The organism is Streptomyces sp. NPDC058683 (assembly GCF_042716195.1).
Lineage (GTDB): Bacteria > Actinomycetota > Actinomycetes > Streptomycetales > Streptomycetaceae > Streptomyces.
In genome coordinates, this window is record NZ_JBHXSK010000004.1 from 110,760 (window position 1) to 313,364 (window position 202,605).

Annotated in this window: 170 protein-coding genes, 3 tRNA genes and 2 pseudogenes (1 of these 175 cut by a window edge); 72 read left to right on the forward strand and 103 right to left on the reverse strand. The window is 70.4% G+C overall.

The features are described from left to right. Window positions 1-7 carry the start of an ABC transporter ATP-binding protein gene (locus tag ACFWXC_RS05950; protein WP_384473708.1) on the reverse strand. The gene continues 770 nt to the left of window position 1, outside the view, so only the first 7 of its 777 coding nucleotides appear in the window; its start codon is at window positions 5-7; its stop codon lies off the left edge, out of view. A gap of 140 nt (window positions 8-147) precedes the next feature. Between ACFWXC_RS05950 and ACFWXC_RS05955 the strand changes: the two genes are divergently transcribed. Further along, window positions 148-1,380 (forward strand): sensor histidine kinase, encoded by a 1,233-nt coding sequence (locus ACFWXC_RS05955; protein ID WP_384473711.1) that lies wholly within the window; start codon window positions 148-150, stop codon window positions 1,378-1,380. Continuing rightward, the gene (locus ACFWXC_RS05960) at window positions 1,377-2,084 is read left to right on the forward strand and encodes a response regulator (protein ID WP_384473714.1); all 708 of its coding nucleotides are present in this window, start codon (window positions 1,377-1,379) and stop codon (window positions 2,082-2,084) included. Before ACFWXC_RS05955 ends, ACFWXC_RS05960 begins: the two co-directional genes overlap by 4 nt. Window positions 2,085-2,087: 3 nt before the next feature. Here ACFWXC_RS05960 and ACFWXC_RS05965 read toward each other — a convergent pair whose 3' ends face one another. The 4 genes from ACFWXC_RS05965 to ACFWXC_RS05980 all read right to left on the reverse strand — a co-directional run bounded on the left by ACFWXC_RS05965 (window position 2,088) and on the right by ACFWXC_RS05980 (window position 6,284). Further along, window positions 2,088-2,429 (reverse strand): DUF4333 domain-containing protein, encoded by a 342-nt coding sequence (locus ACFWXC_RS05965; RefSeq protein ID WP_384473717.1) that lies wholly within the window; start codon window positions 2,427-2,429, stop codon window positions 2,088-2,090. A gap of 344 nt (window positions 2,430-2,773) precedes the next feature. After that, window positions 2,774-3,910 carry a hypothetical protein gene (locus ACFWXC_RS05970; protein WP_384473720.1) on the reverse strand — a complete coding sequence of 379 codons (1,137 nt, stop codon included), beginning with the start codon at window positions 3,908-3,910 and terminating at the stop codon, window positions 2,774-2,776. 419 nt (window positions 3,911-4,329) lie between these two features. Continuing rightward, window positions 4,330-5,994 (reverse strand): caspase domain-containing protein, encoded by a 1,665-nt coding sequence (locus tag ACFWXC_RS05975; protein WP_384473723.1) that lies wholly within the window; start codon window positions 5,992-5,994, stop codon window positions 4,330-4,332. Next, a complete protein-coding gene (locus ACFWXC_RS05980) occupies window positions 5,991-6,284 on the reverse strand; it encodes a hypothetical protein (RefSeq protein WP_384473726.1) in 294 nt (97 codons plus the stop codon). The genes ACFWXC_RS05975 and ACFWXC_RS05980 overlap by 4 nt, the downstream gene beginning before the upstream one ends. Window positions 6,285-6,800: 516 nt before the next feature. Here ACFWXC_RS05980 and ACFWXC_RS05985 point away from each other — a divergent pair. Next, on the forward strand, window positions 6,801-7,307 hold the full coding sequence (locus ACFWXC_RS05985; RefSeq protein WP_384473729.1) for a DinB family protein: 507 nt from the start codon (window positions 6,801-6,803) through the stop codon (window positions 7,305-7,307). 150 nt (window positions 7,308-7,457) lie between these two features. Here ACFWXC_RS05985 and ACFWXC_RS05990 read toward each other — a convergent pair. Then, a pseudogene (locus ACFWXC_RS05990) lies at window positions 7,458-7,676 on the reverse strand (pyridoxamine 5'-phosphate oxidase family protein); the annotation flags it as partial. A 321-nt stretch (window positions 7,677-7,997) separates the two neighbouring features. Then, window positions 7,998-8,672, reverse strand: coding sequence for a hypothetical protein (locus tag ACFWXC_RS05995; protein ID WP_384473732.1), 675 nt, complete (start codon window positions 8,670-8,672; stop codon window positions 7,998-8,000). Between the two features lie 234 nt (window positions 8,673-8,906). Between ACFWXC_RS05995 and ACFWXC_RS06000 the strand changes: the two genes are divergently transcribed. Beyond that, window positions 8,907-9,935: a formylglycine-generating enzyme family protein gene (locus ACFWXC_RS06000; RefSeq protein WP_384473735.1), complete on the forward strand. Its 1,029-nt coding sequence runs from the start codon at window positions 8,907-8,909 to the stop codon at window positions 9,933-9,935. Window positions 9,936-9,944: 9 nt separating this feature from the next. Here the strand turns inward: ACFWXC_RS06000 and ACFWXC_RS06005 are convergent, their stop codons facing one another. The 3 genes from ACFWXC_RS06005 to ACFWXC_RS06015 all read right to left on the reverse strand — a co-directional run bounded on the left by ACFWXC_RS06005 (window position 9,945) and on the right by ACFWXC_RS06015 (window position 12,088). Beyond that, complete coding sequence (locus ACFWXC_RS06005; protein WP_384473738.1) at window positions 9,945-10,358, reverse strand: hypothetical protein; 414 nt, start codon at window positions 10,356-10,358, stop codon at window positions 9,945-9,947. Between the two features lie 102 nt (window positions 10,359-10,460). Continuing rightward, on the reverse strand, window positions 10,461-11,189 hold the full coding sequence (locus tag ACFWXC_RS06010; protein ID WP_384473741.1) for a DUF4232 domain-containing protein: 729 nt from the start codon (window positions 11,187-11,189) through the stop codon (window positions 10,461-10,463). Between the two features lie 170 nt (window positions 11,190-11,359). Continuing rightward, window positions 11,360-12,088 (reverse strand): DUF6445 family protein, encoded by a 729-nt coding sequence (locus ACFWXC_RS06015; RefSeq protein ID WP_384473744.1) that lies wholly within the window; start codon window positions 12,086-12,088, stop codon window positions 11,360-11,362. Window positions 12,089-12,338: 250 nt separating this feature from the next. Between ACFWXC_RS06015 and ACFWXC_RS06020 the strand changes: the two genes are divergently transcribed. Continuing rightward, entirely contained in the window at window positions 12,339-13,124 is a 786-nt protein-coding gene (locus ACFWXC_RS06020; protein WP_384473746.1) for a DUF4142 domain-containing protein, read from the forward strand. On the opposite strand, the gene ACFWXC_RS06025 is transcribed toward ACFWXC_RS06020, so the two are convergent. Then, window positions 13,121-14,767 (reverse strand): alpha-amylase family glycosyl hydrolase, encoded by a 1,647-nt coding sequence (locus tag ACFWXC_RS06025; protein ID WP_384473749.1) that lies wholly within the window; start codon window positions 14,765-14,767, stop codon window positions 13,121-13,123. The two genes, ACFWXC_RS06020 and ACFWXC_RS06025, sit on opposite strands and share 4 nt — an antisense overlap. Before the next feature lie 287 nt (window positions 14,768-15,054). Here ACFWXC_RS06025 and ACFWXC_RS06030 point away from each other — a divergent pair, with 287 nt between their 5' ends. After that, window positions 15,055-15,993, forward strand: coding sequence for an LAETG motif-containing sortase-dependent surface protein (locus ACFWXC_RS06030; protein ID WP_384473752.1), 939 nt, complete (start codon window positions 15,055-15,057; stop codon window positions 15,991-15,993). Window positions 15,994-16,061: 68 nt separating this feature from the next. Here ACFWXC_RS06030 and ACFWXC_RS06035 read toward each other — a convergent pair whose 3' ends face one another. The 4 genes from ACFWXC_RS06035 to ACFWXC_RS06050 all read right to left on the reverse strand — a co-directional run bounded on the left by ACFWXC_RS06035 (window position 16,062) and on the right by ACFWXC_RS06050 (window position 19,844). After that, the gene (locus tag ACFWXC_RS06035; RefSeq protein WP_384473755.1) at window positions 16,062-16,541 is read right to left on the reverse strand and encodes a hypothetical protein; all 480 of its coding nucleotides are present in this window, start codon (window positions 16,539-16,541) and stop codon (window positions 16,062-16,064) included. Between the two features lie 190 nt (window positions 16,542-16,731). Then, a complete protein-coding gene (locus ACFWXC_RS06040) occupies window positions 16,732-17,733 on the reverse strand; it encodes an ArsR/SmtB family transcription factor (protein ID WP_384473758.1) in 1,002 nt (333 codons plus the stop codon). A 129-nt stretch (window positions 17,734-17,862) separates the two neighbouring features. Next, window positions 17,863-18,828 carry a nucleoside hydrolase gene (locus ACFWXC_RS06045; protein ID WP_384473761.1) on the reverse strand — a complete coding sequence of 322 codons (966 nt, stop codon included), beginning with the start codon at window positions 18,826-18,828 and terminating at the stop codon, window positions 17,863-17,865. 125 nt (window positions 18,829-18,953) lie between these two features. Next, window positions 18,954-19,844 (reverse strand): SDR family oxidoreductase, encoded by an 891-nt coding sequence (locus tag ACFWXC_RS06050; protein WP_384473764.1) that lies wholly within the window; start codon window positions 19,842-19,844, stop codon window positions 18,954-18,956. Between the two features lie 94 nt (window positions 19,845-19,938). Here ACFWXC_RS06050 and ACFWXC_RS06055 point away from each other — a divergent pair, with 94 nt between their 5' ends. Continuing rightward, entirely contained in the window at window positions 19,939-20,511 is a 573-nt protein-coding gene (locus ACFWXC_RS06055) for a TetR/AcrR family transcriptional regulator (RefSeq protein ID WP_384473768.1), read from the forward strand. A gap of 36 nt (window positions 20,512-20,547) precedes the next feature. Here ACFWXC_RS06055 and thrS read toward each other — a convergent pair whose 3' ends face one another. The 4 genes from thrS to ACFWXC_RS06075 form a co-directional block, all read right to left on the reverse strand. Beyond that, a complete protein-coding gene (gene thrS, locus ACFWXC_RS06060; RefSeq protein WP_384473771.1) occupies window positions 20,548-21,765 on the reverse strand; it encodes a threonine--tRNA ligase in 1,218 nt (405 codons plus the stop codon). 541 nt (window positions 21,766-22,306) lie between these two features. Next, on the reverse strand, window positions 22,307-24,574 hold the full coding sequence (locus ACFWXC_RS06065) for an NACHT domain-containing protein (RefSeq protein ID WP_384473774.1): 2,268 nt from the start codon (window positions 24,572-24,574) through the stop codon (window positions 22,307-22,309). 247 nt (window positions 24,575-24,821) lie between these two features. After that, the gene (locus ACFWXC_RS06070) at window positions 24,822-25,292 is read right to left on the reverse strand and encodes an NUDIX domain-containing protein (RefSeq protein ID WP_384473777.1); all 471 of its coding nucleotides are present in this window, start codon (window positions 25,290-25,292) and stop codon (window positions 24,822-24,824) included. 2 nt (window positions 25,293-25,294) lie between these two features. Then, on the reverse strand, window positions 25,295-26,038 hold the full coding sequence (locus ACFWXC_RS06075) for an XRE family transcriptional regulator (protein ID WP_384473780.1): 744 nt from the start codon (window positions 26,036-26,038) through the stop codon (window positions 25,295-25,297). A gap of 119 nt (window positions 26,039-26,157) precedes the next feature. Here ACFWXC_RS06075 and ACFWXC_RS06080 point away from each other — a divergent pair, with 119 nt between their 5' ends. From ACFWXC_RS06080 to ACFWXC_RS06095, 4 genes are all read left to right on the forward strand, one after another. Next, entirely contained in the window at window positions 26,158-26,388 is a 231-nt protein-coding gene (locus ACFWXC_RS06080) for a hypothetical protein (RefSeq protein ID WP_384473783.1), read from the forward strand. Between the two features lie 357 nt (window positions 26,389-26,745). Next, on the forward strand, window positions 26,746-27,666 hold the full coding sequence (locus tag ACFWXC_RS06085) for a radical SAM/SPASM domain-containing protein (RefSeq protein ID WP_384473786.1): 921 nt from the start codon (window positions 26,746-26,748) through the stop codon (window positions 27,664-27,666). A 67-nt stretch (window positions 27,667-27,733) separates the two neighbouring features. Continuing rightward, on the forward strand, window positions 27,734-28,477 hold the full coding sequence (locus tag ACFWXC_RS06090) for a phosphotransferase (protein ID WP_384473789.1): 744 nt from the start codon (window positions 27,734-27,736) through the stop codon (window positions 28,475-28,477). A 129-nt stretch (window positions 28,478-28,606) separates the two neighbouring features. Then, a complete protein-coding gene (locus ACFWXC_RS06095; protein WP_384473792.1) occupies window positions 28,607-29,392 on the forward strand; it encodes a hypothetical protein in 786 nt (261 codons plus the stop codon). A 16-nt stretch (window positions 29,393-29,408) separates the two neighbouring features. Here ACFWXC_RS06095 and ACFWXC_RS06100 read toward each other — a convergent pair whose 3' ends face one another. The 5 genes from ACFWXC_RS06100 to ACFWXC_RS06120 all read right to left on the reverse strand — a co-directional run bounded on the left by ACFWXC_RS06100 (window position 29,409) and on the right by ACFWXC_RS06120 (window position 35,256). After that, window positions 29,409-30,203 (reverse strand): SDR family NAD(P)-dependent oxidoreductase, encoded by a 795-nt coding sequence (locus ACFWXC_RS06100; RefSeq protein WP_384473796.1) that lies wholly within the window; start codon window positions 30,201-30,203, stop codon window positions 29,409-29,411. 115 nt (window positions 30,204-30,318) lie between these two features. Then, complete coding sequence (locus ACFWXC_RS06105) at window positions 30,319-31,023, reverse strand: TIGR03943 family putative permease subunit (protein WP_384473800.1); 705 nt, start codon at window positions 31,021-31,023, stop codon at window positions 30,319-30,321. Continuing rightward, complete coding sequence (locus tag ACFWXC_RS06110; protein WP_384473802.1) at window positions 31,020-32,024, reverse strand: permease; 1,005 nt, start codon at window positions 32,022-32,024, stop codon at window positions 31,020-31,022. Before ACFWXC_RS06110 ends, ACFWXC_RS06105 begins: the two co-directional genes overlap by 4 nt. Before the next feature lie 123 nt (window positions 32,025-32,147). Then, window positions 32,148-33,755 carry an amidohydrolase gene (locus tag ACFWXC_RS06115; RefSeq protein ID WP_384473805.1) on the reverse strand — a complete coding sequence of 536 codons (1,608 nt, stop codon included), beginning with the start codon at window positions 33,753-33,755 and terminating at the stop codon, window positions 32,148-32,150. A gap of 157 nt (window positions 33,756-33,912) precedes the next feature. Continuing rightward, complete coding sequence (locus ACFWXC_RS06120; protein ID WP_384473808.1) at window positions 33,913-35,256, reverse strand: helix-turn-helix domain-containing protein; 1,344 nt, start codon at window positions 35,254-35,256, stop codon at window positions 33,913-33,915. A gap of 196 nt (window positions 35,257-35,452) precedes the next feature. Here ACFWXC_RS06120 and ACFWXC_RS06125 point away from each other — a divergent pair, with 196 nt between their 5' ends. The 3 genes from ACFWXC_RS06125 to ACFWXC_RS06135 all read left to right on the forward strand — a co-directional run bounded on the left by ACFWXC_RS06125 (window position 35,453) and on the right by ACFWXC_RS06135 (window position 38,719). Beyond that, a complete protein-coding gene (locus tag ACFWXC_RS06125) occupies window positions 35,453-35,575 on the forward strand; it encodes a hypothetical protein (protein WP_351738298.1) in 123 nt (40 codons plus the stop codon). Between the two features lie 244 nt (window positions 35,576-35,819). Continuing rightward, a complete protein-coding gene (locus ACFWXC_RS06130; protein ID WP_384473812.1) occupies window positions 35,820-36,584 on the forward strand; it encodes an NPP1 family protein in 765 nt (254 codons plus the stop codon). Between the two features lie 161 nt (window positions 36,585-36,745). Continuing rightward, the gene (locus tag ACFWXC_RS06135; RefSeq protein WP_384473815.1) at window positions 36,746-38,719 is read left to right on the forward strand and encodes an Ig-like domain repeat protein; all 1,974 of its coding nucleotides are present in this window, start codon (window positions 36,746-36,748) and stop codon (window positions 38,717-38,719) included. A gap of 10 nt (window positions 38,720-38,729) precedes the next feature. On the opposite strand, the gene ACFWXC_RS06140 is transcribed toward ACFWXC_RS06135, so the two are convergent. Both ACFWXC_RS06140 and ACFWXC_RS06145 read right to left on the reverse strand, forming a co-directional pair. Next, the gene (locus tag ACFWXC_RS06140) at window positions 38,730-39,785 is read right to left on the reverse strand and encodes a hypothetical protein (protein WP_384473818.1); all 1,056 of its coding nucleotides are present in this window, start codon (window positions 39,783-39,785) and stop codon (window positions 38,730-38,732) included. 192 nt (window positions 39,786-39,977) lie between these two features. Beyond that, window positions 39,978-41,153: a PP2C family protein-serine/threonine phosphatase gene (locus ACFWXC_RS06145; RefSeq protein WP_384473820.1), complete on the reverse strand. Its 1,176-nt coding sequence runs from the start codon at window positions 41,151-41,153 to the stop codon at window positions 39,978-39,980. Between the two features lie 96 nt (window positions 41,154-41,249). Between ACFWXC_RS06145 and ACFWXC_RS06150 the strand changes: the two genes are divergently transcribed. The 3 genes from ACFWXC_RS06150 to ACFWXC_RS06160 all read left to right on the forward strand — a co-directional run bounded on the left by ACFWXC_RS06150 (window position 41,250) and on the right by ACFWXC_RS06160 (window position 43,705). Further along, window positions 41,250-41,690 carry a hypothetical protein gene (locus tag ACFWXC_RS06150; RefSeq protein ID WP_384473823.1) on the forward strand — a complete coding sequence of 147 codons (441 nt, stop codon included), beginning with the start codon at window positions 41,250-41,252 and terminating at the stop codon, window positions 41,688-41,690. Window positions 41,691-42,094: 404 nt separating this feature from the next. Further along, on the forward strand, window positions 42,095-43,003 hold the full coding sequence (locus ACFWXC_RS06155; RefSeq protein WP_384474178.1) for a hypothetical protein: 909 nt from the start codon (window positions 42,095-42,097) through the stop codon (window positions 43,001-43,003). Between the two features lie 114 nt (window positions 43,004-43,117). Beyond that, window positions 43,118-43,705 (forward strand): HAD family acid phosphatase, encoded by a 588-nt coding sequence (locus ACFWXC_RS06160; RefSeq protein ID WP_384473826.1) that lies wholly within the window; start codon window positions 43,118-43,120, stop codon window positions 43,703-43,705. On the opposite strand, the gene ACFWXC_RS06165 is transcribed toward ACFWXC_RS06160, so the two are convergent. Then, a complete protein-coding gene (locus tag ACFWXC_RS06165) occupies window positions 43,684-45,036 on the reverse strand; it encodes a PLP-dependent aminotransferase family protein (RefSeq protein ID WP_384473829.1) in 1,353 nt (450 codons plus the stop codon). The two genes, ACFWXC_RS06160 and ACFWXC_RS06165, sit on opposite strands and share 22 nt — an antisense overlap. An 80-nt stretch (window positions 45,037-45,116) precedes the next feature. Here ACFWXC_RS06165 and ACFWXC_RS06170 point away from each other — a divergent pair, with 80 nt between their 5' ends. The 3 genes from ACFWXC_RS06170 to ACFWXC_RS06180 all read left to right on the forward strand — a co-directional run bounded on the left by ACFWXC_RS06170 (window position 45,117) and on the right by ACFWXC_RS06180 (window position 49,030). Further along, window positions 45,117-45,905, forward strand: a complete 789-nt coding sequence (locus ACFWXC_RS06170) for an alpha/beta fold hydrolase (protein ID WP_384473832.1) — start codon at window positions 45,117-45,119, stop codon at window positions 45,903-45,905. Between the two features lie 139 nt (window positions 45,906-46,044). Next, on the forward strand, window positions 46,045-47,040 hold the full coding sequence (locus ACFWXC_RS06175) for an endonuclease/exonuclease/phosphatase family protein (protein ID WP_384473835.1): 996 nt from the start codon (window positions 46,045-46,047) through the stop codon (window positions 47,038-47,040). Between the two features lie 7 nt (window positions 47,041-47,047). Next, window positions 47,048-49,030: an FUSC family protein gene (locus tag ACFWXC_RS06180; protein ID WP_384473838.1), complete on the forward strand. Its 1,983-nt coding sequence runs from the start codon at window positions 47,048-47,050 to the stop codon at window positions 49,028-49,030. 21 nt (window positions 49,031-49,051) lie between these two features. On the opposite strand, the gene ACFWXC_RS06185 is transcribed toward ACFWXC_RS06180, so the two are convergent. Further along, on the reverse strand, window positions 49,052-51,130 hold the full coding sequence (locus ACFWXC_RS06185) for a PhoX family protein (protein WP_384473841.1): 2,079 nt from the start codon (window positions 51,128-51,130) through the stop codon (window positions 49,052-49,054). 254 nt (window positions 51,131-51,384) lie between these two features. On the opposite strand from ACFWXC_RS06185, the gene ACFWXC_RS06190 reads away from it, so the two are divergent. The 3 genes from ACFWXC_RS06190 to ACFWXC_RS06200 all read left to right on the forward strand — a co-directional run bounded on the left by ACFWXC_RS06190 (window position 51,385) and on the right by ACFWXC_RS06200 (window position 56,833). After that, complete coding sequence (locus ACFWXC_RS06190; RefSeq protein WP_384473844.1) at window positions 51,385-53,325, forward strand: VWA domain-containing protein; 1,941 nt, start codon at window positions 51,385-51,387, stop codon at window positions 53,323-53,325. Window positions 53,326-53,450: 125 nt separating this feature from the next. Further along, entirely contained in the window at window positions 53,451-55,184 is a 1,734-nt protein-coding gene (gene metG / locus ACFWXC_RS06195; protein ID WP_384473847.1) for a methionine--tRNA ligase, read from the forward strand. Window positions 55,185-55,342: 158 nt separating this feature from the next. Then, on the forward strand, window positions 55,343-56,833 hold the full coding sequence (locus ACFWXC_RS06200) for a polysaccharide pyruvyl transferase family protein (RefSeq protein WP_384473850.1): 1,491 nt from the start codon (window positions 55,343-55,345) through the stop codon (window positions 56,831-56,833). Window positions 56,834-56,900: 67 nt separating this feature from the next. On the opposite strand, the gene ACFWXC_RS06205 is transcribed toward ACFWXC_RS06200, so the two are convergent. The 3 genes from ACFWXC_RS06205 to ACFWXC_RS06215 form a co-directional block, all read right to left on the reverse strand. Beyond that, window positions 56,901-58,250: a polysaccharide lyase family 1 protein gene (locus tag ACFWXC_RS06205; RefSeq protein WP_384473853.1), complete on the reverse strand. Its 1,350-nt coding sequence runs from the start codon at window positions 58,248-58,250 to the stop codon at window positions 56,901-56,903. Between the two features lie 214 nt (window positions 58,251-58,464). Then, complete coding sequence (locus ACFWXC_RS06210) at window positions 58,465-58,902, reverse strand: zinc ribbon domain-containing protein (protein ID WP_384473856.1); 438 nt, start codon at window positions 58,900-58,902, stop codon at window positions 58,465-58,467. Beyond that, a complete protein-coding gene (locus tag ACFWXC_RS06215) occupies window positions 58,829-59,650 on the reverse strand; it encodes a transposase (protein WP_384473859.1) in 822 nt (273 codons plus the stop codon). The genes ACFWXC_RS06210 and ACFWXC_RS06215 overlap by 74 nt, the downstream gene beginning before the upstream one ends. Before the next feature lie 260 nt (window positions 59,651-59,910). On the opposite strand from ACFWXC_RS06215, the gene ACFWXC_RS06220 reads away from it, so the two are divergent. Beyond that, window positions 59,911-60,384 (forward strand): hypothetical protein, encoded by a 474-nt coding sequence (locus ACFWXC_RS06220; protein ID WP_384473862.1) that lies wholly within the window; start codon window positions 59,911-59,913, stop codon window positions 60,382-60,384. 80 nt (window positions 60,385-60,464) lie between these two features. Here the strand turns inward: ACFWXC_RS06220 and ACFWXC_RS06225 are convergent, their stop codons facing one another. Both ACFWXC_RS06225 and aspS read right to left on the reverse strand, forming a co-directional pair. Continuing rightward, window positions 60,465-61,433 (reverse strand): intradiol ring-cleavage dioxygenase, encoded by a 969-nt coding sequence (locus tag ACFWXC_RS06225; protein ID WP_384473865.1) that lies wholly within the window; start codon window positions 61,431-61,433, stop codon window positions 60,465-60,467. A 112-nt stretch (window positions 61,434-61,545) separates the two neighbouring features. After that, on the reverse strand, window positions 61,546-63,309 hold the full coding sequence (aspS, locus tag ACFWXC_RS06230) for an aspartate--tRNA ligase (protein WP_384473868.1): 1,764 nt from the start codon (window positions 63,307-63,309) through the stop codon (window positions 61,546-61,548). A gap of 239 nt (window positions 63,310-63,548) precedes the next feature. Here aspS and ACFWXC_RS06235 point away from each other — a divergent pair, with 239 nt between their 5' ends. Next, entirely contained in the window at window positions 63,549-65,675 is a 2,127-nt protein-coding gene (locus ACFWXC_RS06235; protein WP_384473871.1) for a SpoIIE family protein phosphatase, read from the forward strand. On the opposite strand, the gene ACFWXC_RS06240 is transcribed toward ACFWXC_RS06235, so the two are convergent. The 4 genes from ACFWXC_RS06240 to ACFWXC_RS06255 form a co-directional block, all read right to left on the reverse strand. Then, a complete protein-coding gene (locus ACFWXC_RS06240; protein WP_384473874.1) occupies window positions 65,672-66,706 on the reverse strand; it encodes an AI-2E family transporter in 1,035 nt (344 codons plus the stop codon). The two genes, ACFWXC_RS06235 and ACFWXC_RS06240, sit on opposite strands and share 4 nt — an antisense overlap. Window positions 66,707-67,014: 308 nt before the next feature. Then, the gene (locus ACFWXC_RS06245; protein WP_384473877.1) at window positions 67,015-67,992 is read right to left on the reverse strand and encodes a pirin family protein; all 978 of its coding nucleotides are present in this window, start codon (window positions 67,990-67,992) and stop codon (window positions 67,015-67,017) included. A 121-nt stretch (window positions 67,993-68,113) separates the two neighbouring features. Next, complete coding sequence (locus ACFWXC_RS06250) at window positions 68,114-70,054, reverse strand: YncE family protein (RefSeq protein WP_384473880.1); 1,941 nt, start codon at window positions 70,052-70,054, stop codon at window positions 68,114-68,116. Window positions 70,055-70,405: 351 nt separating this feature from the next. Continuing rightward, a complete protein-coding gene (locus tag ACFWXC_RS06255) occupies window positions 70,406-70,873 on the reverse strand; it encodes an SseB family protein (RefSeq protein WP_384473883.1) in 468 nt (155 codons plus the stop codon). Window positions 70,874-71,049: 176 nt separating this feature from the next. Here ACFWXC_RS06255 and ACFWXC_RS06260 point away from each other — a divergent pair, with 176 nt between their 5' ends. The 3 genes from ACFWXC_RS06260 (at window position 71,050) to ACFWXC_RS06270 (ending at window position 74,574) form a co-directional block, all read left to right on the forward strand. Then, window positions 71,050-72,876 (forward strand): acyl-CoA dehydrogenase, encoded by a 1,827-nt coding sequence (locus tag ACFWXC_RS06260; protein WP_384473886.1) that lies wholly within the window; start codon window positions 71,050-71,052, stop codon window positions 72,874-72,876. Window positions 72,877-72,955: 79 nt separating this feature from the next. Continuing rightward, window positions 72,956-74,254: a M18 family aminopeptidase gene (locus tag ACFWXC_RS06265; protein ID WP_384473889.1), complete on the forward strand. Its 1,299-nt coding sequence runs from the start codon at window positions 72,956-72,958 to the stop codon at window positions 74,252-74,254. A gap of 74 nt (window positions 74,255-74,328) precedes the next feature. Beyond that, the gene (locus ACFWXC_RS06270) at window positions 74,329-74,574 is read left to right on the forward strand and encodes a DUF6458 family protein (RefSeq protein WP_384473892.1); all 246 of its coding nucleotides are present in this window, start codon (window positions 74,329-74,331) and stop codon (window positions 74,572-74,574) included. A 69-nt stretch (window positions 74,575-74,643) separates the two neighbouring features. On the opposite strand, the gene ACFWXC_RS06275 is transcribed toward ACFWXC_RS06270, so the two are convergent. Together ACFWXC_RS06275 and ACFWXC_RS06280 are read right to left on the reverse strand one after the other, a co-directional pair. After that, entirely contained in the window at window positions 74,644-76,515 is a 1,872-nt protein-coding gene (locus ACFWXC_RS06275; protein WP_384473895.1) for a thioredoxin-like domain-containing protein, read from the reverse strand. A gap of 66 nt (window positions 76,516-76,581) precedes the next feature. Beyond that, window positions 76,582-76,974, reverse strand: a complete 393-nt coding sequence (locus ACFWXC_RS06280) for a cupin domain-containing protein (RefSeq protein ID WP_384474181.1) — start codon at window positions 76,972-76,974, stop codon at window positions 76,582-76,584. 83 nt (window positions 76,975-77,057) lie between these two features. Here ACFWXC_RS06280 and ACFWXC_RS06285 point away from each other — a divergent pair, with 83 nt between their 5' ends. Beyond that, window positions 77,058-78,056: a GlxA family transcriptional regulator gene (locus tag ACFWXC_RS06285; RefSeq protein ID WP_384473898.1), complete on the forward strand. Its 999-nt coding sequence runs from the start codon at window positions 77,058-77,060 to the stop codon at window positions 78,054-78,056. Further along, window positions 78,053-78,547 carry an LURP-one-related/scramblase family protein gene (locus tag ACFWXC_RS06290; RefSeq protein ID WP_384473901.1) on the forward strand — a complete coding sequence of 165 codons (495 nt, stop codon included), beginning with the start codon at window positions 78,053-78,055 and terminating at the stop codon, window positions 78,545-78,547. Before ACFWXC_RS06285 ends, ACFWXC_RS06290 begins: the two co-directional genes overlap by 4 nt. 25 nt (window positions 78,548-78,572) lie before the next feature. On the opposite strand, the gene ACFWXC_RS06295 is transcribed toward ACFWXC_RS06290, so the two are convergent. After that, window positions 78,573-79,367 carry a carbon-nitrogen family hydrolase gene (locus tag ACFWXC_RS06295; RefSeq protein ID WP_384473904.1) on the reverse strand — a complete coding sequence of 265 codons (795 nt, stop codon included), beginning with the start codon at window positions 79,365-79,367 and terminating at the stop codon, window positions 78,573-78,575. Window positions 79,368-79,549: 182 nt separating this feature from the next. Between ACFWXC_RS06295 and ACFWXC_RS06300 the strand changes: the two genes are divergently transcribed. Together ACFWXC_RS06300 and ACFWXC_RS06305 are read left to right on the forward strand one after the other, a co-directional pair. Continuing rightward, complete coding sequence (locus ACFWXC_RS06300; protein WP_384473907.1) at window positions 79,550-80,374, forward strand: maleylpyruvate isomerase family mycothiol-dependent enzyme; 825 nt, start codon at window positions 79,550-79,552, stop codon at window positions 80,372-80,374. 86 nt (window positions 80,375-80,460) lie between these two features. Next, window positions 80,461-81,225, forward strand: coding sequence for an SAM-dependent methyltransferase (locus ACFWXC_RS06305; protein ID WP_384473910.1), 765 nt, complete (start codon window positions 80,461-80,463; stop codon window positions 81,223-81,225). Between the two features lie 38 nt (window positions 81,226-81,263). Here the strand turns inward: ACFWXC_RS06305 and ACFWXC_RS06310 are convergent, their stop codons facing one another. After that, window positions 81,264-82,565 (reverse strand): nitrate/nitrite transporter, encoded by a 1,302-nt coding sequence (locus tag ACFWXC_RS06310; protein WP_384473914.1) that lies wholly within the window; start codon window positions 82,563-82,565, stop codon window positions 81,264-81,266. Then, window positions 82,562-83,212, reverse strand: a complete 651-nt coding sequence (locus ACFWXC_RS06315) for a GntR family transcriptional regulator (protein ID WP_384473917.1) — start codon at window positions 83,210-83,212, stop codon at window positions 82,562-82,564. Before ACFWXC_RS06315 ends, ACFWXC_RS06310 begins: the two co-directional genes overlap by 4 nt. Before the next feature lie 190 nt (window positions 83,213-83,402). Here ACFWXC_RS06315 and ACFWXC_RS06320 point away from each other — a divergent pair, with 190 nt between their 5' ends. Further along, window positions 83,403-84,305: a D-alanyl-D-alanine carboxypeptidase family protein gene (locus ACFWXC_RS06320; RefSeq protein WP_384473920.1), complete on the forward strand. Its 903-nt coding sequence runs from the start codon at window positions 83,403-83,405 to the stop codon at window positions 84,303-84,305. A gap of 177 nt (window positions 84,306-84,482) precedes the next feature. Then, the gene (locus tag ACFWXC_RS06325) at window positions 84,483-85,418 is read left to right on the forward strand and encodes a BRO family protein (protein WP_384473923.1); all 936 of its coding nucleotides are present in this window, start codon (window positions 84,483-84,485) and stop codon (window positions 85,416-85,418) included. A gap of 60 nt (window positions 85,419-85,478) precedes the next feature. Here ACFWXC_RS06325 and ACFWXC_RS06330 read toward each other — a convergent pair whose 3' ends face one another. The 3 genes from ACFWXC_RS06330 to pdhA (ACFWXC_RS06340) are packed head-to-tail and all read right to left on the reverse strand — an operon-like array spanning window position 85,479 to window position 89,105. Beyond that, a complete protein-coding gene (locus ACFWXC_RS06330; protein ID WP_384473926.1) occupies window positions 85,479-86,897 on the reverse strand; it encodes a dihydrolipoamide acetyltransferase family protein in 1,419 nt (472 codons plus the stop codon). Between the two features lie 10 nt (window positions 86,898-86,907). Next, a complete protein-coding gene (locus tag ACFWXC_RS06335; protein ID WP_384473929.1) occupies window positions 86,908-87,888 on the reverse strand; it encodes an alpha-ketoacid dehydrogenase subunit beta in 981 nt (326 codons plus the stop codon). 2 nt (window positions 87,889-87,890) lie between these two features. Continuing rightward, a complete protein-coding gene (gene pdhA / locus ACFWXC_RS06340) occupies window positions 87,891-89,105 on the reverse strand; it encodes a pyruvate dehydrogenase (acetyl-transferring) E1 component subunit alpha (RefSeq protein ID WP_351738159.1) in 1,215 nt (404 codons plus the stop codon). A gap of 536 nt (window positions 89,106-89,641) precedes the next feature. On the opposite strand from pdhA (ACFWXC_RS06340), the gene ACFWXC_RS06345 reads away from it, so the two are divergent. After that, window positions 89,642-90,658, forward strand: a complete 1,017-nt coding sequence (locus ACFWXC_RS06345; protein ID WP_384473932.1) for a phosphotransferase — start codon at window positions 89,642-89,644, stop codon at window positions 90,656-90,658. A 37-nt stretch (window positions 90,659-90,695) separates the two neighbouring features. Here ACFWXC_RS06345 and ACFWXC_RS06350 read toward each other — a convergent pair whose 3' ends face one another. Then, window positions 90,696-92,285, reverse strand: coding sequence for a protein kinase (locus tag ACFWXC_RS06350; RefSeq protein ID WP_384473935.1), 1,590 nt, complete (start codon window positions 92,283-92,285; stop codon window positions 90,696-90,698). A 318-nt stretch (window positions 92,286-92,603) separates the two neighbouring features. On the opposite strand from ACFWXC_RS06350, the gene ACFWXC_RS06355 reads away from it, so the two are divergent. Next, on the forward strand, window positions 92,604-94,265 hold the full coding sequence (locus tag ACFWXC_RS06355) for a protein kinase (protein ID WP_384473938.1): 1,662 nt from the start codon (window positions 92,604-92,606) through the stop codon (window positions 94,263-94,265). Window positions 94,266-94,384: 119 nt separating this feature from the next. Here ACFWXC_RS06355 and ACFWXC_RS06360 read toward each other — a convergent pair whose 3' ends face one another. Beyond that, a complete protein-coding gene (locus tag ACFWXC_RS06360) occupies window positions 94,385-94,927 on the reverse strand; it encodes a bacterial proteasome activator family protein (RefSeq protein ID WP_384473942.1) in 543 nt (180 codons plus the stop codon). Between the two features lie 185 nt (window positions 94,928-95,112). Here ACFWXC_RS06360 and ACFWXC_RS06365 point away from each other — a divergent pair, with 185 nt between their 5' ends. Continuing rightward, window positions 95,113-95,643, forward strand: a complete 531-nt coding sequence (locus ACFWXC_RS06365; protein WP_384473945.1) for a hypothetical protein — start codon at window positions 95,113-95,115, stop codon at window positions 95,641-95,643. A gap of 23 nt (window positions 95,644-95,666) precedes the next feature. Here the strand turns inward: ACFWXC_RS06365 and ACFWXC_RS06370 are convergent, their stop codons facing one another. The 7 genes from ACFWXC_RS06370 to pdhA (ACFWXC_RS06400) form a co-directional block, all read right to left on the reverse strand. Next, window positions 95,667-96,647, reverse strand: a complete 981-nt coding sequence (locus tag ACFWXC_RS06370) for an NAD(P)H-quinone oxidoreductase (protein WP_384473947.1) — start codon at window positions 96,645-96,647, stop codon at window positions 95,667-95,669. A gap of 68 nt (window positions 96,648-96,715) precedes the next feature. Further along, entirely contained in the window at window positions 96,716-97,813 is a 1,098-nt protein-coding gene (locus tag ACFWXC_RS06375; RefSeq protein ID WP_384473950.1) for a potassium channel family protein, read from the reverse strand. Beyond that, the gene (locus tag ACFWXC_RS06380) at window positions 97,810-99,213 is read right to left on the reverse strand and encodes a molybdopterin molybdotransferase MoeA (protein ID WP_384473953.1); all 1,404 of its coding nucleotides are present in this window, start codon (window positions 99,211-99,213) and stop codon (window positions 97,810-97,812) included. The genes ACFWXC_RS06375 and ACFWXC_RS06380 overlap by 4 nt, the downstream gene beginning before the upstream one ends. Next, a complete protein-coding gene (locus ACFWXC_RS06385; RefSeq protein ID WP_384473956.1) occupies window positions 99,210-100,115 on the reverse strand; it encodes an NTP transferase domain-containing protein in 906 nt (301 codons plus the stop codon). Before ACFWXC_RS06385 ends, ACFWXC_RS06380 begins: the two co-directional genes overlap by 4 nt. A gap of 170 nt (window positions 100,116-100,285) precedes the next feature. Next, the gene (locus ACFWXC_RS06390; RefSeq protein ID WP_384473958.1) at window positions 100,286-101,614 is read right to left on the reverse strand and encodes a dihydrolipoamide acetyltransferase family protein; all 1,329 of its coding nucleotides are present in this window, start codon (window positions 101,612-101,614) and stop codon (window positions 100,286-100,288) included. Further along, window positions 101,614-102,618 (reverse strand): alpha-ketoacid dehydrogenase subunit beta, encoded by a 1,005-nt coding sequence (locus ACFWXC_RS06395; protein ID WP_384473962.1) that lies wholly within the window; start codon window positions 102,616-102,618, stop codon window positions 101,614-101,616. Before ACFWXC_RS06395 ends, ACFWXC_RS06390 begins: the two co-directional genes overlap by 1 nt. Then, window positions 102,615-103,760, reverse strand: a complete 1,146-nt coding sequence (pdhA, locus tag ACFWXC_RS06400) for a pyruvate dehydrogenase (acetyl-transferring) E1 component subunit alpha (protein ID WP_384473966.1) — start codon at window positions 103,758-103,760, stop codon at window positions 102,615-102,617. Before pdhA (ACFWXC_RS06400) ends, ACFWXC_RS06395 begins: the two co-directional genes overlap by 4 nt. Window positions 103,761-103,935: 175 nt before the next feature. Here pdhA (ACFWXC_RS06400) and ACFWXC_RS06405 point away from each other — a divergent pair, with 175 nt between their 5' ends. Then, complete coding sequence (locus tag ACFWXC_RS06405; protein ID WP_382529295.1) at window positions 103,936-104,436, forward strand: Lrp/AsnC family transcriptional regulator; 501 nt, start codon at window positions 103,936-103,938, stop codon at window positions 104,434-104,436. Between the two features lie 16 nt (window positions 104,437-104,452). Here ACFWXC_RS06405 and ACFWXC_RS06410 read toward each other — a convergent pair whose 3' ends face one another. Together ACFWXC_RS06410 and ACFWXC_RS06415 are read right to left on the reverse strand one after the other, a co-directional pair. Beyond that, complete coding sequence (locus ACFWXC_RS06410; RefSeq protein WP_384473969.1) at window positions 104,453-105,040, reverse strand: TetR/AcrR family transcriptional regulator; 588 nt, start codon at window positions 105,038-105,040, stop codon at window positions 104,453-104,455. Further along, window positions 105,037-106,551 (reverse strand): 3-hydroxyacyl-CoA dehydrogenase, encoded by a 1,515-nt coding sequence (locus ACFWXC_RS06415; RefSeq protein ID WP_384473972.1) that lies wholly within the window; start codon window positions 106,549-106,551, stop codon window positions 105,037-105,039. The genes ACFWXC_RS06410 and ACFWXC_RS06415 overlap by 4 nt, the downstream gene beginning before the upstream one ends. 148 nt (window positions 106,552-106,699) lie before the next feature. On the opposite strand from ACFWXC_RS06415, the gene paaN reads away from it, so the two are divergent. Continuing rightward, window positions 106,700-108,391, forward strand: a complete 1,692-nt coding sequence (gene paaN / locus ACFWXC_RS06420) for a phenylacetic acid degradation protein PaaN (protein ID WP_384473975.1) — start codon at window positions 106,700-106,702, stop codon at window positions 108,389-108,391. 158 nt (window positions 108,392-108,549) lie between these two features. Here the strand turns inward: paaN and ACFWXC_RS06425 are convergent. From ACFWXC_RS06425 to pepN, 4 genes and pseudogenes are all read right to left on the reverse strand, one after another. Then, a pseudogene (locus tag ACFWXC_RS06425) lies at window positions 108,550-109,296 on the reverse strand (TrmH family RNA methyltransferase); the annotation flags it as partial. Then, a complete protein-coding gene (locus ACFWXC_RS06430; protein ID WP_384473978.1) occupies window positions 109,293-110,492 on the reverse strand; it encodes an HTTM domain-containing protein in 1,200 nt (399 codons plus the stop codon). The pseudogene ACFWXC_RS06425 and the gene ACFWXC_RS06430, both read right to left, overlap by 4 nt. Next, the gene (locus ACFWXC_RS06435; RefSeq protein WP_384473981.1) at window positions 110,489-111,274 is read right to left on the reverse strand and encodes a DUF5819 family protein; all 786 of its coding nucleotides are present in this window, start codon (window positions 111,272-111,274) and stop codon (window positions 110,489-110,491) included. Before ACFWXC_RS06435 ends, ACFWXC_RS06430 begins: the two co-directional genes overlap by 4 nt. Window positions 111,275-111,654: 380 nt before the next feature. Then, window positions 111,655-114,090, reverse strand: coding sequence for an aminopeptidase N (gene pepN / locus ACFWXC_RS06440; RefSeq protein ID WP_384473983.1), 2,436 nt, complete (start codon window positions 114,088-114,090; stop codon window positions 111,655-111,657). A gap of 159 nt (window positions 114,091-114,249) precedes the next feature. Between pepN and ACFWXC_RS06445 the strand changes: the two genes are divergently transcribed. Next, window positions 114,250-115,383, forward strand: a complete 1,134-nt coding sequence (locus tag ACFWXC_RS06445) for an acyl-CoA dehydrogenase family protein (protein WP_384473986.1) — start codon at window positions 114,250-114,252, stop codon at window positions 115,381-115,383. A 37-nt stretch (window positions 115,384-115,420) separates the two neighbouring features. Here the strand turns inward: ACFWXC_RS06445 and ACFWXC_RS06450 are convergent, their stop codons facing one another. The 6 genes from ACFWXC_RS06450 to ACFWXC_RS06475 all read right to left on the reverse strand — a co-directional run bounded on the left by ACFWXC_RS06450 (window position 115,421) and on the right by ACFWXC_RS06475 (window position 120,863). Continuing rightward, window positions 115,421-115,750: a rhodanese-like domain-containing protein gene (locus ACFWXC_RS06450; RefSeq protein WP_351738617.1), complete on the reverse strand. Its 330-nt coding sequence runs from the start codon at window positions 115,748-115,750 to the stop codon at window positions 115,421-115,423. A gap of 39 nt (window positions 115,751-115,789) precedes the next feature. Next, window positions 115,790-116,602, reverse strand: coding sequence for a hypothetical protein (locus ACFWXC_RS06455; protein WP_384473989.1), 813 nt, complete (start codon window positions 116,600-116,602; stop codon window positions 115,790-115,792). 9 nt (window positions 116,603-116,611) lie between these two features. Next, window positions 116,612-117,172: a hypothetical protein gene (locus tag ACFWXC_RS06460; RefSeq protein ID WP_384473992.1), complete on the reverse strand. Its 561-nt coding sequence runs from the start codon at window positions 117,170-117,172 to the stop codon at window positions 116,612-116,614. A gap of 29 nt (window positions 117,173-117,201) precedes the next feature. Then, on the reverse strand, window positions 117,202-118,665 hold the full coding sequence (locus tag ACFWXC_RS06465) for a DUF2252 domain-containing protein (protein WP_384473995.1): 1,464 nt from the start codon (window positions 118,663-118,665) through the stop codon (window positions 117,202-117,204). Between the two features lie 303 nt (window positions 118,666-118,968). Beyond that, the gene (locus ACFWXC_RS06470) at window positions 118,969-119,628 is read right to left on the reverse strand and encodes a response regulator (RefSeq protein ID WP_384473998.1); all 660 of its coding nucleotides are present in this window, start codon (window positions 119,626-119,628) and stop codon (window positions 118,969-118,971) included. Further along, window positions 119,601-120,863 carry a sensor histidine kinase gene (locus ACFWXC_RS06475; RefSeq protein WP_384474185.1) on the reverse strand — a complete coding sequence of 421 codons (1,263 nt, stop codon included), beginning with the start codon at window positions 120,861-120,863 and terminating at the stop codon, window positions 119,601-119,603. The genes ACFWXC_RS06470 and ACFWXC_RS06475 overlap by 28 nt, the downstream gene beginning before the upstream one ends. Before the next feature lie 210 nt (window positions 120,864-121,073). Between ACFWXC_RS06475 and ACFWXC_RS06480 the strand changes: the two genes are divergently transcribed. The 3 genes from ACFWXC_RS06480 to ACFWXC_RS06490 all read left to right on the forward strand — a co-directional run bounded on the left by ACFWXC_RS06480 (window position 121,074) and on the right by ACFWXC_RS06490 (window position 125,473). Continuing rightward, a complete protein-coding gene (locus ACFWXC_RS06480; RefSeq protein ID WP_384474001.1) occupies window positions 121,074-122,033 on the forward strand; it encodes an ABC transporter ATP-binding protein in 960 nt (319 codons plus the stop codon). Further along, window positions 122,027-124,459: an ABC transporter permease gene (locus ACFWXC_RS06485; protein WP_384474004.1), complete on the forward strand. Its 2,433-nt coding sequence runs from the start codon at window positions 122,027-122,029 to the stop codon at window positions 124,457-124,459. Before ACFWXC_RS06480 ends, ACFWXC_RS06485 begins: the two co-directional genes overlap by 7 nt. 732 nt (window positions 124,460-125,191) lie before the next feature. Then, window positions 125,192-125,473 (forward strand): hypothetical protein, encoded by a 282-nt coding sequence (locus tag ACFWXC_RS06490; RefSeq protein WP_384474007.1) that lies wholly within the window; start codon window positions 125,192-125,194, stop codon window positions 125,471-125,473. A 337-nt stretch (window positions 125,474-125,810) separates the two neighbouring features. On the opposite strand, the gene ACFWXC_RS06495 is transcribed toward ACFWXC_RS06490, so the two are convergent. Together ACFWXC_RS06495 and ACFWXC_RS06500 are read right to left on the reverse strand one after the other, a co-directional pair. Beyond that, window positions 125,811-127,022 carry an alkaline phosphatase gene (locus ACFWXC_RS06495; RefSeq protein WP_384474188.1) on the reverse strand — a complete coding sequence of 404 codons (1,212 nt, stop codon included), beginning with the start codon at window positions 127,020-127,022 and terminating at the stop codon, window positions 125,811-125,813. 895 nt (window positions 127,023-127,917) lie between these two features. After that, window positions 127,918-128,001, reverse strand: a tRNA-Leu gene (locus tag ACFWXC_RS06500). 407 nt (window positions 128,002-128,408) lie between these two features. On the opposite strand from ACFWXC_RS06500, the gene ACFWXC_RS06505 reads away from it, so the two are divergent. From ACFWXC_RS06505 to pknB, 6 genes are all read left to right on the forward strand, one after another. Further along, window positions 128,409-129,293, forward strand: coding sequence for an FhaA domain-containing protein (locus ACFWXC_RS06505; protein ID WP_384474010.1), 885 nt, complete (start codon window positions 128,409-128,411; stop codon window positions 129,291-129,293). Window positions 129,294-129,303: 10 nt separating this feature from the next. Then, on the forward strand, window positions 129,304-129,828 hold the full coding sequence (locus ACFWXC_RS06510) for an FHA domain-containing protein (protein WP_351738084.1): 525 nt from the start codon (window positions 129,304-129,306) through the stop codon (window positions 129,826-129,828). A 98-nt stretch (window positions 129,829-129,926) separates the two neighbouring features. Further along, window positions 129,927-131,492, forward strand: coding sequence for a Stp1/IreP family PP2C-type Ser/Thr phosphatase (locus ACFWXC_RS06515; RefSeq protein WP_384474191.1), 1,566 nt, complete (start codon window positions 129,927-129,929; stop codon window positions 131,490-131,492). 27 nt (window positions 131,493-131,519) lie between these two features. Continuing rightward, window positions 131,520-132,959: an FtsW/RodA/SpoVE family cell cycle protein gene (locus ACFWXC_RS06520; RefSeq protein ID WP_384474014.1), complete on the forward strand. Its 1,440-nt coding sequence runs from the start codon at window positions 131,520-131,522 to the stop codon at window positions 132,957-132,959. Continuing rightward, window positions 132,956-134,440 (forward strand): peptidoglycan D,D-transpeptidase FtsI family protein, encoded by a 1,485-nt coding sequence (locus ACFWXC_RS06525; protein WP_384474017.1) that lies wholly within the window; start codon window positions 132,956-132,958, stop codon window positions 134,438-134,440. Before ACFWXC_RS06520 ends, ACFWXC_RS06525 begins: the two co-directional genes overlap by 4 nt. Before the next feature lie 207 nt (window positions 134,441-134,647). After that, window positions 134,648-136,630 (forward strand): Stk1 family PASTA domain-containing Ser/Thr kinase, encoded by a 1,983-nt coding sequence (pknB, locus tag ACFWXC_RS06530; RefSeq protein ID WP_384474020.1) that lies wholly within the window; start codon window positions 134,648-134,650, stop codon window positions 136,628-136,630. A 442-nt stretch (window positions 136,631-137,072) separates the two neighbouring features. On the opposite strand, the gene ACFWXC_RS06535 is transcribed toward pknB, so the two are convergent. From ACFWXC_RS06535 to ACFWXC_RS06565, 7 genes are all read right to left on the reverse strand, one after another. Next, on the reverse strand, window positions 137,073-137,492 hold the full coding sequence (locus ACFWXC_RS06535) for a hypothetical protein (RefSeq protein WP_384474023.1): 420 nt from the start codon (window positions 137,490-137,492) through the stop codon (window positions 137,073-137,075). A 151-nt stretch (window positions 137,493-137,643) separates the two neighbouring features. Then, on the reverse strand, window positions 137,644-138,393 hold the full coding sequence (locus ACFWXC_RS06540) for a class E sortase (RefSeq protein WP_384474026.1): 750 nt from the start codon (window positions 138,391-138,393) through the stop codon (window positions 137,644-137,646). A gap of 19 nt (window positions 138,394-138,412) precedes the next feature. After that, window positions 138,413-139,423, reverse strand: a complete 1,011-nt coding sequence (locus ACFWXC_RS06545; RefSeq protein WP_384474029.1) for a class E sortase — start codon at window positions 139,421-139,423, stop codon at window positions 138,413-138,415. Further along, entirely contained in the window at window positions 139,420-140,058 is a 639-nt protein-coding gene (locus tag ACFWXC_RS06550; protein ID WP_384474033.1) for an aminodeoxychorismate/anthranilate synthase component II, read from the reverse strand. Before ACFWXC_RS06550 ends, ACFWXC_RS06545 begins: the two co-directional genes overlap by 4 nt. Continuing rightward, window positions 140,055-140,216, reverse strand: a complete 162-nt coding sequence (locus ACFWXC_RS06555) for a hypothetical protein (RefSeq protein ID WP_384474036.1) — start codon at window positions 140,214-140,216, stop codon at window positions 140,055-140,057. The genes ACFWXC_RS06550 and ACFWXC_RS06555 overlap by 4 nt, the downstream gene beginning before the upstream one ends. Window positions 140,217-140,268: 52 nt before the next feature. Further along, window positions 140,269-140,952, reverse strand: coding sequence for a class E sortase (locus ACFWXC_RS06560; protein WP_384474039.1), 684 nt, complete (start codon window positions 140,950-140,952; stop codon window positions 140,269-140,271). 27 nt (window positions 140,953-140,979) lie between these two features. Continuing rightward, window positions 140,980-141,768, reverse strand: a complete 789-nt coding sequence (locus tag ACFWXC_RS06565) for a DUF881 domain-containing protein (protein ID WP_384474043.1) — start codon at window positions 141,766-141,768, stop codon at window positions 140,980-140,982. Between the two features lie 152 nt (window positions 141,769-141,920). Between ACFWXC_RS06565 and crgA the strand changes: the two genes are divergently transcribed. Beyond that, window positions 141,921-142,175, forward strand: a complete 255-nt coding sequence (crgA, locus tag ACFWXC_RS06570) for a cell division protein CrgA (protein WP_351695929.1) — start codon at window positions 141,921-141,923, stop codon at window positions 142,173-142,175. Window positions 142,176-142,474: 299 nt separating this feature from the next. On the opposite strand, the gene ACFWXC_RS06575 is transcribed toward crgA, so the two are convergent. Continuing rightward, window positions 142,475-143,374 carry a rhomboid family intramembrane serine protease gene (locus ACFWXC_RS06575; RefSeq protein ID WP_384474047.1) on the reverse strand — a complete coding sequence of 300 codons (900 nt, stop codon included), beginning with the start codon at window positions 143,372-143,374 and terminating at the stop codon, window positions 142,475-142,477. Between the two features lie 123 nt (window positions 143,375-143,497). Next, window positions 143,498-144,031 (reverse strand): peptidylprolyl isomerase, encoded by a 534-nt coding sequence (locus tag ACFWXC_RS06580; protein WP_384474049.1) that lies wholly within the window; start codon window positions 144,029-144,031, stop codon window positions 143,498-143,500. Window positions 144,032-144,365: 334 nt separating this feature from the next. Here ACFWXC_RS06580 and ACFWXC_RS06585 point away from each other — a divergent pair, with 334 nt between their 5' ends. After that, window positions 144,366-145,061 (forward strand): DUF5324 family protein, encoded by a 696-nt coding sequence (locus ACFWXC_RS06585; protein ID WP_384474052.1) that lies wholly within the window; start codon window positions 144,366-144,368, stop codon window positions 145,059-145,061. 142 nt (window positions 145,062-145,203) lie between these two features. Here the strand turns inward: ACFWXC_RS06585 and ACFWXC_RS06590 are convergent, their stop codons facing one another. Continuing rightward, the gene (locus tag ACFWXC_RS06590; protein WP_384474055.1) at window positions 145,204-146,370 is read right to left on the reverse strand and encodes an endonuclease/exonuclease/phosphatase family protein; all 1,167 of its coding nucleotides are present in this window, start codon (window positions 146,368-146,370) and stop codon (window positions 145,204-145,206) included. A gap of 135 nt (window positions 146,371-146,505) precedes the next feature. On the opposite strand from ACFWXC_RS06590, the gene ACFWXC_RS06595 reads away from it, so the two are divergent. Together ACFWXC_RS06595 and ACFWXC_RS06600 are read left to right on the forward strand one after the other, a co-directional pair. After that, on the forward strand, window positions 146,506-147,201 hold the full coding sequence (locus ACFWXC_RS06595; RefSeq protein WP_384474058.1) for a response regulator transcription factor: 696 nt from the start codon (window positions 146,506-146,508) through the stop codon (window positions 147,199-147,201). Continuing rightward, a complete protein-coding gene (locus ACFWXC_RS06600) occupies window positions 147,194-148,276 on the forward strand; it encodes a sensor histidine kinase (protein WP_384474061.1) in 1,083 nt (360 codons plus the stop codon). Before ACFWXC_RS06595 ends, ACFWXC_RS06600 begins: the two co-directional genes overlap by 8 nt. Window positions 148,277-148,590: 314 nt before the next feature. Here the strand turns inward: ACFWXC_RS06600 and ACFWXC_RS06605 are convergent. Continuing rightward, window positions 148,591-148,663, reverse strand: a tRNA-Ala gene (locus ACFWXC_RS06605). 184 nt (window positions 148,664-148,847) lie between these two features. Here ACFWXC_RS06605 and ACFWXC_RS06610 point away from each other — a divergent pair. Further along, window positions 148,848-149,396, forward strand: a complete 549-nt coding sequence (locus ACFWXC_RS06610; protein WP_046727633.1) for a transcriptional regulator — start codon at window positions 148,848-148,850, stop codon at window positions 149,394-149,396. Window positions 149,397-149,547: 151 nt separating this feature from the next. Further along, window positions 149,548-151,212, forward strand: a complete 1,665-nt coding sequence (locus ACFWXC_RS06615; RefSeq protein WP_384474065.1) for a protein kinase — start codon at window positions 149,548-149,550, stop codon at window positions 151,210-151,212. Here ACFWXC_RS06615 and ACFWXC_RS06620 read toward each other — a convergent pair. Both ACFWXC_RS06620 and ACFWXC_RS06625 read right to left on the reverse strand, forming a co-directional pair. Beyond that, window positions 151,176-152,504, reverse strand: a complete 1,329-nt coding sequence (locus tag ACFWXC_RS06620; RefSeq protein WP_384474068.1) for a hypothetical protein — start codon at window positions 152,502-152,504, stop codon at window positions 151,176-151,178. The genes ACFWXC_RS06615 and ACFWXC_RS06620 overlap by 37 nt on opposite strands. A 274-nt stretch (window positions 152,505-152,778) precedes the next feature. Then, window positions 152,779-152,907 (reverse strand): DLW-39 family protein, encoded by a 129-nt coding sequence (locus tag ACFWXC_RS06625; RefSeq protein WP_003999697.1) that lies wholly within the window; start codon window positions 152,905-152,907, stop codon window positions 152,779-152,781. A 361-nt stretch (window positions 152,908-153,268) separates the two neighbouring features. On the opposite strand from ACFWXC_RS06625, the gene ACFWXC_RS06630 reads away from it, so the two are divergent. The 3 genes from ACFWXC_RS06630 to ACFWXC_RS06640 all read left to right on the forward strand — a co-directional run bounded on the left by ACFWXC_RS06630 (window position 153,269) and on the right by ACFWXC_RS06640 (window position 155,389). After that, window positions 153,269-153,619 carry a DUF6344 domain-containing protein gene (locus tag ACFWXC_RS06630; RefSeq protein WP_384474071.1) on the forward strand — a complete coding sequence of 117 codons (351 nt, stop codon included), beginning with the start codon at window positions 153,269-153,271 and terminating at the stop codon, window positions 153,617-153,619. A 199-nt stretch (window positions 153,620-153,818) separates the two neighbouring features. Next, window positions 153,819-154,607, forward strand: a complete 789-nt coding sequence (locus ACFWXC_RS06635) for a GntR family transcriptional regulator (protein ID WP_384474073.1) — start codon at window positions 153,819-153,821, stop codon at window positions 154,605-154,607. Beyond that, window positions 154,601-155,389 carry a glycosyltransferase family 2 protein gene (locus ACFWXC_RS06640; RefSeq protein ID WP_384474076.1) on the forward strand — a complete coding sequence of 263 codons (789 nt, stop codon included), beginning with the start codon at window positions 154,601-154,603 and terminating at the stop codon, window positions 155,387-155,389. Before ACFWXC_RS06635 ends, ACFWXC_RS06640 begins: the two co-directional genes overlap by 7 nt. A 188-nt stretch (window positions 155,390-155,577) precedes the next feature. Here ACFWXC_RS06640 and ACFWXC_RS06645 read toward each other — a convergent pair whose 3' ends face one another. The 3 genes from ACFWXC_RS06645 to ACFWXC_RS06655 are packed head-to-tail and all read right to left on the reverse strand — an operon-like array spanning window position 155,578 to window position 158,016. Next, window positions 155,578-156,558, reverse strand: coding sequence for an FkbM family methyltransferase (locus tag ACFWXC_RS06645; RefSeq protein ID WP_384474079.1), 981 nt, complete (start codon window positions 156,556-156,558; stop codon window positions 155,578-155,580). Between the two features lie 3 nt (window positions 156,559-156,561). Beyond that, on the reverse strand, window positions 156,562-156,765 hold the full coding sequence (locus ACFWXC_RS06650; RefSeq protein ID WP_360480748.1) for a ferredoxin: 204 nt from the start codon (window positions 156,763-156,765) through the stop codon (window positions 156,562-156,564). Between the two features lie 39 nt (window positions 156,766-156,804). Continuing rightward, window positions 156,805-158,016, reverse strand: a complete 1,212-nt coding sequence (locus tag ACFWXC_RS06655; protein ID WP_384474082.1) for an amidohydrolase family protein — start codon at window positions 158,014-158,016, stop codon at window positions 156,805-156,807. 184 nt (window positions 158,017-158,200) lie between these two features. Between ACFWXC_RS06655 and ACFWXC_RS06660 the strand changes: the two genes are divergently transcribed. The 3 genes from ACFWXC_RS06660 (at window position 158,201) to ACFWXC_RS06670 (ending at window position 163,957) form a co-directional block, all read left to right on the forward strand. Beyond that, entirely contained in the window at window positions 158,201-158,650 is a 450-nt protein-coding gene (locus ACFWXC_RS06660; RefSeq protein ID WP_384474084.1) for a DoxX family protein, read from the forward strand. Between the two features lie 368 nt (window positions 158,651-159,018). Then, window positions 159,019-159,477, forward strand: coding sequence for a hypothetical protein (locus tag ACFWXC_RS06665; protein ID WP_384474087.1), 459 nt, complete (start codon window positions 159,019-159,021; stop codon window positions 159,475-159,477). 442 nt (window positions 159,478-159,919) lie between these two features. Continuing rightward, a complete protein-coding gene (locus ACFWXC_RS06670; protein WP_384474194.1) occupies window positions 159,920-163,957 on the forward strand; it encodes an AAA family ATPase in 4,038 nt (1,345 codons plus the stop codon). 247 nt (window positions 163,958-164,204) lie between these two features. Here the strand turns inward: ACFWXC_RS06670 and ACFWXC_RS06675 are convergent. The 9 genes from ACFWXC_RS06675 to dnaA all read right to left on the reverse strand — a co-directional run bounded on the left by ACFWXC_RS06675 (window position 164,205) and on the right by dnaA (window position 177,039). After that, window positions 164,205-164,281: transfer RNA gene (locus ACFWXC_RS06675), tRNA-Ile, on the reverse strand. A gap of 111 nt (window positions 164,282-164,392) precedes the next feature. Further along, entirely contained in the window at window positions 164,393-165,187 is a 795-nt protein-coding gene (locus tag ACFWXC_RS06680) for a DUF3566 domain-containing protein (protein WP_384474090.1), read from the reverse strand. An 18-nt stretch (window positions 165,188-165,205) separates the two neighbouring features. Then, window positions 165,206-167,809, reverse strand: a complete 2,604-nt coding sequence (gene gyrA / locus ACFWXC_RS06685; protein WP_384474093.1) for a DNA gyrase subunit A — start codon at window positions 167,807-167,809, stop codon at window positions 165,206-165,208. Window positions 167,810-167,851: 42 nt separating this feature from the next. After that, window positions 167,852-169,915, reverse strand: coding sequence for a DNA topoisomerase (ATP-hydrolyzing) subunit B (gene gyrB / locus ACFWXC_RS06690; protein WP_384474096.1), 2,064 nt, complete (start codon window positions 169,913-169,915; stop codon window positions 167,852-167,854). 374 nt (window positions 169,916-170,289) lie between these two features. Continuing rightward, window positions 170,290-170,817 carry a DUF721 domain-containing protein gene (locus ACFWXC_RS06695; RefSeq protein ID WP_384474099.1) on the reverse strand — a complete coding sequence of 176 codons (528 nt, stop codon included), beginning with the start codon at window positions 170,815-170,817 and terminating at the stop codon, window positions 170,290-170,292. Then, complete coding sequence (recF, locus tag ACFWXC_RS06700; RefSeq protein ID WP_384474102.1) at window positions 170,814-171,935, reverse strand: DNA replication/repair protein RecF; 1,122 nt, start codon at window positions 171,933-171,935, stop codon at window positions 170,814-170,816. Before recF ends, ACFWXC_RS06695 begins: the two co-directional genes overlap by 4 nt. Before the next feature lie 40 nt (window positions 171,936-171,975). Beyond that, complete coding sequence (gene gnd, locus ACFWXC_RS06705) at window positions 171,976-172,851, reverse strand: phosphogluconate dehydrogenase (NAD(+)-dependent, decarboxylating) (protein ID WP_384474105.1); 876 nt, start codon at window positions 172,849-172,851, stop codon at window positions 171,976-171,978. A 185-nt stretch (window positions 172,852-173,036) separates the two neighbouring features. Next, window positions 173,037-174,167 (reverse strand): DNA polymerase III subunit beta, encoded by a 1,131-nt coding sequence (dnaN, locus tag ACFWXC_RS06710; RefSeq protein WP_351695869.1) that lies wholly within the window; start codon window positions 174,165-174,167, stop codon window positions 173,037-173,039. A gap of 931 nt (window positions 174,168-175,098) precedes the next feature. After that, window positions 175,099-177,039, reverse strand: coding sequence for a chromosomal replication initiator protein DnaA (gene dnaA / locus ACFWXC_RS06715; protein ID WP_384474108.1), 1,941 nt, complete (start codon window positions 177,037-177,039; stop codon window positions 175,099-175,101). A 374-nt stretch (window positions 177,040-177,413) separates the two neighbouring features. On the opposite strand from dnaA, the gene rpmH reads away from it, so the two are divergent. From rpmH to ACFWXC_RS06760, 9 genes are all read left to right on the forward strand, one after another. Beyond that, complete coding sequence (gene rpmH / locus ACFWXC_RS06720) at window positions 177,414-177,551, forward strand: 50S ribosomal protein L34 (protein WP_360480780.1); 138 nt, start codon at window positions 177,414-177,416, stop codon at window positions 177,549-177,551. A 21-nt stretch (window positions 177,552-177,572) separates the two neighbouring features. Beyond that, the gene (gene rnpA / locus ACFWXC_RS06725; protein WP_362727684.1) at window positions 177,573-177,944 is read left to right on the forward strand and encodes a ribonuclease P protein component; all 372 of its coding nucleotides are present in this window, start codon (window positions 177,573-177,575) and stop codon (window positions 177,942-177,944) included. Next, the gene (gene yidD / locus ACFWXC_RS06730; RefSeq protein WP_384474111.1) at window positions 177,941-178,306 is read left to right on the forward strand and encodes a membrane protein insertion efficiency factor YidD; all 366 of its coding nucleotides are present in this window, start codon (window positions 177,941-177,943) and stop codon (window positions 178,304-178,306) included. The genes rnpA and yidD overlap by 4 nt, the downstream gene beginning before the upstream one ends. 3 nt (window positions 178,307-178,309) lie before the next feature. After that, window positions 178,310-179,632: a membrane protein insertase YidC gene (yidC, locus tag ACFWXC_RS06735; RefSeq protein ID WP_384474114.1), complete on the forward strand. Its 1,323-nt coding sequence runs from the start codon at window positions 178,310-178,312 to the stop codon at window positions 179,630-179,632. Between the two features lie 15 nt (window positions 179,633-179,647). Beyond that, window positions 179,648-180,157 (forward strand): protein jag, encoded by a 510-nt coding sequence (locus ACFWXC_RS06740; protein WP_384474117.1) that lies wholly within the window; start codon window positions 179,648-179,650, stop codon window positions 180,155-180,157. A gap of 117 nt (window positions 180,158-180,274) precedes the next feature. Next, window positions 180,275-180,991: a 16S rRNA (guanine(527)-N(7))-methyltransferase RsmG gene (rsmG, locus tag ACFWXC_RS06745; RefSeq protein WP_365797497.1), complete on the forward strand. Its 717-nt coding sequence runs from the start codon at window positions 180,275-180,277 to the stop codon at window positions 180,989-180,991. A gap of 295 nt (window positions 180,992-181,286) precedes the next feature. Continuing rightward, complete coding sequence (locus ACFWXC_RS06750) at window positions 181,287-182,360, forward strand: ParA family protein (protein WP_384474198.1); 1,074 nt, start codon at window positions 181,287-181,289, stop codon at window positions 182,358-182,360. Next, entirely contained in the window at window positions 182,357-183,469 is a 1,113-nt protein-coding gene (locus tag ACFWXC_RS06755) for a ParB/RepB/Spo0J family partition protein (protein WP_384474121.1), read from the forward strand. Before ACFWXC_RS06750 ends, ACFWXC_RS06755 begins: the two co-directional genes overlap by 4 nt. Window positions 183,470-183,858: 389 nt before the next feature. Further along, window positions 183,859-184,476, forward strand: coding sequence for a GNAT family N-acetyltransferase (locus ACFWXC_RS06760; protein ID WP_384474125.1), 618 nt, complete (start codon window positions 183,859-183,861; stop codon window positions 184,474-184,476). An 83-nt stretch (window positions 184,477-184,559) separates the two neighbouring features. On the opposite strand, the gene trxA is transcribed toward ACFWXC_RS06760, so the two are convergent. The 7 genes from trxA to ACFWXC_RS06795 all read right to left on the reverse strand — a co-directional run bounded on the left by trxA (window position 184,560) and on the right by ACFWXC_RS06795 (window position 194,459). Then, window positions 184,560-184,892, reverse strand: coding sequence for a thioredoxin (gene trxA, locus ACFWXC_RS06765; RefSeq protein ID WP_384474128.1), 333 nt, complete (start codon window positions 184,890-184,892; stop codon window positions 184,560-184,562). 47 nt (window positions 184,893-184,939) lie between these two features. After that, window positions 184,940-185,908 (reverse strand): thioredoxin-disulfide reductase, encoded by a 969-nt coding sequence (trxB, locus tag ACFWXC_RS06770; RefSeq protein WP_384474132.1) that lies wholly within the window; start codon window positions 185,906-185,908, stop codon window positions 184,940-184,942. 193 nt (window positions 185,909-186,101) lie between these two features. Continuing rightward, a complete protein-coding gene (locus ACFWXC_RS06775; RefSeq protein WP_384474135.1) occupies window positions 186,102-187,016 on the reverse strand; it encodes an anti-sigma factor family protein in 915 nt (304 codons plus the stop codon). Continuing rightward, window positions 187,013-187,738, reverse strand: a complete 726-nt coding sequence (gene sigM / locus ACFWXC_RS06780) for an RNA polymerase sigma factor SigM (protein ID WP_384474138.1) — start codon at window positions 187,736-187,738, stop codon at window positions 187,013-187,015. The genes ACFWXC_RS06775 and sigM overlap by 4 nt, the downstream gene beginning before the upstream one ends. A 49-nt stretch (window positions 187,739-187,787) precedes the next feature. Then, entirely contained in the window at window positions 187,788-189,509 is a 1,722-nt protein-coding gene (locus ACFWXC_RS06785) for a protein kinase family protein (RefSeq protein WP_384474142.1), read from the reverse strand. A gap of 119 nt (window positions 189,510-189,628) precedes the next feature. Then, the gene (gene murJ, locus ACFWXC_RS06790) at window positions 189,629-191,986 is read right to left on the reverse strand and encodes a murein biosynthesis integral membrane protein MurJ (RefSeq protein WP_384474145.1); all 2,358 of its coding nucleotides are present in this window, start codon (window positions 191,984-191,986) and stop codon (window positions 189,629-189,631) included. Between the two features lie 46 nt (window positions 191,987-192,032). Beyond that, entirely contained in the window at window positions 192,033-194,459 is a 2,427-nt protein-coding gene (locus ACFWXC_RS06795) for a DUF6049 family protein (RefSeq protein ID WP_384474148.1), read from the reverse strand. Between the two features lie 289 nt (window positions 194,460-194,748). Here ACFWXC_RS06795 and ACFWXC_RS06800 point away from each other — a divergent pair, with 289 nt between their 5' ends. Then, window positions 194,749-196,194: a CCA tRNA nucleotidyltransferase gene (locus tag ACFWXC_RS06800; protein WP_384474151.1), complete on the forward strand. Its 1,446-nt coding sequence runs from the start codon at window positions 194,749-194,751 to the stop codon at window positions 196,192-196,194. Window positions 196,195-196,314: 120 nt separating this feature from the next. Here the strand turns inward: ACFWXC_RS06800 and ACFWXC_RS06805 are convergent, their stop codons facing one another. From ACFWXC_RS06805 to ACFWXC_RS06815, 3 genes are all read right to left on the reverse strand, one after another. Continuing rightward, window positions 196,315-197,577 (reverse strand): MFS transporter, encoded by a 1,263-nt coding sequence (locus tag ACFWXC_RS06805; RefSeq protein ID WP_384474153.1) that lies wholly within the window; start codon window positions 197,575-197,577, stop codon window positions 196,315-196,317. Between the two features lie 117 nt (window positions 197,578-197,694). Further along, window positions 197,695-198,777 carry an inositol-3-phosphate synthase gene (locus tag ACFWXC_RS06810; RefSeq protein ID WP_384474156.1) on the reverse strand — a complete coding sequence of 361 codons (1,083 nt, stop codon included), beginning with the start codon at window positions 198,775-198,777 and terminating at the stop codon, window positions 197,695-197,697. Window positions 198,778-198,820: 43 nt separating this feature from the next. Next, window positions 198,821-199,501 (reverse strand): helix-turn-helix transcriptional regulator, encoded by a 681-nt coding sequence (locus ACFWXC_RS06815; RefSeq protein WP_384474159.1) that lies wholly within the window; start codon window positions 199,499-199,501, stop codon window positions 198,821-198,823. A gap of 363 nt (window positions 199,502-199,864) precedes the next feature. Between ACFWXC_RS06815 and ACFWXC_RS06820 the strand changes: the two genes are divergently transcribed. Then, window positions 199,865-202,510, forward strand: a complete 2,646-nt coding sequence (locus tag ACFWXC_RS06820; protein WP_384474163.1) for a transglycosylase domain-containing protein — start codon at window positions 199,865-199,867, stop codon at window positions 202,508-202,510. Window positions 202,511-202,605 lie beyond the last annotated feature (95 nt).

Genomic DNA, 202,605 nt, shown 5'->3' on the forward strand with positions numbered 1-202,605 from the left:
GGTTCATGCCCCACAACTTCCGCCACCGGCACGGCCCTTGGCCTCGGCCGGGCGACCGGTTCACGGCCGCCGCGTCGTCCTTTCGGCCGAGGCCGCCCGACGGGAGCCGCCCCTACGCTGCGGGATGTGCGAAACGACGTGCGAGACATGGACGATCACGCCCCGACTCCCCGGCTGCCCCGTACGGCCCTCACCGCGCTCGCGGTGGTCATGGCGCTGTTGTGGGCGGTCGACGTGGCCGACGTCGCCGCCACGTCCGGGCTCGACGGCCCCGGCGTGTGGTGGAGGCTGGCCCCGGGCCTGGTCGCGGTCGTGGCGCTGCTGCTGCCGGAGCGACATCGCGCGTCGGCCTGGGGCGCCGGAGCCGCCGTACTCGTCTCCTGGACGGTGACCCTGGCCTTCTTCACGTCCTTGACCTCGACGTTCGCCGACTGGGGTCTGCTGGAGACGCTGTGCCTGCTGCTCCTGCTGGTCCGCGCCTCAAGGGAGACCCCGCAGCCATGGCTGGCCGCCGCACTGGCCACGGCGATCGCCTCCGCCGTGATCCCGGCACCCATGCGGATGGCCGGAGGCGGCAACGTCTACTTCTCCTTCGCCACGATCTTCCTCACCGGCGGCGCCGTCGCCCTCGGCTCCTACCTGCGCAGTCTCGACGACCGCAGAAGCCGCGCCGTCGCCGCCACGCGCCACAGCGAACGCCTCGAACTCGCCCGCGAACTCCATGACTTCGTCGCCCACCACGTCACCGGCATCGTCGTCCAGGCACAGGCCGCCCGCACGATCCGCGAGATCGCGCCCGAGCAGGTGGACCCGCTGCTGCGCGGTATCGAACAGGCCGGGTCCGAGACCCTGGAGTCGATGCGCAAGCTGGTGCGCGTGCTGCGCGAGGACGACGTACGAGCGGTACGGCCGGGGGAGCTCTACGCCGAACTGGGCGAACTGGTCGCCAGGTTCTCCGAGCGCGACGACGTCCCCGCCACCCTCCAGGTCGCCGCCGAGGTCCGGCACGCGCGGCCCGCCCCCGAGGTGGAGACCTCCGTACGGAACGTGGTGCGCGAGGCGCTGACGAACGTACGCCGCCACGCGGCCGGTTCGCCGTCCGTCTCCGTGCGGGTCGCTCTGTCGGGGGAGGCGGGCGCGGGCGGCGCGGACGCGGCCGGCCGGCGGCTGCGGGTCGAGGTGCACAACGCGCCGCCGCCCCGGCAGGCGGCGCCGCACGCCGAACCCCTCGGCGGGCGCGGCGGCCTGGGCCTCGTCGGGCTGACCGAACGCACGGAGGCCGTCGGCGGCACGCTGCACGCGAGCCGGGCCGAGGACGGCGGCTGGCGGCTGACGGCGGAGTTCCCGCTGCGCGGCGCTGTGACAGGATCGCCCGCATGAGCAACGCCAGCGGCAGCGCCAACGTCAGTGCCAGCGGCAGCGGTTCGGCGATCCGCGTCCTGATCGCCGACGACCAGGACATGGTGCGCACGGGCTTCCGGCTGATCCTGGAGACCCAGCCCGGCATCGAGGTCGTGGGCGAGGCGGCCGACGGCGCGGAGTGCGTGCACCTGGCGCGGCGGGTGCGCCCCGACGTCTGCCTGGTCGACATCCGGATGCCGAAACTCGACGGGCTGGAGGTGACCCGGCTGCTCGCGGGCCCGAAGGCCGTCGACCCGCTGCGCGTGGTGGTCGTGACCACCTTCGACCAGGACGACTACGTCTACGGCGCGCTGAGCAACGGCGCCTGCGGGTTCCTGCTGAAGGACGCGGGCCCCGGACTGCTGGTGGAGGCCGTACGCGCGGCGGCCCGCGGCGATGCGCTGATCTCCCCCGCCGTGACCGTACGGCTGCTGAAGCGGATCGGTGAACAGCGGCCCGCCGGGGGCGGCCCGGCATCCTCCGGACCGCTGACGGAACGGGAGCTGGATGTGACCCGGCTGGTCGCCGACGGGCGGACCAACCAGGAGGTCTGCGCCGAGCTCGTCGTCTCGCTCTCCACCGTCAAGTCCCATCTGGCGAGCATCCAGGCCAAGTTGGGGTTGCGGAACCGCGTGGAGATCGCCGCCTGGGCCTGGCGCAGCGGCGTGGTCGGCGACCGCTGAACCCTACTTCTCCAGGCCGTAGTCGAAGCTCACCCGGTCGCCGTGCACTCCGGTCACGGAGATCAGCATCGTGCTGCTCCTGCCCTTGAAGACGGCGGTGCACCGCACGGTGTAGTCCATCTTCGCGGGCAGCCCGCTCGGGCAGCTCACGGACTGCGGGCCGTCCTGGACGAAGGGGATGGCGTAGTTCTCCTTGGCGAGCTTCTCGACCTCCGCGCGCGGCACCGTGTGACCGGCTCCGCTCGCGGTGGCGACCGAGGAGTTGTCGAACACGTTCCATGCCGTCACCACGCCCCCGGCCACTACGGCAGCCGCGGCCACTGCGAGGACGATGCGCTTCTTCATGGGGTGCTCCTTCGATTCCCGCGACGGCCGGACCCTACCGGCTGCTCCCCCAGAGCTTCCTTCGCCGCCCACCACCGCCACCTCGGCCGGGCGGCCGGTTGCACCCCCCGGACCCCGGCCGAAAGGACGACGGCAGCCATCCGACGGCAGCCATCCGACGCCCGCCCGGCCGTCCCGGCCCCGCCAACCGGTCACGCAGGCCTCGTGCCCTCGCGGGCGGCGCGCACGCAGAAGGCCGGGGCGCCGGCCGCGGACACCACGCGTGCCGCTGTGGCGAGCGTCTACTGCGCTGCGCGGACTCCGGGCCGCCTGCTCCGCTTCCCCTGCCCTGCCCCACGGCTTGCCTACCGGATCGCCGGATCCCGGCTCTCGCGGACCGTCCAGCCGATCTCGCCCGGCAGTTCCCCGGCGCGGCGGGTGACACCCAGGCCGGAGGCGGCCACGGCCACCGCCGTGCCGAGGCAGAGCAACGAGCCGGGGAAGCCCGTCACGGCGCCGAGCAGAGCCGGTGCGGCCAGTGCGAACGCGGCCAGCAGCCAGAGGAGTTGGCGTCCGTGCAGATCCCGGCGGAACTTCGCGCGGCCGGCCACGGCGAGGCTCGGGCGGTCGGGTGAGGTGGGGTGCAGGTTGACGGAAGCGCCGTTGACGGGGTCGGCGACGTACTGGCGGGCGGCGTCGCGGGGGAGCTCGCCCCACACCACGTGCCCGGTGTCGGCGACCAGGGCTACGGGAAGTCCCTTGTCGATCAGCTTCCAGCGCGTCGGCAGGCACATCCAGGCCTGGTGGCCGCCGAGTTGGAGTCCGGCCTGGAGCAGGTCCGTGGTGGTGCGCGTCAGGCCGGTGCCGCCGCCCGCCGGATACATCGGATAGACCTGCAGTGGGCGGCCACCCCCGACCGGTGACACTTCGAGCCAGTGCGTGTGCTCGGCCTTGATCGTGCCGGGCTTGTCGCCGCGCGTCTCGTACCGCTTCCAGACGGGTGCCTCGATCCGTACGCGCACGGCGTGCACCTGCCCTGCGGCGGCGTCCGCGCACAGGACGCGCTGGCGGGCGCCCAGCCGGTGCCCCAACAGGTCGGTCGCGACGTAGACGAGCAGCCAGAAGCCGAGGCCCATCCCTACGATGGGGGCGAGGACTGTCAGCACCCCCTCGTACAGGGTGACTCCGAACCGCAGTACGGCGAGCGGCGTGACGATCGTCAGCACCACGCCCGCCGCCAGGCCCCAGTCGTGGGGCGGTTGGCGTAGCGCGCCCGGGATCGAGGCCTGCGCCGGCACGGGCGACTCGACCCGCACCGCGGGCGCCGTCCGGCACGCGAGTATCCATCCGCCGACGGCCAAGGCCGCGACCCCGAGGGTCTCGATGATGTCCCACCTGGGAGTGGGCGCGTCGTGCCGTACGAGGACGAGACCGACCGCGACGGCAACCGCGACGAGCGCGGCACCTCCGCACAAACGGGTAAGAACTGTGGCACGTCGCATGGCGCACCTTTCTCCGAGGCTCCGGTGACGGGGTGGTCAGGGGAGTGGGGGGGAGGTGCGCTGTTCCGTCTGGTCCAGGTGGGGGCAGGACATTCTCGGCCTGACATCGCGGACAAGTAAAGGGGCAGCCGAGCCGAAGGCTCCGCGCCGACCTGAACACGGCAGCCACGCCAACGGCACTGGCCCACTGGGCCGGACTTCTGGGGTGTGCCCGCATCTTCTGAGCACCTGGCCGACAAACATCGAGTACCCAACCGACCGGGGGGCGCCGGAGACGGCCGACGTTGCGCTGTCCGGTGAGACCCCATCCCGAGTGGCCACGCGGTGAAGCTCACCGGCTTTCTCGTATTCCACGTAAGCACCTACTACCAGCCGGCCTGCGATGATCCAGCCGTGCTCGACCCCGACCTCGCGAGATCTCAGCCCGTCTTGGACCTATATGCTTTGACCGCCTCATCGTGCACCCGGGCGACTTCTTTACGCTCGCCTTCGGGACCCGTCGTCAGCAGTACGTGGTAGTGGCCCTCGATGAGCAAAACCGTGTTATTTGCGTATACGGATTTCCCTTCCTTCGTGTCCCACGTGAAATTCCCGACAGCCGCGTTATGCCCACCGACCTTGATCTCACGAAATCCGCTCCCGGTGGCCCAGTTAGAATCCCGATAGATCTGCAGTTCCGGTTCGATATCGCTTTGATAGCCAAGCAGGCTCTTGGAATTCGCCGCAGTGGAATCACGGCCGGGGACGACAGTGAGCGTGTAGGCGCCGTGCGTGTACCGGTACTGTCCGGAGGAGTTCCTGGCGTGTGACTGCCAACCCGTCGGCACATCGGTGCTGAACTCTGGTCCCTGAGCACGTACGTACGCGCTTGTCGGCGATGGTGTCGGTGTCGCAGACGAATGTGCCAAGTGCCCCTGCAACGGGTCGTGCCCGCTCTTCCCGGTGCCGTCCTCCAGATACCTGATTCCGAAAGGGGCAACAGCCAGCAGAGCCAGGGCGGTCAGCCAGCACCAACGCTTCCATCTCCCGAGCACCGGGTCGGCTGCCTCGCCGGCCGGCTCCCGATGCCCCGGCGTGGAGTCGCCGTCCACCGCGTGCCGCAGCGACAACCCCGTGTGCCGGCCCGTCGGCCGATCTCCCGATTCCTTGCGCAGCAGGTCGACGACAAGCGGTCCGGAATCGACCGGCCGAGGAGGTGGTCTTCTGTCGGTCACCGCCGCGCCGACGCCCTCGTCCATGACTCCACCCGGTGAGGAAGCCGCGTCGTATGCGCCTCCCAGCTGCTCCAGCAGCGGAGCCTCCGGCCGCAACGAGGTTGCGTGCCCGTCCGGTCGGCCTGACGGCGCGGCCACCGCGCGGTTGCGCACCAGGGCGATGGCGTTACCGGCATTGCGTGCCCGCTGCTGCGGAACAGGCCAGGACCTCGCCTCCAACTCCCCGCGTACGTACCAGAACAGCGCTTCCATCTCCAGCGGATCCGAGGCACCGGGGATCCCGAATTCCAGGGCCTTCAGGAGTTCGCCGGTGAAGGCGGTATATGTCTCCCCTTCGGGCGCCCAGGCAAGTTTGGTTTCAGCGGAGGCAGTCATCAGGTAAGTGCCTTCGACCATGGCGTGGTTGGCCACCTCGACCGCGGCACCCATGTGCCCGACAAGTGCCCGGCCGCTGTAGCAGCAGTCCAGGATCACCACCTTGCTCGTAGCCGTACAGGCGTCGACCAACTGCTGGCGCAGGTCCTCATACGCCACGGCACGGTAGAGGCGCTGTGCGTGCGACTTCGGCAGAGCCAGATAGAGCTCACCATTCGGAGAGACGAGGCCGTGGCCCGCGAAGTACACGACAAAGGCGTCCTCCGCCTCGGCCGCAGCATCGTGCACGGCGTCCAGTACCGTGTCCGGGGAAGGCGGATTGAGCAGGACAGTGCACTGATCGGGGCACCGCAGCCCCCACAGGTCGGGGTCGCCCAGAACCTTCGCCAGGCGGTTGACGTTGTTCACCACCGACGGCAGATCGGGCAGCGCGCCGTAGCTGTCCACCCCAATGATCACGGCACGGGATCTGGCCGGGTCGGGCAACCGGCTCACTGGCTGCTCCCCGCTCCAGCACCGGCCTGCTCCGGTCCCTCGGTCCGGTCGCTCCCGGACGCCGCCCGCAGCGTCTCCACGATGCGCCGGATCGTCTCATGGGACGCGTCGTCCACCTTGAGGGGCCGGCCGGTTGCCGTGACGGCGATAGTGATCGGCGGAGCGGCCGAACGCGCGGCGCGCCAGGCTGCATAGGACATCGGCAGGTCGGATATGGCCTCCTGCCCGCCGTCGGCAGTCGTCGCGACCCGGATGTACATGCTTTCCCCCAGCCTTTCCATCTCGCCCACGATAGGGAAGGTCGCGCCTCCTGGGAGCCGAAAACCCCGATCGGCGGGGGTGCGCTCCCTTCCCCTGGTGTTGATGCTCCCTTGGAGCGGTAGGCCGAGATCTTCCAGTCGGCGCGGAGTCGGCGAAAACTGCGGAACGAACGGGGTCTGCCACCGCCGACTTCCTGATACCGACCCCCCCAGGGAAACGACGTCGGAATGAACAAGAGCCTGTACCGCCCGGGTCGCGCGAATGCCGCACACATCACCTGGCGTCATTCTCGAAGCCAAGGCTCGTGGCGCGGTCCCCGAGGCCGCACGTGTCTACTTTGACGACGAGGCGCCGGGCCCCTCGACGAGCGGCTGCGACCAGCGCGGGCCCGCTATGACCTGGGGCCTGTCCGGCGGATCATGCCGGGCGGCCCGCCGGCGCTGATTCGCTGTGGCGACCCGCCGGACGAGGAGCTGGGTGGAGCAGGGTGAGCCCGTCGATAAATACCTCGACATCGGTCGCGGTGATCGGGGACGCTTCGCGCGATGACCAGAATCGACGACACACCGCCTGAGTGGGACGAGCGCACCCAGCTCACCACGTTTCTCGACTACACCCGGGACACCGCCCGCGCCAAGTGCGATGGCGTCTCTGCGGAGAACGCCCGCAAGTCGCTCCTGCCGGGCTCACCGCTGATGACCATGAGCGGAGTGATCAACCACCTCCGCTGGGTCGAGTACTACTGGTTCCAGGTGGTGTTCCTCGGTGAGGAAGACCAGGGTCCCTGGACCGAGGAGGACCCTGACCGCGAGATGCGTATCGCCGTCGACTTCCCGCTCACGCAGTTGCTCGACGAATACGCCGAACACAGCGCCCGCTACCGCGAACTGGTCGCCGGGAATGGCCTGGACAGCCAGGCCAGGCGAGCCGTCCGCGACGGCCTCCATGTCGACCTGCGCTGGATTCTCCTTCACCTCACCGAGGAGACAGCCCGCCACAACGGCCACCTGGACATCCTGCGCGAGATGCTCGACGGCACGACCGGCGACTAGATCCGGCGGAGATCAGGGGCGGAGCCAGAGTCGGATCGAGGCGACGGTGACGGTGCCTTGGAAGACGTAGGCCCGCTTGTCGGACCTCGTCGCCACGGCCGGGAGTTCTTCAACGCGTTGATCACCAGGGCCGGCGGGCGGCGTCCGCCCCGCCGCGCGTGGATTGCGCCGCAGGTGCTGGACTTTGATCCGGTCGGCCGTGGTCGAGAACCGCACAGTGCGGGCTTCGGGGTCCCAGCTGTAAGCCATGGTTGTCAGGTGAGGGTGGCCACTGCGCTTGATGGTCGCGAGCGTGCCGAACTGCTGCCGGCCAAGCAGTCCGGAGAGGGCTTCGTCGGACAGTGAGCGAGGCGCTGGTCGTTGAGTCATGAAGTGATCAACACCCCTGGCCGTCCAGCACTTTCATGGACTGCATGAGCCGGACGCCCACTTTCACAACACGCCCTGGCGCGGCCCACGGGCAGACGGCGATCCGCACCGTGGCACAACTCGCCGACCACGTGGAGCGGGTTCGGAAACGGCCCGACAAGCCCACCTGTCGCGACCGGCTCCGCCGTACGGCCTACCCCGAGTCCTACCGCTTCGACCGCACCGCCAGGCCGCCGAGACCATGGGGCGACCGTCCAGCCGGGTACTACGAGCGGACAGGCCGACGCATCCGAGCGGCCTCACCCGGCGCGCAGGCCCGTGCTATTCCTCCGGCGGCTGGGCCTCCATCAGCCGTTCCGCGATGTCGTCGGCCCAGGCCAGGGCCCACAGGCGGAGTTCGGTGACGCCCTGGTCGTCCAGGCCGTACGCGGTGAACTCCCTGTCGTCCATCCAGTCGGTGCCGGTGAGGCGGGACTGGAGGTCGGTGAGGTCGAAGGTGTCGCGGGCGTGGCGGCGGCCGAGGTCTTCGAGGTCGGGGAGGCTCCAGCGGTCCGCCGCCGCGTGCACGACGAGGAGGTCGCGGGGCAGGCCACGGTCGGTCAGCGCCCAGACCCGCATGCCGACCGTGTCTTCGAGGGAGAGGGTCAGGCCGAGTTCCGTCCGGACCGGCGGGTGCCACAGGGCCTCCTTGAGGAGGTCCACCTCGCCGGCCTCCTCCGACACCGCGTCGGTGACGACGAGTTGGGCGGAGAGCGGGTCCGTCTCGCGCACGCTCACCCGCCAGCCGCGGTCGCGCAGCACCGCGGCGACCGTCTCGGCGATCGTCCGCATCGGCGCCGGGTGCTGGGTGGCGGCCTCCAGGGTGCGGCCGGGGCGGTCGGACAGGCCGTGGGCCTGGGCCGCGTAGTCGCCGGTCAGGGCGAGGGGGTACGCGGCGCCGGCCGACAGCAGGTCCGGCAGCAGGCGGCGGTGCAACTCGCTGAGGTTGAGGTTCACGTGGCGGCCGGTGTCCTGCGGGGGAGTTCGGCGGCAGAGGGGGGTGCCATGAGGGGGATTATCGCTGGCCGGGAGGCAGCACGGGTGCCGCGACTCCTCGTACGGGGCCACGACCACCCCGGTACGGCGCCACGACTCGTCGTACAGTGCCGCGGCATCGCCCGGCGCCGAGCAGTCGTAACCCGGCGCCCCCCAGCGCGCCGTCGGCACAGGTGCCTGCGGCACACTCCGCACATGGAGTCCACCCGTCCGCCGTCCGCCTGTTGCGCGCCCTCCGCCCCCGCGGACCCCTCGGCAGCGCGGCCTCTTCCCGGCCCCGGCGACAGCCCCGGGAGCACCGGGACCACCGGGACCACCGGGACCACCGGGACCACCGGGACCACCGGGACCACCGGGACCACCGGCATGGTCGCGCTCGCCGGTGGTGAGTTCCTCATGGGCGGCGCGGACGCCGACGGCTTTCCGGCGGACGGGGAGGGGCCGGTACGGGCCGTGCGCGTGGCGCCGTTCCTCGTCGACGCCTGCGCGGTGAGCAACGACGAGTACGCCGCGTTCGTCGCCGACACCGGGTACGTCACCGACGCCGAACGGCTCGGCTGGTCGTACGTCTTCGCCGGGTTCCTGCCCGCCGCGCTGCGCCGGGGCGCGCCCCGGCCGCCGGAGACGCCCTGGTGGTGCGCGGTCGCGGGGGCCGCCTGGCACCGGCCGGCCGGGCCGGGCAGCGGGCTCGACGGGCTCGGCCGCCATCCCGTCGTCCATGTCTCCTGGTACGACGCCGCCGCCTACGCCTCCTGGTCCGGCAAGCGGCTGCCCACCGAGGCGGAGTGGGAGTACGCCGCCCGGGGCGGTCTGGAACAGGCCCGCTATCCCTGGGGGGACGAGCTGGACCCGGACGGGGAGTACCGGTGCAACATCTGGCGCGGGACCTTCCCCACCCGTAACACCGCCGCCGACGGATACCTGGGCACCGCCCCCGTCGACGCCTTCGCACCCAACGGCTACGGCCTCCACAACGTGTCCGGCAACGTCTGGGAGTGGTGCGCCGACCGGTGGACGACCGCCCACGGCCCGGACGCCGACCAGGGCACGGACACCGACCACGGCGCCCGCACCGAGCACGGCAGCGCCCGCGTCATCCGGGGCGGCTCGCACCTGTGCCACGCCTCCTACTGCAACCGCTACCGGGTCGCCGCCCGCACCGCCAACACCCCCGACAGCTCCACCGGCCACACCGGCTTCCGCTGCGTCCGCGGCGCGGGGTGACCCGGGGGGTCAGGCGTGCTCCGGCTTGTACACCGCCAGCGCCCAGATCACGAAGAAGTCGATGCCGATCATGATGAGGGCCCAGAGCGGGGCGTAGGGCAGGAACAGGAACTGGGCGAGCATGCTCAGCGCGGCCAGGAAGATGCCGACCCCGCGAGCCCAGCCGGGGGCGCCCTTGAGGAGGGCGGCGCCCGCGATGACGCCGAGTACGCCGAGGATCAACAGGATCCAGCCCCAGCCGGTGAGGTTGATCTTGTACACGTAGTTGTGGATGCGGGTGTACACGTCGTCGGTGGCGATGGCGGAGATGCCCTGCAGAATGGCGAAGACGCCGTTGATCAGCAGGAGGACCCCCGCGAAGACGACACCGCCGGTGGTCCAGCCGCTGGTCGGGGCGGGTGCCGGATGCGTCTGCTGTGTCATGGGTACGACGATCCGGCCGACCTCGGCCCGCCACCAGAGGTGTTACTCCGAACAGGTGAACCCGGGTCCCGGGTCCGGGTCCCGGGTCCGGGTCCCCGGTCGTCACTCGCCGACCGGGCCGACGTACGTCCCCGGGTGGGTCGCACCGTCCTGGAGCACCACGGCACCGCCGTGCCACGGCAGGTCGTACGAGGTGCGCTGGTCCGGCGCGGTGATGACGACCGTGGTCGGCGTGAAGGTGGTGGAGTCGCCCTGCGCCGGCACCAGGAAGGTGATCGTGAAGTTGGCGGAGGCCCCGTTCGCCAGGGTGACCCGCTTCGGGGTGGCGTTCGTGCGCTGGAGCGACCACTGCTGACCGCTGTTGACCAGGTCGACGCCCGGGAAGCCGTAGAGCGTGCAGGAGTGGCCGCTCTTGTTGGTGAGCGCCACGACCGCGTGCTTCTGCTGGCCGGTGCCGCTGCCGGAGTCGGCCCAGGAGTAGCCGAGCCCGGAGGCCTGGCAGGCGGCCACCGAGCCGCCGGAGGCCGAGGAACCGCCCGAGGTGGACGAGCCCGTGCTCCCACCCGTGCTGCTCCCCGACCCGGTGTTCCCGGCCGGCGTAGAACCGGAACCCGAACCGGAGCCGGTCGAGCCGCCGGAGCCGGTCGAGCCGCCGGAGCCCGTGGAGCCGCCGTTGCCGGTGGCGTCGCCCGCCGCCGGAGCCGCCGTACCGCCGTCGGAGGTGACGGAGCCGGTCGCGGTGCCGTTGCACGCGGTCAGCAGGGCCATCAGCGCGGCGGCGCCGGTCAGGGCGGCGGCGGCCTTGCGGAGGTTGCGGCGACGGTTCGACATGGGGTCCCCCAGCGGTGGTGTTCTTCCCGGCTCTCTGCCGGACACCTCTTTCGATGCGGCTCCGGGCAGGGAAGTTCGGGACCTGCCGTCACGGGACCGTCGTGGTCGTGTCACGCCCGCCGTTACAGAATCCGGCGGCTCAACTCCCTTGTGGCAACTCCCTCATGACATCAGGCCATCCAGAAGAACACCGCCGTCATCCGCTTCTCCTCCAGCGTCTTGCCGGCGTAACCGGTGGCGCTGTGCACGAGGTTGGCGCTGTAGAGGAGCAGCCGGTTGTACTTGTGCGGGACGCGGACGTCCTCCTCGAAGTGGTCGCCCGGGACGAACCGGGTCCCCAGCGCCTCGACCAGGTTGTTGTGGGGAGCCTGGACGATGTTGCCGCCGAGCCTGCCGCCGGGCAGCGACTGGCGGTAGAAGGCGGTGCCGCAGTCCTTGGCGACACCGGGGTTGAGATACAGCACCGCCGCGTACCGGCACAGCGCCCGTGAGTCGGTGTGCGGGCGCGGCTCGCTCTCGCCCTCGCCGACGACCTGGACGCAGTTGTGGTTGAGGGTGCCGCCGCCGGGCGCCTGCTGCACCCACAGTCTCCCGGCGCCGGTCGCCTGCTTCACCAGGCCTTCCAGGACGGCGAGTTCGGCGGGTTCGAGGCCGGGCATGGTGCGCAGTCCGGGCCAGGTCTCCGAGGTGTACGGGTATCCCTGGACCCAGTCGTCCTTGGCCAGGCAGCGCTCGCGCACGGCGTCCACGTCCGGCAGAACGTCGTCGAACACCCAGTAGTCACGGCCCCTGGTGGGCTTGCGGTAGGGCAGTACGGGCAGCGCGGCGGGGCCACGGCCGGGACCCTGACCGGGAGCGGCGCCGCGGGGAACGCGCGCGGATGGTGGCTGTGGGGGCATGCGGCGAAGCTAGCCCGCGGCTTTGTCATGGCCACACTGACCAGGGGAAGTCATCACCCTCCCGTGGCCAAGACATGGGAAGGCGGCACCCCCGGCAGGGCAAGGCCTCACAAGTTCTTTGCCAAACCAAAAGGTTTCCGGAGCTTCCCCCGTCCGTATTCATGGGCGACCGACCCCGCCCCTGCGCGGGACACCTGACCGGCAGGAGGCACCAGTGCGCTTTTCGCGGAACGCGACGGGAACTCTCTTTGTGGGCGGAGCCCTCAGCCTGACCCTCGCGGCACTGGCGTACCCGAGCATGCTGGGTGTGAACACCGTGTCCAGCGACACGACCCGCGTCATCGCCAACACTCAGTGGGGGCCCCTGACCGAAGGCGACCGTGACTTCGTGGTGAAGGTGCGCGCGGCCGGGCTGTGGGAGTACCCCGTGGGCCAGATCGGCCTGAAGAAGGGCCAGAGCCAGGCGGTCCTCACCGCGAGCAAGCACCTGATCGACGGCCACGCGGCGCTGGACGCCAGCTGCCGCAAGATCGCGCCCATGCTCAACATCACCCTCCCGAACCTGGCCTCTCCGCAGCAGCAGGGGTTCGTCAACACCCTGAACGCGGACAGCGGCAAGAAGTTCGACACGGACTTCGCCAACATCCTGCGGATCACGCACGGTTCGATCTTCAACACGATCGCCAAGATCCGCTCCACCACCCAGAACACCCTGGTGCGGATCCTGGCCGACCAGGCCAACGCCACGGTCCTGGACCACATCACGGTGATGGAGCAGACCGGCCTGGTCGACTTCCCGTCGGTCCTCTTCCAGGAGACGACCCCGCCGAAGCTGCCCGCCACCGACCTGACCCCGCCGCCTCCGGACGCGGGCCAGCCGCAGGTCGTCCTCACCCCGCCGGTCAACAGCACGACCAGCCCGCCGGCCCTGCCGGGCGAGAACGGCTTCACGGGCAGTGGGGCCGGCGTCGGCACCGGCAATGCCGATGGCAATGCCACCGGCGTCTCCCCGACCCCCAACCCCACCGCCGGCTAGGCGCCCAGCCACACCGTGGTGTCGGGCGGCAGCGTGCCGTCCAGCGGCAGCGGCACGCTGGCCAGCAGCACTTCGCCCGGCGGCAGGGGCACCGGCGCGTCCGACACGTTCGTGACGCACCGCCAGCCCTCCGTCCGGGCGAAGTGCAGCACCCCCTCCGGCGACTCGGCCCAGGTCAGCGCCTCGCCCTCGATCAGCTTGCGGCGCAGCCGCAGCGCGGTGCGGTACAGCTCCAGGGTGGAGCCCGCCGTACCGGCCTGCGTCTCGACGGCGTACGACGCGAACCACTGCGGCTGCGGCAGCCAGGCACCGCCGGACCCGAAGCCGTACGACGGTCCGCCCGCCGTCCACGGCAGCGGCACCCGGCAGCCGTCGCGGCCCTTGCGGGCATGGCCGGTCTGTTCCCAGATCGGGTCCTGGAGGACGGCGGCGGGCAGGTCGGCGGCCTCGGGCAGCCCGAGTTCCTCACCCTGGTAGACATACGACGATCCGGGCAGCGCCAGCATCAGCAGCGTGGCGGCGCGTGCCCGGCGGAGACCATGAGAAGCATCGACCTCCGGCGCCCGGCCGCCGGACAGCAGCCAGGCGTTCTCGTCGGTGCCGGGCGGCAGCATCAGCCGGGAGGCGTGCCGTACGACGTCGTGGTTGGAGAGCACCCAGGTGGCGGAGGCGCCGGCCGCGCGGGCGGTGGCGAGGGAGCCGGTGATGACCTCGCGGAGGGCGTCCGCGTCCCACGGGGTCTGCAGGTACTCGAAGTTGAAGGCCTGGCCGAGTTCGTCCGGGCGGGCGTACAGGGCGCGGCGGGCACCGGGCACCCAGGCCTCGGCGACGGCCGTGCGCGGCGGGGTGTAGGCGTCGAAGATCTTGCGCCAGTCCCGGAAGATCTCGTGCACCTCGTCACGGTCCCAGTAGGGATGCGTGCCGGGCGGTACCCGCTCCAGCGCCTCCTCGCCGGTCGCACCGAACTCCGCCACGTCCCGCAGCGGCTCGGCGAGGTCCTTCACCAGGGCGTGCGCCACGTCGATGCGGAAGCCGTCGACGCCCCGGTCGGACCAGAAGCGCAGGGTGGTGCGGAAGTCGGCGCGGACCTCCTCGTCGGCCCAGTTCAGGTCGGGCTGCTCGGGGGCGAAGAGATGCAGGTACCACTCGCCGTCCGGGACCCGGCGCCAGGCGCTGCCGCCGAACACCGACTGCCAGTCGGAGGGCGGGAGTTCGCCGTGCTCGCCGCGGCCGGGCCGGAAGACGTAGCGGTCGCGGGCCGCCGACCCGGGGCCCGCGAGCAGGGCCTCCTGGAACCAGGGGTGCAGATGCGAGGTGTGGTTCGGGACGATGTCGACGATCACCTTCAGGCCCAGCCGGTGCGCCTCGGCGACCATCGCGTCGAAGTCGTCCAGGGTGCCCAGGCGCGGGTCGACGTCCCGATAGTCGGCCACGTCGTAGCCGCCGTCGGCGAGTTCGGACGGGTAGAACGGGCTGAGCCACAGGGCGTCCACGCCGAGCGCGCCCAGATGGGACAGCCGTTCGGTGACGCCCCGGAGGTCACCGAGCCCGTCGCCGTCCGCGTCGGCGAAGCTGCGCGGATACACCTGGTAGATCACGGCCTGGCGCCACCAGTCGGGGTTCCGGGAGGAGAGGTCGACCACGCGCGTTCCTTTCGGGCGGGAGGGAGTTCGAGCGGGGGGAAACCGAGAACAAGTCTGTCCATAATGCCGAGAAAGCGAACCTTCACACCGGCCGGAGCGAATCATTCCCCGTGTGAGGGAGTTGTAATGAGCCCCGAACATCTCTTGATTCAGGGCAGGTTGACAGGCTTCGGCACGTCACACGACCATGGGCGGACACCGTGGCGCATGTGACCAATGAGCCTGGTGTCCTCTTCGCTTTCCGCAGCCTCCGCTGCCCTCCTCGCGAGATCCACGATGGGATATCCATGTCCATAGCCAGACATGTCACCGCGCGCCGCCTGCTGGGGACGGGCCTCGCGTCGTTCGCCCTGTGTGCCGCCTCCGTCGCCGGGGCGTCCGGCGCCTTCGCGCACGGCACCCCCGGCGGTGACGGCTGGAAGTCCGGCGGCCACTACAGCCCCGGCACCGGGGCCGGCACGGAGACCGGCACCGACAAGTGCCAGTTCTCGGTCGACGGCTCGAACTTCTTCGACTCGGTGAAGGTCGACGACCAGAACCTGAAGGTCACCGACGACGGCAAGGTCCACATCAAGGTGCGCGCCGCCGACGGCGCCGCGAGCTGCACCGCCTCGCTCGCCTCCTACCTGGCCCACGGCGCCACCTTCGCCACCTCGGGCGAGCAGATCTTCATCGACTTCGACTCGGTGACGGTCAAGCAGGGCCAGACCGACTCCCTCGACATCGCGGTCCCGGACGCCGGCTGCTTCGCGCAGATCGACCTGTACCGGGGCGCTGTCAAGTTCGACGGCGAGAAGGACGCGAACGACGGCTTCGAGCACGGCGACCTGCCGGCCGGCCCGGACCACGCGGTCATCAAGGACAAGCTGATCGCGTCCTGGAACGGCGGCACGAAGGACTGCGCGACCGGCGAGTCGTCCTCCCCGTCCCCGTCGCCCTCCGCCTCGGAGTCGACCCCGGCCGAGGAGACCACCCCGCCGGCCGCGGAGACCCCGTCGCCTTCGGAGAGCGAGTCGACGGGCACGGCCACCCCGTCGGCCTCCGCCTCCGAGTCGACGACCGCCCCCGCGTCGGCCCCGAGCACCAACTCCGGCGGTGGCGGCGACCTCGCCGAGACCGGCGCCAGCTCCACCACCCCGCTCGTCGCCGGCGGCGCGGCCGTGCTGCTGGCCGGCGGTGCGGCGATCGTCATCGCCACGCGACGCCGTAAGGCGACCCGCGCCTGACCCGCACAGCCCGTACGCAGGTACGCCCCAGCCGTCTTGAGCGGCTGGGGCGTACCTGTCCCCGGAGGTCAGCAGTTGCGGATGGACCAGACGGGAGTCCAGTCGAAGGAGTAGGTGGCCGGATCCGGAGTGACAGTCGCCAGGACGTTGCCGGACTGGCCGTAGAAGTACGAGGTGACTCCACCGGTCTGGTGGTCGGCGTAGGTGCCCCCGCCGTTCCAGTAGGAGAGGGAGTACCTGTTGCAGGTGTAGAAGTAGAACACCTTGTAGTCGCTGGTCGTCGGGTCCCAGACCACGGCGCAGAGGTTGCCCGAGGCACAGGGCGCGGTTCCGCCGGGTGCCACGTGCGTCGTACTCACCGCCGGTGAGGTCGTCGGGGCGTTCGCCGCCGCGATCTTCGCCGACGCGCCTGCCGGTGCCGCGGGCGCGGTGATGGACCTGCTGGTGCCGCTCGCGTCGGCGGCCTGGGCCGGCCCGGCGACGAACAGGGCCGCCAGCGCCACCACCAGCGCCCCGAGGAGCCCGATGATCGATCGTGTGTCGCGCATTCTGATGAACCCCCTGTGAGGAACGGCGACCTGGACGCCCACCAGGCTGTCCGCAGCCGCCGTTCCGCCACCACACGTTTAAGCCGTGGCTTCAGGGTGCCGGAGACCGGCACCGCGATCGGCCTGGCACCAGGACCGGGGACGAAGGCGGCGCACGGCGCCGGGGCCGTCAGGCCGGGCGCCGGGGCCGTCAGGCCGGGCCCCAGGGCCGGGCCTCCAGCAGGGCGAGCCCGGCCGGGGTGATGGTGTGGACGACGTACTTGCTGCGCCGGACGCTGAACAGCAGGCCGGCCCGGCGCAGTACGGCGGTGTGCTGGCTGGCGGCGGCGCCGGAGATGCCGAAGCGCGCGGCGAGTTCGCCGGTGGTACGGCCGGTGACCACGTCCTCCAGGATGCCCGCGCGGGTACGGCCGAGCAGCGCGCCCAGCTCGGTGGCCCGCGGGGCCCCGCCGCTCACCCAGCCGGGGGTGTGGGCGATCGGGTAGACCAGCACCGGCGTCCAGTCGGGCGAGGGAAAGGCCAGGGTGATGGGTCTGCGGGTGCAGAAGAACGACGGTTGCAGCACCAGCCCCCGCCCGTTCAGGCGGACTTCACGGTCGACCGGGTAGTCGGCCTCCAGCACCGGGGGCCGCCAGCGCAGCACGGGACCGAAGCTCGCCAGCAGCCCGTCGGTGCCGCCCGCCAGGACCGCGCGGGCACGGGCGGCGCGGTCGGCGTCGATCTGGGCGCGGATCTGCGGCCAGTAGGGGGCGAGGGCACGCCGGTGGTAGCCCGACAGGGCGGCGCCCAGCCGGCGCAGGGCCTCGGGGTCGCCGTCGGCGAGCGCCCGGGCCAGGTCCGGTAACGGGCGGCGGCGGAGCGGGGAGGCGGCGAGGAGGGTGAGGTCGGCGCGCAGAGCGGTGCGGGGCGCGCCGAGCACGGTGTCGAGGGCGGCCGTCAGTTCGCCGTGGCCGCCGGCGGCGGGCGTGAGGAAGTCGGGGAAGTAGCCGCGGCCCGGCAGCAGCCCGGCGAGCAGCCGGTCCGCCGGGCCGCCCAGCCGGGGGCGCACCAGCCGCCGCCACGGCCCGAAGGACAGGGCGTCGGCGCCGTGGAACAGGCCCTGGAAACTGTTGGCGATCTCCCAGAGATGGTCCGGCCCGGCGGCGACCCGCACCCGTGCGACGTCGTCGGGCGTGAAGTGCACCCGCAACATGGGGAGTTCTCCGATGGTGGTCGGTCACCGGGGGTGGTCATGACGATGACCAGGAGGTTGTGCCCCATGAGCGTCACCCGTCCCATTGGATGCGGACAAGGGTGTTTTCAGTTGGCTTTGGCCTTCGGCCTAGCCGGTGACGACCGTCTCCAGATACAGCTTCACGTACCGCGCCACGTCCACGTCCAGGGCCACGTCCACCCTGGCCTGTTCCCGGCCGCCGCCGTGGATCTCGGCCTCGCCCGGACGGGGGCGGCGGTCGACGACGGTCTGGCCCCGGGTCGGTCCCGGGGCCAGGGAGACCTCGACCGGGAGCCGGCGCGTGGTCAGGCCGGCCGGGTCGGCGACGGCGCAGACCGCGCCGGCGTCGCCGAGGCCGCCGGACGGGTCGTCGCCGTCCGGGTCCGGGGCGGCGGGCCGGTGGGCGAGCAGGTCACCGGCGAGCCGGGCGCCGGGTTCCGCGCTCGCCCGCAGCCTCCGCACCTCCGCGCCCGGCACCACGACCCGCTGGAAGACGTCCAGGCCGTACATGGTGATCGGCACTCCGGCGGTGAGCAGGATCGCGGCAGCCTCGGGGTCGTGCCAGACGTTGAACTCGGCGACCGGCGTGGCGTTCCCGGTGGCGACCGCGCCGCCCATGAAGACGATCCGCTCGATGTTGCGGGTGACCTCGGGGTGGGTGCGCAGCAGCAGGGCGATGTTGGTGAGCGGCGCGGTCGGGACGAGGGTGACCGGGCGGGGTGAGGCGAGGATCTCGCGGCGGAGCAGGGTGACGGCGTCGACGTCGGCGGGGCGGCGGGCGGGCGCGGGCAGACCCAGGTCGCCCATGCCGTCCGTGCCGTGCACATGGCGGGCCGACCGCGCCGCCTCGATGAGCGGCCGCTCGGCCCCCCGCGCGACGGGAACGTCCCCGGCCCCGGCCCGCTCCAGCACGGTCAGCGTGTTCCGGACCACCCCGTCCACGTCCGTGTTCCCGGCGACACAGGTCACCGCCCGCAGATCGATCCCCGGATGCCGGACGGCGAACAACAGGGCGAGGGCGTCATCGACACCGGTGTCACAGTCGATGATCACGGGGATGGGCTGAGCGGTCACGGGGGGCTCCTTCCGTCACCCCGACTCTATGCGCCGATCAGAACACCCGAACGAACGGCACGGCAGCCGGGCAGGCGGCGCGGGCGAACGGCACAACAGCCACCCCCACCAGCCCACTCACTCACTCACTCGCTCTTGAAGTAGTGCCCCTCCTCAAGGTCCCCGATCAGCCCCACCTCGACCGGCTCCCACCCCAGCGACTCCCGAGTCCGCGCGCCGTTCACCGGCACATCCATCGAGATGAGCGCCCCGAAGAACCCGAAGTGCCCGGCGACCCGCTCCTGAGGCACCCGCTCCACCGGCACCCCCAACCGCCCCCCGATCACCTCGGCGATCTCCCGCACCGTGACCCCCTCGTCGGCCACCGCATGCAACTCCGCTCCCGCCGGCGCCTTCTCCAGCGCCAGCCGGTACAGCCGGGCGAGATCCAGCGTGTGCACACCGGACCACCGGTTCCCGCCGTCCCCGGCGTATCCGGAGACCCCCGTGGCCCGCGCGATCCGGATCAGTATCGGAAGGAACCCGCTCCGGTCGCGCACACTGTGCACGACCGGCGGAATCCCGACGACCACCGTGCGCACCCCCTGTCCGGCCAGCTCACCGAGCAACTCCCGGGTGGCGGACCGGGGATTCGCGTTGACCGCACTCTCGATGCGCTCGTTGCCGTCGCCCCGCCCCATACCGATCCCGACGAGGGTCTTGCCGGTGCCGGCGAGCACCTCGCCGAACGCCCGGGTCACCTCCAGATCGGTGGCCGCGGCACCGGCCATGTCCCCGGCGGCCATGGCCGCGTGGTCGAAGGCGAGATGGACGACGGCGTCGGCGTCGCGCGCTGCCGCCCGCAGCCCGTCCAGGTCCGCGAGGTCGCCGCGGCGGACCCCGGCGCCCAGTGCCGTCACGGCCGCGGCGGAGTCGTCGGACCGGGCGAGGCCGACGACCTCGTGTCCGGCCCGGAGCAGTTCGGGGATGACGGCGGAGGCGATATGACCGCCGGCGCCGGTGACGAAGACACGCATGACAGCTCTCCCGACAACGAGAAGAAGGTGATGTGACTCGGTACCGTCACCGTACACCGTGACGGTACCGAGTCACATCACTTAGGCTGTCCCCATGGCTCGATGGGAACCGAACGCACGGCAGCGACTCGTGCAGGCCGCGATCGACCTGTTCGGCGAGCAGGGCTACGACAGCACCACCGTCGCCCAGATCGCCGAGCGGGCCGGACTGACCAAGACGACCTTCTTCCGGCACTTCCCGGACAAGCGCGAGGTGCTGTTCGCCGGGCAGGAGGTGCACGGCCGCCTCCTGACGGAGGGCGCCGAGGCCGCACCGGCCGCCGCGACCCCGCTGGAGGCCGTCGCCGCGGCCCTGGACGCCCTGACCGCGTCCTTCACCCCCGAGCAGCGTGAGTTCGGCCCCCGCCTCAGCGCGGTCATCGCCGGCCACACCGAACTGCGGGAACGCCTGGCCTTCAAGGAGCTCAACCTCGCGGCGACCCTGACCGACGCCCTCCGCCGCCGCGGCGTGCCCGACCCGACCGCGGGCCTCGCCGCCGACCTGGGCGTCCGCGCCTTCGCCACGGCCTTCGCCCGGTGGATCGTCCCGGCGAACGACCAGCCCTTCCCCGACCTGGCCCGCGCCGCCCTCACCGATCTCCGCAAGGCGGCGGCCGCCCTCATCTGACGGCCGCCCTCGCCGGTCACCCGGTCACCCGGCCCGTCAGTCGTCCCACAGTCCGGTCCCCCGTCCCGCCACCCGCTCCCCGATCCGCCGCACCAGTTCCGCCACCGGCAGGGCACCCACCCGGCGCCCGTCCCGCAGTCGCAGGGCCGCCAGCCCCGCCTCGGCCTCGCGTTCGCCGATCACCGCCTGGTACGGCACGAGCCTGCCGCCGCGCACCCGCGCGCCCAGACTGCCCCGCTCGGGACCGGCGACCTCGGCCCGCAGGCCTTCCGCGACCGCCGCCGCGACCAGCGCCTCGGCCTGCGCCAGCTGTGCCTCGGCGACCGGCAGGACCAGCAGCTGCACCGGTGCCAGCCAGGCCGGGAAGGCCCCGCCGTGCACGTCGAGAAGATGCGCGACGGCCCGCTCCACGCTCCCGATGACGCTCCGGTGCACCATCACCGGCCGGTGCCTGCCGCCGTCCGCCCCGACGTACCGCAGATCGAACCGCTCCGGCTGGTGGAAGTCGATCTGCACGGTGGACAGGGTCGACTCCCGGCCCGCCGCGTCCGCGATCTGTACGTCGATCTTCGGACCGTAGAACGCGGCCTCCCCCTCGGCCTCCTCGTACGCCACGCCCGCCCCGTCCAGCACCTCCCGCAGCAGCACGGTGGCCCGCTGCCACAACTCCGGGTCGGCGACGTACTTCCCGCCCTCACCGGGCAGCGAGAGCCGGTGCCGTACGGCACTGATGCCGAGGTCGGCGTAGGCGCGGGCGATCAGCTCCAGGGCGGCGCGGGCCTCTTCGACGGCCTGGTCGAGGGTGCAGAAGATATGGGCGTCGTTGAGCTGGATGGCCCGTACCCGGGTGAGTCCGCCGAGGACACCGGACAGCTCGGCGCGGTACATGGCCCCCAACTCGGCGATCCGGAGCGGCAGTTCCCGGTAGCTGCGGGCCCGGGACCGGTAGATCAGCGCGTGATGCGGACACAGGCTCGGCCGCAGCACGACCTCCTCCGCCCCCACCTGCATGGCCGGGTACATGTCCTCGCGGTAGTGCGACCAGTGCCCGGAGATCTCGTACAGCTCGCGTTTGCCGAGGACGGGCGAGTACACGTGCCGGTACCCGGCCCGCCGCTCGGCGTCCCGGACGTACTCCTCCAGGGTGTGCCGTACGACCGCCCCGTCGGGCAGCCAGTAGGGCAGGCCCGCGCCCATCAGCGGGTCGGTGTCGAACAGGTCGAGTTCACGGCCGAGTCGGCGGTGGTCCTGCATGGCGGATCTCCCTCGTCGGAGAGGGGAACGGCCCGCGACACGACAAAGCCCCGGGACGTTCCCCCGGGGCTTCGGACAGGTCGGATGTCAGCGCGCCGGGACGGTCTCCGGCGTCGTCGTACGGAACGGACACGGCAGGGCGCGCTTCATGCGGGACACACTAACGACAAGACCGGACACCTGGCGAAAGGTTTTCCAACCTGCTCCCCCAGCCCGCACGGGCCCCCTTCGACACCCGCCCCGGGGCAGAAGGGTTCGGCCTCCGGCCTCGCGAGGGGGCCGTGGTCCACGCAGGGTTCACTGTCCCTGTTTTCACTCGCAGACCTGCCGACGCGCGTGCCGTCGTGGCTGGCTGTCGTCAACTGAGGCTCAGACGGGCCACATCTAAGTGCTGACGTCAACCGGGCACGCGAAGACGGACTGTCTCTGGGCCGTCTGGGGTCGCTCAACGCCGGCAAAGACGACCACCAGGCCCAGAAGACAGGGCATTGACTCGGCCAGTAGGAGTCCGATCGGTAACCCTATTCAACCCTTGGAATCTCTACGTAAGCCGACTGGCCATACTGAACAGCGGATCCCCACTTCCGCGAGGGGCATTAACAAAGAAGTTGACCCTTTTTTGGGCAGAGCGAGATGGAAGCCAAACGACTCGCCCGTTCAGCTTGATGGAAGTCGCGAGATTTTCCTTTCGGAGAATCTCCAAGCATTGAGGAACCAGCTCTCGACTAGCCTGTTCCATTCCCCGCACCAGGGCCCCTTCAGCCCTGCCACTCCCACGCTGCAAGTATAGCTTTCGGACCAGCGTAATCATGACACGCACGCCAGCTGGAAGCGAACTCCGCAGCACGTCGGCATTCCGTTCGAAGGAGTCGAGGAAATCACCGAAGGTGCAAGCATTGAAAGCGACCGGAGGGAGGTCCTCCTGACTAAATCGCCCGATCACTCTCTCGAACCAGCAACCCTCAAACCGCGGCATGCAAGTTGCGTCGATCTCCCCATCGAGAACAAGTGTCTCGATTCCACAACGGGAGAATTTTACGCCTGACAGATCTCCAAACCCTTCATAGAAGTCCAAGTGTGGAATCAACACCTCGTCGGCATTAAATGAGCCAGAGATGGAGACCCCCAAGGAAAGTGCCACGCGCGCAGCATCGGCAGTCACAGTATCGAGGTCATTACGCTGGGCGAAGGACATCGCTGTTGCGATCGTCCCCTCGTTTGCAACCTCATGGCATTGTAGGGCTGCCACTTCGATTCCCGACTGAAGTAGAGACTGACTCCATGCCCGCGCTGCCTGGATGTCGACCGAGAAAGGATTCTTAACGAAAGACGAGACGTCCCTTGCCTGTGCTGCGCTGGCAAGATCGAGGTCGATAAATTCCCGAGTCCCCTCCTCGAAATTCGGATCTGACCCCAGGCCTGGCAAACGGTGCAGGATCGTCCGCTGGTCATCACTTGGCTCCCGCCCACGGACAAACTTGAACCCTTCGTTTATTTCCGCGTACGTAAGCGGCCCAAGGCAACTGGCGCTTTTCCTAGCCATCGAGGCAAGGCGCTCCATTGTCAGCCTGATGGTAGGACCGTCAAGACCCGTCTCGATACTTGCCTCACGCTTGCTAATCTGGTCTAGGAGCCAGTCCCAGCCCTCCGCTGGACTGAGCCCATGTAGCGACCCAAGCTCGGCCCCCAAGAGTCTTTTGCTGGCCAGGTATCCAATCAGTAGCGGCCGCTTCGGTAGCCAATCGGGCAGCGCCTGCCATTGCTTTCCGCGCAAATATTGTTCGATCTGCTTGTCATTGAACTCGGACAGCTCCAGCAGGGTGCACGATTCACCATTAAACAAGGAGCTATTCAGTTCCTCTAGGCTGTCAAAATAGCTCCGCCTACCCACCAGAACCACAGATGCCTTGAGTGGAGTCTTCTCGAAAAACTGGCGAACCAATTCCACCGCCCTACGGCGAGAATGACGCAGTTCAACGATGTCGCTACTCCACCCCGGCGCCGCGATTTCGTCGAATCCGTCAAGGAGCACGTCGACATAGCCGGCTCTCCAGGCGGAGATGATCTGATCTGGCCGGTCGTAACCCAAGTCCTCAGCGTGTTGAGTCAGAGCCACTCGAGGACTGCGCTGCCCCCAGTGATCTCGCAGATTGAGGTGGACCGGGTGCCTGAGGGTCTTTCCGGATTTATGAGCCTGAGAGAGCCTGAGATAAATTTCCCGGAGCGTCATACTTTTACCAATGCCATAATCGCCGACGATGCAGAAACGCTCGGCCGATTCGACTCTGTTGATCAAATCACCAAATGAAGGCGAGGGTGAAGAGCTGTCCTCCGGGCCGATCGATTCAAACTCTGCGGGAATATATCGTTCAAGTTCATGGCCCCTACCGGCTGGATTCATGGCGCTACCAAAGGCCATCCGCTCACGCCTTTGAGCGTACAGATAGGCGTCGAATAGGCGTGCTTTGAATCGCTTAAAGGAAATAGGGGTAATTCGACGGTCGATCGATTGGAGCGCTTTGGTTTGTTCAGTGGTAGGCTCACCAAGAGTCACAAACCAACCTCGTGCGGTTCGCCCTTCGCTGCCAGTCCATCTATTAATGGCCTTGCTAAGCTTCTTTCCGTCGTGCTCGGCCTTGTCCTTTCGGCCGGAGACCGTGACCTCAACGCAATGGACAACATCGTGGGTGAAGTAGACGCCATCGTGCTCAACGCCGTCGAGATTGATAGCGCCGTCGTCTCTGGCAGTCGTCCAGAGTGCACGTGCGACGGTTCGCACTTCCTCTTCGAACTCAAGATGGTCCATCATCGGCTCCGGTCACTCCGTCCAGGTAAAATCGCTGGTGAGCGATGCAGACATGTCGCGCATGTCCAACCCTAGCCACCCGAGTACACGACCGTCATGTAGATCGCAAAGTCCCGTCTATCGCTCTCCCCTGGCTCAACTTGCACATGTTGATACGCACTTCCTGCGCTACAGGCGATCTTCGAGCAACCCCGGCCCACTTCACCTACTGACATACCTTCAGGACAGCCCAGGAGGGCCGGACCCAAGGTCAGCCGAGATAGGGCCGCTCGCGGTGCTCCAGGAAGTGACGGATCCGGAGCCGCTGCGTATGGTGCATCGGCAGTTGATCGATCTCCGTCGGCTGGACAAACCGCAGCTCCGTGGACTCATCCGAGATCGCGAGTTGGCCGCCGATCGTGCGGGCGGTGAAGCAGACGTTGAACTGCCGGCGCACCTCACCGTCCGAGTAGGCGATGACATGGCGAGGGTCGGTGTACGTGCCCACGAGCCCGGTGATCTCCACGTCCAGTCCCGTTTCCTCCTTCACCTCGCGGACGGCCGTTCCCGGGAGTGAGTCGGTCATCTCCATGCCGCCACCAGGGAGCGCCCAGAGATCGTTGTCCCGGCGGCGCTGAAGGAGCACGCGCCCTTCGTCGTCGGTGACCACGGCGGACGCGGCGACCACCAAGCTGTTCGGCTCCGGTGCCGTCGGGTCGTCGTAGTACTCGGTCCGTGCCATGGTCACCCTTCTGTTACCGGCGTGGCGGTCTCCCACACCGCGTCGAAGCTGCCGGCGTAGGTGTCGAACATGCCGCCGTCTCCGTTGCGCCGAAGATGCCACACGGGAGCACCGTAGGCGTTCACGCCCCAGACGTGGGCGTTGACCATCGCCTGATCGTCGGCGCGGTAGATCGAGTTGTAGAGCGTGGTGGCGTGGGTCCGCACCTCGATGCCAGGTACCCCGGCGAGGGGGCGATAGTGCATGAGGGCAAGTCGGCAGCGGGACTCGATCCCGTGGCCGAACTTCTCTTCTGCGCCGCGCTGTTGGACGTTCACGCTGTCCGGATCGCCGATCGCGATACGGACCGCACACCCGTCGGCAGCTCGCTCTCGCAACAGGTCGTTGAGCCGCGGGTACGCCTCGTGCAGGAAGACGGCGGCATAGACCAACACGTCGATGTGCTCGTGGGCCTGGGCCAGCATGTCCACGAAGGTGGAGACGGGGATGTCCGCCCGCTGGTCGTAGAGAGCCACAAGTTCCGGACTGACCGCGCGGGCAGGGCGTGCCTGCCGGAGCACGGGCCACAGAGCATGCACGTCTTCTCCTAGCGTTTCCGCGGCCAACATGGCAGTGGCACGGCGCGGCGTACGCCCCAAATTGACCCACCGCTCGATGGACTTGGGATCGACTTCGACCTTGTCCGCGAGTGCGGCGTACGTCCAGCCGCCGGCCGCCATGGCAGCACGTAACCTCTCGTTCGGCATCCCAATCTCTCCCTGCACTCGGGGACGGCACCAGGGACGTTCTACCCGACGCGGGACGTCCCGAAGTGGGGTTCGTGGGAGGTTCCGACGTCCTGATAGGCGGCAGGATGCTCGTGCCTATGGCGAGCAACCAGCAGACCGGACCAGGCATCGGTGAACTGGCGAAGGACATGGCCAATGGGCGTATCGGCGTCGTCATGGGTGAGGTCGGCGCCCGGGTGCAGATAAGGCCCATCAGTGGCGGCATCGAGTGGGACGCCCAGCCGGACAACGTCGTGACGCCGACCGCGCGAGAGGAACTGAGCGTCCGCCTGGCCATCAAGAACGCCAACAGCAGAGATGGCCTGTGATGCGCGCCCTCGGCCGGTACAGAGGCTGTTCATCGTCGTGATCAGCGCGTCGTGTGGCCTGGTGATCGGCATGGCCCTCGGTATCAGCCAGTAGACCGGCCGCCCCGAACTGGGTGCCGATGCCTTGGCTCCCCCGTCCCCGTTCGGGGCCGGCCTTCCTCAACGCCTCCTGAACTCCTCGTCCATCCTTCGCTTCCCCGTGGCGGACGGACGAGGTCCAAGTCCCTCACCCACCTGGTGCCGGTGGCATGTCAGTTGAACTCCCGCTCTCAGCGGGCCAAACCGTGCATGCGCCGCCCGGAGCGGGCCGCAATACGCAACACCTCGAATCGGGAACGACGAACGAGAGAGAAGCGGATGACTGTCGTTGCAGAGGCACAGACCACCAAGGGCACAGGTACGCCCGGCCTGGTGTGGCTGGACCTCACCCGGAAGTGTCAGCTCGCCTGCGGCCACTGCCACAACGAATCCGGCCCGGACGGCACACATGGCTCGATGACCACCGAGGACTGGGCGCGCGTGCTCGACGAAGCCACCGCGGCCAGCGTCCCCCGAGTGCAGTTCACCGGCGGTGAGGTCACCATGCACCCCGATGCGCCGACCCTGATCGCGCACGCACTGAAGCTCGGCCTGGCCGTCGAGGTGTACAGCAACTTGGTCCACCTGAACGAGGACTGGTGGAGCCTGCTCCGACGGGAGACCGTCAGCCTGGCCACGTCGTACTACGGCCAGGAAGACGCACACAACGCGGTCACCGGGCGGAACAGTCACGCCCGCACCCGAGCGAACATCGTGAAGGCGGTGACGGAGAACATCCCGATCCGAGTGTCTGTGATCGTCTCCGATCCATCCGACACCGGAGAGGAGACGAAGTGGGAGCTGGCGGCCCTGGGCGTGCGAAATGTCCGCGTCGATCACATCCGGCCCTTCGGGCGCGGGGCGAACGGACAGGAGCCGTGCACGGACGGCCTCTGCGGGCGATGCGGGGACGGGCGCGCGTCCATCAGTCCAAGCGGCTCGGTCTCCCCGTGCGTGTTCTCCACATGGCTGAGCGTGGGAAACGTCCAGGATGCGCCCCTGGGCGCTATCCTCGGCGGCCCCGAGATCGCACAGGCCAACGCGGCCATTCGAGCGGGGCGCAACATCGGCGGCTCTCGCAGCTGCGGCCCCGACAGCCCCTGTGGCCCGGACAACGACGACGCCCGATCCTGTACTCCCGACACCGACGACGAGTGCTCTCCGGGGACACCCGGAAGTGAGTGCACCCCGAGGAACTGAACGGACCATGGACACCGATCTCCCAGAATCCGCGATCCTTCCCCTGATCGAGGAGCACACGGGCCCCGTGGCCGGGATCGACCGGACCGAGCGCGGCTTCAGCTCGGATATGACGGCCGTGGTCGACTGCGCCAGAGGCCCCTTCTTCGTCAAGGCCATGCGCAATCGGCCGGGCGGCCGACGGAAGTCCCTCATCAGGGAGAGGCAGATCAACAGGTACCTCGGGCACATCTCACCGCCGTTGCTGTGGGACGTGGAAGCCGAAGACTGGTTGGTCCTGGGCTTCGAAGTGGTCGACGGCCGGTCGTCCGACTTCGCTCCCGACTCGCCTGACCTGCCCCTGGTGGTCGACTCGATCGGCGAGATCGGGCGGCTGTCCCTCCCGCACATCGCCCAGGACTGGACCGAGACGCGGTGGGACCGGTTCGTCTCCGACAGCGCGGAGGCCGAGCTGTTCAGGGGTGACTCGCTTCTCTACACGGACATCAATCCAAGCAACTTCCTCATGGTGAAGCGGCGCGTGTGGGCCGTGGACTGGGCGTGGCCGACCCGGGGCGCGAGGTTCATCGATCCTGCACTCCTGGTCGTCCAGCTCATTGCAGCCGGGCACACGCCGGACAGTGCCGAGAAGTGGGCAGAGCGGTTGACCGCATGGCGTGAAGCGGCCCCGCAAGCGGTCGATGCCTTCGCCGCCGCGAACCTCCGGATGTACCGGGCCGCTGTCGGCCGGAAGCCCGAAGCGGACTGGCTCAAGGCCATGGTCGACGCATGCCGGGCGTGGACCGAATACAGGGGGGTGGCCCCGGACTAGCTGAATGTCGAGCGGCCGGCGAACAGGCGAGCCCTCACCCGGACGGACCGGAGCGGTGGTAGGCGGGCGCCAGTGGTGATGGCGTGATCTCACGCGTCCCACCGCTCCTGTTCCCGGAGAGGCCCCGCCATGAGAGTCATCGCCTCCGGTCTTGCCGTGGCCGGCCTGCTCGCCGTCTCCGCCTGTACGCCCGCCCGGCCGCCGGAGGCGTCCGCTCCGGGCGCCTCCCCGGCGGCGAACGCGACCGCCGCCGAGCGCCCCGCCCCCGCTCCCGCCAGCCCGGCCGCCTCGCCCGGCACCCCGGCGCTCACCCCCGGGCAGGCCCAGTCGGCGCTGATCGGCGAGGCCGACCTCGGGGTGCCGTGGACGGCCGGCGACTCCACCGCCACCTGGCACGACGGGCTGCTCAAGGCCGTCGCCGGGCAGCCCGACTGCCAGCGCCTCCTCGACGCCCTGTACGCCGACGAGTTGCTGGAACCGGCCGGCCCGCACGCCGTCACCGTCCTCGACGACGGCGACGACGACGCCCAGCTCCGCTACCAGGTCTACGCGAGCCGCGCCGCCGACGTGGACCGGACCCTGGCCTGGCTGCGGGCGGTGCCCGGCGTCTGCGGGCAGTTCGCCGCGCAGACCACCTCGGCCGGGACCGCGGCCGTCCAGGTCGCCGACTCCCGGCTGCCGGAGTTCGGCGAGGCCCGGCAGGGGCTGCGGGTCGCCCTCACCGCGCAGCCCACCCCGGACGACGATCCCACCACCCTCACCGTCGACATCGCCGTCGTCCGCGTCGGCGACGACGCGATCGTCCTCACCGCCGGCGCCCTCGGCACCCTCCCGGCGGACACCACCGCACAGACTCTCGACATCGGCGTCCGGCGCCTCGCCCAGGTACGGGAACAGGGCCGGGCGCAGGCGTAGCACCCGGCCCCGGCGGTCAGGGGAGGATCGCGTCGACGTAGCCGCCGTCCACCCGCAGGGCGCCCCCGGTCGTGGCCGACGCCTGCTGGGAGCTGAGGTAGACGACCATGTGGGCGATCTCCTCCGGCTCGATCAGCCGTTGCAGCAGGGACTGCGGCCGGTACTCGCGCATGAACGTCCGCTGCGCCTCCTCCCACGGCAGATCCCGGTCCACGAGTCCGTACACGAAGTCCTCGACGCCGCCGGTGTGCGTGGGGCCCGCGATGACCGAGTTCACCGTCACGCCCGTGCCGGCCGCCTTCTTGGCGAATCCGCGGCTCACCGCGAGCAGCGCGGTCTTCGACATCCCGTAATGGATCATCTCGGCCGGGATGGCCACCGCCGAGTCGCTGGCGATGTACTGCACGCGCCCCCAGCCGCGTTCGGTCATGCCCGGCAGGTACAGCCGCGTCAGCCGTACGGCGGAGAGCACGTTGACCTCGAAGTAGCGGCGCCATTCGTCGTCGCTGAGCTCCAAGGGGTCGGCGGATCCGAAGACACCCAGGTTGTTGACGAGGATGTCCACCTGGGGCAGCAGTTCCGTCGCCCGGGCCGCGCCCTCGTCGGTGGCGACGTCGGCGGCCACCGGCACCAGGTCGGCGCCGGGAGCCTGCGCGGCCAACGCCCGCACGCTGTCGGCCACCCGGCGTTCGTCACGGCCGTTGACGCCCACGCGGGCCCCGGCCCGGGCGAGCCCCACGACGATGGCCGCACCGATCCCCTGCGTGGAGCCGGTGACCAGTGCGGTGCGTCCTGTCAGATCGATACGCATGGGCGGGAGGGTTCCCTTCGTACGCCGGTGAATGCCGGGGTTCGTGTGCCGGTGCCTACGGTTGCCACCGTCCGTCATGCGGGGCGGCCCGACCCGGTCACCGGAGCCGAACGGGCTACGGCGTCTCGTACGGGTCCGACGGCTGCCGCACCGTGCGTGCCGACCTCGCGTCCAGCACCGGCGGCCAGGCCGCGTCCGAGCCCAGCCTGCCCTTGGGGTGCCAGGTGCCGGTGACGGTGACCCAGGTGTCGGTGAGCGGCGCGTCCTCGCCCCTGATCTCCACCTTGCTGGTGGTGGCGTCGGCGGCGCAGCAGGTGACCATCAGCCGGGTGAGATACCAGGTGCCGCCGTCGGAGCCGGACGTGACGAAGCCCGTCATGCGGACGGTACGGCCCGTCAGCGAGCGCCCGCTGTCGTAGATCGCCCGTGAGCTGAACTCGGCGAGCGTCAGCGGTACCGGGTTCCCGGCGGGCAGCGCCGGGAAGGCCCCGACCCCCTGCGCCGCCCGCTGCGCCGCCTCGCGCTCCGCGCTGTACGAGCCGAGCGCGGGCGGCGGGAAGAGGAGCAGGGCGAGGGCGGGGAGGGTGAGCAGCCAGGCGATCCGGGGGCCGTGGCTGTGGTGGTGGTCCTCTTCCCGAACCGTGAGGCTCTTCAGGACCGCCGTCGTGAGGCCCAGCAGGATCAGGGCGATCCCGGAGGTGATCAGGTACGGGCGCAGGGACGCCTGGACGTAGCGCAGGTACAGGTCGCCGAAGAGGGTGATCCGCAGGACCGCCGCGCCGACCAGGCCGAGCAGCACCGGTCCGCCGTAACGGCTCACAGCAGCCACCACCCCACCAGGACGGACGACGACAGCGCCACCAGCCAGGTCGCCGAGGAGAAGCGGAGCGCGAAGCCCCGGCCGAAGGTGCCCGCCTGGAGGGCGATCAGCTTCAGGTCGACCATCGGGCCCACCACCATGAACGCCAGCCTCGCCGTGGCCGGGAAGGCGCTGAGCGAGGCGGCCACGAAGGCGTCGGCCTCGCTGCACACGCACAGCACGACGGCGAGCACGGCGAGGAGGGGGACGGCCGTCCACGCGGAGCCGGTGAAGACGTCCAGGACCGATCTGGGCACGGCGATGTTGAAGGTCGCCGCGGCCGCCGCGCCCAGCACCAGGAAGCCGCCGGCGTGCAGGAAGTCGTGCTGGAGGCCGGTGACGAAGGCGCGGGGGCCGGTGGCGTGGGAGTCCTGGGCGGTGCGGGGCGGGCGCAGCCACTCGTCGCGGCCGAAACGTGCCCACAGCCAGCCCATCACCACCGCGGTGCCGAGGGAGGCGACCAGCCGGGCCAGGACCATCTCCGGCCGGCCGGGGAACGCGATCGAGGTCGCCACCAGCACCACCGGGTTGATGGCCGGCGCGGAGAGGAGGAAGGCGAGGGCCGCGGCCGGGGCGACCCCGCGGCGCATCAGACTGCCGGCCACCGGGACGGACGCGCACTCGCAGCCCGGGAGTACGACGCCGGCGGCCCCCGCCACGGGAACGGCGAGGGCCTGGTTGCGGGGGAGGAGGCGGGTGAACACCCGCGCGGGGACGAAGGCGCCGATCGCCGCGGAGACGACGGTGCCGAGGAGGAGGAAGGGGACGCCCTGGACGGCGACCGCCGTGAACACGGTCCACCAGGCGGCGACCGGTGGGGTGTAGAGGTCCAGGGCGAGGGTGGGGCCGAGAACGGAGGCGACGGTGGCGATGGCGAGGAGGGCGGTGCCGCCGAGGAGGGCGTGGACGAGGGCGCGGAGGAGGAGGCGCAGGGTGTCGGTTGCCGTCCGTTGGTTGTGCACCGTGGGGACGGTAGCGAGGGTGGCTGTCGGTCGGCAGAGAGTTGGCTGTGTGTCGGGTGCGGGTCCGGTGGGGGCTGGTCGCGCCCACGCGGCGGAGCCGCATATCGATGCAGCCCCGCGCCCCTAAAGGGGCGCTGCAGCACCGCCAACGAAAGTGTGAACGGGCGTCAGGTCCCGCAGCTCCTCGCCGGAGGCGTTCGCCGGGTCCCGGTCCCACACCGTGAGGTCCGCCCAGCGGCCCGGCGTAAGGGTGCCGCGCAGGTGGGACTCGCCCGTCAGGCGGGCCGCCTGGGTCGTGTGCAGGGTCAGTGCCTCCTCGTACGAGATCGCGTGCTCGGGGCCCTTCACGCCGATGACCGTCTGCCTCGTCGTCATGCCCCACACCGAGCGCATCGCGCCGAACCGGCCGACCGGGAAGTCGGAGCCCGCGCTGACCTGGGCGCCGAGGTCGACCCAGCCGCGGGCCGGGAAGAGGCGGGCGACGCGTTCCGGGCCCCAGTAGCCCTCCTCCACCTCGGCGGTGTCGTGCAGCAGCGGCTGCTGGATGGTGACGGGGATGCCGAGGGCGACGGCGCGGGCGCGCTGCTCGGGGCCGGCGAGGCCGCCGTGCTCCATCACCAGGGCGCCGGCGGGCAGGCCGGGGACGTTGTCCTGGACGCGTTCGTAGACGTCGAGGAGGGTGCGGACCGCCCGGTCGCCGTAGGCGTGCGTGCCGACCCGCCAGCCGCGCCGGACCACCGCCTCGACCGCCTCGGCCAGCGCGTCCGGCTCCCAGATCAGCGTGCCGGAGAAGGAGTGGTCGCAGGCGTACGGCTCCTCGGTGGCGCCGGCCTCCAGGCCGCCGTCGAGGCCGAACTTGACGCCCCACACCGACAGCCACGGGTCGGCGTCGTAGCGCCACTCCTCCATGGTGTCGAGCAGGTCCTCCACCTGGGCGGCGCCGGTCATGCCGAGCGCGGAGATCAGGGACCGCACCCGGACGCCGAGCACCCCGTCCTCGCGGGCGGCGCGCAGGAGTTCGTGGTCGGCGGGGGAGACCATGCAGTCGCGCACGGTGCCGATGCCGGTGGCCGCGTACTGGCCGGCGGCCAGGCGCAGTCCGTCGATGCGCCGCTGCCGGTCCTGGGCCGGGATCAGCCGCTCCACCAGGCCCATGGCGTTGTCGACGAGCCGGCCGTCGAGCCTGCCGTCGGCGTCGCGGCCGATGATGCCGCCGGCCGGTACGGGGGTGTCCTCGGTGATGCCGGCCAGGCGCAGCGCGTAGGAGTTGACGACGTCGTTGTGGCCGCCGCGCTTGACCAGGACGGGGTGCCGGCCGGTGGCCCGGTCGAGTTCGGCCGCGGTGGGCAGGCGGCGCTCGGCGAGGTTGAGCTCCTGCCAGTTGGTGGTGGTGCGGATCCACTCGCCCTCGGGGGTGACCGCGGCCCGCTGCCGGATCAGGTCCAGGAACCCGGGGATGTCGTGGGCCAGGTGGACGGGGACGTCGTGGGCGCCGTGCGCGGCGAGGATCAGGTGGGTGTGGGTGTCGTCGAAGGCGGGCAGCACGGTGGCGCCGGGCAGGTCGTGGACCTCCGTCGCCGCGGTCACCAGGTGGTCGAGGCCGTCCGGGTCGGCGGACACGGCGGCGATCCGGTCGCCGCGCACCGCCAGGGCCCGCTGGGGTGCCTGCCCGGGCACCAGCGTGTGCACCGCGCCGGCGCGGACGAGCAGGTCGGCTCCGTGGTCGGTCATCGTCTTCTCCGTCGTCTCGAAGGTGTCGCTGACGAGACTGTTTTAGAAGCCGTTCGGTGCTTCCCCGCCATATCGAGGCCGCTGCCGCAGGAAACACGACAGCGGAGCAGCCCCTGATATCGATCGTGCGACAACTACCGGACGGTAGCGGCAGCCCCTACAACGGCGGCTGGGCCGGTGCCGGGCCCAGGGTCGTGGTGCCGGGGGCCGTACGGTGGCCGAGGCCCGTGCGGTACGCGTCCAGGGCCGCCTCCACCCGGCCGGTGCGGCGCAGCAGGTCCCCCAGCAGCCGGCACAGGTCCGCCAGGTCGCCGGCCGCGCCCGCCCGCTCCAGCAGGCTCAGGGCGCGGACGTAGTGCTCCTCCGCGGCCTCGGTGTCCCGGGCGTCCTCGGCGATGATGCCGAGCAGGCGGTGCGCGGCGGCCGCGTGCACGGCGCCGCGCTCGGAGGAGAAGTCGCCGAGCACGTCGTTCAGCAGGGCGGCGGCCTCCTCGGACTTGTCCCGGCGGTGCAGTACGTCGGCCAGCTCGACGGCGGCCTGGCTGCGGTACAGGGCCGCCCGGGTCTCCGACAGCATCGCCAGGGCCTCCCGCAACTCGCTCTCCGCGCGCTCCAGTTCGCCGTTCTGGGCGCAGACGTAGCCGCGCATCCAGTGGCAGTTGGCGAGTTCGGTGCGGAGCTGGAGCTGGCGGTACAGCTCGGCGGCCTTGGCCAGCGAGGCGTCCGCCTCGGCGACCCGGCCCTCGGCGAGCAGGGTGCGGGCGACGGAGCGGTGCATCCGGGCGATCAGCGCGGGGTCGCCGGCCTGCGGGGCGAGGGCGAGGGCGAGTTCGGCGGCCTGGGCGGCGCGGGCGTGGGCGCCCATGTCCATGTACGGGCCGATGGCGGAGGCGTAGAGGAGCAGGAGCGCGTCGGGGTCGTGCAGGCCGCTGCGGTTCAGCTCGTCGAGCGTGGTCTCCAGGAGGTAGACGGCGTACCGGAGTTCACCGGCCAGATAGTGGCTGACGGCCCGGCCGCGGATCGCCGGGACGCGCACCGGCAGCGGCTCGCCGGCCGTCCACAGCTCGGCCCGTTCGAAGAACTCCCGGGCCCGGCCCAGCTCGCCGGTGTCCAGGGCGCACTCGCCCATCCCGAGCAGCGCGGTGGCCTGCTCGACCGCCAGCCCGTGCGTCTCCGCCTCCTCGAAGAGGGCGGCGTACAGGGCGGCGGCCTCCTCGGCCGCGCCGGTGGCCAGGGTGCGCTGTGCCTCGGTGAGCCGCAGCCTGAGGTCGGTGGCGAGATGGGCGGGGCGCCCGCTGGCCAGTTCCTCGAAGCCGACGCCGAGCCGCCCGGCGATGTGCCGCAGCGCCTCGTCGGAGGCCCGTACCCGCCCCGCCTCCAGCGTGGAGATGTAGGCCGGTGTGTAGGCCGGCTCGGCCAGCTGCCGCTGGGTCAGCCCCCGTTCGGTGCGCAGCTGCTGCACCCGCCGCCCGACGGTCACCGGATCGTCCCGTTCATGCATTCTGTCACTCCCCCCAACTCCCCCTGGACCCCTTGCCGTTGAGCTCTGTAAGCCCCTAGGTTAAACGGCGAATTAAACACGCTTAACCCGCCCCTGTCGTTGCGAGGTCGCCGTGCTCGGACGCACATCCGCACGCCCCACCGCACTCCCCCACTCCCGGTTTCGCTCGATCGGAGGGACCCCCACCGCCCGTAGTGTGGCAGCTGCCGTGATCGCGGTGGCCGCACTCATCACGGCCGCGAACGCGGGCCCGGCCAGAGCGACGGACGACGGCTCCCGCTCCACCGCGCCGGCCACCGCCGAACACGCACCCCGCTGACCCCTCTCACCTGCCGCTCGGCGGGACAGCCCCTGTCCCGCCGGGGCGCTCCGTTCCTGTGGAACGGACTGGATCAGTTCGGCGAAACGCCGTGTTCCGTTTGACAGAAAGCCCTTCCATCGAGCTCCCGTCCTGCCAGTCTCGGTCCGCCCACCCGGATGTCATGTCCGGGACGAGCACGCCGTCCCGACCACGGACCAAGAACCACGGACCCCCGACCCCGGACCGTCGACTGGAGCCCCCGATGTCCCGCACCAGGACCCACCGCCTCGGCCGAGCCGCCGCCGTCGCGGGCAGCGCCGCCGCCCTCGTCGTCGCCCTGCCGTTCACCGCCTCCGCGGGCGTGCTGCAGAACCTCCCGGAGAACGCCACCACGTTCCAGAAGTTCTTCGAGCCGCTGTACGACTACGACACGGACAGCTGCTATCCCGCCGCCGCCATCGACCCCGACGGCAACCTCAACGGCGGCCTGAAGCCGACCGGCGCGGTCACCGGCGACTGCCGGGACGGCCACCTGAACAACGCCAACACCTACTCGCGGGCCAAGTGCAACAACGGCTGGTGCGGGATCGTCTACGCCGGCTACTTCGAGAAGGACGAGGCCTCCCCGGGCATCGGCCACCGCCACGACTGGGAGTGCATCGTCGTCTGGGCCAAGCAGGGCGCGGACACCCCGTCGTACCTGTCCGCCTCCCAGCACGGCGACTTCGAGACCGAGGCGGTCGCCGACGTCCCCATGAGCGGCCAGCGCGTCGAGGTCGTCTACCACAAGGACGGCCTGAGCACCCATGACTTCCGGTTCGCCAAGTGGGGCGAGACCCCGGAGAACGACACCGGCGCCTGGCACCAGGAGAACCTGCTCACCTGGGACGACATGGCGTCCAACCTGCGCGACATCCTGAACGCGTCCAACTGGGGAGACGCCAACTTCCCCCTCCAGGACTCCCGGTTCGACGACCACCTGAACAAGGCGAAGCCGGCCGACATCACCTTCGACGCGTACGCCTGACCCGGCCCGCCCTCGGCCGGGAATCCCGGGTGCTGTTTGTCAGTGGCATGTCCTAGTCTTCATCACATCCGCCACACGCGGCCCACAGCGCACGCACACCTGTGGGCCGCGGTCCGTGGCACCCACTTCATTCGATCCGGGGGGTTCGAATCAGCGTGCGTATGCGCACCCGCACCGTCACGGCCGCCACCACCCTGGCGGTCCTCTTCAGCTCCGCGGCCCTGGCCGCCACACCGGCCGTCGCCGACACCAGCGCCCTGCTGCCGATCAAGTCCACTGGTGACATCGTCGTCGACGGCGTCCACCAGCAGGTCTTCATCAGCGACCCGAGCAACGGCAAGATCGTGGTGACCGACTACTCGGGCAACGTGCTCAAGCAGCTCACCACCGACCTCTCCGGTGTCACCGGCCTCGAGCTGTCCGCCGACTCCGGCACCCTCTACGCGGCCGTCCGGGACCTCGACGCCGTCGCCGTCATCGACACCGCGACCGACGCCGAGACCGCCCGCTACACCGTGGGCGACAAGCCGCGCAGCGTCGCCCTCGCGGACGGCAAGCTGTGGTTCGGCTACGGCGACTCCGCCGAGGGCAACATCGGCTCCGTCGACCTGACGAACGACCAGCACACCGTCACCCTCAACCAGGACAACAGCTGGTACTCGGCGCCCGTCCTGGACGCGGCACCCGGCACCGACATCCTGGTCGCGGGCGACCGCGACACCAGCCCCGCCTCGCTGACCTCCTACGACGTCTCGTCGGGCACGGCGACCCAGCTGGCCCACATCCGCACCGACGGCAGCAACGTCAACGACCTCCAGGTCACCCCCGACGGCAAGGACGTCGTGGTGGCGAGCGGAGCGCCGTACTACCACCAGGTGTACAGGACGTCCGACCTCAACGAGGACGGCAAGTACACCACCACCACCTACCCGAACTCCGTCGCCATCGCACCCGACGGCACGGTCGCGGCCGGCACCGACTCCTGGTACGACCCGGACGTCTACATCTTCCACCCGGGCAGCAGCGAGGCCGTCCGCTCGTACGACTTCCCCAACACCGGTACCTCCAGCGGCGCCGACACCCTCGCAGCCGGCGGGCTGGCCTGGGTGCCGGACGGCTCCCGCCTGTTCGCGGTGACCTCCAACAGCGCGGGCGTGTACTCCCTGCGCGAGTACGACACCCCGGGCCGGGCGGCCACCACCGTCACGGTGAACGCCCCGGCGACGGCGACCCGCGCCAAGCAGCTCACCGTCACCGGCACGGTCTCCTCGACGGCCGCACTGCCCGCCGGCACCCAGGTCACGGTCACCCGCACCGACCTGGATTCCCCGAACGGCAAGGCGCTGCCCGCCGTCACGGTCAAGGCCGACGGCACCTACTCCTTCACCGACACCCCGCCGGCCGGCGGCAAGGTGACGTACCAGGTCTCCTACGCGGGCGACGCCGACCACACGGCCTCCTCCGCCAAGGACACCGTGGACGTCTCCCGCGCCAAGCCGACGCTGACGCTGAACAACAACGGCAAGGTGTACTCGTACGGGCAGGACGTGAAGTTCACGGCCCACCTCGGTACGACGTACAAGAACCGCACGGTGGAGATCTGGGCCGACCCGTTCGGCTCGGACAAGCCCAACAAGCTGGCCAAGTCCGGCAAGGTCGACTCGCACGGCAACCTGTCCGTCACCCTGGACCTCAAGCGCGACACCAAGGTCACCGCGAAGTTCACGGGCGACGCGCGCTGGCAGCCGCGGTCGGTGTCCAGCTCGGTGGGCGCCAAGGTCAGCATCTCCATGACGGCGAGCCGCCAGTACAAGACGAAGAAGGTCTGGGGCCAGACCTACGCCTTCTTCCACAAGACCAAGAACCCGCTGTTCACGACCAAGATGCCGTACTACAGCGGCCGTTCGCAGCGGTTCGACTTCCAGGTCTACTACCAGGGCACGTGGTACTCGGACACCTCGAAGTACTTCGCGCTGGCCACCAGCGGCCTCTCCCAGGTCGAGTTCACCGGCAGCCACAAGGAAGACGTCGGCTGGCGCTTCCGGGTCCGTTCCGACTACATCAACGGCACGTCCGGCGACACCGTCAACTCCACGACCTACGGCGCGTGGAAGTACTTCACCTTCACGAGCTAGTACCGGTGACTCAGCTGGTCTGAAGCTGCCGCAGGTGCTGCTGGACATGGTCCAGGGCACCTTCCCGGCGGCCCGGCACCCTGAGTCTCAACTCCGCGAGCGCGGGTCCGAGTTCACGGGCCCGCGCCGCGTCCTTGATGGCGCCCCACTGGTGGTGGGCCCGGTCCACGGCCGTCTCGACGGCCGGTGCGTCGGCCGGCTGCCCGGCGGCCAGCCGGGCGTGCGCGACGGTCAGCCAGGTACGGCAGCTGCGCGCCGCGTCCCCGGCGAACATCGCCAGGTCGGCCCGTACTTCGGACCAGTGCAGGGCGTCCTCGGAGGCCGGCCCGTGCGCCCGCGCGGCGGCCTCCTCCCAGCGGGCGGCGAGCCCGTCGGCCTCCGCGTACCGCCCGCCCCGCGCGGCCGTGCTGATGGCGTCGTGCGGATCCCCGCTGTCCGGGGTGTGGGTGCTGAACACCATGCTGCCGGCGGCCTCGGCACCGAGCCGCGCGAGCACCTGCTGGTGCAACTGCGTCATCGGCGGCCGGTGCCCGCTGCGCAGCACGGTCGCCACGGCCTTCATGTACGACGGCGCCGCGATCTCCCGCCGGGCCGGCGGCGGAGCGATACGCCCGTGCACGGCGTTGTTGCGCCCGGAATCCAGGGGCACGGTACGCAGCCACTCCCAGGTCTCGTGGTCGGCGTGCAGGTCGAGGACGAGCGTGGTCGCCCCGGCCGGCCGCAACCGCAGCTCCTCCCGGATCCAGTGCCAGGGCAGGCCGGTGTAGCGGACGGTGGCGGGCGTGGTCCGGGCCAGCGCGAGATGCGGCAGCCGCTGCTTGCGGTCCAGATGCAGCTGGCCGATGACGAACACGGTCAGCGGGCCGGGGGCGGCCGCGGCGGCCCGCAGCCGGGTCAGGACGGCCTGCGGCTCCAGGGGGTCGGCGAGTTCGACGACGTTGGCGGTGTCGGTGCCGGAGAGTATCGCCGGGGGGACGGCCGCGAGCACGGGGAGCACGGAGGCCGCGTCCACCAGACACCCCTTGCCCCTCGGCGAGGCCGCGAGCAGCAGCACGGTTCCGGGCATCGGCCCTCCCCCTTTGTTCCCCAGGTCCACTTACGTCAGCACGGTAACCGCTGCGCCTGCAAAGCGGAGGGTGCGGGAGAGGTTTGGGGTGGGATGGGAGTGTTCCGGGGTGCGGGAGAGCACGACCGGCCGGGGACCTGTGCCCGCGGGCCTCTTGACGGCCACCGCGTTGCCCGCCTCGCCCGTGTCCCGTCAGGGCTCCGCCGTTCTGCGGATCGCGAAGATCGTGGTGTCGTCGGAGAGACGGCCCCGGCTGTGGCGCAGGACGCCGTCGCGGAGGTAGGCGACCAGCAGGGCCGGGTCGGAGGTGCCGGCTCGGGCGGCCTCCTCGCGCAGCGCGTAGAACTCGCCGTCCGCGTTCCGCGCCTCGGTGACGCCGTCCGTGGTGACCAGGAGGGTCTCGTCGGCGGCGAGGGGGACGGTGCGGGTCGGCGGGAGGCCGGAGCCGGTCGCCAACTCGGCCATGCCCAGCGGGAGTCCGTCGCCCTGCGGCAGCGCGCGTACCCCCGCCGGCCCCACCGCCAGCGGCGGCTCGTGGCCGAAGTTGACCATCTCCACCGCGTCCGGCACGCCCGGCGCAAACCCCAGCAGCACCGCCGTGGCGAACCGGTCGCCGTCGTCGCGGCCCAGCGCGACCGTGTGGCCCCGGTGGCGGAGCATCCGGGTCTCCAGCCGGCCGGCCACCGTCGCCAGGTCCTTCTCGTGGTAGCCCGCCTCACGGAACGTGCCCAGCAGCGCGGCCGCCGCCTCCACCGCGCCCAGCCCCTTGCCCTGCACGTCCCCGACCAGCACCCGGGTGCCGTGCGGGCCCGGCTGGATGTCGTAGAAGTCGCCGCCGACCCGGGCCACCGTGTCGGCGGCGAGATAGACCTCCGCGTGGTCCAGCCCCGCCCACCCCGGCGGCAGCGGACGCAGCACGGTCCGGCGGGTCGTCTCGGCGATGTCCCGCATGTGCAGCAGCCGCCGCTCGCTGCCCGCCCGGACCGCACAGGCGAGTACGGCCAGCAGCCCGGCGAAGGTCACCAGGATGAAGTCGGGCAGCCCGGCCTGGTATTTGTGCGGCCAGAGGCTGTCCACGACGGCGTAGTCCAGGACCGCCAGCACCGCGAACACGGCCGTCGCCCGGACCCCGCAGATCGCCGCCGCGATCCCGGGGACCAGCACGATCCAGGAGATGATCCGGAACCGCTCCGTGGTGTTGAGGTCGACCGCGGTGATCCCGGCCAGCAGCAGCAGCGGCGCCGCCCAGGAGAAGCTCCGGCCCCGGGCCCACTGCAGGGGCTGCCGGCGCGGCAGATCCTGCCACCGCCGCGGGGCCGGGTGGTCGGTCACGACAGTCAGGGAAACACGCCCCGGGACCCGCCGCATGTCGTGGCCGGCGTACCCGGTTCGTACGGCCGACTTGCCAGGGGGTACCCACAGGTGTGCTCTGGAACCTGGGGGCGAGGAGAGAGGAGCACTCTCATGGCTCAAGCGGCACCCACGACCGGCGGTATGCCCCGGCGCGGCCCCACGCCCGACATCTTCAGCCCGCACACCCACGTCATGGCCAGACTGGCCTTCCCGATCGTGACCGGGCTGATCTACGGCTACTGGGCGGCCGCGAACCGGCGCAGCGGCGGGCCCATCACCGGCTGGAACCTGCTGTTCGGCTTCGTGACCGCGATCGTCTTCGCCCTGGTGCTGTTCGGCGTGCTGACGATCGCCCCGCGGCTGCGGCGGGAGGTGCACGCGCTGATGTGGACGGCGTTCATAGGGATCGCCTTCGGCTTCCTGTACAGCCAGAGCGGAGAGTCGATCCTGCGCTCCACCGGCATGTCCCTGGCGATCGCGGCGGTGACCTTCGTCGTCATGTTCTACCGGTTCTACACGCACGAGGACGCGGTGGGCCACCGCGTCCGGTGACCGCTCCCGCCCACGCGTTTCCCCTTTTACCCTCACGGGTTGTTTCCCCTCACCGGCCGCCGGGCCGCCCGAGGGCACCCGGCGACATCCCTGCGGAGCCGCTCCGGCCGTTCCACCTGGCAGGAGACCTCCGCAGAACCAGGAAACACCCGTTCGGGCCAACCCTCCACCGGAGCACGGCACCCCAAGGGTTTCCGGCGCCCGGCCGCCCCCTCCTGGCCGCCGTGTCGTCCGTTCGGCTCGACCTGACGCCCCGCCGTGCCCCGGATGCAGTCACCCCGCTCGCCTGACCTGCCCTCAGGGGCTTGCCTGGAAGCGTGCCCTCAGTGCCCTCCGCGCCTTCCGAGCCCACAGGGCCCGCGCGGCCCGTACGGCGCACCCGGGCCGTACGTCTCCGGATCGCCCTGTCGGCCCTGCTGATCGCGCTGTCCTGTCTGCTGCTGCCGTTCGGCGCGCTGGCGGCCTGGGCGGCGTACGGGCTGGCGGACACCGGACAGTACGTCAGCTCGATGGCACCGCTCGCCGACGACCCGGACATCCGGGACGCCGTGGCGGACACCGTCGGCGAGGGCATCATGCGCGAGGTGGACGTCGGCCGGCCGATGCAGGGGACGGTGGCGCCCTTCGTGCGCGAGGCGGTCCGCTCGTTCACGCAGACCCGGGCGTTCCGGCTGGCCTGGGACGCGGGCAACCGGGCCACCCACGACGCGGTCCTGCGCGCGCTCCAGGACGGGCGCGAGGAGGCCGTGACCGTGGACCTCGCCCCGGTCACCGCCAAGGTCAAGGACCAGCTCACCCAGGACCATGTGCCGCTCGCGGCCCGTATCCCGGTCCAGCACACGGCCGTCGCGGTGCTTCCGGCGGCGGAACTGGACCGGCTCCGGAAGGGGTTCCACGTGCTCGAGGTCGCCGGCTTCTGGCTGCCCGTCGCGGCCGTCGTCTTCGCGGTCGGCGGTATCGCCGTCGCCGTCCACCGCCGCCGTGCGGTGCTGGCGACCGCGCTGGGTACGGCGCTGGGCGGCGCCCTGCTGGGGCTCGCCCTCACCGTCGGCCGCTCGCTCACCCTGGCCGGCCTGCCGTCCGACGTCTCGCACCCGGCCGCGGCCGCCGTCTACGACGCCCTGACGTCCACCCTGCGCACGGTCTCCTGGCTGCTGCTGGGCCTGGGCCTGACGGTGGCCGTGCTGGCCTGGCTCGGCGGACACGTCCGCCGGCGTCCGGGCAAGGAGCAGGAACCGGCCCCCGACACGCCCGATTCCGCTGCCCTCAGGGCGGATTCACAGTCTGCCGGCCAGAACATGCCCATCCCGTAACCGGCCGCTCCGGCGGCGGACACACGGGGGGCGTCCCGGCCGGGCACCGTGACGGAACGACGGCCACCGGTACGGAACACCGGCGGCCGACGTGAGCTGAGGAGCCCCCACCCGATGATCCGTCTCACCGCGCGCCGTGCCACCGTCGCCCTCGGTGCCGGCCTCGCCCTGTCGATCGCCGCCGCCCTGCCGGCGCAGGCCGCCGACGTCACCGAGGCCCAGTGGCTGTCCGACGTCGCCGCCGTCACCGGCCCCGCGCAGAGCTACATCGACTCCCGTGCCGCCGCCAACACCTCCGGCGCCAGGCTCGCGATCGTCCTCGACATCGACAACACCTCGCTGGAGACCTACTTCGAGGGCGGCATCACCGTCCCCGCCACCCCGCCGGTGCTCGCCCTCGCCCAGGACGCGCACGCCAAGGGCGTCAGCGTGTTCTTCGTCAGCGCCCGCAGCAACCTGTTCAACGTGGTGACCAAGTCCAACCTGACCTCGGTCGGTTACCCCGTGGACGGCCTCTACGCGCGGACGGTCGCACAGCTGCTGACCGAGTCCATCGCGGACTTCAAGACCTCGCAGCGCAAGGCGATCGAGGCGAACGGCTACGACATCGTCGCCAACATCGGCAACAACACCACGGACCTGTCGGGCGGTTACGCCGACACGACGTACAAGCTCCCCGACTACGACGGCCTGCTGGACTGACGCCCCGGGGGGCGGTGCGCCGCGAGTTCCGCGAGCGTGCGCAGCGCCCCCACCAGCTCGGGCTCGCCCGCCGAGGCGAGCCCGAGGCGTACCGCGTCCGGGGTCCGTTTCGGGTCGACGCGGAAGGCGGTGCCGGGTGTGATGCCGATCCCGTGCGCCGCCGCGGCCGCCGTGAAGCCGTCCGCCCGCCAGGGCGCGGGCAGCTCCCACCAGGCGAAGTACCCGCACGGATCGGCCCGTACGGTGAACCCGCCGAGCAGCTCGCGGACGAGCCCCTGCCGCCGCCCGGCCTGCGCCCGCTTGGCCGCGACCAGCCGCGCCACGGTCCCGTCCGCGATCCACCGCACGGCCGCCTCCAGCGCGAACGCCCCCGGCCCCCACCCCCCGGACCGTACGGCCGCCGCCACCGCGTCCACCCGGTCCTGCGGTACGACGACGAACCCGACGGTGAGGCCGGGCGCGACCCGCTTGGAGAGCGAGTCGACGACATGGACGAGGCCGGGCGCGAGCGCGGCGAGCGGCGGCTCGGGGCCGGTGCCCAGAAACGACCAGACCCGGTCCTCCACGACCGGCAGCGCCAAGTCACCGACACAACGGGCCAGTTGGAGCCGTCGCTCGGTCGGCACGGTCAGGGACGTCGGGTTGTGCAGGGTCGGCTGGAGGTAGAGGGCGGAGAGCGGGGCGGACCGGTGCGCGGCGCGCACGGACTCGACGACAGGCCCCTGCTCGTCCGTCTCCACCGGGACGAGCGTGACGGAGAGCCGGGCCGCGACCTCCTTGACCAGCGGATACGTCAGCGGCTCGACCCCGACCCGGCCGCCCGGCCGGACCAGCGAGGCCAGGGTGGCGGCGACGGCCTGCCGGGCGTTGCCGGTGAAGAGGACGCGGCCGGGTTCGGGCCGCCAGTCGCCACTGGCGAGCAGCGCGGCGACGGCCTCCCGGGCCCGCGGGGTGCCGTCGGCGGCGCCGGTGCGCAGCGCGTCGCCGAGCGCGTCGGGCCGCAGCAGGGGGGCGAGGGCGGGGGCCAGCAGTTCCGACTGCCCTTGCACGGAGGGGTAGTTGAGCTCCAGATTCACGCGAGCGGTGCCGTCCTCGACCAGCGCCCGCCCCTGCGGGGTGACCTCGGTGGCCCGGACGAAGGTGCCGCGCCCGACCTCGCCCACCACCAGCCCGCGCCGCACCAGTTCGGCGTACACCCGCCCGGCGGTCGAGGCGGCGATCCCGTGCCGGCGCGCGAACGCCCGTTGCGGAGGCAGGCGTTGCCCGGTCCGCAACCGCCCCCGCGCGATGTCCAGCGCGATCCGGTCGGCGATCCCCCGAAAGTCGTCCACGCCCCGTCCCCCTGCCCACATTGCACCGAGGGCAAAGATCTTATTGCACCGAGAAGTTGGCGGCACCTAGGGTCGTCCACATGCCCCCCTTCCTCGCATACGACGACATTGACCCCCAAACCTCGCGCACCCCCTTGCTCCTGATCCACGGCCACCCCTTCGACCGCACGATGTGGCACCCCCAGCGCACCGCCTTCGCCCCCTCCCGCCGGGTCATCGCCCCCGACCTGCGCGGCTACGGGGCTTCCCCGGTCACTCCCGGCGTCACCCCGCTCTCCCGCTTCGCGGCGGACCTGGAGGACCTCCTCGACGCGCTGAAGGTGGAGACCTGCGTTCTCGTGGGCCTGTCGATGGGCGGCCAGATCGCCATGGAGTGCTACGGCCGCTTCGGCACCGACCGCGTACGGGGCCTGGTCCTCGCGGACACGTTCCCCGACCCGGAGACACCACAGGGCAGGCGGACCCGCAACGCCATGGCCGACCGCCTGCTCCGCGAGGGCATGCGGGGCTACGCCGACGAGGTCCTGGAGAAGATGGTCGCGCCCTACGCCCGTCCGGAGGTGAAGGCCCACGTCCACCGCATGATGACGGCCACCGACCCCGAGGGCGCGGCGGCGGCCCTGCGCGGCCGGGCCGAACGCCCCGACTACCGCCCCCTGCTGACGAAGGTCACGGTCCCGGCGCTGGTGGTGGTCGGCACCGACGACGCGTACACCCCCGTCTCCGACGCCGAGGCCATGCACGCCCTCCTCCCCGACGCCACCCTCCGGATCATCGACGCGGCGGCCCACCTCCCGAACCTGGAACGCCCCGAGGAGTTCAACCGGGCGCTGGGGGAGTTCCTGGCGCGGGTGGACGGAGGATCGTAACGTCGGTCACGTGACGCACCCGAGTCAGCCCGCCCGGAGCCCGAGGGCAACGGCGCTCGCACTCAGCCACAGCGACAGCGACAGCCACAACCACAGATGTCAGCCCGTCCGGCGTTTGAGGACGAGGCCGTTCAGGCCGATGCGGGGGTCCGGGGGCGGCAGCCCCCGAAACGGCGCCCGGCCACTCCGCACCCGGCGACTCGGCGCCTACACAGCCGCCCTGATCCTCCTCGGCGTGACCCTCGTCGTCGCCTGCCGTGCCGCCGACACCGACGCCGTCACCCCCGTCCCCCAGCTCCTCGCCTTCCTCCCCTGGCTGCTGGTCCCCACCCTGCTCGGGCTGCTGCTCACCCTGCTCACCCGCTGGTGGCCCGGCCTGGTCTGGGGCGCCGCCCTGCTCCTCGCGCTCGGCTGGTTCATCGAGCCGCACGGCAGCGGCGCCGAACCCGCAGGCACCCCGCTCGCCACCTTCCGCGTCCTCACCTCGAACGTCGAGTTCGGCGCCGGAACCCCCTCCCTCGTCCCGCAGATCCGCCGCCAGAGGCCGGACATCGTCTTCGTGGAGGAGTGCGAGTACACCTGCCAGGCCACGCTGGAGAAGGAGCCCGGCTACCCCTACCGCACGGCTGTCGTCGCCGGCGGCTCGACCGGCTCGCTCCTGCTGTCCCGCTTCCCGCTCCGCGCCACCGACGGCGTCCCCGGCACGATGGGCATGCCCGGCGCCGTCGCCGACGTCGACGGTCACGCCGTACGCCTCCAGCTCGCCCACCCCATGCCCCCGCTCCCCGGCCAGGTCGCCCTCTGGCGCCGCGAGCTGGGCCGCCTCCGCGACTTCGCCGCCGCCGACACCACGACCCCGACCGTCCTCGCCGGCGACTTCAACGCCTCCCAGGACCACGCGGCCTTCCGCCGCATCCTCGGCGCCGGCCGGCTGCGGGACGGCGCCCGGCTCGGCGGCGCCGGCCGTACCGCCAGCTGGCCCGCCCCCACCGCCGCCGTGTTCGGCGCCCAGATCGACCATGTCCTGGTCTCCCGGGACTTCTCGGCGACCGGCGCCCGCTTCCTGCGGCTGTCCGACACCGACCACCGCGCCCTCATCGTGGACATCACACTTCACCGGCAACCGCACCGATAATGGGCGCATGTCCCGCGAGTTCCCGATCGGCCTCACCCCTCCCGACTGGCTGGTAAGGAACCTCCGGCCCCAGCAGGCCCCACCCCTCAACTGGCCCGCCCTCGCCCGCGCCGCCCTCGGCATGGCCCTCCCGCTCACCGTCGGGCTCATCGTCGGACAGCCCGCGTACGGCGCGCTCGCCTCCATGGGCGCCCTGTCCGGGGTCATCGGCGACACCGCCGACGCCTACCGGATGCGGATCCTCAACATCGCGGTCCCGCAGCTCTTCGGCGCCGTCGGTGTCACCGTCGGCGCGCTGGTCTACGGCCAGGGCTGGCTGACGGTCGTCGTCATCACCGGCATCGCGCTGATCTCCGGGATGATCTCGACGATCGGCGCGGTCTCCTCCGTCTCCGGCCTCCTCCTGCTGCTCAACTCCGTGATCGGCGCGGGCCTGCCGCTGCCCGGCGCCTGGTGGCTGACGCCCGTCCTGATGACCGGCGGCGGCCTGCTGGTCCTGCTGCTCGCCCTGCTGGCCTGGCCGCTGCGCTCGGGCGTACCGGAACGCTCGGCGGTCGCCGCCACCTACCGCACGGTCGCCGACCAGCTCACGGCCATCGGCACGTCCGACGCCGAGGAGTACGACCGTGCCCGGCACACCGTCACCCAGTCGCTGAACCAGTCGTACGACCTGGTCCTGGCCCGGCGCGCCCGGTACCGCGGCCGCAGCCGGGACCTCACCCGCATGCTGGCCCAGCTGAACGCGATCACCCCGGTGGTGGAGGCCGCCCCCGCCGCCCGGCTCGCCGGAAAGCCGCTGCCGCCCGAGATCCCCGCGGCGGTCCACCAGATCGCCGACGCCATCGACGCCGACTACACCGGCCCGACGGAACTCGACCTCCCCGAGCCGCAGAGCGAGACCGCCCGGGCCGTCGACCACGCCCTGCGGCACGTCGCCGACGTCGCCACCACCCCCGACGTCGACCCTCCCCCACGCTCGGCTTCGCTCGCGCGGGGGGACCCCCATGGCATCGACGACCGCCTCGGCCGCCCCGCCGCCCTGGGCATCCGCACCGCCCGGGCCGCCCGCAACGTCGTGCTGTCCGCCAACTCCTGGCGCTACGGCATCCGCCTCGCCCTGTGCATCGGCATCGCGCAGGCACTGGTGTCCCTGGTCCCGGTCCCGCGCTCCTACTGGGTCGCGCTCACCATCACCTTCGTCCTCAAGCCCGACTTCGGCTCGGTGTTCTCCCGGGCACTGCTGCGCGCGCTGGGCACGGTGGTGGGCCTGGTGGTGGCGGCGACGGTCCTCACCCTGGTCCCGCGCGGCTGGTCGGACATCCCGGTGATGCTGCTCCTGGCGCCGCTGATCCCCGCCCTCACCCCCCGGGGCTACGGCTTCCAGACCGCCGCGGTCACCCCGGTGATCCTGCTCCTGTCCGACGTGCTGAACCACCAGGGCACCGGCCTGCTCCTGCCCCGCCTCCTGGACTCCCTGATGGGCTGCGCCATCGCGCTCGTCGCCGGGTATCTGCTCTGGCCGGAGAGCTGGGGCACCCGGGTCGGCGACCGTCTCGCGGACGCGGTGGCGGACACCGCGGACTATGTCGACCTGGCCTTCAAGGAGGGCGCGGACCCGGCCGCCCGCGCCCGGATGCGCCGCCGCCTCTACCGCGACCTGTCCACCGTCCGTACGGAGTTCCAGCGCGCCCTGACCGAGCCGCCGCCCACCGGCCGCCGCGCCGCCGCCTGGTGGCCGCTCGTCGTCGCCGTGGAACGGATCGTCGACGCGACGACGGCGGCCCGGGTGCGGGTACGGCACGGAGCACCGCCCCCGCCCCGGGCCGAGGTGGACCAGATCGCCCTGCAGCTACGCGAGTTGGCGGAGGGTGTCCGCGAGTCGGACACCCTGATCGCGGTCCGCACGGACCTCACGGGCCCACCGGGCAGCGTCCTGGAACCCCTGCGCCAGGAGGTGGCGGCGGCACGGGCGATCGCGTCCCCGCACTGAGCGCCTCTCTCGGTCCTTCTCTCACACGCCGATGTCGCAGCCGTCCTTGCGCCACACGGCGACGACGGCCGGCCGCACGATCTTGCCGGGCCCGTCCGGCCAGGTGCTCGCGGGGCTCTCCACCGTCGCACCGGTGATCTCGCCCGGGTGCTGCACGGCCACCAGCACCCGCCGGTCCTGCACCAGCGGACCGCAGGTCTCGGCGCCGACCGGCATGGTCAGGAACTGCTTCAGCTCACCGCGCCGGTCGCCCCGCGTGGCCACGCCGAACAAGCCGTCGTGGTAACCGAGCTGGGCGCCGTCCGTCGAGATCCACAGGTTGCCGTGCGGGTCGAAGGCGACGTTGTCCGGGCAGGAGATCGGGCTGACGTCGTCCTTCGGGAAACCCGCGAAGTAGGTCGCGGGGTCCTCCGGATCACCGGCGACCAGGAACAGCGACCAGGCGAACCGGGTGCTGTCGGCCCGGTTCCAGCGCTCGGTCAGCTCCAGGACGTGCCCGTGCTTGTTGGCGTTGCGGGGGTTGGCCTCGTCGGCGGGGGCGTTGCCGGCCAGACCGCGGCTGGTGTTGTTGGTGAGGGCGACGTACACCTTGCCGGAGTGCGGGTTCGGCTCGATGTCCTCGGGCCGGTCCATCTTGGTCGCGCCGACCTTGTCCCCGGCGAGCCGGGTGAAGACGAGCACCTCCTCGACGCTCATCCCCGCCACATGCGACACCGCCCCCTTCGCGGTCGCGGTCACCAGCGGAATCCACTCCCCGCTCCCGTCGAACTCCCCGTCGCCCGGCAGCTTCCCCGTGCCGTCGATCTCGATGGCGGGCGAGTCACCGGTGAGCCTGGCGACGTACAGCGTCCCCTCGTCGAGCAGGGAGAGATTGTGCTCGCGCACGGAACGCCCCTTGCCGTGCCGCATCCGCTTGCTGCCGACGAACTTGTAGAAGTAGTCGAACCGCTCGTCGTCCCCGGTGTAGACGACCGGCCGCCCGTCGTCGGTGAGCCGCACGGTCGCGCCCTCGTGCTTCACCCGCCCGAGCGCGGTGTGCTTGCGGGGCGTGGACGAGGGATCGTACGGGTCGAACTCGACGACGTATCCGAAGCGGTGCACCTCGTTCGGCTCCTTGGCGACGTCGAACCGGGAGTCGAACCGCTCCCACTTCCGCTCGGTCGCCCCCGTCCCGATTCCGTACCGCTTGTCCGTCGCCCGGCCGCTGTTGGCGAAGTACTGGTTGAAGTTCTCCTCGCCGTGGAGGGTGGTGCCCCACGGGGTGGTGCCGCCGGAGCAGTTGTTGAGGGTGCCCAGCACCTTCCTGCCCGTCGGGTCGGCGGAGGTCTTCAGCAGGTCGCTGCCCGCGGCGGGCCCGGTCAGCCGGAACTCGGTGGTGGCGGTGACCCGCCGGTTGAGGTGGTGCCGGGGTACGGCGGTGAGCTTCCCGCTCCTGCGGTCCTCCTCGACCACGACCGCGGACAGCCCGTGGGCCGCCCAGGCGACCTCCGCCTGCTCACGGGTGGGGTTGGCGGCGTCGTAGCCGCGGAACATCAGCACCTCGTCGGTGTACTCGTGGTTGGCGACGAGCAGCTGCCTGCCCCGCTCGCCGGGCACCGGCAGCAGCGCGAGGAAGTCGTTGTTGTACCCGAACTGGCCGGCCTGGGCGGCGGCGGTCTGTTTGTCCGGGTCGAAGGCGGGCGCGCCGCGCAGGATGGGCTCGCCCCAGCGGATGACGACGTTCTGGGCGTAGCCGTCCGGGACGGTCACCGTGTCGGCATTGCCGGGAGCGACGGCTCGGAACCGCAGCCCGCGCGCGCCGGACGCGGAGGCCGATGCGAAGGTCCCTTCGGAAACTCCCTGCGGTACGGCGGCAGCGGGCCGGGCCCGCGCGACACCGGCGCCCCCGGCCGCGGCGGCGACGGAGACCACGGCGGCGGCCCGCATGGCGTTGCGGCGGCTGAGGGCACCGGCGATGACATCGCCGACGTAGGCGTTCGCGCTGGTGTTGGGCACCTCGTGGAAACAGGCGTCACCACACCGGAACCGGCAGGTGAGGGCGGAGCGCCCACCAGGATGCGCGGCATCGGGCGTGTCGACGATCGGCAGCAGCTTGCGCACTTTACTCTCCCCTTGCGATCTCTTGGCGTGAACGTGACCTTAGGGGCGGGGTTGTGCACGCGAACAGCCACCGAATGAACGAAGAATGAACTAAGGGGAACCGGAGGGGAGTTGAGAGTGGGCCGGAACTCGACCGCCGTACGCCCGACAGGAGTCATCGACCCTCCCCAAGATCGCAACCTGGGGCCGCTAACCTTACGTGTCCGTCCTGGCCAGCGATTGACGGGTATCAACTCACGCGAAGGGTTGCGCACATGGGCATTCTCACTCTCCTGCGGAACGCATTCGGCCGGTCGCGAAAGCCGCGCCCCGCCGAGGCAGAGGGTGCAGACCAGCTCCCTTCGCAGCCGACGCCGGCAGCGGCACCGGCGCCGAAGCAGGAAGCACCAGAACCGGCCACCTCGACGGTGGTCCCGGAACCCCGCCCCGGGGACACCGACGAGCACGATCTCGTAACGGCGGCTTTCGACAACGTGACCGTCCCGAAGCAGGCATCACGAACCATCGAACCGGAACTCGAGGTTCGGGGGGAGGCACCGGCGCAGGCGTCGCCAGAGGCTTCGGCGAAGGCGGAGGCCCCGGCGGAAGCCGTGACCGAGGTCAAGCCGAAGGCGCCGGCCGAGCCGGAGACTGTGACCGAGGTCGAGGTCGAGGCGGAGGCGCCAGCTGAGCCGGAGGCCGTGGCCGAGGTTGAGCCGGAGGCATCGGCCGAGCCGGAGACTGTGACCGAGGTCGAGCCGGAGGCGCCGGCTGAGCCGGAGGCCGTGGCCGAGGTCGAGCCGGAGGCCGTGGCCGAGGCTGAGGCACCGGCCCAGGCAGAGGTCGAGGCCGAAGCGGAGGCCAAGGGCGAGGCGCAGGCTGAAGCGGCGGTCGAGGCCGAAGCGGAGACGGTGGCTGAGCCTGAGGTCGAGGCCGCGCCGGTGGCTGAGGCGAAGGCCGAGACCGAGACCGCGGCTGAAGTGACTGCGGAGCCGGTGGCGGAGACCGAAGCCGAGGTTGAGGCCGAGGTTGAGCCCGTGGCCGAAGTAACGGCTGAGCCGGAGGCCGAGGCGGCTGTCGAGTCGGCGCCGCAGGCCGAGGTCAAGGCCGAGGCCGAGCCGGAGGCCGTGATCGAGCCGACGCCGGAGCCCGCCGCCGAGGCGGTGGCCGAGCCGTCGCCCGAACCCGAGCCGGAGGTCGAGCCCGAGCCGGTCGCGGAGGCGGAGCCCGCCGTCGCCACCGAGCCCGAGAGCACCCCGGCCGAGAAGGCCGAGGACGAGCCCGCACCGGCGGCCGCCGAGACCACGACACCGGAACCGGCCGCCGAGACGAACACCGCCCCCGAACCGGCTGCCGAAACGTCCGCCGAGCCGGCCGCCGAAACACTCACGGAGCCCACCCCCGAAGCCGCTCCGACCGGCACCCCGGATCCCGCCGAGGCCGCTCCGGCCGACGCCCCGGAACCCGCCGCGGCCGCCGACGGCGCATCCGCCCCGCAGGGGCCACTCGCACCCGACAACGAAACTGTCACGGGTGGTGCGGGCGGGAACGACCCCGCCGAAGGCGAAGCCGAGGCCGTCGCCGACAACGACGCCGCGGCGACCGCCCTCGCCAAGGCCGGCCTCACCGGCACCCACGCCGCCACCTACCTCGTCCTCGACCGCTCCGCGAGCATGCGCGCGTACTACAAGGACGGCTCCGCCGCGGCCCTCGCCGACCAGACCCTCGCCCTCGCCACCCACCTCACCCCGGCCGCGGACACCCCCACCGTCCACGTGGTCTTCTTCTCCACCGAGGTCGACGGCACCACCGACCTCACCCCGGCCGCCCCCGAGAACGCGATCGACGACGCACACGCCGGCCTCGGCCGCATGGGCCGTACCAGCTACCACGCCGCCGTCGAAGCCGTACTCGCGCACTACGACAAGCACCACGACAAGGACGCCACCCCGGCCGCCCCCGCCCTCGTCATCTTCCAGACCGACGGCGCCCCCGACGCCAAGACCCCCGCCACCCAGTCCCTCACCGACGCCGCGAAGTCCCACCCCTCGGTGTTCTTCTCCTTCGTCGCGTTCGGCGAGCACGAGAACAAGGCCTTCGACTACCTCCGCAAGCTGAAGACCGCCAACACGGCCTTCTTCCACGCGGGCCCGACGCCCCTGGAACTCACGGACGCGGAGCTCTACGACGGCGTCCTGATCGACTGGCGCCCGTAGCACCTGCCCCTCCCGTGCCGCCCGCCTCTCACCCCGTAAAACGGGAGGCGGGCGGCATACACATGTCGGCTACGATTTCAAGGTTCGCAAAACCAGCAACGAATCCGACCTGGGAGCAGCCCCCGATGGCTCGACACCTCATCACCAGCGCCCTTCCGTACATCAACGGGATCAAGCACCTGGGCAACATGGTGGGGTCCATGCTCCCGGCGGACGTGTACTCCCGGTACCTCCGCCAGCGCGGCCACGACGTCCTCTACATCTGCGCGACGGACGAGCACGGCACCCCCGCCGAGCTCGCGGCGAAGGAGCAGGGCCTCCCGGTCGACGAGTTCTGCGCCCAGGCGCACGACGCGCAGAAGGCGGTCTACGACGGCTTCGCACTCGCGTTCGACTACTTCGGCCGCAGCTCCAGCCCCGAGAACCGCGAGATCACCCAGCACTTCGCCCGCAAGCTCCACGAGAACGGCTTCATCGAGGAGCGGTCCATCCGCCAGGTGTACTCCCCGGTCGACGGCCGCTTCCTCCCGGACCGCTATGTCGAGGGCACCTGCCCGCACTGCGGCTACGACAAGGCCCGCGGCGACCAGTGCGAGAACTGCACCCGCGTGCTGGACCCGACCGACCTGATCAACCCGCGCTCGGCGATCTCCGGCTCCACGGACCTGGAGATCCGCGAGACCAAGCACCTCTTCCTCCTCCAGTCCAAGCTGGAGAACGAGGTCCGCGAGTGGGTCTCGAAGCACGACAAGGAGTGGCCGCAGCTGGCCTCCTCGATCGCCCACAAGTGGCTGACCGAGGGCCTGCACGACCGGGCGATCACCCGTGACCTGGACTGGGGCGTCCCGGTCCCGGCCGACACCTGGCCGGAACTGGCGGCGGAGGGCAAGGTCTTCTACGTCTGGTTCGACGCCCCGATCGAGTACATCGGCGCGACGAAGGAGTGGGCCGACCAGGACCCGGCCACCCGGGACTGGAAGTCCTGGTGGTACGACGTCGACAACGACGTCCGCTACACGGAGTTCATGGCGAAGGACAACGTCCCCTTCCACACGGTGATGTTCCCCGCCACCGAACTCGGCGTGCGCGAGCCGTGGAAGAAGGTCGACTACGTCAAGGCCTTCAACTGGCTGACGTACTACGGCGGCAAGTTCTCCACCTCGCAGAAGCGCGGCGTCTTCACCGACCAGGCCCTGGCGATCCTCCCCGCCGACTACTGGCGCTACTTCCTGATCGCCAACGCCCCCGAGTCGGACGACTCGTCCTTCACCTGGGAGCACTTCACGGCCACGGTGAACAAGGACCTCGCCGACACCCTCGGCAACTTCGTCAACCGCGTCCTGTCCTTCTCCAAGAAGCGCTTCGGCGAGGAGGTCCCGGCCGGCGGCGAGCCCGGCGAGGCGGAGGCGAAGCTGGGCGAGGAGATCTCGGCCCTCCTCGCCGAGTACGAGTCGCAGATGGAGTCCCTCCAGTTCCGCAAGGCCGCGGCGGCCCTCCGCGCCCTCTGGTCGGCCGGCAACTCCTACCTGGAGGAGAAGGCCCCCTGGCTGGAGATCAAGACGGACAAGGACGGCGCGGCCCTGACCCTGCGCACGGCGATGAACCTGATCCACCTCTACTCGGTGGTCTCGGAACCCTTCATCCCGGCCACGACGAAGATCATGCGCGAGGCGTTCGCCCTCGCCGACACTGTGTCTGATCAAAAGCGTGCCACCTGGGTCACCGCCGCCGAGGCGAAGTCCCTGACCGCCGTCCCCGCCGGCACCCCCTTCACGGTCCCCCCGGTCCTCTTCGCCAAGCTCACGGACGAGGACCTGGAGACGTACAAGGAGCGCTTCGGCGGCACGACCGCCGAGTAGGCCCCGCACCCACCACCGCACCACACACACCACCGAAGGCCCGGCGGGAGGACCCCCTCCCGCCGGGCCTTCGGCGTGAGGTAAGTCCCAGGAAAGAGACCTATCAGACTCTTACTGCTCCTTCACCTCACGTTTACCTCCGGGATAGTGTGCCGTTCGTGAAACGCATCCTGATCCGTTCCGGGAAGAGCCCGTTCCGTGTCGCCACTCCGGCGGAGTTCGTCCACCAGGACCTGATCGGGACAAATACCGGAAACCTGCTCTTCAGCGACTCGGCCCACAAGATGCTGACCACCCCGGACACCGAGGTGACGTCCAACGGCATCCGCACCGACCCCTCGGCCCGCCGGGCGGCGGAGATCAACGACCAGTACGACGCCTTCGTCATCCCGCTCGCCAACGCCTTCCGCCCGGCCTTCCACGCCTCCCTGGACCGGCTCACGGCGCTGATCGAGCAACTCACCATCCCTGTCGTGGTGTTCGGCGTCGGCGCCCAGGCCCCCGCGGACTACGACACGGGCTGGCTGAAGCCCATGGAGGACTCGGTCCGCCGCTTCGCCCGCGCCGTCCTGGACCGCTCCGCCTCCATCGGCGTACGCGGCGAGCTGACCTCGGACTACCTCAAGGGCCTCGGCTTCCACGACGTCGACATCATCGGCTGCCCGTCGATGTTCCTGTACGGCGACACCTTCCCGGAGATCCGGGCCACGGAGCTGACCGCCGCCTCGCGCATCGCCCTGAACCTCTCCCCGGACGCGATACCCGTCGGCGACATAGCGGGCATCGCCCGGCACGCGTGGGAGCGCTACCCGCACCTCACCTACTACGCGCAGAACACCGTCGACGCGGAAATGCTGATGTGGGGCGACACCTCGCCGGAGTCCGGGCACACGGACCCCTTCCCGCTCCAGCTCAGCCACGCCCTGCTCCAGGAGAACAAGGTCCGCATGCCGCTGGACCCGGCCACCTGGATCGACGAACTGCGCGGCTACGACTTCGCGTACGGCACCCGTATCCACGGCAATGTCGCCGCCCTGCTGGCCGGCACCCCGAGCGTCGTCCTCACCCACGACTCGCGCACCCTCGAACTGTGCCGCTACTTCGACATCCCGCACCGGTCGCTCACCGAACTGGACGCCGGCACCGACCCGCGGGAGCTGTACGAGGACGCCGACTTCTCCGCGATGCTCAAGGGACACGGTGAGCGCTTCGAGCGCATCATCGCCTTCCTCGACCGCAACGACCTGCCGAACACCTACACCCACGGCGACGGCGGCGCCGCCTTCGACGCCCGGCTGGCCGCCCTCGACCTGCCCGCGTCGATGCCGGTCTGGGACGGCGGCGACGACGGCCAGATGCGGTACCGGATCAGCCGGCTCCGGGAGCGGATCACCTCGGCCGACACCAGGGCCGCGCAGCACGCCAAGGAGAACAGGGAGCTGCGCTCCCGGCTGACCACCGCCGAGAAGCGCGCCTCCGAGACCACCCGCCAGCTCGACGCCCTCCGCAAGGAACTGAAGGCCGCCACCAAGCAGCTCTCCACAGTGCAACGCCAGGTCGCCGGCATCGACAAGCGCCTCCTGGTCCGCCTGGGCCCGGCCCTGCGCCGCCGGATGCACCGCCCGAAGCCCCAGCCCCACAAGGACTGACCACCGCCCCACCCACCCGTACACCGACCCCCGGATCCTCCGCACGGATCCGGGGGCCGCACGCTTCTCAGCTCCCGGTGAGCACCCCGGCCCCCGCCGTCTTCGCCAGCTCCGTCGGCAGATTCTTCGCACTCGTCTCCAGGCCCGCCGTCAGGGTCGGGGTCCAGTTGACCGTCGTCTTGATCTTCTTGGAGTTCGCCGCGTTGTAGGCGGCGACGAGGTCGGTCGTCGTGCCGTTGACGAGGTTGCCGCTGCCCGCGACCGAGCCGGTGCCGTCGCCGCTGAGGAGCTTGGAGGTCTTGATGGAGCTCGGCACGGTCCAGTAGTTGTTCTGGGCCACGACCTGGGCCTTGGCGCGGGAGTTGATGCTGTACTGCAGCGCGTACCCGTTGAGGGTCGTCACGTCGTAGTAGTTGTTGTAGAGGTGCACCTGGCCGACGCGGGTCAGCGGGGCGCGCTGGACGATGCCCTTCCAGACGTTGTGGTGCAGGGTGACGCGCAGCTTGCCGCCGGGCTCGCTGTCGCTGCTGCCGATCAGCATCGTCTTGTCGTGGCTGGTGAACCGGTTCTGCTCCACGGTCACCAGGTCCGAGCTCTTGGTGATGTCGAGTTCACCGTCGTGGACCTGGTACTCACGGCCGTAGTACTCCGGGTTGGTGCTGTCGAAGTGCCCGGCGTCGCTGAACGTGTTGTGGTCCGCCCAGACATGGGTGGCGCCGCGCAGGGTGACCGCGTCGTACGCGGAGTTCCAGTTGCCGTCGTCGCCGTCGGTCGGGTCCCACTGCGGGAAGCAGTCCTCGGTGTCGGAGAAGGTCAGGTTGCGGACGATGACGTTGTCGACGCTCTGGATCTGGAGCATGCCGCCGGTGATGCCGGCCTTGGTGCCGGGCACGCCGACGATCGACGTGTTGGCCGGCACCCGGAAGACGATGTTCTTCGCCTGCTTGGCCTGGGCGGCGGCCCGCGCCTTCTCCTGCGTCCCGGAGGGCAGCTCGGCACGGCCGTACGTCGCCGGATCGAAGGCCTTCAGGTAGGAGGCCAGCGCATACCCCGTCCCCGCCGCGTAGTCGGCGCAGGTCAGCTTCTTGCCGGAGTCGTCGGTGTTGGCGTCGATGGTGCCCTTGACCTTGATGACGCGCGGGGTGGTGCCGGACGCCGACCCCAGCGCCTTCACCAGCTGGGCGCGGGTCGAGACGGTGAAGGTGTGCGCGGAGTCGGCCTTCGCACCGCCGGTCGTACCGGAACCGGAGGACGCCCAGCCGTCCTTGGCGGCGAGCGTCTGGTGGTAGAGGTCGGCGCCGGACGCGTTCGCGCCCAGCACGAGCACACCGGCACCGACACCGGCGGCCACGACGGCGGCGGAGACGACGAGGGCACGTCGCGTACGGAGAGACCGACGGTGAGAGACAGAGGCCACGAGGGAGTCCTTACATACGTCCGAAGTGCTGGGGACGGGCCCGCCGGAGCGGGCCTCACTCCTCTGTGGTCACGGAGATCGAAAAAGTTGCCGTCACCTTCTCGGCCGTGAACAGCCGAGAAGGTGCACTCGGTCGTTCACACCTCGTCGCGCTCCCGACTGCCCCCTACGACGGGACGGTCACGGGTCGCATCCACCCAGCCCCTGGCAGCTGTCAGGGAGAGGGTGCGGGTGCGGTGACGAACACCCACGCCGAGCGGGCGCGATCGCGCACGTTTATCCCGGCGACGACATCGGCCGGGCCAGCGAGCCCGCACCGACGACAGCAAAAGTGGTCCCGGCCTGGCCGGTTGGCCCGCTCGGTATGCCCACAGCGCGGACAGCGCTGCGAGGTGTAAGCAGCATCCACCTCGAGGAAGGGCACCCCGGCCCTCCTGGCCTTGTAGGCGAAGTGCTCTCCGAGCTGGTGGAAGGGCCAGGAGGAGAGGATGCCCCGCTGGTCGCGACGAAGCCGTACCCGCTCGCGGATCCCGCCGAGCTCTTCGACGGCGATCCCACGACCGGTGCTCCCCCACTGCCTAAACGGCGTGGGAGGTACCCCCAGCGTCAAGCACAATCTCCTTGCTGATCCGATGGTTAACCTGGGTGGCATGCCGCTTCTCCTTGCCCGCACGGCGGGCGAGGCGACGAGTGGCCGATCGGGTCTGCTTCCGCTGGAGTTCGGCGCGCTTACGGGCCTGCCAACGCCGATAACGGCCCAGCCGACGCCCCTGGTAGTTGGTGCCGTCGCTGGTCGTAGCCAGATTCACGACGCCCCGGTCCACCCCGATCCAGTCGACCGGCTCGTACACCTCTGGGTCGGGCAGCTCGCAGGTCGCGATCAGGAACCACTTGCCTCCGCGCCGGACAAGATCGCTCTCGCCCCTGCGGTGCGCTACGAGCATCTTGAGCTGATCCGGCGAGCAGGAGAACCGAATGCCCTTCGTCCGCCCGTCCACGGTCCAGATGGAGACAGTGCGCGCGTCGTACTGCCAGGACAGGCAGCGGTCGTCGAACGGTTGGGCCGCCTCCGGACGGAACACGACAGGAGCGCCGACGGCCCTGCGGTACCGCTTCGAGGTGGGCGACCCCAGGCTCCCAGCCCGGGAATTGGCCTTCAGGACCGTGTAGGCGTCGACGACCTTCTTCACCGTCCGCACCGCTGGCTGCGCCGACAGCCCGAACATCGCCTTCAGATCCGTGTACACCTCCCTCTGTAGACCGTTGCGGTCCTTGAGGCCCTTCGCGACGGCGACCTTGGACGCGTAGGTGGCGGCCCGGTTGCAGGCACGCAGAGTCGCCTCTAGGGCCGACGCCTGTCCGGGCGTCGGCAGCAGCTTTACCTGCACCACCAGCCTCATGACATCGGACCGTAGTGCGACCACCGCACACACGACCGTGATTCATGCCGGCGATCACTACAACCGGCGACGAATGGAGCGGTTGTTCGCATTCGCGGCTCTGCCGGGCGGTCACGCGGAAGCTCGGCGCCGCAGTCGAAGCAGGAGGCGGGTGCTCTGCTGCGAGAACGCCGTGGCATCCTCGGCAGAATCAAGTGAATGTTTGGGCGGGGTGAGGCCCCGGCCCCTGCATGTCCCCGACACATCCGTATGGTTTCGCCATGACCCCTGAGCTCATCCCGATCGCCTATGAGCCGCACGGCCGTACCGAGGCGATCGGCCGCTATTCCGACGGACAGTTCCTGGCGTCGGTCACGTACGCGTTCCCCGAGGGGTTCCGGCTCGACGAGGGCTGGGAGGAGCAGAAACGGCTCTACTCGGTGCTCCATCTCTTCGACTCCGAGGGCCGCTACCGCGACTCGCAGATCTGGTGCGCGGGCAGCTGGGCCGAGCAGCGGCGCGACCCGAACGGAACGGACTCGGTGCTGTCCCGGGCCCGGGCCCGGCTGGCGACCATGCTGCGCAGCCTGCCCCGGCGCACCTACACGGACATAGCGATCCGCCCGTTCCGGCTCACCGTCGACGGCGTGCTGTTCGGCCTGGTGGCCAAGGAGGACGAGGACGGCCCGTGGGCCGAGCTGTACCCGGACCGCCTGGGCTTCGGCGAGCCCTGGGACGGCCGGTACGACACCTGAGGCGGCAGGTGAGGGCGTCCGGGACCGCGTCGGTCCCGGGCGCCCTCGTCCGCGTGTGCGGAGATCGGCGTGTGCGGAGGTCAGGAGGCCGACGCCGACGGGGACGCCGAGGGGGGCGGGCCGCCGCCCTCGCCGTCGTTCGTCGCGTCCCGGTCGACGGACATGGTGATCGAGCCCTGGACGCCCCGGGCGATGTCGTTCCTGCGGTAGCGGAGCTTCAGCAGGCCGCCCTGGGTGCCGGACTGGTCGTAGATCGTGTCCTCGGTCAGGGTGGTGCGCTCGGCGATGTTGGTGACGTACGGGTCGAGCGTCGTGGTGGCGATGACGGCCTCTTCCTCGAAGAAGAACTGGCCGGTGTGGCAGGTGTGCCCGCCCTCGTAGCCGGCGTCGGTCCACTCGCCGTCGACGTGCACCTTGACGTGGATGTGGACGCAGCGGCCCCGGTACCAGCCGGGGAAGACGGTCTTGAAGGTGACACGGCCGTGGCGGTCGGTGCGCCAGGTGCCGCGCAGGTAGCGCTTGTCGTCGGTGGGGTCCTGGTGGCCGCCGGGGGTTCCACCGCCGGGCGGCGGGCCGGTGGGTACGGCGGTCGGGGTGCCGGTGGGCGAACCCGTCGGGGCCGGGCCGCCGCCTCCGCCGCCGCCGTTGCCCTGCTCCTCGTAGCCCGAGTAGACGCCGATCGCGTCGCAGTGCCAGATGTCGACCGCCGCGTCGCGCACCGGGCGGCAGGTCTCGGAGTCGATCACCCGTAGGGCGAGGGTCAGCGGGATGCCCGGACGGTCCTCGGTGACGTTCCGGCGGATCTTGTCCGCGTCGATGTAGTAGGGGCCCTCCACGGCCTCCGAGGTGAGTTGGTAGCAGTCGTCGAGCGGAGCCGGCCGCGCCGGCCCCGCCGGTTTTCTCTCCCCGGCCACGGCGTTCGCCGCGAAGGCTCCGCCCAGGCCCACCGCGGCGACGGCGCCCGTGCCCGCCACGACGACCTTACGGCGCGTCAGTTCTGTTGCTCCGTCGGTCTTTTGGGACTCCGGAGACTGTTGGTTGTCTGTCATGCCGCTGGAAGCTAGGTGTGGAGCCTGTCAAAGACCTTGGAAAACAGCCCCCTTGCGCATTCTCGTGCGCAAGGGGGCTGGAAATCGACGTTGGCCCTCTCAGGCCGGCTCGCTACTTCGGCTGCGGCTTCCGGATGGTCAGGTGCAGCTCGCGCAGCCGGGTCTCCTCCAGCTCGGTCGGCGCGCCCATCATCAGGTCCTGGGCGTTGCCGTTGAGCGGGAAGGCGATGGTCTCGCGGATGTTGGGCTCGTCGGCGAGGAGCATCACGATGCGGTCCACGCCCGGGGCGATGCCACCGTGCGGCGGGGCGCCGAAGCGCAGCGCGCGCAGCATGCCGGCGAACTCGCGCTCGACGGTCTCCTCGTCGTAGCCGGCGATGCCGAACGCCTTGAGCATGATGTCCGGCTCGTGGTTCCGGATCGCGCCGGAGGACAGCTCGACGCCGTTGCAGACGATGTCGTACTGCCAGGCCAGGATGTCCAGCGGGTCCTGGGTCTCCAGGGCCTCCATGCCGCCCTGGGGCATCGAGAACGGGTTGTGCGAGAAGTCGATCCTGCCGGTCTCCTCGTCCTTCTCGAACATCGGGAAGTCGACGATCCAGCAGAACCGGAAGACGTTCTCCTCGAAGTGCCCGGCGCGCTTGGCGGCCTCGACCCGGACCGCGCCCATGATCTTGGAGACCTCGTCGAACTCGCCCGCGCCGAAGAAGACGGCGTGACCGGCGGCCAGCTGGAGCCGCTTGGTCAGCTCGGCGACGTTCTCCTCGGTGAGGAACTTGGCGATCGGGCCGGAGAGGGAGCCGTCCTCGGCGACACGCACCCAGGCCAGGCCCTTGGCGCCCTGCGAGACGGCGTAGTCGCCGAGCTGGTCGAAGAACTTGCGGGGCTGGTCCTGGACCGCCGGCACCGGCAGCGCCCGGACGTGCTTGCCGGCGAAGGCCTTGAACTCCGAGCCCTCGAAGATGTCGGTGATGTCGACCAGCTCCAGCTGGGCGCGCAGGTCCGGCTTGTCGGAGCCGTACTTCAGCATCGCCTCGCGGAACGGGATCCGCGGGAACGGCGAGGTGACCTCGTGGCCGCCGCCGAACTCCGTGAACAGCTCGGTCATCAGCTGCTCGATCGGGCGGAAGACGTCCTCCTGCTCGACGAAGCTCATCTCGACGTCGAGCTGGTAGAACTCGCCGGGCGAGCGGTCCGCGCGGGCGTCCTCGTCGCGGAAGCAGGGCGCGATCTGGAAGTAGCGGTCGAAGCCGGAGATCATCAGCAGCTGCTTGAACTGCTGCGGGGCCTGCGGCAGGGCGTAGAACTTGCCCGGGTTCAGACGGGACGGCACCACGAAGTCACGGGCGCCCTCGGGGGAGGTCGCGGTGAGGATCGGGGTGGCCATCTCGTTGAAGCCGAGGGCGACCATCTTGTGGCGGATGGCCGAGATCACGGCCGTACGCAGCATGATGTTGCGGTGCATGCGCTCGCGGCGCAGGTCCAGGAAGCGGTACTCCAGGCGCCGCTCCTCGTTGACCCCGTCCTCGGTGTTGATCGTGAACGGCAGCGGGGCGGCCGCGCCGAGCAGCTCGACCTCGCCGACCTCGACCTCGACCTCGCCGGTGGGCAGGTCGGAGTTGATGTTCTCGGTTCCACGTGAAACAACGCGGCCGTCGACCCGGACGGTGGATTCCTTGGAGAGCTTGTCCAGGGCCTCGTACGCCGGGGTGCCGGGGCGGGCGACGAGCTGCGTGATGCCGTAGTGGTCGCGCAGATCGATGAAGAGGATGCCGCCCAGGTCGCGCCGATTGTGCAGCCAGCCGCTCAGCCGGACGTCGGTGCCGACGTCAGAGGCGCGGAGCTGGCCGCAGGTGTGGGACCTGTACCGATGCATCGTCGGGTGTTCCTCTTCTTTGTGGTCTGCCGAGGTGCTCTCCTCGACCGGCACCGAGCCATGGTGCCCGGACCCATCAAGGGTACCGGCCACCCAAAGATCGCCTCCCCACCATTAATCGCAGGCAGGGGGCGGGGCAAGGCGATGGCCGGCCCCAGCCGGGGGGCGATGGTCTCGGTCCCACTAATCTCGGTGCGAAACAGTGGCACTCTTCGATCTCATCTTCTTAAAGTGGGGCAATGCGAACTGGCGAGCCCCTGCCAGCCGTGGAGGACGTCCTCGCCGCCCTCGCGACCGGGCTGTGGCACTGGGACACGGCCACCGGGCTGGTCACCGCGGATGCGGAGGCGGCGCGGCTCATCGGGCTGCCGGCCGAACCGTCCCTCCTGTCGGAGGCCCTGGTCCGGTCCCGTTTCCACCCCGTGGACTGGAACGAGAACACCAGCATCACCCGGCTGGCCGCCACCGAGGGCACGCTCGGCGAGGTACGGCTGCGGGTCATGGACGAGCGGGGCCGGCTGATCCGTACCGTCCGCAGCCGCTTCCGGCCGGTGTACGACTCCGAGGAGCGCGTCTACCGGGTGACGGGCACCATTCAGGAGGTCTCCGAGCCGTCCCCCGGCAGCGCCGTGCAGCATCCGGTCACCGGTGACTGGCGGCGCTCCCGGGAGGCGTTCCTGCTGGACGCGGGCCGTGCGCTGGCCGAGGCGCGGTCCACCGAGGAGGTGCTGCGGGTCGCCGGGGGCCTGTCGATGCCCGGTTTCTCCCCGGACGGGCTGGTCGTCTTCGGGGTCAAGGGCGACCGGCTGATGATGATCGGCCACCACGGCCAGCAGATCGACGAGGACAGCCCCTTCACCAGCATGCCGCTGGAGACGGACTATCCGGCGGCCGAGGTGGCACGGACCGGCCGGGCGGTCTACCTCTCCTCCGCCGAGCAGTACAAGTCCCGCTACCCGGTGACCTGGCCGCTGGCCGAGCGCTTCGGCCGGCAGTCCTGGGCCTTCCTGCCGCTGACGGTGGCCGGACGGACCATGGGCGCCTGGATGGCAGGCTTCACCTACCAGGTGTCGTTCACCCCCGACGAGCGGTCCGTGCTCACCACGGTGGCCCGCATGCTGGCGCAGGCCCTGTCCCGGGCCGGGATCGCCGACTCGGAGCGGGAGCTGACCGACGGCCTCCAGCGCTCCATGCTGCCGACGCTCGGCCCCGAGATACCCGGCATGGACGTGGCCGCCCGCTACATCCCGACCGGCGGCGGACTCCAGGTGGGCGGCGACTGGTACGACATGATCCCGCTGCCGTCCGGCCGGTTCGCGCTGGTCATCGGTGACGTCCAGGGGCATGACGTACGGGCCGCGGGCATCATGGGCCAGCTCCGGATCGCGCTGCGCGCCTACGCCTCCGAGGGCCACCGCCCGGACGCGGTCCTCTCCCGGGCCTCCCGTTTCCTGCACGGGGTCACCTACGACGAGGAGACCACCGACCTCCGCTTCGCGACCTGCCTGTACGTCGAGGCGGACCCGGCGACCGGGGTGCTGGAGATCGCCCGCGCGGGGCATCTCGACCCGACGATCCGGATGACCGACGGCACGGTGCTGCGGCGGCCGACGGCGGGCGGGCTGCCGCTCGGCATCGACCCCGACGCGGACTACCCGACCACACGGTTCACCCTGGAACCCGGCGAGATCATGATGATCTGCACCGACGGTCTGATCGAGACCGGCGGCCACGACATGGAAAGCGGCTGGCAGCGGGTCCGGGCGATCATGGAGGACCAGGACAGCGACCTGGAGAAACTGGCCGACGCCCTGGTCCAGGCCGTACACGGCCCCTCCTCGCACCACACCACCGGACCGCTGGCCGACCGCCGCGAGGACGACATCGCGGTCCTGCTGCTGTCCCGGCCGGGCGCCGTGCACGGCGACGGGACCCTCGCCGTACGGCCCCGGGTCCGCCGCACCCTGCTGTCGGTGGCCCAGGCCGAGCCCGAGCGGATCGCCGAGGCCCGCCAGCACCTGCGCGAGCTGCTGCACGACTGGGACTCGCCCGACCAGGTCGACTCGGCGGTGCTGCTCGTCTCCGAGATGCTCACGAACGTGCTGGTGCACACCGACGCGGACGCGCTGCTGCTCGCCGAGGTCGGCGGCCAGGCCCCGGAGCGCCGGCTGCGCGTCGAGGTCACGGACGCCGGCGACGACCTCCCGCACAAGCGCCGCCCCGGGGAGCTGGCCTCCTCCGGCCGCGGCCTGGTCCTGATCGAGCTCCTGGCGGAGGCCTGGGGCGTCGAGCCGCGCGGGGAGGGCAAGAGCATCTGGTTCGAGCTCTACGAGGGATCCGAGGGGCTCGAGGGCGACGGGGACTAGGAGGTGGTCGCGTACCGCGCTCGTAGCTCGTGTACGACCCCGAAGGCGGCCGCGGTGAGCGGTACGGCGAGCAGCATGCCCAGGATCCCGGCGACGGAGGCCCCCGCGGTGATCGTCACCATCACCACCGCCGGGTGCATCTGCACGGTCCGGCTCTGGATCATGGGCTGCAGCACATGCCCCTCCAGCACCTGCACGGCGAGTACGACACCGAGCACCCACAGCGCGATGACGAAGCCCCGGTCGGCGAGGGCGACCAGGACGGCGACGGCGCCGGAGATGAAGGCGCCGAGGTAGGGGATGTAGGCGCCGACGAGGACCAGCGCGCCGAGTCCCACGGCGCCCGGCACCCGGAGGATCAGCAGGCCGACGGTGATGCAGACGGCGTCGATGAACGCGATGACGGTGGTGCCGCGCATGAACCCCTCGATGCGCTCGAAGGCACGACGGGCCATGGCCTCCAGCAGGTCGGCGCTGCCGCCGGGCGCCACGCCCCGGATGGACTCGACGACGAGATGCGAGTCACGGAGAAAGAAGAAGACCAGCAGCAACGCCAGTACGGCCATGGCGATGCCCTCGCCGACCACACTCACGCCGCTGATGACGTTGGAGGCAGCCGTCGCGCCGAACTTGCCGAGCAGCTCCTTGGCGTTGTCGACGAGGTCGTCGAGCGAGGTCCCGGCGGCGCCGAAGTGCTGGGCGAGCGACTTCGCGGCGTTCTTGAGGGACGAGGTGATCTGTCCGCCGGTGTCGATGAGCGCGGCGACGACGATGTACACGGCCCCGCCGACGACGGCCACGACGGCGACGCAGGTGAGGCCGGCGGCGAGGGAGCGCTGCACGCCGGCCGTGACGAGCCGCCGGTACAGGGGCCCGAGCAGGGCGGTGCCGAGGAGGGCGAGCAGTACGGGGGTCACCGCGGTGCGGAACTCCGAGCAGAGCCGGATGCCGACCCAGCCGACGCCGGCGGCCAGCAGCAGAACGGCACACCAGGCAGCGAACCGGCGCACGGCCTCGGGCAACAGGGACACGCGTCCAGCGCACCACGCGAGCCCACCCGACGCCCTGCCGTACACCCCCTGCCGAGTGACCCGACCCCCACCGACCCCCACCACTGCCCACCCACCACCCGACTCGGTTGATGAGAAAGCGAGGTCGAAAGGCCGAGATCGACTCGGCTGACCAGGAAGCGAAGTCAAGACGCCGGAACCGACTCGGCTACTCAGGAAGCGAGGGAGAGGGGTCGGGCTCGGCTCGGCTCGGCTCGGCTCGGCTGGTCAGGGAATGGTGGGAGGCCCGGCGTAGGGGTTACGTCGGGCCTCTCGGAGTCGTGGGGCTGTTACGCCTCCGGGCCCGTCTCCGTCATTCCGTGGACCGCGGGGATCGTGCCCAGGCGGCCCTTCTGGAAGTCCTCGAAGGCCTGCATCAGCTCGTCCTTGGTGTTCATGACGAACGGGCCGTAGTGGGCCATCGGCTCCCGGATCGGCTGCCCGCCGAGGAGGACGACCTCCAGGTCCGGGGTGTGCGAGTCCTGCTTCTCGTCCGCGCGGACGGTCAGCGAGGAGCCCGCGCCGAAGACGGCCGTCTGGCCCAGGTGGATCGGCCGGCGCTCCGCGCCCACCGCACCCTTGCCCGCCATCACGTACGCCAGCCCGTTGAAGTCCTCGCGCCAGGGGAGGGTGAGCTCGGCGCCGGGGGCCAGCGTCGCGTGGATCATGGTGATCGGGGTGTGCGTGACGCCGGGACCGGCGTGACCGTCCAGCTCACCGGCGATGACACGCAGCAGCGCACCGCCGTCGGGGGTGGTCAGCAGCTGCACGTTGCCACCGCGGATGTCCTGGTAGCGCGGCGCCATCATCTTGTCCTTGGCCGGGAGGTTCACCCACAGCTGGAGGCCGTGGAAGAGGCCTCCGGACATGACCAGGGACTCCGGCGGCGCCTCGATGTGGAGCAGGCCGGCACCGGCCGTCATCCACTGGGTGTCACCGTTGGTGATGGTGCCGCCGCCGCCGTTGCTGTCCTGGTGGTCGAAGATGCCGTCGATGATGTAGGTGACGGTCTCGAAGCCACGGTGCGGGTGCCACGGCGTGCCCTTGGGCTCGCCCGGCGCGTACTCCACCTCACCCATCTGGTCCATCATGATGAACGGGTCGAGGTGGCGGTAGTTGATCCCCGCGAACGCCCGGCGTACCGGGAAGCCCTCGCCCTCGAAACCGCTCGGCGCGGTCGTGACGGTGAGCACGGGACGGGCCACGGCGTCGGCCGGTGCGGCCACCCGGGGAAGGGTCAGCGGGTTCTCGACGGTCACTGCAGGCATGTTGGCTCCTCCTTGTACGCCCAGTTTAGTTGAGCGTTGAACTTTCTGCTACCCCTAACGGAACGGGCCCGGAGGACATTCCCTCCGGGCCCGGTCATCCGCCGATCAGTGGATCAGTGGATCAGTTGCTGAAGTAGATGTACTTCCAGCCGCCGTACGTCGTGGAGTTCACGGTGTCGCCGGACGAGCCGTTGACGTACACCGAACGCAGCCGCGCCCGGATGCCGGACTCGCCGGGAGCGCCGAGCCGCACGGCCGACTTGCCGCTCGTGCCGAGCGCGAAGTACTCGGAGTCCCCCGCGTACCACTTCCCCTGGTAGTAGACCTCCAGGTCCATGCGGTGCTCGCGGCCCGGGTAGTAGGTCATGGTCGTGGTGAACACCGGGTCGGTGTTCTTGTGGAACCAGTAGTACGACGTCGAACCGATCTTCGCCGTCTTGTAGTGCTTGGAGACGGCGGTGGAGATCTTGACCCGCGCGTACGCCGTGGCCTTCACCGTCTTCGGCGCGTAACGGGCGTCGCCGTCGAAGACCGCGGAGACGGCCGTGTCCCGGGTCATGTCCACCCAGCCGGCGATGTTCCCGTGGGAGTCCACCTTGCCGGTCTTGATCAGCTTCTTGCCCTTGTCACCGCCGAAGGGGTCCGCGTAGATCTTGACCGAACGGTTCTTGTACGTCGTCCCCAGGTGCGCGGTGAACTTCACGTCGGCGCCGTAGTTGTACAGCTTGCCGTTGTTGTTCAGGCTCAGGCTCGCCGCCGCACGGGAGACCGCGACCTTGTCGGAGGCGGAGACCGCGGTGTGCTCGGCGTCGCCCGCGAAGCTCACCTTGTACGTGACCGTGCCGCCGGCCGGCGGGGTGTCCGAGAAGGAGTACGTGCCGTCCGCCTTGACCGTGGCGGAGGCGAGCGCCTTGCCGTTCGGGGACTCCAGGTCGGTGCGGGTGACCGCGAGCCGCGAGCCGGCCGGAAGGGCGACGGTCGCGGTGATCTTTCCGGTGACGGTGAGCTTCTTGGCCCGGGCCGCGGACGCCGGCGCGTTGACGGTGAGGGCCGGGACGCTGAGCGTCGGGCCCGAGAACGCCTTCAGGGTGTACGTGTTGTCGTAGTTGCCGGCCAGGGCGAACACCCGGGAGGAGTCGGGAGCCCAGGCGACCGCGCCCATGCTGGAGTTCCCGGCGTCGAACCGGCGCACCGGCGTGGCCGAGCCCGCCTTGTAGACGTTCACGTGGCGGTCGTAGACCTGGGCGATCAGGCCGCTCGGCGAGACGTCGCCGAACCAGCCGGTCTCGGTGAGGCTCGAGCCCTCCGTGAAGGTGCCGTCGGCGTAGGTCAGCTTCCGATCGCCGTTCCACAGCACCTGGGAGGTGCCGGGCAGGAGGTCGACGTCGCTGGAGTAGCGTCCGCCGTCCGTCTTGGCGACCAGCTGCGGGGTGGCGCCGGAGACGTCGAGGAGGTTGAGCGCGCCCGGAGAGTCCCCGCTGTCGGCGTAGGTCAGCAGGCCGGGGACGGCCGGGTTCGCGCCGAGAAGACCCGAGTTGTAGTAGGGGGCGACCGTCTCCGGCAGCTGCCCCAGGGTCACCGCGGCGGCCGGATCCGTGGCCGCCGGGTCCACCGAGCCCAGGTTGCCGTGGAACCCGTCCGCGTCGTCGGTCCGGTACGAGAACCAGAGCCGGCCGCCGGTGAAGGCGACCTCGCGCGGGGTGGCGCCGGCGCCGATGTCGTAGGTGGCCTTGACCTCCAGGGTGGCCGCGTCCAGCGCCAGGATCGCGTGACCGGAGGCCTGGGCCGCGTACAGGGTGGCGCCGTCGTCCGACACCGCCAGGTCGCTGACGTCACCGAAGCCGACGTTCAGGTCGACGAGGGTGCCGTTGTAGTCGGTGGCCAGGATCCGGCCGTTGGCCTCGTCGGCGACGAAGACACGCTTCACGGCGCTGTCGGCGACGAGACCGACCGGCGTGCCGAGGACGGCCGACTCTGCCGAGGCGGTCCCCGCCGCCACGACGCTCAGTGCCGCCGAGCTGAAGAGGACCGCGAGCGCCGTCGCGGCCGAAGTGCTGCGCATGCGCACAGTGATGAAACCCCCAGTGGAAACCCGGGTTCGCCGGGTGGATGAGAGCGCCGCGCGACACCCGACACGACCGCTGAAGAGCGGTTGCGCGTGGGGCGCGGCTGCCTGGGGCAGCCTATGGCATGGCTGTGACAAAGGGGGAGCGGGTTTCCCCAGGGGATCCCGGGGTTCCGGGGGATCCGAAAACAGCGGCCCGCCGCGGGATGCGTCTGACCGCGGAACGCGTCTGACCGAGGAGGGCGTCTGACCGAGGGAGGCGTCTGACCGAGGGAGGCGTCTGACCGAGGGAGGCGTCTGACCGAGGGAGGCGTCTGACCGAGGGAGGCGTCTGACCGAGGAGGGCGTCTAGCCGTACATCCGCCGCATCGCGAAGTCCACCATCTGTTCGACCGCCTTCGCGTCGAAGACCATCCGGTGCTCGCCCTCCATGTCGAGGACGAAGCCGTAGCCGGTCGGCAGCAGGTCGATGACCTCCGCGCCCGTGATCACGAAGTACTTGGACTCCTTGCCCGCGTACCGGCGCAGCTCCTTCAGCGAGGTGAACATCGGGATCACCGGCTGCTGGGTGTTGTGCAGGGCGAGGAACCCGGGGTTGTCACCGCGCGGGCAGTACACCTTGGACGTGGCGAAGACCTGCTGGAAGTCCTCGGCGGTCAGCTGGCCCGTGGTGAAGGCCCGCACCGCGTCCGCGAGCGAGGGCGGGGACGGCTCGGGGTAGAGCGGGGGCTGCTGGCCGTACCCGCCCGCGCCGGGCATCTGCTGCTGCGGCTGGGCGTACTGCTGAGCACCGGCGTTCTGGTCGTAGCCGTACATGAGCGCAAGCCTACCGAGACACGCGGCCTCCGCGAGAAGGTAGACCCTTCTCACACTTCACCCGATGGGGGTTGCGTCTTATTACCGACGGGTAGCATCATCGGAGCTACTCGTTGGTATGTGAAAGCTTGCGCGAGGATTCAGTGCCTCGCCGATCCGGATACGGAGCCGTCACCATGGGGCACTACAAGTCCAATCTCCGCGACATCGAATTCAACCTGTTCGAAGTGCTCGGTCGCGACAAGCTGTACGGCACCGGTCCGTTCGCCGAGATGGACACCGACACCGCGAAGAGCGTCCTGGAGGAGCTGACCCGGCTCGCCGAGAACGAGCTGGCCGAGTCCTTCGCCGACGCCGACCGCAACCCGCCGGTCTTCGACCCGGAGACCAACACCGCGCCGGTCCCGGCCTCCTTCAAGAAGAGCTACAAGGCCTTCATGGACTCCGAGTACTGGCGGCTCGGCCTGCCCGAGGAGATCGGCGGCACCACCGCTCCCCCGTCGCTGATCTGGTCGTACGCGGAGCTGATCCTCGGCGCCAACCCGGCCGTGTGGATGTACTCCTCCGGCCCGGCGTTCGCCCGCATCCTCTTCGAGGAGGGCACCGAGGAGCAGAAGAAGTGGGCGCAGATCGCCGTGGACCGGACCTGGGGTTCGACCATGGTGCTCACCGAGCCCGACGCCGGCTCGGACGTCGGCGCCGGCCGCACCAAGGCCGTGCAGCAGGAGGACGGCTCCTGGCACATCGAGGGCGTGAAGCGCTTCATCACCTCCGGTGAGCACGACATGGAGGAGAACATCCTCCACTACGTGCTGGCCCGGCCCGAGGGTGCCGGCCCGGGGACGAAGGGGCTGTCGCTCTTCCTCGTGCCGAAGTACCTCTTCGACTTCGAGACCGGCGAGCTGGGCGAGCGCAACGGCGTCTACGCCACGAACGTCGAGCACAAGATGGGCCTCAAGGCCTCCAACACCTGCGAGATGACCTTCGGCGACCGCCACCCGGCCAAGGGCTGGCTGATCGGCGACAAGCACGAGGGCATCCGCCAGATGTTCCGGATCATCGAGTTCGCCCGGATGATGGTCGGCACGAAGGCGATCTCCACGCTGTCCACGGGCTACCTCAACGCCCTTGAGTACGCCAAGGAGCGCGTCCAGGGTCCCGACCTCGCGAACTTCATGGACAAGTCCGCGCCCAAGGTCACCGTCACCCACCACCCCGACGTCCGCCGCTCCCTGATCACGCAGAAGGCGTACGCCGAGGGCATGCGCGCCCTGGTCCTCTACACCGCCTCGATCCAGGACGCGATCGCGGTCAAGGAGGCGAACGGCGAGGACCCGAAGACCGAGCACGCGCTCAACGACCTGCTCCTGCCGATCGTCAAGGGCTACGGCTCCGAGAAGGGCTACGAGCAGCTCGCCCAGTCGCTGCAGACCTTCGGCGGCTCCGGGTTCCTTCAGGAGTACCCGATCGAGCAGTACATCCGCGACGCCAAGATCGACACCCTGTACGAGGGCACCACCGCGATCCAGGGCCAGGACTTCTTCTTCCGGAAGATCGTCCGCAACCAGGGCGCGGCGCTGAACTCCCTCGCCGAGGACATCAAGAAGTTCCTGGCCCTCGGCACCGGCGGCGAGCAGCTGGCGGGCGCCCGCGAGCACCTCGCCAAGGCCGCCGTGGAGCTGGAGGCGATCGTCGGCCTGATGCTGACCGACCTCGCGGCCACCGAGCAGGACGTCAAGAACATCTACAAGGTGGGCCTGAACACCACCCGCCTGCTGCTCGCCTCCGGCGACGTGATCGTCGGCTACCTGCTGCTCAAGGGCGCCGCGATCGCCGCCGAGAAGCTGGAGACGGCGTCCAACAAGGACAAGGCGTTCTACACCGGCAAGATCGCGGCGGCGAAGTTCTTCGCGGCCAACGTGCTGCCGGGCGTCACCCTGGCCCGCAAGATCGCGGCCGACGTCGACCTCGACCTGATGGAGCTGGACGAGGCCGCTTTCTGATCCGGCCGACCTGATCCACCCACGGTGGCCCGCTCCCTCGCCGGGGAGCGGGCCACCGTACGTCGTTAAGGTGAGGAACATGAGCGAACCAGCCCGCTTCGATCGCGGCCACACCGATGACCTGATGTCCTTCCTCGCGGCGGGCCCCACGCCGTACCACGCCGTGGCGAACGCCGGCGAGCGGCTGGAGAAGGCCGGTTTCCGGCAGGTCGCCGAGACGGACGTCTGGGACGGGACGGCGGGCGGCAAGTACGTGCTGCGCGGCGGCGCGATCATCGCCTGGTACGTCCCGGAGGGCGCCGCACCCCACACCCCGTTCCGGATCGTCGGCGCGCACACCGACTCCCCGAACCTGCGGGTCAAGCCCCGCCCGGACACCGGGGCGCACCGCTTCCGCCAGGTCGCCGTGGAGATCTACGGCGGACCGCTCATGAACTCCTGGCTCGACCGGGACCTGGGCCTGGCCGGCCGGCTAAGCCTGCGCGACGGCTCCACCCGCCTCGTCGACGTGAACCGGCCGCTGCTGCGGGTGCCCCAGCTCGCCATCCACCTGGACCGTGCGGTGAGCAGCGACGGGCTCAAGCTGGACAAGCAGCGCCATCTGCAACCGATCTGGGGCCTCGGCGACGACATCCGCGACGGCGACCTGATCGCCTTCCTGGAGCAGGAGTCGGGCCTGCCGGCCGGCTCGGTGACCGGCTGGGACCTGATGACCTACGCCGTGGAACCGCCGGCCTACCTGGGCCGCGACCAGGAGCTGATGGCCGGCCCCCGGATGGACAACCTGCTGTCCGTGCACGCCGGCACGGCGGCCCTCGCGGCCGTGGCGACGGGCGGCGCGGAACTCCCCTGCATCCCGGTGCTCGCCGCCTTCGACCACGAGGAGACCGGCTCCCAGTCCGACACCGGCGCGGACGGCCCGCTGCTCGGCAGCGTGCTGGAGCGCTCGGTGCTGGCGCGCGGCGGGTCGTACGAGGACCGGGCGAGGGCCTTCGCGGCCACCGTCTGTCTCTCCTCCGACACCGGCCACGCCGTGCACCCCAACTATGCGGAGCGCCACGACCCGACGCACCACCCCCGCGTCAACGGCGGCCCGATCCTCAAGGTCAACGTCAACAACCGCTACGCGACGGACGGTTCGGGCCGCGCGATCTTCGCCGCCGCCTGCGACCGGGCCGGGGTCCCCTTCCAGACCTTCGTCTCCAACAACTCCATGCCCTGCGGCACCACGATCGGGCCGATCACCGCGGCCCGCCACGGCATCCAGACCGTCGACATCGGCGCGGCGATCCTCTCCATGCACAGCGCCCGCGAACTGTGCGGCGCCGACGACCCGTTCCTCCTCGCGAACGCGCTGACGGCTTTCCTGGAGGGCTAGTTGCACATGCCCCGCCCGCCCCTGGGTACCCGGTGTGGACCGGAACGACCGAACCTGAAGGGGAGGCAACGCTCATGGGGCTCGGCGGGTGCATCATCCTCATCGCCGTGGGGGCCATCCTCACGTTCGCGACCGACTGGCACATGCAGGGCGTCAATCTCGATGTCGTCGGCCTGATCCTGATGGCCGTCGGCATCATCGGCGTCGCCACGTTCAGCAGCATCGCCCGCCGTCGGCGGGTGGTCGTACCGCCGACGGCCGTGGTCGAGGACGACCGGCGCCACCACCGCGACGGATACGGCGACGGGTACGGCGTGTGACGGACACGGCCGCACCCACAACGGCGTCACCGGCAACCGCGAACCTCAGAGGGTTGCCCCCTGGGCCGCCTAGGCCTCCTGGGCCTCCTGGGCCTCCTGGGCTTCCTGGGCCTCCTGGTCCATTCCGGCCAGGACCAGCGGCAGCCGGTTCGCTCCTCCCTCCGCGAGGCGGACCGGGACTCCCCAGTCCTGCTGGTGGACATGGCAGGCCGGGTACTCGTTGGCCGGGTCGTCGTCGCAGGACGCGGCCATCGCCGAGATGTGCAGGACGCCTTCCGGCACGGCCGGGTTCAGGTCCAGCTCCCTGGCCAGGTCGGTGTCCGCGCCCTCGCCCTTGAGCAGCAGCTCCGGCGGGGTCGAGGACACCAGGAGCCGCGTCGACGGGCCGTAGCGCGTGTCCAGCTTCTGGCCCGCCGGGGCCTGGAAGATCACGTCCAGCCGGAGGCGGCCGGGGGCCACCTCGGTCGCCGCCCGCTGGGTGCGGTGGGCGACGGACTCCACCCGGACCGCCTCCTCGGGCAGCCGCAGCCGGGTCAGGCGGTGGCGGGCCGACTCGACCACCACGATGTCGTCGCCGGCCAGCACCGCGTCGCTCGGCTCTCTCAGATCCGTCGCCAGCGTGGTGACCTCGCCGGTCGCGGGGTCGTAGCGGCGCAACGCGTGGTTGTAGGTGTCGGACACCGCGACCGAGCCGTCGGGGAGCGCCGTCACGCCCAGCGGGTGCTGGAGCAGCGCCTGTCCGGCCGCCCCGTCCCGGTGGCCGAAGTCGAAGAGGCCGGTACCCACGGCGGTGTGGACCTGGCCGTCCAGGTCGACCCAGCGCAGGGCGCTGGTCTCGGAGTCGGCGAGCCAGAGCCGGTCGGCGGTGGCGGCGAGACCGGACGGCTGCGCGAACCAGGCCTCGGCCGCCGGCCCGTCCACGAGCCCCTCGTTGGTGGTGCCGGCGGCGACCGCGACCGTCCGGCTCTCCGGGTCGTACGCCCACAGCTGGTGCACGCCCGCCATGGCGATCCACACCTTGCCGCCGAAGACCGCCACGTCCCAGGGGGAGGACAGGTCGATCTCGCGGGCCGGGCCCGAGGTCGGGGAGCCCTGCCACCACTGGCGGCCGGTGCCGGCGAGCGTGGTCACCTCGCCGGTGGCCGGGTCGAGGCGGCGCAGGGCGTGGTTGACGGTGTCCGCGACGACCACCGAGCCGTCGTCGAGGAGCGCCAGGCCCTGCGGTTCGCTGAAGGCGGCCTCGGCCGCCGGACCGTCGGCGAAGCCGCGCGTGCCGGAGCCGATCCGCCGTACGACCGTCTCCGCGTCCTCGGCCAGCTCCACCAGCTGGTGCCGGGTGGTGTCGCTGACCAGGAAGTTCCCGGAGGGCAGCAGCAGCGCCTTGCCGGGGAAGCGCAGAGCGGTCGGCTCGGGCTCCGGCGGCACGTACGGGCCGTCGCCGCGCCGCAGGGTGCCCTTCGCCTCGTGCTCCGCCTCCAGCTCCTCGACCAGCCGCGCGATCGCGTGCGCGTGGCCCTCGCCGGCGTGCTGGGCGACGACATACCCCTCGGGGTCGATCACGACCAGCGTCGGCCAGGCCCGCACCGCGTACTGCTTCCAGGTGGCGAGCTCCGGGTCGTCGAGCACCGGGTGCTCCACGCCGTACCGCTCCACGGCGTCGACGACCGCCTGGTGCTCCGCCTCGTGCACGAACTTCGGCGAGTGCACCCCGATGATCACCACCGTGTCCCGGTGCCGCTCCTCCAGCTCCCGCAGCTCGTCCAGGACATGCAGGCAGTTGATGCAGCAGAACGTCCAGAAGTCCAGGATGACGATGCGTCCGCGCAGGTCCGTGAGGGTGTACTGCTTGTCGCCGGTGTTCAGCCAGCCGCCCTTGCCGATCAGCTCGGGGGCACGGACGCGGGCACGGCGCGGGGTGGGGGCCGGGGATGTGTCGCTCATGGACCAAGGGTGCCACTTGTCGGCGGGAGCCCGTTCACCCCTGTGGATAACTCACGTCTGCCCTGGTCAGGCCAGGGTGTGGCCCGTTGTCGCGTCCACGTGGGACGGGATCTCGTCGTGCCGGTCGCCGACCGTGGAGGTGCCGGTCGGTTCGAAGAGGAGGATCGAGGCTCCGGCCGGGGCGGCCGGCTTGTGCTCGGTGCCGCGGGGGACGGTGAAGACCGAGCCCCTGGGCAGCACGACCGTGCGCTCGCCGGCCGGCTCCCGCAGGGCGATGTGCAGCTCGCCCTCCAGAACCAGGAAGAACTCGTCGGTGTGGTCGTGGACGTGCCAGAGGTGCTCGCCCTCGACCTTGGCGACGCGGACGTCGTAGTCGTTGACGGCGGTGACGATCCGGGGGCTCCACAGGTCCTCGAAGGAGCCGAGGGCGTGGGCGAGGGAGACGGGTTCGCTGTTCATGGCGCTGCTCGTGGCGTTCATGGCGTTCATGGCGTTCATCCTGGGCGCTCGCCCGGTGGCCGGGTGAGTGCTAGAAATCGCACATGGCGCAAGGATCCTCGCAGTCGACGCACCGGGTGGCCGTGATCGTGGACGAGGGCACCAACCCGTTCGAGGTCGGTGTCGCCACCGAACTGTTCGGGCTGCCGCGGCCGGAGCTGGGGCTGTCCGTGCCGCCGTACGAGGTGACGCTGTGCGCGCCCACCCGTGAGGTGCGCATGAACCACGGCTTCTTCACCTTGAGCGGGGTGGCCGGGCTGGCGGCGGTGGACACGGCGGACACCCTCGTCGTGCCGGGGCGCCCGGACAATGTCGTACCGCGCGGTGCGGACGTCCTCGACGCGATCCGGCGCGCGCACGCGCGCGGGACGCGGGTGGTGAGTTTCTGCACCGGGACCTTCGCGCTCGCCGAGGCCGGGCTGCTGGACGGGCGGCCGGCCAGCACGCACTGGCGCTGGGCGGACGCCTTCCGGCAGCTGCATCCCCGGGTGCTGCTCCGTCCGGACGTGCTCTTCGTCGACGACGGCGACCTGCTCACCGCCTCCGGCAGCGCGGCCGCGCTCGACCTGGGGCTGCACATCTGGCGGCAGGACCACGGCGCCGAGATCGCCAACGCGGTCTCCCGGCGGCTGGTGTTCGCCTCGCACCGGGACGGCGGGCAGCGGCAGTTCGTGGAGCGGCCGGTGCCCGAGGTGCCGGACGAGTCGCTCGGCCCGCTGCTGGCCTGGGCGCAGGAGCGGCTGGGCGAACCGCTGACCGTGGCGGACCTGGCCGCGCGGGCGGCCCTCTCCCCGGCCACCCTGCACCGCCGGTTCCGCGCCCAGCTGGGCACCACCCCGCTGGCCTGGCTGACCGGCGAGCGGGTGGCGCTCGCCTGCCGGTTGATCGAGCGCGGGGAGGAGCGCCTGGAGGTGGTGGCCTCGCGCAGCGGCCTGGGCACCGCGGCCAACCTGCGCGCACGGCTGCGGCGCGAGACGGGGCTCAGCCCGTCGGACTACCGGCGGCGTTTCGGGCCGGTGGGCCGGGAAGGGGTACAGACATGAGATTCCTGGTACGCGACCGGCTCCTCGGCTTCGGCGAGGACTACTGGATCGAGGACGAGCACGGCGACAAGGTCTTCCTCGTCGACGGCAAGGCCATGCGGGTGCGCGACACGTTCGAGCTGAAGGACCGGCACGGGCGCGTGCTCGTCGACATCCGCCAGAAGATGTTCGCCCTGCGCGACACCATGGTGATCGAACGCGACGGCGAACCCCTGGCCACCATCAGGCGCAAGCGGCTCTCGCTGCTGCGCAACCACTACCGCGTGCACCTGGTCGACGGCACCGAACTGGACGTCAGCGGCAAGATCCTCGACCGCGAGTTCGCCGTGGAGTACGACGGTGAGCTGCTGGCCGTGGTCTCCCGGCGCTGGCTGCACGTCCGGGAGACCTACGGTGTCGACGTCGTACGGGACGACGCGGACCCGGCGCTGCTGATCGCGGTGGCGGTGTGTGTGATCCACCTCGCCGACAAGGAGCGCGAGGACGACTGACCGGCCGATGGAAGACCGGCGGACGCTAGCGGCGAGGGGGTTCCAGGCCCAGCAGGCGGTCCTTGAGCGCCGGGAACTGTTCGCGGGTGGCGGCGACCTTGGCCGGGTCGAGGTCGACGGTGAGGATCTCCTCGCCGGCGCCCGCCTCGGCCAGCACCTCGCCCCAGGGATCGACCACGATCGAGTGACCCGCCTGCGGAACTCCGGCATGCGTCCCGGCCGTTCCACACGCGAGCACGAACGCCTGGTTCTCGACCGCCCGCGCCTGGGCCAGCAGCGTCCAGTGCGCGCGCCGCCGCTCGGGCCAGCCCGCCGAGACGACCATCGTCTCGGCACCGGCGTCGACGAGTGCGCGGAAGAGTTCGGGGAAGCGGAGGTCGTAGCAGGTGGCCACGCCCAGCGTGGTCTCCGGGAGCCGGACGGTCACCAGTTCCTGGCCGGCGCCCATCAGCACCGCCTCGCCCTTGTCGAAGCCGAAGCGGTGGATCTTGCGATAGGCCGCGGCCAGCTCACCGGAGGGGGAGAAGATGAGAGCCGTGTTGTAGAGGGGGCCCTCGGGGTCACGCTCGGGGATGGAGCCGGCGTGCAGCCAGACGCCCGCGTCGCTCGCCGCCTTCGCCATCGCCTCGTACGTCGGGCCTTCGAGCGGCTCGGCCTCGGCGGCGAACTCCTCGTAGGCGAACGCACCGGTCGTCCACAGCTCGGGCAGTACGACGAGATCGGCGTCCGTCTGCTCGCGCACCAGTGCGGTCACGCGTTGCCGGCGAGATTCGACCGATTCGCCCTCGTTTACGTCGATCTGGATGAGCGAGGCGCGCACACTACCACCGTCCTGGCATTCGAGCCGTCCACACGGGCCTACGATCGTCACACGAAAGCACTGCCGGGGTGCCCCACAGCAGCGTAACTTAACGTCTCAAGACACCCGCCGACAGCAGCTACCGCCCACTGGCAGCGCCGCCACAACCTGCCCGAGTACCGACCGCCGAGGGGTCCCGTTCCGTGAGTCTGCATCCCACTCTCCAGCCCTACGCCGACGCCTGGACCCACTCCATCGACGCGATATCCGAGCTGGTGACGCCCCTTGCCGAGGGCGAGTGGAACCGGCGGACGCCCTGCCCGGGCTGGTCGGTGCGGGACGTGGTCTCCCATGTCATCGGCATGGACACCGAGATGCTCGGTGACCCGCGCCCGATCCACACCCTCCCGCGCGACCTCTTCCACATCACCAACGAGCACCAGCGCTACATGGAGATGCAGGTCGACGCCCGCCGCCACCACACGGCGCCCGAGATGACCTCCGAGCTGGAGTACACGGTCATCCGCCGCAACCGGCAACTGCGCAACGAGTCGCGGGAGCCGGGGCACGCCGTGCGCGGGCCGATGGGCAAGGAGATCACCCTCGAAGAGGCCATGCGCAACCGCGCGTTCGACGTGTGGGTGCACGAGCAGGACCTGCGGGCGGCCCTGGGGCGGCCGGGCAACCTCGACTCGCCGGGTGCGCAGGTCACCCGGGACGTGCTCCTCGGCGAGCTGCCCCGGGTGGTCGCCAACGAAGCGGAGGCCCCGCGCAGTTCGTCCGTCATCTTCGATGTGCACGGGCCGGTGGAGTTCCTGCGCACCATCCGCATCGACATCCAGGGCCGCGGCACCCTGGAGACCACCCCCGCGCTCGGCCCCGCCGCCATCTTCACCCTCGACTGGGAGACCTACGTCCGCCTGGCCTGCGGCCGCATCACCCCGGACGCGGCCGCGGACCGGGTGAAGGCGGAGGGCGACCCGGAACTGACGGCGGCGATCCTGCGGAACTTCGCGGTCACGCAGTAGCGGTTCACGGTCCCACGGGAGGACACGGGGGCAGGCGCCGGTAATTCGGTGGGCCGCGGCGCCCGTCGACATCTACCTTGCCCGGCATGACCACTGCCACCACAGCGCACGACGACCTCCCGCCCCGACTGACCCGGCTCACCTTCCACGGCCCGCTCTCCGAGGCCCGCGCGACCACGATGGTGCGGCGGCTGGCCGCCACGCGGCCCACCACCGTGCTGGACATCGGCTGCGGCTGGGGCGAACTGATGCTCCGCCTGCTGGACGCCGTACCCCACGCCCACGGCGTGGGACTGGACGTGCACGCCGGGGACCTGGCGCGGGGGCAGCGGGCCGCCGAGGCGCGCGGACTGGCCGACCGGGTGGAGTTCGCCGAGGAGTCGGCGGTGGGCACCGGTCGCGGGCCGGCCGACGTGGTGCTGTGCCTCGGGGCGAGCCAGGCGCTGGACGACGACCTGGTGACGGCCCTGCGGGAGCTGCGGCGGCTGGTGACCGACGGCGGGCGGGTCCTGCTCGGCGAGGGCTTCTGGCAGCGCACCCCGACCGAGGCGGAGCTCTCCGGGATGTGGCCGGGTGCCTCGACCGCCGACCACCACGACCTGGCGACCCTGGTCGACCTGGCGGTGGCGGCGGGCTTCCGCCCGGAGTGGACGGAGACGGCGAGCCCGGCGGAGTGGGAGGAGTTCGAGTCGGCGTACCAGGCGGACCAGGAGGTATGGCTGGCGGCCAACCCCGGCCACCCCCTGGCCACGGAGACCCGGGCCCGCCTGGACACCCACCGATCGTCCTGGCTGACCTACCGAGGCGTACTGGGCCTGACCTACCTCACCCTCGTACCGGCGACGGCATAAGCACCCGCGTCGTCGGCCGGAAGAGCCGGGAGGGAGGGTCAAGCAGGCACGTGCACCGTCTCCACCCGGCTCGCCACCAACCGCTCCCGCTCCCGCCGAGCCGCCCGCCCCCGCAACCGCAGGATCTGGCTCACCCCCAGCGCCTGGAGCACGAACACACACGAGAACGCCACCGAGTAGTTGTCGCCGGTCGCATCCAACAGCACACCCACCACGAACAGCGTCGTCATCGAGGCCACGAAACCACCCATATTGGTGATCCCCGACGCGGTCCCCTGCCGCTCGGGCGGATTCGCCGGCCGCGCGAAGTCGAAGCCGAGCATCGAGGCCGGCCCACACGCCCCCAGCACCGCACACAACACCACCAGCATCCACATCGGCACATGCTCGGCCGGATACGCCAGCGTCACCGCCCACACGACGGCCGTCGCCCCGACCGTACCCAGCGCCAACGGCAGCCGCGCCGCGTGATGCCGGGCGACGATCTGGCCGTAGACCAGACCGATCACCATGTTGGAGAGCACGACCAGCGTCAGCAGTTCACCGGCCGTGGCACGGGATAGCCCCTGCGCCTGGACCAGGAACGGCAGCCCCCACAGCAGCAGGAACACCATCGCCGGGAACTGGGTGGTGAAGTGCACCCACAGACCGAGCCGGGTCCCCGGCTCCCGCCAGGACGCGGCGATCTGCTTCCGTACGTACGCCGCGCCCCGGTGCGGGAAGGGCGCCGGCTCGTACCCCTCGGGGTGGTCCTTCAGGAAGAACAGCACGAGGACCAGCACGACCACACCGGCCAGCGCGCTGCCCGCGAACGCCGGGGTCCACCCGATGCCGTGCAGCAGTCGGGCCAGGACCAGCGTGGAGACGAGGTTGCCCGCCATGCCGACCAGACCGGCGAGCTGTGCGACGAGCGGCCCGCGCCGCACCGGGAACCAGCGGGTGCCGAGCCGCAGCACGCTGATGAAGGTCATGGCGTCGCCGCAGCCGAGCAGGGCGCGCGAGGCGAGCGCGGTGCCGTACGACGGGGAGAACGCGAAGCCCAGCTGGCCGGCCGTGAACAGCACCGCCCCGATGGACAGCACCTTCTTCGTGCCGAGGCTGTCGACCAGCAGGCCGACGGGTATCTGCATGCCGGCGTAGACCAGCAGCTGGAGTATGGAGAAGGTCGACAGGGCCGAGGCGTTGACGTGAAAGCGGTCGGCCGCGTCGAGACCGGCGACACCGAGGGACGTACGGAAGATGACGGCGACGAAGTAGACCGAGACGCCTATGGACCACACCGCGACGGCCCGGCGGCCGCCGGGCGGATCGCCGGGCAACGAGACGCTGCCGCGGCTCATCGGACCTCACCCCGCGCCAGGTGCGCGAACCAGTCGACGTGCCGGTGCACCAGCTCGACCGCACGGTCGGCGTCCCCGGCGCGCAGCGCGTCCAGTATCTCCTCGTGCTCGGTCAGCGACTTGGCGATCCGGTCGGGATGGGCGTTCATGATCGCGACGCCCATGCGCAGCTGGCGGTCGCGGAGCCGGTCGTAGAGGCGGGAGAGGATCTCGTTGCCGCCGTCGCGGACGATCTCGGCGTGGAAGCAGCGGTCCGTGACGGCCGCGGCGGCCAGGTCGCCGGCGGCGGCCTCGGCCTTCTGACGCTCCAGCAGCTCCTCCAGGCGGGCCACGAGCAGCGCCGACGGCGGTACGGCCTTGCGCACCGCGTGCTCCTCGACCAGCATCCGGGTCTCCACCACGTCCGCGATCTCCTGCGCGGAGACGGGCAGCACCATGGCGCCCTTCTTCGGGTAGAGCTTGATCAGACCCTCGACCTCGAGGCGCAGCAGCGCCTCGCGGACCGGGGTGCGGGACACCCCTACGGCCTCGGCCAGCTCGCCCTCGGTGAGGAGGGTGCCGCCCTCGTAGTGACGGTCCAGGACGGCTTGCTTGACGTGGGAGTACACACGGTCGGCGGCGGGGGGCTGCTTGACGGCCAGGCTCATGTCCACAGGATAGATACAACACGTACGCATGCAGGAGGTCCGTCCACCATGCGGACGTGACCTATGTCTCCCCCAGCAACCGCACAACCATCTGTGCTACTTACGTGTCCTACACGTGCGGCCCGCACTTCCCTGCCGCCTCAACTTGGCCGCACTACAGGGGCATTCGACACGACTCGGGGTAACTCACTTGATTACCGGCATTAAGGGCACCCGCTTCCGCAGAGCTGCCGCCGTCGCCGTCACGTCCGGCGCGTTGCTCGCCACCGGGGCCCTCACCGCAGCGCCCGCGCAGGCTGTCACGGCGCCCACCATTGTGGCCAAGGGCGGCTACCTCATGAACAACGCCAACGCCGCCTCGCTCTACACGAAGAAGGCCGACACCCGGCTGTCCACCGGCTCGACGACGAAGATCATGACCGCCAAGGTCGTGCTCGCGCAGTCGAACCTGAACCTGGACGCCAAGGTCACCATCCAGAAGGTGTACAGCGACTACGTCGTCGCCAACAACGCCTCCCAGGCCCACCTGATCGTCGGCGACAAGGTCACCGTCCGCCAGCTGCTGTACGGGCTGATGCTGCCCTCCGGCTGCGACGCCGCCTACGCGCTGGCCGACAAGTACGGCACCGGCACGACCCGCGCCAAGCGTGTCGCCAACTTCATCTCCAAGATGAACACCGCCGCGAAGAACCTGCACCTGACGAACACGCACTTCGATTCCTTCGACGGCATCGGCAACGGCAACAACTACTCGACGCCGCGCGACCTGACGAAGATCGCCAGCAGCGCGATGAAGAACTCCACGTTCCGCACGGTCGTCAAGACGAAGAAGTACACGGCGAAGACGATCACCAAGACCGGTTCCACCCGCACCATGGGTGCCTGGACCAACACCAACACGCTGCTCAGCAGCTACAGCGGCGCCATCGGCGTGAAGACCGGCTCCGGCCCCGAGGCCAAGTACTGCCTGGTCTTCGCCGCGACCCGCAACGGCAAGACGGTCATCGGCACCGTCCTCGCCTCGTCCTCCGTCACCCAGCGCGCCACGGACGCCACGAAGCTCCTCAACTACGGCTTCGCCCGCCTCGGCTGACAGCCCGGCACCCAGACGACGAAGGCCCGCCGCAGCATCTGCGGCGGGCCTTTTCGCATACCCGAGCGACCCGGCGCAGCAGAACTCGCATCCTTCCCTCGCAATCGTGAACATCGCAGTATTTGACTGGCATATTCGATTTTCTTCGCCCTAAGTTCCGCGGCGGAGGTGGTTCCCATGAACGAACCCAACAAGCAAGCGAAGCCCGCGAAGTCCCACGAGGCGATCGACGTCAGCGACTTCGTGTACGCGGCGACCGGAGCCCGGGTACGACGACTGACCATGCCGGACGGGGCGCACTGGTTCCCGGCGGTGGATGTGTGCAAGGAACTGGGTTACGCCAACGCCCGGAAGGCTCTCGCCGACCATGTTCCGGAGGAGCATCGAGAGACCATCGAGAGCGTAACTGGAGGTTACGGTCTCAGCATTCCCGCAGGTAGGGACTGGCGTCGAGACATGAACCTCATCGATCTCCCGGGCCTCATCGCCCTCGTGAACGGCTGCACGAAGCCCGCCTGCGCCCCCTTCAAGGAGTGGGTCGCCGAAGTCATCGCGACCGTCCAGCGAGAGGGTTCCTACACTCTCGAAGAGGCCGAGGTGCAGCCCACCGAGCCGGGCGCGCCCGTCGCGTACGCCATGCCGGAGCAGGTCGCCGAGGCCATCGTCCGGCTGGAGGCACACAACCTTCAGCTGGACGAGCAGTTGGTGAACGGGCAGCGCGAACTGATCGAGTTGCAAAAGAGCACGCTCGCCGTGCAGCAGGCCATGGTCCGGGCCATGGAACGAATCGCCGACCGGATCGACGAACTCGTCCTCGAACGCCGTAAGCCGTACGGCCCGCCCATGGCGCTGCCGACCACCGAGTCCGTGCTCGCCGACTGGCGGCAGCGGTTGTCGGTGACCGAGGACGTGTGGACGGTGGCCGTCGTCATCGCCCCGGTCCTCGTCGAGCGGGGTGAGCTGCGGGAGCCGCTCGAATCGATCGCCGCGCGTACCGGTCTGACGGTGCACCGCGTCAACGAGTGTCTCCGGCTGCTGCGCAAGCACGCCTGCATTCACTCGCGGGGTGGGACGGAGGAGGGGGCGCCGGTCTACGTGCTGAACCGGCTCTGAAAGGGAGTGGGCGGTCGCAAGACAAAGTTGCGACCGCCCACTCTCCCAACCTATCCGGGCTCAGCCCCAGGTAATCAACCGCTTCGGCTGTTCCAGGACCGCCGCGATGTCCGCGAGGACCTTGGAGCCCAGTTCGCCGTCGACCAGGCGGTGGTCGAAGGACAGGGCCAGCGTGGTGACCTGACGGGGCTTGACCTTGCCCTTGTGGACCCACGGCTGGAGCTTGATCGCTCCGACCGCCAGGATCGCCGCCTCGCCCGGGTTGAGGATCGGCGTCCCCGTGTCGATGCCGAAGACACCGACGTTGGTGATCGTCACCGTGCCGCCCTGCATGGCACCGGGCGAGGTCTTGCCGTCCCGGGCCGTGGTCACCAGCTCACCGAGGGACTCGGCCAGCTGCGGCAGCGTCTTCGCGTGGGCGTCCTTGATGTTCGGGACGATCAGGCCCCGCGGGGTGGCCGCGGCGATGCCCAGGTTGACGTAGTGCTTGAGCACGATCTCCTGGTTCGCCTCGTCCCAGGACGCGTTGATGTCCGGGTTGCGCCGGATCGCGACCAGCAGGGCCTTGGCGATGAGGAGGAGCGGGTTCACCCGGAGGCCTTGCAGGTCCTTGTCCTGCTTCAGCTCCTCCACCAGCTTCATCGTGCGGGTCACGTCCACCGTCACGAACTCCGTGACATGCGGGGCCGTGAACGCCGAACCCACCATGGCCGCCGCCGTCGCCTTGCGGACGCCCTTGACGGGGACCCGGGTCTCGCGCGCACCCTCGTACGACGCCACGGGAGCCGCCGGAACGGCGGGAGCCGTCGGCACGGCCGGCGCCTGCTGCGGGGCCGCCGTCGGTACGGCCGCCACCGCCGCGTGGACGTCCTCGCGCGTGATGACGCCGTCCGGGCCCGACGGGGTCACCGTGGCCAGGTCGACGCCCAGGTCCTTCGCCAGTTTGCGCACCGGCGGCTTGGCCAGCGGGCGGGGACGCTCCTCGGCGGGGGCCTCGGGGAGCATTGCGGCGACCTCGGCGTGGCCGTGGCCGTTGAGTTCCTTCTGGACCGCCGCCTGCACCGCCGCCTCGGCGACCGTCGCCTCCGGGCCCTTGCGCGGGCGGCGCTTCGTGGAGGAGGCGGCCACGCCGTAGCCGACGAGGACCGGCTGGCGGGCCTGCGGCTTCTCCTCCGGCTCCGCGGCCGGCGCGGGCTCCGCCGCGGGAGCGGCCGTCCCGCCCGACACGTCCACCGCGATGATCGCCGTGCCCACGTCGACCGTGGTGCCCTCGGCGAAGCGCAGCTCGCGCACCACCCCGTCGTAGGGGATGGGCAGTTCGACGGCCGCCTTCGCCGTCTCGACCTCGCACACCACCTGGCCGTCGGTGACCGTGTCGCCCGGCTGGACGTACCACTTGAGGATCTCGGCCTCGGTGAGCCCCTCGCCCACGTCCGGCATCTTGAACTCGCGTACGGACGCTTCCGTCATCGTCGTCACGACCCTCTCCTCAGTACGCCAGGGCACGGTCGACGGCGTCGAGCACCCGGTCCAGGCCCGGAAGGTACTCCTCCTCCAGGCGGGCCGGCGGGTAGGGGGCGTGGTAGCCGCCGACCCTGAGGACCGGGGCCTCCAGGTGGTAGAAGCAGCGCTCGGTGATACGGGCGGCGATCTCCGCGCCCGAGCCGAAGAACACCGGTGCCTCGTGGACGACGACCAGGCGGCGGGTCTTCTCGACCGAGGCCTGGATGGAGTCGAAGTCCAGCGGGGAGACGGACCGCAGGTCGAGGATCTCCAGGGACCTGCCCTCCTCGGCGGCCGCGTCGGCGACCTCCTGGCAGAGCTTCACCATCGGGCCGTAGGCGGCCAGGGTGAGGTCGGTGCCCTCGCGGACCACGCGCGCCTTGTGCAGCGGGCCGGGGATGGCCTCAGTGTTGACCTCGCCCTTGTCCCAGTAGCGGCGCTTGGGCTCGAAGAAGATCACCGGGTCGTCGCTCTGGATGGCCTGCTGCATCATCCAGTAGGCGTCCGAGGAGTTGGACGGGGAGACGATCTTCAGGCCCGCCACGTGCGCGAAGAGCGCCTCGGGGGACTCCGAGTGGTGCTCGACCGCGCCGATGCCGCCGCCGTAGGGGATGCGCACGACGACCGGCATCTTGACCTTGCCCAGCGAACGCGCGTGCATCTTCGCGAGCTGGGTGACGATCTGGTCGTACGCCGGGAAGACGAAGCCGTCGAACTGGATCTCCACCACCGGGCGGTAGCCGCGCAGGGCGAGGCCGATCGCGGTGCCGACGATGCCGGACTCGGCGAGGGGGGTGTCGATGACGCGGCTCTCGCCGAAGTCCTTCTGGAGGCCGTCGGTCACCCGGAAGACGCCGCCGAGCTTGCCGACGTCCTCGCCCATGACGAGGACCTTGGGGTCGGTCTCCAGGGCGCGGCGCAGCGACTCGTTGATCGCCTTGGCCAGAGCCATCTTTTCCGCTGCCATGGTCAGGCCCCCTCTACGTCCGCGAACGACGCCTGGTAGGCGGCGAACTGGGCTCGTTCCTCGTCGACGAGCGCGTGCCCGTCCGCGTACACGTGCTCGAACATGGCGAAGTTGTCCGGGTCCGGCATGGCTCGGACCGCTTCGCGCACTCGCCTGCCCAACGCCTCGGACTCGGCCTCGAGTTCCGCGAAGAATCCCTCGTCCGCGTGGTTTGAGGCCTCCAGGTACCGGCGAAGGCGCAGGATCGGGTCCTTGGCCTCCCAGGCCTCGCGCTCCTCGTCGGCCCGGTACTTGGTCGGGTCGTCGGAGGTGGTGTGGGCGCCCATCCGGTAGGTGTACGCCTCGACCAGCGTCGGGCCCTCGCCGCTGCGGGCGCGCTCCAGCGCCCACTTGGTGACCGCGAGGCAGGCCAGCACGTCGTTGCCGTCGACACGGACGCCGGGGAAGCCGTAGCCCTGGGCGCGCTGGTAGAGCGGGACGCGGGTCTGCTTCTCGGTCGGCTCGGAGATCGCCCACTGGTTGTTCTGGCAGAAGAACACCACCGGGGCGTTGTAGACCGCGGCGAAGGTGAACGATTCGGCGACGTCGCCCTGGCTGGAGGCGCCGTCGCCGAAGTAGGCGATGACCGCCGAGTCCGCGCCGTCCTTGGCGACGCCCATGGCGTAGCCGGTGGCGTGTAGCGTCTGGGAGCCGATGACGATCGTGTAGAGGTGGAAGTTGTTGCTGTTGGGGTCCCAGCCGCCGTGGTTGACGCCGCGGAACATGCCCAGCAGGTTGGTCGGATCGACCCCGCGGCACCAGGCGACGCCGTGCTCGCGGTAGGTCGGGAAGACGTAGTCGTCCTCGCGGGTGGCGCGCCCGGAGCCGATCTGGGCGGCCTCCTGGCCGAGCAGGGACGCCCACAGGCCCAGTTCGCCCTGGCGCTGCAGGGCGGTGGCCTCGGCGTCGAAGCGGCGGGTGAGCACCATGTCGCGGTACAGGCCGCGCAGGTCGTCGGGGGTGATCCCGGCGACGTAGGAGTCGTACTCGGCGTTCTTGACCCGCTTGCCCTCCGGGGTCAGCAGCTGCACGAGTTCGGGATCGGTGCTCTTCTTCGTGGTGGTGCGAGGCGTGGTGGTGCGAGTGGTGCGCTTGGTGCCGGTCTTGCTGCCGGTGGTACCGGCTTTGCCTGCGGCGCTGCGTCGCGGTTCGCTCGCGGCACTGCTGTCCACGGTCACGTGTGCTCCTCCGTCGGTCCGGCCCCCGGGGTTGCCGGGTGAACCAGTGCGGCTCACCTGCTTCCGACACCCGTGGCACGGGGTGGGTGCCACTCGGCCGGGAACAGGCGTGACAGGTGCCCCGGCGAGCGCCCTGCAAGATGCACGTTACCCAGTGCTCCACATTTCTGTGAAACCCCTCCTGACCTGCGATTTTGCTTGGAAATCCAAGTACTTTTTGCTTGGGTTTCCTAGTAAATCGACACAGGCCGGAAGGTTGCTGGTCAGAGCCTTGCAGGAGGCCGGAGCTACCGCACGTTATCCCGCCACCCCGGGCCACGGGAAGATGTACGGCTCCCGGCCCGCGACACCGGCGCTCCACGGCGGGCCCCTCTCCATTGGTGCGTCCTGGGACGATTCCTTCGCACCCGCGTTCGCCCCGGCTCGCCACGTGACCGAAAGCGACCAACCGCGACTGCCTGCGACAATCCCCAGCTCACAGGCCCAGGCGTTGCCCTAGCATCTGCCGCGTGCCGCGCCCATGTGTACCACCCCTCATGCCCCATGCGCCCCCTCTGGGCGCCCTGCTCCGGCTGTACGCCGCCGGTTCCGCGCTCACCTGCGAACCCGTCGAACAGGGCCTGCTCAACCGCGGCTACCGCGTCCGCACCACCCGCGGCCGGTACTTCCTGAAACACCACTTCGACCCCGACACCGCCGACCCGGCCGCCATCGAGCGCCGTCATCTGGCCACCCAGCGCCTGGCCGCCCTCGGCGTCCCGGTCGCCCCGCCGCTGGCCCACCGTGAGGGCCGTACGGTCGCCGTCGTCGGCGGCCACGCCTACGCGCTGCACCCTTGGATCGACGGCCGGCACCGGCACGGCGGACAGCTCACGCGTGGGGAGTGCGCGCGGCTCGGTGCGCTCCTGGGCGCCGTGCACGCCTGTCTGGAGCGTGTGATGCCACCCAAGGGGCGCACCCGCCCGGCCACGAGCCCCCATCCCGTCGAGAGCGCCGATCCCGCCGACACCTTCGCGCTCATCGACGACCTGCTCGCCCACGTCAGCCGGCACCGGCCTGCCGACGCCTTCGACGAACTCGCCCGGCACCGGCTGCTCGAACGCCGTGCGCTCCTGGAGCAGCACGCCGGCCGGCGCCCCCCGCGCGGCGCCTCCGTGGGCTGGGTGCACGGCGATTTCCACCCGTTCAACCTGCTCTACAAGGACGGCGCGCCCGCCGCGATCGTCGACTGGGACCGGCTGGGCGTGCAGCCCCGCGCGGAGGAGGCCGTCCGCGCCGCCGCGATCTTCTTCGTGCGCCCGGCGGGAGCGCTCGACCTGCCGAAGGTGCGGGCGTACGCGCGCGCGTACCGGCGCGCGGCCGGCGCCACGCCCTCGGAGCTGGCGGCGGCCGTGCACCGCGTGTGGTGGGAACGGCTCAACGACTTCTGGATGCTGCGCTGGCACTACGAGCGCGGCGACACCCGCGCGGACCCTCAGTTCCCGGCCGCCTCGGCACTGGCCGTGTGGTGGACCGGCGAGTACGACGCGGTGTGCGACGCCTTCGCCGGGTGAGGGCCGTCGCTCAGCCCCGCACGGGTGCCGGTGTCCTTCAGGGGTTGCCCAGGCCTGCGCCGGAGATCGTGCCGCCCTCGTCCGTGCTGCCGCTGCCGCCGTCCGTGCCCGTCGATTCGGTGGGGTCCGTCTCGGGGGTGCTCGCGGTGTCGGTGGGCTGCGAGGCGCTCGCCGTGTCCGACGGCTCCTCGCTCGGGTCGCTGCTCTCCGTCTGGGACTGGGTGTACGACGGGGTCTCCGACGGCGTGTAGTCGGAGTTGTCGTCGTCGCCCGAGCCGCTGGTGTCCGTCTCCGTGTCCGTGGCCGTGTCGCTGGCCTTGTCGGAGGGGCTCTCGCTGGGCGTCTCGTCCTTGGTGGTCTGCGAGATGCTCGGCGACGGTGTCGTCCCCGTGTCACCGCCGTCGCCACCGCCCTTGTTCAGCGCCAGCGCGACGCCCGCCGCGATGGCGATCACCGCGAAGACGGCGAGGATCCACAGCTTGCCGCGGCCGCTGCCCCGGTTGCCGTGGCCCTCGAAGCCGCCGTCGTCACCGCCGCCGTAGCCGGACGGCAGGATCGGCTGCGGGATCTGCGAGGTCCCGTTGGAGTCCATCGGGTTCTGCATCACCGTCGTGCCGGCGAAACCGCCCGCCGAGGCGTGCCGGCCGTCGTGCACGGTGACCGGGCCGGTGTTCCAGGTGCCGGTGTGGGCGCCCTGGTCGTACAGCATCTGCAGGCCGTACTGGACCAGGCCGCGCATCTCCTCGGCGGTCTGGAAACGGTCGTCGGGCTCCTTGGCGAGCGAGCGCATGACCAGGCCGTCCAGCTCCGGCGGGGCGACGCCCTCGGAGGTCTGGGACGGCGGCACCGGGATGTCCTGGACGTGCTGGTAGACCACCGACAGCGGGGTCTCGCCGATGAACGGCGGCCGCAGCGAGAGGAGTTCGTACAGCAGGCAGCCGGTGGCGTACAGGTCGGAGCGGTGGTCGACGGCCTTGCCGAGCGCCTGCTCCGGGGAGAGGTACTGGGGCGTGCCCATGACCATGCCGGTCTGCGTCATCGTCGTGGACGCGCCGTGCAGGGCGCGGGCGATGCCGAAGTCCATCACCTTGACGGCGCCGTTGTGGGTGATGATCACGTTGGCGGGCTTGATGTCGCGGTGCACGATGCCGTGCTGGTGCGAGTAGGCCAGCGCCTCCAGCACCCCGGACGTGATGATCAGGGCCTGCTCGGGGCCCGGCGCCTCGGCGTTGATCAGCAGGTCGCGGATGGTGCGGCCCTCGACCAGCTCCATCACGATGTACGGCACGGACTGGCCGCCGACCACGTCCTCGCCGGAGTCGTACACCGCCACGATCGCGTGGTGGTTGAGCCCGGCGACCGACTGTGCCTCGCGCGTGAAACGGGCCTTGGAGACCGGATCCTCGGCGAGGTCGGCGCGCAGCAGCTTGACCGCCACGGTCCGGCCGAGCCGAACGTCCTCGGCGGCGAACACCTCTGCCATGCCACCCCGGCCGAGCCGGTGCGTGAGCCGGTAACGGCCGTCGCCGACCAGACCTCCGTTGCCCCACAGCTCAGGCGCGTCCGACATACCGCCGCCAGTCGCCTCGGGGTCGGACGGGCCCTGGGCGCTGTGCGTCTGTGCCATCGGTCCTCGCCGTCGTTTCTGCCCGCGGTACGCGCGGTGTTGTCACGGTCTCCGTCGGCCACGCTACAGCCTCCGCGCAACCCCCAGGTCCGGGTTCCGGCCCGTGGACGGACCGGCCATCAAACCCGTACCACGCGCTGTCGTGCAAATTCTGTGTACCGGACGTACGGCAGCTGTAACGCTTCCGCGGCTCTTCTTTCGCGTACGGTCACGGATCGGGCACCGTGCTTGACGTGTCGGTGCCCTCCGGCAGACTTGGCCGGGAATGAGACATTCGATCAACAAGGGTGCCCGGGCGCCCGACGGGGGACGGGGAAAATGAGCCAGGACGGCGCACACGGCCGTTACGTGGGGCGGGCTCTGGCGGGTGGCCGCTACCAACTGCGCGACCTGCTCGGCGCGGGCGGTATGGCCTCCGTACACCTGGCGTACGACACGGTCCTGGACCGGCAGGTCGCGATCAAGACCCTGCACACCGAACTCGGCCGGGAACAGGCGTTCCGTGAGCGCTTCCGCCGCGAGGCCCAGGCAGTGGCCAAGCTCACGCACACCAACATCGTCTCCGTCTTCGACACCGGGGAAGAAGAACTCGACGGCTCGACCATGCCGTACATCGTCATGGAGTACGTCGAGGGCCGTCCGCTCGGCTCGGTGCTCGACGAGGACGTGCGGCAGTACGGCGCGATGCCCGCCGACAAGGCGCTGAAGATCACCGCCGATGTGCTGGCCGCGCTGGAGATCAGCCACGAGATGGGGCTGGTGCACCGCGACATCAAGCCCGGCAACGTGATGACGACCAAGCGCGGGGTCGTCAAGGTGATGGACTTCGGCATCGCCCGCGCCATGCAGTCCGGGGTCACCTCGATGACCCAGACCGGCATGGTCGTCGGCACCCCGCAGTACCTCTCCCCGGAGCAGGCCCTCGGCCGGGGAGTGGACGCCCGCTCCGACCTCTACTCGGTCGGCATCATGCTGTTCCAGCTGGTCACCGGTCGGCTGCCGTTCGACGCGGACTCGCCGCTGGCGATCGCCTACGCGCATGTCCAGGAGGAGCCGGTCGCTCCCTCCTCGGTCAACCGTGCGCTTCCCCCGGCCGTGGACGCGCTGGTCGCCCGCGCCCTGAAGAAGAACCCGAACGAGCGCTTCCCGACCGCCGAGTCCATGCGCGACGAGTGCCTGCGGGTGGCCGCCTCGCTGCAGCCGGCCGCGCCCAGCATCGTCCCGGGCATCCCGCCGACGCAGAGCGGTTCCGGGGTCGGCTCCGCGGTGTTCCCGCCGGTCGGCCAGGCGACGCCGGCGCCTCCCGGACCGGTGCAGACGCCGTACCAGCCGACGCCGAACCCGAATCCGTACGGCACCCCGGTCCCAGGTCCGGTTCCGGCTCCCTCCCCGGCGTACGGCTATCCGCAGCAGGCGGGTTACCAGACGCCGGCCGGGTACGCCCAGCCGGCGCCGTCGACCCCGCCGCCGTACACCATCAGCCCCCAGTCACCGGCCTCCGGTGGCGGGGGCAGGGGCAACCGGCCGGTGGTCATCGGGTCGATCGCCGTCTCGCTGGTCGCGGTGATCGGGCTGATCGTCGCACTGGCGCTGAACAACGGCGGCGACGGGACGGACGGCAACGGCGGAAGCGGCAGCAACGGCGGAAGCACCGCGAGCGCCGGGGCCTCGCACGCGTCGGGCTACCGCGGGCCGGACACCTCGAAGACCATCGAGAAGACCGAGTGCACCGAGCCGCAGGAGTCGTACGACGACGCCGACAAGATCCAGGTCCCGGACTTCAAGTTCAAGTACGTCAAGTCGGTCAAGGAGTGCTTCCAGGCCGCCGGCTGGCGGATGAAGACCACCTCCATGGACGAGAACACGTACGGCGACGGCACGGTCATGGAGCAGTTCCCGTCCGCCGGCACGGACGTCGACCCCGAGGACATGCCGACCATCGAGCTCAAGGTGTCGACGGGCAACCCGGCCACCGGCTGAGGCGCGGCACAACGGTCGCAGTGGTAGCGGCACAACGGTCGCAGTAGTAAGGGCCCGGCGGTGTACGCCGGGCCCTTCGCCGTCTCACGAGTCCTGCTCGGAAGTCCTGCTCGGGAGTCCTAGAGGTACGGTCCGCCGGAACGGCCGGCCGCCGGTCCGGTTTCCTCGCCCTCGTGGCCGACGCCCGGCGGCAGCGCGCGCCGCATCTGCTCCAGCTGGGCGCGGGCGGCCATCTGCTGGGCGAACAGGGTGGTCTGGATTCCGTGGAAGAGACCCTCCAGCCAGCCGACCAACTGGGCCTGCGCGATCCGCAGCTCCGCGTCGGTCGGGGTCACGTCGTCGGTGAAGGGCAGGGAGAGCCGCTCCAGCTCCTCCACCAGCTCCGGCGCCAGGCCGTCCTCCAGTTCCTTGACGGAGCTGGCGTGGATCTCCTTGAGCCGGACCCGGCTGGCCTCGTCGAGGGGAGCCGCCCGCACCTCCTCCAGGAGCTGCTTGATCATGCTGCCGATCCGCATGACCTTGGCGGGCTGTTCCACCATCTCCGTCACCGGGATCTCGCGGGAGTCCTCGTCCCCGTTGCCGCCACCGAGTGCCATCCCGTCCTGGCCCACGACCAGGATCTGCGGATTCTCGGGCGACCGTTCGTTCCTCGGCATCTCCATGCCGCCATTCTCTCGCACCCGTACACCTCATCACCGTGGTGCCCCCCGTTGGGGCTGATCCACCTTTCCGAGCCGCTCCGGGACGGGCGTAGACCCATCGGCCGAATCAGAAATGCCGGTCTTGTCGGTGAATGTGAGTCTGGTGTTCGTCGGCTCTGACGACTGTGCTCCAGGAGGTCACCGACGTGACTCCAAGGCCGCGATCCACCCTCGGCGGCGTACGGCTCGCGCTCGTCCGCCTGCTGCTCGTCCTCGCGACGGTCCTGCTGCCGTGCGGCACGGCCGTCGCGTACGACCCCGAGCCCGTGGTCGCCCATGACCCCGAGCCCGTGCCCTCGGACTCCGCCGGCGCCTCGGCCTCCCCCGAGCCGTCCCGGGCCGGAACCCTGGCCGGTGAGGGCCGGCTGCGGCCGGGACGGCCCCAGGGCCCGGCGGCGGCCGTCCAGGGGCAGGACGAGGACGAGGACGAGCCCGGTGAGGAGACCGGTGCGGAGACCGGCGACGCTAGCCCGGCCGCCACCTCGGCGCAGCCGCCCCGGGAGGCCGGACTGGTGCCCACCCCGTCCCCGTCGCACCCCACCCACCAGGCCGTGGCCCACAGCGAGGAGGACACCTCCGAGCCTGTGCTGCACATCCTGCCGCTGGGCAGCGGGCTGGTCCTGATCGGCCTCGGGCTCGGTCTGGCCTTCGTCGCCCTGCGAGTGCGGCGCAGCTAGGCACGGAGCCGAGGGACGCCGGTCTAAAGGGCCACGAGGAGGACCTTGCCGATGTGCGCACTGGCCTCCACCAGCCGATGGGCCTCGGCCGCCTCGGCCATCGGCAGCTCCCGGTCGACGACCGGCCGGACATGGCCGCCCGTGATCAACGGCCACACATGCTCCCGCACGGCCGCGACGATGGCCGCCTTCTCGGCGAGCGGACGGGCGCGCAGCGAGGTCGCGCTGATCGCGGCCCGCTTGCCGAGCAGCGCGCCGATGTTCAGCTCGCCCTTCACCCCGCCCTGCATACCGATGATCGCGAGCCGTCCGTTGACCGCGAGGGCCCGTACGTTCCGGTCCAGGTAACTGGCGCCCATGTTGTCGAGGATGACGTCGGCCCCGGCGCCGTCGGTGGCCTGCCGCACCTCGGCGACGAAGTCCTGGTCGCGGTAGTTGATGAGGATGTCCGCGCCCAGCTCGGCGCAGAAGTCCAGCTTCTCCTTGGTGCCCGCGGTGACCGCGACCTTGGCGCCGACCGACTTGCCCAGCTGGATCGCCATGGTGCCGATGCCGCTGGTTCCACCGTGCACGAGCAGCGTCTCGCCGGGGCGCAGGTGGGAGATCATGAAGACGTTCGACCAGACCGTGCAGGCCACCTCGGGCAGCGCGGCCGCCTGCTTGAGGTCCACGCCCTCGGGCACCGGCAGCAGCTGCCCGGCCGGGACGGCGACCTTCTGCGCATAGCCGCCGCCCGCGAGCAGTGCGCACACCTCGTCGCCGACCGACCAGCCGGAGACACCGGGGCCGAGCTCGACGATCCGGCCGGAGCACTCCAGACCGGGATAGGCGGAGGCGCCCGGCGGCGGGTTGTAGTTGCCCTGCCGTTGCAGGATGTCGGCACGGTTGACGGCGCTGGCCACCACCTCGACCAGCACCTCGCCCTCCCCGGGCACGGGGTCGGGGACCTCGTCCCACACCAGCGCCTCGGGCCCACCAGGTTCGGGAATCGTGATCGCATGCATACCGCCGACGCTACCCCCCGACCGGCCGCGCTCCCGGTCAGACCCGGGGCAGCGGCCGTATGTCGCGGTCAGGCCCGGGGCAGCGGCCGTATGTCCGGGGCGACCTGGGTGCCCGGGGAGGCCCGCACGATCGTGATCAGCCGGTCCGTCAGCTGGATGGTGCCGACGGCCGGATCGTCGTAGCCGAGCACCCGGTGTCCGCGGAGGATGCTGACCACCAGGTCGGCCGTCTCACGCGGGGTCTTGCCGACCTCGGCCTTGACCGCCGGGCGCTCCACCAGGTCCAGGCCGGTGCCCTGCTGGATCAGGTCCTCCATGACCATGCCGGCGGCGGGACTGAGCACGGACAGCCCCAGCAGCCGCCCGGCGGCGCTGGCACTGGTGATGACGGCGTCGGCGCCGGACTGCTGGAGCAGCGGGGAGTTCTCCTCCTCACGGACCGCGGCCACGATCTTCGCGCCCTTGTTGAGCTGCCGGGCGGTCAGGGTCACCAGCACGGCCGTGTCGTCCCGCTGGGTCGCGATGATGATCTGCCGGGCCCGCTGCACCTCGGCCCGCTTCAGCACCTCGCTGCGTGTCGCGTCCCCGACCACCCCGGCGTACCCCTCGGCGGTGGCCGCGTCGATCGCCTGGGCGCTGGGGTCGACCACGACCACCTGCTCCTTCTTCAGCCCGGTCGCACAGACGGTCTGGATCGCCGACCGCCCCTTCGTCCCGAAGCCGACGACGACGGTGTGATCCCGCAAGGCGGACCTCCAGCGGTTCTGGCGCCATTCCTCCCGGGTGCGTTCGGTGAGGACTTCGAGCGTGGTGCCGACCAGGATGATCAGGAACAGCACGCGCAGAGGCGTGATGACGAAGATGTTGGTGAGCCGGGCGGCGTCACTGACCGGGGTGATGTCGCCGTATCCGGTGGTGGAGAGGGTGACGGTCGCGTAGTAGAAGGCGTCGAGGAGGTCGACGCTGCCGTCCGAGGTGTCGTTGTAGCCGTCGCGGTCGGCGTAGACGATCAACGCGGTGGCGACCAGCAGGAGCAGGGCCAGTGACAGCCGTTTGCTGACCTGGCGGATCGGGCGCTCCACCACTTTCCTCGGGAGTTTCACCCGTTGGGTCACCAGATGTTCGTCCGCCTGGCGGGCGATGGCGTCATGGCCCGGAAGTTTCACGTGAAACACACCTCGATCCCCGCGGCCGCCCACGGCAGGTCAAGGAGCTCCGTCTCCTCACCCCGCTGTGCCCCGCCCGGCGGTACGACCGCGAGCGCGTCGGCGGCGGCGATGCCGCGGAGCATCGCCGGGCCGTTGTAGTGCAGCGGGACGGCCGCGTCACCCCGCAGGACGACCGGGATGAGCCGGGTGTCGTACGGGTGCCCGTGCGCCGCTTCCGCCAGGGGCAGCGCGTACGGCTCGGGCGCCGGGTGGGCGGCGAGGGTGCGCAGCAGGGGTTCGGCGAGGGTGAGCAGGCCGGAGACGGCGGCGAGGGGGTTGCCGGGGAGACCGACGAGGTGCTGGTTCTGCTGGATGCGGGCCAGCAGCATGGGGTGACCGGGTCGGACCTTGACGCCGTCGACGAGGAGGTCGGCGCCGATGCGTTCCAAAGTGGGGTGGACGTGGTCGACCGGGCCGGAGGCGGTGCCGCCGGTGGTGATGACGAGGTCGGCGCCGGACGAGGTGATCGCCTTGTGCAGGGCCTTGGCGTTGTCGCCGAGCCGGCGTACGGCGGTCACCTCGGCGCCGAGCGCGCGCAGCCAGGGCGGCAGCATCGGGCCGAGCGCGTCCCGGATGCGTCCTTCGCTCGGGAGCCCCTCGGTGAGCAACTCGTCCCCCAGGATCAGGACTTCGGCCCGGGGACGGGGGACGACCGTGACGGTGTCGTACCCGGCGGCCGCGGCGAGGCCGAGGACGGCCGGGGTGACCAGGGTGCCGACGGACAGCAACTGGTCACCGCTGCGACACTCCTGGCCGCGTGGGCGGATGTCCTGGCCGTGCACGACCTCACGGGTGGGGTGCAGCCTGCCCTGGCTGTCGATACGGCCGTGTTCGCTGCGCAGCACCGCGGTGGTGTCCGCCGGGATCCGGGCTCCGGTGGCGATCCGTACCGCTTCGCCGTCGGTGAGCGGCTCGGGCTGCGCGTGCCCGGCCAGCACGCCCTCCTCGCGCACGTCCCAGGGACCGGGGCCTGCCACCGCCCAGCCGTCCATCGCGGAGGTGTCGAAGGAGGGCAGGTCGGTCAGTGCGTCCAGCGGGCTGGCCAGGGCCAGCCCGAGGGCGTCGGCCAGCGGCACGGAGGCGGGGGCCCGGCGGGCGCCGGAGCGGGCGGCACGGGCGGCGATCTCGCGGGCCTGGGGCCAGGGGGTGGCGCGGTGCTGGTGCGCCGAAGGACCGCCGTGGGCGTGCTCGCCCGGGGCTGCGGGCGGGGGCGTCCGGCCGCCGGTGGCGCCCTCTGCGAACTCCCGGGGCTCCCGGGACTTCCTGGGCTCTCTCACGAGGGCGAGTGCCTCCTCGACGTCGAGATCGTCGTCGGTGCCCCCGGCGGACGCGCCGACCCGGGTGCCGGGGGCGGTCACCGGCCCGGCCCGGGACCGGGGGCGGGCTTCCCGGAAGCCGACTGCTCGGCGGCGTTCGCCTCTTCCTCCCAGCGCAGGGCCAGCGCGACGGCCTTGCGGGCCGCCTCGGCGACCGCCTCGGGGCCGCCCTTGCCCTGTGCGGCCGCGTAGCCGACTAGGAACGTGGTCAGCGGGGCGGCCGGGCGGGCGACGCCGTGCGCGGCGTCCCGGGCCAGGTCGAGCAGGACGCCGGTGTCGACGTCCAGGTCGATGCCCAGTTCGTCCTTGACTGCGGAGATCCATTCATCCAACACGTGCCCATGCTCCCTGATGCGTGCCCTGGCGTCGGCGATGTCGTCCCAGGTGTCGCAGTCGAAGGACGCGAGGGGGTCCGGGACGCGGGTGAGGTCGAGTGCGGCGGTCAGGCGCCGCAGGGGGAGTCCGGTGAGGCCGGGGCCGTCGCCTTCTTCGGCGAGGGCCGACAGGACGCGGCGGAGCGGTGCGGCGCGGTAGGCCGCCACCAGGGGCTGGTCCCGGCCGTCGGCGTCGGTGAGCAGGGCGGCGTCCGCGCCGGTGGTGTGCAGGGCCGCCAACAGCCGCTCCACGGTCGCCTCTTCGAGGAACGGGAGGTCCGCGGAGAGCACGACCACACGGTCGGCGGTGGTGTGGCGCAGGCCGGCGTCGAGGGCGGCGACCGGGCCGCCGCCCGGCGGGTCCTCCCGGGTCCAGCGGACCGGGCGGGAGGTCGGGCGGGGGGCCGCCACCACGACGGTGTTCCGGGCGCCGGCACAGGCCGTGAGCACACGGTCGAGCAGGGGACGGCCGCCTACCCGGACGGAGGGTTTGTCGGCCCCGCCGAGGCGTCTGGCTGCGCCGCCGGCCAACACGATCGCGTCGTGGGCCGGCGGCTCGGTGTCGGTCACCTTTCGAGTATGGGGGGCTTTCTGATCACGGGGAACAGGCGGTCGTGCAGCGTCTCATGGGGCGGGGCCGTGGGTACGTGCGCGAGTGCAGCTGGTTTGTGGCCGGTCGCGCCCACGCGGCGGAGCCGCATATTGATGCAGCCCCGCGCCCCTGAAGGGGCGCGCCGCGGTCAGAGTGTCCTGAGCAGTACCGCCGGGTTTTCGACGCAGTCGGCCACGTAACGGAGGAACCCTCCCGCCGTGCCGCCGTCGCAGACCCGGTGGTCGAAGGTGAGGGACAGCTGGACGACCTGGCGGACCGCCAGCTCGCCCTCGTGCACCCACGGCTTCGGGACGATGCGGCCCACGCCCAGCATCGCCGCCTCGGGGTGGTTGATGATCGGCGTGGAGCCGTCGACGCCGAAGACGCCGTAGTTGTTCAACGTGAAGGTGCCGCCGGTGAGTTCGCCCGGGGTGAGCCTTCCGGCGTGGGCCGCCTCGGTCAGCCGGGCGAACTCCGCCGTCAGGGCCTCGGCGTCGCGGGTGTGGGCGTCCCGGACGACGGGGACCACCAGGCCCCGGTCGGTCTGGGCGGCGAAGCCCAGGTGGACGTGGTCGAGTCGGACGATCTCGCGGGCCTCGACGTCGACGTAGGAGTTCAGCTCGGGATAGCGGGCCAGCGCGGCCGTGCTGATCCGGGCGAGGAGCGCGAGCAGGGAGATCTTCGGGCCCGCCGCCGCGTTCATCGCGGTCCGTGCGCGCATCAGCTCGGTCGCGTCCGCGTCCACCCAGCAGGTCGCGTCCGGGATCTCCCGGCGGCTGCGGGACAGCTTGTCGGCGACCGCGCCCCGGATGCCCTTGAGGGGCGTGCGGGTGCCGGTCCGGGCGTTCGCCGGGCCGGCCGAGGCGTCCAGCGGGCCGACCGGGGTCTTGGTGGCGGCGCGGGCCGCGCTGACCCGCAGGGCGTCCTCGACGTCGGCGCGCAGGATCAGGCCGTCGGGGCCCGAGCCGGACAGCGCGCGCAGGTCCAGGCCGTTGTCCCGGGCGAGCCGGCGGACCAGCGGGGAGATCACCGGGACCGGGCCCTCGGGGAGCGGGGACGGTGCCGGCACGCGCGCGGGGACCGCCGTCTCGACGGCGGCGGCCCTGCCGGCCGTGCCGTTGGCCTGCTCCGGTGCGGTGGGCCGGGCCCGGCGGCGGCGCGCCGGGGGTGCCCCGGTGCCGTAGCCCACCAGGACGTTGCCGGAGCCCTCCGCCTCGGGGACCGGGGCGGCCTCGCCGACGGCGACCGTCAGCAGCGGGGCGCCGACGGGCAGTTCGGCGCCCTCCTCGCCGAAGCGGGCGGTGACCACACCGCCGTAGGGGCAGGGGACCTCGACCATCGCCTTGGCCGTCTCGACCTCGACGACCGGCTGGTCGATCGCGACGACCTCGCCGACCTGGACCAGCCAGTTGACGATCACCGCCTCGGTCAGCCCCTCCCCGAGGTCGGGCAGTTTGAACTCCAGCACCTGTGCCATCAGCCCTCGGCCTCCCACTGCAGACGCGCCACCGCGTCCAGGATGCGGTCGACGCCGGGCAGGTGGTGGCGCTCCAGCATCGGCGGCGGGTAGGGGATGTCGAACCCGGCCACGCGCAGCACCGGCGCCTCCAGGTGGTGGAAGCAGCGCTCCGTGACCCGGGCCGCGATCTCCCCTCCCGGTCCGCCGAACCCGCCCGACTCGTGTACGACGACCGCGCGCCCGGTGCGCCGTACCGAGGCGCAGACCGTCTCGTCGTCGAACGGCACCAGGGAGCGCAGGTCGACGACTTCGAGGTCCCAGCCCTCCGCGTGGGCGGCCTCGGCGGCTTCGAGGCAGACCGGTACGGACGGGCCGTAGGTGATGAGCGTGGCACTGCGCCCTGTGCGGCGCACCACCGCGCGGCCGATGGGTTCAACGTCCGTCGGCTGCTCGGGGTTCCAGGTGTCCTTGGACCAGTACAGGCGCTTGGGTTCGAGGAAGACGACCGGGTCGTCGGAGGCGATGGCGGCGCGCAGCAGGCCGTAGGCGTCGGCGACCGTGGCCGGGGTGACGACGTGCAGGCCTGGGGTGGCCATGTAGTAGGCCTCGGAGGAGTCGCTGTGGTGCTCGACGCCGCCGATGCCGCCGCCGTAGGGGATGCGGACGGTGATCGGGAGGGGCATCCGGCCGCGGGTGCGGTTGCGCATCCGGGCGACATGGCTGATCAGCTGCTCGAACCCGGGGTAGGCGAAGGCGTCGAACTGCATCTCCACGACCGGGCGCAGCCCGTACATGGCCATGCCGACGGCGGTGCCGAGGATGCCGGCCTCGGCGAGCGGGGTGTCGGTGCAGCGGTCTTCGCCGAACTCCTTGGCGAGGCCGTCGGTGACCCGGAAGACCCCGCCGAGGGTGCCGACGTCCTCGCCCATGACGTGCACGGCGGGGTCGGCGGCCATCGCGTCGCGCAGCGCGCGCGTGAGGGCCTGCGCCATGGTGGCGGGCTTGACGGCGACGGTCGTCATCGGTCGCCGCCTTCCTGGTCGGCCTGCTCGGCCTCCAGCTCGGCCCGCAGCATGGCGCGCTGCTCGCGCAGCTGGGTGGTGGTCTCGGCGTACACCTGGTCGAAGAGGGCCATGGGGTCGAGCTCCGGGTCGCGGTTCATGCGCTCGCGCAGGTCGGCGGCCATGGTCTCGGCACCTTCGCGCGCGTGCCGGGTGAAGTCCTCGTCGAGCAGTCCGCGGTCGGTCAGCTCGCGTTCCAGCAGGAGGATCGGGTCGTGGTCACGCCAGGCGTCCACCTCGGCGTCGCCGCGGTAGCGGGTGGCGTCGTCGGCGTTGGTGTGGGCGTCGATGCGGTAGGTCACCGCCTCGACCAGGGTGGGGCCGCCGCCCTCGCGCGCGTGCCGCACGGCGTCGGAGAGGACCTGGTGCACGGCGGCCGCGTCGTTGCCGTCGACCAGGCGGCCCGGCATGCCGTATCCGACGGCCTTGTGGGCCAGGGAGGGGGCGGCGGTCTGCTTGGCGAGCGGGACGGAGATGGCGAAGCCGTTGTTCTGGACCAGGAAGACGACCGGGGCCTGCCAGACGGCGGCGAAGTTCAGCGCCTCGTGGAAGTCGCCCTCGCTGGTTCCGCCGTCGCCGACCATGGCGAGCGCGACCACGTCGTCGCCCTTGAGGCGGGCCGCGTGGGCGAGGCCGACGGCGTGCGGGAGCTGGGTGGCGAGCGGGGTGGAGAGGGGGGCCACGCGGTGGGCGTAGGGGTCGTAGCCGGTGTGCCAGTCGCCGCGCAGCAGGGTGAGCGCCTCCACGGGGTCCACGCCCCGGGCGACGACCGCGAGGGTGTCGCGGTAGCTGGGGAAGAGCCAGTCGCGCTCTTCCAGGGCCAGCGCGGCGGCGACCTCGCAGGCCTCCTGGCCGGTGCTGGACGGGTAGACGGCGAGGCGGCCCTGTTTGGTGAGGGCGGTGGCCTGTGTGTTGTACCGGCGGCCGTGCACCAGCTGGGTGTAGAGCCGGCGCAGCAGCTCCGGGTCGGCCTTGGCGGCCGCCTCGGTCCCGAGGACGCGGTAGGGCCGCTCGTCGGGCAGCAGGGGCGCGGGGTCCGTCCGGGGTTGCCAGGCGGGCGGCGGCGACGGGCGGTAAGCGCCTCGCTGCTCCAGGACCGTCATGACGGCACCTCCTCGTGGGGGTGGCTACGGGAGACGGGTCGGCTGTGACTCGTCCCACCTACCGATTGTTCGGTCGTCAGCACATTTTGGCTACAGGCGGCTCCAGGCTGTGGACAAACGGTTCTCCACAGCCTGGAATGAACGCATTACGTCCATGGTAGGAAGGCAGGGGGACATGCCACCTGAACAAATGGCCGAGGGCCCGCAGGACCGCGCCGCGCTGCCGCCCGCGCGCCCGCTGGACGCCATTGATCAGGACATCCTGCAGATCCTCCAGGCGGACGGCCGGGCCTCGATACGGTCGGTCGCCGAACGTGTCCATGTCTCGCGTGCCAACGCCTACGCGCGTATCAACCGTCTGATCGAGGACGGGGTGATACGCGGTTTCGGCGCCCGGGTGGACCATGAGCGGGCCGGGCACGGCACCTCCGCCTACATCACGCTGAAGATCGTCCAGAACAGCTGGCGCACGGTGCGCGAGGAGTTGCGGCAGCTGCCCGGCGCCGACCACATCGCCCTGGTGGGCGGCGACTTCGACGTCCTGCTCCTGGTGCACACGCCCGACAACAGGGCGCTGCGCGAGCTGGTGCTGACCCGGCTCCAGGCGATCCCGGAGGTGCTCAGCACCCGCACCCTGCTGGTGTTCGAGGAGGAGGACCTGGGACCGGGCGGCTGACGCCGGACGGCCGGCGTCAGGCCGAGCGGAGCCCCGAGAACACCAGGCGCGCCACCGCGTCGGAGACCTCGCGCTCGGTCCCGCCGCGCCCGTCCGGGCGGTACCACTCCACGATCGAGTTGACCATGCCGAAGACCAGCCGGGTCGCGAGGCGCACCTCGATGTCACCGCGGACGTCCCCGTCGGCGGCGGCCGCCTTCAGCAGGTCGGCCACCCGGTGGTCGAAGTCCCGGCGCCGCTCCAGCGCCCATCGCTCAGTGCCGGTGTTGCCCCGCACCCGCAGCAGCAGCGTCACGTACGGCAGTTCGGCGATCAGCACCTCGACCATGCGGCGCACGACGTGCTCCAGGCGGTCGGCGGCGCGCCCCACGCGCGCGTGCTCCTCGTCGAGGATCCCGAACAGGCCGTCCAGGGCGCGGCTGACGGCCCGGCGCAGCAGCTCCTCCTTGCCGGAGACGTGGTGGTAGATCGACGACTTGGAGATGCCGGCCGCCTTGGAGAGGTGCTCCATGGAGGTGCCGTCGTAGCCGCGCTCGTTGAAGACCTGGACGGCCACCGAGAGCAGGGTCTCGGGGGTGTAGGTGTCGCGCTTGGCGGTGGTCATGAGGCGCCCTCCCGCTTCTCGGTGGCGTACGCGTGGCGGTAGAGCGCGAGGGAGGGCGCGTAGCGACCGCTCGGGTCGCGCAGATGGAGGTCGTCGAGGAGGTCGTAGGCGAAGTCGCGGCCCAGGCGGCGGCTCCACTCGAAGGGGCCGAGGGGGTAGTTGACGCCCAGGCGCATCGCGGTGTCGATGTCCTCCTCGGTGGCGACGCCCTTGGCGACGGCGTCGTGCGCGAGGTCGACGATCCGGGCGACCGTACGGGCGACGATCATGCCGGGGACGTCACCGATGACGCTGACCTGCTTGCCGAGCGCCTGGAAGAGACCGATGGCCTCGCCGAGCGTCTGGGGCAGGGTGTCGTGTCCGGCGGACAGGGCGATACGGGTGGCGCGGCGGTAGTCGAGCGCCAGGTCGAAGTAGACGACGTCGCGGAACTCCACCGAGGTCTGGCCGTCGGCGAGGACCAGCTGGCCGCCGCTGGGCAGTACCAGGCGGGTGCCGTGGTCCTCGTCCTCGTCGCGGACCTGGATGCCCGCCTCGCGGATCATCGCGAGCAGCTCGGCCGCCTGGCCCAGGTTGCCCTCGGCGACGACGTAGGCGGGCCGGTCGGCCGGCTCGGCGGTGTGCGGCTCGGGGCGCTCGGCGTCGTCCGCGTAGTCGAACCAGCCGTGCCCGGTCTTGCGGCCGAGGTGGCCGGACTCGACGAGCCGGCGCTGCGCCAGGGAGGGCGTGAAGCGCACATCCTGGAAGAAGGCCTGCCACACGGAGTGCGTGACGGACTCGTTGACGTCCTGGCCGATCAGGTCGGTCAGTTCGAAGGCGCCCATCCGGAAGCCACCGCTCTCGCGCAGCACCGCGTCGATGGTGGCCGGGTCGGCGGCCTGCGCCTCGTAGACCGCGAACGCCTCGGCGTAGAAGGGCCGCGCGATGCGGTTGACGATGAAGCCGGGGGTGTCCGCGCAGGCGACCGGTGTCTTGCCCCAGGCGCGGGCCGTCTCGTACGCGCGCGTGGCCGACGTGACGTCGGTGGCGAACCCGGAGACGACCTCGACCAGCGGCAGCAGCGGGGCCGGGTTGAAGAAGTGCAGGCCCACCAGGCGGGCGGCGCTGCGCAGGGAGCCGCCGATGGCGGTCACCGACAGGGAGGAGGTGTTGGTGGCCAGCAGACAGTCGCCGTCGACGATGTCCTCCAGAGCCCGGAACAGCTCCTGCTTGGCCTCCAGAGACTCCTGGACCGCTTCCACGACCAGGGTGCAGTCCGCGAACTCGGTGAGCTCCCCGGCGGGCAGCAGCCGGGCGCGGGCCGCGTCCCGGTCGGCGGCCGTCATCCGGTCCTTCTCGACCAGCCGGTCGAGACGGGCGCCGATCGCCGCGGCAGCGTCCCCGGCCCGTCCGGGGACGGCGTCGTAGAGCCGTACGGGATGGCCCGCGACGAGGGCGACCTGGGCGATGCCCTGGCCCATGGTGCCGGCGCCGGCGACCCCCACGGGGCTGCTGAGGTCGAGTGCTGTCATGTGCGCGATCCTCCCGCACGGGGTTTTCCACAGATGCGGCAGGCCCCCTTGTCCCGACCGATCGTTCGGTTACTCTAACTCTGTCCGGCCGTTTCCGCCCAGGTCATGAGCTCGAAGCGGAGCTCATCAGACGAGGAGTTGGTCCCGCATGACCGCCGAACTCACCGTGCACGAGCTGATCGCCAAGCACCGGCCCACGCTTGACCAGGCGCTGGAGGCGATCCGCACGCGCGCGTACTGGTCCCCCCACCCCGAGCACCCCAAGGCCTACGGCGAGCACGGCAGCCTGGACGCCGCAGCCGGCAAGGCCGCCTTCGACGCCCTTCTCGGCGGCCGCATCGACCTCGGCCAGCCCGGCACCGACGACTGGCTGGGCGGCGAGGTCTCCCCGTACGGCATCGAACTGGGCGTGACCTACCCACACGCCGACGTCGACACACTGCTGCCCGCCATGAAGGCCGGCCAGCGCGCGTGGCGCGACGCGGGCGCGGAGGCGCGCGCGGTGGTGTGTGTGGAGATCCTCAAGCGGATCAGCGACCGGACGCACGAGTTCGCGCACGCGGTCATGCACACCAGCGGCCAGGCGTTCATGATGGCGTTCCAGGCGGGCGGCCCGCACGCGCAGGATCGCGGTCTGGAGGCGGTGGCGTACGCGTACGCGGAGCAGGTCCGCACCCCCGGCACGGCCGAGTGGTCCAAGCCGCAGGGCAAGCGCGACCCGCTCGCGCTGACGAAGACGTTCAAGCCGGTCCCGCGCGGGATCGCACTGGTCGTCGGCTGCAACACGTTCCCGACGTGGAACGGCTACCCGGGTCTGTTCGCCTCCCTGGCCACGGGCAACGCGGTACTGGTGAAGCCGCACCCGCGCGCGGTGCTCCCGCTCGCCCTGACCGTGCAGGTCGCCCGGCAGGTGCTCGCCGAAGCCGGCTTCGACCCGAACCTGGTGGCACTGACGGCGGAGCGCCCCGGCGAGGGCATCGCGAAGACGCTCGCCACCCGCCCCGAGATCAAGATCATCGACTACACGGGCTCGACCGCGTTCGGCGACTGGCTGGAGACCAACGCCCGGCAGGCGCAGGTCTACACGGAGAAGGCCGGCGTCAACACGGTGCTGGTGGAGTCCACCGACAACTACAAGGGGATGCTCTCCAACCTGGCGTTCTCGCTCTCCCTGTACAGCGGCCAGATGTGCACCACCCCGCAGAACCTGCTGATCCCCCGCGACGGCATCCGCACCGACGAAGGCCCTCGCACGTACGACGAGGTGGTCGCCGACATCGCCCGCGCGGTCGACGGTCTGCTCGGCGACGACGCCCGCGCGAACGCGCTGCTCGGCGCGATCGTCAACCCCGACGTCAAGGCCCGCCTGGAGGCCGCCGCCGGACTCGGCGAGGTCGCCCTGGCCTCCCGGGAGGTAGCCAACCCGGAGTTCCCGGACGCGGTCGTACGCACGCCGGTGATCGTGAAGCTGGACGGGGCCAAGCCCGACGACGAGGCCGCGTACATGAGCGAGTGCTTCGGGCCGGTCTCCTTCGCGGTCGCCGTCGACTCGGCCGCCGACGCGGTGGAGCTGCTGCGGCGGACGGTCCGGGAGAAGGGCGCGATGACGGTCGGCGCGTACACGGTCGACGCGGACGTGGAGGGCGCCGTGGAGGAGGTCTGCCTGGAGGAGGCGGCCCAGCTGTCGCTGAACCTGGTCGGCGGGGTGTACGTCAACCAGACGGCCGCGTTCTCCGACTTCCACGGCTCGGGCGGAAACCCCGCGGCGAACGCCGCGCTGTGCGACGGGGCGTTCGTGGCGAACCGGTTCCGGGTGATCGAGGTGCGGCGGGAGGCGTAGCCGTTCGGGGTGCCTGGTCACCGTGGGCAGCTGCGGGTCCGTAGTGGCCGGCCGCGCCCGCGCGGCGGTGGCCGCATGGCGAGTGCGGCGGTGGCCGCATGGCGAGTGCGGCGGTGGCCGCATGGCGAGTACAGCCCCGCGCCCCCGATGGGGCCCGCCGGCCCCGGGCCCGACCCACCCCACCACTGGGTAAACGGGCTAGCCAGGCGGTTAGAAACCACATAGCTGCTGACCTGCGGGCGCATCGGCAGGCGCAGGAGATGGTCGGCACGCGCGCGCAGGGCCGGCGAAAGACCCGTTCGTTCTGAGCCGAAGGCGAGGATCGCGTTGTCCGGGAGCTTCGTGTTCCGGATGTCCTCGCCCTCCGGGTCCAGCGCGTACACCGGGCCCGGTGGCAGCTCCGGCACCGTCAGCCGCTCGACCGCCGTCGCGAAGTGGAGGCCCGCGCCGCCTCGTACGACCGTCGGGTGCCAGGGGTCGAGCGTGCCGGTCGTGATCACTCCCGTCGCGCCGAAGCCCGCCGCCAGGCGGATCACCGCGCCCGCGTTGCCGAGGTTGCGGGGTTCGTCGAGGACCACGACGGGGGCGGAGCGCGGGTCGCGGGCCAGCTCGCGCAGGTTGGCCTCGCGGGACGGTCGTACGGCCAGGGCGGCCACGGCCGTGGGATGCGGGCGGGAGACCAGGGACGCGTACGTCTGCGGCGGCACCTCTGTCAGAAGGGCGGCCAGCGCCTCCCCTACGTCCGGTGCCAGCTCGTCCGCCAGGGCCAGCGCCGCCGCCCGGTCCGTGGTGACCGCCACCGGCACCTCCGCGCCGAAGCGCAGGGCGTGCTTGAGGGCGTGGAAGCCGTCGAGGAGGACGGCGGAGCCCGCCAGCCGCGCCCAGTGGTTCAGGGGGTCGGTCATGCCCCGAAGCCTACGCGGGGCTTGTCCTCCGTCTCCCGGGACGGAGAGGGAGGCAGTGCGGGGGCACCGCGCCGGAGGACACGGTCACGCGCGCGTGCCGCGCGGTCGCCGACCCCGAGCAGGAAGACCGTCGGCAGGAAGACCGAGTCCGCCGCGATCATGGCGAGCGAGAAGAAGGGCAGGCCGAGGACGACCGCGATCACCGCGTGCTCGGTCATCATCGCGGCCAGCAGCACGTTCTTGACCCGGCGGTTGAACAGCGTGAACGGGAAGGCGACCTGGACGATGACCGTCCCGTAGGTCACCAGCATCACCAGCGTGCCGTTGGCGGACAGCAGGTCGGCCAGGGCCGGCCAGGGCGAGAAGTAGTCCAGGTGGAGCGGGTAGTAGACGGCGGTGCCGTCCTGCCAGCGGGAGCCCTGGATCTTGTACCAGCCGGCGGTGGCGTAGATCAGGCAGGCCTCGGCCATGATCACGAACAGGGCGCCGTTGTGCAGGATGTTGGCGATGACGTCCAGCAGGATCCGTGGCTCGGAGGTGCGTGCCCGGCGGCCCGCCGCCCACCACAGGGCGGCGCCCGCCCAGGTCGCCCACATGAGGGCCGGTACCAGCCAGCCGCCGCCGGTGCGGCCGGTGAGGGCCGCCAGGACCAGCAGGAGACCGGACACCGCCCACAGCGCCGGTCCGGCCCGGTCGGTGACCGGCTGCTGCGCGGCACGCGCGCGTGCCGCCCGGCGCGCGTCCAGGGACCACACCTGACCGCAGCGTGTGAACACCAGGTAGAAGGACATCAGGTGCAGCACGTTGTCGCCGCCGTCGCCCATGAAGACGCTGCGGTTCTGCAGGGACAGCACGCCGACCATGAACAGCAGGGACATGGTGCGGGTGCGCCAGCCCACCAGCAGCAGGGCGCTGGAGAGGACGGCGAGGAAGTAGAAGACCTCGAAGAAGGCCCGGCCGTCGGAGGCCAGCAGCGCCGTGAACGCGTGGTTGTCCGAGGTCAGCTGCTGGGCGAGGCCGAAGCTCCAGGGGCCGTCGGGGCCGTAGAGCTCCTGGCGGTGCGGGTACTCGCGCAGCAGGAACAGCAGCCAGGTGGCGGCGAAGCCGATGCGTACGACGGCCGTCTGGTACGGGCCGAGCGCGGACTCGGTGACCCGGGCGATGGCACGGGACAGGCACAGGGCGAGGCGGCTCATCGCACACCTCCGTCGGCCTCGTCCGCCGTGACCGTCCACCAGGGCAGCACCCGGTAGACGGGGGTGTCGGAGACCTTCTCGCCGCTCCAGTCCGGTGGGGGCACGTTGGTGGTGCTGGAGCGCACCTGGACGCGCTCGATGGTGCCCTTCTCGCTGGTCGCGTCCCCCCGGTACATGCGCATCACGACGATCCGGCGCAGGTACTGCTCGGACAGGGAGCCGCGCAGGCCGATGGGGCGGTTGTCGGTGCCGTGCGTGGTGACGAAGAAGTCCCAGGCCCGGCGCAGTTCGTTCTGCACGGTGTGGCTCGGCAGCAGGCTGCCGTCGATGGCCCTGCCGTCCTGCGCGGACAGGTCGTTCCAGCCGGTGGTGGTCGTGGTGCCGTCCTGCATCCGCACGTCGGCGCGCACCTGCACGGCGATGTTCTGCTGGAGCGGGTTCGGCGCGAACAGCTTCCAGTTCTGCTCGAACTCCGGATACACCCACTCCTCGATCGCCTTGCCGTGCTGCTTCGTCACCGTGTTCGCCGGCGCGAGGCTCAGGAACACCATCCCGAGGTGCACACAGGCGGCGACCGCGACCAGGGCCAGCGCGAGGGCCGCGCCGACCTGGTAGCGCGGGGAGAGGGCGGCGACGCCGGTACGGGGGGCGGCGGGGGGCTTCTGGGTGCCGAGGGGCGGTTGCTCCGGAACGGCCGCCGCGAAAGGCCCCGGATCAGGACGCGTCCCGCTCGGACCCTCCGGCCCCTGCCGGGCGTCCGAGTCCCCGTCGTACGCGTCCATTACGCCCCGTTCCCCGATCCCGCCGTGTCGTCCCGTGTCGTCCGGACGGCCCATCCTGGACCGGCCGGTGTGCCGCTGCCCGGCACTCGCACGGAACGGTACTCAGCCCTGGCCGCCGAGCGCAGCCCCGGGGACCGGCCCGGAGGCGTGGCCATCGCCACTCCGGTCGGCCGCCGCCGCGGGCCCCGCAGCGCTCCGCCGGGGCCTTCGACCCAGGTCACAGCAGGTCGTACGGCGGACGAGGGCGGCCCGCGGAGTCTCGCTGGGCGAGTTGTCCACAGGCCGCGCCGAAGGTTTTCCACAGCGGTTGAACTCGCGGGCCCCGCCCTCGAAACTGTGGATCTGCCCCGGAACCGGGCGCAGCGGCTCTGGCAGGTGTATCAGGCGGTCACGGCCCGGGCGTGGAGCATACGGCGGACGGCGTCGGAGCGTTCCAGGAGCGTGTTGCGGACCACGGGGGCCGCGTCCTGGGCCACCTGCCGGGCTTTGTCGAGGTATGCGGAGTCGATGGCGTACGACGGGAAGAGCGCGGAGGTGTAGACCATCGCCGGGATCATTCCGCCCTGGTCCAGCTGGGGGATCGCGGCCAGATAGCGCTCGGCGTAGGGGGCGAGCAGGGCGTCCTGGCCGGGGCGCCAGAAGGCGTCCGCCACCGCCCTGACCGCCTGGACGGGCACCGTGCGGTCCACGACCAGCCGCTGCCAGACCTCCGCCTTGGCGGCCGGGTCGGGGGTGGCGGCCCGGACGGTGAGGAGACGGACCCGGGCGTCGGGGTCGGGGTCGCGTTCGAGCAGGGCGGCGGACGCGGCGGTGACGTCGCCGCCGAGTTCGGCCTCGCGGACGAGGGTGCGCCAGCGGAGGTCGATGTCGTCGCCGGCCTGGTCGCGGAGCCAGGCCAGGTCCTCGGCGCCGGTCGCGGTGCGGGCCAGGCCGCGCAGGGCGACCTGGCGGCGGCCCGGGTCGTCGGCGAGCCGCCGGCAGGCCTCGGCCGCGGCCTCCGTCAGGGCGGGGCGGTCGGCGTCGGGGGCCCAGAGTTCGGCGATGTTGGTGACGAGGGTCAGGAAGGGCTCGATCACGGCGTCGGACGTCTCGGCGGCGAGGACCGCGGTGAGGCACCGTCCGGCTTCGGCCGCCGTGGCCTCGCCGGCCGTGAGCATGTCCCAGACGGTGGCGGTGGCCGCGCCCCGGGAGATGGCCGTGGGCAGCTGGGCCGCCGTGCGGAAGAGGGTGTCCCGGGTGGCGGGGTCCGGGCGGGTGGTGGCGAAGGTGAGGTCGTCGTCGTTGATCAGGAGGAGGTCGGACGTGGTGGGAAGGCCGGTGACCGGGGTGCGGGGCTCGGTGACCTCGACGCGGACCAGGGCGGTGCGTTCGAGGGCGTCGCCGTCGCGGTCGTACGCGCCGACGGCCAGGACCTGCGGGCGCGGGGTGCCGTCGGCGACGAGGGTGACGGTGTCGCCGTCGTGCTCCAGGGTGAAGCGGTCGGTGCCGGCCGTCTCCAGCCAGGCCTTCCGCCAGCCGGCGAGGTCCCGGCCGCTCGCCTCGGCGAGGGCGTCGATCAGGTCCTGGAGGGTGGTGGTGCCCCAGGCATGGCGGGCGAAGTAGGCGGCCATCCCGGCGCGGAACCGGTCCTCGCCGACGTAGGTCATCAACTGCTGGAGGACGGAGGCGCCCTTGGGGTAGGTGATGTTGTCGAAGATCGACGCGGCCTCGGCGACGTCGTGGATGGGCTGGTGGATCGGGTGGGAGACCGGGCCCTGGTCGGAGAGGTAGGCCTTGAGCTTCTCGCCGGCGAGGTGGCTGGCCCAGGCGTCGGTGTAGCGGGTGGCGCCCTCCGCGGCCCAGTGGCAGGCGAACTCGGCGAAGGCCTCGTTCAGCCAGAGGTCGTCCCACCAGCGCATGGTGACGATGTTGCCGAACCACATGTGCGCCATCTCGTGCAGCAGCACGACCGCGAGCCGCTCGCGCTCGGCGGGCGTCGGCGTGGCCCGCCGCAGGAACATGTCCGACCAGGTCACGCAGCCGTAGTTCTCCATGGCGCCGCCGAACTCGGGCATGAACACCTGGTCGTACTTGCGCTGCGGGAACGGCATCGCGAAGGCCTCGGCGTAGAAGGCGAGGCCCTGGCGGGTGAGGGTGAAGATCTCGTCGGCGCCGCGTTCCAGTACCTCGGCGAGCGAGCGGCGGGCGAAGACGCCGAGGTCGTGGCCGTCGGCCTCGCGGCGGATCTCGTGGAAGGGGCCCGCGTTGACGACGGTGTTGTACACGGACAGCGGCGGGGTGTCCGGGAAGCTCCAGCGGCGGGCCGCGCCCTGCTCCTCGACACGCGGGCCGCCGGAGTTGCTGAGGACGGTCCAGGCGGCCGGGGCGGTGACGGTGAAGGCGTGCGGGGCCTTGAGGTCGGGCTGGTCGAAGCAGGCCCAGACGAAGCGGGCCTCGTCCGGTTCGAAGCTGGTCCAGAGGTAGACCTCGCCGTCGGCGGGGTCGACGGCCTTGTGGACGCCCGGGCTGACCGTGGTGTCGGCCTGGACGCTCTCCACGCGCAGCACGTTGTGCGCGGCCAGGCCGGGCAGCGGGATCCGGCCGTCGTCGGTGGGGGTGAGGGGGGTGCCGTTGAGGGTGGCGGAGCGGACCTCGGCCGCGCAGTCGACGAAGGACTCGGCGCCCGGCTCCGCGCAGGCGAAGGCCACCGTGGAGACGCACCGGATCTCCGGTCCGCCGGGCAGGGCGGTGAGGTCGATGTCCACGTCGTACCGCTCGACCGTGATCAGATCGGACCGGCGCTCGGCCTCGGTGCGGGTCAGGCTTCGGATCCCCATGTGTCCTCCCTCGTGTGCTCGTCCCCCGTCGGCGGGCAGCGGGCGTCAGCCTACGACGGAAGGAGCGGGTGATCGCAGAGGTTTTCGGTTCCCTTCTTCTAGAACCTGTTCTATCTTGACGGACCGTCAGATCAGCGGACCCGCCGGGAGGACAGCACCGTGGACTTCACCTTCACCGAGGAGCAGCTGGCGGCGGCCGAGGCGGCGCGCGGGGTGTTCGCCGGGGTGGCACCGGACGCGGTGCCGAGCCCCGCGCTGACCACCGGCGCCGTGGCCGAGCACTTCGACCGGGACCTGTGGGAGCGGCTGGCCGCCGCGGACCTGCTGAGTCTGCTGACGGCCGAGGAGTACGGCGGGGCGGGGCTGGACGCCATCGCGCTCTGCCTGGTGCTCCGGGAGTCGGCGAAGGTGCTGGCCCGGGTACCGCTGCTGGAGAACAGCGCGGCCATGGCGGCCGTCCAGACCTACGGGGACGCGGAGCTGAGGGGCCGGCTGCTGACGCGGGCGGGGCGCGGCGAGCTGGTGCTGACCGTCGCCGCGAGCGGGCGCACCGGGCACGACCCGGCCGAGCAGGCGGTGACCGCACGGCGAGAGGACGGGGCCTGGGTGCTGGACGGGGTGCAGACGGCGGTGCCGTGGGTGTACGACGCCGATCTCGTCGTCGTACCGGCGCATACCGACGGCGACCGGAGCGTGCTGGCACTGGTGGCGCCGTCCGGTGACGGGGTCACGCTCGCCGAGCAGGTGTCGACCAGCGGGGAACGGCTCGGGGAGCTGCGGCTGGAGTCGGCGCGGGTCGCGGAGCGGGATGTGGTGACCGCGGCGGGAGCCTGGGAGTGGCTGCGGGAGCTGCTGGCGACCGGGACGTGTGCGCTGGCGCTCGGGCTGGGTGAGCGGGTGTTGCGGATGACCAGCGAGTACACGGGGAAGCGGGAGCAGTTCGGGCATCCCGTCGCCACGTTCCAGGCGGTCGCCGTGCAGGCCGCCGACCGGTACATCGACCTGCGGGCCATGGAGGCGACGCTGTGGCAGGCGGCGTGGCGGATCGCCTCCGGGGCGGCCGGGGCGCTGCCGGCGGCCGGGGACGTGGCGGTGGCGAAGATCTGGGCGGCGGAGGGGGTGCGGCGGGTGGTGCAGACCGCGCAGCACCTGCACGGGGGCTTCGGCGCCGACACGGAGTATGTGCTGCACCGGTACCACGCCTGGGCGAAACAGCTCGAGCTGGCGCTCGGGTCCGCCGGGGCCCATGAGGAGGCGCTGGGGGATCTGCTGGCCGCGCACCCACTGGGATAGCGGGGGCGCCCCGGTGCGGGGCGCCGTCGGGTCCCCCTCAGATGACGAAACCCGGTTCGCCGGTGTCCGTCACTACCTCTCGTCCTGCCGCCTGCCACACCTGCATGCCGCCGTCCACGTTCACCGCGTCGATGCCCTGCTGGCCCAGGTACATCGTGACCTGGGCCGAGCGGCCGCCGGAGCGGCAGATGACGTGGACGCGGCCGTCCTGGGGAGCGGCCTCGGTGAACTCGCCGTAGCGGGCCACGAACTCGCTGATCGGGATGTGCAGGGCGCCCGCGGCGTGGCCCGCCTGCCACTCGTCGTCCTCGCGGACGTCCAGCAGGAAGTCGCCGTCCTTGAGGTCCGCGACCTCCACCGTGGGCACACGCGCTGCGAAGTTCATGGCTCCGACGCTACCCGACCGCTACTCCTGGGTGAGCAGCGCGGCCAGCTCCGTCTCCCGCTCGGCCACGTCCTTGTAGAGCCTCTCGGCGATCTCGTCGAGGAGGCTGTCCGGGTCCTCGGGGGCCAGCCGGAGCAGGCCGGCGATGGGGCCGTCCTCCAGTTCCTTGGCGACCAGGGTGAGCAGTTCCTTGCGCTCGGCCAGCCATTCGAGGCGGGCGTACAGCTCCTCGGCGCGGCTCGGCCTGCGCTCGGGCGGGACCGGGCCGGCCGCCCACTCCTCGGCCAGCTCCCGCAGCAGGGCCTCGTCGCCGCGGGCGTAGGCCGCGTTGACCCGGCTGAGGAACTCCTCGCGCCGCTCCTGCTCGGCCTCGTCCTGCACCAGGTCGGGATGGGCCTTGCGGGCCAGCTCGCGGTAGAGCCGGCGGGCCTCCTCGCTGGGCCGCACCCGCTGCGGGGGCCGTACCTCCTGCTCGGTGAGCATCGCGACGGCCTCCGGGAACAGGCCGTGGCCGTCCATCCAGCCGTGCAGCAGTTCCTCGACGCCGGGGATGGGCAGGACCCGGGCCCGGGCCTCCTCGGCGGCGCGGATGTCCTCGGGGTCGCCGGTGCGGGCCGCCTTGGCCTCGGCGATCCGCGCGTCCAGCTCCTCGAGGCGGAGATAGAGGGGGCCGAGCTTCTGCTCGTGCAGGCGCGAGAAGTTCTCGACCTCGACACGGAAGGTCTCGACCGCGATCTCGAACTCGATCAACGCCTGCTCGGCGGCCCGCACGGCCTGTTCCAGGCGTTCCTCGGGCCGCGGTGCCTCAGACTGCTCAGCTTCCGGGGTCGTCACCCGACCAGACTAGGGCCTGTCGTCCTCGGAGGTGGCCGCCACCCACTCGGCGACCAGATCTCTGCAGGCCACGACGAGGGTTCCGGGGCGGCAGACCAGCTCGTGGGTGCAGCCGTCGGGGTACGGGAGGATCTCGTCGAGGATCACCTCGCCGAGCGAGGTCAGGTCGCAGGCGCCCAGGACGTCCGTCTGGAAGCGGGAGACCCCCGAGTACCGGACGACCAGGTCCTCGTCGTGCTTGAAGCAGTTGTGACGGAAGCGGATCTCGATGTCGTCGGGGGCGGTGCGCCGCATCTCCAGCGGGCGCAGGTCCTTCACACAGCGGTGGCCGCTGAAGTCGTAGTGGTCCGGGTCGGTGGCGAAGGCGCGGGCGCCGGGCGGCAGCTCACCGGCGAACTCCGGGAGCCGCGCCAGATAGGGGCCGGGGTCGATACGCACCGACCCCACGCCCGCGCCGCCGGCGAACACCGGCCCCACACCGCCGGCATCGACGAACACCGGACCGGCGTCCTCGCCGTCGCCGAAGACCGGACCCTCGCTCTCGCCGTCCTCGATGACGACGTACTTCACCTCTGCACCTCAGGACCTGTCACCGGCGGTCACACCCCGAGTTCGGCCGCGATCCGGCCCGTGCGGACCGCGGCCACCAGTTCCTCGTGGTCCGCCTCCGTGCGGTCGGCGTAGGTCACCGCGAACGCGGCGATCGCCTCGTCCAGCTCCTCGTTCTTGCCGCAGTAGCCGGCGATCAGGCGCGGGTCGGCGCTGTGGGAGTGGGCGCGGGCCAGCAGGGCGCCGGTCATCCGGCCGTAGTCGTCGATCTGGTCGGGCGACAGGGCGGCCGGGTCGACGCTGCCCTTGCGGTTGCGGAACTGGCGGACCTGGAAGGGGCGGCCCGCCACCGTGGTCCAGCCGAGCAGGATGTCGCTGACCACCTGCATCCGCTTCTGCCCGAGGACCACCCGGCGTCCCTCGTGGTCGACGGCGGGCGCCTCGAAGCCGGCCGTCGCCAGGTGCGGGACGAGCGCGGACGGGCGGGCCTCCTTGACCTGGAGGATCAGCGACTCGCCGCGATGGTCCAGGAGCAGCACGACATACGACCGGGTGCCGACACTGCCGGTGCCCACGATCCGGAAGGCGACGTCGTGCGGGGCGTGCCGGGAGAGCAGCGGGTGGCGGTCCTCGGAGAGCGTGGTGACGTAGTGCTCCAGGGCCGCCACGACCGCTTCCGCCTCCTCGTCCGCGACCCGGCGCAGCACCGGCACGGCGTCGACGAAGCGGCGCCCGCCGTTCTCGGTGGGCTCGGTGGAGCGGGCCGCGAACCGGCCGCTGGTGTTGGCGCGGGCCTTCTCCGAGACCCGGCGCAGGGTGCCGAGCATGTCGTGGGCGTCGGAGTGGGAGACCAACTCCTCGTCCGCGATGGCGTTCCACGCGTCCAGCACCGGGAGCTTCGCCAGCAGGCGCATGGTGCGGCGGTAGGCACCGGCCGTGTCACCCGCCGCCTTGCGGCACGTGTCCTCGTCGGCACCCGCCTCCCGGCCGGCCAGCACCAGGGAGGCGGCGAGCCGCTTGAGGTCCCACTCCCAGGGGCCGAGCACCGTCTCGTCGAAGTCGTTCAGATCGATGACGAGGTCGCCGCGCGGGTCGCCGTACAGGCCGAAGTTGGCCGCGTGGGCGTCGCCGCAGATCTGGGTGGCGATCCTGGTCATCGGGGTGCGGGCCAGGTCGTGCGCCATCAGGCCGGCCGAGCCGCGCAGGAACGCGAACGGGCTCGCCGCCATTCTGCCGACCCTTATCGGGATCAGCTCCGGGATGCGGTCGCGGTTGGACTCCTCGACCGCGCTCACCGCGTCGGGCCGGGAGCCGTCCAGGTCCAGGGCGTCATGGCCGCGGCGCGGCACGGCCGAACGCAGCGCCTTGCCCTCCTCCTTGGGCGAGCCCTTCGCGGGCCACTGCGCAAAGCCCTTCGGCGAGGGCAACTTGCGCGCCCCGGCCGCCGGCAGCTCTTCCAGTCCGGTCACGTCGACCGCCTCCCCCGTACTCCGCACACGCACACGCACGAACATCAACTCGGTGAAACGGTACAGGTGGGGGCCGGAAACGCGTCAGCCCCTGTGGATAACTTCGGGGGGAGCGGACAGGAATCGGGGGGCGGCCGGCGTCGGGCGTCTGCGGGTGGTCGGGGGCCGGTCGCGCCCACGCGGCGGTAGCCGCATAGCGAACACAGCCCCGCGCCCCTCAGGTGGGATCACTGTCCCTACCTCCACGGGATCACTGGCCCTGCATCCAGGGGCGCGGGGAACTGCGCGAGCAACCACAACCCAGCCGCACCCGAAAGCACCCCCCGCACATCCCCGCGCCCACCCCCCTCAAGCCCGCAGGAAAGCCAGCACCGCCAGTACCCGCCGATGTGTCTCCTCCGCCGGTGGCAGGTCCAGCTTCGTCAGGATCCCGCCGATGTGCTTGCCCACCGCCGCCTCCGAGACCACCAGCTCCCGGGCGATCGCGCCGTTCGACTTCCCCTCCGCGACCAGCGCCAGCACCTCCCGCTCGCGCGGGGACAGCCGCTCCAGCGGATCCCGGCGCCGGCGCAGCAGTTGCCGTACCACCTCGGGGTCGACCACCGTCCCCCCGTCGGCCACCGCGCACAACGCCTCGACGAAGTCCGCCACCTGCCCCACCCGGTCCTTGAGCAGATAGCCGACGCCCGTACCGTCACCGGAGTCGAGAAGGTCGGCCGCGTAACTGCGCTGCACGTACTGGCTGAGCACCAGGACCGGCAGCGTCGGCCGGGCGGCACGCAGTCGCACCGCCGCGTGCAGGCCCTCGTCCTGGAAGCCCGGCGGCATCCGTACGTCCGTCACGACGACGTCCGGCGCATGCTCCGCCACCGCCGCGACCAGCGCCTCCGCGTCCCCCACGGCCGCGACCACCTCGTGCCCGCAGCGGCTCAGCAGCCCGACGATCCCCTCCCGCAGCAGCACGCTGTCCTCGGCCAGGACTACCCGCAGCGATCGGTCGGTTCGCACGGCAACTCCACACGCAGCAGGGTCGGTCCACCCGGCGGACTGGACATCGAGAGTGTGCCATCCAGCACCGACACCCGGTCCGCGAGTCCGGTGAGCCCGCTGCCCGCCGCGGCGTCCGCGCCGCCCCGGCCGTCGTCGCGCACCTCCAGGAACAGCCGCCCGTCCCGGTGCCCGCCGCGCACCCCGGCACGGCCCGCGCCACTGTGCCGGTCGACGTTGGCGAGCGCCTCGCGCACCACGAAGTAGGCGGCCGCCTCCACCGGTTGCGGCAGCCGCACGGGCAGCCGGAAGTCGACGTCCACGGGAACGGCCGTGCGGTCGGCCGCGTCGGCCACCGCCGCCGCCAGGCCGTGGTCGGCGAGCACCTGGGGATGGATGCCGTGGACGATCTCCCGCAGTTCGGCGAGCGCCTCGCCCGCCTCCCGCTGGGCCTTGGCCAGCTGCTCGGCGAACGGGCCCGGCGGGGCGTCCAGCAGGGCCAGGCCGAGGGTCATCGACAGGGCGACCAGGCGTTGCTGGGCGCCGTCGTGCAGATCGCGTTCGATACGCCGCCGCTCCGCCTCGAAGGCGTCTACCAACCGCGCCCGGGACCGCGCCAGTTCGACCATCCGCGACCCCAGCTCCGCCTCGCGCGGCGCGATCAGCAGCCGGGTCAGCCCGGCCCGGGCGCCGGCCGTGACGCCCAGCGCATAGCCGCCGAGAGCCAGCAGCGACAACCCCAGCACCGCCACCCCGAAGGCGGCCGGCCAGGTGCTGACCGTCCACGCCTTCAGCACCTTCGTCCCGCGCTCTTCGCCGGCCGTGGCCAGCAGCAGCGGGGCGGCGACCAGCGACAGCGGGCAGAGCAGGGCGAGGGTCACGGCGAGCGCGTCCAGGAGCCACAACAGGCCCGCGAACAGCAGCGCGTGGCCGAGTTCGCGCCAGGTCGCCCGCTCCCGCAGCCGGGTGGTCAGCCAGGCCCGCAGGCCGGTCGCGGAAGGCCGTACATGCGGGTCGTACGCCGGATGCCGGTCGACCAGCCGCAGCCGGTGCCGTTCGAGCCGGGCCACCGGAAGGCCCGCGAGCACCGTGAGGAGCAGCAGTGGCAGCCCGACGAGTACGACGGCGAGCGCGACGCCGGCCGTGACCGCGGTGACCAGTCCCACGAGGAGTACGGCACCGGTGACCGCACCGCTCAGCAGGTAGCCGACGGCACGCCAGGGCCAGCCGGAGACCAGGAAGCGGGGCCCGGCCATGGCCTGCCAGACGTTGCGGGGAGGGGGCTGCATGCCGGTCACCGTAGGCGGCGGGCCGCGGCCCCGGCCATCCGTCCAGCCACCGGGGTGGAGGTAGGCCTGGCCCTACCCCGGATCTCCGTCCTGCCGCACTGCGCAGCCCCGCCCCCGGACGGTTTCGTGGACCCACCACCCGGCCACCACCAGACGCCCTTCGAGCAGTGAGGCCCCATGACCAGCGACACCAGCAACGCCAACAACACCGGCGGCACCGACAACGCGGGCGACACCGGCGACGCGATCACCTTGCGCTCCGTCAGCAGGCGTTACGGCTCCGGCGACAACGCCGTCACCGCGCTCGACCAGGTCTCCCTCGGCTTCCCCAAGGGCACCTTCACCGCCGTCATGGGCCCGTCCGGCTCCGGCAAGTCGACGCTGCTGCAGTGCGCGGCGGGCCTGGACCGGCCCACCTCCGGGTCGGTCCTGCTGGCCGGGACCGAACTGACCGGGCTGAGCGAGACGAAACTGACCCTGCTGCGCCGGGAGCGGGTCGGGTTCGTGTTCCAGTCGTTCAATCTGCTCCCCTCGCTGACCGCCGAGCAGAACGTGGCGCTGCCGCTGCGGCTGGCCGGCCGGCGCGTGCCGAAGTCCCGGGTCCGCGACGTGCTCCGGCAGGTCGGTCTCGGCGAACGCGCCCGGCACCGGCCGACCGAGCTGTCCGGCGGCCAGCAGCAGCGGGTGGCGCTGGCCCGGGCCCTGATCACCCGCCCCGAGGTGCTGTTCGGCGACGAGCCGACCGGCGCCCTGGACTCACGGACCGGCCGGGAGGTGCTGACGCTGCTGCGGGCCATGGTCGACGACCAGGGCCAGACGACCGTCATGGTCACCCACGACCCCGTCGCCGCCTCCTACGCCGACCGCGTGGTCTTCCTGGTCGACGGCCGGGTCAACGACGAACTGGCGAGCGCGAGCCCCGACGCCATCGCGGCACGGATGACCGAACTGGAGACATCGCCCAGAACCGGCACCGATACCGCGCCCCGGACCGGAACCGCGACCGACACCACGCCCCAAACCCGACCCGCGACCTACACCACACCCCGGATCCGACCCGCGACCGGCACCGAACCCGCACCCCGGACCGGCTCCGGCCCCCGCCCCACCCCCCAGCCGGAGACCCTCCCGTGCTGAGTGTCGCCCTGTGCACCCTGCGCGCCCGCTGGGTCACCTTCGTCGGCGGGTTCGTCGCCCTCGCGCTCGGCGTCGGGCTGCTCACCGTGACGGGCCTCGCCCTCGCCGCCTCGCTGGACGCGCCGACCCGCGCCCCGGAGCGGTTCGCCGCCGCCCCGGTCGTCGTCAAGGGCGCCGACACCCTGCGCGTGCCCACCCCGATCGGCGACCGCACCCAGAAGCTGGCCGAGCCGCGTGCCGTACCCCCCGCCGCCGTCGCCGAGTTGGAGCGGCTCGGCCGGGTCACCCCGGACCGCTCCTTCGCCGTACGGGTGCGGGGCGCGCCCGGCGATCTGGTCGGCCACCCCTGGTCGGTCGCCGCGTTCGCGCCGTACGAGATCGCCTCGGGGCGTGCCCCGCGCGCTGCCGACGAGGTGGTGGTCAGCGGCACCTGGGCGAAACCCGGCCAGAGCCTGCGCACGCGACGCGGCAGCGTCAGGGTCGTCGGCACGGTCGCCGACCGCGGCTTCGAGCACGCCGTCTTCTACACCGACGCCCGGGCCGCGCAACTCCAGCCCCGCAGTGTGCAGTTGGCCACAGACGCGGACGTCACGGCGGTACGGAACGCAGTGAAAAAGATCACGGGCGTCCAGGTCCTCACGGGCGCCGACCGCCGCTACGCCGACCCGGATCCCGACCGTGACCGGGAGGCGCTCACCGCGCTGAACGCCCTGTTCGGCACGGCCGGCGGGGTCACCGCCTTCGTGTCGGTGTTCGTGGTGGCGTCGACGTTCGCCTTCGCGGTTGCCCAGCGCCGCCGCGAGTTCGGTCTGCTGCGCGCCGCCGGGGCGACGCCCGGGCAGCTGCGCCGGACGGTGGCCGCCGAGGCCCTGCTGGTCGGCGTGGTCGCCTCGGCGACGGGCTGTGTGCTCGGCCGGTACGGCGCACCCCGCCTGGTCCGCTGGACGGTCGACGCCGGACTCGCCCCGGACTGGTTCGAGACGGGGGACGCCGTCTGGCCGTACTGCGCGGCCTTCTCCACCGGGGTGCTGGTCGCGCTCTGCGGAGTGGTCGCCGCGTCCTGGCGGGCGGGCCGGACCGGGCCGGCGGAGGCGCTGCGCGAGGCGGCCGTGGACAACAGGCCGATGACCTGGGGGCGTTGGCTGTGCGGCGGGGCTCTGTTGGTGGCCGCCGCGGTGCTCCCGTTCCTCGGCGACCCGGGTGGTCTGCTGCACCGCAAGAGCTATGTGAGCCGTCCGATGCTGCTGATCACGGCGGTCGCCCTGCTGGCCCCCGTCCTGGTCCGCCCGCTGACCCGGCTGCTCACCTGGGCCCCGGCACGGCTCCCGGGCGCCACCGGCCTGCTGGTGCGCGAGAACGCGGCCGCCGCGGTGCGCCGTACGGCCTCCGTCGCGGCGCCCGTGCTGGTGACGGTCGCCCTCGCGGGCTCGCTGCTCGGCGCCACCGCCACGCTCGGCGCGGCCGGGGCCGCCGAGACCCGCGCCCGGACCATCGCGGCCTTCGTCGTCACGCCCTCGGCGGGCGGGTTCGACGCAGCGACGCTCAAGGCGCTGCGCGCGGCGCCCGGCACCGAGGTGGCCGTGACCTCGGCGAGCGCGGTGTACGTGCTGGAGGACGGGGTCGCGCTGGTCAGGTCCGAGGCCAGAGCCGCCGATCCCGCCGCCCTGGCCGCCACCACCCGCCTCCCGCTCGCCGCCGGCCGGACCACCGGCCTGGACGACGGCTCGATCATCGTCAACGAGGAGTGGGAGAGGCACACCGTCGGGCAGCGGGTGCGGGTGTGGCTGGGCGACGGCACCCGGAAGACCCTGCGCATCGCCGCCGTGATGACAAGGGGCACCGGCGACAACGGCGTGTACGTCACCCCGGCCAACGCCCCCGGCGCAGCCGTCGACCGGGTCGACGTGGCCCTGGCGGACGGCGCGGACGCGGCCGCGGTGGCCGCCGGGCTGCGCCGGGCGGTCCGGGCGGACGGCGGCCGGGTCCGTACCGCGGACCAATGGATCGCGGCGACCTCCCCGCGGACCGACCGCACCACCCGCCTCGGCTTCCTCCTGGTGCTAGGCATCGCGCTCCTCTACACCGGGATCTCCCTGGTCAACACCATGGTGATGGCCACCTCCGACCGGGTCCGCGAACTGGCCGCGCTACGACTGGCCGGCGCCACCCGCCGGCAGGTGCTGCGGCTGGCCGGCGCCGAGGCGCTGACGGTGGTCGCGGTCGGCGCCCTGCTGGGCCTGCTGGTCACGGCCCTGAACCTGGCGGCCGTCGGGGCGGCCCTGCACGTCCTGCACGCCCCGGCCACCCTCACCCTCCCCTGGCCGGCCCTGGCCGCCACCACCACCGTCTGCGCGGCCCTCGCGGTCTTGACCGCAACCGCAACGGCCGCCACAGCCACCCGAAGACCGCACCCGTCCGCCCAGTGATCCACCCACTGATCCGCCCAGTGAGAGACACCTCACACCGACAGGAAAATCACACCGCCAACCCGTGCCGACCGACCACCCGCTCGCCCGCTCCCGTGAACCACACCGGCACAGCGAAGGGCCCATCGTGATCACGATGGGCCCTTCGCCTCTGTCTGTGGGGCACCGACGAAACGTGCTGATCAGGCCCTGTGAGTGCGACACGTAGATCGTTTCCCGCGCTGTCACAGCAGGTTTCCCACGGCGCAGGCCAGGGGCATCGAGACCCCGAGCGGCCGGCACCCGCTGGACGACCGCGCTCGATGGCCTCGGAGAGCCTTGTGGCGGCCCGCGTCCCCGTATCCAAGCTCACCTATTCTCTTTGCTCCTCTTTCCCATCAAGGACCGGCAGATCCATCGAGTGAGCACTCCCACCAGGAGGGCGACGACGATCGCCCCCCAGTCGATAACGTGTGGAAGCCCGGGAAAGAAGGCGAAGAAGGCGAGTGTCAATACAAGACCCGCCGCGAAGGCGGCGACCCCAGCCGACCGCTGTCGCGCCTCCCCGGGTTGTTCCCGCCCTTGCTGCTGATGGATCATGAACGGCTCACTTCGTAATGTGGTGACACTGGCTCACACGCCGCACCCCGTTGACGTAGAGATGCGCACACGCCTTTCCATAACGAGGCAATGTCTGGGGAGAGTTGTTCCTCATCGGGTCGATCTTGCACTCGTCATGCGTTCGCCCTCGGGATGGACGCCGACGACGAGGGCTACCAGCGGATGGTGCGCCCCGCCGAAGCAGGCAAGGCCCAGTGCCCCCCCTCAAGCCGCGGCATCCCCCTGCCCCTCGTCGACCTGGAGCCCAGCCCGGTGGGCTCGGCCAAGGTCTGCCGCCGGCGTGCCGTCACCGTCAGCCCCAAGTCCGGCGACAGGCACTGGCAGTCGCTCGAGTACGGCGGCCCTGATGGGCAGAAGGTCTGCTTCCGGCTCCGCAAGACGTCGAGGACAGCGCACCTGGCATCAGCGGCGTAGATCAATCCGGTCCGGACATCGCAGGACAAAACTAAGGCAGGCCCCGCCCGTGAGATGGCTCACGAGTCGGGGCCCTCCGCATGCCCTCACCAGGCCGTGCGATGGCTCACAGTCGCCGGACGATCACCGGACAACGAGAAGCGGGCCCCCGCCATGACTTCCGTCACCGGCAGAGACCCGTTTCGTCGGTTCCTCTCTGTGTGGAACCGACGAAATGCACTGATCAGGGCTGGAAGTGCTCGGTCAGCGAGCACTTCCCGTGCACATTAAGAACGTTTCCCGCAGTGCGGACGACGCCCTTCTGATCCCAAGGCGCACTCGGTTGTCAGCGCGTCGTTCAGCGGCGCGTCAGGGCCTGGCGCAGCACGTCGTACACGTAGGTGTTGGCGTGCTTGCCGGTGAAGCGGTCGGACAGCGGACCGGCCGCGGTCACCGGAACGTCCACACCGGTGTGGCCGGACGTGGTCCAGTCGATGTAGAAGCTCTTCTCGCTGCCGCGGATGCTGAACGGACCGTCCTCGGCGGAGATGCCGGTGCCGGACTCGTCAGCGGCGTCCGACTCCTCGACGGCCAGGCCACCGGTCTCGTGGTCGCCGGTGACGACCAGCAGGGTGTCGGGGTGGGTGGCGACGTAGGCACGGGCCACGGCCACCGCCTTCTCCAGTTCCCGCATGGACTGCAGGACGCGGGTGCCGTTGTTCGAGTGGGCGAACTCGTCCACACCCTCTTCCTCGACCATGAGGAAGAAGCCCTTCTTGTTCTTGTCCAGCGTGCTCAGGGCCTTGCTGGTCATGGTGGAGAGACCGACCGCCGGGCTGTACACGTCGCCCTGGCCCTCGGCGCGCTGCTGGAACATCTCCTCGTTGGCGAAGAGACCGAGGAGCTTGCCGCCCTTGGCGCGGCTGAGCTGGTCCGCGTCGGAGACGTAGGAGTAACCGGCCTTCTTGGCCTTGTTGATGAGGTTGCCCTTGGTGCCCTTGCTCGCCTCGGACGGGTCCTCGGCGGGCTGGTCCTTGAACGCGCCGGCGCTGCCCGCGGGCAGCCACCAGTCCTCGCCACCGCCCAGGATGACGTCGGGCTTGCTGACCTCGATGTACTGGCGGGCGATCTCGTCCTGCGCCGAGCGGTTGGCGGTGTTCGAGAAGAACGCCGCCGGCGACGCGTCGGTGACCTGCGCGGTGGTGACCAGGCCGGTGGCCTTGCCGGCCGCCTTGGCCTGCTGGCCGAGGGTGGCCAGCGGGTTGCCGTCCACGTCGACGCTGATCGCGCCGTTGTAGGTCTTCTCGCCCGTGGCCCACGCGGTCGCCGCGGCGGCCGAGTCGGTGACGACGGCCTTCGGGTCGTCCGGCTCGGTGGTCAGCTGGCCCGAGGTGGGGAGCTTGTCCATCGCGAGCTGGCCGCCCAGGCCGGCCAGGTGCAGGCGGGCGGCCTGGCGCGTGGCGGCGCCCATGCCGTCGCCGTTGATGAAGATGACGTTCTTGGCGGTCGGGGTCTTGGCCGAGGCGTGCGGAGCCGAGGCCGACGCGCCCAGCGTCGGGTTGACCACCATCGTCACGACCGCGGCGGCGACTGCGGCGGTTGCGGGAGCGGCGAACCGCCGAGCCCTACGAACATCCAGGGACACAACGTCCTCCGTTACTGTTCTTGCCCATTACTTGACCGCGAACATAAGGTCCTTTTGGAGGATGTTGACCAAGAACAGATGACCAGTACGCAACGAGATCTTCAGTGGAAGGTAAAGGCGCAGGCCCCGCACTTGTTCGGACAGGTCACGCGAGGACGGACTCCGTCCCCCTGCCTGCCGCACGCCCCGCGCGGCAGCAACGGCACATCTCAAGGCGTGTGCCGCCGGCGCACGATCACCGTCAGCCCAGAAGCCGGTGCCACGCACTGGTAGGCGCTGGAGTACCGCGGCCCTGATGGGCAGAAGGTCTTCTTCCGGCTCCGCAACAGCGTCGAGGGCTACAACGGGTACGCCAAGAACCCGCTCGCCGAGGGCATCGAATCCACAGGCTCCCGCCGCTTCCGTAGGCTCCGGCCGCATCCGCGGAACCGGCGCGCAGACGATCCCGCTCGCCGTCCAGCCGGCCGGCCCACGCCAACCGCCGCAAGATCAGGAAGTGGCTGGACACCCTCGCCCTCGATGGCGAACGCCCACGGCGCCGCACCCACCATCGCCGGCAGACCGAAGAGCGGAAGACCGGAAGACCTCGACCCCGACGCGGCACCTGGCACCAGCCGCGTAGATCGATCCGGTCCCGGACATCACAGGACGAACAAGACAGGCCCCGCCCGTGAGATAGCTCACGAGTCGGGGCCCTCCGCATGCCCTCACCAGGCCGTGCGATGCCTCACAGTCGCCTGACGATCACCGGACAACGAGAAGCGGGCCCCCGCCATGACTTCCGTCACCGGCAGAGACCCGTTTCGTCGGTTTCTCTCTGTGCGCGAGGGGGGAGTTGAACCCCCACGCCCTTGCGGGCACTGGAACCTGAATCCAGCGCGTCTGCCTATTCCGCCACCCGCGCATTGGGTGTGTCCTCCGGTCCCGGCCTCTGTTTCCTTCGGCCCGGCGCCTTCCGACACGCAGAACACTAGCACGTGGGAGGGGGTGGGTTCACATCCCTTGTCTCCGGGCAGCGCTCACCTGACGCCCACGTACCGAGCAGTCGGCGTTCACGTATCAACCTCGTACCGGTCCAGGCCATCTGTCCAGGAGACGGATCAGGTGCACAGTCAGGTGCGGGACACTGGACGTGGGCCACCTCTACGATCCTTGGCAGAAGAAGCGCCGATCCTTGACAGGAAGAAGCGCGCCGAGGAGTTCGAACCGGGGCCGCTGGGGGAACCGGCTGATTGCCGGACGCGTAGATACGATCAGTGAGCAGTAGCGGTAAGGCAAGCCGTACGGGCAACGCGACAGAGGAGGTGCCCTGTGGGAGTCCTGAAGAAGTTCGAGCAGCGTCTCGAAGGTCTGGTCAACGGCACCTTCGCGAAGGTGTTCAAGTCCGAGGTCCAGCCCGTGGAGATCGCCGGTGCGCTGCAGCGCGAGTGCGACAACAACGCGACCATCTGGAACCGCGACCGGACCGTCGTACCCAATGACTTCATCGTCGAGCTGAGCGCACCCGACTTCGAGCGGCTCAGCCCCTACTCCGGGCAGCTCGGCGACGAGCTCGCCGGGATGGTCCGCGACTACGCCAAGCAGCAGCGCTACACCTTCATGGGGCCGATCAAGGTCAACCTGGAGAAGGCCGAGGACCTGGACACCGGCCTGTACCGGGTGCGCAGCCGCACCCTCGCCTCCTCCAGCAACCAGCAGGCCGCCCCGGAGCGCGCGCCCGCGGCCGGCGGCGCCCCGCAGCGACCGGGCGGCTACGGCTACCCGCAGTCCGCCGCGGCCCCGCCCATGCCGAGCGCACCGCCCCCCGGCGCCCCGCAGCGCCCCGGCGGCTACGGCTATCCGCAGCCGGCCCAGCCCGCCGCCCAGCGGCCCGCAGGGCCCTCCGGGCCGGTCGGCGCCTCGGCGCCCGGCTCCCGTACCCGCTACTGGATCGAGATCAACGGCACCCGCCATCAGATCTCCCGCGCGACGCTCGTGCTGGGCCGCAGCACCGAGGCCGACGTGCGGATCGACGACCCCGGCGTCTCCCGCCGGCACTGCGAGATCCGGACCGGAACGCCCTCGACGATCCAGGATCTCGGGTCCACCAACGGCATCGTGGTGGACGGGCAGCACACCACCCGCGCTACGCTCCGCGACGGCTCGCGGATCGTCGTGGGCAGCAGCACCATCATTTACCGGCAAGCCGAAGGGTGAAGCGGGGGCAATGTCAGAGCTGACCCTCACGGTCATGCGGCTGGGTTTCCTGGCCGTACTGTGGCTGTTCGTGATCGTGGCCGTGCAGGTCATCCGCAGCGACCTGTTCGGTACGCGCGTCACCCAGCGCGGATCGCGTAGGGAAGAAGGACGCCGGCAGCAACCCGCCGCCCGGCAGCAGGCCGCGCCACCGCAGCAGCGCGGCCAGCAGCCGGCCGCAGGCGGCGGCCGACGGCGCAACGCCCCCAGCAAGCTCGTCGTCTCCGAGGGCACGCTCACGGGTACGACGGTCGCGCTCCAGGGACAGACCATCACCCTGGGCCGCGCCCACGATTCCACGATCGTGCTGGACGACGACTACGCCTCCAGCCGCCATGCCAGGATCTACCCGGACCGCGACGGCCAGTGGATCGTCGAGGACCTCGGGTCCACGAACGGCACGTACCTGGACCGGTCCCGCCTGACGACTCCCACACCGATCCCGCTGGGCGCGCCGATCCGCATCGGCAAAACCGTCATCGAGCTGCGGAAGTAGTGCTACATCATGGATAGGCGCGAGCGGAGCGAGCACGCAGCGGCGGACCTGACGCCGGTCCGCTGCGCGCTCCCGACCGGAGGGTGGGCACCGTGCGGATGTACCCGGAGCCGACAGGCGAGGTGCGCATGAGTCTGTCACTGCGCTTCGCCGCCGGATCGCACAAAGGCATGATCCGCGAGGGCAACGAGGACTCCGGTTACGCCGGTCCCCGCCTGCTCGCCATCGCCGACGGCATGGGCGGCCAGGCCGCCGGTGAGGTCGCCTCCTCCGAGGTGATCTCCACCCTGGTCACGCTCGACGACGACGTGCCCGGCTCCGACATCCTCACCTCCCTCGGCCACGCCGTGCAGCGCGCCAACGACCAGCTGCGCGCCATGGTCGAGGAGGACCCGCAGCTGGAGGGCATGGGGACCACCCTCACCGCCCTGCTGTGGACCGGCCAGCGGCTCGGCCTGGTGCACGTCGGCGACTCCCGCGCGTATCTGCTGCGGGACGGCCTGCTCACCCAGATCACCCAGGACCACACCTGGGTGCAGCGGCTCGTCGACGAGGGCCGGATCACCGAGGAAGAGGCCACCACCCACCCGCAGCGCTCCCTGCTGATGCGCGCGCTGGGCAGCGGCGACCACGTCGAGCCCGACCTGTCCATCCGCGAGGTGCGCGCGGGTGACCGTTATCTCATCTGCTCCGACGGGCTCTCCGGGGTCGTCTCCCACCAGACCCTGGAAGAGACCCTCGCCAGCTACCAGGGGCCCCAGGAGACCGTGCAGGAGCTGATCCAGCTCGCCCTGCGCGGCGGCGGCCCCGACAACATCACGGTCATCATCGCCGACGTCCTCGACCTGGACACCGGAGACACCCTCGCCGGGCAGCTCTCCGACACCCCGGTCGTGGTCGGCGCCGTCGCCGAGAACCAGCAGCACCTGCACGACAACGGCTTCATGCAGACCCCGGCCGGCCGTGCCGCGAACCTCGGCCGCCAGGTGCCCGGCCAGGGCGGAGGCGGCGAGTTCGGCCCGCCCGGCTCCGGCGACACCACCGGATACGTCCCGGCCGGCAGCTTCGGCGACTACACCGACGACGACTTCGTCAAGCCCCGCAAGGGCCGCAGGTGGCTGAAGAGATCCTTCTACAGCATCCTCGCCCTCGCCGTGATCGGCGGAGGCCTGTACGGCGGCTACCGCTGGACGCAGACCCAGTACTACGTCGGCGCCAACGGCACCCACGTCGCGCTGTACCAGGGCATCAGCCAGGACCTGGCCTGGGTGTCGCTCTCGAAGGTGGAGAAGGACCACCCCGAGATCGAACTCAAGTACCTGCCGCCCTACCAGCAGAAGCAGGTCAAGGCCACCATCGCCGAGGGCGGTCTCACGGACGCCCAGTCGAAGGTCCAGGAACTGGCCGTGCAGGCCTCCGCCTGCAAGAAGGAGTCGGAGCGCACCGCGTCCGAGTCCAAGACCAACTCCAGCACCGGCCAGGGCGAGGCCGGAGGCACCACGGGAACCACCAAGACCTCTCTCACGTCCAAGGCCTCGCCAAGCCCTACGAACTCGGCGTCCCCCTCGGCGTCATCGTCCCCGTCCCCCTCAGCGACCCCCAGCCCCGGCCCCAGCCTCTCGGAGGATGAGCAGAAGGTCGTCTCGCTGTGCGGTAAGCAATAGGCAAGCCGTGAGAGGCCCCGTCACACGATGAGCAGTACTACCAACACGTCGACGAACCACACGTCCACGATCGGCTCCATCGGCACACCGAGCCGACGCAACACCGAGCTCGCGCTCCTGGTGTTCGCCGTCCTCATCCCGGTGTTCGCCTACGCCAACGTGGGCCTGGCCATCAACGACAAGGTCCCCGCAGGGCTGCTGAGCTACGGCCTGGGCCTCGGCCTCCTGGCCGGCGTCGCCCACCTCGCCGTCCGCAAGTTCGCCCCCTACGCGGACCCGCTGCTGCTGCCGCTGGCCACCCTGCTGAACGGGCTCGGACTCGTCGTCATCTGGCGGCTCGACCAGTCCAAGCTGCTCCAGTCGATCAAGCAGGCGGGCACCGCGGCACCGCGCCAGCTGCTGTACACCGCGATGGGCATCGCCCTGTTCATCGTCGTGCTGATCTTCCTCAAGGATCACCGCGCCCTGCAGCGCTACACCTACATCTCCATGGTCGGCGCGCTCTTCCTGCTGCTGCTGCCGCTGGTACCGGGCCTCGGCCAGAACATCTACGGCGCCAAGATCTGGATCTCCGTCGCCGGCTTCTCCATCCAGCCCGGTGAGTTCGCCAAGATCGTCCTCGCGGTGTTCTTCGCCGGCTACCTGATGGTCAAGCGCGACGCGCTCGCCCTCGCCAGCCGCCGCGTCATGGGCCTGTACCTGCCACGCGGCCGCGACCTCGGCCCGATCCTGGTCGTCTGGTTCATCTCGATCCTGATCCTGGTCTTCGAGACCGACCTCGGCACCTCGCTGCTGTTCTTCGGAATGTTCGTCATCATGCTGTACGTCGCCACCGAGCGGACCAGCTGGATCGTCTTCGGTCTGCTGATGTCGGGCGCCGGCGCGGTCGGCGTGGCCAGCTTCGAACCGCACGTCCAGCAGCGCGTCCAGGCCTGGCTCAACCCGATGAAGGAGTACGCGCTCTCCCAGAAGGGCGTCGCCGGCCACTCCGAGCAGGCGATGCAGGCCCTGTGGGCGTTCGGCTCCGGCGGCACCCTCGGCACCGGCCTCGGCCAGGGCCACTCCGAACTCATCCGGTTCGCCGCCAACTCCGACTTCATCCTCGCCACCTTCGGCGAGGAAATGGGCCTGGCCGGCATCATGGCGCTCCTGCTGATCTACGGCCTGATCGTGGAACGCGGCGTACGCACCGCCCTCGCCGCCCGCGACCCGTTCGGCAAGCTGCTCGCCATCGGCCTCTCCGGCGCCTTCGCCCTCCAGGTGTTCGTCGTCTCCGGCGGTGTCATGGGCCTCATCCCGCTGACCGGTATGACCATGCCGTTCCTCGCGTACGGCGGTTCTTCCGTGATCGCCAACTGGGCCCTGATCGGCATCCTGATCCGCATCAGCGACACCGCACGGCGCCCGGCCCCCGCCCCTGCCGCCAACCCCGACGCCGAGATGACCCAGGTGGTCCGCCCCTCATGAACAAGCCCCTGCGCCGGATCGCGATCTTCTGCGGCCTCCTGGTCCTCACCCTGCTGCTGCGCGACAACTGGCTCCAGTACGTCAAGGCCGACACCCTCCGCGAGGACACCGCCAACCGCCGGGTCACGATCGCCCGCTACTCCACCCCGCGCGGCGACATCATCGTCGACGGCAACCCGATCACCGGCTCCACGGCGTCCAACTCCTCCGGTCTCAACGACCTGAAGTACAAGCGCACGTACAAGGACGGCCCCATGTGGGCCCCGGTCACCGGCTTCGCCTCCCAGGCCTTCGGCGCCAACCTGATGGAGTCCGTTGAGGACGGCATCCTCACCGGCAACGACGACCGGCTCTTCTTCCGCAACACCCTCGACATGATCACGGGCAAGCAGAAGCAGGGCGGCAACGTCGTCACCACCCTCAACGCGGCCGCCCAGTCCGCCGCCTACAACGGGCTGAAGAAGCAGGGCGGCAAGGGCGCCGTCGTCGCCCTGGACCCCTCCACGGGCAAGATCCTGGCCCTCGCCTCCTACCCGTCGTACGACCCCTCGGCCTTCGCCGGCAGCTCGAACACCGACGCCGAGGCCTGGAAGAAGCTCCAGAAGAAGTACAACCCCAACGACCCGATGCTGAACCGGGCGCTGCGCGAGACCTACCCGCCGGGCTCCACCTTCAAGGTGGTCACCGCCGCGGCCGCGCTCCAGAACGGGCTGTACACCTCCGCCGACGAGGCCACCAAGTCCCCGCTGCCCTACGTCATGCCCGGCACCACCACCGAGCTGAAGAACGAGGGCAGCATCCCCTGCAAGAACGCGACCATGCGGATCGCGCTGCGGTACTCCTGCAACACCGTCTTCGGCAAGATCGGCGCCGACCTCGGCAACGACAAGATGCTCGCCGAGGCCAAGAAGTTCGGCTTCGACGCCGAGCAGTTCACCCCGGTCCGCTCCAGCGCCTCAACCTTCTCCGACGACATGAACCAGTCGCAGACCGCACTGTCCTCGATCGGCCAGTTCAACACCGCCGCGACCCCGCTGCAGATGGCCATGGTCGCCTCCGCGGTCGCCAACGACGGCAAGCTGATGAAGCCGTACATGATCGACAAGCTCCAGTCGTCGGGCGTCGACACCATCTCCCAGACCGACCCGCAGGAACTGAGCCAGCCGCTGTCCTCCGAGAACGCCCAGATCCTCCAGTCCATGATGGAGACGGTCGTCAAGGAGGGCACCGGCACGAACGCGCAGATCAACGGCGTCACCGTGGGCGGCAAGACCGGTACCGCCCAGCACGGTGTGGAGAACAGCGAGAACCCGTACGCCTGGTTCATCTCGTACGCCAAGCTCCCCGACGGCAGCAAGCCGGTCGCCGTCGCCGTGGTGATCGAGGACGACAACGCCAACCGTGACGACATCTCCGGCGGCGGCCTCGCGGCCCCGATCGCGAAGAGCGTGATGGAGGCGGTCATCAACTCCAAGAAGTGACCCCGCCCGCCGCGGCGCTCCGGTGCCGCGGGACGTGACACCGCTCACGTCTCCTTCACATCGACGCACGTTGCGATACCGGTCCTGTATCGGGTTACGGGCTTGGCCAGGTCACACAAACACAGCCGGGTACGGTAGGCCCGGACGGCAGCCTCCGACCGCACACCCGTGCCGGTCGGGACCGACGGAGAGGGCTGGTAGGGAACTATGGAAGAGCCGCGTCGCCTCGGCGGCCGGTACGAACTGGGCCACGTGCTCGGCCGCGGTGGCATGGCGGAGGTATACCTCGCACATGACACCCGGCTCGGCCGCACGGTGGCGGTGAAGACGCTGCGAGCTGACCTCGCGCGCGATCCGTCCTTCCAGGCCCGGTTCCGCCGGGAGGCCCAGTCGGCCGCCTCGCTCAACCATCCCGCGATCGTCGCGGTCTACGACACGGGCGAGGACTACATCGACGGGGTCTCGATCCCGTACATCGTCATGGAGTACGTAGACGGTTCGACGCTCCGTGAGCTGCTGCACTCCGGCCGCAAGCTGCTGCCCGAGCGCGCGATGGAAATGACCATCGGCATCCTCCAGGGCCTGGAGTACGCGCACCGCAGCGGCATCGTCCACCGTGACATCAAGCCGGCGAACGTCATGCTCACGCGCAACGGCCAGGTCAAGGTCATGGACTTCGGCATCGCCCGCGCCATGGGCGACTCCGGCATGACCATGACCCAGACCGCGGCCGTGATCGGCACCGCCCAGTACCTCTCCCCGGAGCAGGCGAAGGGCGAGCAGGTCGACGCCCGCTCGGACCTCTACTCGACGGGCTGCCTGCTCTACGAGCTGCTGACGGTACGGCCCCCGTTCGTGGGCGACAGCCCGGTGGCCGTCGCCTACCAGCACGTCCGCGAGGAACCGCAGCCCCCGTCGGTGTTCGACCCCGAGATCACGCCCGAGATGGACGCCATTGTCCTGAAGGCCCTGGTCAAGGACCCGAACTACCGCTACCAGTCGGCCGACGAGATGCGCGCCGACATCGAGGCGTGCCTCGACGGCCAGCCGGTCGCCGCCACCGCGGCGATGGGCTCGGTGGGCTACGGCTACCCGGACGACCAGGCGACCACCGCGCTGCGCTCCGACGCCGGCGCGACCACCATGCTGCCGCCGATGAACCCGGACGACGGCGGCTACGGCTACGACGAACGCCCGGACCGCCGCCGCCAGCAGAAGAAGAACAACACCTCCACGATCCTGCTCGTGGTCGCCGGCATCCTGGTGCTGGTCGGCTCCATCCTGATCGGGAAATGGGTGGTCAGCGGAAACGGCGCGGACAAACCCTTCGCCGCCCCGAACTTCGTCGGCCAGACCTACGCGGACGCGCAGAAGATGGCCACGAACTCGGGCCTGAAGCTGGGGACACCGACCAAGAAGGCCTGCAACAACGCGCCCAAGGGCAGCGTCTGCTCCCAGGACCCGACCGAGGGCTCGGACGTCAACAAGGGCGACACGATCAACCTGGTGGTCTCGACGGGCGCCCCGAAGGTCTCCGTACCCAGCGTGATCGGCCTGAGCCTCGACGACGCGAAGTCGAAGCTGGAGAGCGACGACTACAAGTTCGTGGTCAAGACGGAGACCCGCACCTCCACCGAGGACCCGGACACCGTCCTGGACCAGGACCCCATCGGCGGCAAGGCAGTCCAGAAGGGCACCACGATCACCCTCACGGTCGCCAAGGCCGAGGAGAAGTCGACCGTCCCCGACGTCAGCCAAAAGTCCTGCGACGAGGCCAAGGCACAGATGACGGCCAACAACCTGGTCGGCAACTGCACCGAGGTGGACACCGACGACGCCAACCTGGTCGGCAAGGTCGTCTCGACCGACCCGGTGGCCGGTACGCAGGTCAAGAAGAACTCCGCGGTGAACATCCAGATCGGCAAGGCCAAGCAGCAGACGGCCGTGCCGGAGGTGCGGGGCCAGACGGTGAGCCAGGCCAGGCAGACCCTGCAGGCGGCCGGCTTCACCAACATCCAGTTCAACGGCGACTCCAGCGACAACGCGATCGTCACCAACCAGGACCCGCAGCCCAACACCGGCGTCGACGACCCCGGCAGCACACAGATCACCCTCACCACGGTGAGCACCGGCAACAACAACGGGAACAACAACGGCGGTACCAACTTCTTCGGCGGTACCAGCGGCTGACCCCGCCCCCGTTCACCAGAGCCCCGGCGCCCCTCCTCCCGGAAGGACGCCGGGGCTCGCCTTTTGCACCGCCGCCGCACACCAGTTCCCTGCTCGATCGTGCCTTCCCCTGCGTGGACTCGTTGATCGGATGGGGTGGGGTGCCGGTGCTCTGCCCTCACCCCGACAGAAGGGCAGAACCGTGATCAACGAATCAGCACTGCTGGAATCGAAGAGCCTGCGCAGCAGCGTGCTGGAGCGAACCGACGTACTCGACAAAGTGAAAGCGCTGTCACTGCTGCCGGACGGGATGCATGTGACTACGGCGATGGTGGCGGCGTACTTCGAGGTCACCGTCGAGGCAGTCCGGCAGCTCAAGGCACGGCATCAGGACGAACTTTCACTCAATGGCATGGTCACGCTCAAGGGCCACGACCTCGCGGAATTTAAGCGTGACATCTTGTCACGCTATCCCGGAGGTTATCCACAGCCTCGCTCCAGCCTCACTCTCTACTCCCGCCGAGCCGTCCTCAACGTCGCCATGCTCCTCCGCGACAGCGAAGTCGCACGTCAGGTGCGTGTGTACCTCCTCGACATGGAGTACCTGGCCCGGACACAGCCTGTGGAAAACCCGGTCCCGGCCGACCACCAGGCTCTCGACGACCGCATCGACCAGCGCATCACCCACATCCTCGGCAAGACCGTCGTCCCGATGTTCAACGCCCTCATCTCCTCCGCAGGCGAACACCGCCGTGAGCTCATCGAGCTCCGGCAGGACATCGAGCACGTGGAACGCAGGCTGTGCCAGCACCATCGCCGCATCAGCTTCCTGGAGGAAGAACGGCGAAGCCCAGGCCGTCGCCAAACTGAGCGGGGTCGTCATGGTGGACCGCCACGACTTGGAGGCATGGAGCGCGGGAGCGCCTTTCAAGGGCCTGAGGTAAACCCGGGCGACAAGGCCCGAAGCCGCAAGAGAAAGTTGCGGCTTCGGGCCTTCGCCATGCTAGGCGACCGAGGTCCTTGCAGGACCTCAGTCAGTCCAGTTCCTTCGGTGGTGTCCGCTCGCTGTCCACCTTCTCCACCCGCACCAGCTCGCCCCACACCACATACCGGTACCGGCTCGTGTACACCGGCGTGCAGGTCGTCAGGGTGATGTAGTGGCCCGGCTTGGTCTTGCCGGACTCCTTGGGGACCTGGGAGAGGACCTTGACGTTGTACTTCGAGGTCTCGGCGAGGACCGAGTACGCCTTGTAGACGTACCACTTGTCCCGCGTCTCGAAGACGATCGGATCGCCGACCTTGACCTTGTCGATGTTGTGGAACTTCGCGCCGTGACCGTCCCGGTGGGCGGCGAGGGTGAAGTTGCCGGTCTTGCCGGTGGTGGGGAGCATGGCCTTGGCCGGGTCGGTGTAGTAGCCGGCCACCCCGTCGTTCAGGACGTCCGTCGACGTGCCCTTCTCGACCAGCACCTCACCGTTCTTCATGGACGGCACGTGCAGGAACCCGATGCCGTTCTTCGTGTTCAGCGCACCCGGACCGGTGTCCTGCTGAGCCCACGTGTCACGGACCTTGTCGCCCTCCCGGTCCGCCTTGCGGTCCGCGACGACGTTCGTCCACCACAGCGAGTAGACGACGAACAGGCCCAGCACCAGGCCCGCCGTGATGAGGAGTTCGCCGAAGACGCTGACCGCCATCGCGATCGGGCCGATCGGCCGACGGCCCGGCACGGGCGCCCCGTCCGGCACGTCGGTCTGCTCTTCGGTGTCGTCGGCCGTCGCTGCCACTGTTCCTCTGCCTCTGCCCTTACTCGACGAGCGCGTCTGGCTTGCCCTTGCTGCGCGGGCGTTCCTCGACCATCTTGCCCCACACGATCAACCGGTACTTGCTGGTGAACTCCGGTGTGCAGGTGGTCAGGGTGATGTACCGGCCCGCCTTGCTGAAACCCGAACCCTTCGGAATCGCGTCCAGCACACTCACGTTGCTCGGCGACGTCACCGGCAGCATCGACGTCACCTTGTACACGAAGTACTCGTCCTGTGTCTCGACGACGACCGAGTCACCGGCCACCAGCCTGTTGATGTACCGGAACGGCTCACCATGCGTGTTGCGGTGCGCGGCGAGACCGAAGTTACCGGTCTTGTCCTGCGGCATCGCGGTCTTCAGCGCACCCTCGCCGTAGTGACCGACCATGCCCTTGTCGAGAACCTTCTTGTTGCTGACGCCCTCGGCGATCGGCGCCTCCACATCCAGCTTGGGGATGTGCAGGATGGCGAAACCCTGACCCGGCTCGAAGACACCCGGGGCCCGCTTGCCGTTCGCCCAGTCCTGCTGGAGGCTGCTGGTCTCCTTGCCCGCCTGGGCATGGGCCCGGACGTTCGTCCACCACAACTGGTAGGTGACGAACAGCAGCATCAGCACACCGGTGGTGATGAACACCTCGCCTATCGCCCGGCTCGCCATGACGGCCGGACTCGGCTTGCGCAACCGCTCCTGCCGACGGGCCTCGACCCGGGAGAGCGGCCGCCCCGACGAGCGGTTCTCCGACGGCGCCGCCTCCGACACGCCGCCATGACGGCCACCACGCCGCTTGGCTGCCTTTCTGCGGGCCGCACGGCCGCCCCCTGGGAGTCCGGGGGCAGAAGAGGCTGCCGTGCCCGCAGAAGCCGATATAGGCGGCGGATCGGGGATCCGCAGCGCCACGGTCTCCTCGTCGGCCGGCGGCAGATACGCCGTCTCCCCGAGCGCACTCGACCCCCCGTACGACTGACCCCCGTACGAGGTATCGGTCTCGCGCTCGGGGCGCAGCGCGGTCACGCCGTGGCCCTGCCCACCACCGGGGCGAGCCCCGCCGACCTCGCCACGGCCCCCTGGTCACCGCACACCACCAGCCAGTTGGCCAGCATCCGGTGCCCGTGCTCGGTCAGCACCGACTCGGGATGGAACTGCACCCCCTCGACCGGGAGTTCACGGTGCCTGAGCCCCATGATGATCCCGTCGTGGGTACGGGCCGTGACCTCCAGCTCCGCAGGCACAGTGGCCGGCTCGGCGGCGAGCGAGTGGTAGCGGGTCGCGGTGAACGGGGTCGGCAGCCCGTCGAAAACCCCCCTGCCCTCGTGCTCGACCAGCGACGTCTTACCGTGCAGCAGCTCCGGCGCCCGGTCCACCACACCGCCGTACGCCACCTGCATCGACTGCATGCCGAGGCAGACACCGAAGACGGGCACCCCGGTCGAGGCGCAGTGGCGGACCATGTCCACACACACGCCCGCCTCCTCCGGCGTACCGGGCCCCGGCGACAGCAGGACACCGTCGAAGCCGTCCTGGGCGTGCGCCGTCGACACCTCGTCATTGCGCAGCACCTCACACTCGGCGCCCAGCTGGTACAGGTACTGGACCAGGTTGAAGACGAAGCTGTCGTAGTTGTCGACGACGAGAATCCGCGCGCTCACTGGTTGTCCACCGTCACATCGTTGAAGGGCAGCAGCGGTTCGGCCCAGGGGAAGACGTACTGGAAGAGGACATAGATCACGGCCAGGACCAGCACGAGTGAGATCAACGCCCTCAGCCACGCGCTGCCCGGCAGATGCCGCCAGATCCAGCCGTACATGCCGTCCCTTCCGTTCCACCACGGCACCAGAATCCCGCCGTACTGCACCAGACTAACGGCGCAGCGCCTTGGGTTTGCCTGCCTCCACAGGCTGCGTGGAGTCCAGATGCGCCCAGACGATCAGCCGATGGCTGTGCCCCCATTCCGGATCGCACGTGGTCAGCGTGAGATAGCGGCCTGGACGCGTATACCCCGACTTACGTGGCACAGGGTCGATCACTTCAACGTCCGTCGGAACTGTTTTGTAGGGGCCTTTGTCGATCCGATACGTGAACCAGGTCGTACCGTCCGTCAGCACGATCGCATCGCCCCCGCGCAGCTTCGGGAAGTCCAGGAACGGGTCGCCGTACGTGCGCCGATGGCCGGCGACCGCGAAGTTGCCCTCCTGGCCCAGCCGGGCGGTACGGGCGTAGTGGGCGAGGCCCTTCTTCAGCACATCGGTGCCGGTGCCCTCCAGGACCGGCTTGTTCCACGTGAAACCGAACCGAGGGATGTACATGATCGCGAAAGGCTTGCCGTAGTGGTACGCGGCCGGCTCGGCGGGAGCGTCGGACGCCTTGGCAGTGGGGTGCACCGTGGCACTGTCCGACCACTGCCGCTGTAACCGGTCGATCTGGTCATGCATGACACTGTCGGCCTTCACACCGGTCCAGAACAGCACATACACGACGAAGAGGACTATGAGCGTACCGATGGTGATGCAGAGCTCGCTGACGGTCCTGACGATCACGCGCACCGGCGGCTCCAGAAGACGACGAGCTGCTTACCCCACAGGCTTCGCGTAGTGCAGATCCACTGTGCCCGAGTAGCCCGGCAGAGTCACCGCCCCGTCCTCGGTGACTTTCCAGCCGAGGCCGTACACGTTGACGTACACCATGTAGTTCTGGATCGCCTCGGAGTCCGCCAGCGCCTGCTGCATCTTCGCCGGGTCCCCCACCGCCTGGATCTTGTACGGCGGCGAGTACACCCGGCCCTGGAGGATCAGGGTGTTGCCGACACAGCGCACGGCACTGGTGGAGATCAGCCGCTGGTCCATGACCTTGATGCCCTGGGCGCCGCCCTGCCACAGCGCGTTCACCACGGCCTGCAGATCCTGCTGGTGGATGACCAGGTAGTCGGGCTGCGGCTCGGGATAGCCGGGAAGCTTGGCCGTGGCGTTCGGCGGAGCGTCGTTCAGCGTGACGGTGATCGCGTCGCCGGTGAGCTTCTGGGTCCCCGCGGCCTTCTCCAGCCCGGAGAGCTCGTCGTCGTCGGCCTTGCTGGAACCGTCGTCGCGCTCGGCCAGCTTCTCGTTCCGCTCGCGCGAGCCCGCGTTGGACTCGTCCAGCTCCTTGTTCTTGCGGCTGCGCTCCTGGATCAGGTCGGACAGCTTCAGCAGATTGTCGTCCGAGCGGATGTCCGTACCCTTGGCCGTGTTGAAGCTGGTGAAGAAGAGAAGACCGGCCAGGGCGAAGACGGCGACGGTGAGAATCCGCACCGGCCGGAAGCCACCCTTGCGGACCGGGTCCGCACCCGTTGATCCGGTCGCGTTGGAGTCGGCAGAATTGCTCAACGTACCCTTATCTCCTTCGGCGCCACGGAAGCACTACGCTAACGGACGCCCGGGGGAGCGGTCAGTGCGCCCTTACTGTCCCCTTGTACGCTGCTCCGAGCCCGACCCAGTTACCTGCGCGGCCACGCAGCGCATCGACAGGAGAGACCCTCGTGCCGAAGTCACGTATCCGCAAGAAGGCCGACTACACGCCGCCCCCGGCGAAGCAGGCGACCACCCTCAAACTGAACAGTCGCGGCTGGGTCGCACCGGTCATGCTGGCCATGTTCCTCATCGGACTGGCCTGGATCGTCGTCTTTTATGTGACCGACGGTTCACTGCCCATCGACAGCCTCGACAACTGGAACATCGTCGTGGGCTTCGGCTTCATCGCGGCCGGCTTCGGCGTTTCCACGCAGTGGAAGTAGCTCTGCCCAGGGCTGTTCACTGAGTTATCCACAGGCCTGTGCATGGACCTGGGGAAAAGAAGACGATCTGTGGATAACCCGTAGGGCGTTGACGCCGGTACGACTACCACAACGCCCTTCGTGTAACTGTTCGCCCCCTCCCTGACCTGCGGAAACGCAAGTGAGGGTCAGGGGGCACAGTTGTGCACGCACCCTGTGCACAAGATCCGCCACCGACTGTGGACAACGGTTCGGTATCGGTGCGGCGAGCCGCCGTGAACAGGCGAACCGAGCGCGAGGCCGGGCCGGTCAGGGTCCGGTCAGGTGAGCTGGGCGGTCCTGACGACCGTCAGGACGAGGGCCACCACCAGGACCAGCGCACAGGTGCCGTACTGGATGAGGTTCCGCCGCTCGCGCGGGGCGTGCACCATCGCGTAGCCGGTGACGACACCGGCGATCAGGCCGCCGATATGGGCCTGCCAGGCGATTCCGCCGCTGAAGGTGAAGATGAGGTTGATCACCAGCAGGGCGATGATCGGCCGCATGTCGTAGTTGAGCCGGCGGATGAGCACCGCGGTCGCGCCGAAGAGGCCGAAGATCGCGCCGGAGGCACCGAGCGAGGGCTGGTTCTGGGCGGCGAGCAGATAGGTGAAGGCGCTGCCGGCCAGGCCGGAGACGACGTAGAGCGTGATGTACCGGGCGCGCCCGAGGGCGGTCTCCAGGGGGCCGCCGATCCACCACAGGCTGAGCATGTTGAACGCGATGTGCATGGGGTTCGAGCTGTCGTGCAGGAACATCGCGGTCAGCAGCCGGTAGTACTGGCCTTGTGCGACGCCTTCGATGTCGCCGTACTGCGGGAACCAGGCCTGGCCGATCAGCTCGAAGCGGTTGGTGAAGCTGTCTCCGACGGAGAGCTGGACCAGGAAGACGGCGATGTTGATGCCGATCAGGATCTTGGTGAGCAGCCGTGGGTCGGCGGTGACGGTGCCGCCGGCGATGGTGCGCGGGCGGGTGTCGGCGAGGGGCGGGCCGCTCTGGCCGCCGGTGGTGCCGCGGACGCATTCGGGGCACTGGAATCCCACGGAGGCGCTGACCATGCACTCGGGGCAGATGGGGCGTTCGCAGCGGGTGCAGCGCACGCCCGTCTCCCGGTCCGGGTGCCGGTAGCACATGGGCAGGCTGTGAGCGTCGCGTGCGCTGCCTGCCGCCTGGTCCTCCATGGGGTCCCCTCGCTTGTCGTGGGCAATACTCTGCCCCGCACATCCTTACGGACGGGCGGGGCGTTTGGTTCCCTTCGGGTGCTTCCTTTTGGGCGCTTCCCCGGGGTGTTTCCTTCTGTCGGATCAGCTCTCGCGCTTGTCGACGAGGACGGTCTCGATGACGACGTCGTTCTCGGGGCGCTTGTTCGGTCCGCTGACGGTCACGGAGGCGATCTTGTCCACGATCTTCTGGCTGTCCGCGTCGACGACCTCGCCGAAGATGGTGTGCTTGCGGTTGAGGTGGGGCGCGGGATTGACCGTGACGAAGAACTGGGAGCCGTTGGTGCGGGGGCCGGCGTTGGCCATGGCCAGCAGGTAGGGGCGGTCGAAGCGGAGGTCGGGGTGGAACTCGTCCTCGAACTTGTAGCCGGGGCCGCCGATGCCGGTGCCGAGTGGGTCGCCGCCCTGGATCATGAAGCCGCTGATCACTCGGTGGAAGACCGTGCCGTCGTAGAGCGGGTCGGTGGAGACCGTGCCGGTGGCCGGGTGCGTCCACTCACGCTCGCCCTGCGCCAGTTCGACGAAGTTCTTGACGGTCTTCGGCGCGTGGTTCGGGAAGAGCCGGACCTCGATGTCGCCGAGGCTGGTCTTCAGAGTGGCGTAGAGCTGCTCGGCCACGGTCCGCCTTCCGTTGTGCTCTCGTGTGCTCGGGTGTAACCCGGTGCTGGGTTTGCCCGCCACGATCCTCGCACGGTACGGCGGCCTGGTGGCCCGCCTGCGGCCTCCTGGCGCGGATCCTCACGAATCGCTTGCGGAAACCCGGCGGAGTCCTCAGATCCCCGCCGAGGCGGAGCGCTGGGCACCGATCCGTGGCATTGTCGTCGACAAGCCCCTCTTAGTTCCGGTTGCACCCGTATGCCCGTCCTCGCGCGCCGCTTGGTCCGGGGACAGGCATGATCCCTAAAAGGGTGGAAAGTCGAAATACCGTACGCCACCGAGGAGGAGGAAACCCGTGACCCGCAAAGAGAGCGTGCGCGCCGCGACCAGCTCGGCGAAGGACAGCGTGCGGCACGCCGCGGAAGTGGTGGCGCCCTACGCCGACACGGCCAAGGAGCGTGCCGCGTACTACGCGCAGGAGGCACGCGTACGGCTCGCGCCCGTGGTGTCGCAGGCCGCTGAGCAGGCCCGCGTCCAGTACGACGCCCGTCTCGTGCCGCGTCTGGAGCAGGCGCGGACGCATGTGCCGCCGATGGTGGACCAGGCTGCGCACGACGCTGCCGATCTGACCCGTAAGGCGGCCCGGCAGGCCGCCGACTATTCACGTCCCAGGTTCGAGCAGGCCGTGGCGGCGGCCGGGCCCGTCCGTGATGAGGCGTCGGCGCGGGGTGCTGCCGCGTTGGCCGCGCTGCGTGGCAATGTCTCGGCCGAGGAGATCGAGAAGCTGGCGCGCAGGAACGAGCGGCGCTCTGCGTACGGCCGTGCGTTCAAGGCGTTCGCCGTGTTCGGTGTGCTGGCGGGTGCCGCCTTCGTCGCGTGGAAGTGGTGGGACAAGCAGGCCAACCCGGACTGGCTGGTCGAGCCTCCCGCTGCCACGGAGGTTCCGGATTCGGGCCGTCTCGGCTCGGTGGACGGCAGTTCTCCGCTGCACCCCGAGGTCCAGGCCAAGGAGGCGGAGGAGCAGGCGTCCCGCGACGACAAGAAGCGCTGAGCCGAGCGTTTCACGTGAAACAAGAACCCCCTCTGATCCGCGTGTCCGCAGGTCGGAGGGGGTTTTGCTCCCCTTTTACTTCCCTTTTGTGCCCGCTGTTCGTTCGCTGCAGGGCATGCCGCCCGTCACGCTTCCCGTGTGTTCACCAGCTGATTCCGGCCGCTACCGGCAGGTGGTCGCTGCCGGTGGCCGACAGTACCCACGAACTCTGCGGCCGTACGCCGCGGACGAGGATCTGGTCGATCCGCGCCACCGGGAATTTCGCCGGCCAGCTGAAGCCGAAGCCGTCGCCGGCCGTGTCCTGGGCGGAGTGCAGCTGCTTGGTGAGGCCGTTGAACGCGCGGTCGTCCAGGGTGCCGTTCAGGTCGCCGAGCAGGACCACCCGCTTGTTCCGGTCGGCGGCGACGGCCGCGGCGACCGCCTGGGCGCCGGCGTCCCGCTGGGCCGTCGAAAAGCCCGTGCTGGGAAGGACCCGTACGGACCCCAGGTGGACCACGTACACCGCCAGCGGCCCGTGATCCGTGGCCACTGTGGTCCGCAGCCCCCGGTTGTAGCCCATCTTGACGTCGGCCGGCTTGGTGTCCGCCAGCGGCCCTGCGTCCATCTTGACGTCGACCGGCCGGGTGTCCGACAGCGGCAGCCTGCTCCACAGCCCGACCGTGCCCTGCACCGTGTGGTACGGGTACGTCTTCGCCAGCGCTTTCTCGTACGTGCCCGTGGCCTGCTCGGTCAGCTCCTCCAGGGCCAGCACGTCCGCGCCGGAGGCGGCCAGGTCGCGGGCGGTGCCGGCCGGGTCGGGGTTGCCGGCGTCGACGTTGTGGCTGACCACGACGAGATCACTGCCTGGGTGGGACTTGTCGGCGAGCAGCCCGCCGAAGAGGTTCAGCCATACCGCGACCGGCAGCAGCAGCGCGGCCACCGCGGCGGCGGAGCGGCGCCACAGGGCCCCGGCCAGCAGCACCGGGACGAACAGGCCGAACCATGGCAGGAGGGTCTCCACCAGGCTGCCGAGGTGCCCGATCCGGTTCGGGATCTCGGCGTGCAGCAGCATGAGCAGGCCGAGGAGCAGCGCCAGCGCCGCGAGTACCCGGCCACGCTTCCAGGGCCCGGGCCGGGTGCCGCTGCGGATCGCCCGGCGGATGCGCGCGCGCCAGGTCGCTGCGCCGGTGTCCCGGCGGATGCCCGCGCGCCGGGTGACGGACCCGGTGTCCGGGCGGCGGCCGCGGCCGTCCTGTCCGCTCTCCGCCGCGCCCCCCGCGCCCGCCGTGTCCGCCGTGTCCGCCGTGTCCGCCGTGTCGATCTGCGTCATCGTCTGTCCTCGATCACTCCGGCGTAAGCCGTCCGTTTCTGACGTCGTGCCGCCAGTCAAGGCAGTGCGGTGTTGCCCGCGCGTATGCGGTTTTCGATACGCGGACGATATGTGCCGACTCCTAGCATCAGTGACATGCGTGTGCTGATCGTCGAGGACGAGCCCTTTCTGGCAGAAGCCATCCGCGACGGCCTGCGCCTGGAGGCGATCGCGGCGGACATCGCGGGTGACGGCGAGACCGCTCTGGAACTGCTGGGCATCAACAGCTACGACATCGCCGTCCTCGACCGCGACATCCCCGGCCCTTCCGGCGACGAGATCGCCACCCGCATCGTCGCCTCCGGCAGTGGCATGCCGATCCTCATGCTCACCGCGGCCGACCGTCTCGACGACAAGGCCTCCGGTTTCGAACTCGGCGCCGACGACTACCTCACGAAACCGTTCGAGCTCCAGGAACTCGCGCTCAGGCTCAGGGCACTGGACCGCAGGCGTGCCCACCACCGGCCTCCCGTGCGGGACATCGCGGGTCTGCGCCTTGACCCGTTCCGCAGAGAGGTCTACCGGGACGGCCGCTACGTCGCGTTGACCAGGAAGCAGTTCGCGGTCCTCGAAGTCCTCGTCGCTGCCGAAGGCGGTGTCGTCAGTGCCGAGGAACTCCTGGAACGCGCGTGGGACGAGAACGCCGACCCGTTCACCAACGCCGTGCGCATCACCGTCTCGGCGCTGCGCAAGCGTCTGGGCGAACCCCGGGTCATCGCCACCGTGTCAGGCGTCGGCTACCGCATCGACACCCGCCCGGAGGCCGGGTACGAGGGCGGAGACCGTGGATAGAGCCCCTGGGCCGAGCGCTCGCCTCAAACTCACCCTCAGCTACGCCGGGTTCGTCATGCTGGCGGGCGCCCTGCTGCTGGCGGCGGTGTGGGTGTTCCTGAACCGGGTGCCCCACCCCGGGCTCGTCTTCGAGCCCGACTACCGCTTGGCCGTCGTGCGCACCTTCGCCCCGACGGCCATCGCCGTGCTGACGTTCCTGCTGGTGTTCGGCCTCGTGGGAGGGTGGATCCTCGCCGGCCGGATGCTCGCTCCTCTGACCCGCATCACGGATGCCACCCGTCTGGCCACGGACGGATCGCTTTCCCACCGGATCCGGTTGCCGGGCCGCAGGGACGAGTTCCGTGAACTCGCCGACGCCTTCGACACGATGCTCGCGCGGCTCGAAGCACACATCGCCGAGCAGCAGAGATTCGCAGCCAACGCCTCGCACGAGCTGCGCACCCCGCTGGCGATCTCGAAGACACTTCTCGACGTGGCCCGCGCCGGTCCGAACAACGCCACCGGCGAGATCATCGACCGCCTGCACGCCGTCAACACCAGAGCGATCGACCTTACCGAGGCACTGCTCCTGCTGAGCCGCGCCGGCCAACGGTCCTTCACCCGGGAGCACGTCGATCTGTCCCTCATGGCGGAAGAAGCCACCGAGACGCTCCTCTCCCTCGCGGAGAAGAACGGCGTCACCATCGAGACCTCCGGCGAGATCACCCCCACGATCGGATCGCCGGCGCTGCTGCTCCAGCTGACCACGAACCTCGTGCACAACGCGATCGTCCACAACCTGCCTGAACAGGGCACCGTGTGGGTTCATACCGGTGTCCGTCCCAGGGCTGTGGTGCTCACGGTGGAGAACACCGGCCAAAGGATCACCCCCCAGTTGGCCTTGACACTCACCGAGCCGTTCCAGCGCGGCACCGAACGCGTACGCACCGACCACGCTGGTGTCGGCCTCGGCCTGGCCATCGTCAAGACCATCACCCGCGCGCACGACGGGACACTCACCCTCAGCCCACGCGCCGGCGGCGGGATGCGCATCACCGTCGAACTGCCCGCGACATCTCCGCACACCGACAGGTGACGGGTCAGGGGCATATCGAACTCAGCCGCCCGCGCCGGAAACGACCCTGTTCGTCGTGATCGAGCGGTTGAACGCCGGTGAAGCGGTGCGCCCCGCCTCCGGGGCGCGACCAGGGTGCACAGGGGGAGCGCACGGACGCGGTCGCTCACGTGACGTAGCCGCCCCGGCACGTATGGTGCGCGCGGATCTTCGTCGGGGCATCGGTCCCTGAACCCCTGCTCCAGGCGGCGGCTCCACACCGGAACCCTGACGGAAAACGGGGACAAAAAGACCCCTCCGACTGCGTTTTCGCAGTTCAGAGGGGTCTGAGGCTGTGGAGCCTAGGGGAGTCGAACCCCTGACATCCGCCATGCAAAGACGGCGCTCTACCAACTGAGCTAAGGCCCCGTACGGGAAGCGGCCGGCCGAGCGAAAGGTCCGCTGGTCGGTGCCGGGGACCAGACTACCGGTTCACCCCCCGTACCTCACAAAAAGATTGGGGGTCCCCCCGGATGACCACGCTCCGTAAGATGCTCGACGAGGTTCGCTGTAGCGAACCGTGGATTTTTTGGGGAAGCGATGGGGAGACGCAATGGACGCCGCACAGCAGGAAGCCACCGCCAGAGCGCGGGAGCTGCAGCGGAACTGGTACGGAGAGCCGCTGGGGGCGCTCTTCCGTAAGCTCATCGACGACCTGGGGCTCAACCAGGCACGTCTCGCGGCGGTCCTCGGACTGTCCGCACCCATGCTGTCGCAGCTGATGAGCGGACAGCGGGCGAAGATCGGCAACCCGGCCGTGGTCCAGCGGGTGCAGCTGCTCCAGGACCTGGCGGCGCAGGTCGCGGACGGCAGCGTGAGCGCGGCCGAGGCGACCGAGCGGATGGACGAGATCAAGAAGTCCCAGGGGGGCTCGGTGCTCAGCAACACCACGCAGACGACGAGCGGTTCGGGAGCGCCCACGGTCAAGCGGGTGGTCCGCGAGATCCAGTCGCTGCTGCGTTCGGTGGCCGCCGCCGGTGACATCATCGACGCGGCGGACACGCTGGCTCCGACCCATCCGGAGCTGGCGGAGTTCCTCCGGGTCTACGGCGCCGGCCGCACCTCGGACGCGGTCACGCACTACCAGTCGCACCAGAGCTGAGTCACGGCCCGGTACACCGGAGGGGGTCCGGTGAACCGGGCGGGGCCCGGCCCTGGCCGAGGGGGTCACGCGAGAGGGGTCGTATCGCTCATCCGGGGGAAGCAAGGGGGGTGTGGCAGGGGGGACTAGAGGGGGAGGGCTACGGGCAGTCATGGGTGAGGTCTTCGCAGGCCGGTACGAACTGGCCGACCCGATCGGTCATGGCGGCGTGGGCGCCGTCTGGCGTGCCTGGGACCACCGGCGCAAGCGCTATGTGGCCGCCAAGGTGCTCCAGCAGAGCGACGCCCACGCACTTCTGCGCTTCGTGCGGGAGCAGGCGCTGCGCATCGACCATCCCCATGTCCTGGCTCCGGCCAGCTGGGCCGCCGACGACGACAAGGTCCTGTTCACGATGGACCTGGTCGCCGGCGGCTCGCTGGTCCACCTCGTCGGGGACTACGGTCCCCTGCCCCCCGCGTTCGTCTGCACGCTCCTCGACCAGCTGCTCTCCGGCCTCGCCGCGGTGCACGCCGAGGGCGTGGTCCACCGGGACATCAAGCCCGCGAACATCCTGCTGGAGGCCAGCGGCACCGCCCGACCGCGCCTGCGCCTCTCCGACTTCGGCATCGCCATGCGGTTCGGCGAGGCCCGGCTGACCGAGACCAACCTCGTGGTCGGGACGCCGGGTTACATCGCCCCCGAGCAACTCCTGGGCGCCGAGCCCGACTTCGCGGCAGACCTGTTCGCCGTCGGCCTGGTCGCCCTGTTCCTCCTGGAAGGCGCCAAGCCCGACGCCAAGGCGCTCGTCCAGCACTTCGCCGAACACGGCACGCCTGGAGCGCCCAAGGGCATTCCCGACCCCCTCTGGCAGGTCGTCGCCACCCTTCTCCAGCCCAACCCCGAGTCCCGCTTCCGCACGGCCACGGGCGCCCGCAAGGCCCTCGCCCAGGCCATGGAACTCCTCCCGGAGCCGGGCATCGACGACGAGTCGATCGAAATCTTCGACCAACTGGGTCCACTGCCACCGGGGTTCGCACCCGAGGGCCCGCTGCGAGTGGCATCGGGGATCGATACGGCGAGGGGCGCGACCGGGTCGACCGGGACGACGGCCGCCGCTGGGGGTACGACGGAGGCGGCCGCGGGTTCGGGGGCTGCCCCGGGTACGGCCGCGGTGACAGGGACAGGGGCAGGTTCGGAATCGGGCACGGCGCCAGGAAACGGACCGGTTTCAGAGGCGCCCGCCCCTACGGGTTACGGCACGGCGCCGGAAACCTCTTCCGGCGTGGCACCAGAGGCCGCTTTCGGTACCGCGGCCGGCACAGACCCCGGCTCGGCGGCCGGAGCCCGGGCAGGTCACGCGGACGCTCCCCCGGTCACCTCCACCGGATCCACCGGCTCGTCCTCAACCCCGGCCGGCATGTCCGACACCGGCAGCTTCCGGCTTCCGCTGCCCCAGACGCCGGTACCTCCCACCCCGCACGCGGAGCCGCCGCAACTGCCGCAGCCGACACCGCCGTTCCCGCCGTACATCAACCCGCAGGCACAGGCACAGGCACAGCTCCCGGACGCTTCCCCCGTCCCGCAGCCCCACACCCCCTGGCTCCCCGCACAACCCCTCCCCCCGGCCCAGCCGCATGCCGACACCACCACCACGGCCACCTACACCGCCCGCGACCCGCAGCCCGCGCCGCAGCCCGCGCGGCCGGCCGTGCGTACGCACGGCCGGCGTCGGCGGCGGGTGCCTCGGCCCGGTCCGCCCGCGAAGGCCGCCGTGCCCATCCTGCTGCTGGCGCTGGCCTGTTATGCCGTGGGTTTCTGGGCGTTGACCCGGATCTGAGCGCGACGCGCGGTCAGCGTCCACACGCCCAGGACGAGGAGCAGAGCCGTACCCGTGCCGATCCCGCCGGCCGCGAGCACCCGCATCGCCGTCGTGTTGTGCTCGCCGCCGCCGGCCGCGGCGACCAGGCCGCCGCCCTGGTCCGACGGCGGGTCGAAGACGTCCTTCGGGACGGGCGAACCGGCGTAGTCGGGACCGGAGTTCGGAGTGCCGTCGACGCGGACCCGGAGTGTCACGTCGTACGGCCCCTTCCCGAAGGTGTCCGCGGTCTGCCCGGTGAGATGAACGACGAGGTAGTAGGCGCCGGCGAAGCGGACGGAGTTCTCCTCGCCGGAGACGGCGTACCGGTTGGCGTACGAAACGGGTGGCAGGGGGTCGAGGGAGGATGACTTCTGGGTGCCGTCGTAGCCGAGGGAGACGTCGTCGACGTAGCCGCGGACGGGGTTGTAGAGGGAGAGGTTGAGCGCGGCGCTGACGTAGCCGTGGGCGTCGCCGCTGGTGCTGCCCAGGTCGACGGTGGCGTGCAGTTGCTGTCCCCAGTCGACCGGGACCGCGTAGTAGAGGGTCTGGCCCGGGGTGATGCCGGTCTGCCAGACGCCCGTGCCGAGGGTGCGGGCCGTGGTGAAGCCGGCGCCCGCGGTGCGGCGGTCGGGGTCGCCGGTGAGCGGCTCGGGGGACGCGGAGTCCCAGGTCTCGGGGGCGGTGGTGGCGCCGGCCCCGGCCAGGCCCGGTTCGGTGACGGGGGCGATCTCCAGGTCCCAGCTGCCCGGGGAGGTGGTCCCCGAGCCGGACGCGAGCCGCTCGATGATGACGTAGTAGGTGCCCGCGTCCTTGCACAGCGCCTTGCCCGTGTCCCGCCGCCCCAGCGCCGTGACCGGCCGGGGGCTCAGTCCGGCGCCGAAGCGGGCGCCGTCGTAGCCGCAGGAGACCCCGTTTGCGTCCTCGATCGAGACTCCGATGCCGTCGCTCGCGGAGACGGTGGCGTCGGCCGACGGGACGGCGGTGACGGGGACGTAGGCCGTACTGGCGGCGGCGAGTTCGAGGCGGAAGTACAGCCCGCCCTTGTCCGGCAGGGTGCTGCGGTAGGTCGTACCGGGCTCCAGCGGTACGGCGGCCGCGGTGCCCGTCGCTCCGGTGATCGTGCGGGCGCCCGGGGCGAAGGCATAGCCGCTGCCGCCGTCCGCCGCAACCGGAGAGGCCGGCAGCAGTGCCGTCAGCAGGGCTGTCAGGGCGAGGGCGGCCGCCATGCCGATGCCCCGCCATCCCGCCGCCGTACGCCACCGCCGTGTCACACGCGCCCCCAGCCGTCGCTCGTCAGCCGTCGAAGTCCCGGACCGGCCCCATACTGCCGCTCGCGCCCCCGCGCCACCCGGCAATCTGTACGACCGTCCGAAACGAAACGCCCGCCCCGCACAAACCGGCTCGCACAATCCGCCCCGCACAAACCGTCTCGCGCACCCCCCGGACGCCCCCGGACGCCCGCGGACACCCCCCGAACAACCCCCGGACAACGCAAAACCCCGACCGCGAGGCGGCCGGGGTCTCAGTGTCGTTCGTTGTCGGTACTCACGAACCCGTGGGCACGGAGTCAGTCGCCTCCGTCCACAGATCCTGCTCGGCGCGATCCGCCTGGATCTGGCGGTACACGAGGAGCCCGCCGATGGCGGCCAGTGCGACCAGGAGAAGCTTCTTCACCGCGCGACCTCGTCTCTTCCTTGACGTAGGGGACCTCTGCCGCCCGACTATACACACCGACCGATATCGATCGGTGACCTGGCATCCGGCCCCAACTCCGGCCCACCACAAGGTGTTGCACGAGGAGTTGCGGAAGGCCGGGCCGTTCCGATCGGAGGGTGATCACACCTCCACGGACGGTTACTTTGCCCCCCTTACACCCCTTCAGGGACCTTTCTTCTGATTTTTCGGTCCTCACGCGTCCGTCCGGGTGGTGTTCATCGGAACATCGCCGCGCCACAGGTCGACGTCCCCCACTTCGCGATCCCCATACACATCATGAGGAAAGTACGCAAATCGCCCAACCCGAAAGTGAGGGGCCATGGCCCGGAACGCCAAGGTCATGAAGTTGTGGACCGCCTTCGTCACCGCCTTCCTCGCGCTGTGCACGGCGCTCGGACTCGTCTCCGCCGCCACCGCCACCGCGGTACCGCAGACCGAGACCCCCCGCAACAGCAATCCCGGCGACGACCACAGCCCGGCCGGCCGGGTGATGATCCCGGCACAGACCCACTGGCTCTGGTCCCAGGCCAGGTCCCTGCCCCCCACGATGAAGCAGCGCATCCGGGCCGAGGCCCACGGCAAGACCCCCGGCTGCCGCCAGCGGCCTCTGGACACGACCGAGTCGGAGGAGAATCCGGCCGAGCCTCCCGCGGCGCCCCTCGACTGCTGATCCTCCCCAGACGGCTCAGACGCAACGGCGCAAGGGCGACTTGCGTACGTACCAGCGCCTACTGCGAAAAGACCCGCGACCGGGAACCGGTCGCGGGTCTTCGCATGTCCGGGCTCGTCGGTGGGGTCTCGTCGGTGGGTGCCCGGTCGGCGGGGCACTCGACTCTTCAACTCCTCTTGAGGAGTCGTAGGCTGAAGCAGTGCCCAAGGCGTACGAGGAGATCGCCGACGACCTCCGCCGCTCCATCAGGAACGGCGAGCTCAAGCCCGGTGCGCGGCTGCCTTCCGAGGCGGAGCTGGCCCGGCACCACGGCCGGAGCGTGCCCACGATCCAGAACGCGCTGCGGCTGCTGAGCGCGGAGGGTCTGATCGACAAGCGGCACGGCACCGGCACCTTCGTGCGCCGGCCCCGCACCCGCGCGATCCGTGACAACACCCGGCACCAGTGGGAGAAGGACCGCGCCAGGATGCCGGAGGCCATCCGGGCCGCGACGGGCGCGACCGAGCACGAGACCGGGCTGGCCCTCGACGACCTGGTCTTCTTCGCCCGGTACCGCGAGCTGATCGCGCCCAGCGACCTCGCCGACGCGTTCGGGGTACCGGAGGGCACCGTGCTCCTGGAACGCACCTACCGGACCCGGTACGCGGCCGAGTCGGCCCCCTTCAGCCTGGTGAGCTCCTATCTCGTCCGGAACATGATCGCGGCGAACCCGGCGCTCCTGGACGAGACCAGGGAGCCTTGGCCGGGCGGCACCCAGAACCAGCTGCACACCATCGGCATCGAGGTCGCCCGCGTCGAGGAACGCTTCACTGCCCGGCCGCCGACGCCCGAGGAGGCCCGGGAGCTGGACCTGCCGGCCGGCACCTCGGTGATCCTGCTGCACAAGACGTCGTACGACATCCACGACCGCATCGTGGACATCTCCGTCGTCACGCTTCCGGGCGACCGCACGGAACTGCTCTTCACCACGCACCTGGAAAGGTGGTGAGCGTCGCCGTGAGCCGGTGCGCCGCCGTCGTCACCGTCGTCACCGCGGTCCATGCACCGTCGGCCCGTTTCCTGCTGGAGGCGTACAAGTCGCTGTGCGAGCAGCGGCTGCCGGACGGCTGGGAGTGGCAGTGGCTGATCCAGGAGGACGGCTATGGCGACGAGGTCCGCCCGTACGTCCCCGACGACGCCCGGGTGTCGTTCCGGCAGGGCCGCACCGGTGGTCCCGGGGTCGCCCGCACCATCGCGCTGGCACGGGCCGAGGGGCCGTACGTCAGGATCCTCGACGCCGACGACCAGCTCACGCCGGGCGCGCTGGCCCGCGATCTGGCCGTTCTCGAGGCCCGTCCGGCGGTCGGCTGGGCCACCTCCCGCGTCCTCGATCTGCTGCCCGACGGCTCCACGGCCGGTTTCCCCGGTGACCCGGAGGAGGGGCCGATCGAGCGCGGAGCCGTGCTCGACTTCTGGACGGCGAACGGCTTCCTCGCCCAGGTCCACCCGGCGAGCCTCTTCGTCCGCCGTGAGCTGCTGCTCGCCCTGGGCGGCTGGATGGCGCTGCCGGCCTCCGAGGACACCGGGCTGCTGCTCGCGCTGAACGCGGTGAGCCGGGGCTGGTTCACGGCGGAGGCCGGGCTGCTCTACCGCAAGTGGGAGGGCCAGGTCACCGGCCGGCCCGCCCACACCGACCCGGCCGAACGGCAGGCCCGGATGGCGGTCGTCGCGGCCCGGGCACGGGCACTGACGGAGTTCGGCTGGCGGTACCCGGCGACGGCGGCCGACTAGGGCACATGCGTCCGAGGGACGACCAGGCCGACCAGGCTGGCTGGAGGGCACATGCGTCCGGCGGCCGACCGGAAGGCGCACGCGTGCGGCTGCCGAGTGGAAGACGCGCGTGTCCGGCCCTCGGCTCACAAGCGCACGCCGTCCAGCCCCCGGCTCACAGGCGGCGCGCGTGCACGGCCGCCGGCCGGCTAGAGCGTCGCCGCGTCGGTCCGTGAGAACACCAGGTCGCTCTCCTCGGTCACCGGTCCGTCCCAGCGGACCGGGGCCACCGGCTCGCCGTACAGCGCCCGGGGATAGCTGTCGGCCGCGTAGCTGTTGGCGAGCCGGTAGACGTGGTAGCCGGCGTCGGTCATGGTGCGCAGCAGGTCGTCCGCCGAGTCGCCGAGCTGGGCCATGCGGTCGGGGGTGACCTCGACGGTGATCTCGGCGTCCGGGCGCAGCTTCTCCAGCAGCGGGGCGAGCCCGCGCACCACCGCGCCCTCGGCGCCCTCCACGTCGATCTTGATGACCCGCGCGGTCTCGATCTCCTCCGGCCGCAGCAGCTCGGGCAGCGGCACGGCCTCGATGTCGAAGCTCGACTCGGCCGGGCCGTCCCACGGGACGATGCTGTTGGCGCCCATGTTGCGGGAGCTGGCGAGCACGAAGGTCAGGGTGCGGTGGGCATCGGAGACGGCGGCGTTGACCGCCCGGATGTTCCGGCAGCCGTTGAGCGCACCCTGCTGTTCGAGGCGGCGGTGGAAGACGGGGGAGGCCTCGACGGCCACGACCCGGCCCCGGTCCCCGACCAGCTGGGAGGCGAGGACGCTGAAGACGCCGATGTTGGCGCCGACGTCGACGAAGCAGTCCCCCGGTGCCAGCCGGCCGCGCAGCCAGCGGGTCATGTGCGGCTCCCACACCCCGAAGAGGTAGAGGTAGCGCTGGATGAGGTCCTGGGTGTCGACCGCGAACCGGGCGCCGGAGCGCGTCTCGACGACCCGTCGGCGCGGATGGTCGCGCAGGTAGGGGTTGAGCGCGCGGGCGGCGAGGGCCTTGCCCCAGGGACCCGGGAAGTCCCGGACATAGCCGCGGCCGAGGGTGGCCAGGAGTTCGGTGAGTCCGCCGAGTCCGGTGAGTCCGCCGAGTTCGGTGGGTCCGCTGAGTTCGGTGGGTTCCGTGCCGGTGCTGCTCATCCGCTAGTCAGTGACCCTTTTGCCGTTGATCCGGATCGCCTGGGACGGGCAGCGTTCGGCGATGTCCCGGATCAGTTCGTCGTCCCCGGACTCCTCCCGTCCGGGCAGGACGAAACCGTACCCGTCCTCGAAGCCGAACACGGCGGGTGCCCGGAAGGCACACTCACCCGACCCATAACAGACATCGGCGTCGACGGAGACCTTCATGGGAGGTCCCCTGCCCACCGGACGCCCCGCCGAACCGGGTTACGTGAAGGGCAGCTCCAGCATCCGGATCGCGTTCCCACGCAGCAGCTTGTAGGCCACCTCCGGCGCCAGCCCGCCCACGTGTTCCTGAGCGACCCGCTTGGTATCCGGCCAGGTCGAATCGACGTGCGGGTAGTCCGTCTCGAAGGTCGCGTTGTCCACGCCGACCCGCTCGATCGCCTCGATGCCGTGCCGGTCACGGAAGAAGCAGCAGAAGATCTGCCGGTAGTAGTACGTCGACGGGGGCTCCGGAACCAGGTCCTTGACCCCGCCCCAGGCGCGGTGCTCCTCCCAGACGTCGTCGGCGCGCTCCAGGGCGTACGGGATCCAGCCCATCTGGCCCTCGCTGTAGGCCAGTTTGAGCCGGGGGAACCGCACCAGGACCCCGGAGAAGAGGAAGTCCATCATCGAGGCCATGGCGTTGTTGAAGCTGAGCGAGGCCTGCACGGCGGGCGGGGCGTCGGGGGAGGCGGCGGGCATCTGCGAGCTGCTGCCGATGTGCATGTTGACGACCGTCCCGGTCTCCTCGCAGACCGCGAAGAACGGGTCCCAGTAGCCGGAGTGGATGGACGGCAGGCCCAGATAGGTGGGGATCTCGCTGAAGGTGACCGCCCGGACGCCCCGCTCGGCGTTGCGCCGGATCTCGGCGACGGCCAGGTCGATGTCCCACAGCGGGATCAGGCACAGCGGGATCAGCCGGCCGCCGCTGTCGCCGCACCACTCCTCGACCATCCAGTCGTTGTAGGCGCGGACACAGGCCAGCGCGACCTCCTTGTCTTCGGCCTCGGCGAAGGTCTGCCCGCAGAAGCGGGGGAAGGTGGGGAAGCAGAGGGAGGCCTCCACATGGTTCATGTCCATGTCGTCCAGGCGGGCCTTGGGATCCCAGCAACCGCGCCGCATCTGCTCCCGGGTGATGCCGTCGAGGGTCATCTCGTCCCGGGAGAAGCCGACGGCCGCGATGATCCGCTTGTACGGGAAGAGCAGGCCCTCGTACTCCCACCAGTCGGTGATCTGGCCCTCGGGGTCGGTGGTGAAGCGGTACTTGCCGCCGACGTAGGCGAGTTCGCCGATGCCGGCCGTGAAGGGCTTGGGGCCCTTGTCGCGGTACTTGCCCGGCAGCCACCTCTCGAAGAGGTGCGCGGGCTCGATCACGTGGTCGTCCACGCTGACGACCCTGGGCAGATCCTGGGTGCCGGTCGCGTTCTCTGCCATGCCTACCCCCTGCTGCCTGCTTGGATGCCCGATTAGCTGACGGTCCATCAGATTTCGGTTCGGCACTCAGGCTAGGCCCAGGAGCCGGTGCCAGCAAGAGCCGCCGGACCTCTTGCGGCCCGCGCCGCATTCCGCTGAACTGACGGATCGTCAGATGAGTGGACGGATCCGGGGAGGGTGCGGGATGCGATCAGCGTTGCTGAGCGGTGCCGAGTGGTTCGCGGTGCTCCGCATCGGGCTCGGTCTGTGGTGGCTGGAGAGCTGGCGGCACAAGGACAAGAAGCAGTGGTTCGGCGGCGGGGGCATCGGCTGGGCGGCCGGTGTCGCGGAGAAGCACCGCTGGCCGGTGGTCCGGCGGGGCTTCGACGTCGTCGTGGCGCCACGTCCCCGGCTGATGGCCTACGTGGTGGCGTACGCGGAGCTGGCCCTCGGCCTCGGCCTGGTCTTCGGCTTCCTCACACCGATCGCCCTGGTGGCCGGGTTCCTGCTCAACCTGATCTACCTGACCCTCATGATCCACGACTGGGCGGAGCAGGGGCAGAACCTGATGATGGCCCTGATCTCCGCAGTCGGCCTCTTCGCAATCTCCTGGCAGACCTGGTCCCTGGACTCGACCCTGAGCCTGTTCACCTAATAGGGGCGCGGGCCACCACACACAACCAACCCAGGGCCACGACGTCACGCCCCCCAGCCTCTCGAGAAGGGCGATTCGCAAGCGCCCCAAAGGGGCGCGAGGAACTGCGCGACCAGCCACCACGAAGCCGCACCCAACCGACGACCACGACGCCCTCGACAAAGCGCCCGACCTCTCAAGAAGAGCGATCCGCAAGCGGCCCATAGGGGCGCGGGGAACTGCGCGACCAGCCACGACGAAGCCGCACCCAACCGACCGCCCCGACGGCACACACGGCGGCGGCCCTCCCGGCGAAGCCCCCGCCACACCTATGGCCTCTTCACGACCGCCGTGGCACCCTGCCCGCGCCCGGCAGCAAGGAGGCGAAGATGACCGTTCCCTCGGCGGAGTTGCTCAGGAAGCTGCATTCCGCGCGTGCGCACCGTGCGTACGCGCGTGCACTGGCCGCCTGCCGCCACGCGGGGGTCGACCCCGACGCGGCGCAGACCGTGCCGACGAGCCCGGTCGGCCGGGCCGCGAACGCGCTCCGGCTGTCGGCCCAGTCCCTCACCGCCCTGGCGGACACCGCACCCGACCCGGCGGCGGACGCCCGCTGCGCCCGCAACGCCGCCGCCACCGCGGCGCTGGCCGCACAGGTGGCCGGGTCCCTGGACGACCGCCCCGAGGCGGCAGCGGCCCTGAGCGCCGCCCTCACCGCGTCCAGGGCGGCCGCGGTCGCGGCAGGCGGTACTGCGGCGGGCCAGGACACGGCCCTGAACACGGCGGCCGACGACGCGGAGGAACAGGCGGTCGAGGCGGCGCGTACGGCGGGCTGGATACGGCGCTGAGGGCGCGCAGGCGCCTCACGCAGGCGCGCAGCGACCCTCGGCGATACGGCGCTCAGGGCGCGCAGGCGCATCGCACCAGGTGCCGCGGTGCCCCACCGTGAACGGTGCCCCCGTGCCGTTCGGCACCGGTCCCTCCCCACGTGGGGACCGGTGCCGAACGGCGCGGGTGACCTCAGGCCCCGCAGGGCCCGCCCAGTCGGAGAGAGCAGCTGCTGTCGTCGCGCCACTCCGGCGGGTAATCACCGGTGGAACCTGACCGAGAACATGCGGTGCCGTGCACTGTCTCTGCGGACGCTGAGCTGGTCGGCCTGCCGGGCGACGCCCGACCACCGCCTTACTGCGGCGAAATCCTGCCAGTCAAGGTGCACATCTGAGGAGGCCATGACGTCCGGTCCAGGGCTTCGCCGCAGGTCAGCCATATAAAGTGAGTTTTCCGGTCCGGATGTCCAGCAGCGGGGGAAGTAAGGGGTGGAGAGCCTTGGGTCCCGACGCAGGGGCACGCACAGCCTTCGCGGAACGTCTCGCGTTGCTGTACAAGGAGGCCGGCAATCCTCCGCTCAAACGCGTCGCCGAGGCGGTCGACCGACTGCACCGCGTCGACGAGCGGGGCCGGCCCGTGCGGGTCTCCGCCCAGCGGATCAGCGACTGGCGGCGGGCGAAGAACGTGCCCGCGCAGTTCGCCGCGCTCTCCGCCGTACTCCAGGTCCTCATCCCGCAGGCCCGGCGCTCCCAGCCGGCGCCGGTCTCATCCGGACTGTACGACCTGTCCCAGTGGCAGAAGCTGTGGGAGCGGGCCGTGGCCGATCCGGTCGGCGAGTTGCTCGTGCCGGAGACGGCGGAGGAGACGGAGGCGGCACCGCCGGTCGACAGATTCTGCCCGTACCGGGGCCTGGCCTCCTACCGCCGTGAGGACGCCCGCTGGTTCTTCGGCCGGGAGCGCAGCACCGACGCCCTGGTCGCCCAGCTCCGGTCGGCGGAGGCGGGCGGCGGTCTGGTCATGCTGGTCGGCGCCTCGGGGGCGGGCAAGTCCTCGCTGCTGAACGCCGGCCTGGTCACCGCTCTCCAGAACGGCGCCCTGGCCGACGAGGAGGACCGCCCGCACGAGGTCCTCCAGCTGGTCCCGGGAGCGGACCCTGTCAAGGAGCTGACCCGCCGCATACCGGAGCTGGCCGATCTGACAGACCTGGACGATCCGGAGGCCGCACGGGAAGCGATCATGGCCTGGGCCGGGCGCGAGGCCGAGGATGTTTCACGTGAAACATGTCCCTCGGGACCCGATACGGCACGTCCGGTCGTGATCGTGGACCAGTTCGAGGAGACCTTCACCCTGTGCGCCGACGAGGCGGACCGGCGGACCTTCGTCCAGCTCCTGCACGCGGCCAGTACCCCCGCGGCCCCCGGCGAACCGGCCCCTGCCCTGGTCGTCCTCGGCATCCGGGCCGACTTCTACGAGCAGTGCCTGGGCTATCCCGAGCTGGCCGACGCGCTCCAGCACCGGCACATGGTGCTCGGCCCGCTGACCACCGCCGAGCTGCGCGACGCCGTGACCGCACCTGCCAAGGCGGTGGGCCTGGAACTGGAGCCCGGCCTCGCCGAGCTGATCGTCCGCGAGGTGAGCGCCGACGGCCCGCGTGGCGCCCATGACGCCGGCGTCCTCCCACTGCTCTCGCACGCTCTGCTCGCCACCTGGCAGCGCCGCAAGGGGGGCCGCCTGACACTGGCCGGCTACCGGGCGGCCGGCGGTATCCAGGGCGCTGTCGCCGCGACCGCCGAGCGTGCCTGGTCCAGCCTGGACCCGGCCGCCCGCACCGCCGCCCGGCTGCTGCTGCTCCGCCTGGTCCGCCTCGGCGAGGACACCCAGGCAACCCGCAGGCGCGGCACCCGGCGCCAGCTGGCCGCCGAGTCCACCGACCCGAACAAGACGGAGGAGTCACTCGAAGCACTGGTCCAGGCCCGCCTGGTGACCCTCGACGCGGACACCGTGGAGATCACCCACGAGGCGCTGCTGCACGCCTGGCCCCGGCTGCGCGAGTGGCTCGACGAGGACCGCAACGGCAATCTGCTGCGCCAGCGCCTGGAGGAGGACGGCCGGTCCTGGGACGAGTCCGGCCACGACTCCGCACTGCTGTACCGGGGTTCGCGGCTGGAGCAGGCCCACATCTGGGCGAAGTCGGCCGGTGACACCTTCCTGACCCGCAGTGCGGTGGAGTTCCTGGCGGCCTCGGTACGGCTGCGCCGGCGCACGGTGTGGATCAGCAGGGCCGCCGTGTCGGCGCTGGTCGTGCTGGCGGTGCTGGCCGCCGGCGCCGCTGTGATCGCCCGGCAGCAGCGGGACGACGCGATGTTCGAGCAGGTGATCGCGGAGGCCGACCGGTTCCAGTACTCGGACCCGGCGCTCTCCGCCCAGCTGGACCTGGTCGCACACGGTCTGCGCCCGGACGACGAGGGCGCCAACAACCGCCTGATATCGATCGTCAACGCGCCGCTGGCCACCCCGCTGCTCGGCCACACCGGCGCCGTCTACCTCACCACCTTCAGCCCCGACGGCAAGACGCTGGCCACCGCCGCCTATGACCGCACGGTCCGCCTGTGGGACGTGAGCGACCCGACCCGCCCCAAGGCGCTGGGCAAGCCGTTGCTGGGCCACACGAGCTGGGTCTCCAGCGCGGTCTTCAGCCCGGACGGCAGGACCCTCGCCAGCGCCGGCGACGACGGCACCGTACGCCTGTGGAACGTCTCCGACCCGAAACACCCGGCGTCCCTGGGCACCCCGCTGAGCGGTCACGACGGCACGATCTACCTGGTCGCCTTCAGCCCCGACGGCCACACCCTGGCCACCGCCGACGAGGACCACACCGTCCGCCTGTGGGACGTGCACAACCTGCGCCACCCCACGTCGATCGGCGCCCTGACCGGTCACACCGAAGCCGTCCGTTCCCTCGCCTTCAGCCCCGACGGCCGCACCCTCGCGGCCGGCAGCGACGACAACTCGATCCTCCTGTACGACATCTCCGATCCCCGGCGCCCCGAGCCTGTCGGGGCCCCGCTGACCGGGCACACCGGGACCGTGCACTCCGTGGCCTTCAGCCCGGACGGCCACACCCTCGCGAGCGGCAGCAAGGACGACACCATACGGCTGTGGGACGTCACCGACCGGGCGCACGCCACGGCCCTGGGCGGACCGCTCACCGGGCACACCGGGCCCGTCTGGTCGGTGGCCTTCAGCCCCGACGGCTCGATGCTCGCCGCGGGCAGCGCGGACTCCACGGCCAGTGTGTGGAACGTCGGCAACCCGGCCTTCCCCTCCCAGGTGGGCGAGCCGCTCGCGGGCAGCAGCGGGGAGATGTACGCCGTCGGCTGGAGCCCCGACAGCCACACCCTCGCCACCGGCAGCGGTGACGGCAAGGTGCGGCTGTGGTCGATCCCGGGGGCGGACATGATCGGCGAGGCGGGGGCGTTCAGCCCGGACGGCCGCGTTCTGGCCACCGGGGGCGGTGACAGCCGGATGCGGCTGTGGAACATCACGGATCCGGCCCGGCCGACGGCGCTCGGCGAGCCGTTCAGGACCGGGCGGCGGGACCTGCGCTCGATGGTGTTCACCCGCGACGGCCGCACCCTCGTCATCATGACCGGCGAGAACGACGTCAACTGGGTGCAGCTGTGGAACGTCTCCGACCCCGCGCACCCCAGTCAGTACGGTGCGCCCGTCCGGCTGAACACCCGGTACGCGGGCGCCGAGGCACTGGCACTGAGCCCGGACGGGCGCACCGTGGCCGCCGACTACGACGACCGCACGGTCCAGCTCCTGGACATCACGGACCCGGCCCACCCCAGACGGCTCGGCGAGCCCCTCAGGGGCCACACCGGCTATGTCAACGCGCTGGTCTTCAGCCCCGACGGCAGGACCCTGGCCAGCGGCAGCGCGGACGGCACGGTCCGGCTCTGGGACGTCTCGGACCGGGCCCGCGCCAAGGCCCTGGGCGGCCCCCTCACGGGCCATCTGGGCCCCATCAACACCCTCGCCTACAGTCCCGACGGCGCGACCCTGGCCAGCGGCAGCGACGACGACACGGTCCGCCTCTGGAACGTCTCCGAGCCGGCCCGTGCCACCCGGCTGGGCTCGGCCCTCACCGGCCACACGGAGGCGGTGGTGTCCCTGACCTTCAGCCGGAACGGCAGGACCCTGGCCAGCGGCGGCAACGACAACACGGTCCGCCTCTGGAACGTCTCGTCCCCGTCCTCCGCCCACCCCATCGGCCAGTCGATGAGCCCGAACGCCAAGACGGGTAACTTCCTGTCCTTCAGCCCGAAGAGCAACATGCTGGGCGTCTCCAGCGGCGCCGGCACGGTCCGGCTGTGGAGCCTGGACGTCGACCATGCGGTCAGCCGTATCTGCTCGGCCACCCGGAACGTCCTGACCGAGGCGAAGTGGCAGGAGTACCTCCCCCGCCTCGCCTACGACCCGCCCTGCGACGACTGAACCGGCCCTCCAGATGACGGCCTTTGAGTGATCCCGATCACAACTGCTCACGACGGCCGAGAAGTTGACCCCCGCCGCACAGGCCACCTTGTTAGGCTGGCCGCAGCCCGGTCGCTGGTGCATCCCCCGTCGCCAGCGATCGGGCCTTTCCGTACCCGGAGCCGGACACGAAACGCCCCGGCCGCCGGCCGTGAGCACCCGCCAATGCCAAAGACCCCCGATCCATCCGGACCGGGGGTCTTCGTGCTGGTGGGGCTAACAGGATTTGAACCTGTGGCCTCATCCTTATCAGGGATGCGCTCTAACCAACTGAGCTATAGCCCCGCCGCGCTCTGCGGTGTGTGTCCCGCGCGCTGACTCCTGAAGATTAGCGCACGACCGGGGCAGTCCCAAAATCGGTTGTCGGGGGACCGTCAGCAGAGGTTTGAACTCTGGTTACTCGTCCTCGGCCAAGGTCAGCTCGATGCCGCCGACGAAGCCCGCGGACAGGTTGTAGATGAACGCGCCGAGGGTCGCCAGCGCCGTCGCGAGGACGACGTCGATGACCGCGATGATCGCCGCGAACATCAGGACGTGCGGGAGGGACAGGAACGACTGGAGGTCGAAGCCGTTCGACTCGTTCGAACCGGTCGCCTCCGAGATCGTGCCGCCGACCGTCGAGAACACGCCCATCGCGTCCAGGACCATCCACAGCACCGCCGACGCCACGATCGAGCAGATGCCCAGCGCGATGGAGAGCAGGAAGCTGACCTTCATCACCGACCACGGATCGGCCTTGGCGACCCGCAGCCGGGCCTTGCGGGTGCGCGGCGCGGTGCGTGCCCCGGCGCCGGTCCGGGGCCGTCGTACCGCCCCCGCAGGAGTCCCCGCGGAGGCCTGCGCGGCCTGCGTCGCCGGGTAGGCCTGCGGCGGGTGGTAGGGCCCGGCAGGCTGCTCCGAGCGCCGTTCCCCGGGCAGCGGGGAGGCGTTCGGCTGCTGCGCGGACGCCGGCTGAGCGCCCGCCGCGGCCTGGCCTCGAGTATCGGTCACGGTTCCCCCCTGGGTTCCCTGCACATCCGGCGCGGACGCCTTCGCGGACGCCTTGACCGCCTTCAGCTGGGTGGTGTGCGTATCCATCGGCTGCGCACCGCCCTCGGTGGCCCCGCCGGACGCGGCGGAGCCACGGCCGCCGCCGTCCGCATCCGTACCCGTCGAGGTACCGGCCGATCCGGCGCCCGTGGCTCCGCTCACGATGACTCTCTCCTCGTGCTACTCGACCGAGGGCGCCTCGCCCTCGTCCGTACCGCTGGTCTCGACACCGTCGGCGATCTCGGCGGTCTCGTCGACGGTGTCCTCACCGTCGACTTCCTCCGCCTCGCTGCCGGCCTCGGCGTTACGTGCGATGCCGACCACGGCATCGCGCTTGCCCAGGTTGATCAGTTGGACGCCCATGGTGTCACGGCCCGTCTCCCTGACCCCGCTGACTCGCGTACGAATCACACCGCCGGACAGGCTGATGGCGAGGATCTCGTCGTTCTCCTCGACGATCAACGCGCCGACGAGCGAACCGCGGTCCTCCACGATCTTGGCGGCCTTGATGCCGAGGCCGCCGCGCCCCTGGACGCGGTACTCGTCGACACGGGTCCGCTTCGCGTACCCCCCGTCGGTGGCAGTGAACACGAACGTACCGGGTCGAACAACATTCATCGACAGAAGTTCATCGCTCTCGCGGAAACTCATGCCCTTGACACCCGAGGTGGCACGGCCCATGGGGCGCAGAGTGTCGTCGGAGGCAGTGAACCTGATCGACTGTGCCTTCTTGCTGATCAGAAGCAGATCGTCGTCCGCCGAGACCAGTTCGGCTCCGATCAGTTCGTCGTCGGAACCGTCCTCGCGCTCCCGCAGGTTGATCGCGATGACACCGCCGGAACGGGGCGAATCGTAATCCTTCAGAGGCGTCTTCTTGACCAGACCGGCCTTGGTGGCGAGCACCAGGTAGGGCGCCGCGTTGTAGTCGCGGATGGCGAGGATCTCGGCGATCGCCTCGTCCGGCTGGAAGGCCAGCAGGTTCGCCACGTGCTGACCACGCGCGTCCCGCCCGGCGTCCGGCAGCTCGTAAGCCTTCGCCCGGTACACCCGGCCCTTGTTGGTGAAGAACAGCAGCCAGTGGTGCGTGGTCGAGACGAAGAAGTGGTCGACGATGTCGTCTTCCTTCAGCTTCGCACCGCGTACGCCCTTGCCGCCGCGCTTCTGCGCCCGGTAGTCGTCCGTCTTGGTCCGCTTGACGTACCCGCCGCGCGTGACCGTGACGACGATGTCCTCCTCGGCGATCAGGTCCTCGATGGACATGTCACCGTCGTAGGGCACCAGCATGGTCTTGCGGTCGTCGCCGTACTTATCGACGATCGCGGCCAGCTCCTCGCTGACGATGCCGCGCTGGCGGACCGGCGAGGCCAGGATCGCGTTGTACTCGGTGATCTTCGCCTGGAGCTCGTCGTGCTCCTGGATGATCTTCTGGCGCTCCAGGGCGGCCAGCCGGCGCAGCTGCATCTCCAGGATGGCGTTGGCCTGGATCTCGTCGATCTCCAGGAGCCCCATCAGGCCCGTACGCGCGATCTCGACCGTGTCACTGGCCCGGATCAGCGCGATGACCTCGTCGATCGCGTCCAGCGCCTTCAGCAGACCGCGCAGGATGTGCGCCCGCTCCTCGGCCTTGCGCAGCCGGAAGCGCGTACGGCGGACGATGACCTCGATCTGGTGCGTCACCCAGTGCCGGATGAACGCGTCCAGGGAGAGCGTGCGCGGCACACCGTCGACCAGCGCCAGCATGTTGGCGCCGAAGTTCGACTGCAGATCGGTGTGCTTGTAGAGGTTGTTCAGGACGACCTTGGCGACCGCGTCCCGCTTCAGCACGATGACCAGACGCTGGCCGGTCCGGGAGGAGGTCTCGTCGCGGACGTCCGCGATGCCGCCGACCTTGCCGTCCTTCACCAGGTCGGCGATCTTCTGCGCGAGGTTGTCGGGGTTGGTCTGGTACGGCAGCTCCGTGACCACCAGGCACTGGCGGTTCTGGATCTCCTCGACCTCGACGACCGCGCGCATGGTGATCGAGCCGCGGCCCGTGCGGTAGGCCTCCTCGATGCCCTTGCGGCCGACGACCAGCGCACCGGTCGGGAAGTCGGGGCCCTTGATCCGCTCGATCAGCGCGTCCAGGAGCTCCTCGTGCGAGGCCTCCGGGTTCTCCAGGTACCACTGGGCGCCGGCCGCGACCTCGCGCAGGTTGTGCGGCGGGATGTTGGTCGCCATCCCGACCGCGATACCGGCGGAGCCGTTGATCAGCAGGTTCGGGAAGCGGGCGGGCAGGACGGTCGGCTCCTGGGAGCGGCCGTCGTAGTTGTCCGTGAAGTCGACGGTCTCCTCGTCGATGTCGCGGACCATCTCCATCGACAGCGGGGCGAGCTTGCACTCGGTGTACCGCATCGCGGCCGCCGGGTCGTTGCCCGGGGAGCCGAAGTTGCCGTTGGAGTCCACCAGCGGCATCCGCATCGACCACGGCTGGGCGAGGCGCACCAGGGCGTCGTAGATGGAGGAGTCGCCGTGCGGGTGGTAGTTGCCCATGACGTCGCCGACGACACGGGCGCACTTGTAGAAGCCGCGCTCGGGACGGTAGCCGCCGTCGTACATCGCGTACAGGACGCGGCGGTGCACGGGCTTGAGGCCGTCGCGGACGTCGGGCAGCGCACGGGACACGATGACGGACATCGCGTAGTCCAGGTACGAACGCTGCATCTCCGTCTCGAGCCCGACGGGCTCGACACGCATCGCGAGCTCGCCGCCCTCTTCAGGGGTGACGGGAGTGTTCTCGTCGGTCATAGCTGGTCAAGATCCTTCCTGGTGCGGTCAGCTGAGACCGACTCAGATGTCGAGGAAGCGGACGTCCTTGGCGTTGCGCTGGATGAACGCGCGGCGGGCCTCGACGTCCTCGCCCATCAGGACGGAGAACAGGTCGTCGGCCTGGGCGGCGTCGTCCAGGGTGACCTGGCCGAGGACCCGGTGCTCCTGGTCCATCGTGGTGATGCGCAGCTCTTCGGCGTTCATCTCGCCGAGACCCTTGAAGCGCTGGATCGAGTCCTCGCGGACCCGCTTGCCGCGCTGCCGCCCCATCTCCAGGAGCGCGTCGCGCTCGCGGTCCGAGTACGCGTACTCGACGTCGTCCCGGCCCCACTTGATCTTGTAGAGCGGCGGACGGGAGAGGTACACGTGCCCGGCCTCGACCAGCGGCCGCATGAAGCGGAACAGGAAGGTCAGCAGCAGGGTGGAGATGTGCTGGCCGTCGACGTCGGCGTCCGCCATCAGGATGATCTTGTGATAGCGGAGCTTCTCGATGTCGAAGTCCTCGTGCACACCCGTGCCGAACGCGGAGATCAGCGCCTGGATCTCCTGGTTCTGCAGGATCTTGTCGATCCGCGCCTTCTCGACGTTGAGGATCTTGCCCCGGATCGGGAGGATCGCCTGGTACTGCGGGTTCCGGCCGGACTTGGCCGAACCGCCGGCGGAGTCACCCTCGACGATGAAGATCTCGCACTTGGTGGGGTCGTTCGACTGGCAGTCGGAGAGCTTGCCCGGCAGCGACGCGCTCTCCAGGAGGCCCTTGCGCCTGGTGAGATCCCGGGCCTTGCGGGCCGCCACGCGCGCGGTGGCCGCCTGGATGCCCTTGCGGATGATGTCCGCCGCCTCGACCGGGTTGCGGTCCAGCCAGTCGTTCAGGTGCTCGTAGACCGCCTTCTGCACGAAGGTCTTGGCCTCCGTGTTGCCCAGCTTGGTCTTCGTCTGCCCCTCGAACTGCGGCTCGCTCAGCTTGACCGAGATGATCGCGGTCAGACCCTCGCGGATGTCGTCACCGGTGAGGTTGTCGTCCTTCTCACGCAGCAGCTTCTTGTCACGCGCGTACTTGTTGATCAGCGAGGTCAGCGCCGCACGGAAGCCCTCCTCGTGGGTGCCGCCCTCATGCGTGTGGATGATGTTGGCGAACGAGTACACGCCCTCGCTGTAGCCGCTGTTCCACTGCATGGCGACCTCGAGGGACAGGCTCTTGTCCTTGTCCTCGGCCTCGAGATCGATCACCGTCGGGTGCACCACGTCGCCCTTGCGGGAGTTGAGGTACTTCACGAAGTCGACGATGCCGCCCTCGTAGTGGTACGTGACGGTCTTGTCCTCGGCCTTCTCGTCCGCGCCCGCCTCGTCGGCGCCGGCGACGGCCTTCGCCGACTCGCGCTCGTCGGTGAGCCGGATCGTCAGGCCCTTGTTGAGGAAGGCCATCTCCTGGAAGCGCCGCGAGAGCGTCTCGAAGGAGTACTCGGTGGTCTCGAAGATGTCCGGGTCCGCCCAGAACGTGACCGAGGTGCCGGTCTCGCCCGTCTCCTCGTGCTGCGCCAGCGGGGCCGTCGGGACGCCCAGCTTGTAGTCCTGCGTCCAGCGGTGACCGTCGGTCTTGATCTCGACCGACACCTTGGACGACAGGGCGTTCACGACGGAGACACCCACACCGTGCAGACCGCCGGAGACGGCGTAGCCGCCACCGCCGAACTTGCCGCCCGCGTGCAGCACGGTCAGCACGACCTCGACGGCCGGCTTGCCCTCGGACGCCACGATGCCGACGGGGATGCCACGGCCGTTGTCGACGACACGCACGCCGCCGTCGGCCAGGATCGTCACGTCGATGGTGTCCGCATGGCCCGCCAGAGCCTCGTCGACGGAGTTGTCCACCACCTCGTACACGAGGTGGTGGAGACCGCGCTCACCGGTGGAACCGATGTACATACCGGGTCGCTTGCGGACCGCGTCCAGCCCTTCGAGCACGGTGATGGCACTGGCGTCGTAGGAGGCGGTGACCTCACCGTTCGCGCCGGCGTCGGTGGACGGGATGTTCTCGTTGGGGTTGCCGGAATCGGCCACGAAGCGCCCTTTCTGGCACAGCACGAGCCGGGCTCGTCGGCGGGTTGCCGGAGCGGCTGCGGCATGTTGCGTTGGTAAGCCTTGATCAGCGTTGCTCAGCTTTTCCCGGACGGTCCCCACGTTCGGGGCGGGATTGTCTTCCAGTCTACCGGTAGCGCCGACAGTGATGGGGGTTTGCCGGTACCTGAGTCCGCATGTGCCGCCCTGAACCTGCCTCTGCCGACTCCCGATATGCGGATGGGGGCTCCAAGAGGCTCACGGAGGCACTCAGCGCTTCCGGCTGTCAACCCTTGGCTACTCCGGGGTCAGGTCGCGATTCGCAACCGCGTGCGGTTGTACGACGATCAGCCGAGGCGGCCGCACGAAGGCTCCGCACTCGGCTGACGGCGTGACGCAAGTCACCCGTAGGTGTCGCCGGGACCGGTGCTCCCGGGGGCGCGCAGCGGGCCGTAGCGCCGGGGCGGACCGCCGGGATTGAGCACCTTGATCATCCGTACGGTGCCATGCCCCAGGTCCTCGTTCAGGCGTGCGACCAGCGCGGGAGAGAGATGGCGCAACTGGGTCGCCCAGGCCGTGGAATCGCACTGGACGACCAGCACCCGCTCGTCCTCGTCGTACCGCTGCGGCACACAGTGCTTGGCGAGGTCCTCACCCACGATCTGCGGCCAGCGGCCCATCACCCCACCCACCGCGGCCGGCGTCTCCCAGCCGCGCTCGGTGATCAACCGGTTGATCGCCGAACCCAGCGCCATGGGATCGCGACCGTCGGCGCGCGCGCCGGAACGCAGACCACCGCGCCGCGCCTGCTTCCGCTGCTGCGCCGCGTCACCCCGCGCGCGTGCCGCCTCCTTCGCCGCCCTGAGCGCCACGCGCGCCAGGTCGACACCGGTGGGTTCCTTCTTCGGCGCGGATCCGTCGGTGCTCATGCGCGCTCCACCACCCCGTCCGCCACCGCGTACCGCACACCGGTCAGCAGGTGCGGCACATCGTCGTCCACGGCAGCGGTGACCAGCACCTGCTCCCCGGGCGCGACCAGCTCCGCCAGCCGCTCCCGGCGCCGCGCGTCCAGCTCGGCGAACACGTCGTCGAGCACCAGCACCGGCTCATTGCCCTCGGCCCGCAGCAGGTCGTACGACGCCAGGCGCAGCGCCAGCGCGTACGACCAGGACTCGCCGTGCGAGGCATAGCCCTTGGCGGGCAGCTGCCCCAGCTTGAGGACCAGGTCGTCGCGGTGCGGACCGACCAGCGTGACACCCCGCTCGATCTCCTGCTTGCGCGCCTCCGCCAGCGCCGCCATCACCTGGGCGTACAGATCCTCACGGGTGTGCGCCTCACCCGGCGCCGACGGCCGGTACTCCAGCGCGACCGGGCCACCACCCGGCGCCAGCTGCTCGTACGCCTTGTCGGCGAGCGGCTGGAGCGCGGCGATCAGGTCGAGCCGCTGGGCGAGCAGCTCGGCACCGGCCCGCGCGAGGTGCTGGTCCCACACGTCCAGCGTGGACAGATCCATGGAACGGCCACCGTGCCGCCGGGCGAGGGCCGCGCTCTTCAGCAGGGTGTTCCGCTGCTTGAGGACACGCTCGTAGTCGGACCGCACACCGGCCATCCGCGGCGACCGCGCCGTGATCAACTCGTCCAGGAAGCGCCGCCGCTCACCCGGGTCGCCCTTCACCAGCGCGAGATCCTCCGGCGCGAACAGCACCGTCCGTACGATCCCCAGCACATCCCGCGGCCTGACCTGCGAGGACCTGTTGATACGGGCACGGTTGGCCCGGCCCGGGTTGAGTTCCAGCTCGACCAGCTGCTGCCGGTCGCCCTGCCGGACCTGCGCCCGGATGACCGCCCGCTCGGCGCCCATCCGGACCAGGGGAGCGTCGGAGGCGACCCGGTGGCTGCCGAGGGTGGCGAGATAGCCGACGGCCTCGACGAGATTGGTCTTGCCCTGGCCGTTGGGGCCGACGAAGGCGGTGACGCCCGGATCGAGCGGGACCTCGACCCGGGCATAGGAGCGGAAGTCGGCCAGCGACAGATGCGTGACGTGCATAGGTGTTTCGCCGACCTCCCCGTGACCTGCTACTTCGTCTCTACTTCGCCTCTACGGCGTGGCCGCCGAACTGGTTGCGCAGCGCGGCGATCATCTTCATCTGCGGCGAGTCCTCCTGACGGGAGGCGAACCGCGCGAACAGCGAGGCGGTGATCGCGGGCAGCGGCACCGCGTTGTCTATCGCGGCCTCCACAGTCCACCGGCCCTCGCCGGAGTCCTGTGCATAACCCTTCAGCTGGTCCAGGTGCTCGTCCCCGTCGAGGGCGTTCACCGCGAGGTCGAGCAGCCAGGAACGGATGACCGTCCCTTCCTGCCAGGAGCGGAAGACCTCGCGCACGTCCGTGACGGAGTCGACCTTCTCCAGGAGCTCCCAGCCTTCAGCGTAGGCCTGCATCATCGCGTACTCGATGCCGTTGTGGACCATCTTCGCGAAGTGGCCCGCGCCCACCTTGCCGGCGTGCACCGCACCGAAGTCGCCCTTCGGCTTGAGCGCGTCGAAGACCGGCCGCACCTTCTCGACGTGCTCGGCGTCGCCGCCGTACATCAGCGCGTAGCCGTTCTCCAGGCCCCAGACACCGCCGGAGACCCCGCAGTCGACGAAGCCGATGCCCTTGGCGGCCAGCTCCTCGGCGTGCCTTTCGTCGTCCGTCCAGCGGGAGTTGCCGCCGTCGACGACCACGTCACCGGGCTCAAGCAGCTCGGCCAGCTCGTCGATCGTGGACTGGGTCGGCGCCCCGGCCGGGACCATCACCCACACCACACGAGGCCCGCTGAGCTTGCCCACAAGCTCTTCCAGGCTGTGGACGTCGGCGAGGTCCGGGTTGCGGTCGTATCCGACGACGGTGTGGCCCGCGCGGCGGATCCGCTCGCGCATGTTGCCGCCCATCTTGCCGAGGCCGACGAGACCGAGCTCCATCAGTTGGTTCCTTAGGTTGCGGTGTGGCAGGAGAGGCACTTTCGTGCCGCGCCCGAGCCTAATCGCGACCCTTTGTGCACAGTTGTGGGCTCAGCCGCTCACCTGGGGAAACCCACCCGGGCACAGCGCCGGCCACCCACAGGAAGGCGGCGGCACTGTGCACAGCTGTGGACAACGTCGGCTGCTCAGCCGCTCAGCCGCACCGGCATGATCAGGTACTTGTACGCCTCGTCCGCCTCCGCGTCGAGCGCCGGCTTCCCGCTCAGCAACGCGGGCTTCGTGGACGTCGTGAACGACAGCTGGGCCACCGGCGAGTCGATCGCGCTCAGACCGTCCAGCAGGAAGGTCGGGTTGAAGGCGATCGAGACGTCGTCGCCCTCGAGCTGCGCGTCCACCCTTTCCACAGCCTGTGCGTCGTCGCTGGAACCCGCCTCCAGGATCAGCACGCCCTGCTCGAAGCTGAGCCGCACCGGGGTGTTCCGCTCGGCCACCAGCGCGACACGCTTGACGGCCTCCACGAAGGGGGCGGTCTCGATCACGGCCACGGAGTTGAACTCGGTCGGGAACAGCGAGCGGTACTTCGGCAGGTCGCCTTCGAGGAGCCGCGTGGTGGTGCGTCGGCCGGCGCCCTCGAAACCGATGAGCCCCTCGCCGGCGCCCGAGCCGGACAGCGCCAGGATCACGCTGTCGCCGCTCGTAAGGGCCTTGGCGGTGTCCAGGAGCGTCTTGGCGGGCACCAGGGCCACCGCGGACGCCTCGGGGTTCTCCGGCTTCCACAGGAACTCACGGACCGCGAAGCGGTAGCGGTCGGTGGAGGCCAGGGTGACCGTGTCGCCCTCGATCTCGATCCGCACACCGGTCAGCACCGGCAGCGTGTCGTCACGCCCGGCCGCGATGGCCACCTGGGAGACGGCGGAGGCGAAGACCTCGCCGGGGACGGTGCCCGTCGCGTTCGGCATCTGCGGCAGCGAGGGGTACTCCTCCACCGGCAGGGTGTGCAGCGTGAACCGGGACGATCCACAGACCACCGTGGCCCGTACACCGTCTGTGGAAATCTCCACCGGCCGGTTGGGCAGGGCACGGCAGATGTCGGCGAGCAGCCGGCCCGAGACCAGGACCGTGCCCTCCTCCTCGACCTCGGTCTCGACGCTGACCCGCGCGGAGACCTCGTAGTCGAAGCTGGACAGGCTCAGCTGGCCGTCCTCGGCCTTCAGCAGCAGGCCGGCGAGGACCGGCGCCGGCGGACGGGCCGGGAGGCTGCGTGCCGCCCAGGCCACTGCCTCCGCGAGTACGTCGCGTTCCACCCGGATCTTCACCGTAAGCCCGCCTCCTGCTGTTGCCGGGGCTTCTCGCCCTGCTGCGTCTTCGTCGTCTGACTCGGTGTCGTGAGCCCCGGGGAGGGGAAGAACACCGGGGACCAGTCTGACGCACCGCACTGACAGCTGGTGCCCGTCGAGGTCAAGTCGTGACGAGGCGCGGTCAGAGGCCGAAGAGCGAGTTGTGCACAGGGCCCTCTTCGAAACGGATTCCCAGCTCTCTCTAGTTGGAAGTAGTAGTAGGGGCTGTGGATACCGTGGATAACCCCGTTTTCCCAGCTCAGAGGCCAGATTTTGTCCACTGCCCCTGTGGGTTAAGCCGGTGGACAACCAGGTGTCTCTGTGGAGAACAGAAAGTTCTGCACACACCGTGCACAGCCCGGGGCGACTTCTCCCCAGCGCCGTCCCCAGCTTTACCCACCTTTCCCACAGGCCAACCCGGCAGCTTTGTGTGACGCCTTTCACTCGACACGGTGAGCAGGCGCGTCACGTTGCCGAACAGTGGACAGCCGTGTGGAGAAGCCGGGGATCGCTGGGGACAACCACCCCTCAGCCTGTGAGGTACCGGTGGACAACTTCATACACAGGCTGTGGATGCCTTCCTCGTCCACAGCCTGTGGAGATCCGTCGTCCACGATTCCACAGGCCCCTGAGCTGGCCCGATGCATTTTCACCGGCCGGCCTGTGGACGACGTTCGGGACAACTTCGCAGTCCCCAGGGTGTGGACGCAAGAAAGTCGGCAAATCTGTGGAGGACGCCCGTAACCCGGGCGGTATTCGAACAGCGGACCTCGCTGGAGCGTCCCGAAGGGGCGCGGGGAACTGCGCGAGCAACCACAGACGGACCCGCGGCGACCCCCTGCCGAACCACCCCAGAACGCCAGAAGGCGCCCCCGGGATCTCTCCCGAGGGCGCCCTGAACGCCGTGGAACTAGCCGTTCTTGATGCGGTTGGTCAGCTCCGTCACCTGGTTGTAGATCGACCGCCGCTCCGCCATCAACGCCCGGATCTTCCGGTCGGCGTGCATCACGGTCGTGTGGTCCCGGTTGCCGAACTGCGCCCCGATCTTGGGCAGGGACAGGTCCGTGAGCTCTCGGCACAGGTACATGGCGATCTGCCGCGCGGTGACCAGCTGCCGGCCGCGCGAGCTGCCGCAGAGGTCGTCGACCGTGAGGCCGAAGTAGTCGGCGGTCGCCGCCATGATCGCCGTCGCGCTGATCTCCGGCGTCGAGTCCTGGCCCCCGGGGATCAGGTCCTTGAGGACGATCTCGGTCAGGCCGAGATCGACCGGCTGCCGGTTGAGCGACGCGAACGCCGTCACCCGGATCAGCGCGCCCTCCAGCTCACGGATGTTGCGCGAGATACGGGAGGCGATGAACTCCAGTACCTCCGGCGGCGCGTTGAGCTGCTCCTGCACCGCCTTCTTGCGGAGGATCGCGATGCGCGTCTCCAGTTCCGGCGGCTGGACGTCGGTGATCAGACCCCACTCGAAACGGTTCCGCAGCCGGTCCTCCAGGGTGACCAGCTGCTTGGGCGGCCGGTCGCTGGAGAGCACGATCTGCTTGTTCGCGTTGTGGAGCGTGTTGAAGGTGTGGAAGAACTCCTCCTGCGTCGACTCCTTGTCCGCGAGGAACTGGATGTCGTCGACGAGCAGGATGTCCATCTCGCGGTAGCGCTTGCGGAAGCTGTCGCCCTTGCCGTCGCGGATCGAGTTGATGAACTCGTTGGTGAACTCCTCCGAGCTCACGTAGCGCACCCGGGTGCCCGGGTACAGGCTCCGCGCGTAGTGCCCGATCGCATGCAGCAGGTGCGTCTTGCCGAGCCCCGACTCCCCATAGATGAAGAGGGGGTTGTAGGCCTTCGCGGGCGCCTCGGCGACGGCGACCGCGGCCGCGTGCGCGAAGCGGTTGGACGCGCCGATGACGAAGGTGTCGAAGAGGTACTTGGGGTTGAGGCGGGCGGTCGGTTCGCCGGGACCCGACGCAGGTGCGGGCTTGGCGCCCAGCGGTCCGGGCGCGCCGGTGGCGGCCGGCAGGTCCGGGCGTCCCGGACCGCCCCGGCGGCCCTGGCCCGGTCCGCCCGGGGGCTCGGACCGGTCGCGGCGGCCGGTGTCCCGCTGGTCGTAGTCGGCACGGTCGTAGTCGGACCGTTCGTATTCGGGTCGGTCGTAGTCGGGGCGCTGCGGTTCGTACTCCGTGCGCTGCTGCTCGTACGGCGGCCGGTCCATCGGCTGCTGGGGCCGGTACTCCTGGGAGTAGGAGTCGCCGTAGCCGTCCGAGCGGTAGGTGTCCTGCGACGGTGAGGCGTAGGGGTCGCGTTCGGGGAAGCCGAGGCGGGGCTGCTGCCAGCCGTATTCGTCCTGCCCCGGGCGGGGCCAGGCGCCGGGTTCGGGGCGCTGGTACTCGGAGGGGTAGGCCGGCCGGGCGGTGGGAAGCTGATCGCCGCGCGGGGGCGGCAGCTGGTCGCGGCCGCCCTGCTCGGGCGGGTGGTCGGCGCGGTGCCGGCCGTATCCGCCGTCGTACTGCGGTGAGGGGAGTTCGGGCTCTTCGTAGCGCTGTGGCTGCACGGGGGGTGCGGGCGGGGTCGGGGGTTCGCCCGCGGACTCGTCCACGGTGATCGCGATCCGGATCGGGCGTCCGCACTCGCGGCTCAGCGTCTCGCTGACGATGGGCGCGAGGCGGCCCTCCAGCACGTTCTTCGCGAATTCGTTCGGTACCGCGAGCAGGGCGGTGTCCGCGACCAGGGCGAGTGGCTGGCAGCGCCGGATCCAGTGTTCGTCCTTGCCCTCCACACCCTGACCGCGGCCCTCACCGAGGAGCTGCTCCAGTACTCGTGGCCACACTGCGGCAAGATCGGCAGGTACGTCAGCCACAGGGCACGCTCTCTCACAGGTCCCACGAACGTGTGGTTCGAGGACGGGTCGGGATGAATATCGGGTCGGGCGGGGATAAAGGAACGAATCGGAGTTCAGCCACGGTAGTCAGCGTGGCGGGTGCGGTTCAAGTTGTTGTCCCCAGCCTGTGGATAGTGTCTCTCGGTCACTGCTGGTTTGACCGAATGGCGTAGCCCCGCGTACCGTAACCAGGTCGAGTTGTCGATGGCTGCTGCCGCCTGCCTCCGATGGGCACAGATCGCTGAAGGTGATCGGGAAGCGGTGCACTCGGGCGTGATGCGAGCTACTCGTGGGCGCACGGTGACAGCCAAGACGGCACCCGCCACACCCAATTTGATTTCTGGAGCCCCCGAGTGAGCAAGCGCACCTTCCAGCCGAACAACCGTCGTCGCGCGAAGACCCACGGCTTCCGCCTGCGGATGCGCACCCGTGCCGGCCGCGCGATTCTGTCGAACCGCCGCAGCAAGGGTCGCGCCAGCCTGTCCGCCTGATTCTGATCAGGTCATGACGTCGTGCTGCCTACCGAGCATCGGCTGAGGCGGCGCGAGGACTTCGCGACCGCAGTACGACGGGGTCGCCGGGCCGGCCGCCCGTCCCTCGTCGTCCACCTTCGTAGCGGTGCCACGGACCCGCACGCGCCTGGGGAGAGCGCTCCCTCGACGCGTGCGGGTTTCGTCGTGAGCAAAGCAGTGGGTGGCGCGGTCGTGCGCAACAAGGTCAAGCGCAGACTGCGTCACTTGATGCGTGACCGAGTCGCCCTGTTCCCCCCCGGTAGCCTGGTAGTCGTACGAGCGCTGCCCGGAGCGGGCGACGCCGACCATGGACAGCTGGCCCGAGACCTGGACGCCGCCATCGAGCGGCTACTGGGAGGGGGCGCGCGATGAAGTACCCACTGCTGGCTCTGATCAAGCTCTACCAGTGGACGATCAGTCCGTTGCTGGGGCCGGTGTGCAAGTACTACCCGTCGTGCTCCCACTACGGCTACACAGCCATTGACCGGCACGGTGCGATCAAGGGGACGGCGCTCACTGCCTGGCGCATCCTGCGGTGCAATCCGTGGTCGCTCGGCGGTGTGGATCATGTTCCTCCGCGTAAGCGACCGCGGTGGCACGAAATGTTGCGTGACGCCTGGCGTGCACGCAAGGGCGGGCCCTCCGCCGCCGAACCGGCCACCGAGGAGAAGCTTGCTTCCGAGCTTCCTTCGAGCCCGGCCGCAGAGACTTCGTCCCATGCCCAAGGAGCATGATTAGTGGACACGATTGCCAGCTTTTTCAGCTTCATCACGACACCCGTTTCATGGGTCATCGTCCAGTTCCACTCGGTGTACGGGACGATCTTCGGTCCCGACACGGGGTGGGCCTGGGGCTTGTCCATCGTGTCTCTGGTGATCCTGATCCGCATCTGCCTGATCCCGCTCTTCGTGAAGCAGATCAAGGCGACCCGGGCCATGCAGACGCTGCAGCCTGAGATGAAGAAGATCCAGGAGCGCTACAAGAACGACAAGCAGCGTCAGTCCGAAGAGATGATGAAGCTGTACAAGGAGTCGGGTACCAACCCGCTCTCCTCGTGCCTTCCCATCCTCGCGCAGTCGCCGTTCTTCTTCGCCCTGTACCACGTGCTCAACGGCATCGCGACGGGCTCGACGATCGGCGTCATCAACGAGTCACTGCTCGCCAGCGCCCGTAAGGCGCACATCTTCGGTGCCCCGCTCGCCGCGAAGTTCACGGACGGGTCGTCGAAGGTGGAGGCGCTCGGCGCTTCCCTGACCGATGTCCGGGTCGTCACCGCGATCATGATCGTCCTGATGTCGGCGTCGCAGTTCTACACGCAGCGTCAGCTGATGACGAAGAACGTCGACACCACCGTGAAGACGCCGTTCATGCAGCAGCAGAAGATGCTGATGTATGTCTTCCCGGTCATGTTCGCCGTCTTCGGCATCAACTTCCCGGTCGGTGTCCTCGTCTACTGGCTGACCACCAACGTGTGGACCATGGGCCAGCAGATGTACGTCATCCGCAACAACCCGACCCCGGGTTCCAAGGCCCAGGCCGCCTACCTGGAGCGCCTGACCAAGCACGTCGCGCACCACGGCAAGGCCCGTAAGCGCAGCGAGCGCACCATCATCAAGGCGATCGTCGCCAAGGGCCGGGACCGCAACGAGTTCGAGCGCAAGTTCATCAACGGGCTGACCAAGGCGGGCCTCGTGGCCCAGACCGACGGCGCCGTGGTGAAGGGCGAGGCTCAGGCCGTCGCGGGAGCCGAGGACGGCGTCGCGACCACCACCGGTGCGGCCAAGCGCCAGCAGCCCAAGCGCCAGACCAAGTCCCAGCGGCAGTCCGGCACCGCGAAGGCGGCCGGCGAGCAGGCGGCTTCCGCCGAGAAGGAAGACTCCGCCGAGAAGGAGGACTCCGCCGAGCCGACGACCTCGCTGGAGAAGTCCGACGAGCCGCAGGACGCCAAGCCGGCCGCCCAGCAGCAGCCCCCGAAGGGCGGTTCCAACGGTCGCAGCAGGGCCCAGTCCGGTCAGCGCAAGGGCGGTCCGCAGCGCCCCAAGTCCCCGTCCAAGAAGTAAGAAGGAGCCCATCCCGTGACGGAAGGCACCACCTCCGCTGCCGAGGGTGCAGACACCCTGACCCGCCTGGAGCAGGAGGGCGAGATCGCGGCGGACTACCTCGAGGGTCTGCTGGACATCGCCGACCTCGACGGCGACATCGACATGGATGTCGAAGCCGACCGCGCCTCCGTGTCGATCATCAGCGACGCGAGCGGCCGCGACCTGCAGAAGCTGGTCGGCCGTGACGGCGAGGTGCTGGAGGCGCTTCAGGAGCTGACCCGCCTGGCCGTGCACCGGGAGACCGGTGATCGCAGTCGGCTGATGCTCGACATCGCGGGCTACCGCGCCAAGAAGCGCGCCGAGCTCTCCGAGCTGGGTGCCAAGGCCGCGGCCGAGGTGAAGAGCACCGGCGAGCCCGTGAAGCTCAAGCCGATGAGCCCGTTCGAGCGCAAGGTCGTGCACGACGCGGTCAAGTCGGCCGGACTGCGCAGCGAGTCGGAGGGCGAGGAGCCGCAGCGGTTCGTCGTCGTGCTGCCCGCCTGATCGGTCTCCCCGTTTCACCGGCCCCGTCTGTTGAGCAGGCGGGGCCGAACTTTGTCAGCCTGGTAGTTCTGGTGGCCGGTGCGTGGAGCGCCGGCGCTGTACGGAAGGACGGTCCCCGTGACGGAGGCTGCGGAGCTCCCCCCGGCGCCTGAGCAGGCGCGGGAAGTGTTCGGCGAGCGCTACGCCGATGCGGTCCGCTATGCGGAGCTGCTCGCCGAGGCAGGCGTCCAGCGTGGTCTGATCGGCCCACGGGAGGTACCTCGCCTGTGGGAGCGGCACCTGCTGAACTGCGCGGTGCTCTCCGAGGCCGTCCCCGAAGGGGTGACGGTGTGCGATGTAGGCTCCGGTGCCGGCCTGCCGGGCATTCCGCTGGCGCTGGTCAGGGAAGACCTCAACATCACGCTGCTGGAGCCGCTGCTGCGGCGCACCAACTTCCTGACCGAGGTCGTCGAACTGCTGGGCCTGGACCATGTGACCGTCGTGCGCGGCCGTGCTGAGGAGGTCATGGGCAAGCTGCCTCCGGTGCATGTGGTGACGGCGCGTGCCGTGGCCCCGCTGGACCGGCTGGCCACCTGGGGCATCCCGCTGCTGCGTCCCTACGGCGAGATGCTCGCCCTGAAGGGGGACACGGCGGAGGAGGAGCTGAAGGCTGCGGCCACCGCCCTCACCAAGCTCGGCGCGGTGTCCACGTCCATCCTGCACGTGGGTGAGGGCGTAGTGGACCCGCCGTCCACCGTCGTGCGGGTGGAGGTCGGGGAGAGCCCGGGGGGTGTGCGCTTCGCGGCGAAGCGGGCGAAGGCGGCTCGTACGGGCCGGGCGCGTAGGCGCCGCTGATCCGTCCTGACGACCAGACGTACTCCACACAAGCTGCCAAACCTACGCATGACGGAGTGTCGCGGCTTTTCGGTACTGCTCGCTGTGCATCGTGTTTCACGTGAAACGTCGCTCACTGTTGCACGGCATCATCGGCCGGGGCCGCGCTGCGGAACCGCGCGACCGAAAACCCCTCGGCTCCCTCAGGGAAGGGTCCTCTGGTGACACTCCGTCCCTCCTGCGGGGCAGGGAGTTGTCCACAGTGGTGGATTTCTCCACAGAAGAACAGGCCTCACTGGTTCGCGACCCCGAAGGCATGGGAGGCTCTGTTCATTGCGAGCCTGAAGTCGAGGAGAGTGAATCCTTGCGGTCCGACGCCAACATCGCGGGACCGATGACCGATCCGGTCCCCGGTCCCCGTACCGAGTCGATGGGGGCGGATGTTTCACGTGAAACACCGCCTCCGATGGACGACACTCCCATCGGTCGTGCTGCCCAACTGGCGGTGGAGGCTCTGGGCCGTGCCGGCGAAGGCCTGCCACGTCCGGAGCAGACCAGAGTCATGGTGGTCGCCAACCAGAAGGGCGGTGTGGGCAAGACGACGACGACCGTCAACCTTGCCGCATCGCTGGCACTCCACGGTGCCCGCGTCCTGGTGATCGACCTCGACCCACAGGGCAATGCCTCCACCGCGCTGGGAATCGATCATCACGCCGAAGTTCCGTCCATCTACGACGTGTTGGTCGAGAGCAAGCCGCTGGCCGAGGTCGTCCAGCCGGTGGTGGACGTCGAAGGCCTCTTCTGTGCCCCCGCCACCATCGATCTCGCCGGTGCGGAGATCGAGCTGGTGTCCCTGGTGGCACGTGAGAGCCGACTTCAGCGGGCGATCCAGGCGTACGAGCAGCCGCTGGACTACATCCTCATCGACTGCCCGCCCTCGCTCGGCCTGCTGACGGTCAACGCGCTGGTCGCGGGCGCTGAGGTGCTCATCCCGATCCAGTGCGAGTACTACGCTCTGGAAGGCCTCGGGCAGCTGCTGCGCAACGTCGACCTGGTGCGGGGGCACCTCAACCCCACACTGCATGTGTCGACCATCCTGCTCACCATGTACGACGGCCGGACGCGTCTTGCTTCCCAGGTCGCGGACGAGGTGCGCAGCCACTTCGGCGACGAGGTGTTGCGGACGAGCATTCCCCGCTCGGTCCGTATCTCCGAGGCGCCGAGCTATGGGCAGACGGTACTGACCTACGATCCTGGATCGAGTGGTGCCCTCTCCTATCTTGAGGCGGCCCGAGAAATCGCGCTCAAGGGCATCGGCGTCGGCTACGACCCGACGCAGGCCCACATTGGCGCACAGAGCAATCCGAGCATGGTGGAGGGGATCCAGTGAGCGAGCGACGGAGGGGGCTGGGGCGTGGTCTCGGCGCGCTGATCCCAGCTGCCCCGACAGAGAAGACCCCGGCCCAGACAGCGGTGGGCGGTACGGGATCTTCGTCCCCCGCAGTGGTCCCGGTGCTGACGACCGACCGTGGGGTCGCCGCCGCCAAGGTGACGACGTTGCCGGCTGTTTCACATGAAACCGAGGAGCCGTCGGTCTTCGGTGTGGCTCCGGAAGTGCCGCCTTCCCCGGTAGGCGCCCACTTCGCGGAGATCCCCCTTGACGACATCTCGCCGAACCCGCGCCAGCCGCGCGAGGTCTTCGACGAGGACGCACTGCAGGAGCTGGTCACCTCCATCCAGGAGGTGGGCCTCCTCCAGCCGGTCGTCGTACGCCAGCTGGGTCCCTCGCGCTATGAGCTCATCATGGGCGAGCGGCGCTGGCGGGCCTGCCGTGAGGCCGGCCTGGAGGCGATCCCGGCGATCGTCCGGGCGACGGACGACGAGAAGCTCCTCCTGGACGCACTGCTGGAGAACCTCCACCGCGCCCAGCTGAACCCGCTGGAAGAGGCCGCCGCCTACGACCAGCTGCTGAAGGACTTCAACTGCACGCACGACCAGCTGGCCGACCGCATCGGGCGCTCCCGTCCGCAGGTCTCCAACACGCTGCGGCTGCTGAAGCTCTCGCCGGCTGTCCAGCGCCGGGTCGCCGCCGGAGTCCTGTCGGCCGGGCACGCCCGGGCGCTGCTCTCCGTCGATGACTCGGAGGAGCAGGACCGGCTGGCCCACCGGATCGTGGCCGAGGGGCTTTCGGTGCGGGCTGTCGAGGAGATCGTGACCCTCATGGGCTCGCGGCCGCAGACACCGGCCCGTGCCAAGGGGCCGCGTGCGGGCGCCCGGGTCTCCCCGGCGCTGACCGACCTCGCTACCCGGCTCTCGGACCGCTTCGAGACGCGGGTGAAGGTGGACCTGGGTCAGAAGAAGGGCAAGATCACCGTCGAGTTCGCTTCGATGGAAGACCTTGAGCGGATCCTCGGCTCGCTCGCCCCGGGCGAGGGCCCGGTCCTCCACCAGGGGATCCACGACGGCGACTCCGCGGGTCCCGAGGAGTCCGAGGACTGACCACCCGGGGGCGCTCTGCCCGGGGCCGTGGCGGGTGTTTCTCGCCCGGGACCGGGTGTTCCCGCCCCGTCGGTGCCCCGTCGCTGCCCTGTCGCTAGAGCGGATCGTGTCCGGTGTGTACCGGAACACGATCCGCTCTTTGCTTTCAGGCGGTATCGATGGAATCGCTGTGTGGATACGATGCGGTCGGGTACGGCGATCCACCTGACAGCTGGCAGCACCTCTGAATGGGAGGCGGGAGCCATGCGATCGATGAGCCGCACCGGACTGGTGAGCGCAGGCCTGGGACTGGGCGCGACCGTCGGATTCGTCGGCAGTCTGCTCAGGGAACGCAGCGCTCTGACAGCCGCTCGCGACGCTGCGGGCGAAGAAAGCGAGGAACAGCCTTCATGGGGCGTCGGCTCGTACCGCTCACGCTGGACAACCTTCAGGACCTTCCCAAGCGCTGTCGCTCGTGTGTCTTCTGGGAACTGGATCCCGTCAGCGGCGAAGCAGCGGTAAGGGCGGGCACACCCGCGGTTGAGAAGGAGGCCTGGATCTCCGCCGTGCTGCTCGACTGGGGATCGTGCGGCCGGGTGGTGTATGTCGACGACGTACCTGTGGGCTTTGTGCTCTACGCACCGCCCGCCTACGTTCCGCGCTCCACGGCATTTCCCACGAGCCCGGTCTCACCCGACGCCGTCCAGCTCATCACCGGCTACATCATGCCCGGCTATCAGGGGCAGGGGCTCGGTCGCGTGATGGTTCAGACGGTCGCCAAGGATCTGTTGCGCCGGGGCTTCAAGGCGATCGAGGCATTCGGTGACGCCCGCTACAAGGAGCCGGCCTGTCTGCTGCCCGCCGACCACCTGCTGGCCGTGGGCTTCAAGACGGTCCGGCAGCACCCCACGCGTCCACGGATGCGGCTGGAGCTGCGGACAACGCTCTCCTGGAAGGAAGACGTGGAGCTGGCACTCGACCGGCTCCTGGGAGCCGTACAGAAGGAACCAGTGCTGCGGCCGCTCTGAGAGTGCCCTCGCAGTTGATCGAGGTCCTCAAAGCGAATGGGCCAACCCCGAGGGGTTGGCCCATTCGTGTTTCACGTGAAACGTCACTCGGCGATGTAGTCGTCGAGGTCGCGCAGGAGCGCAGCCTTCGGCTTGGCACCGACGATCGTCTTGGAGACCTCGCCGCCCTGGTACACGTTCAGGGTGGGGATCGACATGACGCCGTACTTCGCGGCCGTCGTCGGGTTCTCGTCGATGTTCAGCTTGACGATCTCGATCTTCTCGCCGTGCTCGGCGGCGATGGCCTCAAGAGACGGGGCGATCTGGCGGCACGGGCCGCACCACTCGGCCCAGAAGTCCACCAGGACGGGCTTGTCGCTCTTGAGGACGACCTCCTCGAAGTCGGCGTCGGTCACATGCTTCAGGGTGCCGGCCACGGCGGGCTCCTTTACTCGTTCGTGCGGTGAGGCGGAAGGGGGGATGATCAGACGGTGGTCTTCTCGAGCTCTGCCTTCTCCTCGTCCGCGAGGGCGGCGAGGAAACGCTCGGCGTCGAGAGCAGCGGAGCAGCCGGTACCGGCCGCGGTGATCGCCTGGCGGTAGGTGTGGTCCACCACGTCACCGGCGGCGAACACACCCGTCAGGTTGGTGTGCGTCGAGGGCGCGGCCACCTTCAGGTAGCCCTCCTCGTCCAGGTCCAGCTGGCCCTTGAACAGCTCGGTGCGCGGGTCATGGCCGATCGCGATGAACAGGCCCGTCACCGGCAGGTCCGAGAGCTCACCGGTCTTGACGTTGCGCAGCTTCAGACCGGCCAGCTTCTGCTCGCCCTGGACCTCGGCGATCTCGCTGTCCCAGGCGAACTTGATCTTCGGGTCGGCGAAGGCGCGCTCCTGCATCGCCTTGGAGGCGCGCAGGCTGTCCCGGCGGTGGACGATCGTCACGGACTTGGCGAACCGCGAGAGGAAGGTGGCCTCCTCCATTGCGGTGTCGCCGCCGCCGATCACCGCGATGTCCTGCTCCTTGAAGAAGAACCCGTCACAGGTGGCGCACCAGGAGACACCACGGCCGGAAAGGGCGTCCTCGTTCGGCAGACCCAGCTTGCGGTGCTGGGAGCCGGTGGTGACGATGACGGCCTTCGCCTTGTGGACCGTGCCGGCGGTGTCGGTGACGGTCTTGATCTCACCGGTCAGGTCGACGGAGACGACATCGTCCGGAATCAGTTCGGCACCGAAGCGCTCGGCCTGGGCGCGCATGTTGTCCATCAGGTCGGGACCCATGATGCCGTCGCGGAAGCCCGGGAAGTTCTCCACCTCGGTGGTGTTCATCAGCGCACCGCCGGCGGTGACGGCGCCCTCGAACACGAGGGGCTTCAGCGACGCGCGCGCGGTGTAGAGCGCCGCCGTGTAGCCGGCGGGCCCGGAGCCGATGATGATCACGTTTCGGACGTCGCTCACGGCTTGATTCCTCGTCTCTGGTCTACGTCAATTCGACCGGTGGGAGTTCTTGTCAGAAGCTCTCACCCCACCCAACGGATCCTACGGGGCGCGCATTCCCGGTGTGTCCGGGCACACGGGCATCCCACACCGTACGGATTTCCACGCCAGGGCGGGACGATGCATCCCTGCGCTCCCAGGGGTCCAGGACCACTCAGGGGCGTGCCACGGACTCCGTCAGCAGAACCTCGCCAGGGGAGGCCGACGACCGGCTGTCACACGTGGCATCGACGATGAAGACCGTCACCCGGGTGCTGTCGGAGGTATCGGGGAGGACGACGAGGAAGGCATCCTTCCCCTCGTACGTCCCCTTCTTCGCGCCAAGGACGTCGTCGTTCTGGCTGATGCCCTGGCGGACACACGGCGGCACCTGCGCCGAGGGCTGGATCCGGGTGGTGTAGGGCGAGTCGGTTGAGCCGGGCGAAGTGGCTTCGCCCTTGATTCCCAGGTCCGGCTTATTGGAGCCACGCAGGCCCGTCTTTGTGCCGAGGAGGTTCTCCACCTCTGTCGGGAGAGTGCTCTTGGAGAAGCCCGCGGCTGAGTTCGTCGGCTGGCCCTGCGCGGTCGTGGGCCCATCGCCGCCGAGTGACTGGAGGAAGAACGAACCGGCGCCCAGGACGGCCGCGGTGAGGACAGCTCCGAGAACGACGGTCCGACGGCGTCGGCCGCGTCCCTTTCCGTGCGCCTGTCCACGGTCCTGTCCGCGGTCCTTGCGGCCGGGACCGGTCGAAGCGCTCGACCGTCCGGCGGGACGGCCCACTGGTGGCGATGCGAGGGTCGATGTTTCACGTGAAACATGCGTCTCGGGTGCCGTGGCGTTCAGCAGTGCCTCAGCGGCGAGGGCGGCGTCGATCCGGCCCGCGACGTCAGCCGGCATACGCGACGGCCCCGGCACTGTGCCCAGCAGGCCCCGGATCTCCTCCAGCGAAGCGTGGACATCGGCACAGAGCTCGCACTCGTCCAGGTGCTGTCGCACCTCGGCGGTCCGGGCATCCGGGAGCAGGCCTTCGGTGAGGTCGGAGATCTCCGCGACGTCCGGGTGCCCGGTCGTGTCTGTCGTGGAAGTCACGCTCGCCCACCTCCGCCCTTCACTGCGGCTGAATCACTCGGCCCGGTCTCCTGCGAGCCCCCGTCCTGAGGTCTCGCTGCCGGTGGGACGGATGTCCCCTCCGCCCGGTTCCGTGCCGGGTCCGGCTCGTTCTCGTCGCCGGTGTTTTCCGGCCTCAGATGGGTGAGCAGCGGCAGGAGTCTGGCTCTGCCGCGGGCACAGCGGCTCTTCACCGTCCCCGTGGGTACGTCGAGCATCCGGGCCGCCTCCGCGACCGGATAGCCCTGCATGTCGACCAGGACGAGGGCAGCGCGCTGATCGTGCGGCAGCGTGCCGAGGGCTTCGATGAGCTGGCGGTGCAGATCGTTGCGCTCGGCCGGAGCGGAGGCCGATTCATGCGGCTCCAGCAACTGCTCCAGCCGCTCGGTGTCGTCGACGGGGGCGGTCTTCCGGGAGGCCGCCTTGCGGGCCCGGTCGAGGCAGGCGTTCACCGTGATCCGGTGCAGCCAGGTCGTGACGGCCGACTGGCCCCGGAAGGTGTGGGCGGCCCGGTAGGCGGACACCAGGGCGTCCTGGACGGCGTCAGCGGCCTCCTCGCGGTCTCCCAGGGTCCGCAGTGCGACCGCCCAGAGCCGGTCCCGATGCCGCCGCACGATCTCACCGAAGGCGTCGGGGTCACCTTCCACATGACGGGCGAGCAGGTCCTGATCGCTCACTCCGTCGTATCCGGCCCCCTCCGCCATCTGCCCCTCCGCCTTTGGTGCCTCCGCCTTCGGTGCCTGCGGTGAGACGTCAGCCTGTGAACTTCACTTCGGTGATGGCCTGCTTGTAGCCGGCCTGTGCGTACGCGGCGGGATCCGCACCGGACTTCGGTACGGCGGTCATCCACACGAGCACGTACTGGCTCTTCACCTTCTTGCTGACCTTCACCGTGGCGGTGTTCCCGGTGGTGGTGACACTGCCGATCTTCGTCATCGAGTCGATCGACCCCGGGGCCAACGAGTCGGCCGCGTACAACTCGACCGTCGTGTGATCGCCAGCGTAGCGAAGGGAGACCGTCCCCGTGGCGAGTTCCTTGGCGGAACCGAGGTCGTAGACGATTCCCACACCCGGCTTGTACGGCGCCAGCTCCGGGCCGGACACGAAGGTGTTCGTCCTCCAGAACGTCGAGGCGCTGCCGTCGTAGGTCTTCTGGACGTCGTTCGGATGCTGGGCCTCGCCCTCGGCGACGTACTCCTGGGCGTTCTGGATCTTTATCGCGGCTGCGGGTGCCGGGCTGGCGTTGTTCTTGTCGCCGTCGTCCGTCGTCTGGTTGTTGGTGGTGTCCCCGGACTTGTCGCCCTGGTGCATCAGGGCGTCCGCGAGCTGCCAGCTGCCCAGTCCCAGCGCGGCGATCAGCAGGGCGGAGACCGCCCACTTGAGGGCCTTGCCGGTACGGCTCTGGAGCGGGGGCGGCGGGGCCTGGAGGGGCTGCGCCATGCCGGGAGGCGTGGGGCGGCCGTAGGTGCCCTGCTGGTACGTGGTGCGCTGGTACTCGGGCGGTGCCGTGAACGACGGCTCCGGCGGGCGGATGCGGGGCATCTCGCCGATCGCCTTCACCAGCTCCTCCGGCGTGGTGCACGCGGACTCGTGGCGGGAGGCGGTGGCTCCGTCGTTGATCAGGGCCCGCATGGCGAGCTCCGACAGGCCGCGGTGGACACCGGCTCGCACCTGGTCGGGTGCGATCAGACCGACGTCCTTGGGCAGCCCCGGCAGACCGTAGGCATCGCTCTGGTACGGCCAGCGCTGGGTGAGCGCCGCATACAGCAGGGCGCCGATCGCCTCGGTGTCGGTGCGCTGCGGGGTGTCGGAACTGATGCCGCGCAGCGCCGCGTTCACCGCGAGGCCGCGGATACGCCACTGACCGGTGGAGGCGCGCAGCACGGCGTTGGGGTTGAGCCGGAGATGGGCCAGCCCCTCGCGGTGCGCGGCTGCCATCGCGGATGCGATCTGACTGACCATCTGGTACGCGTCGTGCGGGTCCAGCGGGCCGGCCGCGAGCAGCGCGGTCAGCTCGGTGGCGTCGGGCAGCCACTCGTGCACCACGTAGACGAGGTCGTTCTCCTCGACCGCGTCCAGGACCTGGACGAACCGGGGATCCCCGAGCAGTGCGGCAGAGCGGGCCGCGGCCAGCACGGCTCGGGTGCGCGCATGGTCGGACGGCAGGATGTGCACGCCGACGGCACGCCGCAGTTTCTCATCGACCGCACGCCAACTGCTGAATCCGTCCAGACGGGTGACGCACTCCTCAAGGCGGTAGCGTCTGGCGAGCTTGTGACCGCTGTGCAGTTCGGGAGGCAAAGCCTTCTTCCCTGGGCTCGCGGCCGTGCCGCTGCCCTGTGCCGATTCGCTGTCCGTGTCCCGCTCCGGGTTCTGGGCCACCCCGTCGGCCGTGGACTGCTCCGCCTTGGCGGTCAGCGGCTTGTCGCCGCTGTTGTCTGCCACGTCGACGGCAGCCGTGCTCCGTTCCGCCACCGTCGTTCCCTGCCTCCCCATCCGTTGCACGCTGTCCGACGCCGAAACCAATTGTGCCCACAGTCTGCCGCTATGCACGACACACGGCGACGGACGATGGTTGTGCGCGTACCCCTACCTCAGCGACCCAGACGCCCGCGCACCATACCCACGAGGGAGTTGAGCTCCTCGATCCGCATGCGGCGCGCGGCGACATAGAAGACGCCCAGCAGGACCGCTCCGCCGGCCATCAGCGCGGCGAAGGAACCGATCACGCCCTGCCCCAGAGTGTGGCCGATCGCGTAGCAGGCCGCACCGCTGAGCAGCGCGGCCGGTACGGAGGCGATGCACAGCCGCGCGTAGGTGCGGGTGACCTGGGAGCCGTCCAGGTCGCCGCCGAGCCGCTTGCGCAGCCGCTTCCAGGCGACACCCACGCCGATCGCGTAGGCGAGGCCGTAGGAGGCGGCCATGCCGGCCACCGCCCAGCGGGACGGCAGCAGGACGTAACACGCGACCGATGCGCCCGCGTTGACCACGGCGACGATGACCGTGTTGTAGAAGGGGGTGCGGGTGTCCTCGTAGGCGTAGAACGCGCGCAGGACGACGTACTGCACCGAGTAGGGGATCAGGCCGAGGCCGAAGGCCATCAGCATGAACCCCATGTTGGTGGCCTCGCTGGTGCCCGAGGAGCCGAAGATCAGGGTGCACATCGGGATGCCGAGTGCCACGAAACCGAAGGCGATGGGCACGATCGCCACGGCGGTGGTCCGCAGGCCCTGGGAGATGTCGTCGCGGACGGCGCCGGTGTCGTCCTCGGCGGCCGAGCGGGAGATCCGTGGCAGCAGGGCCGCCATCAGGGAGACCGTGATGATGGCCTGCGGCAGGCCCCAGATCAGCTGGGCGTTGGCGTAGGCGGCGAAGCCGGTGCCGTCGACCGGGGACTTCTTGCCGGCCGAGGTCGACAGCTGGGAGACGACGAGCGCGCCCGCCTGGTTGGCGAGGACGAACAGCACGGTCCACTTGGCGAGGGTGGCGGCCTTGCCGAGTCCGTGTCCCCTCCAGTCGAAGCGCAGCCGCATCCGGAAGCCGGTCTCGCGCAGGTAGGGGATCATCGCCAGGGCCTGGACCACGAGGCCGAGCAGCACGCCGAGGCCGAGCAGCCGCTGGCCCTCCGGCGGGATGGTGGTGACCTTCATGCCGGAGTGCGCGGCGGTGCCGTACACCCAGATGAACAGGCCGAGGGTGACGATGATGACGATGTTGTTGAGGACCGGGGTCCACATCATCGCGCCGAACTTGCCCCGCGCGTTGAGGATCTGACCCATCACCACGTGGATGCCCATGAAGAAGATCGAGGGCAGGAAGTAGCGGACGAAGGTGATGCCGACCTCGTTGGCCGCCGGGTCGCTGGCGACCGAGTCGGACAGCAGGCGGATCAGGAAGGGCGCGGCCGCGATCGTGGCCGCGGTGAGCAGGCCCAGCGCCACCATCACGAGGGTCAGCAGACGGTTGGCGAACGCCTCGCCGCCGTCCTCGTCCTCCTTCATGGCCCGCACCAGCTGGGGCACGAAGACGGAGTTGAGGCCGCCGCCGACGGTCAGGATGTAGATCATCGTCGGCAGCTGGTAGGCGACCTGGAACGTGTCGCCGAGCAGACCCACGCCCAGGGCGGAGACGATCAGCGCGGAGCGGACGAAACCCGTGAGGCGGGAGACCATCGTGCCCGCCGCCATCACGGCACTGGACTTCAGGAGCCCGGAGGCACGCCCGCCCTTCTTGGCCGCGGGGGCCGAGGGCGCAGCGGGGGCCGCCGGAGCGGCGGGCACCGGCTCGGCGGCGGGGGCCCCTGGTGCGGAAGGCGCCTGCGGGAACCGGGGGGCCGCGTACTGGCTCTGGGCGGCGGGGACCTGCGGCGACGACGGGTACTGACCCGTGGGCGGCGGGTACTGGCCGGCGGGGGGCGGGTACTGGCCCGATGACGGCGGGTACTGGCCCGCGGGGCCCGGAACGGACCGGGGGTCCGTCTGCGGGTTGCCGCTGCCCTGCTGCTGGTCCCGGAAGAGGTGCGCGAAGGCGTCCGGCTCGTGGCGCTCCTCACCGGAGTGCGTGACCAGATCGTCCACGCCCACGAACTGGGTCGTGCGCGGGTTGTCGCCGTACGGCAGGTACTGGGTCTGGCCCTCCGGCTCCGGCGGCGGGGTCTGGGCCCACACCTGCGGGTCCGGGGCGTACGGTGACTGCGCGGGCTGGCCGTACAGCGGCTGCTGCGGGTACATGCCCGGGGGCGGCGGGGGGTGCGCGGCGCGGTCGTAGAGCGCCTCGGCGACCGGGTCCTGGGCGGAGAGGTCCTGCGCCCGGTAGGGGTCCTGGTCGTAGGCGTCCTGGAGGTACATGTCAGCCGCGTGCTGCGGCGGGACCTGGCCGGCCTCCGGCGGCGGCTCGGGGTAGCCCGAACCGGCCGCGCCCTGGCCGCGTTCACCGTCGTACGGCGCGTTCATGGTTACCCCACCTCATCGTCCCGGGCCACACCGGCCACGACATCGCTCAACGGTCCACTCTCTCACCCGTCCCGGACGGGTCGGCGCTTTCCGATGCGGTGTCCGGTGTCGGGTCACTCGGCTGCTCCGGGTCGTCTGCCCCGGAGCGGGCCACGGACTCTTCCTGGAGACGATCCTCATCAGCGTGGGAGTTCCCCGCCCGGCCGGTGTCCTCGGGGCCGTCGGTCTCCAGACCCTCGGGAGTCTCAGGAGTCTGCGGAGCCTCCGGGGTGTCCTCGCCCGTCTCGTCGGGACCGTCGCCCTCCTCGGCACGGCGGGCGGCCGCCCGCTTGCGCTGGGTGTACATCCGGAACCCGGCGAGCACCAGCAGCAGCACACCGCCGCCGATGACCAGCATCACGGTGGGCGTGACCTCGGTGACCTTCACGTCGAACCGGACGGGGTCGCCGTACTCCTGGCCGTCCTCGGTGTAGAGCTGGGCGATGACCTCCACCCGGCCGTTGGCGTTGGCCGACGTGGAGAACTTCACGGACTGGGTGTGGCCGCCGGAGACCTCGACCGGCTGCTCGTAGTAGGCCTTGCCGCCGATCTCCAGGCGGGTCGGCATGGTCGAGGTGAGCCGCAGGACGAGGTGGTCGACGCCCTGGACCAGGTTGTTCTGGACGGTCACCGGGATGGTGGCGCTGCGGCCGGAGAGCTTGGTCTCGGACTTGTCGATCAGCTTGACCTGGCCGATGAGGCTGTCGAGCCAGGACTCCACGCCCGTGCGGAAGCTGTCGGCCTCGCTGCCGCGGCCCCGCCAGGACGTGGACATCTCCCGGTTTATGGCCCGCCCGAAGGGAGTCACCACCCGGGACTGGTTGGTGAGGATCACCTGGAAGTTGTCGAGCTTGTCCTGGGTCCGGGCGATCTGCTCGAAGGCCGTACGGGGCAGCTGCTGCTTGCGCAGCGCGGAGGGGTAGGCGGACGACGAGGGGATCTTCGTGGTCGCGCCGGGGTCGGGCTTGGCCTTGGCCGCCGCCGCGAGGTCCTGGGACTGCGACCAGTTGCCGTCCTGCAACACGGTGATCGCCGTCGCCATCGCCTGGGCCTGGCTCGCCGACGGCATCCGTTGCGGGGCGACGACGATGCTGCGCTCTTTGTCGGTCTGGGTGTTCAGGGCCAGGCTCTGGGCCAGGAACTGCTGCACCGCGAGGGTGGCCGCGTCCGCCTTCGTCAGATCGCCCTGGAATGCCGTGGACAGTCGCGCGTCCGCGACCACCGCCGTCGTGCCGCCGCCGATCGGACGTGCCGCCGAGGGCGTGTAGGGCAGCCCGCCGGTTTCCTGGAGGCTGTCGCTGCGGGCGATCACCTTGTCGGCGCCCGCCGAGGTGGCGACCTTGATGATCGACGGGTCGACGGCACCGTTCACGGGCCACGCGAAGTCGGTGCTCGGTGTGACATGGAGCACGGTCTCCACCGTGGTGGCGGCGACATCGGTGGCGTCCTTGAGGTGGCTCAGCGAGCCGGTCACGCTGGTGCCGTTGTGGGCGAGGGAGGCCAGGTCCGGGTCGGCGAAGGGAAGGGCCACGACTTCCTTGTCCGCCACCGTGTCCTGCAGATCAGCCAGGAACTGCTTGGCCACGGCCTGATGGGTGCCGGCCGTGGTGCTGTCGCCGGCGCCCTGGATCCGGTAGCTGCGGGTCATCGCGTCCACGGAGGCCAGCAAGTCCGGGTCGATCACCCAGGTGACGTCCAGGTCCTTGCCAAGCGCCAGCATCTGTGCCAGCCGGCCGCCGGGTGAGATCTCCTTGGCGAGGTCGTCGTCGAGGAAGACCGGCGTCTGCAGTTCACCCGCGCCCGTCTTCGCCGTCACGTGGACCGTGGAGATCAGCGGCCACAGATACGTCGTCCTGGTCCTTGTGTCGGCCTCGGAGGACTGCCACGGCAGGAACGTCCGCTGGATGCCGAGCACCTGCTCCCACGGCTGCGCGGACGTCTGGCCGGACAGCGAGACGCCGAACGGGTACACGCCGTCCTGGCCGAGGTCGAGCTGGTCGACCGGCACGGAGATGCTGAAGTGCTCGGCGACCCCCGGGGCGAGCGAGTCGAAGTCCTCGGTGTACTTACCGCCGATCGCCGTGCCGAGGCTCGCATTGAGGTCGTCGGGGTGCCGGGCGGCGGAGCCGATCGCGGAGCGCGTGCTGAGCTGGGAACCCACACGCAGGTCCACGTGGGCGTCCGTGACGGCCTGCTTGCCGTTGTTGGTCACCGTGCCGGAGACCGTCAGCGTGTCCCCGTCAGTGGGGGCGCTGGGGCTGAGCGAGTCCAGGGCGACGGACACCGTGTCCGAGTCGGCTGCCTGCGCCGGAACCGCGGCGGGCAGTTGCACCAGTGCGGCCAGCAGGGGCGCACCCGCGAGCAGTGCCCCGGTCCGCCGCAGCCAGCGACGGGCAGGTGAGGGCGTCCCCTGGATGTCTGCCGCCTCGGCCACGCGCTCGTCCGTCCCTCGTCATCGTCAGTGGTCGTCGGAATGTGCGTCCACGCATGGTAACGAGGCGCGCTGAGCGGAAGTGCCGCGGTCTGCTCCACAAGATCGGGGGAGGAGATCGACCCGTCCCCTATATTCCAGTATCGCCGGGAGACTCATGTAAGCGGCGAGCGCTGGCCTTGTGCGGGTATGGAGTGAGCTGTCCCACTCCCCTTGTATGGAGGCCTTGTGTGGGGCGCTGCCGGAATATGGAGGCGCTTCGACCTGCTCGGGGCACGTACCCTGTTCTGTTGTGCCGAACGCCAATGAAGACACTCCTTCCACTGCCCTGAGCCAGGCGCAGCAGCGCGCGGTGAGCGAACTGCTGCGGGTGGCGCCCGTCGCCGACGACCTCGCCCGCCGATTCCAGGAGGCCGGGTTCTCGCTTGCCCTGGTCGGCGGCTCGGTCCGGGACGCGTTGCTGGGCCGGCTCGGCAACGACCTGGACTTCACCACCGACGCTCGCCCCGAGGACGTACTGAAGATCGTCCGGCCCTGGGCGGACGCTCTCTGGGAGGTCGGTATCGCTTTCGGCACCGTCGGGGCGCAGAAGGACGGCTACCAGATCGAGGTCACGACCTACCGGTCCGAGGCGTACGACCGCACCTCACGCAAGCCTGAGGTGTCCTACGGCGACTCCATCGAGGAGGACCTCGTCCGGCGGGACTTCACGGTCAACGCCATGGCGGTGGCGCTGCCGGAGAAGGAGTTCATCGACCCGCACGGCGGGCTGGACGACCTGGCGGCCCGTGTGCTGCGCACCCCGGGGACGCCCGAGGACTCCTTCTCGGACGACCCGCTGCGGATGATGCGCGCTGCCCGTTTCGCAGCCCAGCTCGACTTCGAGGTGGCCCCCGAGGTCGTCGCGGCGATGAAGGACATGGCCGGACGCCTGGAGATCGTCTCGGCCGAGCGGGTCCGGGACGAGCTGAACAAGCTGATCCTCTCCACCCACCCGCGCAAGGGACTGACGCTGCTCGTCGACACCGGCCTGGCCGACCATGTTCTGCCCGAGCTGCCCGCCCTGCGCCTGGAGAGTGATGAGCACCACCGCCACAAGGACGTCTACGAGCACTCGCTGATCGTCCTGGAGCAGGCCGTGGCGCTGGAGGAGAACGGTCCCGACCTCACCCTCCGCCTTGCTGCGCTGCTGCACGACATCGGCAAGCCTCGTACCCGCCGTTTCGAGACGGACGGTCGTGTCTCGTTCCACCACCATGAGGTGGTCGGCGCGAAGATGACCAAGAAGCGCATGACGGCCTTGAAGTACTCCAACGAACTGGTGAAGGACGTCTCACGCCTGGTCGAACTCCATCTCCGCTTCCATGGCTACGGCGCCGGGGAGTGGACGGATTCGGCGGTGCGTCGCTATGTCCGTGACGCGGGTCCCCTGCTCGACCGTCTCCACAAGCTGACCCGGTCCGACTGCACTACCCGCAACAAGCGGAAGGCAGTGGCGCTCTCCCGGGCCTACGACGGCCTGGAGGAGCGCATCGCCGAGCTTCAGAAGCAGGAGGATCTGGACGCCATCCGCCCGGACCTCGACGGTAACCAGATCATGGAGATCCTTGGGATCCGGCCCGGCCCGGAGGTCGGCAAGGCTTACAAGCACATGTTGGAGCTCCGGCTGGAGGACGGGCCGATGGAGCACGATGCTGCGGTGGCCGCACTCAAGGAGTGGTGGGCCGGGCAAGGCTGAGCGCGTGGAGCCGGTTCATGTTTCACGTGAAACATGAACCGGCCGGGACGTAACGAGGGGCGATGTTTCACGTGAAACATCGCCCCTCTCCGTTGCGGTTCCGTGAGTCTGCTGTGGCCCTCAGCGGCGTTCAAAGCGGGCCATGGCCGCTGCAACCGCCGCGTAGATGAAGGCGACGGTGATGACGAGGGCCGCGGAGCGGCCGTCCGGTGGGAGCATCAGGGCTGCGACCCCGGCTGCCCCCACGAAGGCGACGTTGAAGAGCACGTCGTACACGGAGAAGATCCGGCCGCGGAAGCCGTCGTCGACGGATGACTGGACGATGGTGTCGGTGGCGATCTTCGCGCCCTGGGTGATCAGTCCCAGGACGAAGGCAGCGACGAGCATGGGGACTGTCGTGAACGGGAGGCCCAGCGCGGGCTCCAGTACGGCGGCGGACGCGGCGCACACGACGATCCAGCGCCCGGGGCCGAGACGCCCCGCGGCCCAGGGCGTCACCACGGCCGCCGCGAAGAAGCCCGCGCCGGAGATCCCCAAGGCCAGCCCCAGCAGCCCGAGCCCGTCGTCCGGGTCGGCGGAGAGGGCGTAGCGGCACAGCATCAGCACCAGGACGAGCAGGGCGCCGTAGCAGAAGCGCATCACCGTCATGGAGAGCAGCGCCCAGACCGCCTCGCGGCGCCGGGGTGCGGCGAGGTGCCGTATCGCCTCCAGGAGGTCGCGTGCGGTGGTGATCACAGCGGTTCCCAGGCTGGGCTGTGCCGGATGCCGGTCGGGGCCGAGGAGCCCGGGGGCCATGGTCAGCGAGGTGAGGGCCGCGGACAGGTACAACGCCGCGCCCAGCAGCACGACCGCTGCATCGGAGTCGGAGGCCAGCAGCCGTACGGCGAAGGCGAGCCCGCCGCCGGCGGTCGCGGCGAGGGTGCCTGCGGTCGGGGACAGGGAGTTGGCCAGCACCAGACGTTCGGGATCGACCACGCGTGGAAGGGCGGCGGACAGCCCCGAAAGGACGAAGCGGTTGACGGCCGTGACACACAGGGCGGAGACGTAGAAGAGCCAGTCGGGGACATGGCCGGCCATCAGGACGGCGGTGACCGCGGCCAGGAGCGCACGCAGCAGATTGCCGTAGAGGAAGACCTGGCGGCGGCGCCAGCGGTCCAGCAGGACGCCGGCGAAGGGGCCCACGAGGGAGTACGGGAGGAGCAGGACCGCCATGGCCGAGGCGATCGCGCCCGGTGAGGTCTGCTTCTCCGGGGAGAAGACGACGTAGGCGGCGAGCGCGACCTGGTAGACGCCGTCGGCGCCCTGGGAGAGCAGACGGACGGTGAGCAGGCGGCGGAAGTCCCGCAGGCGCAGCAGGACACGCAGGTCGCGGACGACGGGCATGGGGCACAGCCTCACACACGGGGAGAGTCCCCGGGTCGGGGGACCCGGGGACTCTCACAGCCCTGGCAGGAGCGATTTTTGCGAGCGACGGACGTCAGCGTTCGGCGTGGTGCCGAGTTACCGCTCGACGTCGCCGCGGATGAACTTCTCCACGTTCTCGCGGGCCTCGTCGTCGAAGTACTGGACCGGCGGGGACTTCATGAAGTAGCTCGACGCGGAGAGGATCGGGCCGCCGATACCGCGGTCCTTGGCGATCTTCGCGGCACGCAGGGCGTCGATGATGACACCCGCGGAGTTCGGGGAGTCCCAGACCTCGAGCTTGTACTCCAGGTTCAGCGGGACGTCACCGAAGGCACGGCCCTCCAGGCGGACGTAGGCCCACTTGCGGTCGTCCAGCCACTGCACGTAGTCGGACGGGCCGATGTGGACGTTCTTCTCGCCGAGGTCCCGGTCGGGGATCTGGGAGGTGACGGCCTGCGTCTTGGAGATCTTCTTGGACTCCAGGCGCTCGCGCTCAAGCATGTTCTTGAAGTCCATGTTGCCGCCGACGTTCAGCTGCATCGTGCGTTCCAGGACGACGCCCCGGTCCTCGAACAGCTTCGCCATGACGCGGTGCGTGATGGTGGCGCCGACCTGCGACTTGATGTCGTCACCGACGATCGGGACGCCGGCCTCGGTGAACTTGTCCGCCCACTCCTTGGTGCCGGCGATGAAGACCGGGAGGGCGTTGACGAAGGCGACCTTGGCGTCGATGGCGCACTGGGCGTAGAACTTCGCCGCGACCTCGGAGCCGACGGGCAGGTAGCAGACGAGGACGTCGACCTGCCTGTCCTTGAGGATCTGGACGACGTCGACCGGCTCGGCCTCGGACTCCTCGATGGTCTGGCGGTAGTACTTGCCGAGGCCGTCGAGGGTGTGACCGCGCTGGACGGTCACGCCGGTGTTCGGCACGTCACAGATCTTGATGGTGTTGTTCTCGGATGCGCCGATGGCGTCCGCCAGGTCGAGACCGACCTTCTTGGCGTCCACGTCGAACGCGGCCACGAACTCGACGTCCTTGACGTGGTACTCGCCGAACTGGACATGCATCAGGCCGGGGACCTTGGACGCCGGATCGGCGTCCTTGTAGTACTCGACTCCCTGGACCAGCGACGCGGCACAGTTGCCCACGCCGACGATGGCTACGCGAACCGAACCCATTCCGGTTGCTCCCTGTGTGTGCGAGTGAGGCCCTGACCGGGTCTCACGTGGTGGTGTCGTCGGACAAATCCGGCCGGGTCTCCCCGGACCGGGGCAGGTTGCCCGGCGCTCCATTGGTGGTGTTCTGCTGAGCGGACCCTCCGGAAGCGGGACTCTTCATGTCCCGCCCGGCCCGCTCGCTCTCGATGAGCTCGTTCAGCCAGCGCACTTCGCGCTCCACGGACTCCATTCCGTGGCGCTGGAGCTCAAGCGTGTAGTCGTCGAGGCGCTCCCGGGTGCGTGCCAGCGAGGCGCGCATCTTCTCCAGGCGCTCCTCCAGCCGGCTGCGACGGCCCTCCAGTACGCGCATCCGCACATCGCGCGAGGTCTGCCCGAAGAAGGCGAACCGCGCCGCGAAGTGCTCGTCCTCGTACGCGTCGGGGCCGGTCTGGGAGAGGAGCTCCTCGAAATGCTCCTTACCTTCGGCCGTCAACCGGTAGACGATCTTGGCGCGACGGCCGGAGAGCGGTGCGGCGAGGGCGTCCTCGGTGGTGTTCCCCGGTTCCTCGATCAACCAGCCGTTGGCAACCAGCGTCTTGAGGCAGGGATAGAGCGTCCCGTAGCTGAACGCCCGGAAGACGCCCAGTGAGGTGTTGAGCCGTTTCCGCAGCTCATAGCCGTGCATCGGGGATTCGCGGAGCAGGCCGAGCACGGCGAACTCAAGGATGCCGGACCGTCGGCTCATGGTCGCCTCCTCTCGTCTCTGACGCGCTTATCTCGCTCTGATGTATCGGCTCGATACATCACGACGATAGATCGGCGATCCCGGTGCGACAAGAGGAGCGACGGTGAACGGGATCACATCACCGATTCGTAGGAGGCAACTTGCCTGATTTGGGGTGAACTTAGGGGCTCGGTGGGTTTTGGTGGTGCGTAGTCTGTGCGGCATGCACACCACCGGGAACCAAGTGACGCCTGGGGGGCGTCCCTGTCCCCGGTGCAGTACGGGTGAATGCAGGACCGACCACATCCGTACTTTGGGGGGACCGGAAACCAGCCGCCGTTTCCAGGCGCGCACGGGTGCGCCTGCCCGAGGAGTAATCGTTCGATGAGCGAGCACCGTCGCAAACCGCCGCAGCCGCAGGGAGGCGGACGTGCCGCGGCCCGACGCGGCCAGTCCGGCCCGTCCTCCGGCCGCCGTGCGGCACCGCGAGGCGCCACCGGGTCTCCTTCCGACTCCTATGGGTCCCCTTCCTATGGGTCGGACTCTCAGAGCTCGGAAGGCGAAGAGCGTCCGTACGGAAGCCGTGCCGAGGCACGCCGGGCAACGCAGAGAAACACGGGAAGCCGCCGCAGAGCGGCCGACAACGCGAGCCGTGCTCCGGGTGGCCCTGCCGGGCCCGGGCGCGGCAGAGGCCGGGCGTCCACGGCGCCCGGCAAGAAACGCATCATCGACTACCCCAGGGCGAACAGGTTCGGCTGGCGCCGCTGGGTTCCCTCCTGGAAGCTCGTCTCCGGGCTTTCCCTCACCTTCTTCGGCAGCCTGGTGGCCCTGGTGGGCGTCGGATACGCCATGGTGGGCGTCCCGAACGAGAACACCGCGGCCAAGTCCCAGAACAACGTCTACTACTGGGCCGACGGCAAGCAGATGGTCGCGACGGGCACCGGCGTCAACCGGCAGAACGTCACCATCGACCAGATCCCCGAGGCGATGCAGTACTCGGTGATCTCGGCGGAGAACAAGAGCTTCTACACGGACCCGGGCGTCGACTTCAAGGGCATCGCCCGCGCGCTCGTCAACATGGCCCAGGGCGGGGAGACGCAGGGTGGTTCGACGATCACCCAGCAGTTCGTCAAGAACACCTACCTCAGCCAGGACCAGACGCTCACACGCAAGTTCAAGGAGATGTTCATCTCCGTCAAGGTGGGCACCAAGCTCACCAAGCCGGAGATCCTCCAGGGCTATCTGAACACCTCGTACTTCGGCCGTGGGGCGTACGGCATCCAGGCCGCCGCCCAGACCTACTACGGCGTGGACGCGAAGAACCTCACGCCGAGCCAGTGCGCGGTCCTCGCGGGACTCCTCAAGGGTGCGACGTACTACGACCCCGCGGGTAACCCGGACATCGACCCCTCGGCAACCAAGGAAGCCAACTACAAGCGCTCGCACGACCGCTGGGCCTGGATCCTCGAGGAGATGCACAAGGATCAGCACCTCACCGACGCCCAGTACCAGGAGGCGACCAAGAAGTACCCGATGCCCCAGGGCCGCAAGGCGACCAAGGGCATGACCGGCCAGATCAGCTACCTCGCCGACACGGCCAAGAAGTACGTCCTCGCGCACTCCAACATCACGGAGACGCGGTTCGACCAGGGCGGCTTCCAGATCTACACGACCTTCCAGAAGGACAAGGTCAACGCGCTGACCGCGGCCGTGCAGAAGGTCCAGAAGGAGCGTCTGGACCCGAAGAACCGCGAGAAGGACAAGTACGTCCAGTTCGGTGCGGCGTCGGTGGTGCCCAAGGACGGCGCGATCGTCGCCCTGTACGGCGGCGCCGGCTACGAGAACAACCACTTCACCAACAACGCCGACACCTCGGGTGTCCCCGTCGGTTCGACGTGGAAGCCGTTCGTCCTGGCGGCGGCCATGCAGTACGGCTCGTACAAGACCTCTCCCGATGGGGTCTCGCCGCTGAGCAAGTACAACGGCGACGACAACCTCAAGGTGCGGAAACCGGACGGCTCGTACTTCCTGAACAAGGACAACTCGATCTTCCGGCAGAGGAACGAGAGCGAATACCCCTGGGGCTACATCAGCCTGCGCAAGGCGATGGAGCAGTCGATCAACACGCCGTTCGTGCAGCTCGGCGTGGACGTCGGCATGACGAAGGTACGGGACGTGGCCCAGGCCTCCGGGATCCTGCTGGACAGCATGTCGCAGGACCTCAACCCGTCGTTCGCCATCGGTACGTCCACCCCCAGCGCGATCCGCATGGCCGACGCCTACGCGACCTTCGCGGCCTCCGGCGAGCACACGGACCCCTACTCGGTGACCGCCGTCAAGGAGGACGGCCAGGAGCTGAACGGCTTCTCCAAGCCCAAGGTGACCTCGGCGATCCCCGAGGACGTGGCGAACAACGTCACGGACACCCTGCAGAACGTGATCCAGAACGGTACGGCTAAGGCCGCCAAGGCCCTGGGCCGTACGGCGGCGGGCAAGACCGGTACCACCGACAGCAACAAGTCGGCCTGGTTCGTCGGCTACACCCAGCAGCTGTCGACCTCGGTGGCGATGTTCCGTGAGAACCCGAAGGACGCCGAGCTGCTCTCCATGAACGGCACCGCCGGCGTGGCATCCATCCACGGTGGTGACATCCCGACCTCGGTGTGGACCGAGTACATGACGGCCGCGCTGAAGGGCAAGAACGACCTGGGCTTCCCGAAGGCCACCAAGATCGGTGAGGTCGCCGACGAGGCGGGGGCTCCTTCCCCGACTCCGACGCCCGTCATCACTCCGAGCGAGACGCCGAGCGTCACGCCCAGCATCACCCCGAGCGAGACGGCCACCTCGCCGTCGCCCACGGCCACCGAGACCTGCCAGTTCACCTGGAACTGCTCCAGCGACGGCGGTACCGACACGGGCAGCACGGGAGGCACGACGTCCTCCCCGTCGGCTACGGAGACGACCGGCGAAGGAGACACCAGAGGCAATGCCAACGGTGGCGGAAACCTCTTCGGCGGGTCGACGGGCTGACTGACGAGCAGAGGCCGGTGTTGCGGGGCTTGAAAATGGGACGAACAACGGCCGGTGTGTATTACGGCCTCAATTGATTGACGTAGAAGTGTGGG

Excerpts from the sequence above, each read along its gene's own strand:
- ACFWXC_RS05955 (WP_384473711.1), top strand. The coding sequence starts at position 148 with ATGGACGATCACGCCCCGACTCCCCGGCTGCCCCGTACGGCCCTCACC.
- ACFWXC_RS05960 (WP_384473714.1), top strand. The coding sequence starts at position 1,377 with ATGAGCAACGCCAGCGGCAGCGCCAACGTCAGTGCCAGCGGCAGCGGT.
- ACFWXC_RS05965 (WP_384473717.1), bottom strand. The coding sequence starts at position 2,429 with ATGAAGAAGCGCATCGTCCTCGCAGTGGCCGCGGCTGCCGTAGTGGCC.
- ACFWXC_RS05970 (WP_384473720.1), bottom strand. The coding sequence starts at position 3,910 with ATGCGACGTGCCACAGTTCTTACCCGTTTGTGCGGAGGTGCCGCGCTC.
- ACFWXC_RS05985 (WP_384473729.1), top strand. The coding sequence starts at position 6,801 with ATGACCAGAATCGACGACACACCGCCTGAGTGGGACGAGCGCACCCAG.
- ACFWXC_RS06000 (WP_384473735.1), top strand. The coding sequence starts at position 8,907 with ATGGAGTCCACCCGTCCGCCGTCCGCCTGTTGCGCGCCCTCCGCCCCC.
- ACFWXC_RS06005 (WP_384473738.1), bottom strand. The coding sequence starts at position 10,358 with ATGACACAGCAGACGCATCCGGCACCCGCCCCGACCAGCGGCTGGACC.
- ACFWXC_RS06010 (WP_384473741.1), bottom strand. The coding sequence starts at position 11,189 with ATGTCGAACCGTCGCCGCAACCTCCGCAAGGCCGCCGCCGCCCTGACC.
- ACFWXC_RS06015 (WP_384473744.1), bottom strand. The coding sequence starts at position 12,088 with ATGCCCCCACAGCCACCATCCGCGCGCGTTCCCCGCGGCGCCGCTCCC.
- ACFWXC_RS06030 (WP_384473752.1), top strand. The coding sequence starts at position 15,055 with ATGTCCATAGCCAGACATGTCACCGCGCGCCGCCTGCTGGGGACGGGC.
- ACFWXC_RS06035 (WP_384473755.1), bottom strand. The coding sequence starts at position 16,541 with ATGCGCGACACACGATCGATCATCGGGCTCCTCGGGGCGCTGGTGGTG.
- ACFWXC_RS06040 (WP_384473758.1), bottom strand. The coding sequence starts at position 17,733 with ATGTTGCGGGTGCACTTCACGCCCGACGACGTCGCACGGGTGCGGGTC.
- ACFWXC_RS06050 (WP_384473764.1), bottom strand. The coding sequence starts at position 19,844 with ATGCGTGTCTTCGTCACCGGCGCCGGCGGTCATATCGCCTCCGCCGTC.
- ACFWXC_RS06055 (WP_384473768.1), top strand. The coding sequence starts at position 19,939 with ATGGCTCGATGGGAACCGAACGCACGGCAGCGACTCGTGCAGGCCGCG.
- thrS (WP_384473771.1), bottom strand. The coding sequence starts at position 21,765 with ATGCAGGACCACCGCCGACTCGGCCGTGAACTCGACCTGTTCGACACC.
- ACFWXC_RS06065 (WP_384473774.1), bottom strand. The coding sequence starts at position 24,574 with ATGATGGACCATCTTGAGTTCGAAGAGGAAGTGCGAACCGTCGCACGT.
- ACFWXC_RS06070 (WP_384473777.1), bottom strand. The coding sequence starts at position 25,292 with ATGGCACGGACCGAGTACTACGACGACCCGACGGCACCGGAGCCGAAC.
- ACFWXC_RS06075 (WP_384473780.1), bottom strand. The coding sequence starts at position 26,038 with ATGCCGAACGAGAGGTTACGTGCTGCCATGGCGGCCGGCGGCTGGACG.
- ACFWXC_RS06080 (WP_384473783.1), top strand. The coding sequence starts at position 26,158 with ATGGCGAGCAACCAGCAGACCGGACCAGGCATCGGTGAACTGGCGAAG.
- ACFWXC_RS06085 (WP_384473786.1), top strand. The coding sequence starts at position 26,746 with ATGACTGTCGTTGCAGAGGCACAGACCACCAAGGGCACAGGTACGCCC.
- ACFWXC_RS06095 (WP_384473792.1), top strand. The coding sequence starts at position 28,607 with ATGAGAGTCATCGCCTCCGGTCTTGCCGTGGCCGGCCTGCTCGCCGTC.
- ACFWXC_RS06100 (WP_384473796.1), bottom strand. The coding sequence starts at position 30,203 with ATGCGTATCGATCTGACAGGACGCACCGCACTGGTCACCGGCTCCACG.
- ACFWXC_RS06115 (WP_384473805.1), bottom strand. The coding sequence starts at position 33,755 with ATGACCGACCACGGAGCCGACCTGCTCGTCCGCGCCGGCGCGGTGCAC.
- ACFWXC_RS06120 (WP_384473808.1), bottom strand. The coding sequence starts at position 35,256 with ATGCATGAACGGGACGATCCGGTGACCGTCGGGCGGCGGGTGCAGCAG.
- ACFWXC_RS06130 (WP_384473812.1), top strand. The coding sequence starts at position 35,820 with ATGTCCCGCACCAGGACCCACCGCCTCGGCCGAGCCGCCGCCGTCGCG.
- ACFWXC_RS06135 (WP_384473815.1), top strand. The coding sequence starts at position 36,746 with ATGCGCACCCGCACCGTCACGGCCGCCACCACCCTGGCGGTCCTCTTC.
- ACFWXC_RS06140 (WP_384473818.1), bottom strand. The coding sequence starts at position 39,785 with ATGCCCGGAACCGTGCTGCTGCTCGCGGCCTCGCCGAGGGGCAAGGGG.
- ACFWXC_RS06145 (WP_384473820.1), bottom strand. The coding sequence starts at position 41,153 with ATGCGGCGGGTCCCGGGGCGTGTTTCCCTGACTGTCGTGACCGACCAC.
- ACFWXC_RS06150 (WP_384473823.1), top strand. The coding sequence starts at position 41,250 with ATGGCTCAAGCGGCACCCACGACCGGCGGTATGCCCCGGCGCGGCCCC.
- ACFWXC_RS06160 (WP_384473826.1), top strand. The coding sequence starts at position 43,118 with ATGATCCGTCTCACCGCGCGCCGTGCCACCGTCGCCCTCGGTGCCGGC.
- ACFWXC_RS06170 (WP_384473832.1), top strand. The coding sequence starts at position 45,117 with ATGCCCCCCTTCCTCGCATACGACGACATTGACCCCCAAACCTCGCGC.
- ACFWXC_RS06175 (WP_384473835.1), top strand. The coding sequence starts at position 46,045 with ATGCGGGGGTCCGGGGGCGGCAGCCCCCGAAACGGCGCCCGGCCACTC.
- ACFWXC_RS06180 (WP_384473838.1), top strand. The coding sequence starts at position 47,048 with ATGTCCCGCGAGTTCCCGATCGGCCTCACCCCTCCCGACTGGCTGGTA.
- ACFWXC_RS06190 (WP_384473844.1), top strand. The coding sequence starts at position 51,385 with ATGGGCATTCTCACTCTCCTGCGGAACGCATTCGGCCGGTCGCGAAAG.
- metG (WP_384473847.1), top strand. The coding sequence starts at position 53,451 with ATGGCTCGACACCTCATCACCAGCGCCCTTCCGTACATCAACGGGATC.
- ACFWXC_RS06210 (WP_384473856.1), bottom strand. The coding sequence starts at position 58,902 with ATGCCACCCAGGTTAACCATCGGATCAGCAAGGAGATTGTGCTTGACG.
- ACFWXC_RS06215 (WP_384473859.1), bottom strand. The coding sequence starts at position 59,650 with ATGAGGCTGGTGGTGCAGGTAAAGCTGCTGCCGACGCCCGGACAGGCG.
- ACFWXC_RS06220 (WP_384473862.1), top strand. The coding sequence starts at position 59,911 with ATGACCCCTGAGCTCATCCCGATCGCCTATGAGCCGCACGGCCGTACC.
- ACFWXC_RS06225 (WP_384473865.1), bottom strand. The coding sequence starts at position 61,433 with ATGACAGACAACCAACAGTCTCCGGAGTCCCAAAAGACCGACGGAGCA.
- aspS (WP_384473868.1), bottom strand. The coding sequence starts at position 63,309 with ATGCATCGGTACAGGTCCCACACCTGCGGCCAGCTCCGCGCCTCTGAC.
- ACFWXC_RS06235 (WP_384473871.1), top strand. The coding sequence starts at position 63,549 with ATGCGAACTGGCGAGCCCCTGCCAGCCGTGGAGGACGTCCTCGCCGCC.
- ACFWXC_RS06245 (WP_384473877.1), bottom strand. The coding sequence starts at position 67,992 with ATGCCTGCAGTGACCGTCGAGAACCCGCTGACCCTTCCCCGGGTGGCC.
- ACFWXC_RS06250 (WP_384473880.1), bottom strand. The coding sequence starts at position 70,054 with ATGCGCAGCACTTCGGCCGCGACGGCGCTCGCGGTCCTCTTCAGCTCG.
- ACFWXC_RS06255 (WP_384473883.1), bottom strand. The coding sequence starts at position 70,873 with ATGTACGGCTACGACCAGAACGCCGGTGCTCAGCAGTACGCCCAGCCG.
- ACFWXC_RS06260 (WP_384473886.1), top strand. The coding sequence starts at position 71,050 with ATGGGGCACTACAAGTCCAATCTCCGCGACATCGAATTCAACCTGTTC.
- ACFWXC_RS06265 (WP_384473889.1), top strand. The coding sequence starts at position 72,956 with ATGAGCGAACCAGCCCGCTTCGATCGCGGCCACACCGATGACCTGATG.
- ACFWXC_RS06270 (WP_384473892.1), top strand. The coding sequence starts at position 74,329 with ATGGGGCTCGGCGGGTGCATCATCCTCATCGCCGTGGGGGCCATCCTC.
- ACFWXC_RS06275 (WP_384473895.1), bottom strand. The coding sequence starts at position 76,515 with ATGAGCGACACATCCCCGGCCCCCACCCCGCGCCGTGCCCGCGTCCGT.
- ACFWXC_RS06280 (WP_384474181.1), bottom strand. The coding sequence starts at position 76,974 with ATGAACAGCGAACCCGTCTCCCTCGCCCACGCCCTCGGCTCCTTCGAG.
- ACFWXC_RS06285 (WP_384473898.1), top strand. The coding sequence starts at position 77,058 with ATGGCGCAAGGATCCTCGCAGTCGACGCACCGGGTGGCCGTGATCGTG.
- ACFWXC_RS06290 (WP_384473901.1), top strand. The coding sequence starts at position 78,053 with ATGAGATTCCTGGTACGCGACCGGCTCCTCGGCTTCGGCGAGGACTAC.
- ACFWXC_RS06305 (WP_384473910.1), top strand. The coding sequence starts at position 80,461 with ATGACCACTGCCACCACAGCGCACGACGACCTCCCGCCCCGACTGACC.
- ACFWXC_RS06310 (WP_384473914.1), bottom strand. The coding sequence starts at position 82,565 with ATGAGCCGCGGCAGCGTCTCGTTGCCCGGCGATCCGCCCGGCGGCCGC.
- ACFWXC_RS06315 (WP_384473917.1), bottom strand. The coding sequence starts at position 83,212 with ATGAGCCTGGCCGTCAAGCAGCCCCCCGCCGCCGACCGTGTGTACTCC.
- ACFWXC_RS06325 (WP_384473923.1), top strand. The coding sequence starts at position 84,483 with ATGAACGAACCCAACAAGCAAGCGAAGCCCGCGAAGTCCCACGAGGCG.
- ACFWXC_RS06335 (WP_384473929.1), bottom strand. The coding sequence starts at position 87,888 with ATGGCAGCGGAAAAGATGGCTCTGGCCAAGGCGATCAACGAGTCGCTG.
- ACFWXC_RS06345 (WP_384473932.1), top strand. The coding sequence starts at position 89,642 with ATGCCCCATGCGCCCCCTCTGGGCGCCCTGCTCCGGCTGTACGCCGCC.
- ACFWXC_RS06350 (WP_384473935.1), bottom strand. The coding sequence starts at position 92,285 with ATGGCACAGACGCACAGCGCCCAGGGCCCGTCCGACCCCGAGGCGACT.
- ACFWXC_RS06355 (WP_384473938.1), top strand. The coding sequence starts at position 92,604 with ATGAGCCAGGACGGCGCACACGGCCGTTACGTGGGGCGGGCTCTGGCG.
- ACFWXC_RS06360 (WP_384473942.1), bottom strand. The coding sequence starts at position 94,927 with ATGGAGATGCCGAGGAACGAACGGTCGCCCGAGAATCCGCAGATCCTG.
- ACFWXC_RS06370 (WP_384473947.1), bottom strand. The coding sequence starts at position 96,647 with ATGCATGCGATCACGATTCCCGAACCTGGTGGGCCCGAGGCGCTGGTG.
- ACFWXC_RS06390 (WP_384473958.1), bottom strand. The coding sequence starts at position 101,614 with ATGGCACAGGTGCTGGAGTTCAAACTGCCCGACCTCGGGGAGGGGCTG.
- ACFWXC_RS06395 (WP_384473962.1), bottom strand. The coding sequence starts at position 102,618 with ATGACGACCGTCGCCGTCAAGCCCGCCACCATGGCGCAGGCCCTCACG.
- pdhA (WP_384473966.1), bottom strand. The coding sequence starts at position 103,760 with ATGACGGTCCTGGAGCAGCGAGGCGCTTACCGCCCGTCGCCGCCGCCC.
- ACFWXC_RS06405 (WP_382529295.1), top strand. The coding sequence starts at position 103,936 with ATGCCACCTGAACAAATGGCCGAGGGCCCGCAGGACCGCGCCGCGCTG.
- ACFWXC_RS06410 (WP_384473969.1), bottom strand. The coding sequence starts at position 105,040 with ATGACCACCGCCAAGCGCGACACCTACACCCCCGAGACCCTGCTCTCG.
- ACFWXC_RS06415 (WP_384473972.1), bottom strand. The coding sequence starts at position 106,551 with ATGACAGCACTCGACCTCAGCAGCCCCGTGGGGGTCGCCGGCGCCGGC.
- paaN (WP_384473975.1), top strand. The coding sequence starts at position 106,700 with ATGACCGCCGAACTCACCGTGCACGAGCTGATCGCCAAGCACCGGCCC.
- ACFWXC_RS06430 (WP_384473978.1), bottom strand. The coding sequence starts at position 110,492 with ATGAGCCGCCTCGCCCTGTGCCTGTCCCGTGCCATCGCCCGGGTCACC.
- ACFWXC_RS06435 (WP_384473981.1), bottom strand. The coding sequence starts at position 111,274 with ATGGACGCGTACGACGGGGACTCGGACGCCCGGCAGGGGCCGGAGGGT.
- pepN (WP_384473983.1), bottom strand. The coding sequence starts at position 114,090 with ATGGGGATCCGAAGCCTGACCCGCACCGAGGCCGAGCGCCGGTCCGAT.
- ACFWXC_RS06465 (WP_384473995.1), bottom strand. The coding sequence starts at position 118,665 with ATGTTCGTGCGTGTGCGTGTGCGGAGTACGGGGGAGGCGGTCGACGTG.
- ACFWXC_RS06475 (WP_384474185.1), bottom strand. The coding sequence starts at position 120,863 with ATGGCCGGGCCCCGCTTCCTGGTCTCCGGCTGGCCCTGGCGTGCCGTC.
- ACFWXC_RS06480 (WP_384474001.1), top strand. The coding sequence starts at position 121,074 with ATGACCAGCGACACCAGCAACGCCAACAACACCGGCGGCACCGACAAC.
- ACFWXC_RS06490 (WP_384474007.1), top strand. The coding sequence starts at position 125,192 with ATGGACGCCGACGACGAGGGCTACCAGCGGATGGTGCGCCCCGCCGAA.
- ACFWXC_RS06495 (WP_384474188.1), bottom strand. The coding sequence starts at position 127,022 with ATGGTGGTCAACCCGACGCTGGGCGCGTCGGCCTCGGCTCCGCACGCC.
- ACFWXC_RS06510 (WP_351738084.1), top strand. The coding sequence starts at position 129,304 with ATGTCAGAGCTGACCCTCACGGTCATGCGGCTGGGTTTCCTGGCCGTA.
- ACFWXC_RS06515 (WP_384474191.1), top strand. The coding sequence starts at position 129,927 with ATGTACCCGGAGCCGACAGGCGAGGTGCGCATGAGTCTGTCACTGCGC.
- ACFWXC_RS06520 (WP_384474014.1), top strand. The coding sequence starts at position 131,520 with ATGAGCAGTACTACCAACACGTCGACGAACCACACGTCCACGATCGGC.
- ACFWXC_RS06525 (WP_384474017.1), top strand. The coding sequence starts at position 132,956 with ATGAACAAGCCCCTGCGCCGGATCGCGATCTTCTGCGGCCTCCTGGTC.
- pknB (WP_384474020.1), top strand. The coding sequence starts at position 134,648 with ATGGAAGAGCCGCGTCGCCTCGGCGGCCGGTACGAACTGGGCCACGTG.
- ACFWXC_RS06535 (WP_384474023.1), bottom strand. The coding sequence starts at position 137,492 with ATGACGACCCCGCTCAGTTTGGCGACGGCCTGGGCTTCGCCGTTCTTC.
- ACFWXC_RS06555 (WP_384474036.1), bottom strand. The coding sequence starts at position 140,216 with ATGTACGGCTGGATCTGGCGGCATCTGCCGGGCAGCGCGTGGCTGAGG.
- ACFWXC_RS06575 (WP_384474047.1), bottom strand. The coding sequence starts at position 143,374 with ATGGAGGACCAGGCGGCAGGCAGCGCACGCGACGCTCACAGCCTGCCC.
- ACFWXC_RS06590 (WP_384474055.1), bottom strand. The coding sequence starts at position 146,370 with ATGACGCAGATCGACACGGCGGACACGGCGGACACGGCGGACACGGCG.
- ACFWXC_RS06595 (WP_384474058.1), top strand. The coding sequence starts at position 146,506 with ATGCGTGTGCTGATCGTCGAGGACGAGCCCTTTCTGGCAGAAGCCATC.
- ACFWXC_RS06610 (WP_046727633.1), top strand. The coding sequence starts at position 148,848 with ATGGACGCCGCACAGCAGGAAGCCACCGCCAGAGCGCGGGAGCTGCAG.
- ACFWXC_RS06615 (WP_384474065.1), top strand. The coding sequence starts at position 149,548 with ATGGGTGAGGTCTTCGCAGGCCGGTACGAACTGGCCGACCCGATCGGT.
- ACFWXC_RS06630 (WP_384474071.1), top strand. The coding sequence starts at position 153,269 with ATGGCCCGGAACGCCAAGGTCATGAAGTTGTGGACCGCCTTCGTCACC.
- ACFWXC_RS06645 (WP_384474079.1), bottom strand. The coding sequence starts at position 156,558 with ATGAGCAGCACCGGCACGGAACCCACCGAACTCAGCGGACCCACCGAA.
- ACFWXC_RS06650 (WP_360480748.1), bottom strand. The coding sequence starts at position 156,765 with ATGAAGGTCTCCGTCGACGCCGATGTCTGTTATGGGTCGGGTGAGTGT.
- ACFWXC_RS06655 (WP_384474082.1), bottom strand. The coding sequence starts at position 158,016 with ATGGCAGAGAACGCGACCGGCACCCAGGATCTGCCCAGGGTCGTCAGC.
- ACFWXC_RS06660 (WP_384474084.1), top strand. The coding sequence starts at position 158,201 with ATGCGATCAGCGTTGCTGAGCGGTGCCGAGTGGTTCGCGGTGCTCCGC.
- ACFWXC_RS06665 (WP_384474087.1), top strand. The coding sequence starts at position 159,019 with ATGACCGTTCCCTCGGCGGAGTTGCTCAGGAAGCTGCATTCCGCGCGT.
- ACFWXC_RS06670 (WP_384474194.1), top strand. The coding sequence starts at position 159,920 with ATGTCCAGCAGCGGGGGAAGTAAGGGGTGGAGAGCCTTGGGTCCCGAC.
- gyrA (WP_384474093.1), bottom strand. The coding sequence starts at position 167,809 with ATGACCGACGAGAACACTCCCGTCACCCCTGAAGAGGGCGGCGAGCTC.
- ACFWXC_RS06695 (WP_384474099.1), bottom strand. The coding sequence starts at position 170,817 with ATGAGCACCGACGGATCCGCGCCGAAGAAGGAACCCACCGGTGTCGAC.
- recF (WP_384474102.1), bottom strand. The coding sequence starts at position 171,935 with ATGCACGTCACGCATCTGTCGCTGGCCGACTTCCGCTCCTATGCCCGG.
- gnd (WP_384474105.1), bottom strand. The coding sequence starts at position 172,851 with ATGGAGCTCGGTCTCGTCGGCCTCGGCAAGATGGGCGGCAACATGCGC.
- yidD (WP_384474111.1), top strand. The coding sequence starts at position 177,941 with ATGAAGTACCCACTGCTGGCTCTGATCAAGCTCTACCAGTGGACGATC.
- ACFWXC_RS06750 (WP_384474198.1), top strand. The coding sequence starts at position 181,287 with ATGGGAGGCTCTGTTCATTGCGAGCCTGAAGTCGAGGAGAGTGAATCC.
- ACFWXC_RS06760 (WP_384474125.1), top strand. The coding sequence starts at position 183,859 with ATGGGGCGTCGGCTCGTACCGCTCACGCTGGACAACCTTCAGGACCTT.
- sigM (WP_384474138.1), bottom strand. The coding sequence starts at position 187,738 with ATGGCGGAGGGGGCCGGATACGACGGAGTGAGCGATCAGGACCTGCTC.
- murJ (WP_384474145.1), bottom strand. The coding sequence starts at position 191,986 with ATGAACGCGCCGTACGACGGTGAACGCGGCCAGGGCGCGGCCGGTTCG.
- ACFWXC_RS06805 (WP_384474153.1), bottom strand. The coding sequence starts at position 197,577 with ATGCCCGTCGTCCGCGACCTGCGTGTCCTGCTGCGCCTGCGGGACTTC.
- ACFWXC_RS06810 (WP_384474156.1), bottom strand. The coding sequence starts at position 198,777 with ATGGGTTCGGTTCGCGTAGCCATCGTCGGCGTGGGCAACTGTGCCGCG.
- ACFWXC_RS06815 (WP_384474159.1), bottom strand. The coding sequence starts at position 199,501 with ATGAGCCGACGGTCCGGCATCCTTGAGTTCGCCGTGCTCGGCCTGCTC.
- ACFWXC_RS06820 (WP_384474163.1), top strand. The coding sequence starts at position 199,865 with ATGAGCGAGCACCGTCGCAAACCGCCGCAGCCGCAGGGAGGCGGACGT.